This window comes from Rahnella sp. RcJ3 (assembly GCF_009498575.1).
Taxonomy (GTDB): Bacteria; Pseudomonadota; Gammaproteobacteria; order Enterobacterales; family Enterobacteriaceae; genus Rahnella; species Rahnella aceris.
Map to the genome: position 1 here is coordinate 228,599 of NZ_QSNX01000002.1, position 230,686 is coordinate 459,284.

At 53.3% G+C, this 230,686-nt stretch carries 195 protein-coding genes, 7 tRNA genes and 1 pseudogene (1 of these 203 only partly in view); 129 read left to right on the top strand and 74 right to left on the bottom strand.

The features are described from left to right. Positions 1–172, bottom strand: the 5' portion of a protein-coding gene (locus DXU84_RS03670) for a bile acid:sodium symporter family protein (protein WP_013574440.1). Its footprint begins 818 nt before the window's first position; only the first 172 of its 990 coding nucleotides appear in the window; it begins with the start codon at positions 170–172; the stop codon falls past the left edge of the window. Between the two features lie 98 nt (positions 173–270). On the opposite strand from DXU84_RS03670, the gene DXU84_RS03675 reads away from it, so the two are divergent. Then, on the top strand, positions 271–1,197 hold the full coding sequence (locus tag DXU84_RS03675) for a LysR family transcriptional regulator (protein WP_013574441.1): 927 nt from the start codon (positions 271–273) through the stop codon (positions 1,195–1,197). 32 nt (positions 1,198–1,229) lie between these two features. Here the strand turns inward: DXU84_RS03675 and DXU84_RS03680 are convergent, their stop codons facing one another. Further along, on the bottom strand, positions 1,230–1,571 hold the full coding sequence (locus tag DXU84_RS03680; RefSeq protein WP_013574442.1) for a FlxA-like family protein: 342 nt from the start codon (positions 1,569–1,571) through the stop codon (positions 1,230–1,232). A 114-nt stretch (positions 1,572–1,685) separates the two neighbouring features. After that, positions 1,686–2,237, bottom strand: a complete 552-nt coding sequence (locus DXU84_RS03685; protein ID WP_153374979.1) for a nucleotidyltransferase family protein — start codon at positions 2,235–2,237, stop codon at positions 1,686–1,688. 286 nt (positions 2,238–2,523) lie between these two features. On the opposite strand from DXU84_RS03685, the gene eat reads away from it, so the two are divergent. The 3 genes from eat to eutC are packed head-to-tail and all read left to right on the top strand — an operon-like array spanning position 2,524 to position 6,158. Continuing rightward, positions 2,524–3,933 (top strand): ethanolamine permease, encoded by a 1,410-nt coding sequence (eat, locus tag DXU84_RS03690; RefSeq protein WP_015689496.1) that lies wholly within the window; start codon positions 2,524–2,526, stop codon positions 3,931–3,933. Positions 3,934–3,954: 21 nt separating this feature from the next. Continuing rightward, positions 3,955–5,337, top strand: a complete 1,383-nt coding sequence (locus DXU84_RS03695) for an ethanolamine ammonia-lyase subunit EutB (RefSeq protein ID WP_013574445.1) — start codon at positions 3,955–3,957, stop codon at positions 5,335–5,337. A gap of 11 nt (positions 5,338–5,348) precedes the next feature. Beyond that, positions 5,349–6,158: an ethanolamine ammonia-lyase subunit EutC gene (eutC, locus tag DXU84_RS03700; RefSeq protein ID WP_013574446.1), complete on the top strand. Its 810-nt coding sequence runs from the start codon at positions 5,349–5,351 to the stop codon at positions 6,156–6,158. A gap of 100 nt (positions 6,159–6,258) precedes the next feature. On the opposite strand, the gene DXU84_RS03705 is transcribed toward eutC, so the two are convergent. From DXU84_RS03705 to DXU84_RS03720, 4 genes are all read right to left on the bottom strand, one after another. Beyond that, positions 6,259–6,334: transfer RNA gene (locus tag DXU84_RS03705), tRNA-Lys, on the bottom strand. Positions 6,335–6,341: 7 nt separating this feature from the next. Then, positions 6,342–6,417 (bottom strand) — tRNA-Val (locus DXU84_RS03710). 43 nt (positions 6,418–6,460) lie between these two features. After that, positions 6,461–6,536: transfer RNA gene (locus DXU84_RS03715), tRNA-Val, on the bottom strand. A gap of 46 nt (positions 6,537–6,582) precedes the next feature. Beyond that, a tRNA-Val gene (locus DXU84_RS03720) sits at positions 6,583–6,658 on the bottom strand. Between the two features lie 263 nt (positions 6,659–6,921). Between DXU84_RS03720 and gltX the strand changes: the two genes are divergently transcribed. After that, positions 6,922–8,340, top strand: a complete 1,419-nt coding sequence (gene gltX, locus DXU84_RS03725) for a glutamate--tRNA ligase (RefSeq protein ID WP_013574447.1) — start codon at positions 6,922–6,924, stop codon at positions 8,338–8,340. A gap of 87 nt (positions 8,341–8,427) precedes the next feature. On the opposite strand, the gene DXU84_RS03730 is transcribed toward gltX, so the two are convergent. Then, positions 8,428–9,219, bottom strand: a complete 792-nt coding sequence (locus DXU84_RS03730) for a formate/nitrite transporter family protein (protein WP_013574448.1) — start codon at positions 9,217–9,219, stop codon at positions 8,428–8,430. 128 nt (positions 9,220–9,347) lie between these two features. Here DXU84_RS03730 and DXU84_RS03735 point away from each other — a divergent pair, with 128 nt between their 5' ends. The 3 genes from DXU84_RS03735 to DXU84_RS03745 all read left to right on the top strand — a co-directional run bounded on the left by DXU84_RS03735 (position 9,348) and on the right by DXU84_RS03745 (position 9,796). Then, the gene (locus DXU84_RS03735; protein ID WP_153374863.1) at positions 9,348–9,488 is read left to right on the top strand and encodes a hypothetical protein; all 141 of its coding nucleotides are present in this window, start codon (positions 9,348–9,350) and stop codon (positions 9,486–9,488) included. 84 nt (positions 9,489–9,572) lie between these two features. Next, positions 9,573–9,648, top strand: a tRNA-Ala gene (locus tag DXU84_RS03740). A gap of 72 nt (positions 9,649–9,720) precedes the next feature. Next, positions 9,721–9,796 (top strand) — tRNA-Ala (locus DXU84_RS03745). A gap of 136 nt (positions 9,797–9,932) precedes the next feature. Here the strand turns inward: DXU84_RS03745 and DXU84_RS03750 are convergent. Next, positions 9,933–11,120 carry a NupC/NupG family nucleoside CNT transporter gene (locus tag DXU84_RS03750; RefSeq protein WP_013574449.1) on the bottom strand — a complete coding sequence of 396 codons (1,188 nt, stop codon included), beginning with the start codon at positions 11,118–11,120 and terminating at the stop codon, positions 9,933–9,935. Positions 11,121–11,537: 417 nt separating this feature from the next. Between DXU84_RS03750 and DXU84_RS03755 the strand changes: the two genes are divergently transcribed. Beyond that, positions 11,538–12,767, top strand: a complete 1,230-nt coding sequence (locus DXU84_RS03755; RefSeq protein ID WP_013574450.1) for an Nramp family divalent metal transporter — start codon at positions 11,538–11,540, stop codon at positions 12,765–12,767. A gap of 71 nt (positions 12,768–12,838) precedes the next feature. Here DXU84_RS03755 and DXU84_RS03760 read toward each other — a convergent pair whose 3' ends face one another. Continuing rightward, a complete protein-coding gene (locus tag DXU84_RS03760) occupies positions 12,839–13,252 on the bottom strand; it encodes a DUF2502 domain-containing protein (protein WP_037036335.1) in 414 nt (137 codons plus the stop codon). Between the two features lie 159 nt (positions 13,253–13,411). Then, on the bottom strand, positions 13,412–14,401 hold the full coding sequence (gene mgrA / locus DXU84_RS03765; RefSeq protein WP_112151259.1) for an L-glyceraldehyde 3-phosphate reductase: 990 nt from the start codon (positions 14,399–14,401) through the stop codon (positions 13,412–13,414). 328 nt (positions 14,402–14,729) lie between these two features. Between mgrA and DXU84_RS03770 the strand changes: the two genes are divergently transcribed. Then, positions 14,730–16,388 (top strand): alpha-keto acid decarboxylase family protein, encoded by a 1,659-nt coding sequence (locus DXU84_RS03770; RefSeq protein WP_153374865.1) that lies wholly within the window; start codon positions 14,730–14,732, stop codon positions 16,386–16,388. Here the strand turns inward: DXU84_RS03770 and DXU84_RS03775 are convergent. Further along, the gene (locus tag DXU84_RS03775) at positions 16,377–17,264 is read right to left on the bottom strand and encodes a LysR family transcriptional regulator (protein WP_013574454.1); all 888 of its coding nucleotides are present in this window, start codon (positions 17,262–17,264) and stop codon (positions 16,377–16,379) included. The genes DXU84_RS03770 and DXU84_RS03775 overlap by 12 nt on opposite strands. Positions 17,265–17,396: 132 nt before the next feature. Between DXU84_RS03775 and DXU84_RS03780 the strand changes: the two genes are divergently transcribed. Together DXU84_RS03780 and DXU84_RS03785 are read left to right on the top strand one after the other, a co-directional pair. Continuing rightward, the gene (locus DXU84_RS03780; protein ID WP_013574455.1) at positions 17,397–17,870 is read left to right on the top strand and encodes a multidrug/biocide efflux PACE transporter; all 474 of its coding nucleotides are present in this window, start codon (positions 17,397–17,399) and stop codon (positions 17,868–17,870) included. 102 nt (positions 17,871–17,972) lie between these two features. Further along, a complete protein-coding gene (locus tag DXU84_RS03785) occupies positions 17,973–18,671 on the top strand; it encodes an aspartate/glutamate racemase family protein (protein ID WP_131638701.1) in 699 nt (232 codons plus the stop codon). Here the strand turns inward: DXU84_RS03785 and DXU84_RS03790 are convergent. Next, a complete protein-coding gene (locus tag DXU84_RS03790; protein ID WP_013574457.1) occupies positions 18,668–19,930 on the bottom strand; it encodes an ion channel protein in 1,263 nt (420 codons plus the stop codon). The genes DXU84_RS03785 and DXU84_RS03790 overlap by 4 nt on opposite strands. A 218-nt stretch (positions 19,931–20,148) precedes the next feature. On the opposite strand from DXU84_RS03790, the gene glk reads away from it, so the two are divergent. Continuing rightward, positions 20,149–21,120 carry a glucokinase gene (glk, locus tag DXU84_RS03795; RefSeq protein ID WP_013574458.1) on the top strand — a complete coding sequence of 324 codons (972 nt, stop codon included), beginning with the start codon at positions 20,149–20,151 and terminating at the stop codon, positions 21,118–21,120. Between the two features lie 137 nt (positions 21,121–21,257). On the opposite strand, the gene DXU84_RS03800 is transcribed toward glk, so the two are convergent. Together DXU84_RS03800 and DXU84_RS03805 are read right to left on the bottom strand one after the other, a co-directional pair. Beyond that, positions 21,258–22,028 carry a LytTR family DNA-binding domain-containing protein gene (locus tag DXU84_RS03800; RefSeq protein ID WP_013574459.1) on the bottom strand — a complete coding sequence of 257 codons (771 nt, stop codon included), beginning with the start codon at positions 22,026–22,028 and terminating at the stop codon, positions 21,258–21,260. Between the two features lie 64 nt (positions 22,029–22,092). Then, positions 22,093–23,826: a sensor histidine kinase gene (locus tag DXU84_RS03805; protein ID WP_013574460.1), complete on the bottom strand. Its 1,734-nt coding sequence runs from the start codon at positions 23,824–23,826 to the stop codon at positions 22,093–22,095. A 114-nt stretch (positions 23,827–23,940) separates the two neighbouring features. Here DXU84_RS03805 and DXU84_RS03810 point away from each other — a divergent pair, with 114 nt between their 5' ends. Continuing rightward, positions 23,941–24,480 carry a GNAT family N-acetyltransferase gene (locus DXU84_RS03810; RefSeq protein WP_013574461.1) on the top strand — a complete coding sequence of 180 codons (540 nt, stop codon included), beginning with the start codon at positions 23,941–23,943 and terminating at the stop codon, positions 24,478–24,480. 116 nt (positions 24,481–24,596) lie between these two features. Beyond that, positions 24,597–25,856: an alanine transaminase gene (alaC, locus tag DXU84_RS03815; protein WP_112151252.1), complete on the top strand. Its 1,260-nt coding sequence runs from the start codon at positions 24,597–24,599 to the stop codon at positions 25,854–25,856. Positions 25,857–25,936: 80 nt separating this feature from the next. Here the strand turns inward: alaC and DXU84_RS03820 are convergent, their stop codons facing one another. From DXU84_RS03820 to DXU84_RS03835, 3 genes are all read right to left on the bottom strand, one after another. Beyond that, positions 25,937–26,779, bottom strand: coding sequence for an AraC family transcriptional regulator (locus DXU84_RS03820; protein WP_119261362.1), 843 nt, complete (start codon positions 26,777–26,779; stop codon positions 25,937–25,939). 21 nt (positions 26,780–26,800) lie between these two features. Continuing rightward, positions 26,801–27,427, bottom strand: coding sequence for a YbhB/YbcL family Raf kinase inhibitor-like protein (locus DXU84_RS03825; RefSeq protein ID WP_013574464.1), 627 nt, complete (start codon positions 27,425–27,427; stop codon positions 26,801–26,803). 346 nt (positions 27,428–27,773) lie between these two features. Continuing rightward, positions 27,774–29,579, bottom strand: a complete 1,806-nt coding sequence (locus tag DXU84_RS03835) for a DUF4153 domain-containing protein (protein ID WP_112151249.1) — start codon at positions 29,577–29,579, stop codon at positions 27,774–27,776. 188 nt (positions 29,580–29,767) lie between these two features. On the opposite strand from DXU84_RS03835, the gene DXU84_RS03840 reads away from it, so the two are divergent. Next, positions 29,768–30,226, top strand: a complete 459-nt coding sequence (locus tag DXU84_RS03840; protein WP_013574467.1) for a nuclear transport factor 2 family protein — start codon at positions 29,768–29,770, stop codon at positions 30,224–30,226. A gap of 66 nt (positions 30,227–30,292) precedes the next feature. Here DXU84_RS03840 and csgG read toward each other — a convergent pair whose 3' ends face one another. From csgG to csgD, 4 genes are read right to left on the bottom strand one after another with little or no spacing between them, the layout of a single operon-like run. Further along, a complete protein-coding gene (gene csgG, locus DXU84_RS03845; RefSeq protein ID WP_013574468.1) occupies positions 30,293–31,126 on the bottom strand; it encodes a curli production assembly/transport protein CsgG in 834 nt (277 codons plus the stop codon). Between the two features lie 32 nt (positions 31,127–31,158). Continuing rightward, the gene (gene csgF, locus DXU84_RS03850) at positions 31,159–31,551 is read right to left on the bottom strand and encodes a curli production assembly/transport protein CsgF (protein ID WP_369794818.1); all 393 of its coding nucleotides are present in this window, start codon (positions 31,549–31,551) and stop codon (positions 31,159–31,161) included. A 58-nt stretch (positions 31,552–31,609) separates the two neighbouring features. After that, a complete protein-coding gene (gene csgE, locus DXU84_RS03855; RefSeq protein ID WP_013574470.1) occupies positions 31,610–32,029 on the bottom strand; it encodes a curli production assembly/transport protein CsgE in 420 nt (139 codons plus the stop codon). Beyond that, the gene (gene csgD / locus DXU84_RS03860; RefSeq protein ID WP_013574471.1) at positions 32,010–32,660 is read right to left on the bottom strand and encodes a biofilm master transcriptional regulator CsgD; all 651 of its coding nucleotides are present in this window, start codon (positions 32,658–32,660) and stop codon (positions 32,010–32,012) included. The genes csgE and csgD overlap by 20 nt, the downstream gene beginning before the upstream one ends. Before the next feature lie 871 nt (positions 32,661–33,531). On the opposite strand from csgD, the gene DXU84_RS03865 reads away from it, so the two are divergent. From DXU84_RS03865 to csgC, 3 genes are all read left to right on the top strand, one after another. Next, the gene (locus DXU84_RS03865; RefSeq protein ID WP_121019564.1) at positions 33,532–34,020 is read left to right on the top strand and encodes a curlin; all 489 of its coding nucleotides are present in this window, start codon (positions 33,532–33,534) and stop codon (positions 34,018–34,020) included. Positions 34,021–34,059: 39 nt separating this feature from the next. Continuing rightward, positions 34,060–34,536 carry a curli major subunit CsgA gene (csgA, locus tag DXU84_RS03870; RefSeq protein ID WP_013574473.1) on the top strand — a complete coding sequence of 159 codons (477 nt, stop codon included), beginning with the start codon at positions 34,060–34,062 and terminating at the stop codon, positions 34,534–34,536. Positions 34,537–34,626: 90 nt separating this feature from the next. Continuing rightward, on the top strand, positions 34,627–34,956 hold the full coding sequence (gene csgC / locus DXU84_RS03875; RefSeq protein WP_013574474.1) for a curli assembly chaperone CsgC: 330 nt from the start codon (positions 34,627–34,629) through the stop codon (positions 34,954–34,956). An 11-nt stretch (positions 34,957–34,967) separates the two neighbouring features. On the opposite strand, the gene DXU84_RS03880 is transcribed toward csgC, so the two are convergent. The 13 genes from DXU84_RS03880 to hycA all read right to left on the bottom strand — a co-directional run bounded on the left by DXU84_RS03880 (position 34,968) and on the right by hycA (position 49,650). After that, on the bottom strand, positions 34,968–35,993 hold the full coding sequence (locus DXU84_RS03880; RefSeq protein WP_153374870.1) for a HoxN/HupN/NixA family nickel/cobalt transporter: 1,026 nt from the start codon (positions 35,991–35,993) through the stop codon (positions 34,968–34,970). After that, on the bottom strand, positions 35,986–38,313 hold the full coding sequence (gene hypF, locus DXU84_RS03885; RefSeq protein WP_153374872.1) for a carbamoyltransferase HypF: 2,328 nt from the start codon (positions 38,311–38,313) through the stop codon (positions 35,986–35,988). The genes DXU84_RS03880 and hypF overlap by 8 nt, the downstream gene beginning before the upstream one ends. 64 nt (positions 38,314–38,377) lie before the next feature. After that, a complete protein-coding gene (fdhF, locus tag DXU84_RS03890; RefSeq protein WP_015689505.1) occupies positions 38,378–40,549 on the bottom strand; it encodes a formate dehydrogenase subunit alpha in 2,172 nt (723 codons plus the stop codon). 23 nt (positions 40,550–40,572) lie between these two features. Further along, positions 40,573–41,118: an electron transport protein HydN gene (gene hydN, locus DXU84_RS03895; protein ID WP_013574478.1), complete on the bottom strand. Its 546-nt coding sequence runs from the start codon at positions 41,116–41,118 to the stop codon at positions 40,573–40,575. A 329-nt stretch (positions 41,119–41,447) separates the two neighbouring features. Beyond that, on the bottom strand, positions 41,448–41,933 hold the full coding sequence (gene hycI / locus DXU84_RS03900; RefSeq protein WP_153374874.1) for a hydrogenase maturation peptidase HycI: 486 nt from the start codon (positions 41,931–41,933) through the stop codon (positions 41,448–41,450). Beyond that, entirely contained in the window at positions 41,926–42,405 is a 480-nt protein-coding gene (gene hycH / locus DXU84_RS03905; protein WP_013574480.1) for a formate hydrogenlyase maturation protein HycH, read from the bottom strand. Before hycH ends, hycI begins: the two co-directional genes overlap by 8 nt. After that, the gene (locus tag DXU84_RS03910; protein WP_013574481.1) at positions 42,405–43,202 is read right to left on the bottom strand and encodes an NADH-quinone oxidoreductase subunit B family protein; all 798 of its coding nucleotides are present in this window, start codon (positions 43,200–43,202) and stop codon (positions 42,405–42,407) included. Before DXU84_RS03910 ends, hycH begins: the two co-directional genes overlap by 1 nt. Further along, positions 43,199–43,756 carry a formate hydrogenlyase complex iron-sulfur subunit gene (locus DXU84_RS03915; RefSeq protein ID WP_013574482.1) on the bottom strand — a complete coding sequence of 186 codons (558 nt, stop codon included), beginning with the start codon at positions 43,754–43,756 and terminating at the stop codon, positions 43,199–43,201. Before DXU84_RS03915 ends, DXU84_RS03910 begins: the two co-directional genes overlap by 4 nt. A 15-nt stretch (positions 43,757–43,771) precedes the next feature. Next, the gene (locus tag DXU84_RS03920; RefSeq protein WP_013574483.1) at positions 43,772–45,496 is read right to left on the bottom strand and encodes an NADH-quinone oxidoreductase subunit C; all 1,725 of its coding nucleotides are present in this window, start codon (positions 45,494–45,496) and stop codon (positions 43,772–43,774) included. 44 nt (positions 45,497–45,540) lie between these two features. Then, positions 45,541–46,494 carry a respiratory chain complex I subunit 1 family protein gene (locus DXU84_RS03925; RefSeq protein ID WP_153374876.1) on the bottom strand — a complete coding sequence of 318 codons (954 nt, stop codon included), beginning with the start codon at positions 46,492–46,494 and terminating at the stop codon, positions 45,541–45,543. Positions 46,495–46,504: 10 nt separating this feature from the next. Continuing rightward, the gene (locus tag DXU84_RS03930; RefSeq protein ID WP_153374878.1) at positions 46,505–48,409 is read right to left on the bottom strand and encodes a proton-conducting transporter membrane subunit; all 1,905 of its coding nucleotides are present in this window, start codon (positions 48,407–48,409) and stop codon (positions 46,505–46,507) included. Next, the gene (locus DXU84_RS03935; protein ID WP_015689513.1) at positions 48,406–49,035 is read right to left on the bottom strand and encodes a 4Fe-4S dicluster domain-containing protein; all 630 of its coding nucleotides are present in this window, start codon (positions 49,033–49,035) and stop codon (positions 48,406–48,408) included. Before DXU84_RS03935 ends, DXU84_RS03930 begins: the two co-directional genes overlap by 4 nt. Before the next feature lie 147 nt (positions 49,036–49,182). Next, positions 49,183–49,650 carry a formate hydrogenlyase regulator HycA gene (hycA, locus tag DXU84_RS03940; protein WP_013574487.1) on the bottom strand — a complete coding sequence of 156 codons (468 nt, stop codon included), beginning with the start codon at positions 49,648–49,650 and terminating at the stop codon, positions 49,183–49,185. Positions 49,651–50,011: 361 nt separating this feature from the next. Between hycA and hypA the strand changes: the two genes are divergently transcribed. The 6 genes from hypA (at position 50,012) to flhA (ending at position 55,815) form a co-directional block, all read left to right on the top strand. After that, a complete protein-coding gene (gene hypA, locus DXU84_RS03945; RefSeq protein ID WP_013574488.1) occupies positions 50,012–50,356 on the top strand; it encodes a hydrogenase maturation nickel metallochaperone HypA in 345 nt (114 codons plus the stop codon). A gap of 30 nt (positions 50,357–50,386) precedes the next feature. Next, positions 50,387–51,166 carry a hydrogenase nickel incorporation protein HypB gene (gene hypB / locus DXU84_RS03950; RefSeq protein ID WP_153374879.1) on the top strand — a complete coding sequence of 260 codons (780 nt, stop codon included), beginning with the start codon at positions 50,387–50,389 and terminating at the stop codon, positions 51,164–51,166. Further along, positions 51,157–51,435, top strand: coding sequence for a HypC/HybG/HupF family hydrogenase formation chaperone (hypC, locus tag DXU84_RS03955; RefSeq protein WP_153374881.1), 279 nt, complete (start codon positions 51,157–51,159; stop codon positions 51,433–51,435). The genes hypB and hypC overlap by 10 nt, the downstream gene beginning before the upstream one ends. After that, positions 51,435–52,607 (top strand): hydrogenase formation protein HypD, encoded by a 1,173-nt coding sequence (gene hypD / locus DXU84_RS03960; protein ID WP_013574491.1) that lies wholly within the window; start codon positions 51,435–51,437, stop codon positions 52,605–52,607. Before hypC ends, hypD begins: the two co-directional genes overlap by 1 nt. Next, positions 52,600–53,622 (top strand): hydrogenase expression/formation protein HypE, encoded by a 1,023-nt coding sequence (gene hypE / locus DXU84_RS03965; protein ID WP_013574492.1) that lies wholly within the window; start codon positions 52,600–52,602, stop codon positions 53,620–53,622. The genes hypD and hypE overlap by 8 nt, the downstream gene beginning before the upstream one ends. A gap of 105 nt (positions 53,623–53,727) precedes the next feature. Further along, a complete protein-coding gene (flhA, locus tag DXU84_RS03970; RefSeq protein ID WP_015689516.1) occupies positions 53,728–55,815 on the top strand; it encodes a formate hydrogenlyase transcriptional activator FlhA in 2,088 nt (695 codons plus the stop codon). A 5-nt stretch (positions 55,816–55,820) separates the two neighbouring features. Here the strand turns inward: flhA and DXU84_RS03975 are convergent, their stop codons facing one another. The 3 genes from DXU84_RS03975 to DXU84_RS03985 are packed head-to-tail and all read right to left on the bottom strand — an operon-like array spanning position 55,821 to position 57,120. Then, positions 55,821–56,363: a DUF4865 family protein gene (locus DXU84_RS03975; RefSeq protein ID WP_015689517.1), complete on the bottom strand. Its 543-nt coding sequence runs from the start codon at positions 56,361–56,363 to the stop codon at positions 55,821–55,823. After that, the gene (locus tag DXU84_RS03980) at positions 56,360–56,767 is read right to left on the bottom strand and encodes a tautomerase family protein (RefSeq protein ID WP_015689518.1); all 408 of its coding nucleotides are present in this window, start codon (positions 56,765–56,767) and stop codon (positions 56,360–56,362) included. The genes DXU84_RS03975 and DXU84_RS03980 overlap by 4 nt, the downstream gene beginning before the upstream one ends. A 29-nt stretch (positions 56,768–56,796) precedes the next feature. Then, a complete protein-coding gene (locus tag DXU84_RS03985) occupies positions 56,797–57,120 on the bottom strand; it encodes a carboxymuconolactone decarboxylase family protein (RefSeq protein ID WP_013574496.1) in 324 nt (107 codons plus the stop codon). Positions 57,121–57,225: 105 nt separating this feature from the next. Here DXU84_RS03985 and DXU84_RS03990 point away from each other — a divergent pair, with 105 nt between their 5' ends. Continuing rightward, positions 57,226–58,107 carry a LysR substrate-binding domain-containing protein gene (locus tag DXU84_RS03990; RefSeq protein ID WP_153374882.1) on the top strand — a complete coding sequence of 294 codons (882 nt, stop codon included), beginning with the start codon at positions 57,226–57,228 and terminating at the stop codon, positions 58,105–58,107. A 10-nt stretch (positions 58,108–58,117) separates the two neighbouring features. Here DXU84_RS03990 and DXU84_RS03995 read toward each other — a convergent pair whose 3' ends face one another. Both DXU84_RS03995 and DXU84_RS04000 read right to left on the bottom strand, forming a co-directional pair. Beyond that, positions 58,118–58,318: a DNA polymerase III subunit theta gene (locus DXU84_RS03995; RefSeq protein ID WP_013574498.1), complete on the bottom strand. Its 201-nt coding sequence runs from the start codon at positions 58,316–58,318 to the stop codon at positions 58,118–58,120. 44 nt (positions 58,319–58,362) lie between these two features. Then, positions 58,363–59,367 (bottom strand): hypothetical protein, encoded by a 1,005-nt coding sequence (locus DXU84_RS04000; protein WP_153374884.1) that lies wholly within the window; start codon positions 59,365–59,367, stop codon positions 58,363–58,365. A gap of 151 nt (positions 59,368–59,518) precedes the next feature. Here DXU84_RS04000 and yghX point away from each other — a divergent pair, with 151 nt between their 5' ends. After that, entirely contained in the window at positions 59,519–60,424 is a 906-nt protein-coding gene (yghX, locus tag DXU84_RS04005) for a YghX family hydrolase (RefSeq protein WP_037036291.1), read from the top strand. Between the two features lie 54 nt (positions 60,425–60,478). Here the strand turns inward: yghX and yghU are convergent, their stop codons facing one another. Both yghU and DXU84_RS04015 read right to left on the bottom strand, forming a co-directional pair. Beyond that, positions 60,479–61,324, bottom strand: coding sequence for a glutathione-dependent disulfide-bond oxidoreductase (gene yghU / locus DXU84_RS04010; RefSeq protein ID WP_013574501.1), 846 nt, complete (start codon positions 61,322–61,324; stop codon positions 60,479–60,481). Between the two features lie 92 nt (positions 61,325–61,416). Then, positions 61,417–62,478: a LacI family DNA-binding transcriptional regulator gene (locus DXU84_RS04015; protein WP_153374886.1), complete on the bottom strand. Its 1,062-nt coding sequence runs from the start codon at positions 62,476–62,478 to the stop codon at positions 61,417–61,419. Between the two features lie 284 nt (positions 62,479–62,762). Between DXU84_RS04015 and DXU84_RS04020 the strand changes: the two genes are divergently transcribed. From DXU84_RS04020 to DXU84_RS04035, 4 genes are read left to right on the top strand one after another with little or no spacing between them, the layout of a single operon-like run. Beyond that, positions 62,763–63,938, top strand: coding sequence for a Gfo/Idh/MocA family protein (locus DXU84_RS04020; RefSeq protein ID WP_013574503.1), 1,176 nt, complete (start codon positions 62,763–62,765; stop codon positions 63,936–63,938). Positions 63,939–63,940: 2 nt separating this feature from the next. Further along, a complete protein-coding gene (locus DXU84_RS04025) occupies positions 63,941–65,008 on the top strand; it encodes a Gfo/Idh/MocA family protein (protein WP_153374888.1) in 1,068 nt (355 codons plus the stop codon). Between the two features lie 13 nt (positions 65,009–65,021). Continuing rightward, the gene (locus DXU84_RS04030; RefSeq protein ID WP_131638960.1) at positions 65,022–66,044 is read left to right on the top strand and encodes a Gfo/Idh/MocA family protein; all 1,023 of its coding nucleotides are present in this window, start codon (positions 65,022–65,024) and stop codon (positions 66,042–66,044) included. A gap of 41 nt (positions 66,045–66,085) precedes the next feature. Next, on the top strand, positions 66,086–67,624 hold the full coding sequence (locus tag DXU84_RS04035) for an MFS transporter (RefSeq protein WP_013574506.1): 1,539 nt from the start codon (positions 66,086–66,088) through the stop codon (positions 67,622–67,624). Positions 67,625–67,666: 42 nt separating this feature from the next. Here the strand turns inward: DXU84_RS04035 and DXU84_RS04040 are convergent, their stop codons facing one another. Next, positions 67,667–68,194: a GNAT family N-acetyltransferase gene (locus tag DXU84_RS04040; protein WP_153374890.1), complete on the bottom strand. Its 528-nt coding sequence runs from the start codon at positions 68,192–68,194 to the stop codon at positions 67,667–67,669. A gap of 234 nt (positions 68,195–68,428) precedes the next feature. Here DXU84_RS04040 and nlpA point away from each other — a divergent pair, with 234 nt between their 5' ends. From nlpA to kwaB, 12 genes and pseudogenes are all read left to right on the top strand, one after another. Then, positions 68,429–69,247, top strand: a complete 819-nt coding sequence (nlpA, locus tag DXU84_RS04045; protein WP_370461717.1) for a lipoprotein NlpA — start codon at positions 68,429–68,431, stop codon at positions 69,245–69,247. 463 nt (positions 69,248–69,710) lie between these two features. Beyond that, a complete protein-coding gene (locus DXU84_RS04050) occupies positions 69,711–69,929 on the top strand; it encodes an AlpA family transcriptional regulator (protein ID WP_153374892.1) in 219 nt (72 codons plus the stop codon). A gap of 5 nt (positions 69,930–69,934) precedes the next feature. Beyond that, the gene (locus tag DXU84_RS04055; RefSeq protein ID WP_153374894.1) at positions 69,935–70,789 is read left to right on the top strand and encodes a hypothetical protein; all 855 of its coding nucleotides are present in this window, start codon (positions 69,935–69,937) and stop codon (positions 70,787–70,789) included. 18 nt (positions 70,790–70,807) lie between these two features. Beyond that, positions 70,808–71,809: a P2 family phage major capsid protein gene (locus DXU84_RS04060; RefSeq protein ID WP_153374896.1), complete on the top strand. Its 1,002-nt coding sequence runs from the start codon at positions 70,808–70,810 to the stop codon at positions 71,807–71,809. Positions 71,810–71,818: 9 nt separating this feature from the next. Next, on the top strand, positions 71,819–72,340 hold the full coding sequence (locus DXU84_RS04065) for a GPO family capsid scaffolding protein (protein ID WP_153374898.1): 522 nt from the start codon (positions 71,819–71,821) through the stop codon (positions 72,338–72,340). Positions 72,341–72,422: 82 nt separating this feature from the next. After that, positions 72,423–72,743 (top strand): annotated as a pseudogene (locus DXU84_RS25370) (ash family protein); the annotation flags it as partial. A gap of 53 nt (positions 72,744–72,796) precedes the next feature. Continuing rightward, on the top strand, positions 72,797–73,003 hold the full coding sequence (locus DXU84_RS25375; RefSeq protein WP_370461725.1) for a host cell division inhibitor Icd-like protein: 207 nt from the start codon (positions 72,797–72,799) through the stop codon (positions 73,001–73,003). A 317-nt stretch (positions 73,004–73,320) separates the two neighbouring features. Then, positions 73,321–73,647, top strand: coding sequence for a hypothetical protein (locus tag DXU84_RS04075; protein WP_228388938.1), 327 nt, complete (start codon positions 73,321–73,323; stop codon positions 73,645–73,647). Then, on the top strand, positions 73,644–76,328 hold the full coding sequence (locus tag DXU84_RS04080; RefSeq protein ID WP_153374902.1) for a DUF927 domain-containing protein: 2,685 nt from the start codon (positions 73,644–73,646) through the stop codon (positions 76,326–76,328). Before DXU84_RS04075 ends, DXU84_RS04080 begins: the two co-directional genes overlap by 4 nt. Before the next feature lie 298 nt (positions 76,329–76,626). Then, positions 76,627–76,953 (top strand): ogr/Delta-like zinc finger family protein, encoded by a 327-nt coding sequence (locus DXU84_RS04085; RefSeq protein ID WP_153374904.1) that lies wholly within the window; start codon positions 76,627–76,629, stop codon positions 76,951–76,953. 537 nt (positions 76,954–77,490) lie between these two features. Beyond that, a complete protein-coding gene (gene kwaA / locus DXU84_RS04090; RefSeq protein WP_153374906.1) occupies positions 77,491–78,093 on the top strand; it encodes an anti-phage protein KwaA in 603 nt (200 codons plus the stop codon). A gap of 9 nt (positions 78,094–78,102) precedes the next feature. Further along, on the top strand, positions 78,103–79,083 hold the full coding sequence (kwaB, locus tag DXU84_RS04095; protein WP_153374909.1) for an anti-phage protein KwaB: 981 nt from the start codon (positions 78,103–78,105) through the stop codon (positions 79,081–79,083). A 22-nt stretch (positions 79,084–79,105) separates the two neighbouring features. On the opposite strand, the gene DXU84_RS04100 is transcribed toward kwaB, so the two are convergent. The 3 genes from DXU84_RS04100 to DXU84_RS04110 all read right to left on the bottom strand — a co-directional run bounded on the left by DXU84_RS04100 (position 79,106) and on the right by DXU84_RS04110 (position 81,515). Beyond that, on the bottom strand, positions 79,106–80,272 hold the full coding sequence (locus DXU84_RS04100) for a tyrosine-type recombinase/integrase (protein WP_153374911.1): 1,167 nt from the start codon (positions 80,270–80,272) through the stop codon (positions 79,106–79,108). Positions 80,273–80,432: 160 nt separating this feature from the next. Next, positions 80,433–80,507, bottom strand: a tRNA-Arg gene (locus DXU84_RS04105). A 90-nt stretch (positions 80,508–80,597) separates the two neighbouring features. Continuing rightward, complete coding sequence (locus DXU84_RS04110) at positions 80,598–81,515, bottom strand: formate/nitrite transporter family protein (protein WP_013574521.1); 918 nt, start codon at positions 81,513–81,515, stop codon at positions 80,598–80,600. 248 nt (positions 81,516–81,763) lie between these two features. Between DXU84_RS04110 and ccmA the strand changes: the two genes are divergently transcribed. The 10 genes from ccmA to mlaA all read left to right on the top strand — a co-directional run bounded on the left by ccmA (position 81,764) and on the right by mlaA (position 89,802). Beyond that, entirely contained in the window at positions 81,764–82,405 is a 642-nt protein-coding gene (gene ccmA, locus DXU84_RS04115) for a cytochrome c biogenesis heme-transporting ATPase CcmA (RefSeq protein WP_112151228.1), read from the top strand. Between the two features lie 21 nt (positions 82,406–82,426). Then, on the top strand, positions 82,427–83,086 hold the full coding sequence (gene ccmB / locus DXU84_RS04120; RefSeq protein WP_013574523.1) for a heme exporter protein CcmB: 660 nt from the start codon (positions 82,427–82,429) through the stop codon (positions 83,084–83,086). A 217-nt stretch (positions 83,087–83,303) separates the two neighbouring features. Then, positions 83,304–84,041 (top strand): heme ABC transporter permease, encoded by a 738-nt coding sequence (locus tag DXU84_RS04125; protein ID WP_013574524.1) that lies wholly within the window; start codon positions 83,304–83,306, stop codon positions 84,039–84,041. Beyond that, entirely contained in the window at positions 84,038–84,298 is a 261-nt protein-coding gene (gene ccmD / locus DXU84_RS04130) for a heme exporter protein CcmD (protein WP_013574525.1), read from the top strand. Before DXU84_RS04125 ends, ccmD begins: the two co-directional genes overlap by 4 nt. Continuing rightward, positions 84,295–84,789 carry a cytochrome c maturation protein CcmE gene (gene ccmE, locus DXU84_RS04135; RefSeq protein ID WP_121019555.1) on the top strand — a complete coding sequence of 165 codons (495 nt, stop codon included), beginning with the start codon at positions 84,295–84,297 and terminating at the stop codon, positions 84,787–84,789. Before ccmD ends, ccmE begins: the two co-directional genes overlap by 4 nt. Then, a complete protein-coding gene (locus DXU84_RS04140) occupies positions 84,786–86,759 on the top strand; it encodes a heme lyase CcmF/NrfE family subunit (protein WP_153374913.1) in 1,974 nt (657 codons plus the stop codon). Before ccmE ends, DXU84_RS04140 begins: the two co-directional genes overlap by 4 nt. Then, a complete protein-coding gene (locus tag DXU84_RS04145; protein WP_013574528.1) occupies positions 86,756–87,307 on the top strand; it encodes a DsbE family thiol:disulfide interchange protein in 552 nt (183 codons plus the stop codon). Before DXU84_RS04140 ends, DXU84_RS04145 begins: the two co-directional genes overlap by 4 nt. Then, positions 87,304–87,789, top strand: coding sequence for a cytochrome c-type biogenesis protein (locus DXU84_RS04150; protein ID WP_013574529.1), 486 nt, complete (start codon positions 87,304–87,306; stop codon positions 87,787–87,789). Before DXU84_RS04145 ends, DXU84_RS04150 begins: the two co-directional genes overlap by 4 nt. Then, positions 87,786–89,000, top strand: coding sequence for a c-type cytochrome biogenesis protein CcmI (gene ccmI, locus DXU84_RS04155; RefSeq protein WP_131638723.1), 1,215 nt, complete (start codon positions 87,786–87,788; stop codon positions 88,998–89,000). The genes DXU84_RS04150 and ccmI overlap by 4 nt, the downstream gene beginning before the upstream one ends. 34 nt (positions 89,001–89,034) lie before the next feature. Next, positions 89,035–89,802 (top strand): phospholipid-binding lipoprotein MlaA, encoded by a 768-nt coding sequence (mlaA, locus tag DXU84_RS04160; RefSeq protein ID WP_013574531.1) that lies wholly within the window; start codon positions 89,035–89,037, stop codon positions 89,800–89,802. 67 nt (positions 89,803–89,869) lie between these two features. Here mlaA and fadL read toward each other — a convergent pair whose 3' ends face one another. After that, a complete protein-coding gene (gene fadL / locus DXU84_RS04165) occupies positions 89,870–91,147 on the bottom strand; it encodes a long-chain fatty acid transporter FadL (protein WP_013574532.1) in 1,278 nt (425 codons plus the stop codon). A gap of 416 nt (positions 91,148–91,563) precedes the next feature. Here fadL and DXU84_RS04170 point away from each other — a divergent pair, with 416 nt between their 5' ends. The 4 genes from DXU84_RS04170 (at position 91,564) to sixA (ending at position 96,637) form a co-directional block, all read left to right on the top strand. After that, complete coding sequence (locus DXU84_RS04170; protein WP_013574533.1) at positions 91,564–91,896, top strand: YfcZ/YiiS family protein; 333 nt, start codon at positions 91,564–91,566, stop codon at positions 91,894–91,896. 319 nt (positions 91,897–92,215) lie between these two features. Continuing rightward, positions 92,216–93,529 (top strand): acetyl-CoA C-acyltransferase FadI, encoded by a 1,314-nt coding sequence (gene fadI, locus DXU84_RS04175; protein WP_013574534.1) that lies wholly within the window; start codon positions 92,216–92,218, stop codon positions 93,527–93,529. Next, positions 93,526–95,727, top strand: a complete 2,202-nt coding sequence (gene fadJ, locus DXU84_RS04180) for a fatty acid oxidation complex subunit alpha FadJ (protein ID WP_153374915.1) — start codon at positions 93,526–93,528, stop codon at positions 95,725–95,727. Before fadI ends, fadJ begins: the two co-directional genes overlap by 4 nt. A gap of 421 nt (positions 95,728–96,148) precedes the next feature. After that, positions 96,149–96,637: a phosphohistidine phosphatase SixA gene (sixA, locus tag DXU84_RS04185; RefSeq protein ID WP_013574536.1), complete on the top strand. Its 489-nt coding sequence runs from the start codon at positions 96,149–96,151 to the stop codon at positions 96,635–96,637. Between the two features lie 85 nt (positions 96,638–96,722). Here sixA and smrB read toward each other — a convergent pair whose 3' ends face one another. Further along, complete coding sequence (smrB, locus tag DXU84_RS04190; RefSeq protein ID WP_013574537.1) at positions 96,723–97,262, bottom strand: endonuclease SmrB; 540 nt, start codon at positions 97,260–97,262, stop codon at positions 96,723–96,725. Between the two features lie 203 nt (positions 97,263–97,465). Between smrB and prmB the strand changes: the two genes are divergently transcribed. From prmB to DXU84_RS04220, 6 genes are all read left to right on the top strand, one after another. Then, on the top strand, positions 97,466–98,398 hold the full coding sequence (gene prmB / locus DXU84_RS04195; protein WP_013574538.1) for a 50S ribosomal protein L3 N(5)-glutamine methyltransferase: 933 nt from the start codon (positions 97,466–97,468) through the stop codon (positions 98,396–98,398). An 82-nt stretch (positions 98,399–98,480) separates the two neighbouring features. Further along, complete coding sequence (gene aroC, locus DXU84_RS04200; protein WP_013574539.1) at positions 98,481–99,566, top strand: chorismate synthase; 1,086 nt, start codon at positions 98,481–98,483, stop codon at positions 99,564–99,566. Positions 99,567–99,574: 8 nt separating this feature from the next. Next, on the top strand, positions 99,575–100,426 hold the full coding sequence (gene mepA, locus DXU84_RS04205; RefSeq protein WP_013574540.1) for a penicillin-insensitive murein endopeptidase: 852 nt from the start codon (positions 99,575–99,577) through the stop codon (positions 100,424–100,426). A 45-nt stretch (positions 100,427–100,471) separates the two neighbouring features. Continuing rightward, positions 100,472–101,272, top strand: coding sequence for a sulfite exporter TauE/SafE family protein (locus tag DXU84_RS04210; protein ID WP_153374917.1), 801 nt, complete (start codon positions 100,472–100,474; stop codon positions 101,270–101,272). A 102-nt stretch (positions 101,273–101,374) separates the two neighbouring features. After that, positions 101,375–101,932: an elongation factor P hydroxylase gene (locus DXU84_RS04215; protein WP_013574542.1), complete on the top strand. Its 558-nt coding sequence runs from the start codon at positions 101,375–101,377 to the stop codon at positions 101,930–101,932. Between the two features lie 24 nt (positions 101,933–101,956). Beyond that, positions 101,957–102,235 (top strand): YfcL family protein, encoded by a 279-nt coding sequence (locus DXU84_RS04220; protein ID WP_013574543.1) that lies wholly within the window; start codon positions 101,957–101,959, stop codon positions 102,233–102,235. Positions 102,236–102,310: 75 nt separating this feature from the next. Here DXU84_RS04220 and mnmC read toward each other — a convergent pair whose 3' ends face one another. Then, on the bottom strand, positions 102,311–104,341 hold the full coding sequence (mnmC, locus tag DXU84_RS04225) for a bifunctional tRNA (5-methylaminomethyl-2-thiouridine)(34)-methyltransferase MnmD/FAD-dependent 5-carboxymethylaminomethyl-2-thiouridine(34) oxidoreductase MnmC (protein ID WP_370461718.1): 2,031 nt from the start codon (positions 104,339–104,341) through the stop codon (positions 102,311–102,313). A 169-nt stretch (positions 104,342–104,510) separates the two neighbouring features. Here mnmC and fabB point away from each other — a divergent pair, with 169 nt between their 5' ends. From fabB to DXU84_RS04245, 4 genes are all read left to right on the top strand, one after another. Next, positions 104,511–105,731, top strand: a complete 1,221-nt coding sequence (fabB, locus tag DXU84_RS04230) for a beta-ketoacyl-ACP synthase I (protein WP_013574545.1) — start codon at positions 104,511–104,513, stop codon at positions 105,729–105,731. A 230-nt stretch (positions 105,732–105,961) separates the two neighbouring features. Next, a complete protein-coding gene (locus tag DXU84_RS04235) occupies positions 105,962–106,447 on the top strand; it encodes a DUF2946 domain-containing protein (RefSeq protein ID WP_112151220.1) in 486 nt (161 codons plus the stop codon). A gap of 85 nt (positions 106,448–106,532) precedes the next feature. Continuing rightward, positions 106,533–108,005 carry a PepSY domain-containing protein gene (locus DXU84_RS04240; protein WP_153374919.1) on the top strand — a complete coding sequence of 491 codons (1,473 nt, stop codon included), beginning with the start codon at positions 106,533–106,535 and terminating at the stop codon, positions 108,003–108,005. A gap of 17 nt (positions 108,006–108,022) precedes the next feature. After that, positions 108,023–109,150: an SLC13 family permease gene (locus DXU84_RS04245; RefSeq protein WP_153374921.1), complete on the top strand. Its 1,128-nt coding sequence runs from the start codon at positions 108,023–108,025 to the stop codon at positions 109,148–109,150. Here the strand turns inward: DXU84_RS04245 and DXU84_RS04250 are convergent. Next, positions 109,143–110,630, bottom strand: coding sequence for a PLP-dependent aminotransferase family protein (locus tag DXU84_RS04250; protein ID WP_228388939.1), 1,488 nt, complete (start codon positions 110,628–110,630; stop codon positions 109,143–109,145). The genes DXU84_RS04245 and DXU84_RS04250 overlap by 8 nt on opposite strands. 100 nt (positions 110,631–110,730) lie before the next feature. Between DXU84_RS04250 and DXU84_RS04255 the strand changes: the two genes are divergently transcribed. Further along, the gene (locus tag DXU84_RS04255) at positions 110,731–111,183 is read left to right on the top strand and encodes a rhodanese-like domain-containing protein (protein ID WP_153374925.1); all 453 of its coding nucleotides are present in this window, start codon (positions 110,731–110,733) and stop codon (positions 111,181–111,183) included. 18 nt (positions 111,184–111,201) lie between these two features. Here DXU84_RS04255 and flk read toward each other — a convergent pair whose 3' ends face one another. Further along, a complete protein-coding gene (gene flk, locus DXU84_RS04260) occupies positions 111,202–112,251 on the bottom strand; it encodes a flagella biosynthesis regulator Flk (protein WP_013574551.1) in 1,050 nt (349 codons plus the stop codon). A gap of 255 nt (positions 112,252–112,506) precedes the next feature. Next, positions 112,507–113,403 carry a DMT family transporter gene (locus tag DXU84_RS04265; protein WP_153374927.1) on the bottom strand — a complete coding sequence of 299 codons (897 nt, stop codon included), beginning with the start codon at positions 113,401–113,403 and terminating at the stop codon, positions 112,507–112,509. 128 nt (positions 113,404–113,531) lie between these two features. Between DXU84_RS04265 and DXU84_RS04270 the strand changes: the two genes are divergently transcribed. The 15 genes from DXU84_RS04270 (at position 113,532) to hisP (ending at position 128,154) form a co-directional block, all read left to right on the top strand. Then, the gene (locus tag DXU84_RS04270) at positions 113,532–114,323 is read left to right on the top strand and encodes a helix-turn-helix domain-containing protein (protein ID WP_037036224.1); all 792 of its coding nucleotides are present in this window, start codon (positions 113,532–113,534) and stop codon (positions 114,321–114,323) included. A 100-nt stretch (positions 114,324–114,423) separates the two neighbouring features. Further along, positions 114,424–115,557, top strand: a complete 1,134-nt coding sequence (gene pdxB, locus DXU84_RS04275; protein WP_112151215.1) for a 4-phosphoerythronate dehydrogenase PdxB — start codon at positions 114,424–114,426, stop codon at positions 115,555–115,557. 111 nt (positions 115,558–115,668) lie between these two features. Continuing rightward, a complete protein-coding gene (locus DXU84_RS04280) occupies positions 115,669–116,679 on the top strand; it encodes an aspartate-semialdehyde dehydrogenase (protein ID WP_013574555.1) in 1,011 nt (336 codons plus the stop codon). A gap of 2 nt (positions 116,680–116,681) precedes the next feature. Beyond that, on the top strand, positions 116,682–117,512 hold the full coding sequence (gene truA / locus DXU84_RS04285; protein ID WP_013574556.1) for a tRNA pseudouridine(38-40) synthase TruA: 831 nt from the start codon (positions 116,682–116,684) through the stop codon (positions 117,510–117,512). A 59-nt stretch (positions 117,513–117,571) separates the two neighbouring features. Further along, positions 117,572–118,240: a DedA family protein gene (locus DXU84_RS04290; protein WP_013574557.1), complete on the top strand. Its 669-nt coding sequence runs from the start codon at positions 117,572–117,574 to the stop codon at positions 118,238–118,240. A 262-nt stretch (positions 118,241–118,502) separates the two neighbouring features. Continuing rightward, complete coding sequence (gene accD, locus DXU84_RS04295) at positions 118,503–119,417, top strand: acetyl-CoA carboxylase, carboxyltransferase subunit beta (RefSeq protein ID WP_013574558.1); 915 nt, start codon at positions 118,503–118,505, stop codon at positions 119,415–119,417. Between the two features lie 188 nt (positions 119,418–119,605). Then, entirely contained in the window at positions 119,606–120,892 is a 1,287-nt protein-coding gene (folC, locus tag DXU84_RS04300) for a bifunctional tetrahydrofolate synthase/dihydrofolate synthase (protein WP_013574559.1), read from the top strand. Further along, positions 120,882–121,655 carry a cell division protein DedD gene (dedD, locus tag DXU84_RS04305; RefSeq protein WP_370461719.1) on the top strand — a complete coding sequence of 258 codons (774 nt, stop codon included), beginning with the start codon at positions 120,882–120,884 and terminating at the stop codon, positions 121,653–121,655. The genes folC and dedD overlap by 11 nt, the downstream gene beginning before the upstream one ends. A gap of 347 nt (positions 121,656–122,002) precedes the next feature. Further along, positions 122,003–122,494, top strand: coding sequence for a colicin V production protein (gene cvpA / locus DXU84_RS04310; RefSeq protein WP_013574561.1), 492 nt, complete (start codon positions 122,003–122,005; stop codon positions 122,492–122,494). A gap of 30 nt (positions 122,495–122,524) precedes the next feature. Next, positions 122,525–124,042 (top strand): amidophosphoribosyltransferase, encoded by a 1,518-nt coding sequence (purF, locus tag DXU84_RS04315; RefSeq protein WP_013574562.1) that lies wholly within the window; start codon positions 122,525–122,527, stop codon positions 124,040–124,042. Between the two features lie 130 nt (positions 124,043–124,172). Beyond that, positions 124,173–124,745, top strand: a complete 573-nt coding sequence (locus DXU84_RS04320; RefSeq protein WP_013574563.1) for a UbiX family flavin prenyltransferase — start codon at positions 124,173–124,175, stop codon at positions 124,743–124,745. Between the two features lie 322 nt (positions 124,746–125,067). Further along, complete coding sequence (argT, locus tag DXU84_RS04325) at positions 125,068–125,850, top strand: lysine/arginine/ornithine ABC transporter substrate-binding protein ArgT (RefSeq protein ID WP_013574564.1); 783 nt, start codon at positions 125,068–125,070, stop codon at positions 125,848–125,850. Between the two features lie 106 nt (positions 125,851–125,956). Continuing rightward, on the top strand, positions 125,957–126,643 hold the full coding sequence (locus tag DXU84_RS04330) for a histidine ABC transporter permease HisQ (protein ID WP_013574565.1): 687 nt from the start codon (positions 125,957–125,959) through the stop codon (positions 126,641–126,643). Beyond that, positions 126,640–127,353, top strand: a complete 714-nt coding sequence (locus tag DXU84_RS04335; protein WP_013574566.1) for an ABC transporter permease — start codon at positions 126,640–126,642, stop codon at positions 127,351–127,353. The genes DXU84_RS04330 and DXU84_RS04335 overlap by 4 nt, the downstream gene beginning before the upstream one ends. Positions 127,354–127,380: 27 nt before the next feature. Continuing rightward, a complete protein-coding gene (hisP, locus tag DXU84_RS04340; RefSeq protein WP_013574567.1) occupies positions 127,381–128,154 on the top strand; it encodes a histidine ABC transporter ATP-binding protein HisP in 774 nt (257 codons plus the stop codon). Positions 128,155–128,208: 54 nt separating this feature from the next. On the opposite strand, the gene pepT is transcribed toward hisP, so the two are convergent. Beyond that, positions 128,209–129,441, bottom strand: a complete 1,233-nt coding sequence (gene pepT / locus DXU84_RS04345) for a peptidase T (RefSeq protein WP_153374931.1) — start codon at positions 129,439–129,441, stop codon at positions 128,209–128,211. A 159-nt stretch (positions 129,442–129,600) separates the two neighbouring features. Here pepT and DXU84_RS04350 point away from each other — a divergent pair, with 159 nt between their 5' ends. Further along, complete coding sequence (locus DXU84_RS04350; protein WP_153374933.1) at positions 129,601–131,196, top strand: ABC transporter substrate-binding protein; 1,596 nt, start codon at positions 129,601–129,603, stop codon at positions 131,194–131,196. A 654-nt stretch (positions 131,197–131,850) separates the two neighbouring features. On the opposite strand, the gene DXU84_RS04355 is transcribed toward DXU84_RS04350, so the two are convergent. Both DXU84_RS04355 and yfcG read right to left on the bottom strand, forming a co-directional pair. Beyond that, positions 131,851–132,747, bottom strand: a complete 897-nt coding sequence (locus tag DXU84_RS04355) for a TIGR01777 family oxidoreductase (protein WP_013574570.1) — start codon at positions 132,745–132,747, stop codon at positions 131,851–131,853. A 142-nt stretch (positions 132,748–132,889) separates the two neighbouring features. Beyond that, positions 132,890–133,519: a GSH-dependent disulfide bond oxidoreductase gene (yfcG, locus tag DXU84_RS04360; protein WP_153374935.1), complete on the bottom strand. Its 630-nt coding sequence runs from the start codon at positions 133,517–133,519 to the stop codon at positions 132,890–132,892. A 316-nt stretch (positions 133,520–133,835) separates the two neighbouring features. Between yfcG and yfcD the strand changes: the two genes are divergently transcribed. Continuing rightward, positions 133,836–134,468, top strand: a complete 633-nt coding sequence (yfcD, locus tag DXU84_RS04365; protein WP_112151210.1) for an NUDIX hydrolase YfcD — start codon at positions 133,836–133,838, stop codon at positions 134,466–134,468. 38 nt (positions 134,469–134,506) lie between these two features. Here the strand turns inward: yfcD and DXU84_RS04370 are convergent, their stop codons facing one another. Beyond that, positions 134,507–135,523: a LacI family DNA-binding transcriptional regulator gene (locus tag DXU84_RS04370; RefSeq protein WP_013574573.1), complete on the bottom strand. Its 1,017-nt coding sequence runs from the start codon at positions 135,521–135,523 to the stop codon at positions 134,507–134,509. A gap of 354 nt (positions 135,524–135,877) precedes the next feature. Between DXU84_RS04370 and DXU84_RS04375 the strand changes: the two genes are divergently transcribed. From DXU84_RS04375 to DXU84_RS04395, 5 genes are all read left to right on the top strand, one after another. Next, positions 135,878–136,321: a PTS sugar transporter subunit IIA gene (locus DXU84_RS04375; protein ID WP_013574574.1), complete on the top strand. Its 444-nt coding sequence runs from the start codon at positions 135,878–135,880 to the stop codon at positions 136,319–136,321. A 138-nt stretch (positions 136,322–136,459) separates the two neighbouring features. Then, positions 136,460–136,741 (top strand): PTS sugar transporter subunit IIB, encoded by a 282-nt coding sequence (locus DXU84_RS04380; protein WP_013574575.1) that lies wholly within the window; start codon positions 136,460–136,462, stop codon positions 136,739–136,741. A 50-nt stretch (positions 136,742–136,791) separates the two neighbouring features. Then, positions 136,792–138,168, top strand: coding sequence for a PTS ascorbate transporter subunit IIC (locus tag DXU84_RS04385; protein WP_013574576.1), 1,377 nt, complete (start codon positions 136,792–136,794; stop codon positions 138,166–138,168). A 104-nt stretch (positions 138,169–138,272) separates the two neighbouring features. Beyond that, complete coding sequence (locus DXU84_RS04390; protein WP_013574577.1) at positions 138,273–139,106, top strand: transketolase; 834 nt, start codon at positions 138,273–138,275, stop codon at positions 139,104–139,106. Continuing rightward, positions 139,099–140,052, top strand: coding sequence for a transketolase family protein (locus DXU84_RS04395; protein ID WP_153374937.1), 954 nt, complete (start codon positions 139,099–139,101; stop codon positions 140,050–140,052). Before DXU84_RS04390 ends, DXU84_RS04395 begins: the two co-directional genes overlap by 8 nt. Before the next feature lie 94 nt (positions 140,053–140,146). On the opposite strand, the gene pta is transcribed toward DXU84_RS04395, so the two are convergent. Then, positions 140,147–142,291, bottom strand: coding sequence for a phosphate acetyltransferase (gene pta / locus DXU84_RS04400; protein ID WP_153374992.1), 2,145 nt, complete (start codon positions 142,289–142,291; stop codon positions 140,147–140,149). Between the two features lie 181 nt (positions 142,292–142,472). After that, positions 142,473–143,675, bottom strand: a complete 1,203-nt coding sequence (gene ackA / locus DXU84_RS04405) for an acetate kinase (RefSeq protein ID WP_013574580.1) — start codon at positions 143,673–143,675, stop codon at positions 142,473–142,475. 103 nt (positions 143,676–143,778) lie between these two features. Here ackA and DXU84_RS04410 point away from each other — a divergent pair, with 103 nt between their 5' ends. The 5 genes from DXU84_RS04410 (at position 143,779) to DXU84_RS04430 (ending at position 148,170) form a co-directional block, all read left to right on the top strand. Then, complete coding sequence (locus DXU84_RS04410; RefSeq protein ID WP_112151348.1) at positions 143,779–143,967, top strand: hypothetical protein; 189 nt, start codon at positions 143,779–143,781, stop codon at positions 143,965–143,967. 228 nt (positions 143,968–144,195) lie between these two features. Further along, complete coding sequence (gene yfbV / locus DXU84_RS04415) at positions 144,196–144,651, top strand: terminus macrodomain insulation protein YfbV (protein WP_013574582.1); 456 nt, start codon at positions 144,196–144,198, stop codon at positions 144,649–144,651. 195 nt (positions 144,652–144,846) lie between these two features. Beyond that, on the top strand, positions 144,847–145,341 hold the full coding sequence (locus tag DXU84_RS04420; protein WP_013574583.1) for a YfbU family protein: 495 nt from the start codon (positions 144,847–144,849) through the stop codon (positions 145,339–145,341). Between the two features lie 24 nt (positions 145,342–145,365). Further along, positions 145,366–146,019 carry a sugar phosphatase gene (locus DXU84_RS04425; protein WP_013574584.1) on the top strand — a complete coding sequence of 218 codons (654 nt, stop codon included), beginning with the start codon at positions 145,366–145,368 and terminating at the stop codon, positions 146,017–146,019. Positions 146,020–146,337: 318 nt separating this feature from the next. Then, a complete protein-coding gene (locus DXU84_RS04430; RefSeq protein WP_153374939.1) occupies positions 146,338–148,170 on the top strand; it encodes an SLC13 family permease in 1,833 nt (610 codons plus the stop codon). Positions 148,171–148,178: 8 nt separating this feature from the next. On the opposite strand, the gene yfbR is transcribed toward DXU84_RS04430, so the two are convergent. Then, the gene (gene yfbR / locus DXU84_RS04435; protein WP_013574586.1) at positions 148,179–148,778 is read right to left on the bottom strand and encodes a 5'-deoxynucleotidase; all 600 of its coding nucleotides are present in this window, start codon (positions 148,776–148,778) and stop codon (positions 148,179–148,181) included. A gap of 62 nt (positions 148,779–148,840) precedes the next feature. Here yfbR and DXU84_RS25380 point away from each other — a divergent pair, with 62 nt between their 5' ends. Further along, the gene (locus DXU84_RS25380) at positions 148,841–148,936 is read left to right on the top strand and encodes a hypothetical protein (protein WP_353050891.1); all 96 of its coding nucleotides are present in this window, start codon (positions 148,841–148,843) and stop codon (positions 148,934–148,936) included. On the opposite strand, the gene DXU84_RS04445 is transcribed toward DXU84_RS25380, so the two are convergent. Further along, positions 148,896–150,110, bottom strand: a complete 1,215-nt coding sequence (locus DXU84_RS04445; RefSeq protein ID WP_013574587.1) for a pyridoxal phosphate-dependent aminotransferase — start codon at positions 150,108–150,110, stop codon at positions 148,896–148,898. The genes DXU84_RS25380 and DXU84_RS04445 overlap by 41 nt on opposite strands. A gap of 987 nt (positions 150,111–151,097) precedes the next feature. Here DXU84_RS04445 and lrhA point away from each other — a divergent pair. From lrhA to menE, 22 genes are all read left to right on the top strand, one after another. Next, positions 151,098–152,042 (top strand): transcriptional regulator LrhA, encoded by a 945-nt coding sequence (gene lrhA / locus DXU84_RS04450; RefSeq protein WP_013574588.1) that lies wholly within the window; start codon positions 151,098–151,100, stop codon positions 152,040–152,042. A gap of 704 nt (positions 152,043–152,746) precedes the next feature. Further along, complete coding sequence (locus DXU84_RS04455) at positions 152,747–153,190, top strand: NADH-quinone oxidoreductase subunit A (RefSeq protein ID WP_013574589.1); 444 nt, start codon at positions 152,747–152,749, stop codon at positions 153,188–153,190. A gap of 22 nt (positions 153,191–153,212) precedes the next feature. Further along, complete coding sequence (locus DXU84_RS04460) at positions 153,213–153,887, top strand: NADH-quinone oxidoreductase subunit B family protein (protein ID WP_013574590.1); 675 nt, start codon at positions 153,213–153,215, stop codon at positions 153,885–153,887. A gap of 89 nt (positions 153,888–153,976) precedes the next feature. After that, a complete protein-coding gene (gene nuoC, locus DXU84_RS04465) occupies positions 153,977–155,776 on the top strand; it encodes an NADH-quinone oxidoreductase subunit C/D (RefSeq protein WP_013574591.1) in 1,800 nt (599 codons plus the stop codon). 2 nt (positions 155,777–155,778) lie between these two features. Beyond that, the gene (gene nuoE, locus DXU84_RS04470; protein WP_228388940.1) at positions 155,779–156,315 is read left to right on the top strand and encodes an NADH-quinone oxidoreductase subunit NuoE; all 537 of its coding nucleotides are present in this window, start codon (positions 155,779–155,781) and stop codon (positions 156,313–156,315) included. Continuing rightward, positions 156,312–157,673: an NADH-quinone oxidoreductase subunit NuoF gene (gene nuoF, locus DXU84_RS04475; protein WP_013574593.1), complete on the top strand. Its 1,362-nt coding sequence runs from the start codon at positions 156,312–156,314 to the stop codon at positions 157,671–157,673. The genes nuoE and nuoF overlap by 4 nt, the downstream gene beginning before the upstream one ends. Before the next feature lie 143 nt (positions 157,674–157,816). Beyond that, positions 157,817–160,543: an NADH-quinone oxidoreductase subunit NuoG gene (gene nuoG, locus DXU84_RS04480; RefSeq protein WP_121019636.1), complete on the top strand. Its 2,727-nt coding sequence runs from the start codon at positions 157,817–157,819 to the stop codon at positions 160,541–160,543. Continuing rightward, positions 160,540–161,517 carry an NADH-quinone oxidoreductase subunit NuoH gene (gene nuoH, locus DXU84_RS04485; protein WP_013574595.1) on the top strand — a complete coding sequence of 326 codons (978 nt, stop codon included), beginning with the start codon at positions 160,540–160,542 and terminating at the stop codon, positions 161,515–161,517. The genes nuoG and nuoH overlap by 4 nt, the downstream gene beginning before the upstream one ends. A 14-nt stretch (positions 161,518–161,531) precedes the next feature. Further along, a complete protein-coding gene (nuoI, locus tag DXU84_RS04490) occupies positions 161,532–162,074 on the top strand; it encodes an NADH-quinone oxidoreductase subunit NuoI (protein WP_013574596.1) in 543 nt (180 codons plus the stop codon). Between the two features lie 12 nt (positions 162,075–162,086). After that, the gene (nuoJ, locus tag DXU84_RS04495; RefSeq protein ID WP_013574597.1) at positions 162,087–162,647 is read left to right on the top strand and encodes an NADH-quinone oxidoreductase subunit J; all 561 of its coding nucleotides are present in this window, start codon (positions 162,087–162,089) and stop codon (positions 162,645–162,647) included. Then, positions 162,644–162,946: an NADH-quinone oxidoreductase subunit NuoK gene (gene nuoK / locus DXU84_RS04500; RefSeq protein ID WP_004936014.1), complete on the top strand. Its 303-nt coding sequence runs from the start codon at positions 162,644–162,646 to the stop codon at positions 162,944–162,946. Before nuoJ ends, nuoK begins: the two co-directional genes overlap by 4 nt. Continuing rightward, a complete protein-coding gene (nuoL, locus tag DXU84_RS04505; protein ID WP_013574598.1) occupies positions 162,943–164,790 on the top strand; it encodes an NADH-quinone oxidoreductase subunit L in 1,848 nt (615 codons plus the stop codon). Before nuoK ends, nuoL begins: the two co-directional genes overlap by 4 nt. Before the next feature lie 97 nt (positions 164,791–164,887). Next, positions 164,888–166,417, top strand: coding sequence for an NADH-quinone oxidoreductase subunit M (gene nuoM, locus DXU84_RS04510; RefSeq protein WP_013574599.1), 1,530 nt, complete (start codon positions 164,888–164,890; stop codon positions 166,415–166,417). Positions 166,418–166,423: 6 nt separating this feature from the next. Next, a complete protein-coding gene (nuoN, locus tag DXU84_RS04515) occupies positions 166,424–167,884 on the top strand; it encodes an NADH-quinone oxidoreductase subunit NuoN (RefSeq protein WP_013574600.1) in 1,461 nt (486 codons plus the stop codon). Between the two features lie 204 nt (positions 167,885–168,088). Next, the gene (locus tag DXU84_RS04520; RefSeq protein WP_013574601.1) at positions 168,089–168,604 is read left to right on the top strand and encodes a DUF1097 domain-containing protein; all 516 of its coding nucleotides are present in this window, start codon (positions 168,089–168,091) and stop codon (positions 168,602–168,604) included. A 112-nt stretch (positions 168,605–168,716) separates the two neighbouring features. Further along, positions 168,717–169,025 carry a stress response protein ElaB gene (elaB, locus tag DXU84_RS04525; RefSeq protein ID WP_013574602.1) on the top strand — a complete coding sequence of 103 codons (309 nt, stop codon included), beginning with the start codon at positions 168,717–168,719 and terminating at the stop codon, positions 169,023–169,025. A gap of 235 nt (positions 169,026–169,260) precedes the next feature. Then, positions 169,261–170,598 carry an isochorismate synthase MenF gene (menF, locus tag DXU84_RS04530; RefSeq protein ID WP_037036193.1) on the top strand — a complete coding sequence of 446 codons (1,338 nt, stop codon included), beginning with the start codon at positions 169,261–169,263 and terminating at the stop codon, positions 170,596–170,598. A 23-nt stretch (positions 170,599–170,621) separates the two neighbouring features. Beyond that, complete coding sequence (gene menD / locus DXU84_RS04535; RefSeq protein WP_112198242.1) at positions 170,622–172,295, top strand: 2-succinyl-5-enolpyruvyl-6-hydroxy-3-cyclohexene-1-carboxylic-acid synthase; 1,674 nt, start codon at positions 170,622–170,624, stop codon at positions 172,293–172,295. Then, on the top strand, positions 172,292–173,089 hold the full coding sequence (menH, locus tag DXU84_RS04540) for a 2-succinyl-6-hydroxy-2,4-cyclohexadiene-1-carboxylate synthase (protein WP_153374998.1): 798 nt from the start codon (positions 172,292–172,294) through the stop codon (positions 173,087–173,089). The genes menD and menH overlap by 4 nt, the downstream gene beginning before the upstream one ends. Next, positions 173,076–173,933: a 1,4-dihydroxy-2-naphthoyl-CoA synthase gene (gene menB, locus DXU84_RS04545; RefSeq protein ID WP_013574606.1), complete on the top strand. Its 858-nt coding sequence runs from the start codon at positions 173,076–173,078 to the stop codon at positions 173,931–173,933. The genes menH and menB overlap by 14 nt, the downstream gene beginning before the upstream one ends. Then, complete coding sequence (gene menC / locus DXU84_RS04550; protein ID WP_013574607.1) at positions 173,933–174,934, top strand: o-succinylbenzoate synthase; 1,002 nt, start codon at positions 173,933–173,935, stop codon at positions 174,932–174,934. Before menB ends, menC begins: the two co-directional genes overlap by 1 nt. Then, positions 174,919–176,292 (top strand): o-succinylbenzoate--CoA ligase, encoded by a 1,374-nt coding sequence (gene menE, locus DXU84_RS04555; protein ID WP_112151205.1) that lies wholly within the window; start codon positions 174,919–174,921, stop codon positions 176,290–176,292. Before menC ends, menE begins: the two co-directional genes overlap by 16 nt. 67 nt (positions 176,293–176,359) lie before the next feature. On the opposite strand, the gene DXU84_RS04560 is transcribed toward menE, so the two are convergent. Then, entirely contained in the window at positions 176,360–177,793 is a 1,434-nt protein-coding gene (locus tag DXU84_RS04560) for a catalase (protein ID WP_013574609.1), read from the bottom strand. A gap of 303 nt (positions 177,794–178,096) precedes the next feature. On the opposite strand from DXU84_RS04560, the gene DXU84_RS04565 reads away from it, so the two are divergent. Continuing rightward, positions 178,097–178,642, top strand: a complete 546-nt coding sequence (locus DXU84_RS04565) for a YfaZ family outer membrane protein (RefSeq protein ID WP_013574610.1) — start codon at positions 178,097–178,099, stop codon at positions 178,640–178,642. A gap of 127 nt (positions 178,643–178,769) precedes the next feature. Further along, positions 178,770–179,975 carry a nicotinamide mononucleotide deamidase-related protein YfaY gene (locus DXU84_RS04570; RefSeq protein ID WP_153374943.1) on the top strand — a complete coding sequence of 402 codons (1,206 nt, stop codon included), beginning with the start codon at positions 178,770–178,772 and terminating at the stop codon, positions 179,973–179,975. Between the two features lie 139 nt (positions 179,976–180,114). On the opposite strand, the gene yfaE is transcribed toward DXU84_RS04570, so the two are convergent. From yfaE to nrdA, 3 genes are all read right to left on the bottom strand, one after another. Further along, positions 180,115–180,375: a class I ribonucleotide reductase maintenance protein YfaE gene (gene yfaE / locus DXU84_RS04575; protein WP_013574612.1), complete on the bottom strand. Its 261-nt coding sequence runs from the start codon at positions 180,373–180,375 to the stop codon at positions 180,115–180,117. Continuing rightward, positions 180,376–181,506 carry a class Ia ribonucleoside-diphosphate reductase subunit beta gene (gene nrdB / locus DXU84_RS04580; RefSeq protein WP_112198666.1) on the bottom strand — a complete coding sequence of 377 codons (1,131 nt, stop codon included), beginning with the start codon at positions 181,504–181,506 and terminating at the stop codon, positions 180,376–180,378. It abuts the gene before it with no gap. Between the two features lie 72 nt (positions 181,507–181,578). Continuing rightward, positions 181,579–183,861 (bottom strand): class 1a ribonucleoside-diphosphate reductase subunit alpha, encoded by a 2,283-nt coding sequence (nrdA, locus tag DXU84_RS04585; RefSeq protein ID WP_013574614.1) that lies wholly within the window; start codon positions 183,859–183,861, stop codon positions 181,579–181,581. 710 nt (positions 183,862–184,571) lie between these two features. Here nrdA and yfaL point away from each other — a divergent pair. Beyond that, positions 184,572–188,360 carry an AIDA-I family autotransporter adhesin YfaL/EhaC gene (gene yfaL / locus DXU84_RS04590; protein ID WP_153374945.1) on the top strand — a complete coding sequence of 1,263 codons (3,789 nt, stop codon included), beginning with the start codon at positions 184,572–184,574 and terminating at the stop codon, positions 188,358–188,360. A 67-nt stretch (positions 188,361–188,427) separates the two neighbouring features. Here yfaL and ubiG read toward each other — a convergent pair whose 3' ends face one another. Next, positions 188,428–189,150, bottom strand: coding sequence for a bifunctional 2-polyprenyl-6-hydroxyphenol methylase/3-demethylubiquinol 3-O-methyltransferase UbiG (gene ubiG / locus DXU84_RS04595; RefSeq protein ID WP_013574617.1), 723 nt, complete (start codon positions 189,148–189,150; stop codon positions 188,428–188,430). Positions 189,151–189,409: 259 nt separating this feature from the next. Between ubiG and gyrA the strand changes: the two genes are divergently transcribed. Beyond that, positions 189,410–192,061 (top strand): DNA topoisomerase (ATP-hydrolyzing) subunit A, encoded by a 2,652-nt coding sequence (gyrA, locus tag DXU84_RS04600; RefSeq protein WP_013574618.1) that lies wholly within the window; start codon positions 189,410–189,412, stop codon positions 192,059–192,061. A gap of 176 nt (positions 192,062–192,237) precedes the next feature. After that, entirely contained in the window at positions 192,238–195,099 is a 2,862-nt protein-coding gene (gene rcsC, locus DXU84_RS04605; protein WP_013574619.1) for a two-component system sensor histidine kinase RcsC, read from the top strand. 76 nt (positions 195,100–195,175) lie between these two features. On the opposite strand, the gene rcsB is transcribed toward rcsC, so the two are convergent. Beyond that, positions 195,176–195,826 carry a response regulator transcription factor RcsB gene (rcsB, locus tag DXU84_RS04610; RefSeq protein WP_013574620.1) on the bottom strand — a complete coding sequence of 217 codons (651 nt, stop codon included), beginning with the start codon at positions 195,824–195,826 and terminating at the stop codon, positions 195,176–195,178. A 4-nt stretch (positions 195,827–195,830) separates the two neighbouring features. Beyond that, the gene (gene rcsD, locus DXU84_RS04615) at positions 195,831–198,524 is read right to left on the bottom strand and encodes a phosphotransferase RcsD (protein ID WP_013574621.1); all 2,694 of its coding nucleotides are present in this window, start codon (positions 198,522–198,524) and stop codon (positions 195,831–195,833) included. An 870-nt stretch (positions 198,525–199,394) separates the two neighbouring features. Here rcsD and DXU84_RS04620 point away from each other — a divergent pair. From DXU84_RS04620 to DXU84_RS04635, 4 genes are all read left to right on the top strand, one after another. Beyond that, the gene (locus DXU84_RS04620; RefSeq protein ID WP_153374948.1) at positions 199,395–213,173 is read left to right on the top strand and encodes an Ig-like domain-containing protein; all 13,779 of its coding nucleotides are present in this window, start codon (positions 199,395–199,397) and stop codon (positions 213,171–213,173) included. Between the two features lie 135 nt (positions 213,174–213,308). Beyond that, entirely contained in the window at positions 213,309–214,685 is a 1,377-nt protein-coding gene (locus tag DXU84_RS04625; RefSeq protein WP_041673044.1) for a TolC family outer membrane protein, read from the top strand. Positions 214,686–214,735: 50 nt separating this feature from the next. Continuing rightward, entirely contained in the window at positions 214,736–216,913 is a 2,178-nt protein-coding gene (locus DXU84_RS04630) for a type I secretion system permease/ATPase (protein WP_153374949.1), read from the top strand. Between the two features lie 17 nt (positions 216,914–216,930). After that, positions 216,931–218,100: an HlyD family efflux transporter periplasmic adaptor subunit gene (locus DXU84_RS04635; RefSeq protein ID WP_013574625.1), complete on the top strand. Its 1,170-nt coding sequence runs from the start codon at positions 216,931–216,933 to the stop codon at positions 218,098–218,100. Between the two features lie 638 nt (positions 218,101–218,738). Here DXU84_RS04635 and DXU84_RS04640 read toward each other — a convergent pair. Beyond that, positions 218,739–220,727, bottom strand: a complete 1,989-nt coding sequence (locus DXU84_RS04640; protein WP_153374951.1) for a DUF4034 domain-containing protein — start codon at positions 220,725–220,727, stop codon at positions 218,739–218,741. A 774-nt stretch (positions 220,728–221,501) separates the two neighbouring features. On the opposite strand from DXU84_RS04640, the gene ompC reads away from it, so the two are divergent. After that, positions 221,502–222,629, top strand: a complete 1,128-nt coding sequence (gene ompC / locus DXU84_RS04645) for a porin OmpC (RefSeq protein ID WP_013574627.1) — start codon at positions 221,502–221,504, stop codon at positions 222,627–222,629. Between the two features lie 101 nt (positions 222,630–222,730). Here the strand turns inward: ompC and DXU84_RS04650 are convergent, their stop codons facing one another. The 6 genes from DXU84_RS04650 to DXU84_RS04675 all read right to left on the bottom strand — a co-directional run bounded on the left by DXU84_RS04650 (position 222,731) and on the right by DXU84_RS04675 (position 229,147). Continuing rightward, positions 222,731–223,117 carry a helix-turn-helix domain-containing protein gene (locus DXU84_RS04650; RefSeq protein ID WP_013574628.1) on the bottom strand — a complete coding sequence of 129 codons (387 nt, stop codon included), beginning with the start codon at positions 223,115–223,117 and terminating at the stop codon, positions 222,731–222,733. Between the two features lie 527 nt (positions 223,118–223,644). After that, the gene (locus tag DXU84_RS04655; RefSeq protein ID WP_013574629.1) at positions 223,645–225,417 is read right to left on the bottom strand and encodes a penicillin-binding transpeptidase domain-containing protein; all 1,773 of its coding nucleotides are present in this window, start codon (positions 225,415–225,417) and stop codon (positions 223,645–223,647) included. A gap of 219 nt (positions 225,418–225,636) precedes the next feature. Beyond that, a complete protein-coding gene (locus DXU84_RS04660) occupies positions 225,637–225,879 on the bottom strand; it encodes a DinI family protein (RefSeq protein ID WP_013574630.1) in 243 nt (80 codons plus the stop codon). Positions 225,880–225,953: 74 nt separating this feature from the next. Next, entirely contained in the window at positions 225,954–226,919 is a 966-nt protein-coding gene (locus tag DXU84_RS04665; protein ID WP_013574631.1) for a glutathione S-transferase family protein, read from the bottom strand. A 194-nt stretch (positions 226,920–227,113) separates the two neighbouring features. Continuing rightward, positions 227,114–228,895, bottom strand: a complete 1,782-nt coding sequence (gene yejM / locus DXU84_RS04670; RefSeq protein WP_013574632.1) for an LPS biosynthesis-modulating metalloenzyme YejM — start codon at positions 228,893–228,895, stop codon at positions 227,114–227,116. A 24-nt stretch (positions 228,896–228,919) separates the two neighbouring features. Continuing rightward, positions 228,920–229,147 (bottom strand): YejL family protein, encoded by a 228-nt coding sequence (locus DXU84_RS04675; protein ID WP_015696497.1) that lies wholly within the window; start codon positions 229,145–229,147, stop codon positions 228,920–228,922. Between the two features lie 322 nt (positions 229,148–229,469). Between DXU84_RS04675 and yejK the strand changes: the two genes are divergently transcribed. Then, positions 229,470–230,474, top strand: a complete 1,005-nt coding sequence (gene yejK, locus DXU84_RS04680) for a nucleoid-associated protein YejK (protein ID WP_013574634.1) — start codon at positions 229,470–229,472, stop codon at positions 230,472–230,474. Positions 230,475–230,686: the final 212 nt, after the last annotated feature.

The window sequence follows — 230,686 nt, forward strand, 5'->3', positions numbered from 1 at the left end:
GAAAAATAGCTTCGCGCGAGAGTTTTGCGCCATGCATGAAAAACAGCAGGCCGATGGCGAAAATGGTCAGATTATTGAAGAAAGCCACAAATATGCCGCTGGCCGGGAAGAACGTCGCCAGCAAAACCGTAGCGATGAGTGTCAGGGTAAAGCGATCGGGTAAGAAGCGCATAACAAGTCTCGGATTTGTTGTTTCTGAATGCGGCTATTCTGAGTCTTTGCGATACAATTAAAAAATTGATTTATTTAATCCATTAATGCAGAAAATTCATGAATTATTCGCTCAGGCAACTTCGCGTATTTGTGACCGTTTCACGCTACGGCAGCTTCAGCCGGGCTGGTGAGTCCATTGGTTTAAGCCAGTCGGCTGTCAGCCACAGTATGAAAGAACTGGAAGCCGAAATGGGCGTGCGGTTGCTGGACCGCACAACGCGCGAAGTCGTGCTCACTGATGCCGGTCTGCGTCTGGCGAATCGTGTCGAGCCGTTGCTCGACGAACTCCACGCCATGCTGCTCGACACCCGCAGCTTCGGCACGCAGCATAATGGTCGGGTGCGTATTGCCTCTAGCCAGACGATTTCGGCGCAACTGATGCCGCAATGTATCTCCAGCGGCGAGCGGCAGTATCCGGACATTCGTATTTTGTTGCGCGATCAGGCGCAGCAACTGGTGCTTAACAGTGTCAGAAATGCGGAAGTGGATTTCGGCATTGTGATTGATCCGGGTGAAAACACTGATCTGGACTGCGAGCCGATTCTGCATGAGCCGTTTTTGCTGATGTGCCGTGAGGATCATCCGCTGGCGGCGCTGCCGGAGGTTGAATGGCAGGCACTGAACGGCCAAAAACTGGTGCTGCAGGATTACGCATCAGGAAGCCGGATCCTGATCGACGGCGCACTGAAAGCGCAGAAAGTGAAAGCGGAGATTGCTCAGGAAATCGGCCATCCAGCCACGTTATTCCCGATGGTGGAAGCCGGAATTGGTATCAGTGTTATCCCGGCGCTGGCGTTGCCCATGCCGGAAGGGAGCCGTCTGGTGGTCAGAAGCCTGGTGCCGGAAATCAACCGGGTGCTGATGCTGGTCAGACGTAAAAACCGGTCGTTATCACCCGCTGCACAGGCCATCTGGCAGGTGGTGAAAGAGCAGGCGAATTTATTGCGGGAAAAACGCAGCCAGCAGGGAATGTACAACCACTGATACCTTGCCGGCTGTTTCAGGCTTTGACCGGGTTATACGTAGATATCGACTGCGTTGGTTTCTGAAGGCTTATTCACGCCTTCGTCTTTCTTCATTTCAGCGTCAGCTTGTTGTTGCTGCTGTTGCTGAAGTGCTTTCTGAGCCTGCTGCTGTTGAATCTGCGCGATCTGCTGTTGCAGCATTTCGATTTGCTGCTGCAGGAGTTCTTGCTGTTGCTTAACTTCGTCAGTATCGCCGCCTGAATTGCCCACGTTTTTGAGCTGCTCAGTCAGTTTGGTAATCTGCTTAGTCAGCTTTGCAATCTGGCTGGCACTGCCTGAGTCGCTGGTGGACGCAGAGCTTACCGAACTGCTGGTCGCGCTGATAGTCGTCATAAAAAGCCTCATTGAGTAAGAATAAAATTTTGCACGTAAAGGTGCTTAAGCTATATCGGCAAAAATCAGCGAGGCTTTACAGGCTTTGCATATTCCTTACGGTATTTATGGCTTTCATTCGGTTAACGCTTTCACTCTGAGCTTCGGCCACCGGGTCAGCCAGCTTTTGCTGCTGATCCGCTCGGCAAAAACTGCGGGGATCGCATGGCGCGGGTTTGGCGTAATACTGAAAGCAAACAATGCATCCAGTCCCAGCGGCGCATTCAGCTCAATTTGCCCGTCAGCATTCATTCTTGCGCCGATAGCGGTTTCCATTTCCACCCAGTAGCTCATCGCCTCGGCGCTGGAGGAATAGGGCGCATGGCCGTGGCGCTCATGCATGCGGGCCTGATTTTTCACAGACCAGGGAAGGTCGGGCGATTGCGCTTTCAGGCGATGTTCATAGCGCTCGTCAGCTTCCGGCGAGCAATCCAGCGGATTGAAATACACCACGTCGATATCATTGAGTGCTGTGGCCTGCACATATCCGTGTAGCCGGTCCCAGACCAGATTGCGGACAAAGCCCGCCGCCAGCCAGGCATCGTTAAGATTTTGCGTGCGTGCCTGCGTCAGTGCCAGCAAATGAAGCGGTTCCTCTCTGAGCCAGGTGATGATTTGCTGTTCCATTGTTGCCACGTGATGTTCTCCTTTTATCCGACGTCAGCGTTCTGAGAAGCCAAAGTGTAGCGCCCTTTTGTGACGCTTATCCAACGCACCATTTCGGATATGCGGCTTACGGCGGCGCGCTAAAATGTAGCAAGCCTCCCCTGAATACGGCTACAGGCCGCGCCTGCTGAGGGTTTCTTAAGTGGTACAGCCTTTGCAACATCCATCCTTTGCAACACAAATAAGAGCAAGGCTGTCGCAGTTCTTTTCAACAAAAATTGAATTATCACCGGGCAGGGGATCATTTATGCAAACCACGAAAGTCACACCTGTTTTAAAACGTACACTGGGGAGTTTTAAACTTTGGGGCATTGCCGTCGGGCTGGTTATCTCCGGCGAATATTTTGGCTGGAGTTACGGCTGGGCGCAGGCAGGCACACTGGGCTTTCTTATCACTGCTCTGGTGATAGCGGCTATGTATTGCGCCTTTATTTTCAGCTTTACCGAACTCACTACGTCGATTCCGCACGCGGGCGGTCCTTTTGCTTACGCTTACCGTGCGTTCGGGCCAACGGGCGGATTTGTCGCGGGTTTCGCAACGCTGGTGGAATTTGTTTTTGCGCCGCCCGCTATCGCGATGGCGATCGGAGCGTATCTCAATGTGCAGTTCCCGTCGATTGAGCCGAAATGGGTGGCTGTTGGCGCGTATCTGGTATTTATGGCGCTCAATATTCTCGGCGTCAGTATCGCCGCCACCTTTGAACTGCTGGTCACGTTGCTGGCAATTTTTGAATTGCTGGTCTTTATGGGCGTGGTGGCGCCGGGCTTTGAAATGTCGAACTTTGTTCACGGTGGATGGGCGGGCAGCGACACTTTCAGTCCCGCAGCCTTTTCCGGTATTTTTGCAGCCATTCCTTTTGCCATCTGGTTTTTCCTGGCGATAGAAGGTGCCTCAATGGCCGCTGAAGAGGCGAAAGATCCGCAGCGTACCATTCCGAAAGCTTTTATCGGCGGCATTCTGACTCTGACCGTTCTGGCGCTCGGCGTGATGTTGTTTGCCGGTGGTGTGGGCGACTGGACCAAGCTGTCGAATATCAACGACCCGTTACCGCAGGCCATGAAACTGATTGTCGGCAGCAACAGTGGCTGGCTGCACATGCTGGTCTGGCTGGGGCTTTTTGGCCTGATTGCCTCTTTCCACGGCATTATCATGGGGTATTCCCGTCAGATCTTCGCGCTGGCCCGGGCAGGTTATTTGCCTAAACGGCTTGCCAGCGTCAACGCCCGTTTCCAGACACCGCATCTTGGTATTATCGCGGGGGGCGTTGTTGGCATCGCGGCTATTTTCTCGGATTCACTGATCGTGATTGGCGGCCAGCCACTGACGGCCAATATCGTGACAATGTCGGTCTTTGGCGCCATTGTGATGTACATCATTTCGATGGCTGCATTGTTTAAACTCCGCCGCAGCGAACCGAATTTAATCCGTCCGTTCCGTGCGCCGCTCTATCCTTTTGCACCTGCTCTGGCGCTGGTGCTGGCAGTCGTCTGTCTGATCGCAATGATTTACTACAACACCTTACTGTTTTTGATCTTCGCCGCCATGATGTTGCTGGCGTATGCCTGGTTCCGTATCACCCATCAGTCGCGCACTGATGCCGCGGAAGATCCGCAATTACGTGGCCTGCGCCCGGTTCCCGCTAAAAGCAGCAAATAATCCGGCGCGCTAAGGAGTGTTATGTTTCAGACGACATTAAGTCACCGAAGGTATCAGTTTAAGGATTTACGCGAACTGATGGCAAAGGCGTCGCCCGCACGGTCGGGCGACTATCTGGCTGAAGTGGCTGCCGCCAGCGCTGAAGAGCGCATGGCGGCAAAAATGGCACTGGCTGATGTGCCGCTCAAAACCTTCCTGCAACAATTGCTGGTGCCGTATGAGGACGATGAAGTCACGCGGTTGATTGTCGATACTCATGATGTCGCGGCGTTTGCCGCGATTTCGCATCTCACCGTCGGGGATTTCCGCGACTGGTTGTTGAGTGAAAAAACCGACAGCGTTGTGCTGGCAGCCGTCGCCCGCGGGATCACGCCCGAAATGGCGGCTGCCGTCAGCAAACTGATGCGCAATCAGGATCTGATCCTGGTGGCTAAAAAATGCCGGGTGATTACTCAATTCCGCAATACTATCGGGCTGCCGGGGCACATGAGCGTGCGCCTGCAACCGAACCATCCGACCGATAATTTACAGGGCATTGCTGCCAGTATGCTCGACGGTTTGTTATATGGCTCCGGCGACGCGGTGATTGGCATTAATCCTGCCAGCGACAGCTTACCGCTGCTGGAAAACCTCAATTACATGCTTGATGACATCATTACGCGCTTTGAAATTCCCACGCAGTCCTGTGTTCTGACGCATGTCACTAACACCATCAAACTGGTGGAGCGCGGCGCACCGGTTGATCTGGTGTTTCAGTCGATAGCGGGAACTGAAGCGGCGAACAGCGGGTTTGGTATCAATCTGGCGCTGCTGGAGGAAGCGCAACAGGCGGCGCTCAGTCTTAAGCGTGGCACGCTCGGCGACAATGTGATGTATTTCGAAACCGGGCAGGGCAGTTGTTTATCTGCCAATGCGCATTTTGGGGTCGATCAGCAAACCTGTGAGGCGCGTGCGTACGCCATCGCCCGCCATTTTTCACCGCTGCTGATTAACACCGTGGTGGGTTTTATCGGCCCGGAGTATTTGTATGACGGTAAACAAATTATCCGTGCGGGTCTGGAAGACCATTTCTGCGGCAAACTGCTGGGCGTGCCGCTGGGCTGCGATGTCTGTTATACCAATCATGCAGAAGCCGATCAGGATGATATGGATACCTTGCTGACGCTGCTCGGCACTGCCGGGCTGACGTTCCTGATTGGCGTACCGGGCGCGGATGACATCATGCTCAATTATCAGAGCACGTCTTTCCATGACGCGTTATATATCCGCGAATTACTCGGGCTGAAACATGCGCCGGAATTTGCCGTATGGCTGGAGAAAATGAAAATTATCGATCCGCAGGGCGTCTTGCAGGATACCCGGGCGTCCCATCCGTTACTGCGTCAGTTGCCGCAACTGAGCTGAGGTCTGTGCTGATGAATAAAGAAAAAGAGCAGGGATTATCGCCGCTGGTGCATAGCAACCCGTGGGAAACTCTGCGTCAGTTTACGGCCGCACGTATCGCGCTGGGACGTACCGGTTCGAGTCTGCCCACCGATGAGCTGCTGCGATTTGGTTTAGCCCATGCGCAGGCGCGTGATGCCGTGCATCAGCCCTTTGACAGCCAGAAGCTCGAACCCGAACTTTACGCGCTGGGGCTGGAAACGCTGACCGTTGCCAGCGCTGCACCGGACAGGGCGACCTATCTGTGTCGTCCTGATCTTGGCCGCAAGCTGTCAGAAAGCAGTCGTCAGGCCTTGCTGCGTCTGGCGCCGGAGCCTGCCGACGTGGTGCTGGTCATCGCTGACGGTTTGTCATCGAAAGCCGTGCACCGGCAGGCCGTACCGCTGATTGCGGCGTTATTGCCCTATCTGCGCACGCTGGAGCTGAAAATCGGGCCTGTGGTGCTGGCGCATCAGTCGCGGGTGGCACTGGGCGATGATATTGCGCAGGTGATGAAAGCGAAGGCGGTAGCGATTTTGATCGGAGAACGTCCGGGATTGTCATCTCCCGACAGTTTAGGCATTTACATGACCTGGGGGCCCCATACCAAAAGACTGGAATCGGAACGAAATTGTATTTCCAATGTGCGGCCGGAAGGGCTGAATTATCCGCAGGCGGCTTTTAAACTCGCCTGGCTGCTCGAACAATCTTTCCATCGCCAGTTGTCGGGCGTCAATCTGAAAGATGAAAGCGATAATCCGGCGCTACACAATAAGGTCGTGCCGATGTTTAAACTGGAGTAGGGGGAGGAGAAAAATAGAACCAGCTGCTGGTTCGCCTCCATCACGGTTTTTCTTCGGAGTACAGATGCGAAAAAAGCGCCTATAGGCGCTTTTTCTGAATTGGTGGGCCGTGCTGGATTCGAACCAGCGACCAATTGATTAAAAGTCAACTGCTCTACCAACTGAGCTAACGGCCCGCAGAAGTGGTGGGCGATGACGGGTTCGAACCGCCGACCCCCTCCGTGTAAAGGAGATGCTCTACCAACTGAGCTAATCGCCCACTTCTGGGTACTTCCCCATGTAAGAAGAAACGTGCTGAGAAATGGTGGGCGATGACGGGCTCGAACCGCCGACCCCCTCCGTGTAAAGGAGATGCTCTACCAACTGAGCTAATCGCCCATTTCTCAATTCTTCCTACTTATCACAACGCGGCACTCTTAAAGAGTGGTGGGCGATGACGGGCTCGAACCGCCGACCCCCTCCGTGTAAAGGAGATGCTCTACCAACTGAGCTAATCGCCCCCGTCGTGATGGAGTCGCATTATAGGGATACTTGAAATTACGTCAACGCTTTTTAAAAACAAAAATGTTCATTCGGCTTATTTTTAGTCAACCTGACGTGTTTCTCGCCCGCGTAGTCGATTCTTTACGCATTCATGGCCTTAAACCACGTGACTGCCCCTGGTTGTGCGTTGAGGAATCAGGGCAGAGTGGTAGAATGTCAGCCACTTTTTGTTAATTGATAGCGACGTTTTTTGGCGTTGCGTGATTAAGGTTGCACCCAGATGAAAATCAAAACCCGTTTTGCCCCAAGCCCGACCGGCTATCTGCACGTCGGTGGCGCCCGTACCGCGCTCTATTCCTGGCTCTTTGCCCGCAACCTTGGCGGTGAGTTTGTGCTGCGTATCGAAGACACCGATCTCGAACGTTCCACTCAGGCAGCTATCGACGCGATTATGGATGGCATGAACTGGCTGAATCTGGACTGGGATGAAGGCCCGTATTTCCAGACCAAGCGTTTTGACCGTTATAACGCGGTGATTGATGAGATGCTGGAAAACGGCACGGCTTATAAATGCTATTGCTCTAAAGAACGTCTGGAAGCGCTGCGTGAAGAACAAATGGCAAATAACGAGAAGCCTCGTTATGACGGCCGCTGCCGCGACAGCCACGAACATCACGCTGCTGATGAGCCGTGTGTGGTGCGTTTTCGTAACCCGCAGGAAGGTTCTGTCATCTTTGACGATCAGATCCGCGGACCGATCGAATTCAGTAATGACGAGCTGGATGATCTGATCATCCGCCGTACCGACGGTTCGCCGACCTATAATTTCTGTGTCGTTGTCGATGACTGGGATATGGAAATCACCCACGTCATCCGTGGCGAAGACCATATCAACAACACGCCGCGTCAGATAAACATCCTGAAAGCGCTGGGCGCGCCGGTACCGGTTTACGCGCACGTTTCTATGATTCTGGGTGACGACGGTAAAAAACTGTCCAAACGCCACGGTGCGGTCGGCGTGATGCAATACCGTGATGACGGTTATCTGCCGGAAGCGCTGCTGAACTATCTGGTGCGTCTGGGCTGGTCTCATGGCGATCAGGAAATTTTCAGCCGCGACGAAATGAAAGCGCTGTTCTCACTGGAAAACGTCAGCAAATCTGCCAGTGCGTTTAACACTGAAAAACTGCAATGGCTGAACCATCACTACATTAACACGATGGATCCGCATTACGTGGCGACCCATCTGCTGTGGCATGTTGAGCAGGCGGGTATCGAAACCCGTAATGGTCCGCAGCTGTTTGAAATCGTGACCCTGTTGGGCGAACGTTGCAAGACGCTGAAAGAGATGGCGGAGTCCTGCCGTTACTTCTACGAAGATTTTGCAGAGTTTGATGCCGATGCGGCGAAGAAACACTTACGCCCGGTTGCACGTCAGCCGCTGGAAGTGGTTCGCGCCAAACTGGCTGCTATCACTGACTGGACCGCTGAAAACATTCACCATGCGATTCAGGGCACGGCGGATGAGCTGGAAGTAGGGATGGGTAAAGTTGGTATGCCACTGCGCGTTGCGGTAACGGGCGCAGGCCAGTCACCAGGTGTTGATGTCACCGTTCACGCTATCGGCCAGAGCCGTGTGCTGGCGCGTATCGATATGGCGTTAGCCTTTATTGCTGAGCGCGAAACACAAGCACAGTAATGGCGGTTAAATAGCGATAAAAAAGCCAGCGCGGGAAACCGGCTGGCTTTTTCTTTTCGTAAAACCCGGGTGTGAAAAACGTCTTAATTAACGTTGTTCAGTTGCCGGTGTTTCAACGGTCGGGCGGTAGGCCAGGAAATACATCAGGCCAACGAAGCCCGCACCACCTACGGCGTTACCGAGGAACACGGCCACGAAGTTAGGCAGGTATTCTGACCAGCTCAGCGCACCGGCAAAGATTGCCGCAGGCACGATAAACATATTTGCTACCACGTGCTGGAAGCCGATGGCCACGAACGCCATAACCGGGAACCACATGCCGATCACTTTGCCGCCAACTTCTTTGCTGGCGAAGGCCAGCCAGATTGCCAGACACACCAGCCAGTTACAGCCGATACCGGAAATGAACGCATGCATGAAGTCTGCGTTGACCTTCGCGGTGGCGGTTGCCACCGTTTTGCTCAGGAAAGCGCCTTCCGTCAGCCCCAGAACGTGGCCGAAGAAATAGGCCACTGCCAGGCTGCCCAGCAGGTTAGCGACAGTGACCCAGAACCAGTTACGCAGCACCGCGTAAAGGCTGATCTGACGCGCGAACCAGGCGATAGGTAAGGTCATCATATTACCGGTCAGCAGTTCTCCCCCTGCTAACACGGTCAGAATGATGCCTACCGGGAAGACGGCAGCGCCAAGCAAGTTACTGAATGAACCCCAGGATGCAGGTAATGTCCCTATTACATGCAGATCCAGAAGGAAACCGGTGGCGATGAATGCGCCAGCCAGAAAGCCCAAAATTAACAAATTCAACACGGTGGCGCGGCTTTTATTAACGCCCGCTGTGACGGCGATGGATGCGATTTCTTTAGGTGAATACAAGGACATGGGAGTGCTCGAATGGTGTAAGTTATGATTATTGCGCGAGAAGTCTATTCTGAGATTTATCTCAAAACAAGGCGATTATCATAGTCTGCTAACATTTTATTAATCATTCGGACATAGATGTTAAGGAAATGCGTAAGCAGATCAGAAAGCTAGGAAAAATGCGGGCTGGCGGACAAATTGTAAAACAAAGCGTCTGTCTGAAAATTTCCCTGATGGCAGAGGATTTTTCCCTGTGGAATGGGGGATTTGGCGGCTTTTTCAGCGCTTGAATTGAGAAACGGATTTAGCCGTTGACAGGGGTAGCGACGTTTCATATTATGCGCCCCGTTCACCCGTTTTTACGGGCATGAATTGGGGGTATAGCTCAGCTGGGAGAGCGCTTGCATGGCATGCAAGAGGTCAGCGGTTCGATCCCGCTTATCTCCACCAACTTCCTTTCCAGAGCAAGTTGGCTGTTTCCTTCCCAGGGAAACAAAAAAGTAAATGTGTACGACCTCGTGTGGGGGTATAGCTCAGCTGGGAGAGCGCTTGCATGGCATGCAAGAGGTCAGCGGTTCGATCCCGCTTATCTCCACCAAATATTAAAGAAACCCGCTTCGGCGGGTTTTTTGCTTTTGGCGCTTTGTCATTTCTCCTGCCTGTTTTACTGCGCTGAATCGCAGACATAAAAAAAGGCGCCGGAGCGCCTTTCTCGTCGTTCTGTATTTGCTTACTTACGCCAGTACCAGACCCGCGATAGAAGCAGACAACACGCTGACCAGCGTTGAGCCGTACAGCAGTTTCAGGCCGAAGCGTGAAACCACGTTGCCCTGATGTTCGTTCAGGCCTTTGATAGCGCCGGCAACGATACCGATGGAAGAGAAGTTTGCGAAAGACACCAGGAACACGGACAGGATGCCCACGCCGCGTGGTGAAAGTTCGGTTGCTACTTTCTGCAGATCCAACATCGCAACGAATTCATTGGAAACCAGTTTGGTTGCCATGATGCTGCCTACCTGCAAGGCTTCGTGACTTGGTACGCCCATCATCCACGCGAATGGATAGAAGACATAACCCAGCACGCCCTGGAAGGTGATACCGAATACCACGTCGAACAACGCATTCAGGCATGAAATCAGTGCGATGAAACCAATCAACATGGCTGCAACGATGATAGCCACTTTGAAGCCTGCCAGGATGTATTCACCCAGCATTTCAAAGAAGCTCTGACCCTGGTGCGTATTACCGATTTGCAGGTCTTCTTCTGAATCAACCTTATAAGGGTTGATCAACGACAGTACGATGAAGGTACTGAACATGTTGAGCACCAGCGCAGCAACAACAAAGCGCGGTTCCAGCATGGTCATGTACGCACCCACAATCGACATAGAAACCGTCGACATTGCTGTGGCAGCCATGGTGTACATACGTTTTTCAGACATTTTGCTCAGAATATCTTTATACGCGATAAAGTTTTCTGACTGACCCAAAATCAGGGAGCTGATGGCGTTGAAAGATTCCAGTTTTCCCATGCCATTAATTTTCGACAGAACCGTACCGATAATACGGATGACGAAAGGCAGTACACGAATGTGTTGTAAAATACCGATCAACGCAGAAATAAACACGATCGGACACAAGACTTTCAAGAAGAAGAACGCTAATCCTTTATCGCTCATGCCTCCAAATACGAAGCCGGTCCCTTCCGCAGCGAATCCTAATAATTTTTCAAACAAGTCTGAGAAGCCTTTCACAAAACCTAAACCAACAGAAGAATTCAGGAAGAAGTAGGCTAACAAGACTTCGATGACCAACAGCTGAACGATGAAGCGTAAACGGATATTTTTCCGGTCACGGCTCACCAGTAAAGCGAGTGCAGCGACAACGGCCAACGCTAATACAAAGTGCAATATTCGGGACATGGGTGCTCCAAATTAGAGGCAGGCTATATTTCGACGGTCATTTTATGTAACGCGTACATTTAAAACGTGAAGTCGATTGCAAATATAGAAATTACAGACACGAATTGCAACAAATCGCGGCCCATCACACAAAAAATCAAGATGTTAATAAAACTAAGCACAATTAGCATTCCTGTGCTAGTTTTATCATGTGCCGTAATGCGTTCTGAATCTGGCCCGTTAATGTCTGTTTTAGGAAAGTGCGCTGCGTCTGGCTTTCTGAAGCCGGGTGAGCGAATCACCCCCTCAGTTATTACCTTCTCGCTTACTGCTGCTGCCTATCAGAGTAATCACTCAGATCATTCCAAATGCACTTGATAATCATTATCAATTAGATATCATTGATGTAAGCGTAATAATTGTAAGGGTTAACTAACTATGCTGAACAGCCGGGCCGAATCTGCAGGCCGCGCGTCCAGAAAGATGAAGCTTTCACTGATGGGACCGGCCTTTATCGCCGCCATTGGTTATATCGATCCGGGCAACTTTGCGACGAATATTCAGGCCGGTGCTTCTTATGGCTATCAGTTGCTGTGGGTGGTGGTATGGGCCAACGTCATGGCGATGTTGATCCAGTTGTTGTCTGCCAAACTCGGTATCGCGACCGGCAAAAACCTGGCCGAACATATCCGCGATCGTTTCCCGCGTCCGGCCGTCTGGGCTTACTGGGTGCAGGCGGAGATTATCGCAATGGCCACCGATCTGGCCGAATTTATTGGCGCCGCCATAGGCTTCAAATTGCTTCTCGGGGTTTCCCTGTTACAGGGCGCAGTACTTACCGGGATTGCCACCTTTATTATCCTTGGGCTGCAAAAACGCGGGCAAAAGCCGCTGGAACTGGTGATCGCCGGTTTACTGTTGTTTGTTGCTGCGGCTTATATTGTTGAATTGTTCTTCTCGCAGCCAAGCATGCTGGCGCTGGGCAAAGGCATGTTAATCCCCGCACTGCCAACCGCTGATTCGGTGTATCTAGCCGCGGGTGTGCTCGGCGCGACCATTATGCCGCATGTCATTTATCTGCACTCTTCGCTGACTCAGCGGGGCGGCAAGGCGTCCAAAGCGCAGCGTTATTCAGCCACCAAGCTGGATGTCGGTATTGCCATGACCATCGCCGGTTTTGTGAATCTGGCGATGATGGCGACGGCTGCGGCGGCATTCCATTTCAGCGGACACAGCGGGATCAGTGAGCTGGATGAAGCCTATCTGACGCTGCAACCGTTGCTCGGCCACGCTGCCGCGACCACCTTCGGTCTGAGTCTGGTGGCAGCCGGTTTATCTTCTACAGTTGTCGGCACGCTGGCCGGACAGGTAGTGATGCAAGGGTTCGTGAAATTCTACATTCCGCTGTGGGTTCGCCGTACGGTGACCATGATGCCGTCTTTTATTGTGATCCTGATGGGATTAGATGCCACACGTATTTTGGTGATGAGCCAGGTATTGCTGAGCTTCGGGATTGCGCTGGCATTGCTGCCGTTGCTGGCTTTTACCGGTAACCGCAGCCTGATGGGCGAGATGGTGAATACTAAAACCGTGCAGTGGGCGGGGCGGGTCATCGTGCTGATCGTCGTCAGCCTTAACCTTTATCTGCTGACAGGTATGTTGAAATAACGCCTTCGCCAGCGACAGATAATAAAAAACGGGACAGTTTGCGCTGTCCCGTTTTTGTTTTATTCCGTTGATTAATGGCGGTGATCGCCATGCCCGCCCCGGCGATCATCATGGCCGCGACCCCGATCCGGCCCGCGGCCGTGATCATAATGCGGACGTCCGTGGTCGCTGTGATGATAACGCGGTGGCGGCATCGGACGACGTGGCGGATGGCGTTCGTTCCACCAGCCATGATCGCGCCAGCGATAACCATCCCAGTAATAGCCGCGCGGGCTGCGTGCACCATAGTGGTGACCACGGTAACCATTCCACCAGCCTGGGTTACGCCAGTCATAGCCGTCCCAGTAATAACCCCGCCTGTCGCGATCACCGATATTGATAGAAAGGCCCGGCGTATTCAGGCTGAAGCTGCTGGCCTGCACGGTGGGTACCGCCGCAGGGAGCAGGGTAAAGAACAATGTGGCAAAAAGTACCGGCTTTAACATGAGTGGCCCCAGATTCCTTATAATTTATGCTGACAGTTATAAGGGGAAGAGGGCACCGGTACTATTGCTTACAATCCTGTTTTGAATGATTTACGCGCCTTAACGGTTTACTTACGAATCCTCCATAAAGGCGCGTTTTTTATACCGCAGGGTAATCGCTTACACTAAAATCCCTTCGATCGCCGCCAGTTCTTCTGTGCTGAAATGACGGTGAGAGACCATGCCCACGGCATCGTCGATCTGGCTGGTTTTACTGGCACCAATCAGGACGGACGTCACGCGGTCGCCGCGCAGAACCCACGCCAGCGCCATCTGCGACAGCTTCTGACCGCGTGCCTGCGCAATATCATTCAGCTTACGCACTTTTGCCAGCTTCTCTTCCGTCAGCTGATCTGCTGTCAGGAACTTACTGCCGCTGGCTGCGCGGGAATCTTCAGGAATGCCCGCCAGATAACGGTCAGTCAGCACGCCGCCTGCCAGTGGCGAGAAGGCGATAGACCCGACGCCGTTATCCGCCAGCGTATCCAGCAGATCAGCCTCAACCCAGCGCTCGAACATGGAATATTTCGGCTGATGGATCAGACAAGGCGTGCCAAGATCTTTCAGGATTTCAAACGCTTTTTTGGCGCGTTCTGCCGGATAATTCGACAAACCGACGTACAGGGCTTTGCCCTGACGCACGATCAAATCCAGCGCGGCCATGGTTTCTTCCAGCGGTGTATCAGGGTCAGGACGGTGATGATAGAAAATATCCACGTACTCCAGCCCCATGCGTTTCAGACTCTGATTCAGGCTGGCGACCAGATATTTTTTCGAGCCCCAGTCTCCGTACGGGCCGTCCCACATGGTGTAACCGGCTTTGGAGGAAATAATCAGCTCATCGCGATAAGGCAATAAATCTTCCTGCAGGATGCGGCCGAAATGCTGTTCTGCCGAACCCGGAGGCGGGCCGTAGTTATTGGCCAGATCGAAATGGGTGATCCCATGGTCGAAAGCATGGCGGATCAGTTTCCGGCCATTCTCAAAATGGGCGTTATCGCCGAAGTTATGCCACAAACCCAGGGAAACGGCGGGCAGTTTCAGACCGCTCTGGCCACAGCGACGGTATTCCATATTCTCGTAACGGGTTGGACTGGCTTGATACACCATGTGAGTCCTTATAATAAATTCAGAAGTGAACAGAAGGTTATAAATGTCATAAAAAACCAATTTTAGTGTATGCGCTTTCACAAGCATTTCCAGCTAATCAGATCACATCCGGAACAATCCTTGTACGCAGGATCGTTGATTACCGTGACTATTCTTCCTGCCTATTACCTTTACTGCTGAATCCGCTTCCCTGCATTAACACAGTGCAGGGGTGTAACTCTGCGTTGCCATGCCTTATTTCGAATAATAAATGTGCTGTCCCCCGGTTTGGAGTAATACTCATATTAGTGGGATTAACTGGTTACTTTATTTTTCACAGAGGATCGTCATGGTTAATGAATACACAGTAGGTGACTATCTCTTAGATCGTTTATCACTCAGCGGGATCTCCGAGTTGTTTGGCGTGCCGGGCGATTACAATCTGAAATTCCTCGACAGTGTGATTAATCATCAGCAAATCACCTGGGTTGGCTGTACCAATGAATTAAATGCCGCCTATGGCGCAGATGGTTACGCCCGTACCAAAGGTATTGCGGCGTTGCTGACGACGTTTGGTGTCGGCGAACTGAGCGCACTGAATGGCATTGCCGGTAGTTATGCGGAATATGTGCCCGTCGTGCATATCGTGGGTGCGCCAGCACTGACGTCTCAGCGTAAAGGTGAGCTGCTGCATCACACGCTGGGAGATGGCGAATTCTGTCATTTCATGCGGATGTCAGCTCCGGTCAGCGTGGCACAGGCCTCCCTCACACCGGAAAATGCCCTGGCTGAAATCGACCGTGTGATTGAAGAAGTGATGTACAGCTCGCGGCCGGGTTACCTGTTATTGCCCAGCGATGTGGCCGCGTTGCCGGTCAGTACCCGTGCGCATGCGTTACCTGCGCGTCAGCCGCCTTTCTCGGCTTCTTCTCTGGAAGCTTTTACTGCCGCCGCTGAAAAGCAGTTGCGGGGCGCAAGCCGTGTTTCGTTGCTGGCGGATTTTCTGGCAGACCGCTTCAAGGTTAAAAAGGCGCTGGAACAGTGGATGGAAGAAGTGCCGCTGGCGCATTCAACGTTGCTGATGGGTAAAGGTTTATTCAACGAGCAGCAGGCGCATTTTGCTGGCACTTATTCGGGGGCCGCCAGCGCACCGTCAACGAAAGAAGCGATTGAAGGGGCTGATGTGGTGATCACGGTCGGGGTGAAATTTACTGACACCATCACCGCCGGTTTTACCCAGCAGCTTCCGTCCGGAAAATGCATCGACCTTCAGCCCTTTTTTGCCCGCGTGGGCGATAAGATCTTCCATCAGCTGCCGCTCGAAAAAACGGTCAGCGTGATGCACCGCCTGACCGCTGAACTGGCTTCCGGCCGGACGCCTTATCTTGTTAAACACAACGCATTGCCGTTGTCGCACGATAACAGCCTCGGGCAATATGCCTTCTGGCAACAGATTCAGGATTTCCTGCAACCGGGAGATGTGCTGGTCGCTGAGCAGGGCACCGCCTGTTTTGGCGCGGCGGCGCTGAATTTGCCGCAGGATTGCCAGTTCGTCGTCCAGCCGTTATGGGGCTCAATCGGTTTCACGCTGCCCGCCGCGTTTGGTGTACAGATTGCCGTACCGGACCGCCGTGTCGTGCTGCTGATTGGCGATGGCTCCGCACAGCTCACCTTGCAGGGATTAGGTGCCGCCATCCGTTATGGCCTGCCGCCGATTATTTTTGTGATTAACAATGACGGTTATACCGTCGAACGGGCGATACACGGCGAAACCCAGCGCTACAACGACATCGCGCAGTGGAACTGGACACAGTTCCCGGCGGCCTTCGGCGGTAAAGAAGTCTTCAGTGCGCGGGCGGATTCGCCGCAGGCGCTGAAAGAAGCGATAGCAAAGGCCACCGCACGGCGGCAGATGGCCTGGATAGAAGTCATTTTGCCAAAAATGGATATTCCTGAACTGCTCAATTCAGTGACTAAATCGCTGGCGCAGCGTAACTCAGGGCAATAAATCAGTTTCCGGTGATGGCGGGGCAGTCAGCTGGTCGATGAACCACCAACCCGCCGGACCGGGCTGATTGTTTTTACTCCAGACCGCATCCACCGATATCTGCTTCGGCCAGCCGCGCATCGGCAGGCTGACCAGTTTGTCATGTCCGAACTGTTTCACCAGCCAGTGCGGCAGTGTCGCCCAGCCAAATCCCTGTTCCGCCATTTCCAGCAACATCAGATAACTGGGCGCTGACCAGATCTGACCCCGCGCCCGCGGCATTTCACGACGGCTGTAAGGCTGCAGGCAAAGCTGGCGGAAGGTGTGCAACTGCTCCGGTTGCAGATCGGTGATTTTTGCCAGCGGATGTTCACGGCTGCAAAATACCGACATATCCGTTTGTTCCGGTAAACGCGCCACACCAATGTCCGGCGGATAACTCGCCTGTACTTCCACCATGCCGACATGGGCACGGCCAGACTGCAACAGGTCGATCACATCCTGATCTTCGGCGATCTGACATTCAAATTCGATATCCGGATACCGGCGTTCAAACCGGCGCAGCAGCGCCTCGTGGTGAGTCGGCTGGTAAGTGTCAGACAGCACAAACGTCAGGCGAGTTTCCACCTGCGTCGATAAACGCACCGCCAGTTCATCGAGGCGTTCGCTGGCCGCCAGAATCGCCTGAACGTGGCTGAGCACGCGTTGTCCGGCTGGGGTCAGCACCGGCTGGCGACTCTGGCGGTCAAACAGTGTTACGCCTAAATCCACTTCCAGATTGGCGATCGCCGTACTGACACTCGACTGACTCTTGCGCAGTTTACGCGCCGCTGCTGAAAACGATCCGGTATCGGCCGCTTCGACAAAAGCCATCAGGGCTTCCGGTGAATAGCGCATCAGGTACTCCTTCTGATTCTGATCTATCTATTTTATCGATACTTTCTATCTTTTAACTATCTCATTTAGTGATGATAATGACTGCCTGTGACAGCCGTCACGTAACAATGATCAGGAATCAGGCAGGTTTTTATGTCTAAGCAAACACGGAATATCTCTCAGAAAACGTTCGGCGAACGCATTTTCCACGCGGTGGGTTTTGAAACAATCGCGGTACTGATTTCGGCACCGGCAGCAGCCTGGGCGCTGAACAAACCGGTCTGGGAAATGGGCGCGCTGGCGATCATGCTGTCGACGACAGCGATGGTCTGGAACATCGTTTATAACAGCCTGTTCGACAAATTCTGGCCGGTTTCCCGCGTGGTGCGGACATTTAAAATCCGCGTGGCGCACGCGCTGGGGTTCGAAGGTGGATTTATTATGATTGGTCTGCCGGTTGCCGCACTGTGGCTGGGGATCGGGCTGCTGGACGCCTTTATGCTGGAAGTCGGGTTCTTCCTGTTCTTCCTGCCGTATACCGTGGCCTACAACTGGGTTTACGACACGTTGCGCCAGCGCTGGATGGACCGCCGTCTGGCCGCAGAGGATTGCCCGGCCAAACATTAATCCGCATCGCTGAATGCACAAAAAAGCCCGCCGACATTTTCTTTGTCCGCGGGCTTTTTGTCGGTTATGGTTTTGCCATCCGCATAAACACAGGGTGTGCAAATGAAAACGTTAGGGTTGATTGGTGGCATGAGCTGGGAATCTACCGTGCCGTATTACCGCATGATTAACGAGCATGTGAAGCAGCAACTGGGTGGATTGCATTCTGCCAAACTGTTTCTCTACAGCGTCGATTTTTATGAAATCGAAAAGCTGCAAATGGCCGGTGACTGGCAGCAGGCAGGTGAAATTCTTGGTAACGCCGCGAATTCACTGGCGCGTGCAGGGGCGGAGGTCATCGTTGTGTGTACCAACACCATGCATAAAGTGGCAGACAATATCGAGCGGATCGGCGGCCTGCCGCTGCTGCATATCGCCGATGCGACGGCTGACAAAATCACCGGACAGGGGCTGCATAAAATCGGTCTGCTCGGCACGCGTTTCACCATGGAACAGGATTTCTATCGCGGACGTTTGCAGGAAAAACATCAGATTGACGTGGTGACGCCGGATGAAGCTGACCGCGCGATTGTTCATCGCATTATTTATGAAGAGCTGTGCCTGGGCAGGATTAAGGAGGATTCCCGCGCAGAATACCGGCGGATTATTGGCAAATTAGAACAGCAGGGCGTGGAAGGCATTATTCTCGGATGTACCGAAATCACCCTGCTGGTGGGCGCTGAAGACGCGAGCGTGCCGGTTTTTGACACCACCGCCATTCATGCGCTGGCGGCGGCGGAGTTTGCACTAAAGCAGGATTAATCTTCTTCCGGGACCGGCCGGTTGAGCCGCTGTTTTGCCACCTGCATCAGCGGTTTACCTGCCAGCATCAGCCAGGCTGGCAGCATCACGATGCACAGTAGCGGCAATAATTTCAGCCCCGGCACCACCGCTGCGGCCATAAACAAGCTGAGCCAGCCGTCGCGTGTCACCACCAGCACCATGCCCATGACGGCGCATGAAACGGTCACCGCCGCCGGCACATCCGGTGCGTACTGATGCAACATCAGGCCAAGCGATACCCCGACAAACACCGCCGGGAAAATGCGTCCGCCACGAAAACCGCAGGCTGCCGCCACCACTAACGCCGCCAGTTTGGTCAGGGTGATCGCCAGCAACGGCCCCATCTCAAACAACGCATTGGAATGTGCCAGTTCCTTCATTTCATCCAGCCCTTTAAACAGGGTAATTTCCCCGCCTGTCAGCGCCAGTAAACCCAGCACAAACCCGCCAATACCCAGGCGCAATACCGGATTCTGAATATTGTTAAACATCCGGTGAACATGCGGGAACAACCAGACGGCAATCATCCCCAGCGCGATGGCAATCAGCACCACGACTGACCCGCTGAAAATATCCATCAGGCTGGCGGCGTCATACGACGGAATGCTGAGCGAAAAATCGGGCTGAAAAAACTGATCGGTGGTGATGGCGCCAGCGCCCGCGGCGAGCAATGGCGCAAAAAGGCGATCCCATAACTGCACATCTTTGCTGGTGCCGAGGGTTTGCGAAAAAATCAGCGCGGCTGCCACCGGCGTGCCGAACAACGCGCCGATAGTCCCGGCCGCCGCCAGGATCACCCAGTCCGTCGTTGGCACTGCGGGCAATAAACGGGATCCTATTGCCGCCACCAGCGCGATATTAATCACTGTAATCGGATGTTCCGGCCCCAGACTGACACCGCCTGCCAGTCCGACCATCAGCGCCAGCGCCAGCCCAGGTAAAGCGCTGACTGCCACCGGGGCGCCAATCAGAGATTCCGTGGCAGGATCCGGCCCGGCGTGGCCTGGCATATACTTAATGATGGCGCCGACGCCAATGCCGGTCAGTGTCAGCATAAACAGCGTCCAGCTGGCGGATTGTGTATTGATATTCAGCACGGCGGGAATGTTCTCCCACAGCAGATTTTGCAGCGCGCCAGAAATCATCATGACGAATACCAGAACCAGGCTGGACATCACGCCAATAATGATCGCGGGCAGGGCAAAAGCTAACATGACTCTGGTGCGGGGATGGAACATGCACGTATTTCCTTATTTATAATTTTGTTTGCTCTGATAGCTTAGATGAATCCCGGCAAAGTCGGTTTGCGGGCTGTCGACATTATTTTGTGTGGCATGCTGCATAAATGTGGGTTGCTTCAAAACTGCGTTGCAGCGTATAGCAATTACCGCTATTTTGCCCACACGAATTTGGCGCAAATGCGCAGCATAATGAATTTACTTTTGCGGAGAATAACATGACCAAATACTCCCTGGTGGGCGATGTCGGGGGCACCAACTGCCGCCTGGCGCTTTGCGCGTTGGACAGCGGCGATATTTCTCAGTCTAAGACTTTCTCCGGGCTGGATTACGACAGCCTCGAAGCCGTGGTGCGTGAGTACCTCGCGCAGCAGCATCAGGATGTTGAGGATGCATGTATTGCCATCGCCTGCCCGATCACTGGCGACTGGGTGGCCATGACCAACCATACGTGGGCCTTTTCCATTGCCGAAATGAAGAAAAACCTTGGCCTGCAACATCTGGAAGTGATCAATGACTTCACCGCCGTTTCGATGGCGATCCCGATGCTGAAAGAAGATGACCTGTTGCAGTTCGGCGGTAAAAAAGCGCAGGACGGCAAACCGGCAGTGATTTACGGTGCTGGCACGGGGCTGGGCGTCGCACACTTAATTCATGCCAATAACCAATGGTTGAGTCTGCCGGGCGAAGGCGGCCATGTTGATTTCGCGCCAAACAGCGAAGAAGAAGACATCATTCTTGAGCAGTTGCGTACCGAAATGGGGCACGTTTCTGCCGAGCGTATTCTCTCCGGTCCGGGGCTGGTGAATCTCTACCGTGCCATTGTTAAATCAGATAACCGCGTGCCGGAAAACTTCAAACCGAAAGATGTGACAGAACTGGCGCTGGCAGACGAAAATCTGGATTGTCGCCGCGCACTGTCGCTGTTCTGCGTCATCATGGGGCGTTTCGGTGGCAACCTGGCGCTGAACATGGGGACCTTCGGCGGCGTGTACATTGCCGGCGGCATTGTTCCGCGCTTCCTGGACTTCTTCAAAGCTTCCGGTTTTCGTGCCGCGTTTGAAGACAAAGGCCGCTTCAAAGATTACCTGATGGATATTCCGGTGTTCCTGATCACGCACGATCAGCCGGGGCTTGTGGGTGCCGGGGCGTACCTGCGTCAGTCTATCGGCCTTCCTCTTCGTCCTTGAAGTTGCAGCGGTGTTGGCTGCGCTCGAAGACCCGAATCACTGACATCAGTCAGCTCATCGGGATCTTCTCACTTGCCGCCTTGCTGCAACTCCAATGACTTAGCGGAAGAATCGGGCTTTCTATTTCAAAAGCCCGATCAAAACCGCATTAACTGCCTGAATTCTTTCACCTTGCTGCGACTTACCGGCACCTCGAAATCTAAATCACTTAAGCGCAAAATATAGGTGTTATTGAACCACGGCACGATCTCGCGGATTTTCGACAGATTCACGCAGTACGAACGATGACAGCGGAAAAAATGCTCCTCCGGCAGGCGGTTGCATAATTCGGTGATGTTCATCGGCATGGTGAATTCTTCTTTGCGGGTATATACCTGCGTGACCTTTTCCTGTGCGGCGGCGTAATAAATATCGTTGATATCGGTAACGATAATCCGCTCATCTTTGATCAGATTGATGCTGTGACTGACACGCGGGGTGCTGCCCGCGACGGGGGCAACACCTTCCGGTTTATCGCCCGGTTCCTTCACTGTCAGCTCTTTATCCCGGCGAAAATGTGACTCCAGCTTTTGCAGCATGGTGACAATGCGTGACTCGTGATAAGGCTTAAGAATGTAATCAAATGCCTCGATTTCAAAGGCTTCTGCGGCATGCTCCTTATAGGCGGTGATAAACACGATATAAGGTTTATGCGCAAACTTACTGATGTTTTGCGCCAGTAATACGCCGTCAAGGGAAGGGATGCTGATATCGAGAAAAATCGCGTCCACTTCATGTGATTGCAGGTATTTAAGCACGTCCAGCCCGTCATCCAATATTGCTTCAATGCTGATGCTGCTGTGGGTATTAATCAGATAACTCAGCTCTTCCTGAGCCGGTACTTCATCTTCGACGATAATCGCTTTCACTGAATTATCTCCCGGTGCGATGGCCCGAAAGGCGGGCGGGTAAAATGAAAAAGCGTCCCTGTAGTCAGGCTATTTTGCTCTCAAGGGCTTGCGTGACTTTTGCAGGAGCGTGGGTAATAACAAACGAAATATCGGTGCCTGGCTCAAGACGGCGGATGCTCAGGCCCTGACCATACAGCAATGAAACGCGGTGATGCACATTGAGCAGGCCGATTTTGTTGCCGGGCATTTCATTGCGTGCCACACGGTCAATGGTTTCCTGATTAATACCGTGGCCGGTATCTTTTACTGACACCCTGATACCGTCAGCCTGATGCTTCACTGAAATCACCACCACGCCTTTTCCGCTGCATTTCTGGATGCCGTGCACAATGGCGTTTTCGACCAGCGGCTGGATCAGCAGACTAGGGATTTTCACCGAAATGTCGTCATCAATGTCATAAATCACCGTCAGTTTGCTGCCGAACCGCGCCTGCTCAATGGCGATGTAATCCTGTACCTGATGAAGTTCTTTGCGCAGGTCGATCAGTTCATCGTTCAGTTCCAGGTTATAACGCAGATAACGGGAAAGGTTGATGATGAGCTGGCGCGCCACGTCGGGGCGGGCGCGGATAGACGACGAAATCGCATTCAGCGCGTTAAACAGAAAATGGGGATTTATCTTGCTTTGCAACGCCCGCATTTCGGCTTTATTGGCCATCTCGCGCAACTGTTCGGTGCGTGATACTTCCATCTGCGTCGACATAATTTGCGACAGCCCGATCGCCATCACTTTCAGCGAATAAGTGATGCGGTGCGGGTCGCAATAATAGATTTTCAGCGAGCCGGTGACTTCGCCTTTTTCCCACAGCGGAATAATAATCAGCGAGTGAATTTGCGGCGTACGGTGCATTTCATCGTTGTTTCTGACCGTGATTTCACCGCTTTCCAGCGTCGCTTTGGTCATCTCACTCAGCGTTTCATGGCCGATATTATACTCTTCAGCACCCACGCCGACGTACGCCAGAATGTTTTTGGTATCAGTGATCGCCACCGCATCGGCGTCGATATCATCACGAATAATGCTACAGATACTGGCCAGGGATTCGGCGTTGATATTCCTGCCTTCTATGTTACGGCCATCTATATTGCGAAAGTACGGCAGCGTTTTATTGGCAATATCCAGCGCCAGCCGCGCCTGCCGTGCGGCAATCACCTCTTTTTCATCCTCGACACTTTGCACCAGCAACACAATCAGGCCGATGGAACTGGCTCCGAGGATCAGCGGTGCAGCGATGTTCATGACGATATCCAGCCCGAGCGAAAACGGTCGCGCCATCAGTAAAATCAGGATCATGGTCAGCGTTTCGCACAGCATGCCGCCCAGAATGCCGACTTTCCAGTGCAGTGATTTTTTGACTTTCTTATTGATATAACCGGAAAGGAAACCTGCGGTAATACTGGTGATGAGGCACGGAACAGACGTTGGTCCGTGAATGTCGATCAGGAAACGGTGCGTGCCGGAAATCAGGCCGGTAATGATCCCGACCCACGGCCCGAACAGGATCCCGCCCGACATGATCGCGATCGTACGCACGTTGATCAGTGAGCCTTCGACGTTGATCCCTGAGAGCGTACCGAAAATGGCGAACAGCGAGAAAATGGCGGTGACCGCAGTCAGTTCCAGCGGCGTATGGGTTTCATTTTCTTTGTGCAGCAGTTTGCGGAACAGCGGGGTTCGCGTGAGGAAGAACAGACAGATGAGCATCAGCGCCGCACGGTCGAAGACCGCCAGCAGCATATCGAACATGTGAGGCATGGCAGATTAGGCTCTTTGCACGATTGAAAGATAAGCGTGCCAAATGGATTCAGCGGTTATTATATGTAAAAGGTCAGACTTTCACCATCGCCAGACACAGGAGCACATTCCGACATGATTTTGTTATCCACGCCGCGGCTGATCATGCAGCCCATCCAGGCTGACGACTGGGCATTTTTCTTGCGGCTGTATCAGACCCCGGACGTCATGCGTTTTATCGGCGATATCGAAACCCACGCACAGGTTCATAGCCGTTTTGAACAACGTCTTGGTCACTGGGATCGCTACAGTGATTTCTGGCTGTGCCTGCTGATCCGCGAAAAAGACACCGGCGCGGCGGTGGGACTGACCGGATTTTTCCCGGACTGGCGGCCCTATAAACAGGGCGAAGTCGGATTCATTCTGGCGCCTGAACATCAGCGCAAAGGTTATGCAGTGGAATCCCTGCGCGAAGTGCTGAACTTTGCGTTTGACCAGTGTGGTTTTCACCGTCTGCAGGCCAACGTGCTTGAAGGCAACGACGCTTCGCGCCGTGTGCTGGAAAAATGCGGATTCCTCATGGAAGGCCGTTTACGGGACAGCTACCGGATCGGCGACGAGTGGAAAAACGACTGGCTGCTGGGGCTGCTGGCGAGCGATCCGCGTCCGCAGTAAAAAAATAATGCGCAGTATCTCGACAGCCATTTTCCTCTGCGTTATGTTCGTAGAAGGCCGTTACGCGGCCAGCGTCGCTCGGACGGTCCGGGCGCTTACGTATCCCAGAGGAAATTATGGCTGATTCCAGTTCACCCCGTCGTTTTTCACGTATTGATCGTCTTCCCCCTTATGTTTTCAACATTACCGCTGAACTGAAAATGGCCGCACGCCATCGTGGCGAAGACATTATCGATTTTAGTATGGGTAACCCCGACGGCCCGACACCGCCGCACATTGTGGAAAAACTGGTGCAGGTTGCGCAGCGTGAAGACACGCACGGTTACTCGACCTCACGCGGCATTCCGCGTCTGCGTCGTGCGATTTCCCGCTGGTATGCCGATCGTTATCAGGTAGAGATCGACCCTGAAAGTGAAGCTATCGTCACTATCGGTTCGAAAGAAGGGCTGGCACATCTGATGCTGGCGACGCTCGATCACGGCGACACCGTTCTGGTGCCCAACCCAAGTTATCCGATCCACATTTATGGTGCCGTGATTGCCGGTGCGCAGGTGCGTTCTGTGCCGCTGGCTGAAGGTGTAGATTTCTTTGCCGAGCTGGAAAAAGCCATTCGCGAAACCATTCCGCGGCCGAAAATGATGATCCTCGGCTTCCCGTCCAACCCGACGGCGCAGTGCGTGGAGCTGGATTTCTTCGAGCGCGTGGTGGCACTGGCTAAGCAATACAACGTGCTGGTGATCCACGATCTGGCGTATGCCGACATCGTATACGACGGCTGGAAAGCGCCGTCAATCATGCAGGTGCCGGGTGCAAAAGACATTGCGGTGGAATTCTTCACGCTGTCGAAAAGTTACAACATGGCGGGCTGGCGCATCGGTTTTATGGTCGGTAATCCTGAACTGGTCAGCGCGCTGGCGCGTATCAAAAGTTATCACGATTACGGCACCTTCACGCCGTTGCAGGTGGCGGCCATCGCGGCGCTGGAAGGGGATCAGCAATGCGTGAAAGACATTGCCGAGCAATATCGCCAGCGCCGTAACGTGCTGGTACGCGGGCTGCATGAAGCGGGCTGGATGGTGGAAAATCCGAAAGCGTCGATGTATGTCTGGGCAAAAATTCCGCCTGCATATGCGCATTTAGGGTCACTGGAATTCGCCAAACGTCTGCTGGCCGACGCTAAAGTTTGTGTGTCGCCGGGCATTGGTTTTGGTGATTACGGCGATACCCATGTGCGTTTCGCCCTGATCGAGAATCAGGACAGGATCCGCCAGGCGGTGCGCGGCATCAAAGCGATGTTCCGGGCAGACGGTTTGCTGCCACCGAAAAAAACGGCGGGTGAACCGCCTGTGGAGCCGGAACAGGCCGTTAACGAATAATATTCTGATGCGCTGAAAGCGATAAATGAAAGCCAGTCATTCAGATGACTGGCTTTTTTGTTTTTATGCAGCCGGTTTGTTCAGCGAATATCGACTGGCGAACAGCCAAAACGCTCTTTGAAGCGCAGGGAAAAACGCGAGCTGGCCCGATAACCGCAGGCATCCGCGATTTGCGAAAGATTCCAGCGCGTGGTTTGCAGCAGGGTGATCGCATGATGCATGCGGATATCCTGCAACAACGTGCGAAAACTGATTTGCTCTTCCACCAGACGCCTTCTCAGCGTGGCTTCGCTCATCGCCAGTTGCTGGCTGGCGCTGGCGGCCGTCCAGGCAAATTCCGGCGCGGCCGCCAGCAGGGCGGTAAGACGTGTACCGAGCGGTTCTGCGGCGCGCGGCATAAACAATATGCGGCGTTCTGCCAGCGCGATAAGTACGGCGGTCAGACGATTTCGCTGCACTGTATGACTGGCCGGATTGCCGATCCCGCGCAGGCAAAAATCGAGCGTATCGCGTAATTCGTCATCCAGCGGGAGAGTTTCAAACCCGTTCAGCGGCGACAGCGCAGTCAGAAGCCGGGCGTTATCGCGATAAAATTCCGCTACCAGCGCAGGTGAAAACCCCAGATACAGCGACGAGAAAAAACCGTTTGCCGCGTCCGGCGTTTTACTGACGTGCGCCAGCGTATGCTGCGACACCACGATCAGATGTTCCGAATTCCCAAGCTGCACCGACGTGCCGTTTTCATGGCGCAGCACCAGCTGACCAGAATTCACCCGCAGCAGCGAAGGCTCAAAAAAACGAAAATTCGACACCTGATGAGGCTGTTGCAAATAAGGCTCGGCCCGTGAAAAAAGCCGGTCATGACTGACCGGCAATTTATTTGGCAAAAGACTCACGGCGTGACTGTGCTGCTCAGAGGGCATGGTTTCTCCTGCCTGCGGACTTTAATCCAGATTGGGATTTAACGTGTAGGTGCCGGTCAGGCTGGCCTGCGCCAGAACGTGACCTTCGATGGCCTGCAACACATCCGGGCCAAAGAATTTATCCTGCAAATCCAGTTTTTCAATGTCCAGCGCATACAGCGTAAATACGTAGTCATGCACCCGTTCATCGTTCCACGGCGGGCACGCGCCGTCGTAACCGTAATAGTCGCCGCCCATGTTTTCATCATCGCCAAACCATGCGGTATAGCCGTTGATGCCATGACGCATTCCGGCGCTGGCGGGCAGCGCGGGTTTGCCGTGCGGCGTCACGCTGTTGCTGTGACTGCCTGCGGCGATTTCGCGAGCATCTGCCGGAATATCCACCAGCAGCCAGTGGAATAAATCGATGCGCGGCAGCGAAGCTGGCACCACTTTGCCTTCCTGATTCACGTCGTCCGGGCGGCCTGGTACGTGCGGATCCACACACACCAGCACAAACGAACGGGTATTTTCCGGCACATCACTCCACGCCAGGTGCGGGTTCTTATTATCGGAAAGTGCAATGTGGTTTTGGGTATCTTTCACGGCAAATGAAAACTCACCCGGGATAGGTGCACCGTTCTCAAAACTCTGGCTAATCAATTTCATCGTAAACTCCGCATCAGACAATGCTATTTCAGTGTGCGTTGATTATAAAGAGCGGTGCGGACAGACAGGGAACATCACCGGTCAAATTATTCACTTTTCCTGTCATTATGAGCGGAAAGGTGAATGTCTGCCGCGTTTAATCCCTGTTGCGGGTATATCCACAAAGTCTGCGCAATTCCTTTCTATACTCAGGGCAATATTCCTGTTTTCCACACGTTATCCTCCGGCGAGGAAATTACTCATGAAAACCCGTTATTCGCTGTCGCAGATCAGCCTGCACTGCGCATGATGCCGAGAAAATAAAGCGGGATTCACCGGCAGAAATCTGCCGGTGAAGGGGAGGCGGTTATTCTTCGTCGTGTTTGTAATGAATGACCCGGCGTTTACCGTCAATCTGTACGTCAGCCCATTTACGCGTTACCGGTTTGACCTCGCCGTTGCGCAGGGCAGTGATCAGCGCAGGGTTATCCTTTTCTTCATACAGATAAAGTTCTCCCGTTTGCGCCCATTTCCCGGCCTGTCTGGCGTAAATACGGCAGTTGACGGAAGGCGTATCCAGCGTATTACAGAGGAAAACTTCTTTCTGCCGGTCGTTGTTTAAATCCAGCGTATTGACGATACACGCGCCCTGCAGGCTGTGACAGTCGCGCAGTGTGTTGCGGTATTCATCCAGCTGCGGCAGGTTTTTCCACCAGGTGTCGTCGGGGGATACCGCGCCTTTCGCAAGCTGAATCATCTTCTTAGCGTCTTCCACGCGATAATTTTCCGCCAGTGCAGCATGCTCTTTATCATCGTAAGCGCCCCAGCGTGATGTCTGCGCGATCATATTTTTCAGTGTGACCTGCAGGCGCGGATCGGCAGTAAACGCGGGGTGTTGTTGCAGCGCTGTCAGCGCCTCGTTGCCACGGCGACCGGTATCGAAACGCAGCATCTTCAGATCGAAATCCTTCGCCTGCGTTTTGCCGCTGTCGAGTCGCGCAATCTGATTGTTGACGCTGATACGGTAAGGATCGAGCAGCGGGCTGTTGGCCGCCATCAACAGAATGACCACCAGCAGCGACAACGGCTTATTGAATTGGGTAATACGCGGCAGCCAGTCCGGGCGTTTATCGATCACCGAAAAACTGTAGCAAAGGGCGGCGATCAGCGTGACGCTGATCACCAGCACCGCCCACAGACGTTGCGGCGTCCAGCCGTATTGCGAAACGCGCAGGCCGGTGGAATACAGCGCCAGCACGGCATACACCGGCAGCAGTAAAATCGCCGCATTCACCAGCAAACGGATCGCCCGCGGATACGGTTTTTCAGCGTGATCGGTTTCGCGTACCACGTTAACCAGCAGCAGAATGCCGAGCGCCATGGTGGTCAGCAAACTGGCTGCGGACCAGGCTTGCGATAACACCGTCAGGCCGGTGAACGGCAGGGCGAACAGGAAAATCAGCGCAACGAACGCCACCAGCGGCAGCAGGCCTTTGAGAATAAAACGGATGATATTGCGGGTGGTATTCATCAGCGCCGGTTGCGTGCGGCAGGTGACGATACTGATGCCCAGCAGCAGGCCGAACACCAGATGCATAAACAGCGGCGTATCGAAAAACAGCTCATGGAAATATTCAATGCCGATCACCCGGAACAGCCCGGCACATAATGCCATCACGCCAACGGCCAGCAGCATCATCAGCAACGTCAGCATGGCGCACAGCGTATTCTGGCTGTAGCAGGCGGAAAGGTTGGCGTAACGGTAACGGCTTTCTGCCGGGAACGCCTGCACCTGTAGCCACGGCAAAACAAAAAAGACCAGCAGCGTCAGCGACAGGTTAAACGGCACCATCACGCTGTCCCCGGACGTTGCCGCGATATTGCTTTTCGCCCAGGCTGCCATGCCCGCCAGTAACAGGATGAGTAACCCCGTTCCGCCCCAGAACCGGCGATCACCAGGCTGTACTACTGACAGAGAAATCAGCACCGGTAATGTTAATGCCATAGTCTGGCCGTAAATATTATGAGAGAACCCGGCATATCTGATGGCCGCGTGATCTGAAAAGAAGTAATACAGCAGGAACCCCTGCAACAGGCAAATCGCAAGGATTAACCAGCGGGTGGGAACGGGCAGAGGCGGCATCGCGCGACCTGCTCTGTTGAACTGAGACATCCGTGACTCTCCGAAAGTGTAAGAGGACATGTTGTTAAAAACGCATGCCAGTGTAGAGGGTTCCGGCTTCCGGTGCAGAAAACTCTTCACCTGAGCGGCCTCAGCGTTTTGTGAGCGACCCTTCATAACTGGCAAAATCAGCGGCAGTCACTAGGCTTATGGACTGGATGGAGAATTTCGAGGTGAAAATGGCAGAACACGAACTGAAAGAAAAGCGCATTGAAATTGTTAAGAATTTCTACGCCAAACTGGATCAGGCAGATGCCTCTTTACTGGATCTCTTTGCTGAAGATGTGGTGCTGTTTTTTCCAAAATTTGGCACCGCGCAGGGAAAGTCTTCACTGGGGGAACTGGGTAAACGCTTTGCGCTTGAAATCGACAAGATCCAACATATTCAGAACGCTTTCCGCTTTCTGAGTGACGGAGATGCCATTGTGCTGGAAGGGCAGATGCGCGGCGTGATGCAAAACGGTGACCGCTGGCCGACGTCCGAAGTCGGCAGCCATCATTTCTGCACTGTCTTTGTCTTTGAAGATTTGCTGATCAAACGGCTGAGCATTTATCTCGATCCGGACTTTAATCTTGAGGATAAAAAGCGGGTGAATAATTACCGGCAGGTGATGAAAAGCGAGGAAAGCAAAACCTGAGATTGTCGGATAAAAAAGAAGGGAAACCGTTTCAACCCACGGTTCCCCTTCGCCAACTGCCTCTCATCAGGATTCGGCAGGGACAATGTTGTTCTTATAGCGTTGCAGAATGGGTGAGTTGATCTCCGACGGGTTCTGCAACTGCCACAGGTTACGTTCGATACCGTCATTCACCAGATAAATCACGCCGGATTCAATCGCCGACATCAGGCATAACATCACAGGCTCATTGGTGGTGTAGCCCAGTTCGCCTTCCAGCAACCGCTGATAATCGATAAAGCGGAACACCCCGGCCTGCACTTCATACGACAAAATCGTTTTGCTGGTATTTACGGAAGATAAAACCTCGCCGGTATTGACGTCGACAGCGCGCAGGTTCACGGCTATCTGGTCCAGCTGGTATTGCGTACTGGCACCGATACCGAAATACCGCGCCCCCACGCCCCCTGATTTCACATTACTTTCGTAACCGATTATCGAGCCTTCAATCAGAATATTCGCTGCCACCAGCGAGGAAAGTGGCCGCTGATTATTGATCGCGACACTGCCATTTTCCTGCGCGGCACGGATAATTTTGCGTTCGTTCAGCAGGTTTTGCAGCCCCTGACGTTCCAGCGGGATAAACCATTTTGAATCTTTGAGTGCCGATACCAGCATCGCCGTGGCGCTTTGTGGCACTGCGGTCGAGAAGTTACTGGCCGGATACGGTTTGAACTGCCCCGTTTCATCCTGAATGTTATAGACCGACACAAAAATCCGGCCCTGCGGCGAAGGCAAATGCGTCAGATCGGTATAGCTTGGCGCCCGGGGCAATAATGTCGGTCTTGCGGCTTCTTTCGGTGCTGCTGTGAGGCACCCGCTCAACACAAAAACTGCGATGAGTAATAAATAGCTGCGCATGATGTCGTTCCTGTTTTTATTGATCGTCGGAATCAGTTGGTGGTGGCGGACAAACCCTGAACCTGAATAGTGGAAATTTTACCGGTCTTGCGGTCAGTGACATTCATCACCAGCTGTCCGTCGGTATTCTGGATATCCACGATAAAGTCCTGTGTTACCAGCCGCCCCGGTTTTCCCTGATTGACGTTGCCCATCAGGCTGCCCAGCAATTGTGACTGAATCGAGGCGGTGAAATTGTCCAGTGCAGACGTCGAGGTGGACCCGAAGTCATACGCATCGGGGTCTTTATAGGAGTTTTGCGCCTGAGCTTCGTTGAGCAGGAACGCGCCATTATTCGGGTTGCCGCCGAAATTCGGGTTGATGAACTGGAAAACCATATTGCCGCCCCAGGAAACCGGGGACGCCGTCAGCAATGCCAGCAGCATGACTGAACGCGAAGCTGAGACTGGAATATTCACGATGCTCTCCTTAAGAGGCTGTGCATTAAAATTCGTCATGGGCGAGATCCCCGGTGCCCAGTAACGCTTTGTCTAATTGCCGCCGTGATAACGCTTCGGTTACACCGGCAATGGCGGTATCGACGTCCTTATTAAAATTGCGACGGTTGGGAAACAGCAAAGTCTGATACAGGGTGTCCTGACCTATTTTTATGGTGATCCAGCTCCCCCAGCGGGCGCTGGGCCTTTCTGAAATGGTGATGGTTTCCGGGTAGTTCTGTTCCCATTTGCCGGTAAAGCCACGGTAAAAATCGTGGCCGACCGATGTCACGGTTCTGTCGGTGATAAGCCCCGGGTCTTTTATATCCGCAGCCTGAACATGCAGGCAGGTGGCGCATAACAGCGCCAGCCAGAGCCAGAAGCCCTTTATGCAAATAGTCATGATGTCAGCGCTTGAGATTGTCATTCGCCCAGGACGCCGCCTGGGTACGGTTTTTAACCGAGATTTTTCTAAATAAATTATAGAGATGCGTCTTGACGGTGTTCTCGCTGATAAACAGCAAACGCGCGATTTCCGTGTTCGAGGCGCCCACACGTAACTTATTGAGGATCTCTTTTTCACGATGGGTCAGGCCGGTTTCTTCTGAGTGAAGATGACGGAAAGCACCGGACTGATTGATCAGGTAACTGGCGAAGCCCTGAGAGAAGTAACATTCTCCGCGGATCACGCTTCTGATCCCTTCCACCAGATGTTCTTCGTCAGTGGAGAGATAAAAAACGGCGCTGATCCCCGGCCAGGTTTCAATTTCCCGAAAATGATAATTATCAGGTGTGTTTAATAATAATAACTTCACGTTGTCGTGATAGCGGTTAATAGCCGTTTGCCACAGTTCAATTGTCCGGCGATCGGCTTCCATCATATCGAAGAGAATTAATGCCTGTTGAAGCGCCTGATCCTCAAGTGATTTATGGATATTATGCAGCCGGGTATTGACACAAAGTTGCTGTTTTAATTGTTGCAATAAAGCACTGGCTTGTAATGATGGTTTGGTCACTAATAAAAGAATATTATTATTGATTGCTGCTTCATTACTCATAATGAAACCCTGCCCTGATTTTTATAGCCACAGTCTGCCACTGCCTGAATATTGAAAAGGCACGGAATAGACTGAGATTTTATTTTGCTAAATCTATAGCTGTATGTTTGCTGTGCATATCTGAAAGTAGCAAATATTCACAACCTGAGGCACATAATATTTTCAGGTGGTTTATGTGCGGTACTGACTCAATTTAGCTTTTGGTTTACCTTACGCAAGGCTTATTTATGTTTCAAAATGTAACTGAAAATGTATAAAGCTTTCCTTATGTATTCCGGGAAATTAAATTCCGCCCTATTAAAGAGGGCTTAAGTAATAAATTTACACTATCTTAACGTTTGGCCTTGTTAAGACAGCATATTTGTCAGATAGCGCTGCGAATTAAGGGGGCTCAAACACCAGCCGGCTGCGTATTTCGCCTTAAATAACTCAAACTGGTTTATCTTTTCGTATTGATTTTACTTAGGTGAGCACATCTGCAGGCTTCTTTATGCCCTGTTAAACCGCGCCGCAAGGCAGCGGGAAGGCATTTTTAAGCGACTGTTAAGGGGTGGAAATGTGCGGGGGATCTCTTTTAGGGCTGTTTTAGTTTCAGAGAGAATTAAGAATAGTTGCATTTGTGTGATTATTTAAAACGGTTTGCTCTGTAACTTTAGGATTAATGCCATGGGTTGATTAGCCGTGCTGACCTTTTACTGAGACGCGCTGGTCAATCCGTATGATAAATACCGCCTCATGCTTTTTGATGACGTCTGAAATTAAAATACGACGAGCGGGTGAGTTCCTTATTTTGAGCAAACACCATAATCAATTCGTCAGCAGCAATTAGCCGGTAAGCAAAGTGTGGTGCCGGTATATACAGGGTGACGAAATGAAAAAGACTTTATTGACCCTGGCGTTACTTTCAACCTCCTGGGGCATTCATGCACAGCAATTTGATATGGCCTATCCGGAAATGAATTCTGAGGTGCCGGATCAGATTTTTGCTGGCGCAAGGAATTCATCGGGGAATTCGTCAGTGATTTATCAGAACGGTAATAACAATCTGGCCACCACTTATCAGACGGGTTCTGGAAATTCCGGCGTTATCCGTCAGTCCGGGTCAGAGAATACTGCGCTGGTGAATCAGCGAGGTAATGGAAATAACGCGGATATATCCCAAAGCGGCAGTGATAATTTCGCCTACGTATCGCAAACCGGTGGCGGGGATGCATCCATTACGCAACAGAATTTTGGCAATACCGCATACATTCTGCAAAAAGGCCGGAGTGTGACGGAAATTCGCCAGAATGGTACGAACCAGAGCAGCGGCGTCGTGCAAAATTCGTCAGGAATGGCGATTAGAGTGACACAGCATTAACACACCAAACATCCGATATTAAACCAATGGGGTAGCATCATGAAACTTTGGAAAATTGTGGCAGTCTCCGCTTTAGTCGTCAGTGGCAGTGCATTTGCAACCAGTCCTGGTCATGGCGGGGGTGGCTCTGACCACGGTCATAATCCACCTTCATCAACTGTGCCGACATTCACAGCCACTCAGTGGAATTCTGAAATTCAGATTTACCAGCAGGGCACGGCAAACCTGGCGAATGCCACTCAATCTGGCGCACAAAAATCGCTGACCGCAATCAGTCAGGATGGCTACAGAAATAGCGCCGGGACGACTCAGACCGGTGATGGCAGCCTGATCAGTGTGGTACAAAAAGGTGAATACAACGGCGCTAACGTTTCTCAGAGCGCTAACGGCAGCAAAGTGCTCGTGTCCCAGAACGGTTCAGGCAACTATGCCCAGGCTTCACAAGGTGCCAATGGTTCTCTGACCAGCATTACTCAGGTCGGTACCGCGAACCTGGCCTACGCGTCACAAAACTGATTAGTGTTCCCTCCCCTGCGAAGGGGAGGAGTAAAGCAGAACAGGGCACTAGCCCTGTTTTTTTTCGACGGAACCCTGAGGATAAACGCTATGCACTTACTGCTGATCGCCGCCGTGATGTCCAACCAGCTTTGGTTTGATACGCACAACGAGGCGCAGAATTATGTTATTACCCCGATGGTCAGTCTCACCAAAGCCTGTTCCTGTCAGGTGGCGGTTTCTGTGTTGCAGGAAAGCACCGCAGGCACCAGCACCAGCCGCCAGAGCCACAATGTGAATCTTTCCGCCAATCAGCCACAGCCTCTGGGACAGATGCGTTTTGCCGTTCAGCCCGGCGGGAAAACACAAATTATGATAACCATTACGGACGGCGACAAACTGCGTCTGGAAAAGCAGCTTACCTTGCCGAATGACGCCTGATACCGGGCGGATCACACCGCCAGATTGTCATAGCCTTTGCGGCGATAATTAAGGACAGAGATGCCCCAGAACACGACGAAAATCGCCACGGCTGCATAGCCTACGCTGCCCATATTCTCATTCAGGCGTTCGACAACCGCCCATATTCCGCCGTGTAAATCCAGTTTATCGGCCATCAGTCCGAGTGCTTCCAGGCCGCCGATAAACAGAGCGATCATCACGCTGGTGGCTGTAATCGTCATGTTGTAATAGAGTTTTCGCACCGGTTTATCGAACGCCCAGCCGTAAGCGCCGACCATGACAAAGTTATCCAGCGAATCGACCAGTGCCATGCCGCTGGCGAACAACGCCGGAAATACCAGAATGCTCCATACGGACATGCCGGAAGAGGCCCCCGCAGCGGAAATCCCCAACAGGCCAATTTCCGTGGCGGTATCAAAACCCAGCCCGAACAAAAATCCCACCAGATACATCTGCCAGCTTTTATTCACCAGATTAAACGCAAAGCTGAATAACCGGCTCATCACACCCCCCTGCATCGCGTGGGTTTCTCCGGCGTCCGGAAAGCTTTTGCCCTGTTTGATCTTCTGAAAACGGCGGTAAACATCGCGCAGGATCAGCGCATTCAGCAGGGCCATCATCAGTAAAAACAGTGCGGAAACCATCGTGCCGATAGTGCTGCCATAATCGTGCAACCAGCCAATTTTGTTGCCAAACATCAGTGACGTTGCAGCGATCGCCACGCAGGCCAGTACCACAATGCTGGAATGTCCGAGGGAGAAAAATGCCCCGACGGCCACCGGACGCTGACCCTGTTGCATCAGCTTGCGGGTAACGTTATCGATAGCTGCAATATGATCGGCATCGACGGCATGACGCAGCCCGTAACCGTAAGCCAGCAAGGCCGCCGCCACCAGCGCCGCATTGTGGCGAAACACCACCAGTGCCCAGCCCCAGGTCAGTAAATTGATTGCCAGCAGCCCGATCAGCAGCCAGAAAGCACGACGGTGCGTGTGAAAAAAATCACGGTTAATCATGGGAGTCCTTGTTGTTAAAACCAGAAGAAAATTGCAGACGGGCGCAGGCGATAACGGCCTGACCCAAAGCCAGCCCGCCGTCTCCGGCGGGCACGTTTTGCGGCATCAGCACGCGAAGGGGGGCTAAATAATGATGTAAAAGCTGGCGCAGCAGGCGGTTATGCAGCACGCCGCCACCCAGTGCGACAGTGCGGGTGCCGGTTCTCACCGCGTGGTAGCAGGCGAGGGCGGCAAAGCCTTGCGCCAGCGCGTCGTGAAAAGCGAAAGCCCGTGCGGCAGGCGTGGCATTCCAGCCGAGCCATTGCTGCCAGAACGTCGCTAAATCCAGAAAAGTGCCCGACGGCGTATGCCGCAGTGGCATCGTGACCGGATGCGAAATACCCTGTGCACGTTGTGCCAGCGCTTCCAGACGGCATGCCGCTTCGCCTTCCCAGCTCAGTTGCGCAGGCGTACAGCCGAGTGCGGCAGCGACGGCATCAAACAAGCGCCCGCAGGAAGACGCCAGCGGGGCATTAATCCCGGCGGTGATGGCTCTGGAGAGCGGCAACCACGGATATGCCTGCAACACCTTTGCCTCCGGGCGTGTCTGCCAGTCCGGCACAAACGCCTGCCACTGCGCCAGCAAATTCCGCCACGGTTCCCGCGCGGCCCGGTCGCCACCCGGCAGCGCAACGGCAGGCAATCCGCCTAAATGTTCACAGTGCAGATAATCCACCTGTAAACACTCACCGCCCCACAGGGCACCGGTTTTATCGTCAGCAATACCATAACCCAGCCCGTCAAGCGCCAGCCCGATGACCTTGCTGCCATCCAGCGGCCAGTGATGTTCCGCCAGACACGCGGTGATATGGGCGTGATGATGAAGAACATCAATCATGCGTACACCGTGACTTTCCGCCTGCACATGACTGATATACGCCGGATGTGCATCACGGGCCACCGCCAGCGGCATACAGTCATAAAGGTGCTGAAAATGTTCAATCGCCTGCTGCTGCTGTCCGGCAATATCGCTGCGGTTGAGTGACCCGAAATGTGCGCTGAGAATCGCCTGATCACCGCGCACCAGACAGAAGGTATTTTTGAGGTCACCGCCCAGTGCCAGCAGCGACGGCTGGGCATCGAATCCGTCAGGCAACGTAAAAGCATCGGGCACATAGCCGCGTGCGCGGCGCAGCATTTCAGTACCGTGCGGCGTCACACGCAGCAGCGAATCATCGGCGCGCTGGACGATATCGCGGTTATGCAACAGCCACATGTCTGCAATGCCATCGAGTTGCAACAGCGCAGCCGCATTAGTCAGCACGGGGGCACAACCGTTCGCATTTCCGGAGGTCATCACCAGCGGGGTATCCACTGCCTGCATCAGCAAATGATGCAGCGGGGTAAACGGCAGCATCAGTCCGACTTCGTCCAGTTCCGGCGCGATTGCCGCGCACAGCGGCGACATCGCGCTTTTCGTTGCCAGTACGATGGGCGCGGCCGGTGACTCCAGCATTTCGCGCAGCGCAAATGGCGGGCTTTCATCGCTGCATTCTGCCAGCCAGCCGATGTCCGGCAGCATCACCGCCAGTGGTTTTGACGGACGCTGTTTACGTTCGCGCAGCCGCATCACCGCGTTTTGCTGCGTGGCATCGCAGGCCAGATGAAAGCCTCCCAGCCCTTTAATAGCGACGATTTTACCCGCGCGTAATGCCGCAACCGCGTATTCCAGCGCCGCATCTCCTTGCGCCAGCATGTCGCCATTTTGCAACGTCGCGCTGACCTGCGGCCCGCACTGCGGGCAGGCGACCGGCTGTGCGTGAAACCGCCGGTCGGCGGGGTTCTGATATTCCTGCTGACAGTGCGGACACAATGTAAATTCCGCCATGCTGGTGGAAGGGCGGTCATAAGGCATGGCGCGGATCAGTGTAAAACGCGGGCCGCAATGTGTGCAGTTGGTGAAGGCGTAGCCGAAACGACGATCACCCGGGCGGGTGATGTCTTTCAGGCATTCCGGGCAGGTCGCCGCGTCGGGCACCACCTGCGTATCCATCCGGCTGTGACGGCTGTCAGCGATAGTGAAATTTTGCGGAAGCGTCTGCCAGTCGAAAGGATTGAAGCTGATGCTGTCGATGCGCGCCAGCGGCGGGCAGTCGCGCTGTAATTGTTCAATAAAAAGTTCGAGATTGACCGGCTGAAGCAGCCTGATTTCCACACCCGCGCTGTCATTACACACTTCCCCCCGGAGCTGCAGACGGTCGGCCAGTTGCCAGATAAAAGGTCGGAAACCGACGCCCTGGACTTTGCCGCAGACGCGAATGAGCAGACCGGAATCAGACATAAATACCTCTTAAATCTCAGGGGGGTTTTGCTCCTCCCCCTGCGAAGGGGGAGGAGCTTAAAAACTAAACCTCAACCACCGGGATCACATCTTCCACGGCGCTGCGCAGGCGCGCTTTCATGTCGCTGTAAGTCTGATGAGCGTAGTTCTCTGCCCAGCGCTGATCGGCGATCTGCTCGACTTTCACCGCGCAGTATTTGGTTTCCGGCGTTTTGGAAATCGGGTCGAGATTGTCCTGGGTCAGTTCATTACAGGCACCGATCCACCACTGATACGTCATGTACACCGCACCCGGGTTGATACGTTCGTTGTAGTTGGCGCGGGAAATGACTTTGCCACGGCGTGATGCCACCCAGACCAGTTGCTGATCACGGATACCCAGCGCCTGGGCGTCCACCGGGTGCATCTGCACGAAGCCCGGTTCATCAGCCAGCGTTTGCAATGCCGCACAGTTACCGGTCATTGAACGGCAGGAGTAGTGACCGACTTCACGCACGGTACACAACACCAGCGGATAATCGCCGTCCGGCACTTCAGCCGGTGCGCGCCACGGTGCGGCAAACAACTGGCCTTTACCGGTCGGGGTATCGAAGTGATTGTCGGCATACAGATATGGCGTCCCCGGGCTTTCAAGCGTGGTACAAGGCCACTGCACGTGTCCCAGTTCGCCCATTTTTTCGTAGGTGGCGCCGTAAAACAACGGACACAGGCTGCGCATTTCGTCCCAGATTTCCTGGTTATCGTTGTAATGCATCGGATAACCCATTTCGGTCGCCAGCAGGCTGATAATGTCCCAGTCGCGCTTGACGTTATATTTTGGTTCGATGGCTTTCTCGAAGCGCTGGAAGCCACGGTCTGCGCAGGAGAAGACACCGCCGTGTTCGCCCCAGGAAGTGGCCGGTAAAATCACGTCGGCCTGCTCGGCGGTTTTGGTCATGAAGATGTCCTGAACCACCACGAATTCCAGTGCTTCAAAGCCTTTGCGCACCAGACCTAAATCGGCTTCGGTCTGCAACGGATCTTCACCCATGATGTAATAGGCTTTAACTTTGCCCTCAAGGGCCAGATGCGGGATTTCCGTGATACGGTGACCGACTTCGGTGTCCATCTGATTCACGTCAATGCCCCAGGCATCGGCGAATTTCGCGCGAACTTTCGGATCAGTGACGGACTGATAGCCCGGGAATTCATTCGGCAGCACGCCCATATCACAGGCACCCTGCACATTATTCTGACCGCGTACCGGTCCGACGCCGACGTTGGCGCGGCCAAGATTACCGGTCAGCAAAGCCAGCCCTGCCAGACCTTTTACCACGTCAACCGCCTGACCAAACTGGGTGACGCCCATGCCCCACATGATGGTGGCTGAAGGTGCAGCGGCGTAAGTGCGCATCGCCTGACGGATTTGCTGCGCAGAAACACCGGTCTGTTCTGCCACGGCTTCCGGTGAGTAATCCGCCACATTTTTGCGGTATTCCTCAAAGCCTTCGGTGTATTTCGCGACATAGTCATGGTCATACAGATCTTCTTCGATCAACACGTGGGCAAAGGCATTTACCAGCGCCATGTTGCAGCCGTTTTTGATTTGCAGATGCTGATCGGCAATACGTGCGGTTTCGATGCGGCGGGGGTCGCAGACGATGATCTGCGCGCCTTTTTCTTTCGCTTTGATCACACGGCGCGCGACGATGGGATGGGAATCCGCGCAGTTATAGCCGAACACCAGCAGACATTTTGAGTTTTCGATATCGCCGATGGAATTACTCATCGCGCCGTTACCGAGCGTGGCCTGCAAACCGGCCACCGACGGGCCGTGACACACGCGGGCGCAGCAGTCGACGTTATTGGTGCCGATCACTGCACGGGCAAATTTCTGCATCACATAGTTGGTTTCATTGCCGGTCCCGCGGGAAGAACCGGTGGTCATAATGGAACGCGGGCCGTGTTTTTGTTTAATGTCTTTCAGGCGCTGTGCGGTGTAACGGATGGCTTCATCCCAGCTGACGGCTTCGAATTTTCCGCCTTTCTGGCGGCGGATGAGCGGCTGGGTCAGGCGCGGGGTCAGCAGTTTGGTGTCATTGAGAAAATCCCAGCCGTAATAGCCTTTCAGGCACAGTTCGCCCTGATTGGTGACGCCGTTCGCGGCTTCCGCACGGATGATTTTTCCGTTATCTACAACCAGATTCAATTTACATCCGGCGCCGCAATACGGGCAGACAGTGGTGACTTTTTTCATGGTCTTGCTTCCTTAATCCGGGGTTAAAACAGCAACGGGGAGGTGCTGTCGAGCGCAGCGCGGCGGCGTTTTTCTGCGTTCATTTCCTGTAAGTGGTTACGGTCGATAGCGAAAAGTGCCTTGGTCGGGCAGATTTCCATACAGGCCGGGCCTTCAGCGCGGGTGTGGCACAGGTCGCATTTGTGCGCCTCGGCTTTATCCGAGGTGGTGACCATCGCCGCGCCGTTCTGGCGGAAAACGGGTTTGGTGACGACTTCCATGGCGCCGTACGGGCAGGCGACAACGCAGGTCTTACAGCCGATGCAGCGTTCCTGCATCACCTGTACATGATCTCCGGTGCGAAGAATGGCGCCGTTCGGACAGACGTTGGCACAGGGCGCATCTTCACACTGGCGACACATCACCGGTGTACTGAGATTGACACCTTTAATAACGTGCAGACGCGGTGCGAATGTCGCGGCGTTGAGCAGCGAGATATCCTGCGATTCACTGTGAGCCATCACGCAGGCAATTTCACAGGTACGACAGCCGATGCATTTTTTAGGGTCGGCGATGATAAACCGGTTCATTTTTCTCTCCAAATCCCCGTCGTCCTTGACATCGCAGGTGCGTTGGCTGCGTTCACTCGCCCGAATCACTGACTCATGTCAGCTCATCGGGACTCCTTCGCTTGCCGCCTTCCTGCCATGCCAATGCCTTAGGGGATTTCAGTGTGCTTTTAATTCAGGGGGTTAAAAGTTTTCATCTACTTCTATACATAAAACGTGCCAGTTTCGGATGCTTGTTTTTATCTATGTATTTCAGTTGGTTATATAAAAATGACGTAACGATGACGAAATGTCGGGCTGATGTCATGTCTGTTTCGTCACCGCATCGACAGTTATGTCGACAGCCGCTGTCAGAGGCTTTCGGGCTGGAAAGGGGCGATTCCCAGCCCCTGCTCCAGCGCAGGCAATAGCTGATACAGGCGGTTCACGGCCTGTTCAACGGCGGCACTCATCGGGAAGTAAAAAGCCACCACGTCCGGCTGAATGCCGACAAAGGTGATCTGCGGGATGTCTTCACGCAATTGCTGAATAAGGAACGTCAGCGGCAGATTGTGGGTGGTCATCATGAACATCTCAGCGATGTCATCTTCATCGATAATGCGCATTTCACCGGGCGCCAGCCCCATGTCGGTGGCATCGACAATCACCAGATGCGCAGGCCGCAGTTCGCGTAAATAACCGATGTCGTTTTCTGGTGCCGCACCGCCGTCAACCACAGTCCAGCCGGACAGCGGTTTTTCAGCGCACAGTTCGGCCAGCCGCGGGCCGGCACCGTCGTCGCCCATCATGCTGTTGCCCACGCACAGCAATGCGTAGCGGGAGGATAAATCAGGCATCGTATCTCCTGACCATCAGGTACATGGCGGGGTCGTTTTCAATCTGGGCAAGCAGGGTGATCAGCGCATCGCTCCAGCCCTGTTGCGTATCACTCATGTACGGGCGGGCAGCGCTCAGCGCCAGCGCCAGCAGGTGGGTGTGGCTGCTGTCGATAATGATCTCTCCGAAACGCTGCACACCGGCCAGTTTTCGATATGCTTCGCTGTTTTCGGGCAGGCAGTCAATCCAGTGCATATACCCGTCGAGAGGGCATTCGAGACGGGATTTCAGGCAGTCGATCACCCCGAGGTGATGGCCGATCGCCAGGCTGTAATACACCACTTCCTGCACTTTTTGCGAACTGCGTTTCAGGGCGCTTTTCTCATCGACAAACTTGCTGCTCAGCGAATAGAAAATCACTTTGTTCTTGTCCGGCTGATGACCGGCGTAGGGTTGATGTCGCGCGTAGCGCTGGTCGTTGACGGAGGTCATCACAGGTGTACCTCGCCACGCAGAACCTGCTGATAAATGTGCTGCAGGTTGCCGACAATTTCGTTGAGACGCAGATCGCCTTGTTCTTCAAGATATGCAGAAACGCGCTGTTCCACGGGTTGTAAGCCGGGCGCGGCCACGATATCCATAAAGGTGTCGGCAATCTGACGGCCATAACGGTAACCGGCCATCCGGCGCGCTTCGCGGTCCAGCAACACGCGCAGCGGCTGCGGTAAATCCGGGTGCAGCAGCAGAGCCGGTTCGGTGGCCGCCTCATCGTGTTGCTGGCCTTTGATCTTCTGATCCAGCAAACCCAGCGCCATCGCAAAACCATAAATGGTGGCGGCCGGTGTCGGCGGGCAACCCGGAATATACACATCCACCGGCACGATTTTGTCAGTGCCGCCCCACACGCAATACAGATCGTGGAAGATGCCGCCGCTGTTGCCGCAGGCGCCGTAGGAAATGCAGATTTTCGGATCCGGCGCAGAATCCCAGGCGCGCAGCGCCGGAATACGCATGGCGCGGGTCACGGCACCGGTGAACAGCAAAATGTCTGCGTGACGCGGCGACGGGACCACTTTAATCCCAAAGCGTTCGGCGTCGAACAGCGGGGAAATGGCCGCGAAAATCTCAATTTCACAGCCGTTACAGCCGCCGCAGTCCACGCGGTAAACGTAAGCTGAGCGGCGGATGCTGTGAAGCAGTGTGGATTTCAGTTTGGCAATGCTTTCATCCAGCGTGACGGGTACCGGCAGGCCATTTTCGTCACGCGGAGCAATCAGGTTATGACTCATGAATGAGCCTCCGTGGTCATGTGCCGGCCAATATCAATACGGTCGGAGGAAGAAAGGCTGTGCAGTTTTTTGCATTCGGGGCAGGTTTCATACTGCTCCCGGCGGTCAGCAACTTGCCTGTCACTCAGGGCGGCGCTTTCCTGCAACAGGCTGAGTGCGAAGTCGATTTCCTTTTGTACCGCGTAAGGTTTGCCGCAGGCACGGCAGTGACAGATGGGGAAATCCGCGGTCTCAAACAGGTCTTCTTTACGCCAGACTGCCAGTTCAAATTCCTGCGACAGTCTGATGGCCGCCGTCGGGCAGACTTCCTCGCAGCGGGCGCAGAAAATGCAGCGGCCTAAGAACAGTTGCCAGCGGAGGGTTTCGCCGTCTTCTGCCGTGGTCATGGTCAGCGCGTTAGACGGGCAGGCGTTGGCACACGCGCCGCAGGCAATACACTGCTGTGCGGTGTATTGCGGTTTGCCGCGAAAATTCGCTGCCAGATCCAGCGGCTTAAACGGATAAGCCACGGTTGCGGTGCCGGTTTTAAGCACTTTTTTAATCAGTTTCAGCATGATGGGAGCAGCTCCTCAAAGCGGCGAATTTTTGCGTTCGATGCCGTAGCGTTCGATCTCTTTGTAAGGCACGACGATGGACGTTTTCTTACGCACATCGACAACCGTCATGCGGTCGGTGCAGGAATAACAAGGATCGAGGCTGCCGATAATCAGCGGCGCATCGGAGACCGTATTGCCGCGCAACATGTAACGCAGCGTCGGCCAGTTGGCGTAAGTCGCCGCACGGCAACGCCAGCGGAACAGCTTTTGGTTGTCGCCGGTCATGCTCCAGTGAATGTCGTCACCGCGTGGCGCTTCAGCAAAACCGAGGGCAAAACGGTGCGGGATATAATTGAAACCTTCTACCGCCAGCGGGCCACCCGGCAGGCTTTGCAGACCGAACTCGATCATATTCAGGGCGTTAAACACTTCGTGGATGCGCACTTTCAGGCGTGAATAAACGTCGTTACCGGTTTCGCTGCACAGTTCAAATGGCAGTTTGGCGTAACCGGCATACGGGTGATCCTGTCGCATATCGCGGCGGTGACCGCTGCCGCGCACCATCGGACCGACGTTACTGAAATCGCGCGCCACCTGCGGATCCAGAATACCGACGCCGACGCTGCGCTGCCGGGTATTCGGCGTACTGAGCAGGATATCCACCAGCTCGTTAAGATCCCGGCGCATGCTGCCCGCCAGCGCAATGGTGGCGATCATGTCGTCTTTGAGGATGTCACGGCGGATGCCGCCGATCAGGTTCATGCCGTAGGTTTTACGCGCGCCGGTCAGGATTTCTGCCATCTTCATCGACTGTTCACGGACGCGGAAAAACTGCATGAAACCGGAATCAAAACCGACAAAATGACAGGCAAGCCCGAGGTTCAGCAGATGGCTGTGCAGACGTTCGACTTCCAGCAGAATAGAACGGATCATCTGGGCGCGTTCCGGCACCACAATACCCATCGCGTTTTCGACCGAAGAGGTGTACGCCACGCTGTGCGTGAACCCGCAGATGCCGCAAACGCGGTCTGAGAGGAAGGTGACTTCGTTGTAGCCCATGCGGGTTTCGGCCAGTTTCTCCATGCCACGGTGCACGTAAAACAGCCGGTAATCTGCATCGATAATGTCTTCACCGTCAACGAACAGACGAAAGTGTCCCGGTTCGTCAGAAGTGACGTGCAGCGGACCAATCGGCACAATTTTGCTGCCTTCTTTGGCTTCGGAAATAAACGGATAGGTTTCTTCGTCCGTGGTGGGGGCCGGGCGCTGGCGGTAATCCATCGCGTCTTTGCGCAGCGGGTATAAATCGTCCGGCCAGTCATCCGGCAGCACCAGACGGCGTTCGTCCGGCAACCCGACCGGGCGCAACCCGTACATATCACGCACTTCACGTTCGCCCCAGACCGCTGCCGGTACGCGCGGTGTCACGGAAGGGAATTCCAGCGACACAGGATCCACTTCGGCGCGCACGGTGATCCAGCACTTCACGCCTTTTTCCATCGACAGCACGTAATACAGCGCGTAGTTGCCGCACAACGTACGTTCGTCATTGCCGAATAACACGGAAAGCCAGCCACCCTGCTGGTAATACAGCCATTCGACCACTTCCGGCAGCCAGTTCAGCCTGATGGTGACGGTCGCCTGCGTGTCGGTCTGCCATTCACTGCCTAAGATCGCCGACGGAAACTGCTTCGCCAGCGCGGCCAGATACTCTTTACCGACCGGGTTTTGATTTAATGCGGTATTGAACTCACTCATTACAAAGCCTCTTCCCGCCGTAGCGGGACAAGAAAAATGTCAGGTCAGCCTGCGACCAGCCAGGAAACCAGCGCCAGAAACGCCAGCCCGAAACCCGCCCAGGTGGTGCGGGAAGTTTTAAGAAAGCGCAGACGGGCGACGCTGTTCTCGATGAGCGCCACCACAAATACCGCGATCAGCAGTTTCACCAGACACAGCACCACGGCGGTCAGCAACGTCAGCGGCGTGAGTTGCTCCGCCAGTCCGAACGGGAAAAACAGACCAAGGAATAGCTGCAACACCACCAGTTGTTTCAGGCTGATGCCGATTTTCAGCACGCCCAGCGCCGCGCCGGAGTATTCGGTCAGCGGGCCTTCCTGTAATTCCTGCTCGGCTTCCGCCATGTCGAACGGCAGCTTGCCCATTTCGATATAGGTCGCGAATGCACAGGCCAGACCGGCCAGAACGAGTGTTAAGGAAGACGACAGCGGCCAGTGCAGAACACGGGCGGCAATGGCGCCAAGCGAGGTGGAACCGGCGACCAGCGCCGCAATCCACAGCCCGAGCAGCAGAATGGGCTCGACCAGCACACCAAGCACCGCTTCACGGCTGGCGCCGATGCCGGTGAAGGTGCTGCCGGTATCCAGCCCGGCGATGGCAAACACAAAACGCACTATGGCAAACAGATAGATGACCGTGATCAGATCGCCTGCCGCGCCCAGTGGCGACGCCAGCGTCACCACCGGCAGGGCGGTGGCGATCACCAGTAAGCCGCCGGTCAGCAGGTACGGCATGCTGCGAAACGCCGCACCGGCCGCGGCGGGTGCGACACTCTGGCGGGTCAGCAGTTTGGTGATATCACGGTATTCCTGTAAGACGCCCGGTCCCTGACGGTTGTGCATCCGTGCGCGCATTACACGGCTGAATCCGGCAAACAGCGGCGCGAGCGCCAGCAACGCAATCGCCTGAATCAGCGCCAGCGGCCACAACGAACCCGCGAGTAAGAATGAAGTGTTCATAGTCAGTTCCTCAGGCAAAAGCCACGACCAGCAACACGGCCAGTTCGATGAAAGCCAGACGACGGCAGAAGGCACCCAGCCAGCCACGGTGCAGCGCGGCCACCAGCGGAGCCGGTGTCATGTGCTGACGCAGGCGATAAAGCGGGGCAAACATCACGCGCAGCGGTTGGGCAAAACCCGTCGCTGTCACCACCATGTCAGCGGAATGGCCGTAGCCACAGGCCCAGGCATCGCCGCGTGAACGGTTTGGCAGACGGGAACCGCGCAATACCGTGGCGGCAATCCACGGCAGCAGCGGCATGCCCAGCAGCAGAATGGCGACCATCGGCGCGGATACCGCAGACGTGGCGGAAAACGCCGCGCCATGTCCGGCGGCCTGTAAAACAGGCACCTTCAGCACTGAGGCGGCAACGGCGGAGAAGTGCGGAATCAACCACGGCGAGGCGACACCGAAAACCACGCACAACAGCGCCAGCAATACGCTGCTGAGTGTCATCAGTCGCGGGGCAGGCGTGGCGTCTGCCGCCGCCGGACTGCGTGGTGTGCCTAAGAAAGTGACGCCGAAAACTTTGGCAATACACATCAGCGCCAGCGCACCGGTCAGGGCCAGACCGACCGCCAGCAGCGGCCCGAGCAGACGTGCGATAAACACGTGACCCGCACTCAGCTGGAACAGCGACTGATACAGCAGCCATTCGCTGGCAAAGCCGTTCAGCGGCGGCAGGGCAGCCATCGACATCAGGGCAATCAGCATCGACACGGCGGTCCACGGCATCAGACGGGCGATCCCGCCGAGTTTTTCCATGTCCTTAATGCCGGTCTGCATTTCGATTTCACCGGCACCGAGGAACAGCGCGGTTTTAAACAACCCGTGATTGAACAGGTGAAACAATCCGGCCAGCAGGGCGAGCGAAGCCAGCAGCGGCAGATTCAGCGCCACGCCCACCATGGCGCCGCCGATGCCGAGCAAAATAATCCCGACGTTTTCCAGCGTGTGATAGGCCAGCAGACGGCGGATATCGTGCTCCATCAGCGCGTACAGGCCGCCGATAAATGCGGTCAGGATTGCCAGAAGCAATACCATCAGGCCCCACCAGAGTGGCGGTGCGCCGAGCAAGTCCAGACCGACTTTTACGATGCCAATAATGCCGATTTTCATCAGTGCCGAAGAGAACAGGGCAGCAGCGTGGGCGGGGGCGCTGGAATGCGACTGCGGCACCCAGGCGTGCAGCGGGATAATCCCGGCGTAGAGTCCGAAACCGGCCAGTGCCAGCAGGAAAGCCAGCGATCTAATGCCTGGCGTAAACGTGGTGTGGCGAAGAACCTCAAAATCCAGACTGCCGCTGGCGTGATGCAGCAGCGCAAACGCCAGGATCAGACACAGCGTGCCGAGGCGGCCGGATAAAAACTGATTCAGACCGGCACGGCGGCTTTTCACATCGTCGGCTTGTACGATCATGAAATACGCACACAGCGCGGCCATTTCCATCATCAGGATCAGTTCAGCCGCATTGGCGGAAATCGCCGCGGCAGTCAGCGCCGCCAGCAGCAGATTGCATAACAACCCGGTACGGGCGCGCTGGCGCGGACGGGCATTCGCCAGCCATGCGCAGGCATACAGGCTGCTGAACAAGGCCGTTACCGACATCGCCAGTAACAACAATGCATTCAGCGGGCTGAAGCTGGCGCGGTAAGGCAGAACCGGCAGTGTAAGGGTCACCGGTGCGCCACTGTTAACCATCTGAATCGCAGCGATAATAACCGCCGCGGATGCCACCATGCTGCCAGCGCCTGAAATCAGGCTGCTTAATTTCGCGGCTCCTGCCAGTAACCCGCAGATAATGCCGCTGAAAACCCAGACCAGCAGCGCCAGCGTCAACAGTGACGCCGGATCCAACGCTAATAGTGCCGTCATTGTTTGGCCTCCGTGTCAGGCGCACTAAAGGATGTCAGCCCGGCCGGGAATACATTCATCGCATTCAGGCGTTTTTGCTGGCTGGCATTTTCAGACAGACTGGCCGTGATAAGCCGGATGGCCTGTGTGGGACAGGTCTTGATGCATGCCGGACCCTCAGGGCTGAAGCTGCATAAATCGCATTTCACTGCCACCGCGCGAACCCCCGGCACACAATCCAGGAAAGGGCTGATCGCACGTGGCGGGCGCGGCGCGGGCAGCGCTTTTGAGGTGTTACAGTCGACGGGCATGTCCAGCGGCGTGCTGCCGGAAAAGGTGATAGCACCGAACGGGCAGGCAAGCCCGCACAGTTTGCAACTGACGCAGAGGCTTTCATTGAGATGAATCGCGTCGTTTTCACGGGTGATAGCATTAACCGGACACACCTGCGCGCAGGGGGCATCTTCACACTGGTGACACATCACCGGCGCGGAATCCAGACGGTTTCGCATCACCTGCAAACGGGGGGCAGATTGTAAACCGTGACGCTGGTGTTCCTGCGAACAACTGGCCATACAGGTATTGCAGCCAATACAAAGTTTCGGATCAGCTATCACATATTGATTCATGGCATTTTTAAAGCTCATGAAGTCTCCTTGGTATTTCGTCAAAGGTGACGAAATCGGCACTTAAATTGACATTTCGACATTTATGTCGGAATAGATCCCAGTAAAAAAACGGCAATGAAAAACATTCCTGTTATGCCGGTGTGATAATGTATTTCTGAATGTAACTCAGGCGTGGTCGAGTAATTTATCGAGTTGCGAATGAATGGGCTGATTAGTTTTCAGTGAGTCGAAAATACACTGATAAATAGCCGATATTTTATTGAGATAATGTTCCAGCACGGCGTTCTTATCTTTAATATCCACGGTGCCATCCACCCGGCCTTCTTCACTCAGCGTGGCGTGTGCAAACGCTCTGAAGTCGGGTTCTTCACCGCTGTGCGCCATGTTCAGACTGTAAACGATATCCTGACTGTAGAAGTCGTCGCTGAGATGAATACTGACGGAAAAATGGTTAAACAGGGTGAAGCGGATATCCTGATCTTCGCCGCAACTGAATTCATGGTTTATCTTTTTATTTGAATGGGTTATGGCCTGTGTCAGGCTGTTCTGATACAGGCGCCATTGTGATTTCAGATGGCTGTTTTTGCTGGCTATATAATCCGCTTTACTGGTCAGTTCGCTGAGAGTGCTCATTGTCATTACCCGTTATTGAGGTGTGCGTAGGTGCCTTTCCGGTCCGTCTTTATGCAGAAAGTGACGACGAAAATACGGCGCATACATCCCTGCTGGCATAAAACGTGCCAGTTTCCGGTTTTGTTTAAGAACTGCTTTATTATTAAAAGGTTAAGATATTTAAAACCTGTGTGCCCGGTCGCATGAAAAACATAATGACATGTCGATGACACGGTATTTCGACATATATGACGGACTGCGCCGGGATTATTCCGCTATCCGGTTTTCTTCTCCGTGTCTCCGTGTCGAAAAATTGTGGCATCAATATTGCTAATTACCTTCCCATGCGCTGTTTATTAATCTCCTGACGGAGAGGGAAATAATGCACGAGATTACGTTGTGCCAGAACGCCGTGGAAATAATGCAACAGTTTGGACGGCAAAATAATGCCCGGAGAATTACGGCGGTATGGATGGAAATTGGCGCGTTTTCCTGCGTCGAACCTGAAGCGGTGCAATTTTGCTTCGAACTGGCGTGCCGCGAAACGCTCGCTGAAGGTTGTGAATTGCATCTCCACACACCGGCGGCAGAAAGCTGGTGCTACACGTGCCAGCAGGACATCACTTTACTCAGCCCCGGCGTGCTGCTGTGTCCGCACTGTGGCGGACGTGATGTGCGGGTGGTGGCCGATGACGGCATGAAAATTAAACGAATCGAAATCGAATAACGGGCACCCGATGTGCCCGGGGAGAAAGCTATGTGCAGTACCTGCGGTTGTGCCAGCGGCGAACTTCGTATCGAAGGCGTCAGCCCTGAACACACTCATCACCATTCCCATGATCACGATGATTCACATGATCATCGCCACGGTCTGCCGTTTGCATCGCGACGCCTGGTGGACATCGAAATGGACGTGCTGGCGAAGAATAACCATATCGCTGCCCATAACCGCGAGCATTTTGCGGCGGCGGGCATTCTGGCACTGAATCTGGTGTCCAGCCCCGGCTCCGGTAAAACGACCCTGCTGACCAGTACCCTGACCCGGCTGGCACCGTATTTCGACTGCGCGGTGATAGAAGGCGATCAGCAAACCACTCACGATGCCGATCGTATCCGTGCCACCGGCGTCCCGGCGATCCAGGTGAATACCGGTAAAGGCTGCCATCTGGACGCGCAAATGGTTCATGATGCGCTGCATCAGCTGTCGCCAAACAATAACAGCCTGTTGTTTATCGAAAATGTCGGCAATCTGGTGTGTCCGGCCAGTTTTGATCTCGGTGAATTGCACAAAGTGGCGGTGCTGTCCGTCACGGAAGGCGAGGACAAGCCGCTGAAATATCAGCATATGTTTGCCGCATCGCGCCTTATGGTCCTCAATAAAATCGACCTGTTGCCGTATGTCAGTTTTGACGTCGAAGCCTGTATTGCCAATGCGCGCCAGGTCAATCCGCAGATTGAAGTGATCCGGCTTTCTGCCACTACCGGCGAAGGTATGGAGCAGTGGCTGGTCTGGCTGGAGCAGCAACGATGTGCATAGGCATTCCGGGACAAATCGTCGCGCTGCATGACCAGCAGCCTGATCACGCCTGGGCAGAAGTCTGCGGTCTGCGCCGCGAAGTGAATATTGCGCTGGTGTGCGACGGCCAGCCACAAACGCTGATCGGCGGCTGGGTGTTAATCCACGTCGGTTTTGCATTGAGCAAACTTGATGAACAGGAAGCACAAGAAACGCTGGTTGCGCTGCACGCGATGGAAGAAGTAGAAGCCGATGTCGCCCTGTTTCTCGGTGCGGGAGAGGCCCGATAATGCGTTTTGTTGATGAATTCCGTGATCCGAAACTGGCGAAAACGCTGATTGAACGGCTGCATCAGCGGGCGGCATTACTGCCTTACACCGCTGAAAAACCCATGCAGATTATGGAAGTGTGCGGCGGCCATACCCATGCCATTTTCAAATTCGGGCTGGATAAACTGCTGCCCCCGCAACTGGAATTTATCCACGGGCCGGGGTGTCCGGTGTGCGTGTTACCGATGGGGCGTATCGATGCCTGCTGTGAAATTGCCGCACATCCCGACGTGATTTTCTGCACCTTTGGCGACGCGCTGCGCGTGCCCGGCAAGCAAGGCTCGCTGTTGCAGGCGCGCGAACGGGGTGCCGATGTGCGTGTGGTTTATTCCCCGCTGGATACGCTGAAACTGGCCCGTGCAAATCCGGCACGTCAGGTGGTGTTTTTCGCCCTCGGTTTTGAAACCACGCTGCCGGTTACCGCTGTCACGCTGCAACAGGCACGGCGCGAACGTCTGCCCAATTTCAGCGTGTTCTGTCAGCACATCAGCCTGATGCCGACCTTACGCAGCCTGCTCTCGCAGGATGATGTGCGGATTGATGCTTTTCTGGCTCCCGGTCACGTCAGCATGGTGACGGGCACCGCACCTTATCATTTCATCAATGAAGAATTCGGCAAGCCACTGGTGATCAGCGGCTTTGAGCCACTCGATATGCTGCAAAGCGTGCTGATGCTGGTGGAACAAGTTTGCGAGGCATCGTGTAAAACGGAAAACCAGTATCGCCGCGTGGTGCCGGAAGAGGGTAACCTGCTGGCACAGGAAGCGATGCGCGAAGTGTTTACGCTTGCCGGTAGCAGCGAGTGGCGCGGTCTGGGCGTGATTGAAGCCTCAGGGATTTCCCTGGCCCCCGCCTATGCCTCATTTGATGCAGAGCGGCGCTTTAACCCGCAGGCACAACCGGTAGCGGACGATCCCCGCTCCCGTTGCGGTGAAGTGCTGACCGGGCGCTGCAAGCCGCATGAGTGCCCGCTGTTTGGCACCGCTTGTACGCCACATAATGCATTTGGTGCGCTGATGGTGTCTTCTGAAGGTGCGTGCGCGGCGTGGTATCAGTACCGGCATCAGGAAACGGCAATGGCGGATAAACCGCAGCAAAAGCATCAACAGCAGAAGGTAAGTCAGGATGAGTGATCGCAAAGAAGTCGTCACAATGGCGCATGGCAGCGGCGGCCGCGCCATGCAACAGATGATCGAACAGATGTTCATCAGCGCATTTGATAATCCCTGGCTTAACGAACGGGAAGATGGCGCACGATTGTCACTTGCCAGCCTGAGTGCACAGGGCGACCGGCTGGCGTTTACCACGGACAGTTACGTGATTGATCCCATCTTTTTCCCCGGCGGCAATATCGGCAAGCTGGCGGTGTGCGGCACGGCAAACGATCTGGCGGTCTGCGGGGCGACACCCGCCTATCTTTCCTGCGGTTTTATTCTGGAAGAAGGATTAGCGCTGGATGACTTACAAAAAATAGTCAGCGCGATGGCGCAGACCGCACATGCTGCGGGCATTGCCATTGTGACCGGCGACACCAAGGTTGTGCAGCGAGGTGCCGCCGACAAAATCTTTATTAATACCGCCGGGATCGGCGTGATCCCAACGGCCGTTAACTGGGCCGCCGGTACGATAAAAGCAGGCGATAAAGTGATCGTCAGCGGGACGCTCGGCGATCATGGTGCGGCGATCCTCAATCTGCGTGAAAAGCTGGGGATGGATCTGGGCGTGGAAAGTGACTGCGCGGTGCTTGCGCCGATGATTGCACCACTGCGACCGCTGGCTGGCGTGCATGCCTTACGTGATGCCACGCGCGGCGGGGTGAATGCGATTTTGCATGAATTCAGCGCCGCCAGTGGTTTTGGGATATGTATCGACGAAACCGCGTTGCCGGTGAAACCGGCTGTGCGTGGCATCTGTGAATTACTGGGGCTGGAACCGCTGAATTTTGCCAATGAAGGCAAACTGGTGATCGTCGTGTCGGACCGGGCTGAAGAGCAGGTGCTGAACCTGTTACGCAGCCATCCGCTGGGCGCTGATGCGGCGACTATCGGCGAGGTGACGATAAGTCCGCAGGTGTGTCTGCGCGGCGCGCTGGGTGTTTCCCGCCAGTTAATGTTGCCCCATGCGGAGCCATTACCCCGCATTTGTTGATCTCGTCAGGGGAGCGCGCCGCCGCGAAGGCGTAAACTTTCTTAATCGTTTCTTCAAAAACGCTTTACATCAAAAGCCAGAGCCCACGGTATGCAGAGTGCAACAATGAGCACCACAAAACACAAAGGATTACTGGAACTGACGCGCACATTGCTGCTGCAACAGAACATGACATCGCTGCTGGAAACCCTGACGCAAGTGGTGCAGAGCGCCGGTATTGCGGAGGCTGTGACGCTGGTGTTGTTCGACAATAACAGCGAACGCGTCAGTTTTTATGGCATCGATCCGCATCATCAGCCGGTCAGTTATGAAGATGAAACGCTGCTGGCGACCGGGCCGGTACATGCCTTGCTGAGCAATCCTAAAACGCAGGTCTGGCGCAGTGAAGCGTTGCATCTGCGCTATCCGCAACTGGCGGCGCTGAACCTGTATCCGGCGTTTACCGATTATTGTCTGGTGCCTCTGCTGGCCTCTTCCGGCTTGCTGGGGGGCTGTGAGTTTACCCGTCAGCACGCGACCCCGTTCAGTGAGGAAGACAAGAACGGTCTTTATGAGCTTTGTACGCTGGCGGCCATTGCGGTCGAACAAATCCAGTTGCGCGAAAACGCCTCGCTCCAGCAATCCCTGCTGCGCCATGAACGTGACGATTTCCGCATTCTGGTGGATATCACCAACGCCGTCCTGTCCAAGCTGGATCTCGACGAACTGACCGGCGAAATCGCCAAGACTATTCACCATTTCTTTCACATTAATGCCATCAGCATTGTGTTGTGTGATGCCGATAAAGACAGCGAACAGGCCAGTGTTTACGCGACACATTATGTGCAAACGCACGTCGCGGAGCGTGAACAGTCGCGCATGACGCTGGAGGGTTCCCTGGAACAGCAGGTGATGAAAAATGGCGAAATGTTGCTGACTAACGTGCGGTCCGCCGAAGAACCGGATAACGATGAAAGCACGTTGTTCCAGCTGTTATGGCGGGATCAGACCAAAACCCTGTGCATTCTGCCGCTACGTTTTGGTCATAAAACGCTGGGGGTGTTGAAACTGGCACAGTGCCAGCCGGATAACTTTAATTCCGCTAATCTGCGCGTGTTGCAGCAGATCGCCGAACGCATTGCAATTGCCGTGGATAACGCACTGGCCTATCAGGAAATTAAAAGCCTGAAGGAAAAACTGCAACACGAAAACCTGTATCTCACCGAGCAGATAAACAGCAATAACCCGGATTTCAGCGACATTGTCGGCCGCAGTTCCAGCATGTCGGCGGTGCTGAAACAGGTTGAGATCGTGGCGAAAAGCGACTGTTCTGTGCTGATCCTCGGCGAAACCGGCACCGGTAAAGAGCTGATCGCCCGTGCGATCCATAATCTCGGCGATCGTCGTGATCAGCGCATGGTGAAAATGAACTGCGCGGCCATGCCTGCCGGATTAATGGAAAGCGATTTATTCGGACATGAAAAAGGCTCGTTTACCGGGGCTACCGCTCAGCGGATGGGGCGTTTTGAACTGGCTGATAAAGGCACCTTATTTCTCGATGAAGTGGGTGAAATTCCGATTGAACTGCAACCCAAGTTGCTGCGCATTTTGCAGGAGCAGGAGTTCGAGCGTGTCGGCGGCAATAAACTGATTTCGGTGGATGTGCGGATGATCGCTGCGACCAACCGCGACCTGTGCCAGATGGTTGCCGATAAAGAATTCCGCAGTGATTTGTATTACCGGCTGAATGTGTTCCCGATTGTCATCCCGCCGTTGCGTGAGCGACCTGAAGACATTCCGCAACTGGTGAAATTCCTGACCTATAAAATCGCCAAGCGCATGAAACGCACCATCGACAGTATTCCCGCCGAGACCTTGCGTTTATTAAGCCGGATGCCCTGGCCGGGCAATGTGCGTGAACTGGAAAATGTTATTGAACGCGCTGTGCTGCTGACCCGCGGAACGGTGCTGGATTTACAACTTCCTGAGCTGAATTATCCGTTGCCGGTGTCTCAGCCGGAGAGGGTGATGCCCGCGCCTGATACTGCGCCCGCCCCGCATTTGAATGAGGAAGACGAGCGCGAACGTATTCTTCAGGTACTTAAGGAGACCAACGGCGTGGTCGCCGGTCCGCGTGGTGCGGCACAACGTCTGGGATTAAAACGTACGACGTTGTTGTCGAGAATGAAAAAATTGGGGATTGCCGCGCATTAACCGGTTCAGACTGCTTTTACCGCACCGGACAATGAAATATGGCCGATGCGGTAATGCTGCCCGTCGCCTGCCAGCGGATTTCTCCCCGCCGTAAAATGGATTTTCTTCCAGTTTGTCGTATCCCAGGCGGTGACGTCGATAAGTCTGTCGCTCACCGTTTGCTCACTGAATGGCGCAAGGTCACTGAACGGTGCGATATCCGTTATCTCTCTTTTCGCATATACCGCCTCCGCAACGTTTCCGCTGACATGTGCCGTCAGCACCGGATAAACCCGGATCTGCGGCCAGCCGAAGGCGCCGGCGACGCCCTGAAAACCTGCACCTGAAATAAAACGGTTCATATCTGATGCGTCCTGCCACAGGTAAAATGGTGCGTAGATATTTTCTGCGCTGCCGGTTTGCAGACCGTTGCGGCGGGCATAGAGATAGGTTTTGAAAATAAGCCCTGCAAAACCGTCCGTCCGATATCCGTTATCCGCAATGCGCTTTTCAATAATGCCCATGTCGTAGTCCGCAGGCAGGGTAAAACTGTATTGCATGGCAATCATGACCGGGCTCCTTGCGCAATTCTGAACATTTCACCGTGACTGAATGACCAGTCTTCCGGCTGCGTAAAACTCACCACCACCATCACATCAGCCTGAGAAATTCCCAGTGTGAGGTGTAATTTTTCGGCCAGATGGTGGAACAGTTGCTGTTTCTGATAACCGTTACGCGGTTTGCCTGCGGTGATGTGAAACAGCAGAAAATCGTCTGAACGCCGGTCATTTTCACCGGCTAAATAGGTCGGGTTGATCACCCGCTGGTGGCGGCTGACCGGTTCGAATAACTGAAAACAATCATCTTTGGGCACGGAAAAGTGATCAACCAGCGCTTCCTGTAATATGGCTGAAATGGCATCCTGCCAGGCATCCGTGCGGTGGGCTGGTAAAGAAATTCGGCTAAAAGGCATCGGTTGTTCCTCCGGTTACGGGGCGCGGGTTACTGGTCATTGAGAGCGGCGAAGCGGCTCAGGGCGGATGCCGCTGCGGGCCAGCCGGCATAAAATGCCAGATGGGTGATCACTTCTGAAAGTTCGGCCTGTGAGACCCCGTTTTTTACCGCCAGGCTCAGATGAAAAGGCAGTTGTTCAACGCGATTGAGGGCAATCAGTGCGGCAACGGTGATCAGGCTGCGATCACGCGCAGACAATTCATTTCTTTTCCACAGATCGCCGAACAGCACCTGTTCCGTCAGTTCCGCAAATTTGGGCGTCAGACGCGCCATGGTATCCAGCGTCTGTGTTTGGGACGAGGTCGTGCTCATATCAGGCTCCTTTTTGTCGGTGTGAAAAGGAGCATAAGGCGTTATGATTATCCTGAATATCGAAAATAACAGCAGCATTAGTCCATAAAAACGGGATGATTAAGCATGGCGAAAAGACCGGTCACTTTTGATTCAGAAGCCTTGCGCAGTTTTGTTACCGGCATTGAGCTGGGGAGTTTTGTGCTGGCCGCCGACCGGCTGGGACGCTCCACATCTGCCGTCAGCGCGCAGCTGAAAAAGCTGGAGCAACAGGCGGGCACGGAGCTGGTACAGAAATCCGGACGACACCTGATCCTGACCGGACGCGGCGAAGTGATGCTGAGTTATGCGCGGCGGATCCTCAGCCTGAATGATGAGGCCAGCGCTGTGCTGCTCGCCAGTGCGCTGAGTGGCAGCCTGAATCTGGGCATGCAGGAGGATTTCGGCGAAACCCTGTTACCGGCCATTCTCGGCACATTCACCCGCGCACATCCGCAGGTGCAGGTTTCCGCCAGTATTACCCGTAATCAGCAATTGCTGGACGGGATCCGGCATAACGAGTTTGATCTGGCGGTGTGCTGGCAGGCTGATGAAACGCCACTTTTCCCGTCAAGCCGCTCGCTCGGACGGATTCCGCTGCGCTGGATTGGCCCTGAAAGTTTCGACCTGAAGCACTATCAGGAAACCGGCGAACCGGTGCCCCTGCTGGTGTTCGAAGCGCCGTGCCTGATGCGGAATGCCGCAACGACGGCGCTGGATAACGCCGGTATTGCGTGGCGGATAGCCTTCACCAGCCGCAGCCTGAGCGGGATTTGGGCGGCGATGTCGGCGGGACTGGGGGTGACTGTTCGTACGGATTTCGGTATGCCATCAACCGTACGGATTTTGCAGGAATTGCCCGCGCCGGGTGAGGTGGGGATCAGCCTTCATCAGAGCCTGACGCCACCGGGCGAGGCGGCCGTCAGCCTGAGAGAGTCGATTGTCGGCTTCTTTACGCAGCAGCACTGAGCCGCTGTGACTATTTTTTAGCCGGTTGCTGACGATAATGTTCCAGACGTTCGCGAAAATAAGCGCGCAGATGTTCCGGCTGCTCCATCTCCACTTCTTCTGCGTTGACCGGCAGATGGTTGCGCTCACGCACCACGACAGTCCCGGCTGCCAGCCCGGCGCTCACTTTATCCATTTCCTCTTTACTCAGTCCTGCGAGTGCTTTGTTCATGGTTTCTCCTTTTGATTGTTCTGTTACGTTGTCGGGCAAAGCCTCTATTCTACTGCGGTTCCGGCCAGTGTCTTTAACATGCCGTCAGCGAAATATGTCTCCAGCAATGCCGGGTCGGTTTTCTGATGTTCCGATGAAAGAAATTTGGCAATAGCATTGCGATCATCTTCTCCCCAAATAAAGATTTTATCGGGATGATAAAAAGCATGTTTTTTTATTGAGGCATTATTGGTGATCAGTTTCTTATTAAAAGCCATGGCTTCGAGAGCACGCAGCGTTAATCCGCATTGATCCGGCTTGTTGATCTCAAGAACGACAGAAGCTCGCTTCAGCTTTTCAATATTTTGCTGATAACTGATTTTCTGATTGATACAACAGTCCGGGTAATCCGGGGTTCCGTTGCAATCGCCCACCAGATAAAAGTCGGTCTGGCAGTGATTCTGGCGCAATACCGGTGTCAGGTCGTTAATGAGTTTTGCCCGATAATCATCAAACCCGCCGACATAAAAGCATGAGCAGGATGACGGCGTATTTGCCGGTTCCGATTGCCACGCAGCCATGTTATGGCGGGTGAACGGCAAAAACTGGTCAACATAAGAAAGTCCGTATTTCCGGCAATCTTCGGGATCAAAACTGTAAATAACATCAAAAACAGCGGTGACCCGGTCGAGATAATTTTCGTCATGGGAAAGTAATTTCAGCCGACGTCTTTTAGACGTAAGCGCGGCCACTGAGTCGCGCAATACCAATATTTTTTTGCATTTGGGCAGGGAAAGTAAATCCAGCATCAGAAATGCGCTGTAGCCGTTACAAATGATGATGTCGGTTTCACGCACGCGGCGGAACTTGATAGCAATCTGAAATTTCCGGTGCCAGTGTTTGAGCCGCTTTCCCGGCAGCAAAGAGTGGACAGATTTAAAGTGTTTTTTGACGTGATAAATCGTATGCACATTAAATTCTTTTTTCAGTGCAGAGGTCATCATCCGTTCGTACTCTGAGTTCCATTCGATGAAATGTATTTTCGGTGGTTGCGAAAGATAGTTTTTCATTGTTTCTCCCTTTATGACCAAAGTTTAGCATTTTCAGTGCATAAAAGTGTTGATGCGGCCTGGAAAGCCATCCCATCTCACAACGGGTTTACAAAATCGCCAAAAACAGGCCATTATTTATCCTTCCCCTGACCGGAACGGAGCCTGAAAAATGACCCGAATGACAGCGAAAGATTTCCCGCCTGAACTCCTCGAATATTTTGATTTTTACGTGCACGGCAAAATGACCAAACGTGAGTTTCTTGATCTCTCGGCGAAGTTTGTGGCAGGCGGATTGTCGCTGGCTGCACTGACAACGCTGATGACGCCGAACTATGCCTACGCCGAACAGGTGCAATTCACTGATCCGGATATTGTGGCGGAATACATTCAGTATCCGTCGCCGCAGGGACACGGCAGCGTGAAAGGCTATCTGGTGCGTCCGGCCAAAGTGACCGGTAAAGTGCCTGGTGTGGTGGTGGTGCATGAAAATCGCGGGCTGAATCCGTATATCGAAGATGTCGCGCGGCGGGTGGCGAAAGCCGGATTTGTCGCGCTGGCGCCGGACGGGCTGAGTTCGGTCGGCGGTTATCCGGGCAATGATGAGAAAGGGCGCGAACTGCAAAAACACGTTGATCCGGCCAAACTGATGAACGACTTTTTTGCGGCGGTAGAATTTCTGATGCACCACGAGACTGGCACCGGCAAAGTCGGCATCACCGGTTTCTGTTACGGCGGTGGCGTGGCGAATGCGGCGGCGGTGGCTTACCCTGAACTGGCGGCCGCCGTGCCGTTCTACGGGCGTCAGCCGAAAGCGGAAGATGTGCCGCGTATCAAAGCGCCGTTATTGCTGCATTATGCTGAACTGGATAAACCCATTACCGAAGGCTGGCCGGCGTATGAAGCGGCGCTGAAGGCCAATAACAAAGTTTATGAAGCGCATATTTATCCCGGCGTGAACCACGGTTTCCACAATGATTCGACGCCGCGTTATGACAAAGCGGCGGCGGATTTAGCGTGGGAAAGAACCATTGCCTGGTTTAAAAAGTACCTCGAACCGCAGACAGAAAGCGCATAAAAGAAAAGGGCGGGATCGCAAAATCCCGCCCTTTTTTTACGTTTCAGGCGCCCGTTATGATTTCAGGATGCCATCGAAATCCGAGGCATCATGGCGCTCTTCCAGTTGTTCATCACCCCAGGTGCGGTTCACAATGCGTCCGCGTTTCACCGCCGGACGGCCCGCCACTTCAGCCGCCCAGCGCTGGAAGTGCTTATAAGATTCGATGTCGAGGAATTTAGCCGATTCATACAGACCGCCCTGCGCCAGGCTGCCATACCAGGTGAAAATGGCGATATCAGCAATCGTGTATTCTTCCCCGGCAATAAAACGGTGTTCAGCAAGCTGACGGTCTAATACGTCGAGCTGGCGTTTGGCTTCCATCGTAAAGCGGTTAATGGCGTATTCGATTTTGACCGGCGCGTAATGGTAGAAGTGACCGAAACCGCCGCCAAGATACGGCGCGGAACCTTGCAGCCAGAACAACCAGTTCAGGGTTTCAGTGCGACCGGCGAGATCTTTTGGCAGGAATTGGCCAAATTTTTCCGCCAGATACAGCAGGATGTTGCCGGATTCAAACACGCGGATTGGCGGTGTGGTTGAGTTATCCAGCAGCGCCGGAATTTTTGAGTTCGGGTTAACGTCAACAAAGCCGCTGGAGAACTGATCGCCTTCATTGATGCGGATAATAAACGCATCGTATTCCGCACCGCTGATGCCCAGCGCCAGTAACTCTTCCAGCAGGATCGTCACTTTCTGGCCGTTCGGCGTGCCAAGGGAATAGAGCTGAAGCGGGTGCTTACCGACCGGCAGCGTTTTTTCGTGCGTCGGACCGGCTATCGGGCGGTTGATGTTCGAGAACTTGCTGACTTCATCTTTATTCCAGGTCCAGACTTCAGGGGGCTGATACTGTTCTGACATTGCATTCTCCGCATCTTTTTTTGAGGTTAAGACTCAAAAGTCTAGCAGGAGATAATCAATGGCGACGCTGAGAATGTGCCTTCGGGGCGCGGCTAACTGGCGGCAGGATACAACCCTTTGCGCTTCCATTTCACATCGGCCACTGACTGGCCGTTGTGAATTCTCCCCTGTAACAGCAAATTGAATTTCGCGCCGGTAGCGCGCATCAGGCGGCTTTGCAGAATATACACTGCCTCGGTGCCCAGCTCGCGGCACGGCAAATGCACGGCAGTGAAACTTTGTGCCGCTGATGTTTTCATGTCGTGCGCAAAATCGATACTCATCACCGAAATATCTTCCGGGACTTTAAAACCGTATTCGTTCAGGGCATCAATGGTGGCCTGTGCAATCTGATCGCCTCCGCATAAGATGGCTGATGGCATGGTTTCCCGTTTATGCCCCCGGAGATACTTCTCAATATTTTCTCTCGCCTGTTCCCCTCCGCTGCCATGATTGACCAGCAAATGCAGGGCTTCGTCGAATACCACATGGTGTTCAAGGCAGGCGCGTTTAAAGCCATCGAGGCGCTGCATCATGGTTTCACGACGCAGGTCGGTGAACAATAAAACGGGGCGGTGACCTCTGGTAAACAGATAGTTGGCAGCACTGTAACCGATGGAATAATGATCGGCAGAAACACAGTCCAGACGCATCTCGCTGTCCTTGGCGTTGATCATTACCACCGGTTTGTTAGATTCTGCTGCCAGCCGATACAGCATCACGTCATCAATACCGATAATGACAATGCCGTCGACATCCGGCTGATGAAGTGCATGCATAAAAACAGCGATATCCGGTTCATTGACCGCCAGCGCGCATTTACGTATGTGAATATCAAAACGCGCAACTTCCACCGTTATTTCCTGAATCACTTCATAATAATAACGATCTTCATGGGGAGAGAAGGCGGCGGGTGGCGCACAGAGCAACAGGCAATTCATTAACAAACGGCTGGCCGGAATGTCACGCAAAATACCCATTGTTCTGGCATGGGCAAATACTTTCTCTTTTGCCTGGAGACTGACATTGGCTTTCCCTGCCAGCACACGGGAAACGGTACTCGGAGAAAGCCCGGTTAACTCCGCTATTTGCCTGATTTTTAATTTTCCCGTCATTTTGTGATCAATGCCTCAAATGGAGATGGACTTATTGCCATGGTTAACTGGTTGTAATTCATGGGCTATTCAGCATGATAGCAAATTCCGCAAACGGCACTGCAATTCCTGTCACAAATAACAGTTGTTGGAAAAAAAAACCATTATTACTCTCCAGAATATAAACCTCAGAAACAAAAAATAAGGTATTTATCTGTGCTGAATCTATAAAGAATTCAACACGGTGACGCCCTTTATGCGGCTTAAATCCGCCAGCTGTTCGGTTAAATATAAGGAGTAAGAGAATGCTGAAAATAGCCATTATTGGTACGGGTAATATTTCACATAACCATATTCAGGGATATTTAGAGTTTGCTGATCGTTGCCAGATTGTTGCGCTGGTAGATATTTATCCTGAAAAAGCGGAAGAGAAAAAACGGCATTATGGCCTGACGAACGCCAGGGTCTATGCCAGCCATGAGGAAATCCTTAATGATGCAGATATCGACATTTTTGACGTCTGCACGCCGCCGTATGTCCACGCCGAAATCTCGATTAATGCGCTGAACGCAGGCAAACACGTGTTGTGTGAAAAGCCGATGGCGGCGTCGTTACAGGAATGCGACGCGATGATCAGCGCGGCGCAGGCGAGCGGGAAAACGCTGTCAATCATCGCGCAAAACCGTTTTACCGACGCGTTCTGGCGGCTGAAAAAAGTGCTCGATTCCGGTGAGACCGGCAAAGTGTGTCATGCACAGGTGGATTCTTTCTGGTGGCGCGGTCATTCCTATTACGATTTGTGGTGGCGCGGCACCTGGGAAAAAGAAGCGGGCGGTTGCACGCTCAATCACGCCGTTCACCATATTGACGCGATTCAGTGGATGCTCGGTTTTCCTTCTGAAGTGGTCTCGATGATTACCAACGCTGCGCATGATAATGCCGAAGTGGAAGATCTCTCGGCGGCCATTTTCAAATATGACTCCGGCGCACTGACCCAACTGACGGCTTCCGTGGTGCATCACGGCGAAGATCAGAAGATTGTTATTCAGGGCGAGAAAGCGCGAATTTCAGCCCCGTGGGACAAATACGCCAGCATTTCTGCGCCGAACGGTTTCCCGATTGATGCGCGTGACACGGATCGTGAAAACCAGCTTGAAGACATTTACCAGTCGATTCCCAAACTCACTTATACCCTGCACACCGGCCAGATCGACAATTTCCTGACCGCACTGGAAACCGGTACCGCGCCGCTGATTGACGGCATTCAGGGCAAGCGTTCACTGGAACTGATTGCCGCGATTTATAAATCCGCCATTACCCGCAGCATTGTGTCACTGCCGTTGTCGCCGGAAGATCCGTTTTATCAGACCGGCGGGCTGGTTTCGCTGGCACCGCACTTTTACGAAAAATCAGCATCGGTGGAAAACTTCGCCAATGAAGATGCGATCCCTCTCGGCAAAAATATGGATAAAGGAGCCTGAACATGAGCAATAAAGACGGTATGAATTATGCGCCGGTAGGGAAACCGCAACCTGTGGTAAAGCCCGGTGAATTCGTGTTTGCTGCTGCGGCCCTGGATCACGGGCATATCTACGGTATGTGTAACGGGTTGATCGAGGCGGGCGCCAGCCTGAAATGGGTTTACGATCCGGATCCGGTAAAAGTGGAGAAGTTTGTCGCCCAGTATCCGCAGGTTAAGGTCGCGGAGTCATTGCAGATACTCCTTGATGACCGTGAAGTGCAGATGATCGCGGGGGCGGGCATTCCGTCCGAACGCTGCGCGCTGGGGCTGAAAGTCATGGCAGCCGGGAAAGACTATTTCAGCGACAAAGCGCCGCTGACCACGCTGGAACAACTGGCGCAAGCGAAGGCCAAAGTGGCCGAGACCGGGCGCAAATATGCCGTGTATTACAGCGAACGCCTGCACGTAGAAAGTGCAGTCTTCGCGGGCCAGCTGGTGCATGAAGGGGCGATCGGACGCGTGATCCAGACGCTGGGTACCGGCCCGCATCGCGAGGGCGAAGGGCGTCCCGACTGGTTCTACGAGAGAGAGCGTTTTGGCGGCATCCTGTGTGATATCGGCAGCCATCAGATTGAACAATTTCTGTTTTATACCGGCAACAGTGACGCGCAGGTTGTGGCGGCTCAGGCTCTTAATTTCAATCACCCGCAGTATCCGCGTTTCGAAGACTTTGGCGACACGATGCTGAAAGGCAATAACGGCGCACGGGGTTATTTCCGCTGCGACTGGTTCACACCAGAAGGGCTGAGCACCTGGGGCGACGGCCGTCTGACGCTGCTCGGCACCGAAGGTTATATCGAGATCCGCAAATATGTTGATCTCACGCTCGGCGAGCAGGACGTGGTGTATCTGGTGAATCAACAAGGCGAGTTCCGTTACCCGGTTTCCGGCAACGTCGGCTTCCCGTTCTTTGGTCAGTTGATCCTCGATTGCCTGAACCGCACCGAGCACGCCATGACCCAGGAGCATGCGTTTAAAGCTGCCGAGCTGTGCATCCGGGCACAGATGCTGGCAAACGGAACCCACTAAACGGGAGCAGATGATGAAAACTCTCCAGGCTGCGGTGATCGGTTGCGGGTCTATCCATACCTGCCATGTGGCAGCGATCCGGCACGAACCGGATTGCCAGTTAAGGGCGATTGCGGAGTGCGATATTGGCAAAGGCCGGGCGCTGGCGCAGGAATATGGTTGTGATTTTTACACGGATTATCACGAAATGTTGTGCGATCCGCAGATTGACGTGGTGCATATCTGCCTGCCGCATCATCTGCACAAGGAGGCTATTCTCGCCGCGCTGGCGGCGGGAAAGCATGTTTTTACCGAGAAACCGGTGGCGCTGAATATCGGAGAAGTCAGCGCCATTAAACTCGCGGCGTCACAGGCTGCGGGGCTGACAGGCGTGTGTTACCAGAACCGTCTGAATCCTTCCAGTCAGAAAATTAAAACGCTGCTGGAAAGCGGGCAACTGGGCAACATGCTGAGCATCAAAGCTATTCTGACCTGGTCGCGCAGTGGTGCTTATTACAGCGAAAGCCTGTGGCGCGGGCGTTTTGCCACTGAAGGCGGCAGCCTGCTGATCAATCAGGCGATACATACGCTGGATTTAATGCAGTGGTTTGGCGGCGGTGTTCTCGCGCTGAAAGGCGTGGTGGAAAGAACCTTTCTCAGTGAACTGACTGAAAATGAAGACACAGCGATGGTCAGCCTGAAAATGGGCAACGGTGCGCATGGATTGTTTTACGCAACGAACTGCCACAGCACCGATTCACCGTTGCTGCTGGAAATTCATTGTGAAAAAGGACTGTTGCAGTTGTATCACAACGTGTTGTGGCTGATTGAAGGAGAAAATAAAACGCTGCTGATAAGTGATGACAGCCCGTCAGGAACAGCCAAAAGCTACTGGGGCGACAGTCATCGTCAGGCAGTCTCGAATTTCTATCATTCTGTACGTCATCCTGAAGAACAAAATTATATCTCTGTTTCACAAGCCGCAGTTTCCCTGAATATTGTCGGTGCGATTTACCGCTCCTCACAATCAGGGAAATGGATCACGCTGGCTGATTAAATCTCTATTAATAATAACCCTACATTCACAGGATAATAATAATGAAACCTACTGAACGCAGAGTAGGTTACGGCACGGCTATAGGCTATGGCGTAACTGATTTATTTGGCGGTGGTGCATTCGCCGTTATCGGTACCTGGCTTTTATTCTTCTATACCATGTATTGCGGATTAACCGTTTTAGAAGCGGGATCTATTTTTGCTATTGCCCGTGTCATTGATGCCGTATTAAGTCCGATCATGGGTTATATCACCGATCACTTCGGAAATACCTGGCTCGGAAAACGGTTTGGTCGCCGCCGGTTTTTCCTGCTGATCAGTTCGCCACTGATGTTCCTGTATGCGCTGGTCTGGGTAAAGGACATGGGCTACTGGTATTATCTTGGCACATATCTGTCGATTGAATTGCTTTCAGCGATGGTGCTGGTGCCGTGGGAAACGCTGGCCGCCGAGATGACCAACCGTTTCGGCGAACGTACCCGTCTCGCCGGTGTACGTATGATTTGCTCGCAGCTCGGCGGTTTCCTGGCCGTGTCTGTGCCGGGCGTCATCATGATGTTTACCGGTAAAGATAATCCGATGACGTATACCTATACCGGCATATTCTTCGCCACGGTATTTTGTATCGCGGTATTCACCACATGGCTGTGTACCTGGGAAGCCAAAGACGTGCGGGATCCGAATGAGCCGGAACCGGAAATGGAAACCGGCGGCAGTCTCTGGCATCATCTGAAGAGTCTGGTTTTAGATTTTATCTCATCCTTTAATATCCGCATGTTCCGCCAGCATATTATTATTTATATTGCTTCCTTCACCGCCATGGACGTATTCGGTGCCGTCTTTACCTACTATGTGGTTTATGGTCTGAATCAGGATGTGGGATCGGTTTCCGGATATTTAAGTGTGGCGGCCTTTGTTTCTGTGCCATCGACGATTGTTTATATGATGGTGATGGAACGAATGAATCTTTCGCCTTCTGCCGCGCTGCGAATCGCCTATGGTTGTATATTCTTCGTGCTGGCTGCTCTGTTTTATATTTATATCACCAACGCAACGGTGCCGTTAATTCTCTTTACTTCCATCTTCGTTATTTTAGGCTTTGGACGTTCAGGGCTTTATTATATTCCGTGGAATATTTACAGCTTTATCCCTGACGTCGATGAAATAGTCACCAAAAAACGTCGTGAAGGAATTTTTGCCGGTGTGATGGTGTTTACCCGTAAAAGTACCGTTGCGATTGCCATCATGGTGATTGGCCTGGTGCTGGAAGAAAGTGGATTTGTGAAAGGGCAGGGTGCTCAGCCGCTCAGCGCGTTACACGCGATCATCGGCCTGATGATCTTCGCCACAGGTGCGTTGCTGGCGATCAGCTTCTACATGACCTTCAAATTCAAGCTGACGCGGGACACACATAAAATCCTGATCAAGGAAACCGCCCGTCTGAAACTGGGTGGAGCGCAGGAAGACTGCGATGAGGTGTCACGTAAGGTGATTAAAGATCTGACCGGTTACGAATACAACGAAGTCTGGGGCGGCAGCGCGACACGTAAAACCGCGAGGGAAAAGTTAGCGATTGAGTAACCCGTAACCTGCGGGCCGCAACCGGCCCGCAGGTATTTTCTGTCAGTGATCCTGCGCGGGCAGGGTCTGGTTTCCGTCACCCAGCGCGAGCTGCATAAACACGGTGTCCAGCCAGCGGCCATGCTTAAATCCAACGCTATGCAGGGTGCCTTTCATCTGAAAACCGGCGGCGAGATGTAAGCCAATTGAGGCTTTATTTTCGCTGTCACCGACGTTACCGATCAACTGACGATAGCCGTGAGTTTCCGCCCAGTCTATCGCCCGTCGCAGCAACGCTTTACCCGCACCGCGTTTCTGAAAAGCAGGATCAATATAGATAGAATCCTCCAGCGTGTGGCGATACGCATAACGTTCGCGATAATGACCCAGATAGCAATATCCCTTCACTTCATCCTTATGCAAAACCACCAGCCAGAGCAAACCTGCCTCTTTAATCTTCTTCAGCCGGCCCGCCATCTCGCGTTCATCCGGGGGCTGTGTCTCGAACGAGGCGGTTCCATGGAGAACGTGCCAGGCATAAATTTTCTGTATCGCGGGAATATGCTGCTCTCCGGCTTCAATAATTTCCATTCTTGCAGGTTCTCATTGGTTATTTCTGATAAGCCTACTCTTTCCGAAAAGGGGCGGGGAGGGCAAACTTTTTATGACTGATATAAGGAAAAGATCTGGATGTCCGGACTTAAGTGGGGTCATCTATATGCTTTTTTCTTCTTAGCGATGCTTTATTGGTTTTTTAAACAGCGACCATCCTCCTGTTATAGTCATTTTCATTACGCATTAGCGGTTATTTTTTAAGGAAAAAAAGTGAAACTGACGTTATCTCATTTACGCACGGGTGTTGTGTTTTTGCTGGCAGGATTACTGCTGGCGGGTTGTGATCAAAAAAGTGGTGATGCAAAACATATCAAAGTCGGCGTGATTAATGGCGCAGAGCAGGATGTGGCGGAAGTGGCGAAAAAGGTCGCGAAGGATAAATACGGTCTGGACGTCGAACTGGTCGGTTTCAGCGGCTCATTATTACCGAATGACGCGACCGAACATGGCGATCTGGATGCGAATGTTTTCCAGCACCGTCCGTTCCTCGATCAGGATAACAAAGCCCACGGCTACCATCTGGTGGCGGTCGGCAACACCTTTGTGTTCCCGATGGCGGGCTACTCGAAAAAAATCAAAACCGTGGATCAACTGAAAGACGGCGCAACCGTGGCGATCCCTAACGATCCGACCAACTTAGGCCGCGCACTTTTGCTGCTGCAAAAAGAGAAACTGATCACTCTGAAAGAAGGCAAAGGCCTGCTGCCAACGGCGCTGGATATCACTGCAAACCCCCATCATCTGAATATTATGCAACTGGAAGGCGCGCAGTTACCGCGTGTGCTGGATGACCCGAAAGTCGATGTGGCGATCATCAGCACGACCTATATCCAGCAAACCGGATTATCACCGGTGCATGACAGCGTGTTTATCGAAGATAAAAATTCGCCGTACGTGAATATTCTGGTTTCGCGCCCGGACAATAAAGATGCGGAAAATGTGCAAGAGTTTCTGAAATCCTATCAGTCGCCAGAAGTGGCGAAAGCGGCAGAAAAAATCTTTAACGGCGGGGCAGTGCCGGGCTGGTGAGGGTGTTTGTGGGGAATATTATGAGCACTAAAAATGGTGTCCCCTACAGGAATGAGTTTAAGTAACCAAGGCTATGAATTTTAAGTAATTATATTTATAGCCATGAACTTATTATACATATTTTTATACACAAAATTCAGAGTGAATTTTTAACAGTAGCTGTTTTCCCTAAGAAAATTTATTTACATTTATTTACATTGGTTTTTTACCCACTAATCCCTACTCCTCCATTGTCATCGGCTATTAGTCAATATTGTTGAATATTGGCTAATATTACTGAATATTGCTGAGCACCACTTATTCCCCTTCTTCACCAATTATTACGGCTACCTAAAAATCACTTAAATTCAATCGCTAGTAAAAACCAACGTATTTACATTATAAATTTCTAATGGCAGTCTTAGCGCATCCGACAACATCTGAGAATGTCCAATATTAATTTATCTTCTAACTAGGGAGAGTCATGTCTATAAATACTGTAAACGAAATTCAATCTAACTCATTAAGATTAATAAGGCTCGCTTCTGTAATTAGCGCTACAGGCTTGCCAAGATCAACACTCTACAAAATGATGAAGTGTGAAAAATTCCCCAAGAACGTAATGATTGGAGAACGCTCTGTTGCGTGGGTTGAAAGTGAAATCGAAGATTGGATTAAAGAAAATATTAAAAGAAGGAGTTAGTTATAATGGGTAGTGAAGATTTAAATTTTTGTAAAGATAGCAATATTGATCAAGTGCTTAACTATAAATCTGTCACTTTCAGTGAAGGGCACTCTGATGGTGGTTATGCTATTCGAGCTATAGAGATTAAGCGCTTTAATGAAATAAAATCACTGCGTGAGGAATTTAAAAAATTGACAGGGTATGAGGTTCCTTATACTGAGTGTAATGCTTCAGAAATGAATCTATTAGTAGAGCGCGGGTTAAGTGTCATTAATGCAGCTAATAAAGCTTATAAAAATGCTTTGGCTGATGCAAAAAGTGTCGATGACGATATTGCCCAAGCCCATAAAGGTAAACGCAGCGGATTGGGTGGCTATGAAAGCTTACGAGCTTATTTGCAGGATCTCGAATACAGAAAAGACCGTATCGATGGGTACATTGCATCTGCCGACAAGCTATTAAATGAGCGTCGAGAGCTTTTAGGCATGTTACGCAAGCAGGCTGAGATACTATCTGCGAACAATGCGCCTGGTTTGATGCCGGTAATTCTTACGCGAATACCTATGGAATATCTTAAAGGATGTCCGATCAAAGAATCTTACTTTAATAAGTCAGATAGTCCAATTTTATATGCTTGGAAAGAGCTGGATATGCTGGAAACAGCATTGCGAAAAATTATTTCATTATGCACTGTATCTACAGACAAATATGAAATAGCTAATGGTGGAGAAAGTAAGGCTCGATATTATCGTGAATACTTCAGCAATCTAAATGCCGAGCTACGTCAAAGAATGACGGCCATTGATTATGTAAATAGTAAATGTCTGCATGATCAGCGCATGCATAGAAAAACACACATGATGAATTCATCAATTTGAAATAAGAAGGTATAAGACATGGCAGTACATTTAATTCCTGATATGGCGAAGAAGTTTCATCAAATTTTCACTCGAGGTGCAGAATATTTCAGTAATAATAAAGAAGGGGAATTTACCATATCGACTCCTTCCGAAAATTCTTTGCATATAGCGATGTTAGAATCAGGTTGGATGATGGGAAGTATTACTCTGCGTGATATTGATAGTTCTACCGGGCAAGCTATTGAGATTGGTGATAACTCGTTGCATTCAGGGCGTGCGTTATCAGGGCGTTTTAAAAAGAAACTAACTGTTAATGGCACGCCTTTTGAATTAGTTGAAACAGATTCCTGTGTTTCATTATCTTACGAACAATTGGGGCAGCTCGCTAACATCAATAGCTTTGATAAATTTGTAAGCCTTCTCTCTGATTTTTTTGGTCGTGCTGTTTCTTTAGATATGCTGCGGATTGGGTTTAACGGTGAATATGCCGGGCTGCCTACGAATCCCATTGAGAACCCTAAAGGGGAGGATATTAACATCGGCTGGCATGCTATCGCACGAGAGTTTAATAACGGTTCCCAGGTCATCACTGAAAAATTTAGCCTGGGCGAAGGGGGGGATTATCCGCATCTGGATGCTCTGGCTAATCAGCTTATCAAAGATAAAATCCCTGAAGCCTTCCGGGAAGATCCGCGCCTGGTTGTTTTGGTCGGTGCCGAACTGGCAGCTAAAGAACGTCTGCGCTTATTCAACGCCGCAGATCGCTCACTTTCCGATACTGCTGCGGCGCAGCTGCTGACCAGCTCTATTGCGGGGCGCTTTGCTTTTGTTCCACCATTCATGCCGGGTAAACGTCTAGCTATTACAACGCTTGAAAATTTTCATATCTACACGCAGAAAGGATCACGCCGTTTCCGCGCTGAGTTTGTGGACGATTCAACTGAGTATCAGCACGCCTATCTGCGCAATGAAGGCTATGCGCTGGGTAATGGATTTTTGTATGCGGCGGCGGATGAAAACGCCATCACGCTTCTGTAGGAGCCAAGCATGGAATATTCGCCAATCGCGACGGGCTGGGTATGTGTAGCAACAGAGGGAACTACCATTGATGGGCGTCAAATTGAGCGCTGTTGGATCGTCGATTTAGCCGAAACCTATAATCCTAAATTGTATACCGCGCTTATTTGGGAAGAGCACAATCGTGATTTAGATAACCTGGGCGAAGTTCTTGAAGCGCGTTGTGAAAACTCCGAGGGGTTGATGAAGCTTTATGTTCGCCTTCGTCCTACGTCTAAGCTTATGAGCTACAACGAGCGCGGGCAAAAGCTATTTTGCTCTATCGAAGTGGAAGATGATTTTCGAGACAGCGGGCGCTTTTATCTTGGTGGGCTTGCCGTCACTGACAGCCCTGCAAGTATTGGGACAGACCGCCTTAAGTTTAGCGTGAACAAACGTTATTTCGCCCGAAAAGGTTCAAAGACGCGCATTAGTAACCCTATCGCTTTTTCTTTGGCAGATAGCCTTTCTATGGCCGGTAAAGGCTGGGTTTCCGCCATCTCAGGCAATTAATTCATTTTTAAATATCCTGTCACCCGGTTGAATAAAACCGGGTTGGATAACTATTTCCCGGAGGTGGCAAATGGATATATTTATGCGTAATAATTTGTTTATTAATAATACCTACTGTATTTGCGATAGGCCTATTTTCAAAAAAAATAGATTGCCCACAGATAACATCTCAAGTTATAGTTTTCCTGCTGTCGCAAAATCGACAGCCGGGCGTAGGAACCCGAATAAGTTACAGGCGACATACGACGCGCCAAGCGTCTTTTTTTGTGTCGTAGCCTCAGTGCACCTGTTTTTTGCGGGCTTGATCCGCGTAGAATCTATGGTGGGCTGGGCGGGGCTGACTTCGGTCAGGCCGGTATCCTGTAACGCCGGTATTCCTACCCCCGTCCAGCTCACCACCAAAGAGTGTAGGAACTCCCGTGGTGAGATTTCATCTCAGTTACAGGAGGTTGCCGTATGGCTTATGCCCCTCAGTTTGTTTGCCCGCAATTCACTTACCTATTCCTGGCCGTTCGCCGCGCAGATCTTTGCGCCGTACCTTGCCGCCTCAAAATCACAGCATCTTCTGAACGGTATGCCCGGCGTGTTCTGGCCAAAGACTTTGTGCTGGCCTTTGCTGGCCGCCTGCCTTACACAACACAGGAGGCGCGTCATGACCAATAAAGCCCAAAACGTTTTTCCCTATGCCTTCTCAAATGAAGGTCATGACAAAATTCTTAGAGCACATCAGGCATCCGCCTGTCTGGCCGAGCTGTTGGCACTTGCCGCCAGTAACACGCAGTCGAGCATTTCTTTGCAAGGCATGGCCGCCCTTTTTGAGAGCCTGGCGGATCAGTTGGACGGGGCGATCGGATGCAGTGAAATGTTTCAGGGTGAAGACAACGTGGGGAAAAATGATGCTGAATAAAACGCGGTTAACCTCGGCTGAATTTCGTGCGGCCTTATTACGCCATTATATTTCTCAGGCGTTTATTTCCCTGATGGTCTCGAAACATGGCAACCCGGTATTTATTGCTGATGGTGAAAGCATCCCTCTCAGCCTGGATAAGGTCGCGGCCAATATTATTTATCACATTGAGCATCCCTTTATTCAAAAGCTGGGCGCAACTGAGGGCGGACGTTTAGCCGCGCAGGAATTGAATAAGATGCTCAAGCCGGGATTTATGAGCGAAGCCATGCAGCTTTCTTATTACGGCACGATGCGCCTAAGCCGGGTTTATCAGGACATTATTTACGGTGCGCCTGATGGTGAATTTCCCGCAGGCAGTTGCATCAAGGATGAACAGGACGGGGAGGCAACGCTATGAGTCACAAGCCGGTATCAGAGGCGATCAGCGCCGCGAAAGGCCGCTGGTCACATATACTTCCCGCGCTGGGTATCACCGTTCCGGCCAACGGCCAGCACGGAGCCTGTCCAAAATGCGGCGGGAAGGATCGCTTTCGCTTTGATGATAAGGGCGGGCGCGGCACCTGGATTTGTTCGCAGTGTGAACACGGCGACGGGCTGGACTTAGTGCGCCTGGTCAGCGGGACGACTGCGGCGGAAGCCGCCAAAGAAGTGGCGGCGGCGTTGGCGATGGCCTCAGCGTCATTATCGACAAACACGCCCGCCAGGAAAGAAGCCTCCCCGGAGCAAAAGCGGGCGACGTGCCTGAAAGCGTATCGTGCGCTGCTGGGTCAGTGTATTCAGGGCGAAAGTGAATACCTGAAAGAGAAGGGGTTAGACAATAGCGAGGGAATGCTTACGCAGGTCATGAAGCCGTTCGGGGGCGTGGAGTTTATTCCCGGCTCTCTTTTGCTGCCCTTAACTGATGCGCAGGGTCAGCAAACCGGTGCGCAGCTTATTCACCCCAACGGGGATAAACGTCTCTTACCCCATTCCGTACTGGCAGGCTCATTCATTAGCGTGGTTGAACCGGGCGATATCGCTCCGGAGCAGGTGACGATCACCGAAGGGTTTGCGACGGCGCTCACCGTGTCCAGGCTGACGGACGGAGTTTGCGTGGCGGCCGTCTCCGCAAACAACCTGCTTAACGTGGCGCAGGCAGTGCGTGAAAAGTGGCCGGAGGCGCGGATCATCATTGCCGGGGATAACGACTTTGACGACGGCAAGGAAAACACCGGCAAGCTATACGCGCAGAAGGCGGCTAAGGCGGTAAACGGGTGGGTGACGGTGCCACCTACCCGGCATAAGGCCGACTGGGACGATTTCCGCCAGGAGCACGGCATGGATCGCGCTAAAGAGGCGTTCAAAGAAGAACTCGTGTTGTTTGGCAAAGGGAAAACCAAACTCCCCCAGGGGTTCCGCCTGACGCAGGAATACCTGTGGTACGACAAACAGGTGCAGAAGTCAGACGGTGACACGGAGATACGCAACATCAAGCTGTGCAGCCCGGTGCGCGTCACGGCCATTACCTGCGACGAAGACGGCAGCAACTATGGCCGCCTGCTGGAGTGGGAGGATACCAACGGGATCAGCCGAAAATGGGCAATGCCGATGGAAATGCTGGCCAGCGCCGGGGAAGAGCTGCGTCGCACGCTGCTGGTTAACGGGCTGTCGTACATCAATATTAATGGCCAGGCGCGTGCGCACCTGATGGAATACATCTCTCTGTGCAAGCCAGAGCGAAAAGTCACCTGCGTGACCAAAACCGGGTGGCACGGTTCGGTGTACGTTCTCCAGGATGAAGTGATCGGCGTCGGTTCGGAGTCCGTTATTTTGCAGACCTCAAGCGTTCAGGGGCGGGATTTCAGAACGGCGGGCACGCTGGAAGACTGGCGGGAGCAGGTTTCACGCTACTGCGTCGGCAACGGGCGGGTGGCTTTTGCCGTGAGCCTGGCGTTTGCCGCGCCACTGCTGAAACTGGTAGGCGTTGGCGGGGGCGGATATCACCTCAAGGGTGAATCTACCGACGGCAAAACCACCACCATGAAGGTGGCCGCGTCGGTGTGCGGCGGGGCTGACTTCTGGCATACCTGGCGTGCCACCGGCAATGCGCTGGAAGGCACCGCCAGCCGCCGTAATGACGCCACGCTGATGCTCGATGAAATTCGCGAAGTAGACGGCAGAGAGGCGGGGAACATTGCCTACATGCTGGCGAACGGCCAGGGGAAAGCGCGGGCGAGAACGGACGGCAGCGTGCGGGAAACTAACCGCTGGTGCCTGCTGTTCCTGTCCACCGGCGAGCTTTCCCTGGTGGAACACGCCGCCAACGTGGGGGAAAAGACCTACGCCGGGGTTGAGGTGCGGATGATCCAAATCCCCAGCGACACCGGCAAGCACGGCGTGTTTGAAGAGTTGCACGGTTTTGCAGGCGGTAAAGCGTTGGCTGAACACCTTGAGCAGTCCGTGATGCTGAGTCACGGTGCGCCGTTCAGGGAGTGGCTGCGCTGCTTAACGGCCGATCTTCCGGGTATGACCAGCAAGGCCAAGGCCATGCTGAAAGAGTTTACCCGCAGGCTGACGCCGGACAACGCCGGGAACCAGGTCGGACGCGCGGTGACGCGCTTTGCGCTGGTGGCGATGGCGGGCGAGTTGGCCACCGAGGCGGGGATCACCGGCTGGCAACCCGGAGAGGCCTACAACGCGGCCAAAAGCTGTCTGGATGCGTGGATGTATGACCGTGGCCACACGGCGAACCAGGAGGACGCCGCCGCGCTGGAGCAGGTCAGGGACTTCATGACGCGCAACCAGTACAGCCGCTTTGCCGACTGGCACGACTCACACAGCCGCCCGGCCAACATGGTGGGCTTTCGCCGCGTAGAGAAGGGCAGCGGTCAGGATGAAACGGTAACCACCTTCTACGTGCTGCCTACTGGCTGGAAGGAGGTCACCAAAGGCTTTGACGCCAAAAAGGTGGCCAGGCTGTGCGCGACGGCGGGCTATCTCGACGTGCCGGAAGAGGAAGCCAGAACCCAGAAAAGCCTCCGCCTGCCAGAGATGGGGGTTAAACGGGTCTATCAGCTAAACAGCACCGTCTTAGGGTAATACTCTCGTACGAGTCTTATTTATAACTGGTAACAGAGGTAACACTGGTTACAACCCCTAATAGCAAGGCCTCGGCCTGTTACCAGTAAAAAAGGGTCACTGGTAACACTGGTAACAAAGTGCAGAGCGTTACCAGTGGTTACCAGTCATAAACAGGACGAGGTAACAGAATATTTTCAAACAAAACAAGGGAGTAACCAGTGTTACCTCTGTTACCAGTCAAAAACGATAAAGCAAACATGAAACCCTGGCTTGAGGCTTCTTTCTGGCGGGCTGGGTTTAAGAAGGATAAAACAGGATGCGAGTATTCAAAGTGATATGCCCGGAGTGTGATGCTGCGGCCGTAATCAAAAAGACGCACCGCAAACATAAGCATTTTGCAGACCTCTACTGTTCCTGTTCGGATCCGGAATGTGGTCACACCTTTGTGATGAATATGACCTTCTCGCATACCCTAAGCCCAAGCGGCAGGACGTACAGCCGCATAGTAAAGGATATTGCGGACAACATTGCGCCCGCGCAGCGCGAAGAAATAGCGGCTTTTCTGACGAACTCGGCAAAAGAAGCGTGGGAAGACGAACGACGAAACAGTGAGACAAAAAGTACGGTAGTTCGCCGAAGTTAATCCGGTGAGCGAAATACTGAAACGCGGACTCACAGGTTTTTAGCCTTACATTTTTTTCAGTTTTGATTTTCATCCCTTGTGCTGCCAAGGCGCGTGGCGCAAGGGTTCTCACGACTTACCCCACCTAAAACTCCTTGTCTTTTTCTCTCCTCATTTTCGCGTAAAATAGAAAAATTCTTTGCAAACATAAGGTTAACCAGCATTCAACAAGATAGCCAAAACACTAAAACTGAAAAATACTGAAATTCATTTCAATCTTTTCAGTTTGAGATTTGCTAGAGAACCCCAGACGCGGCGCGGTCTGGCGTATCGGTTTGTAGAAAATGAAAACTGAAAAAATTATGCATTGCAAAAACCGCAGGCGGGTGCGGTGTAGTGCAATTTTTGTTATTTGAACCTTTATTTTTATGAACAAAATGATGTGTAAAGTGATCGTGCTCATACACTTAGATTGTTTCTAGAAAACTTGTATTTTACTATGCTGGATGTATTGTAAGAAAAGGGATTGTGATATCGAATCTAGTAAAGGAGGCTTAATTGGACGCTGATAATAAAAAACAGAGAGAGCAAACAAGAAGAAAAATAGATTTATATATATTATCTCTTGCTATTCTATTTGGTTTTTTTATATTTATTACATGTAAAGTCCCGATGTGTTTTTCATCAACTTGTGAATATATTGGCTCGTGGGAGCTATTAAAAACAAATATCGTTCCTGCTGTATGCATATTATTATTGTTGTATTGCCGCTTCGCTTATTCAAGATTCAAAAAAGACACAAGGAGGTCAGTTGAATTACCTTTTGAAATCATTAAGATAGAAAAAATAAATTACGAGCATTTAACATTTTTGGCAACCTACATAATACCTTTAATTACATTTGACTTTGAAAAGGAAAGGTATGTTTTTGTGTTGGGAGCATTATTGATTATCATGGGTATAATATATATAAAAACTGATCTTTTCTATGCTAATCCTTCACTGGCATTATTAGGCTTCAATATTTATAAGGTTGACGTTAAATTATCCGAAGATAAAGTAAAAGAGGGGGTGGTAATTATAACAAGGCGGAAATTACAGGAAAAACAGATGGTGAGTTATATCAAGCTTGATGATAGGGTTTATTATTCTGGTAATTAAGGGATTTTTATGACTGCACAGGTTTTAACTAAAGAACAGCTGGATGTGGATCTCCGGTATTACGTAGAAAATAAGGATTTAATTGCTGTAATTGTTTATGCAATAACTAAAGGAGATCCTACTCCCCTAAGGATGGACATCGAGGCTCCAGCTCAATCTGGACTTAAATCTCTTTTTTTAGATGTAATACAGAAAGATGTTATCGATAACGAAGAATTAACACTGTTGCCTCTTTCATCCGCTGATGAAAGAGGTAAAGTGCTTTATCACTATGATATCGAAATACCTGAAGAATTAAACTGTTTGAATCGAAGTTTAGGCCAACCAGATGAACAGGAATTTGATTTCAATGTTCATAAATTAGAAGATATAAGAGTTTTACTTATATGCATAGGTAATGTTGGGAGGCAGATAATTTTATATAAAACAATGGCTCCTGTAAATATTTTCTCACAGGATAGCTTCTTTCTTGTGAAGTCAGATACAAGGCTTAAGGAAATAAAAGAGGATTTCTTCAGAGTTAGTGGTAATTTTCAAATAATAAAAGTCAATGAAAACCTCTTTGTCGTTGATCTGAGATTAGTTGAGAAGATGTTCGGTTTTCATGAAGTAATAAAAAAGGAAGCGACTCAGGGGATGCAGGCTATCAGTGATATGAATATTGTAGCTAATATGAATGTTATAGAGGAGTTAATTGCTGATGTTAAATATGCTAGGAAGCTGACAAGAGTAGCCAAGGCTTCACCTGTAATTAAAGCCGGAATTGATAATTTGAGTATCATTCAGTTCTGTAAAACCTATCCAACTCTCAAAGATCGCATCCGTTTTAATGAAGATGAAACAATGATTTCTTTAGATACAAAGGTGTCTAAAGATTTATTCATAAAAGTTTTAATGGACGACTTTTTAACATCTCAGTTAACTAAGTTTTATTATGATAGTATTGCTAAAGACACTTTAGCCGCCGAAGAAGATGCTGTGGTTAACTAATTATATATTGTGGTGATACCATTCACCACAATATTTTATTTGAGTACCATTCAAGCATTTCTCTACGACCATCCAAGTACTGCGCATGATTATAAGTCCCTCGAATTGAGTTCTTATCAACATGCGCAAGCTGCATCTCAATCCAGGCACTATCAAAACCTTCCTCATGCAAGACAGTGCTCATGGTGTGCCTGAATCCATGCCCTGTGGCTTTGCCATGATATCCGATCAGTTTGAGCACCTTATTAATGCTTCCTTCACTCATCGGCTTGCTGGCATCATTGCGCCCAGGGAACACGAGCTGATAACGCCCTGTAAGCGTCTCTAATTGCCGTAGGATATCCACTGCGTGAGTGGATAATGGTACCAGGTGAGGGCGTTTCATTTTCATACGTTCCGCAGGGATCTCCCACATAGCATTTTCTAAATCAAATTCCTCCCATCTTGCTGCCCTTAACTCGATTGTTCGGGTGCCGGTTAGCATCAGCAGCTGCGTGGCCAATTTAGTGATGATGCTGCCTGAGTAGGAATCCAGAGCTTTTATAAAACCAGGGAGTTCATCCGCCATCAGGAAGGGGTAGTGGTTTCTTTTTGGTGTCTGTAAGGCGCTGGCCAGATCTGGAGCTGGGTTATATGCGGCGCGGCCAGTAATAACCGCGTAGCGGAATACCTCTCCACAGCGCTGGCGTACTTTACTGGCTAATTCGACCGCTCCCCGGCCTTCAATTTTCTGAAGTACAAGCAGTAACTCTAAAGGCTGGATCCCACCAATAGCCCTTTCACCCAGGAAAGGAAACACATTCAACTCAAGAAGGCGAATCACTGACTGAGCGTAATTCTCTGTCCAAGATGCTTTCTTAGCGGCATGCCATTCCAGAGCAATAGCTTTGAAGGTATTGCCAGCAGCGGACATCTGAGCAAGTTTACCGGTTTTGCGGGCTTCACTAGGATTAATACCTTTGGCCAGTTGGGATTTGGCTTCTTCACGTTTGGTACGCGCATCTGCTAAAGAAACTGCGGGATACACACCAAAAGAAATCATTTTTGGCTTACCTGCAAAGCGATATCTGAACCGCCAACCCTTCGCGCCTGAGGTTTCGACGAGCAAAGAAAGCCCATTCCCATCATTGAGGGTGAAGGGTTTTTCGGCTGGTTTGGCGCGTTTTATTTGGATATCACTGAGTGGCATGTGTATAGCTCTCTACATCGAACCTGAGTTATACGCAATTATATACACAATTGTGCGAGCTTTTACTGCATTTTATTAGATGTGCTGAGACGTGGTTTAAGATTATTTGTTTGAAATATATGTGTTTTTAGGCTTTAAGAGATGTAGTGAGAAGTGAAAATGGTGTCCCCTACAGGAATCGAACCTGTAACTAGCCCTTAGGAGGGGCTTGTTATATCCGTTTAACTAAGGAGACACGGGCGCCTGTGGAAAGCGCCCGCGTAGTATACCCATTTTTCTCGTAATAATAAGGCATCAGGCTGCCGTTTGGTCGTTTCCTCGCCACTCAGGGCTTCGCGGCCTCTTTTTTCGCTGCTTCCTGCTCCTCTTTTTTCGCCTTCGCTTTCTTCTGATTACTCATATCGTTGCGGATCTGCGCGTGGCTTATCAGCGCGAAGATAAAGGTGCCGCCGAAGATGTTGCCGGCCAGTGTCGGCAGGGCGAACGGCCAGATAAATTCGTACCAGGGAATGGCGCCCGAGAACACCAGATACAGCACTTCTACCGATCCGACCACGATGTGCGTCAGGTCGCCAATCGCCACCATATACGTCATCAGCATGATCACCCACAGTTTGGCGGTCCCGGCAGAAGGGATCATCCAGACCATGGTGGCAATCAGCCAGCCGGAAACCATACCGCCGACAAACATACCTTCGGGGTCTTTTTTCATGATATCCATGCTGATGGTGCGAAACGCCTCGTCGGTTGCGGTATCGAAAAAGGGCACCAGATGAAACACCAGCGCCGCCAGGCCGCCGCCGATGACGTTACCCGCCAGCACGATGCCCCATAAACGCAGCAACAACAGAATGTTTCTGCCGGTCGGTTTTTGCATGATGGGTAACACGGCAGTAACGGTGTTTTCGGTAAATAACTGCTGGCGCGCCATGATCACAATAATGAACCCGACGGTATAACCGATATTTTCAATGAAGAAACGTTCCGGTGTATCGGGCAGGCGGGCGTGAAGAATGCCTTTCGCCATCAGCGAGGCGCTGATCGACAATCCGGCGGCAATTGCCGACCACAGCAACGCCTGTCCGTCGCGCTCAAGCTCTTTTTCACCTTCCATGCGGATAACTTCGTGAACGGCGGCCGCTTTCGACGGCAAGTTCTCTTCACCGGTCTCGATTTCCTTTCCCTGTGTATGTTCGTCACTGTCAACATCCTTGTCATTGTGATGCTGTTTTTCTCCGGCCATCGTTGTTCCCCAAAAGTAAAGCAAAGTGATTGCAGATATGTTCATGAGTAAGCATAGGCGAGGCAGGTGAATTATGAGCAGGTATACAAAAAAGTTACAAACCGTTAACCCATGAACCTGATGGAACATTTCAGAAGATGTTTGCCGGATTTCAGGCTTTTCAGCCGGGTAAACTGTGCCTCCCTGAGCTGCGTCGCGCCTGACGCCTGTGATATGATGCACACTTGTGAAAAATAAGAGACATCACCATGTTTGAAGCCCTTGATCTGAGCTGTGTTCGTGATGAACGAACCCTGTTTAGCGGCTTAAGTTTCACTATCGAACCGGGCGAAATGGTGCAGATCGAAGGCCGTAACGGTGCCGGTAAAACCAGTTTACTGCGTATTCTTGCCGGGCTGTCCTCTCCGGACGCCGGTGAAGTCCGCTGGCAGGGTGTGAGTACCCGCCGTCAGCGCGATATTTTCCATCAGCAGCTTCTGTACCTCGGCCATCAGCCCGGCGTAAAGTCAGTGCTTACTGCGTTTGAAAACCTTGCCTTTTATCTGTCTGTGAATGGCCCGATGGTCAGAGGTAATGCCAGCGCGGAAGCGATTTATCAGGCGCTGGAAAACGTCGGATTGCTGGGTTATGAAGATGTGACGGTGGGGCAGATGTCCGCCGGGCAGCAACGCCGCGTCGCACTGGCGCGTCTGTGGCTGAGCGATGCGCCGCTATGGATCCTCGATGAACCGCTGACCGCCATTGATAAACAAGGCGTTGCCACACTGATTGCGCTGTTCGAACAGCATGCGCAGCGGGGTGGAATGGTGTTGCTGACAACGCATCAGGATTTGCAGGGTGTTAACCGCGACGTGCGAAAACTTCGTCTGACCAGCGCAGAGCCGGTGTGACGCGAAGGGGATATAAAAGGAATGTTTACGAAAGTCCTGCGCCGCGAACTGAAAATTGCCTTTCGCAAAAGCGCTGAAATTATCAATCCGCTGTGGTTTTTCCTGATTGTGATTACGCTGTTCCCGTTAGGGATCGGCCCTGAGCCTGAACTGCTGGCGCGCATTGCGCCCGGCATTGTCTGGGTCGCCGCGCTGTTATCTTCCCTGCTGGCGCTGGAAAGATTGTTCCGTGATGACTATCTCGATGGCACGCTCGAGCAGCTTCTGTTATTGCCTTCGCCGCTGGCACTCACGGTTCTGGGGAAAGTATGTGCTCACTGGGTGGTGACGGGGTTGCCGTTACTGATCCTTTCACCGCTGATTGCGCTGCTGCTTTCGCTGGATTTTGAGACCTGGAAAGCCGTCGCACTGACGATTTTACTGGGCACGCCGACGCTGAGTTTTATCGGTGCGATTGGTGTGGCGCTGACCGTCGGGCTGCGCAAAGGTGGCGTTCTGCTCAGTCTGCTGGTATTGCCGCTGTATATTCCGGTGCTGATTTTTGCCACCGGCGCGATTGATGCCGCCTCGATGTCGATGCCGATCGGCGGTTATCTCGCCATTCTTGGCGCGATGCTGGCAGGCAGTGCAACGTTAGCGCCTTTTGCCACCGCCGCCGCTTTGAGAGTGAGTATCCACTGACACTTTTTGCCGGTAAAAGGCGATAGCACAGAATTATTTTACGTGTCGTTACAATAGAGAAGAAAAAACGCAACCTTTGACTAACATCACACTTCTCTATAGTGAACAATAGAGCTGCCAATAATAAGTGCGGGTGATTTAACACTGACCGCGCAAGAACCCACCGAGGTTTCACGGCATATCACACAGTGACATTTTAGAGTGAGCAACGATAACAATGTGGAAATGGTTACATCAACTCGCCAGGCCTGAACGGCTTTACCACGTCTGTGGCCGGTTCATTCCCTGGCTCGGGATTGTGGGGCTTGCCTGCCTGCTGATTGGCTGGGTATGGGGTTTTGGCTATGCGCCGCCGGATTACCAGCAAGGTAACAGTTACCGGATTATGTATATTCATGTCCCGGCGGCTATCTGGTCGATGGGGATTTACAGCGGGATGGCGATTGCGGCATTTATCGGCCTGGTGTGGCAGATGAAAATGTCCGATCTGGCGGTAGCGGCAATGGCACCGGTTGGCGCTGTTTTCACCTTTATCGCGCTGGTCACCGGCTCGGCATGGGGCAAACCGATGTGGGGCACCTGGTGGGTGTGGGATGCGCGTCTGACCTCCGAACTGGTGTTACTGTTTCTGTATCTCGGTGTGATAGCGCTGTATAACGCCTTTGATGACCGGCGTCTGGCCGGGCGTGCCGCCGGTATTCTGGTGCTGGTCGGCGTGGTGAATATTCCTATCATCCATTACTCCGTGCAGTGGTGGAATACGCTGCATCAGGGTTCCACCAATATGCAGCAGACCATCGACCCGAGCATGCGTTATCCGCTGCGCTGGGCGATTTTCGGTTACCTGTTCTTCTTTATTACCCTGACGCTGATGCGGTTACGAAACCTGATTTTGGTGCAGGAACGTCTGCGTCCGTGGGTGGCCGGTCTTGTGAATAAGGAGCGTCGCGGATGAGTCCTGCATTCTCAAGCTGGCATGATTTCTTTGCGATGGGCGGCTACGCCTTTTATGTCTGGCTGTCGGTCGCTGCCACGCTGCTCTCGCTGGTTGTGCTGGTGGCGCATACCCTGATTCAGCACCGGCAAATCCTCGGCGACGTCCGTCGTCGTCAGGCACGCGAAAAACGCATCAGTCAGTCTCAGTCTAAAAAACAGCCAGGCGCACAGACGTCACCGCTGGAACCGGACACTTCCCCGGAGAAGTTATTGTGAATCCACGTCGTAAAAAGCGGCTGTCGCTGGCGCTGGTGGTGCTGATCGGTCTTGGTCTGAGCATTTCACTGGTGATGTACGCGCTGCGCTCCAACATTGATTTGTTTTATACACCCGGTGAAATCCTGCAAGGTAAAGGCGAAAACCACGAAATGCCGACGGTGGGCCAGCGCCTGCGTATCGGCGGCATGGTGATGCCCGGCTCCGTGAAACGTGACCCGAAAAGTTTGCAGGTGAGCTTTAAAATTTATGATGCGCGTGGCGCGATTGCCGTGACCTACAACGGCATCCTTCCCGACCTGTTCCGTGAAGGGCAGGGCGTGGTGGCGCAGGGTGTGATGGAACCGGGGAATGTGGTGAATGCCATTCAGGTTCTGGCAAAACACGACGAAAAATATGTGCCGCCGGAAGTTGCCGACGCCATGAAAGAAAACCACAAAGGACCGGCTTCGGCCTACGTGGGTAACGATAAAGGAAACGACCGCTCATGATGCCGGAACTGGGAACATTTGCACTCTGTCTGGCATTAGGGCTGGCGGTATTGCTGAGTATTTATCCGCAGTGGGGCGCCGCACGTCAGGATGGCCGGATGATGGCGATGGCGCGCCCGTTGTCTTACGGCATGTTTGCCTGCATCGCGCTGGCGTTCATTATTCTGGTGCATGCGTTTGTGGTGAATGATTTCACCGTCGCCTATGTTGCTAATAATTCCAACACCCACCTGCCGGTGTATTACCGCGTGGCGGCGACGTGGGGAGCGCACGAAGGTTCGCTGCTGCTGTGGGTGTTATTACTCAGTTGCTGGACGCTTGCCGTGGCGCTGTTTAGCCGCCGTATGCCGCAGGATGCGGTGTCGCGCGTGCTGGCGGTGATGGGCATGATCACCGGCGGTTTCCTGCTGTTTATTCTGCTGACATCCAACCCGTTCATCCGCTCGTTGCCGAATTTCCCGGTGGACGGCAGCGACCTGAATCCGGTGTTACAGGACATCGGCCTGATATTCCATCCGCCATTGCTGTACATGGGGTATGTCGGTTTCTCTGTGGCCTTTGCTTTCGCGATTGCTTCGCTGATGGCAGGGCGTCTGGATACCGCGTGGGCGCGCTGGTCGCGTCCGTGGACACAAGCCGCCTGGGTGTTCCTGACCATCGGTATCGTGCTTGGATCGGCGTGGGCGTATTACGAATTAGGCTGGGGCGGCTGGTGGTTCTGGGATCCGGTTGAAAATGCTTCCTTTATGCCGTGGCTGGCGGGTACGGCGCTGATCCACTCGCTCGCCGTCACCGAAAAACGCGGGACGTTCAAAGCCTGGACGGTGCTGCTGGCCATCACTGCGTTCTCGCTGTGTCTGCTCGGGACTTTCCTGGTGCGCTCCGGCGTGCTGGTCTCGGTTCACTCGTTTGCCTCTGATCCGGCACGCGGCATGTTTATTCTCGCGTATCTGGTCATTGTGATCGGCGGTTCGCTGCTGCTGTACGCCTTTAAAGGTAACTCGGTGCGTGCTCCGAGCCGTCACGAACTGCATTCCCGCGAAAGTTATTTGCTGGGCAATAACGTATTGCTGGTAGCGGCGATGCTGGTGGTGCTGCTTGGTACGCTGCTGCCGCTTATCCACAAACAGCTCGGGCTGGGCAGTATTTCTATCGGTGAACCTTTCTTTAATACGATGTTTACCTGGCTGATGGCGCCGCTGGCGCTGTTGTTAGGCATCGGACCACTGGTGCGCTGGCGTCGTGATGAGCCCAGCAAACTGTGGCGTCGTCTGGGCGTGGCGCTGGTCGTCACGCTGGTACTGTCGATTCTTCTGCCGTGGTGGTTGCAGGATAAAATCGTCGGTATGACCGTGGTGGGAATGCTGATGTCGGTGTGGGTGATTGTGCTGACGCTGATGGAACTGCACGAACGCGCCACGCACCGTCACTCATTCTGGCGCGGTCTGACCAAACTTTCCCGCAGTCACTGGGGCATGGTGCTCGGCCATCTGGGTGTTGCGGTGACGGTGATCGGCATCGCGTTTAGCCAGAATTATAGCGTTGAACGTGATGTGCGCATGAAGTCCGGCGATACCGTGGATATTCATGATTATCACTTTATCTTCCGCGACGTTCGCGACATCACCGGCCCGAACTATACCGGCGGTGAGGCGAATATTGATGTGACGCAGAACGGCAAGCAAGTCACCACGCTGCACGCCGAAAAACGCTTCTACAGCGTGGCGCGCAGCATGATGACCGAAGCGGCTATCGACGGCAATCTGGCGCGTGACCTGTATGCGGCGCTCGGCGAAGAGATGGACGATGGCTCGTGGGCGGTGCGTTTTTACTACAAACCTTTTGTCCGCTGGATCTGGCTCGGTGGCCTGTTTATGGCGGCCGGTGGCGTGCTGTGTATTCTCGACCCGCGTTATCGCATGAGTAAAAAGCTTAAGAAGCAAGGTCTGACGGAGGCTGAAGAAGCATGAACCGTAAACTTCTCTTTATTCCGCTGATTTTGTTCCTGGCGCTGGCCGCGGCTTTTCTGGTGCAACTGACCCGCAATGCCAACGGCGATGATCCGACGCTGCTGGAATCAGCCCTGATTGGCAAACCGGTGCCGGTGTTCAAACTGGAATCGCTGGCGCAGGCGGGCAAAACCTACGATCAGTCGGTGCTGCGCGATGGCAAACCGATGCTGCTCAACGTCTGGGCGACGTGGTGTCCGACCTGCCGCGCCGAACATGATTATCTCAATACGCTGGCGGCAAAAGGTGTCCGTGTGGTCGGCCTGAACTACAAAGACGACCGGCAGAAAGCGGTCAACTGGCTGAACACACTGGGCAATCCTTACATGCTGAGTCTTTACGACGGCGACGGCATGCTGGGGTTAGATCTGGGTGTTTATGGCGCGCCGGAAACCTTCCTGATCGACGGGCAGGGCATTATCCGCTATCGCCATGCCGGTGACTTAAATGAAAAAGTCTGGCAGACCGAAGTTCTGCCGCTGTACAAAAAATACGGAGGCAATGTATGAGACTGATTTCATCGCTGCCTGCGTTGTTGCTGGGCATGTTGCTGAGTGTCAGCGCGTTCGCCTCCATCGACACGTATCAGTTCAAATCGCCGGAACAGGAACAGGCTTACCGGGACATCACGGCGCAGTTGCGTTGCCCGAAATGTCAGAACACCAATATTGCCGCGTCGGATTCGATCATCGCCGCCGATATGCGTACCAAGGTGTTTCAGTTGCTTAATGAAGGGCAGGACAGACAGCAAATCGTCGCGTATATGGTGGCGCGTTATGGCAATTTCGTGACTTACGAACCGCCGGTCACGCCCTCTACCTTTATTTTGTGGCTCGGGCCGGTGCTGGTCATTGTTATCGGCGCAGGCATGATTTTTATGCGTTCCCGCCGGGGTGCTGCGCGCACTGAAAACACGGCCACATCAATGTCAGAACAAGAGAGACAGCGCCTGGCGCAGTTACTTAAAGACAGCGACAGGAAAGGATCATGAGCATTTTTTGGCTGTGCATTGTAGTGATGCTGGTTATTGCACTGGCGCTGTTTATCGTGCCGGTTATCCGTGGCGACCGCGCGGAACACACTTCCCGCGATGCGCTGAATAAAGCGTTTTATCATCACCGTTTGACTGAGCTGGAAGAAGACGAAGCGCAGGGCGTGGTGGACGAACGTCCGGCGCATATTCAGGAATTGCAGGAAAACTTACTGACTGATATTCCGGCGGGTCAGGTGTCCGCCGCCATTCAGCCGATTGGTCGCTGGACGCTGGTGCCCGGTGCTATTTTGCTGGTGATGATCACGCTCGGTTTGTATCTCTACGCCGGTGGTCTGGGGCAGGTGAGTGCGTGGAATCAGGTCATGCAGCGTATGCCCGATTTACGCCATCGCATTGCCGATGACCACGGCGCGCCGCTGACCGCCACCGACGTGCAGGATTTAGGGCTCGGATTGCGTACCGATTTGCAGGCAAATCCGCATAATATCCAGGACTGGGTGATGCTTGGCCGTGTAGGGATGGCGCTCAATAATGCCGCCACCGCCACGCAGGCTTATGCCCACGCTTATCAGCTCGCGCCGGATGATATGTCAGTCAAACTCGGTTATGCCGAAGTGTTAACCCGTTCGTCCGATCCGCAGGATAACCTTACCGGCGGCAACCTTTTGCGCAGTATGCTGGAAAAATCTCAGGGTGATCTGCGTGTATTAAGTCTGCTGGCCTATAATGAATATGAACAGGGACACTACCCGCAAGCCATTGGCGCGTGGGAAGTTATGCAGAAAATCCTGCCAGCCGGTGACAAACGCCTGGAAATGGTCAACGCCAGCATTGCGCAGGCAAAACAAAAAGCGGGGCTGGATCAGGTTAAACTGTCGGTCAATGTCACGCTTTCTGCTGAGGCTCAGGTGAAACTTCCGCAGAATGGCACGGTCTTTATTTCGGTGACTGATGGCAGCAGTCCGGTGCCGGTTGCGGTGAAAAAGCTGCCGCTGAGCCGCTTCCCGCTGGCGATCACCGTCGATGACAGCAACGCAATGATGCCGGAACGCTTGCTTTCTTCGCTGCATCAATTAAAAGTACGCGTTCGTATTTCACAAAATGGTCTGGCAACGCCAGCCTCAGGTGACTGGTACGGCGACAGTCCGCTGACTGATTTTTCCGGCAACGGTCAGGTCAGCATTGAGATTAATCAGCAGGTTCCTTAATCAGGAACCGACGATCAAAAACAGGGAGATATCCATGAACTTACGCCTGACTGGGCTGGCGTTTGCGACAGTTTTACTGGTCGGTTGTGCCGGCACATCCGGATCATCGGACAGCGAACAGCAGGGACGTTCTGATCCGCTCGAAGGTTTCAACCGGGTGATGTTCGACTTCAACTATAACTATATGGATCCGTATCTTGTGCGCCCTGTCGCGGTGGCGTGGCGTGATTACGTGCCGCAACCGGCGCGTAACGGTACCAGCAACTTCCTGAGCAACCTGGATGAACCGGCCAGCATGGTTAACTCCTTGCTGAAAGGCGATCCGTACCGTGCAGCGATCCACTTTAACCGCTTCTTCCTGAACACCATTTTAGGGATGGGGGGACTGATCGACGTCGCCGGGATGGCGAACCCGAAACTGGCGCGTGAAGAGGCGCAGGGCTTTGGCAGCACGCTTGGCCATTACGGCGTGGGTTACGGCCCGTATGTGGTTCTGCCAGGTTACGGCAGCGCGACAATTCGTGATGAAGGCGGTGATCTGGTTGATGATTTGTATCCGATGCTCAGCTATCTGACATTCTGGATGTCAGCCGGTAAATGGGTACTGGAAGGGGTGGAAACCCGTGCAGAACTGCTCGATTCTGATGGCCTGATCCGTAACTCTTCTGATCCGTATCTGTTTATACGTGAGGCTTACTTCCAGCGTCATGATTTCCTGGCAAGAGGCGGTCAGCTGATGCCGCAGGAAAACCCGAACGCCGCACTGATTCAGGGCGACCTGAAAGATATCGACTCGGAATAACCGTTCCGGACACACAAAAAAAGCGCCTTCTGGCGCTTTTTTTATATCAGGCGTATCACTCAGTTCATCAGAAGCTGTAGTTAAAGTTCGCGCCGTACAGCATGGCGGTCCCTTTGGCCTGGTATTCGTAATTCGGTACACCATCAGCGACTTTCTCACTGATGTTCACCGTCTGGCCATGCATATAGGAGACACCGACGTCCACAGATGCGTCTTTATTGAAGGCGTAAGTGGTACCGGCTGAAATCCAGAAGCGATCCTGATCCGGGATAGAAATGGTGCGGTTATCTGCCGGAACCGGGCTGTCATCAAAGGCGATACCGGTACGGAACGTCCAGTTATCGTCATAGTAGTAGGTGGTACCCAACGCGATGCGGTAAGCATCATGAAAGCCTTCATCTTTCTGGAACAGCGTCTGGCCGTTAGAACCGGTGGCTTTCAGCTCCTGGAACTGGCTCCAGCTGGTGTAAGCCAGGCTGTAGTGAATCGCCCATTTTGGTGCCACACGGTTATAACCGGACACTTCCCACATTTCTGGCAGGTTCAGGGTCAGGGAACCCGGAACAGTTTGACCGCCAGTCCCGCCTAAGGCTTTTGGAATGCCGTTGCGGTATTCGCCATCGAAGTCAATTTTGACTTCAGAACGGTAGGTGAAGCCGTAGCGGTTATTATCATCCACTTCATACAGGATACCGGCGTTCCAGCCGTAGCCCCACTCATTGCCTTTCAGCTTGGCGGCTTCCGTATCCGCAGGCAGCCGGCCACCGGTTTGAATTGGCACCAGTTCACCGGCGGTACGACGGAATTTAGCTTTCGCGTAAACGGCATCAAAGCCCAGGCCGAAGCTGAAATGCTGGTTCAAACGGTAAGCAACGCTTAAGTTAGTGTTGACGGTAGTGAGGTCAGTTTCGCCGCCGATCGGGCCTGCCGGATAATTATCGCTGAATTCTGTCGCCAGACCATAGTTTGACGTAGCTGATGCACCGACGGCCCATTGATCATTGAGCGGCATAATAAAGTGCAGGTTCGGTACCCACTGATTCGGTGCAATGTTATCCGCATCAGTGCTCTGACCTGTAACCGGCGAGTTGCCCGTCACTTTGACATCCGGGTCGATATAAATCGCGCCCGCGGAGAAGGAAGGACGATCAAACATGGTCATGGTTGCCGGGTTACGGCTCCCGGATGCCGCGGTGTCAGCGATGGCACCTTCACCCGAGAAAGAGCGACCTAAACCCGCAGCGGTATATTCATTTAACTGAAAACCTGCTGCATATACGTTGGAGGAAACAATTGCCACTGCAGCTGCCAGAGCTGATCTTTTAAACAGGTTTTTCTGGTTCATGACCAAAACCTCAATTTTATGTTTTTTATCAAACAATGTTACATGGAGTAACAATGAGCGCGGGATTGTAGGGTCCGTTATCAGTCTGACAAATCAGACCAGTGAGCGAAGTATAGGTCTGACCTGTGGTGAAGTTGCAATAATGTTTCGTTGATATTTCTTATTTGATGCAAGAAATTGGATCTGCTTAACAAAAAACAAACAATAAAAGTTCAATTAAGAAACGTTAAAGTGAGAACAATAACGCTGTAATCATCGATTACTTACATATACGTGATCTGGATCACCTGAAAGGCACATAATAAGTAAGTGCTAGTGTGTTGTCAGAGAGGTGGCGTAAAATACAGGCTGGAAATAAAACTTTATTCGCAAACAGGCCAGACGGTGGATGTTGCCGTTGGTGCCGGGGAGAAATTATGTCTGACGTAACCATGTCCTCTAAATCCACTCAACCTCTGCATTCCATCAACAAATGTGGTGCGGAAGAAACCGCAGCCTGCTGTTGTGTAGATGTGGGTACCATCATGGACAACACTGATTGCACTGCTTCTTACAGCCGCGTTTTCGAAACCGAAGCCCAGGCGAAAGAAACCCTGCAAGCCCTGACCGAACGTGCTCGCGGCGTAGAATCTGAGCCGTGCGAAATCACCAGCCGTATCGAAAAAGTGGCAGGCGGTGTTGAACTGAATATCGATTTTACTTTCAGCTGTCAGGCTGAAACGATGATCTTCCAGCTCGGGCTGCGTTAATCCCCGTCATACTTTGAGCCGCAGATGCGTTGGCTGCACTCAGTAACCCGAATCACTGACTTATGTCAGCTCATCGGGATTACTTCGATTGCCGCCTTCCTGCGACTCAAATTATTTAGGGGAAGTTGTAATACCGCTTAAATAAGCGGTATTTTTTTGTCTGCTATTTCTGCCTGCCGCCTTTCTTCTCATTCTTATTTCAGAAAAATTTGCTGTTGCTCGCACTTCATTGCCTTTCACTTTGCCAAATGTAAATACATAGTTAAAACTGAGTTATCAGGTCTGACCTCTTAGGACCCTATTTTTCTCAGGAGCTCGTATGAATAACGTTATTCCACTGGTGACGCGTGAGGGCGATCGCATTGCGATTGTCGACGGCTTGCGCACGCCGTTTGCCAAACAGGCCACCGCTTATCACGGCATTCCTGCTGTCGATCTCGGCAAAATTGTGGTCAGTGAGCTGCTGGCAAAAAGTGGGATAGACCCGAAGCACATCGACCAGCTGGTTTTCGGCCAGGTAGTCCAGATGCCGGAAGCGCCGAATATCGCCCGCGAAATTGTGCTCGGCACCGGCATGAATGTGTCGACCGATGCGTACAGCGTTTCACGTGCCTGCGCCACCAGTTTTCAGGCGGTCGCCAACGTGGCCGAAAGCATTATGAGCGGCATGGTGCAGGTCGGGATCGCAGGCGGAGCGGATTCTTCTTCAGTACTGCCGATTGGCGTCAGCAAACGTCTCGCCCGCGCCCTGGTGGATGTTAATAAAGCGCGCACTCTGTCGCAGCGCCTTTCCATTTTCAGCAAACTGAAACTGCGTGATTTATTGCCGGTGCCGCCGGCAGTAGCCGAATATTCTACCGGTCTGCGCATGGGGGATACCGCTGAGCAGATGGCGAAAAGCCACAATATCAGCCGTGCGCAGCAGGATGAGCTGGCGCACCGTTCTCATACGCTGGCTGCACAGGCGTGGGAGCAGGGTTATTTAAGCTCGCAGGTGATGGCAGCGCAGATTCCGCCTTACCGCGAAGTGCTGCAAAAAGACAACAACATCCGCCTGAATTCTGAAATCAGCCAGTACGCCAAATTACGTCCGGCGTTTGACCGCAAACACGGCACTGTTACCGCTGCCACCAGCACGCCGCTGACTGACGGTGCGGCGGCGGTATTAATGATGAGTGAATCCCGTGCGCGTGAACTGGGCCTTGAACCTCTCGGCTACCTGAAAAGTTTCGCATTTGCTGCCATCGACGTCTGGGAAGATATGCTTCTCGGGCCTGCTTATGCCACGCCGCTGGCGCTGGACCGCGCAGGGCTGACGCTGGGTGATTTGGATCTTATCGATATGCACGAAGCGTTTGCCGCGCAGACGCTGGCGAATATCAAAATGTTAGCCAGTGATGAATTCGCCCGCGAAAAACTCGGGCGCAGTCAGGCAGTTGGCGAAATAGACTGGGATAAATTCAATGTTCTGGGCGGTTCACTGGCCTACGGACATCCTTTTGCGGCCACCGGCGCACGCATGATTACGCAAACGCTGCACGAATTACGCCGTCGGGGAGGCCGTTACGGGCTGACGACGGCTTGCGCAGCGGGCGGCCTGGGTGCGGCAATGATTCTGGAGGCCGCGCAATGAGAGATAATATGGAAAATCTGAATCCGGCAGATACGGAAGCTGCCGAACCGGCTTCTGCTTTTTCGCTGATGTTTACTGCTGAACACGTGGGGATTATCACCATCGATGTTCCCGGTGAAAAAGTGAATACCTTAAGGGCTGAATTTGCTCAGCAAATCTGTGCCATTTTGCAAAAAGCGCAGCAGTATCCCAATCTGAAAGGTCTGGTGCTGATTTCCGGCAAACCGGACTCGTTCATTGCCGGTGCGGATATCACGATGATTTCCGGTTGCCGGACCGCTGCCGAAGCCAGTGAACTGGCGCAAAAGGGCCAGACGGTGATGTCGCAGATTGCGTCCTTTTCCGTGCCGGTGGTGGCGGCCATTCATGGTAGCTGTCTCGGCGGTGGTCTGGAACTGGCGCTGGCGTGCCATGCCCGCGTGTGTTCGCTGGATGAAAAAACGCAACTCGGCCTGCCGGAAGTACAACTGGGTTTACTGCCGGGTTCCGGGGGTACGCAGCGGCTTCCGCGGCTTATCGGCGCGCCTAAAGCGCTGGAGTTGATGTTAACCGGTCGCAGTGTTCGCGCGAAGCAGGCGCTGAGAATGGGGCTGGTGGATGACGCAGTACCGTATTCTATTTTGCTGCAAACGGCGCTGGAACGTGTGGCAAAAGGACGTAAATCACGTCCGCCATTGCCGTGGCAGGCGCGTCTGGCCGGTGGTCCGTTGGGCAAAAGTTTGCTGTTCCATTTTGTACGCAAACAGACGCAGGCAAAAACGCACGGCAATTATCCTGCCACCGAAAAAATCATAGATGTGGTGAAAACCGGGCTGGATCAGGGCAGTGGTAGCGGCTATCAGGCGGAAGCTAAAGCTTTTGGCGAGCTGGTGATGACCCCGGAATCTGCGGCATTGCGCGGCCTGTTTTTCGCCTCCACCGCGCTGAAAAAAGAAAAGGGCGGCGATGCCGAACCCTTGCCGGTTCGCCGTGCAGGTATTCTCGGTGGTGGCCTGATGGGCGGCGGTATCGCGAATGTGACTGCCACCAAAGCCGGTCTGCCGGTGCGTATTAAAGACATTAATCACGAAGGCATCCGTCATGCCCTGAAATACAGCTGGGATTTGCTGGAGAAAAAGGTGCGAGGCCGCAGGTTGACCCGCAACGAACAGCAACGGCAGATGATGCTGATTTCCGGCACCACGGATTACAGCGGTTTTGCGCAGATTGATATCGTGGTGGAAGCGGTGTTTGAGGATTTATTGCTCAAGCAAGCCATGGTGGCAGAAATCGAGCAAAATGCTGCCCCCCATACGATTTTTGCCTCAAACACCTCTTCTCTGCCCATTCATAAGATTGCAGAGCAGGCTGACAGGCCGGAACAGGTGATCGGACTGCACTATTTCAGCCCGGTGGATAAAATGCCGCTGGTGGAAGTGATCCCGCATGCGGGCACCAGTGCGCAGACGATTTCGACAACGGTCTCGCTGGCCAGGAAACAGGGGAAAACGGCGATTGTGGTGGGCGACAGTGCCGGATTCTACGTAAACCGCATTCTTGCGCCTTACATCAATGAAGCGGCGCGTTGCTTACTGGCTGGTGAACCGGTCGATCACATCGACAAAGCGCTGGTGAATTTTGGTTTCCCGGTCGGGCCCATCCAGTTGCTGGATGAAGTGGGCATTGATGTCGGCACAAAAATTGGTCCGATTCTGGTGGATGCTTTTGGTGAGCGTTTTGCCGCACCCTCCGGTTTTGATGCAGTGCTGAAAGACGACCGAAAAGGGCGTAAGAACGGTAAAGGTTTCTACCTTTACGGGCAGAAAGGGCGGGCGGCGAAGAAGAAACAGGTCGATCCGGCGATTTACCGTCTGCTGAATGTTACGCCAAAAGTGCAGCAATCAGAAGATGAGATCGCCCACCGTTGTGTGATGCTGATGCTCAACGAAGCCGTACGTTGTCTGGATGAAAACGTGATCCGCAGTGCGCGGGATGGCGATCTTGGTGCCGTGTTCGGAATTGGCTTCCCGCCATTCCTTGGGGGACCGTTCCGTTACATGGACCAGTTGGGCATCGCCAGTGTGGTGAAGACACTGGAGCGACTGGCGCATCAGTATGGTGAGCGCTTCACCCCATGCGAAGGGCTATTACGTCGGGCGCATCAGGGAGAACGGTTCTGTTCAGATAGCGGGACAGGCGATAAGGTCAGTAAAGTGTGATTGTGGTCACTGCTTATTGCTGAGTTTCGCGAGAATCTGGAACGGATCATGCTTCATGCTTGCAGTCAGACAAATGCCCGCGGGATCTTTTTTATGGTGGGAATGACTTTGTACAGAAACAATCCCAAGCGATTGATCTACAACCTGAGTGGTTAAAAAATCGCCTGAATAGTTTACAAGCGGTAAGGGTTGGTGTAAAAAACAGCGTTTTCTTTACGTGAAGTTTCAGGCAAAATGCCCGACCGCTGATGCTTACCATGCAAAGCATGTGGGCACAGCGCGTTAAGTGGATGTACTGCCTGACAGCTATCTTGTAATGAGAGACATCAATCAGACAGTGATTGAAATGCTGGGCAATGGGTAATACAGCACGCAAGGCGTTTCTGTATGGCGCTATTTTTGTTAACAAAAGCGGTGCAATATGCAAGTTGTAATCATGCGTCACGGTGATGCAGTTCTCGAAGCTGCAAGCGATTCAGTTCGCCCCTTAAGCGAATGCGGATGTGACGAATCAGTACATATGGCTGCCTGGCTGAATGGCCGTGGCGTCAAAATTGACCGCGTTCTGGTCAGTCCGTACCTGCGTGCGCAGCAGACGCTTGAAAAAGTGCGCCAGTGTCTGGCGCTGCCTGAAAACGTTGAGATTGATATTCTGAAAGAACTGACACCGGGCGGAGATCCTGCTGTGGTCGCCAGTGAACTGCAGCATCTGGCGCTGACCGGCGTCAGCGCGGTACTGGTGGTATCTCACCTGCCGCTGGTCGGTTATCTGGTGGCAGAGCTGTGTCCGGGTGTTTGCCCCCCGATGTTCGCCACTTCCGCGATGGCAAGTGTTGAACTGAACGGTGAAACCGGGCAGGGGACTTTCGACTGGCAGTTCAGCCCATGCCAGGTGATGGCTAAGGTTTAGTTTTCCGGGACGGAAAACTAAACAAAGAAAGGCACAGCTTCTGCTGTGCCTTTCTCGTTTCTGGATATCGGTGTTGAGTTTGCGGTCAGCTGATTTTGTCGTCCAGCTCCACCAGCACCAGCAAAGCGGCGTTGCCGCCGAACTCTTTTGGGGCCTGATGGAAGGCTTCGACATCAGGATGCTGTGCCAGCCACAGCGGAGTTTGCTGCTTGAGAATATGTTTGCCGTGACCGTGCATTACGCAGGCGCAATGCACATGCTCGCGGCGGCAGGCGGCGATCAGCGCGCCCAGTTCCTGCTTAGCTTCTTTCTGTGTTAAACCATGTAAATCCAGAAACAGTTCGGGTGAATAATCCCCGCGGCGCAATTTTTTCAATTCGAAATGACTGACGTCAGGCCGGATATGGCGAACCGGGCCTTCTTCCTGCAACATCGGCTGGAATTCATCGGAAAAATAATAACTCGCGTCCACCTGTTCCTGAATCAGCTTTTTAGGCGACAGTTCTGATACCTTTTTCCGTAGCGGGCGGTGAGTAATCGTATCGTTTTTCAGGCGCTTGATGCCCGGAACAGCCTCGCGGAATAACGCCGCTTCCTCGGGGCTGAGCAGGTGTTTTTTCTTCATTTTTTTATCGTCATTTTCGTTCAATACAGACAGTGTACCTTCCGTCCCCCTGCGGTTTAAAGAAAACTCAGGGTTAAATTCTTCGAGACATCGCGCAAGTGCGTTGACTAGCTGCTGATTTGTGGCAGGCTTCGTGGCAAACTATGCGGCAAATAATGGGTTAAACGTCTGTTAAAAACCCGTGCACTGCCTGGAGAATAAAATTGGACAAAATTTTCGTCGACGAAGCTGTCAGTGAACTGCATACCATTCAGGATATGCTGCGCTGGACCGTCAGCCGCCTGAACGCGGCCAATGTCTATTACGGTCACGGCACCGATAATCCGTGGGACGAAGCAGTGCAACTGGTCTTGCCAAGCGTGTTTTTGCCGCTGGACATTCCTGAAGATATGCACACCGCGCGCCTGACATCCAGTGAGCGCCACCGCATTGTTGAACGAGTCATCCGCCGCGTTAATGAGCGTGTTCCGGTTGCCTATCTGACTAACAAAGCCTGGTTCTGTGACATGGAATTCTATGTCGATGAACGCGTACTGGTGCCCCGTTCGCCAATTGGTGAGCTGATCAGCAACCGTTTTTCCGGCATTCTGAGCGAACAGCCCCAACACATTCTGGATATGTGTACCGGCAGCGGCTGCATTGCCATTGCCTGCGCTTACGCGTTCCCTGAAACCGAAGTCGATGCCGTCGACATTTCTGCCGACGCGCTGGCCGTGGCGGAGCGCAATATCGACACGCACGGTATCGAGAACTGGGTCACGCCAATCCGCTCTGACCTGTTCCGCGAATTGCCGCCGCTGCAATACGACCTGATTGTCACCAATCCGCCGTATGTGGACGAAGAAGACATGTCAGATTTGCCGCAGGAATACCGCCACGAGCCGGTTCTGGGTCTGGCTTCCGGCAGCGACGGTCTGAAACTGACCCGCCGCATTCTGGCCTGCGCGCCGGATTACCTGACCGATAACGGCGTACTGATTTGCGAAGTGGGCAACAGCATGGTGCATCTGATGGAACAGTATCCTCAGATCCCGTTCACCTGGCTGGAATTTGAAAACGGCGGCGACGGTGTCTTTATGCTGACTAAACAGCAGCTCGTCGATTGTGCCGAAGAGTTCCGCGCATACCGCGACTGATATACCCGTCATCGCTGACAATCATGACCGGTGTTGTGCCGGTCATTCAGAAAACAATCAACATAATGGTTAAGGAGCCGTGATGGCAGGGAACAGTATTGGGCAGTTTTTCCGCGTCACTACTTTTGGCGAATCCCACGGTGTGGCACTGGGCTGTATTATTGACGGCGTGCCGCCGGGTATTTCGCTGACCGAAGCAGACCTGCAACACGATCTCGACCGTCGTCGTCCGGGCACCTCGCGTTACACCACGCAGCGCCGCGAAGCCGACGAAGTGAAAATTCTTTCGGGCGTGTTTGAAGGCGTGACCACCGGCACCAGCATCGGTCTGATTATCCAGAATACCGATCAGCGTTCGCAGGATTACAGCGCGATCAAAGACGTGTTCCGTCCGGGACATGCCGATTACACCTACGAGCAAAAATACGGCGTGCGCGATTACCGTGGCGGCGGTCGTTCGTCTGCCCGTGAAACCGCGATGCGCGTGGCCGCAGGTGCGGTTGCCAAGAAATATCTGCTGGAAAAATTCGGCGTTAAAGTGCGCGGATATATGTCGCAAATGGGCGATATCACCTGCGAACTGAAAGACTGGGATCTGGTGGAAACCAACCCGTTCTTCTGCCCGGATGAAAGCAAGCTGGAAGCGCTGGATGAACTGATGCGCGCGCTGAAAAAAGAAGGCGATTCGATTGGTGCCAAAATCACCGTCGTGGCGGATCACGTGCCGGTCGGTCTTGGTGAACCGGTGTTTGACCGTCTGGATGCCGATCTGGCGCACGCGCTGATGAGCATTAATGCGGTGAAAGGCGTTGAAATTGGTGACGGTTTTGCGGTTGTCGCAAAACGCGGCAGCGAAAATCGTGACGAAATCACACCGAAGGGTTTCGAAAGCAACCACGCTGGCGGCATTCTTGGCGGGATCAGCAGCGGCCAGCCGGTCGTAGCGCATCTGGCGCTGAAACCGACTTCCAGCATTACCGTTCCCGGCCGTACGATTAACCGCGAAGGCGAGCAGGTTGAGATGATTACCAAAGGTCGCCATGACCCGTGTGTCGGTATCCGCGCGGTGCCGATTGCCGAAGCAATGATGGCGATTGTACTGATGGATCATTTACTGCGTCAGCGTGCTCAGAACGGCGACGTCCACTCCACAGTGCCACGCTGGTAATTTATCTGATGAATCCTTTACGCACGCTACCTGCGTTTCGTGCTGTTTGCGTCAGTTTTCTGGCGCTTGCACTTTGCGCACCTGCCATAGCCGTAACGCCGTGGCAGAAAATCACCCAGCCCATTTCCGGCACGCCGCAAGCGATTGGCAGTTATGCCAATGGTTGTCAGGTTGGCGCACAGCCGCTGCCGCTGAACTCTCCGGCCTATCAGGTAATGCGTACCGATCAGCGTCGCTATTTCGGCCAGCCGGATTTACTGGCGTTCATCACCCGTCTGGGCACACAGGCTCAGCAAAAAGGGCTGGGCACCATGCTGGTCGGGGATATGGCGATGCCGGCTGGCGGGCGCTTTAGCAGTGGTCACGCCAGTCATCAGTCCGGGCTGGATGTGGACATCTGGCTGCAACTGCCGCGTCAGCGCTGGAGCGAACAGATGTTGCTCAAGCCGCAGCCTATCGATCTGGTCAGCGCCAACGGTAAATCCATTGTGCCAGCTCAGTGGCAGCCACGGATCGAAACGCTGATAAAAATGGCAGCGCAAGATAAAGACGTGGTACGGATCTTCGTCAATCCGGCCATCAAACAACAGCTTTGTCTGGATGCCGGAACGGATCGTGAATGGCTGCATAAGGTGCGTCCGTGGTTTGGTCATCGCGCGCACATGCACGTTCGTCTGCGTTGTCCGGTCGGTAACCTCGAATGTGAAAATCAGGCACCGCCGCCTCCGGGTGATGGCTGTGGCGCTGAGCTGCAAAGCTGGTTCCTGCCACCCAAGCCGGGCAGCGGAATCCCTGTGAAAAAAGAGCCGCCTCCGTTGCCGCCTTCGTGTCAGGCGCTGCTGGATAAACACGTTCTTTAATACGTTTTACTCACCCTTCGCCACGCATAGCGAGCTGACAGAAAAATGGACTGGTTGATTGTTGCCCCGTGGGTTTTGGTTGTTTTATTTTTCGTTGCACTGTTTGCCGGTTTCATTGATTCCATTGCAGGTGGCGGCGGGCTGATCAGCCTGCCAGCGCTGCTGGCGGCAGGTGTGTCACCGGCGCAGGCCATTGCCACCAATAAGCTGTCATCGATCGGCGGATCTTTCTCTGCCAGTCTTTACTTTGTGCGGCGTGGCGTGGTGGATCTCAACGATCAGAAGCTGAACATTGCCTGTACCTTTACCGGTTCGGTGATCGGCGCGATCCTTATCCAGCATCTGCGCGCCGACATATTGCGTCAGGTTTTACCGCTGCTGATCATCTGCATCGGTTTGTATTTTTTACTGACGCCGCGTCTGGGCGAAAGTGACCGGGCAAGGCGCTTAAATGCTCTGCCGTATGCGCTGGTAGGCGGCGGTTGCGTGGGTTTCTACGACGGCTTTTTCGGCCCCGGCGCAGGGTCTTTCAACGCACTGGCTTTTGTGACGTTATGCGGGTTTAATCTGGCAAAAGCCACGGCACATGCGAAAGTCCTGAATTTCACCTCAAACCTGGGCGGGCTGATCTTCTTTATACTGGGCGGCAAAGTGATCTGGGTGCTGGGATTTGTCATGGCCGCCGGACAGTTTATCGGCGCACGACTGGGCGCACGTATGGTGCTCAGTAAGGGGCAGAAGATGATCCGCCCGATGGTGGTTATCGTTTCCGTGGTGATGAGCTGCAAGCTGATTTACGACAATCATGGTGCCGAAATTCATCAGTGGTTAAGCCTGCATTTATAATGTCCGGAGCAGCAGAATGCTTGCCCGAAGTCATGAAAACACGGGTTTAAACAGGGGTATATTGTCGCCCCTGATCTTACTTTAACGAGTTTCACTGCAATTATGTCTGATTCGACTGCAACACATAACTATCATCAACTGATCGACATTTTTGATTCCTGCTTTTTTGAGGAATTCAACGTTCGCTTAGTGAAAGGCGACGACGAACCGATCTATCTGCCTGCTGATGAACAAGAACCGTTTAACCGTATTGTGTTCGCACACGGTTATTACGCCAGCGGCATGCATGAAATTTCCCACTGGTGCGTGGCCGGGGCCGAACGCCGTAAACGGGTTGATTTCGGCTACTGGTATTGCCCGGATGGCCGCGATGCGCAAACACAAAGTGAATTCGAGAAAGTGGAAGTCAAACCACAATCTTACGAATGGTTGTTCTGTGCGGCGGCAGGTTTTCGTTTCAACGTTAGCTGTGACAATCTCAGCGGCGATTGCGAGCCGGACCGCGTGGGTTTCCAGAACAAAGTACGCGAAGAAGTGCTGCGTATGCTGGAGCAGGGTATCCCTGAAAGACCGGCGCGCTTTATTAAAGCGTTACAATCGTTTTACAATACGGCCCCGTTGACGCCTGCAGATTTCCCTGCATTGCAGCCGATCGAATAAGAACTGAACACGAGAGGAAGAGTAATGATCGCAGAATTTGAAACGCGAATTTTAACGCTAATCGACGATATGGTCGAAAGCGCCAGCGACGATGAGTTATTTGCCAGTGGCTATCTGCGAGGCCACCTGACCGTCGCGGTGGCGGAAGCGGAAGAGAACGGTGAACACACCGCCGAAGCGTTGAAACTCCGTGTTCAGGACGGTCTGGACAAGGCCATCAAAGCCGGTGAACTTTCGCCGCGCGATCAGCTTCTGGTGCAGGGGATGTGGGAAAATCTGTATCAGGCATCTCTCCCTCAGTAATCTCTTTTCAGGCAATAAAAAAGCGCAGCGACGGATTAACCGGCTGCGCTTTTTTATTGCCTGAAAAGTGGCGGGTTAATGCGATTCGACCGGGCGGCCTTTCAGCAGTTTTCTGACCCACATCCGGTTCGGGTTCAGTGCTGCCAGCGTGTCACTGTCGAGCGGCAGCGGTTCACCGGCAATCTGCGCCGCCAGAATTTCCGCACCCAGCGGCGCTGAACTCAGACCGCGTGAGCCGAGCGCGCCAAACAGAAACAGATTTTCATACACCGGCGCTTCTGCAACCGGGCGATGACGCTGAATATCCAGATCCAGTTTTTTATAGCTTTCCAGCAATGCGTCGTAATCTGACACCGAGCCGATCATCGGCAGATGATCCCGTGTCGCGCAACGTACGCCGTTTCGCGCTTCGCCTTCACTCACATCCACGTCATGCGGCCATTGCTGATCCGGCAAACAGTTGAGTAAACGCTGGCGGTTTTCCTGCTGATCCTCCTCAAGGTAATCCGTGCATTTGTCGGCGCGGTGATAGCTTGCGCCAATACAATGATGCTGATTCTGCGGGCTGACCGGCGTCATATAGCCGTCGTAACACAGCACCTGTTTAAGTTTGCTCAGCGCCGGTGTGGTCGGAATATGCGAAACCTGACCGCTGACCGCGTAAACCGGCAGTTTTGCGGTCTGGCTGAAATCTGTAATGTCCGCGCCGTTCGCCAGGACTACCGCCTGATGACGGGCAACATGGCCATCGGCAAAGGTCAGCGCCCACTGCGAATCTGTGTCAAAATTTAATGCGGTCGCGCGCTGGTGATAATGCACCGTCAAGCCCTGCGTTTCGGCCAGCGCAATCAGCGAAGCCGTCAGTTCTGCCGGACACAGCCACGCGCCGAGCGGATACGTCACGCCGCCGCTGCCGCATGGCAATCCGCACAACGCTTCCACATCTTCTTCACTCAGCCCTTTCGCCAGTGCTTCCGGCCAGCCGCCTTTGAGAATGCCGTCAATTTTGCCCTGACTTTTTTCGTCATAACCCAGTTGCGTGACGCCACTCCAGCCGTGATCGAAAGGCACATCCCGCTTTTCAAGCTGCGCATACTGGCGGCGGGCGAAGGTGAAGGCATGCGCAAAGAAGTTTTCCAGTGTGTCGCCGCGGCCATTGAGCAACGGATAAACCGCGCCCTGGCGGTTACCTGAAGCGCCGAGCGCCGGTTTTTCATCGGCGCAATACAGCGTGACCGCAAAGCCACGGCGAAGTAACGCCAGCGACAATACGGCGCTGGCGACGCCGCCGCCGAGAAGGGCGAATTCAGTGGCATTTTTCGCCGCCGGGCGCACATACCACGGTGCGGGATGAGGTACATCAATTTTTGCCGGCAGCACACCGGCTAACATATGCCGCTTTTCGCCGAATCCCGGCACCTTGCTGATGTCAAAACCTGCGTCCTGCAATCCGCGGCGGACAAAACCGGCCACGGTGAAAGTGGCGAATGTACCCTGCGGGCGGGTCATTTTCGCCATAGAACGGAATAACGCCTCCGTCCACATGTCCGGGTTTTTGGAAGGTGCAAATCCGTCGAGAAACCAGGCGTCGACCTGCTGATTCATACTGGTGTCACATGCCGGAAGCAGGGTAGTCACATCGCCGAACCACAGATCAAGCGTGATGCGCCCGTCCGCCAGCAGCAGCCGGTGACAGCCGGAAAAGGGCATCGGCCATTGTTCGCAAAGCTGCGCGGAATACGCGGCGAGTTCGGGCCATTGTGTGTGCGCTGTCGCCAGATCATGGGCAGACAGCGGGAATTTCTCGTAGCTGATGAAATGCAGGCGTTGCAGCACAGCGTCGGCGTGCGCCTCGCGGAACGCATCGAAGGCTTGCCACAGCGACAGAAAGTTCAGTCCGGTGCCAAAACCGGTCTCGGCGATGATGCACAACTGGCGGGGGTGAGCGGCAAAACGCGCCGGAAAATGATTGCCATTGAGAAAAACATGACGCGTTTCCAGCAGGCCGTTCTGATTGGAAAAATAGACGTCATCAAAATGTCGGGAAACAGGTGTACCCTGTTCGTTCCAGCTTAATTCAGCGGGCGTGATCGGGTTATGGCTCACGTGAAACTCTCTCAGTTCAAGGCGATGCCGGAGTTTAACGCTGCGTTTGCACCCGCGCAAATTTACCACGATTTACACAAGGAATTGCTGATCGGACTTGTTCGGCGTACAACTGTACGCTAGAGTGCGTGACGAAATCCCAAATGGTGAATAGTACAAGAGGTATTAAATGAAACGTGCAGTGATTACTGGCCTGGGTATCATCTCGAGCATCGGTAACAACAAGCAGGAAGTTCTTGCATCTCTGCAGGAAGGTCGCTCTGGGATCACCTTCTCGCAAGAGCTGAAAGATGCCGGGATGCGTAGTCACGTCTGGGGTGATGTCAAATTAGACACCGCAGGCCTCATCGATCGTAAGATTGTGCGTTTCATGAGTGATGCCTCGATCTACGCTTACCTTTCCATGCAACAGGCGATTGAAGACTCCGGTCTGACCCCTGAAATGGTTTCCAACGAACGTACCGGCCTGATTGCAGGTTCCGGCGGCGGTTCTCCGCGCAATCAGGTTGCGGGCTCCGACGGTATGCGTGCCAAAGGCCTGCGCGGCGTTGGCCCTTACATGGTGACCAAAGCGATGGCTTCCGGCGTGTCAGCCTGCCTTGCGACCCCATTCAAAATTCGTGGTGTTAACTATTCCATCAGTTCTGCCTGTGCCACCTCTGCACACTGCATCGGTAACGCGGTAGAAATGATTCAGCTGGGCAAACAGGACGTGGTGTTTGCCGGTGGCGGTGAAGAGCTGTGCTGGGAAATGGCGTGCGAATTCGACGCGATGGGCGCACTGTCCACCAGCTACAACGAAACACCAGACAAAGCTTCCCGTACCTACGACAAAGCGCGTGACGGTTTCGTTATCGCAGGCGGCGGCGGTATGGTTGTTGTCGAAGAGCTGGAACACGCTCTGGCACGTGGCGCGCACATCTACGCAGAAATCGTTGGCTACGGCGCAACGTCTGACGGCGCAGACATGGTGGCTCCATCTGGTGAAGGCGCAGTGCGTTGCATGAAAATGGCAATGAACGGCGTGGATACCCCAATCGACTACGTGAACGTGCACGGGACTTCTACCCCGGTCGGCGACGTGAAAGAACTGGGCGCTATCCGTGAAGTGTTCGGCGATAAAACCCCGGCACTGTCTTCTACCAAAGCCATGACCGGTCACTCGCTGGGTGCCGCAGGCGTTCAGGAAGCGATCTATACCTTGCTGATGGCTGAATACGGCTTCATCGCGCCAAGCATCAACATCGAGAACCTCGATGAGCAGGCAGAAGGCATGGACATCATCACTAAACCCACTCAGCGCGAGCTGACGACTGTGATGTCCAACAGCTTCGGCTTCGGTGGCACCAATGCCACGCTGGTCATGCGTAAGCTGAAAAACGACAAATAACTGTCGCTAAGCCAGTCAATAAAAGCCTGCTTCCGAGCGGGCTTTTTTACATCCATCATCCTTCTGGCCGCCTCTGCGTTGGCTTCGTTCATTCACCTCAGTCACTTACTTTTGTAAGCTCCTGAGGATTCATTCTCTCGCCGCCTTGATGCAACTCGAATGATTTTGGATATGTTTCTCAACAATTCAGGTACAATTTCGCCGCTTCTTATTTTCACCTTGTTGACATAATGCTCTCACTCAGACACATCCATCATCGACATCTGCATGTTCCGGCCTGGCTCGGGATAGTGGCGATCCTGATGTTGTTTATTGCGCCGGTGATTTCTAAATCGCTGGTGGCTGAGGGTGCGCAGCATATGATGATGTCCGGCATGGTGATGTCCGATATGGACATGGATATGCCGGATGCAGATATGGCTGACATGAATATGTCAGGCCATCACGCATCATCGATGGAACATTGTCAGAAGCAAGCCTGTAAATCAGCGCCGCAGGATGCGGTGAAAGCGATGCTTTCCGGTGAAATGAGCGATGCTGCCTGCGGTTATTGCGTGCTGCTGGTGCATTTACCGATGCTCGATTTACAGGCCATGCCGATGCTGTGGTCGCTGGATTTTTCCAGCCGTGCCCCTCCGCGCGCTGTTATACAACGTCTTATCCCTTCGCTGTTTTTCACGGATTCCCAACCCCGCGCACCACCTGTTTTTCTGTAACAGCCTCTGAATAATTTCTTTCAAGTTAACCGCGATTTTTATCGCTGTTGACGGTGTGCTATTTGAAATTCAGGAAATCAGATTTATGAATCAACCTGCAAACCTGCCTGCCAGCGCGGGTAAAAAAATGCCTGCACAAGCGGCCTTTCTGGCGTTGCTGCGCCGCGTGCATTTTTACATTGGCCTGTTCGTCGGACCGTTTATTTTTGTCGCGGCACTCACCGGTACGTTGTATGTGCTGACCCCTCAGTTCGAAAATTATCTCTATTCTGATGCGCTCTTCACCTCCTCACACGGTGAACCGCAGCCGCTTTCCCGACAGATTGATGCGGCGCTAAACGTAACCGGCCAGGATAGACAGATTTATGCGGTCAGACCGGCTCCGTCTGCCGGTGAGACCACCCGGGTCATGTTTTCTGATCCGCAACTGGGCGCCTCCAAAAGCCGGGCGATTTTCATCGATCCGGTGACGCTGGCGGTGAAAGGGGACATGACGGTGTACGGCACCAGCGGCATTTTGCCGTTCCGCACCTGGCTGGATGATTTACATCGCGGCTTACTACTCGGTGATGCGGGGCGTATTTACAGCGAACTCGCCGCCTCCTGGTTGTGGGTAGCGGCATTGGGCGGCGTCGTGCTCTGGTTCACTGGCCGCCGTCAACCCCGCCAGTTGCGTAAGGTCAGCGGGAAAGCGGAAAAACAGCAGCACAGCCGCCGCTGGCACAGCACGCTCGGCCTGTGTTTACTGGCTGGCTTACTGTTCTTCTCCGCTACCGGCCTGACGTGGTCGCAATGGGCGGGTGACAATATCGGTGTGCTGCGCGCGTATATGGGCTGGATGACGCCTGCCGTGAAAACCAGTCTGGATCCGCAGGCGGCCGCCGCACCTGCGGATGAACATGCGGAACATCATGCGCAGATGGCAGACATGCCTGATATGCCGGGAATGGACATGTCTGCGCATAAAATGCCTGCTGTGCCGCAAGCCGTCGCTGTTTCTGCACAGACTTTTGATGCAGTGGTACAGGCGGCGCGTGAGTCTGGCATTGCGGCGAACAAGATTGAAATCCGTCCAACGTATAGTGCGGAGAAAGCCTGGACGGTGACGGAAGTTGATCGCCGCTGGCCGACGCAGGTGGATGCGGTGTCCGTCGATCCCCGCTCCATGCAGATTATCGATCACGTGCGGTTTGCTGATTTCCCGTTGCTCGCCAAACTCACCCGCTGGGGCGTGGATGCACATATGGGGATTCTGTTCGGCGTCTGGAATCAGGCCATCCTGGTGATTTTTGGTGTCGGACTTTGCGTGATGATTACCTGGGGATATCGCCTGTGGTGGCTGCGCAGAACTGTCAGCAATGACGGTAGTCATCCGGTTGTTACTCTGCTACAAACCTGGACGTCGGTGCCGTTCAGCCTGCAATGCCCGATTTTGGTGATCACGCTCGGTCTGGCAATTTCATTGCCAGTAATGGGCGCGAGTTTACTTATTTTTATGCTGATCGATGTTATCCGCTGGCAGCGGCGAAATTCTTCGGGTAACGTCAGCGCATTCTGATCAGAGAAGAAAAAAACATGTTGATGGCGGCATCTGGCTCTGTATTGAAGCCTTTTTTACGTGACAGATTTTTGCATCTGTTAATCCTGCTTGGCGTCATTCTGACCCTGTTCCAGCCGGAGAAAATCAGCCGGTTCCCGCAGTTTGTGGACTGGGACACGATCGTCACTTTGCTGGGTTTGCTGATGCTGACCAAGGGCGTTGAGGTCAGCGGTTATTTTGATTTTGTTGGCCGTAAGATGATTAACGCCATCGACAATGAGCGGCGGCTGGCGCTGTTTCTGGTCACTGCGGCGGCGCTGCTGTCCACGTTTATGACCAATGACGTCGCACTGTTCATCGTGATTCCGCTGACGATCACGCTGAAGAAACTGACGTCGTTGCCGGTGACGCGGCTGATTATATTTGAAGCGCTGGCGGTGAATGCCGGTTCGCTGCTTACGCCGATCGGTAATCCGCAAAATATCCTGCTATGGAATAAATCCGGTCAGTCGTTCCTGCATTTTATCGGGCAGATGGCACCGCTGGCGCTGATAACCCTGGCTGCATTATTGCTGGTGACCTGGTTTTGTTTTCCGTCGCATAGTCTGAAAAAGATTGAAAACAATCAGGGATACCCTTTCCGCAAGCGTCTGCTGGTTAGCTGCGTCATCCTTTACGTGGTGTTTATTGCCTGTGTCGATCTGGGGCTGGCGTTGTATGGGTTGCTGGCGGTGATCCTGTGCTTTTTATTGCTGGCGCGGAATGTTCTGCTGCGTATCGACTGGCCGCTGATCCTGGTGTTTATCGTGATGTTTATCGATGTGCGTTTACTGGTCGGGTTGAATGCCCTGCAGCCTGCGTTTACCCACATTCATAGCTTGCCAGATTACGGACATTATCTGCTGAGCATCGGGCTTTCTCAGGTGATCAGCAATGTGCCTGCGACGATCCTGATGATCAACTATTTACCTTCCGGGCCGCTGCTGGCTTATGCCGTCAATGCCGGCGGTTTCGGGCTGGCGATAGGCTCACTGGCCAATCTCATCGCGTTACGCATGGCGAATGATAAAAAGATCTGGCTGCGGTTTCACTATTACTCTTTCCCGTTCCTGCTGTTCAGCGTCATCACGGGCTGGCTATTGCTGACGCTGTTTATTAAATGACAGGCACCTGCAGCGAAGCCAGACGGTTCACGGCGGCGGTGATTTCAGCGGGGGTTAATGCTGAAAACCCCAGCAGCCAGCCGTCCTGATGTTGTGTCATTACACCGGCGCTGGCGGTAAACAAAGGTGAAAGCCGTGGCGTCTCAACGCCAGCCAGTGCGGCAAGGGCGCTGAAATGCGATTCCTGCCCGGCAGGCAGACGGGCAGCGAGTTGTAGCCCTCCGGCTGCCACCTGAGGTGTCAGCCATTCAATCTTTTGCTTAATTTGCGCCAGCAGATGATCACGGCGGCTATGGTAAAGCTGACGTGACAAGCGCAGATGTGAAGCGAAATGCCCGGCCTGCATAAATTCCGCCGTGACGGCCTGCATCAGTTGCGAAGAATGGCCGTCATTCACGGTGCGCATCATCACCATTGGCGCCACCAGCGCAGGCGGTAATACGGCATAGGCCAGCCGCAAAGACGGAAATAAAACTTTCGAGAACGTCCCCACATAAATAACCCGCTGATGTTTATCCAGCCCCTGCATGGCCGGAAGCGGTCGCCCGTCGTAATGCAGTTCGCTGTCATAATCATCTTCGATGATCCAGCTGTTGTGACGTTTCGCGTATTCGAGCAGGTGTAAACGGCGTGACAAACTCAGGCTGACACCGGTCGGGTAATGGTGTGATGGTGTCAGGTACATAAGGCGTGGCACGGGTGAATCAGCTTCCGGCGCCATTCCCTGCTCATCCACCGCAATGGCGCAAATGTCGGCTCCGGCACTGGCAAACGCGTTGCGGGCGCCCGGATATCCCGGCTGCTCAACCCAAACCCTATCCGCCGGATCAATCAGCAGCATCGCCAGCAGTTGTAATGCCTGCTGAGAACTGGTGGTGATCAGGATGTGTTCAGCGCTGCAAATGACCCCGCGTGACTGCTGAAGATAGCTGGCCAGCACCTCGCGCAACGGCAAATACCCTTGCGGGTCGCCATATCCCAGCAGACGTTCGCCCTGAGTCCGCAGTTGTCTGGCGGTAATTTGCTTCCAGATTTTCAGCGGGAAGGCGCGCAGATCAGGCGAACCGGCTGCAAAGGCGACGGGCGATTGCGGATCACGACAACCGCCGGTCGCGACAATTTTCTCTCCGCGCGCTGACAATCCCGCCAATCCCGGTGGGATGACTTTACTGTTTCGGGAGGACGGGGCGCGGGGCAGTGACTGGCTGACAAAGGTGCCTTTGCCGGTATGGCGCTGAAGATAACCCTCCGCTTCTGCCTGCGCGTAGGCGGCTTCCACGGTCACCCGTGAGAGTTTCAGATCACAGGCCAGAATGCGGGAAGAGGGCAAGCGTTCTCCGCCAGCCAGCGCGCCGGAATTGATGGCCTGCCGCAACGCAGCACACAGCCGGTCACGCAAACCTGCCGCAGCGCCTGAACCGTTGGTCGCTGTGTTTTCGAAAAGCGTAATCAGTGCAGAGGGCTGAGACAGTGCTGGCATAATGGGTCTTATCATCGGCTTGAAATTGGCATTAATCATAAGACCAAAAACAGCGATGATGGAACTGTTTTCAGCCATATCACTTAATGAGGAAGCGTTTATGCAACAAGAGTCTTATGTTTTGGGATTCGCACCACCGTCACCTGAAATCAGTGCTGCGTATTTGTTGTCGAAACTGAGTTTTTATACTGATGCCGCCGATGTCGCGGCGGATTTACAAAACGGTGTGAGCGCAATTGTGGTTATTGATACCCGTTCTGCTGAACATTATGCACGCGGCCATGTGCCGGGCGCGGTCAGTTTTCCGCATAAACTGATGACAGCAGAAAGCACCCGCGAACTTAGCAAAGACTTGGTGTACGTGACGTATTGCGACGGAATCGGCTGCAACGGTTCAACGCAGGGCGCGTATAAACTGGCGAAACTTGGATTCAGGGTAAAGGAAATGATTGGCGGGCTGGATTTCTGGATCCGCGATCAGCACCCGGTTACGCCAGGTGAAGAACGCGGACAGTATTCACGGGAACAAATGCCGCCAGATTGCGGTTGTTGATAGGGCGTTATTGCAGGATTAAAACAGCAACCACAACAGCAGTACGACCACCACGAACGCGATAAACAACAGCGGCTTGCCGCCCATCGCCTGCATGGACGGCGGCAACATCGCGATAAACGGATTCATGATCGGTTGAGGATCGGTCCGTGTCACGGTGGTGAATGTATCGTCTGTATCATCGGCGCGTGGAGAACGGTCAACCCGCTGGCTGAACAGCACACCAATCAGATCACTGACCTGAACCTGCGTCAGCGGCGTGGAAAGCGTCGCACTGAAACGGTTTTCGGCGTATTCCGTTAGCTGATGAATTTCATGGGTGCTGGCCGGTTGCTTGAGCACGCTCAGCAATGTGGTCAGCGTCGGTGCGGTGGTCTGCTGGCTCAGTGACGCTTTCACCTGCATAAACTGGCTGAGCACCTGAAAATGCTTCGCCGGTATAGGTTCGCCCACTTTCACGCCAACCAGGGTAAACAGTTCCTGCCAGACTTTCACCGGGGCTTCGCCAGTGGCTGCACTGAGGCGGGTGACAAGCTGTTGCAGGCTGTTGTGTTCGGCAGGCAGCAACGGACGATCGGTGACCGGCGTCTGCTGGGGCTGCGGGATATTCATCTGACGGGTCTGGATCAGATCCAGCACCTGTTGCAACTGCGGATGCGTCAGTTGACTCAGTACGGTATGACCGAAATTCTGGCGGATAAAATCGCTCACCGCCTGCCGGTTATTACCCTGCGGCAGCAGCTCAGTTAGTTGCAGCATCAGCTGGCGCGAGGCATGGCTGTCCTGCGCCTGCGAGAGTTTTCCCTGCAACAGCGCTTCGGCCTGCGGGAATTGCTGCGAGGTGATTTCTGCACCGTGAGGCAACGCAAGATCGTGGCGCAAATTGGCCCAGATCTCAGCAGATTTGATTGGCGTCAGTGCCATCAGTTTGACGATCAGTTTTTCCAGCGTGGTGCGCTGTACCGGCGTTAATGGCAGCTCAGTACCTGCTTTAGCCGGAACGGTCTGACCCTGGGGTTGTGTTCTGTTGTCGCCAACCGGCATGCCCGGGCCGCTCAAAGGTTGCATATCACCGTCCTTCGCTGGAAATTTAAAACGTCGCTTAAACTCAATGATAAGTAAAAAGCACGGCGCAGAGCGCGGAAGCGCCTCATCATACCTGCAAAGTGTTTTAATCGACACAGTGAATAGCAAGGCTGAGAAAGATTCTTCAGGATATTGTTTCCTAAAACAGCCGCTAAAAACGTCTGGCGGGGCGCGAAAGCAGAAAGTGGAGGGAAGACGCCACCCTCTTCAGTGAGGATGGCATACGATTGAGAGAATTTATTTTTGTTCCGTGGACGCGCTACGGGTGAACAGCGGCTTGCGCAAACGCTGTGCCAGAATGACCCCGGCAAGCGTGATACCTCCGCCAATCAGATGATAGCTGTGCAACTGTTCGTGCAGAAACAGTACGGCGATGACCGCAGTGAAAATCGGCGACAGATTCATGAAAATCGACGCTTTATTGGCACCCAAACGGATCACACCCTGGATCCACAAAAATGGCGCAATAATTGACGCCGGGATCCCCGCGAAAAGCACCAGCGGAATATTATGTGCCGTCAGGCTGACATCCTTCGCGAGCAGGAAGTTGGGCAGCAGCAATAAAACGCCGAAAATGATCTGCACATACAACGACTGCCAGTTCGGCAGCGGGATCGCCCAGCGTTTGGTGAGCACGCCATACAGCGCGTAGGAGGCCGAAGCCGCAAACATCATCAGTTCGCCCGTGCCGATGCCGTGTTGCAGCAACTGCGCCGGATCCCCGGCACTGACCAGCCAGACTAAACCGCCGAGGGAAATAATACTGCCCAGCGCCACACCCACTGTCGGGACCACACTGAGCACAAACAGGCCAATCAGCACGGTCAGCAGCGGGATGAGTGAATTCAGGATACCCATAAACAGTGCGCTGACGCTGTGTGCGGCGTAGTAAGCCAGACTCTGATACAGCACCATGCCCAACAGGCCGAGGATCAGCAGTTTCCACCCGTATTGTTTCACCACCTGAAGGTTGCGCAGCATGCCGGGCAGAACGAAAGGCGTTAGCGTCAGCAATGCCAGAAGCCAGCGGTAGAACGAAATGGCGGCAGGATCAATCGCGCTGGCCGAGGCTTTGCTGACAACAGCATTCAGCGACCAGATCAGGACGGCGAGCAGGGGAAAGAGCACATTCATTGAATATTATTCCTGAGTAAATCGTCACGTCAGTGTACGGTTGTCTTATTTGTTATATATAACGATAATCAGACAACTGATCGCGTAATTCAGACAATCCTCGTGTTGCTCACAGACAAAAGGTATTTATGCCCGCGCCCCGTAGTTCTTTGCCCCGATATTACCCGCCGTTACCGGAAAAGATGCCGGTGACCCTGCTTTTTCGCGGGGAAATTGTGGAGGGGAATTCTGAGTATGTTGAGCATTCACATCCGTGGAGCCAGATTATCTGCGTGAAATCCGGCGTTCTTGCCATGCGCGTGGCGGGACAGCGTTATCTGGCCCCGCGTGAATTCGCTATCTGGGTGCCCGCAGGGGTTGAGCATTCAAGCTATAACCGTAAAACCACGCGTTTTTGCGTCATTGATATCGCGCCTGAGCTGGATACCCATCTGCCCGCCGGGCCTTGCCTGCTGACGCCGACGGCCATTTTTAACGCCATTGCTGATGACTGTTTCTCACGGAATATGACCGAGCCGCAGAGTGAAACGGATCTGCGTATGTGCCGCGTTTTACTGGATCAAATCAGTCTGGCACCCCGTCAGAACACTTATTTACCCACATCGGAAAATAAATTACTGGCCCCCGTTCTGAGCGCACTGGAGAAAAACCCGGCGGATAATACGTCGCTGGCGCAATGGGCGAAGCAGGTGTATACCACCGAACGAACATTGTCGCGGCGTTGCCAGCAGGAACTGGGGATGAGTTTTGCCCAATGGCGTCAGCGGTTGCGTTTCCTGCATTCGGTCTCATTGCTGGAGCAGGGGAAAACGGTGCAGGAAGTCGCGCTTGATCTGGGCTACAGCTCGTCTTCGGCATTTATCGCCATGTTCCAGCAGGTTTCCGGCACCACGCCGCAGCGTTTTCGTAACGACAGGTAAACCTGTGCCCTGAAAGTTGGGATCTGGCCCGGTATCGTGGCAAAATCAATGCCCTCTTTATTTTCTATTCTTTCTTTAGGCCATGCTGCCGGAGACAAACGTGAAAATCCTGGTTGATGAAAATATGCCGTATGCCGTCGAGCTTTTTAGCCGGTTGGGGAACGTGCAGGCCGTACCTGGCCGTCCTATCCCGCAAGATGCCCTGAATGATGCCGATGCGTTGATGGTGCGGTCTGTGACCAAAGTGAACGAAAGTTTGCTGGCGGGAAAACCGGTGAAATTTGTGGGTACCGCCACGGCGGGCACCGATCACGTTGATGATGCATGGCTTGCCAGCGCAGGGATTGGTTTCTCGGCCGCGCCCGGCTGTAATGCCATTGCCGTGGTGGAATATGTTTTCTCATCCTTGCTGATCCTTGCTCAGCGCGACGGTTTCCATCTGCGCGATAAAACGGTCGGGATCATTGGTGTCGGTAACGTCGGTTCACGTCTGAATACCCGCCTTGAAGCGCTGGGTGTACGCACGTTATTGTGCGATCCGCCGCGAGCCGATCGGGGTGATGCCGGTGAATTCTGGCCGCTTGAGAAGCTGGTCGCTGAAGCCGATATCCTGACGTTCCATACGCCGCTGAATATGTCCGGCCCTTATGCCACACATCATCTGGTGGATGCGGATTTACTGGCGCGTCTGCCCGCTGACCGGATCCTCATTAACGCCTGTCGTGGTGAGGTGGTGGATAACGCCGCGCTGCTCGACGCACTGAATGGCAGCAAAAAACTGACGGCTGTGTTGGATGTCTGGGAACCGGAACCTGATTTGTCGTTAGCGTTGCTGGATAAAGTTGCTATCGGCACGGCACATATCGCCGGTTACAGCCTGGAAGGGAAAGCACGCGGCACCACACAGGTGTTCGAAGCATTCAGTCAGTTTATCGGTCAGCCACAAACGGTGCCGCCGGAATCATTACTCCCTGCGCCTGAATTTGCCGAAGTGACGCTGAGTGGCGCGCTGAGCGAAGCCAAACTGCTGCGTCTTATTCACTTAGTGTATGATGTGCGCCGCGATGACCGGCCTTTGCGCCGTGTCGCCGGAAAACCGGGCGAATTCGACAAGCTGCGTAAGTTCTATGAAGAACGTCGTGAGTGGTCATCTTTACGGGTGATTTGCGACGATGCGGCGACCGCCGGTGTGTTGAAAAAACTGGGCTTTAACAGCCAGTTAGCCACTGCTTAAAACGGCCTTAAGTTTTTTCGCCGCGAGTGGTGCGATAACACGTTTGCAAACAGGGCGGTGATCATCATCGCCCCTTGTATTTTGTACTTTTATTTTCTGGAGAATACCAACATGTCTGATGGCTGGAATATTGCGCTGCTTGGCGCAACGGGCGCAGTCGGTGATGCGTTACTGGAATTATTGGCTGATCGTCAGTTCCCGGTTGGTGAGCTCTTCCCGCTGGCAAGTGAACGCAGCGCCGGTAAGACCGTGCGTTTTAACGGCAAAAGTCTGCGCGTACAACAGGCATCTGAGTTCGACTGGTCGCAGGTCCAACTGGCGTTCTTTGTTGCGGGTTCTGAGGCTTCTGCCTTGTATGCCGAAGAAGCGGCAAATCAGGGCTGTCTGGTCATCGACAGCAGCGGCCTGTTCTCTCTTGAACATGATATTCCTCTGGTGGTGCCGGGCGTGAACCCTGACGCACTGTCTCATTACCGCAACCGCAATATCGTGGCCGTGGCCGACAGCCTGACCAGCCAACTGCTGACCGCCATCAAACCACTGACCGAACAGGCCGGTTTGTCGCGTCTGCATGTCACTTCTTTGCTTTCCGTTTCTGCGCTGGGCAAAGCCGCGGTTGACGATCTGGCCGGGCAAAGCGCCCGTCTGCTGAACGGCATTCCGGCAGAAGAAGGCATTTTCAGCAAACAACTGGCGTTTAACCTGTTACCGCTGGTCAGTGATGAAGAGGGCAGTGTGCGTCAGGAACGCCGTCTGGTGGATCAGGTTCGCAAAGTGTTGCAGGACGATGGGCTGCCGATTTCTGTCAGTTGCGTGCAGTCGCCGGTGTTTTACGGTCACGCGCAGGTGGTTCATATGGAAGGTTTGCGTCCGCTGTCAGCGGAAGAAGCGCGCGCTGAACTCGAACGCATTGATGATATTAATCTGAGCGATGAAGATGATTTCCCGACGCAGGTCAGTGATGCGTCCGGTAATGCCAATCTGAGCATCGGTTGTATCCGTAATGACTACGGCATTCCTGAGTTACTGCAATTCTGGTCAGTGGCTGACAACGTCCGTTTTGGCGGCGCACTGATGGCGGTGGAAACCGCAGAGAAGCTGATTAACGAGTACTGGTACTGATTATGTCCGATGAAGTGATCGCTGACGTCAGCACCGCACCGGTTGCCGGACGTGTGGCGTTAGGCATTGAATATGACGGCAGTGCCTATTTTGGCTGGCAGCGTCAGCAGGGCGTCGCCAGCGTGCAGGAGTGTCTGGAAAAAGCACTGAGCCGTGTGGCCAATGCACCGATCGTCGTGTTTTGCGCCGGGCGTACAGACGCAGGCGTCAGCGCAACGGGGCAGGTGGTGCATTTCGACACGCCGGTGCTGCGCAAAGACGCGGCGTGGACGATGGGGGTGAATACCCATTTGCCCAAAGATATCGCTGTGCGCTGGTGTGCGAATGTGGGCGAGGATTTTCATGCCCGTTTCAGCGCCACCGCCCGCCGGTATCGATACGTTATTTATAACAACCGTTACCGTTCAGCGATTTTGCATGCCGGCGTGACCCATGTTCACATGCCGCTCGACGTCGAAAAAATGCAGCTTGCCGGTCAGGCGCTGCTGGGTGAGAACGATTTCACGTCTTTTCGTGCATCACAGTGCCAGTCGCGTACGCCGTGGCGTTATGTGATGCATGTGAATGTGAGCCGTCACGGCAGCTATGTGGTGGTCGATATCAAGGCTAATGCGTTTGTTCATCACATGGTGCGCAATATCGTGGGGAGCCTGGTGGAAATCGGTGCCGGTAATCAGCCTGTTGGCTGGATGGGAGAGCTACTGGCAGCGAAAGATCGCAATCTTGCGGCAGCTACGGGCAAGCCTGAAGGGTTATATCTGGTCTGCGTGGATTACCCTGAGAAATTTGCGCTGCCTCAGGTGAATATGGGACCCCTGTTCCTCGAAGATTAAGGAACGGATCAAGCGATTGTTTAAATGGGCTGTTAAACCGGAAAGAGGTGGAAAATCAAATGGGTTTTATTCACTTTGTCATTGATTTTATTTTGCATATTGATGTGCATTTAGCGGAGCTGGTTGCGCAGTATGGCATCTGGGTTTACGGCATTTTATTCCTGATTTTGTTCTGCGAAACCGGTCTGGTGGTGACACCTTTCCTGCCGGGTGACTCATTATTGTTCGTAGCAGGTGCGCTGGCGGCGTTGCCGGGCAACGACATGAACGTTCATCTGATGGCGTTCCTGATGGCGATTGCGGCGATACTCGGCGATGCGGTGAACTACACTATCGGACGGGTATTTGGTGAACGTCTGTTCAGTAATCCTGATTCAAAGATTTTCCGTCGCAGTTATTTGGACAAGACGCATAAGTTTTACGAGAAACATGGCGGCAAAACGATTATTCTTGCGCGCTTCGTGCCGATCGTCCGCACGTTTGCACCGTTTGTGGCCGGTATGGGGCATATGTCTTACCGCCATTTCGCTGCGTATAACGTGATTGGTGCACTGGTTTGGGTGCTGTTATTTACCTATGCTGGCTACCTTTTCGGCGATCTGCCGATTGTTCAGGAAAATCTGAAATTACTGATCGTGGCAATCATTGTGGTTTCCATCCTGCCGGGTGTGATTGAAATCTGGCGGCACAAACGCGCAGCGGCCAAAGAAAAGCGTCAACAGGATTAATTCCGTACGTTTTTTACGCAAGCGCTTTAAAATTTAAGGCATTAAACCTGAGGGTAGGACCAGTTTTTTATCCACAGTGTCTGGCCGTTATGGTTTAATGAGCGACAATTTATGGTCTGTTCCTGCGAACAACCCTTCTGTGGCGCGGTGTGTGAGGTTTTTTATCACCCCGTACACAGGCGATTTTGGGTAGGTTTCAGGGGACTTGTTACAGCATGAACAGCGGACTGGCTTCGGCCGGGTTCAAACAGAAAGGTTATCGATGAGCTGGATTGAACGAATTCTTAGTAAGAGCACTGACTCGCAAACCCGTAAGGCAAGTATTCCTGAGGGCGTCTGGACTAAATGTGACAGCTGCGGGCAGGTCCTTTACCGCGCCGAGCTTGAGCGCAATCTCATGGTGTGCCCTAAGTGCGACCACCATATGCGCCTTACCGCGCGTATGCGTCTGTCCACTTTCATGGACGAGGGCAGTGAGATTGAGTTAGGCAGTGAGCTTGAGCCTAAAGATGTTCTGAAGTTTAAAGATTCCAAGAAATACAAAGATCGTCTGGTTGCAGCACAAAAAGAAACCAACGAAAAAGACGCCATGGTCGTCATGAAAGGTACGCTGTTTGGCATGCCAATCGTGGTCGCATCGTTTGAATTTGCTTTCATGGGCGGTTCAATGGCGTCCGTCGTGGGTGCACGTTTTGTGCGTGCCGTTGAGCAGGCACTGGAAGATAACTGCCCGCTGGTCTGTTTCTCTGCCAGTGGCGGCGCCCGTATGCAGGAAGCGCTGATGTCGCTGATGCAGATGGCGAAAACCAGTGCAGCACTGGCGAAGTTACAGGAACGTGGCCTGCCATACATTTCTGTACTGACTGACCCTACGATGGGCGGTGTTTCTGCCAGTCTGGCAATGCTGGGTGACATTAACGTCGCGGAGCCGAAGGCGCTGATCGGTTTTGCCGGTCCACGTGTTATCGAGCAAACCGTTCGTGAAAAACTGCCGCCGGGCTTCCAGCGCAGTGAATTCCTGATCGAAAAAGGTGCGATTGATATGATCGTACGTCGTCCGGAAATGCGCGCCAAACTGGGCAGCGTTCTGGCGAAACTGACCGGGCAACCGGAGCCGAAAGTGGCTGACGTCCATGTTGCTGTCAACGGTTCTGCCGCTGACAACCAGGATGCCTGATCGAACAGGGTAAACGCCGGTCAGTTATTCGGGCGGCCACCGCGTGTTGTGCCGCCCACACTGTTTTTCTGCAAAACAGACAGCCGTGCTTTTACTCTGTTGGTGTGATCTGACAAAGAGGGCATTGCCTGCTGTCACAGTCTGGTGATGTAGTGTCGAAGTGAACCTGACAAGGTTGAACGGGACTCATGCAAAATCAACTTATTCCCCAAGCCACGTCGCCTTTGGCCACGTGGCTTTATTATCTTGAACATCTCCACTCTCAGGCTATTGAGCTTGGCCTTGACCGGGTCAAAGCGGTTGCCGCCAAACTCGACTTACTGACGCCTGCGCCGCTGGTTTTCACCGTGGCCGGAACCAATGGTAAAGGCACCACCTGCGCGACGCTGGAATCCATCCTGATGGCGGCGGGTTACCGTGTGGGCGTTTACAGCTCCCCGCATCTGGTGCGCTACACTGAACGGGTCCGTATTCAGGGGGAAGAATTAGCGGAATCTGCGCATTGCGAATCTTTTGCGGGGCTGGAGGCTGGCCGTGGCGATATCTCGCTGACCTACTTTGAATACGGCACATTGTCGGCGTTGCAGCTGTTTAAACAGGCTAAGCTGGATGTGGTGATACTTGAAGTCGGGCTGGGCGGTCGTCTGGATGCGACTAATATTGTCGATGCCAGCGTGGCTGTCGTCACCAGTATTGCGCTGGATCATACCGACTGGCTGGGATCTGACCGCGAAAGTATTGGCCGCGAAAAAGCCGGTATTTTCCGCGCCGGTAAACCGGCCGTGGTTGGTGAGCCGGATATGCCACAATCCATTGCTGCGGTTGCGCAGGAAAAACATGCGGATTTACACCGCCGCGATGTGAACTGGCATTTTTCTGCGGATGCCGGACAGTGGCGCTGGGCAGCGCGGGAAGAAGGTAATGAGGTTAACGTGCTGGAAGGTTTACCGTTGCCGAATGTACCGCTGGCTAACGCCGCGACCGCGCTGGCTGCACTGCATTATTCAACACTGGATATCCCTGAAGCCGCGTTGCGCAGCGGTTTACAGCGCGCTGCTTTGCCGGGACGTTTCCAGACGGTGAGTGAATCGCCAAGGCTGATCCTGGATGTCGCGCACAATCCGCATGCGGCAGCGTATCTGGCCGGACGTCTGGCGGAACAGCCGCGAAAGGGTGGCAAAGTGCGTGCCGTCGTCGGAATGTTGAAAGACAAAGATATTGCCGGTACGCTGGCTTGCCTGTCGCCGCAGGTGGATGAATGGTATTGCGCGCCGCTGGAAGGCCCGCGCGGGGCCAGTGTCGAAGAACTGACCGTCCATCTGCCGCAGGCGCGCCAGTTTGATGATGTGGAGTCTGCCTGGAAACAGGCTATGCAGGAGGCGGCTCCTCAGGATATTGTGATTGTCTGCGGCTCGTTCCATACCGTAGCTCACGTAATGGATGCTATAGACACGGGGAAAACCAGTGGCAAGTAAGTTTCAAAATCGTCTGGTCGGGACGGTCATTCTGGTGGCACTGGGTGTCATCATTTTGCCTGGTTTACTCGACGGCAAGAAAAAGCATTACGAAGACGAATTTGCGTCTATTCCATTGGTGCCAAAACCGGGTGATGTTGAGGAACAGGACTTGGTGCCACCGGTCACGCAATCTTTGCCTGCTCAGCCGCCGGAAGGTGCCGATCAGATGATGAATGGTGAACAGGACGATACAAGTCCTGCCAATAACACCAACGCCGCCAATCATGGCAATGTGGCGCCGGGTAATACCACGATAGAAGCGCCGCCGGTCACCACACTGCCTGAGCAGAAAAAACCGGTGCAGCCTGCTCCTCAAAAACCCAAAGTGATCGAACCGAAACCGATGGTGGAAGCGAAGCCAACGGTGAAACCGAAGCCGGTCGAACAGCCAAAACCGGTTGAGCAACCGAAGGCCGTTGCTGAACAGCCAAAACCGGTTGAACAGCCGAAGGCTGCGCCGGCAGAAAAAGCGCCGACAGGGCAGTCTTATGTGGTGCAGCTTGGCGCATTGAAAAATGCCGCCAAAGCCAATGAGATTGTGGCGAATTTGCGGTTGTCTGGTTTCCGTGCTTACACAGTGCCTGCAACACCGGTACAGGGGCAGATCACGCGCCTGTACGTCGGCCCGGATGCCTCGAAGCAAAAACTCGAAGCGTCACTTCCGCAACTGCAACAGCTGAGCGGATTGGGTGGGCAGGTTCGCGCTTACTCCGCACACTGACTTTGCGCCTCCCCCTGCGAAGGGGGAGGCGGGGAGGGGGTTTAGCGGGCAACGCCAGATTCAACGTTGCCATTAATACCCCACCCCAACCCTCCCCTTCGCAGGGGAGGGAGTCGTTAAAACATAAAAAATACCACGGAGGGCACAAGCGATTTGTGCCCTTTTTCTATAAGATCCTCTGGTTGGATTTTTATAGGTTTATGCTGCGATTGAGGTTTTTTTAATCGCTATTATTAATTTGTCTGACCGGCTGATTTCCCCTACGCAAACGTTTTCTTTTTCTGTTAGAATTCGCCGCGAACTGGATGCCGGGGCAGATGTGACTGGATTAGACACTGGAATAGTTAATGGTCTGGATTGATTACGTCATTATTGCGGTTATCGGATTTTCTGCTTTAGTCAGTTTGATCCGTGGCTTTGTTCGTGAGGCTTTATCGCTGGTAACCTGGGCTTGCGCCTTTTTTGTTGCCAGCCATTATTACCCTTACCTCGCCATCTACTTCACACGTTTCGAAGATGAGTTAGTTCGAAACGGGATCGCAATTGCCATCTTGTTCATCGCGACGTTGATCGTAGGTGCAATTGTCAACTATGTGATTGGTTCACTGGTTGAAAGAACCGGGTTGTCCGGCACTGACAGGGTGTTAGGTGTGTGCTTCGGCGCACTGCGCGGGGTGTTAATTGTCTCCGCGATGCTGTTCTTCCTCGATACTTTTACCGGTTTTTCGCAAAGTGAAGACTGGAAACAATCCCAGTTGATCCCACAGTTCAGTTATATCATCAGGTGGTTCTTTGACTACCTGCAGAGCACGTCGAGTTTCTTGCCAAAACATATTTAGTTTTGGCAGCGCTGAAGAGGAAAAGACAACATGTGCGGTATTGTCGGTATCGCCGGTTTCATGCCGGTAAACCAGTCGATTTATGACGCGTTAACGGTGTTACAACACCGTGGTCAGGATGCCGCAGGCATCACCACCATCGACGCGAATAATAACTTCCGTTTACGTAAAGCGAATGGCCTGGTGAAGGATGTTTTCGAAGCCCGCCATATGCAACGCTTACAGGGCAACATGGGTATCGGCCATGTGCGCTACCCGACGGCTGGCAGTTCCAGCGCTTCAGAAGCTCAACCCTTTTACGTCAACTCTCCGTTCGGCATTACCCTTGCCCATAACGGCAACCTGACCAATGCTCACGAATTGCGCAGCAACCTGTTCGAAGGCCAGCGCCGTCATGTGAACACCACGTCCGATTCTGAGATCCTGCTCAATATCCTGGCGAGTGAACTGGATCGTTTCCAGCATTACCCGCTGGAAGCTGACAACATTTTTGCTGCGGTTGCCGCAGTGAATCTGAAAATCCGTGGTGCCTACGCGTGTGTGGCGATGATTATCGGTCATGGCATGCTGGCGTTCCGTGACCCGCACGGTATCCGTCCGCTGGTTATTGGTAAACGTACGCTGGAAGATGGCCGTAATGAGTACATGGTGGCTTCTGAGAGTGTGGCACTCGATACGCTGGGCTTTGAGTTCCTGCGCGACGTTGCGCCGGGTGAAGCGGTGTATATCACCGAAAAAGGTCAGTTGTTCACCCGTATGTGTGCCGAGAACCCGCAGTACAATCCGTGCCTGTTCGAATACGTGTATTTCGCGCGTCCGGATTCCTTCATCGATAAAATTTCCGTCTACAGCGCCCGTGTTCGTATGGGTGAAAAGCTGGGCGCGAAAATTGCCCGTGAATGGGAAGACCTGGATATTGACGTGGTGATCCCGATCCCGGAAACCTCCTGTGATATCGCGCTGGAAATCGCTCGCATCCTGGATAAACCGTACCGTCAGGGATTTGTGAAAAACCGCTATGTCGGCCGTACCTTTATCATGCCGGGCCAGCAGGAACGCCGTAAATCTGTACGCCGTAAACTGAATGCTAACCGCGCTGAATTCCGTGATAAAAACGTGTTGCTGGTGGATGACTCCATCGTGCGTGGCACCACCTCTCAACAGATTGTTGAGATGGCGCGTGAAGCCGGAGCGCGACGTGTTTATCTGGCGTCTGCGGCACCGGAAATCCGTTTCCCGAACGTGTACGGTATCGATATGCCAAGCGCGAACGAGCTGATTGCCCATGGCCGTGAAGTCAGTGAAATCAACCAGATAATTGGTGCTGATGCCTTGATCTTCCAGGATCTGAGCGACCTGATCGCCGCAGTGAAAGAAGACAATATGGATATCGAGAAATTCGAATGTTCAGTTTTCGACGGTGTTTACGTCACCAAAGACGTTGACCAGAACTATCTGGAATACCTCGAAGCCCTGCGCAATGACGACGCTCAGGCGTTGCGTGGCCAGCAGGAAGCTGAAAACCTTGAGATGCACAACGAAGGCTGATTAGCCGGTTGCTGACATCCGCATAAACGCGCCCCTCCGGTGAACACCGGGCGGGCGCGTTTTTTTATGCCTGAATTTATGTCAGTATTGGCACCACCGGGTCCGGGTTCATTTTTCTAAGGCAGTGTTCATGAAACGACTTATCGTCGGTATTTCCGGCGCCAGCGGCGCAATCTATGGTGTCAGGCTCTTGCAGGTATTGCAGAGCGTACCTGATATCGAAACACATCTGGTGATGAGCAATGCGGCCCGCCAGACGATGACACTGGAAACCGATCTCACACTACGCGACGTTCAGGCGCTGGCCGATGTGGTGCATGATTCCCGCGATATCGCGGCCAGCATTTCTTCCGGTTCTTTTAAAACTGCCGGAATGGTGATTTTGCCCTGCTCGATCAAAACGCTTTCCGGCATCGTAAACAGTTACACCGACGGTTTGCTGACCCGTGCAGCCGACGTGGTGTTGAAAGAGCGCCGCCGTCTGGTGTTGTGTGTGCGTGAAACGCCGCTGCATCTCGGCCATTTACGGCTGATGACCCAGGCCGCTGAACTGGGTGCTGTCATTATGCCGCCGGTTCCGGCGTTTTATCATCGCCCGGCCTCGGTGGAAGATATCATCGATCAGACGGTAAACCGGGTGATTGATCAGTTTGATATCGAACTGCCGGAAGACTTATTTGTTCGATGGCAGGGCAGTCGTTAAACTTTCACGTCCCAATACGCACTCATTTCGCGCACTTCAGTTACATTGCACCAACAATGATCACAATTTGATTCATTGGGGTGCAGTGTTAAACCTCCCTTCAGCTATCCTTCCCTCAGACCTTTGAAAACTTTCATTATCCCGATGCTTTTTTGACCGGTTTTCACTCTCTCGCTGCGGAAAGTCGCGATGCGGAGAAACGGCACGAAAAGTGCATGAGAAAATCTGGCAAAAAGCCATTTGCATCGTTCAGCAAACTATAAAAAGACGTTCATTCACGCACACACAACCACAACAGATGAATAATCACTGAGGCTAATGTATGAAAAAGTTGTTCAAGGTTCTCCCGCTGGTTCTGGTCTTAGCCAGTGCAGGTAGTGCATTTGCTGCCGTGCCTAAAGCAATTAATATCGGTACTGATCCGACTTACGCCCCATTTGAATCAAAAGACTCCAGCGGCAAGCTGGTTGGTTTTGATATCGACCTGGCCAACGAGATGTGCAAACGTGCAGCCATTAAATGCACTTACGTTGAAAGTGATTTTGATGCGCTGATCCCGTCCCTGAAAGCGAAAAAGATTGATGCGATTATTTCCTCATTATCCATCACTGAAAAACGCCAGCAGGAAATTGATTTCACAGAGAAACTTTACGCCGCTAACGCCCGTCTGATCGCGCCTAAAGGTTCTAAAGTTCTGCCTACTCTGGATGCGCTGAAAGGTAAAAATGTCGGTGTTCTGCAGGGTTCCACTCAGGAAGCTTATGCCAACGCGATGTGGCAGCCAAAAGGCATCAACGTAGTCGCTTACCAGAACCAGGATCTGATTTATGCGGATCTGGCTTCCGGTCGTCTTGACGCGGCATTCCAGGATGAAGTGGCAGGCAGCGAAGGCTTCCTGAAACAGGCTGCAGGTAAAGATTACGCGTTTGCTGGCCCGTCAGTTAAAGACGATAAATTCTTCGGCGTGGGCACCGGCATGGGTCTGCGTAAGACGGATACTGACCTGAAAGACGCACTGAATAAGGCATTTGACAGCATGCGTAAAGACGGGACTTACGACAAACTGGCGAAAAAATACTTCGACTTTGATGTTTACGGCGGCTGATACGCGTCGTGAGATGTGCCAAAGGGGGCGGTGTGCCGCTCCCTGCGGTTCTGACGCTGGCCGTCTTTTTGTCTGCGCAGGGATCCACTAAAGACAGGAAAAAACCATGCTGTATGGGTATTCCCAGGTAATTATCCAGGGCACGTTAGTGACACTGGAGCTGGCGATTTCGTCAGTCATTCTGGCGCTGGTGATAGGGTTAATCGGCGCGGGCGGGAAACTGTCAAAGAACCGGATCGTGTCTGGTTTTTTTGGTTGCTACACCACGCTTATTCGCGGCGTACCTGATCTGGTATTAATGTTATTGATTTTCTACGGGTTGCAGATTGCGCTTAACAGCGTCACCGAATCACTGGGATTGACGCAAATTGATATCGATCCGATGAGCGCCGGTATTATCACGCTGGGCTTTATCTACGGGGCTTATTTCACTGAGACGTTCCGTGGTGCGTTTATGGCGGTCCCGCGTGGACAAATCGAAGCTGCGACGGCTTTCGGGTTCAGCGGTTCACAGATTTTCCGACGAATTTTATTTCCGGCCATGATGCGCTTTGCACTGCCGGGTATTGCCAACAACTGGCAGGTTATTCTCAAAGCCACCGCGCTGGTGTCCTTGCTGGGTCTGAATGATGTGGTCAAAGCCACGCAACTGGCCGGGAAAGGCACGTATCAGCCGTTCTATTTTGCGATTGTGGCGGGAGTGGTTTATCTGATTTTCACCACGCTGTCGAACGGCGTGCTGGTATGGCTTGATCGCCGTTATTCGCTGGGTGTGAAGAGGGCTGATCTATGATCGAGATTTTACAACAGTACGGTATGTCTTTGCTCTACAGCGATGGCTACCGTTTTACCGGTCTGGCGATCACCCTGTGGTTACTGATCAGCTCCGTGGTGATAGGCGGATTACTGGCGGTACCGATGGCGGTGGGGCGCGTGTCTTCTAACAAATTCCTGCGTTATCCGATCTGGCTGTACACCTATATTTTCCGCGGAACGCCGCTGTATGTTCAGTTGCTGGTGTTTTATTCGGGGATGTACAGCCTGGAAATCGTGCGTGGTACCGACTTCCTCAATGCCTTCTTCCGCAGCGGGCTTAACTGTACGATTCTGGCGCTGACGCTCAACACCTGTGCCTACACCACCGAGATTTTTGCCGGTGCTATCCGCGCAGTACCGCACGGCGAAATCGAAGCGGCCAATGCCTACGGTTTCTCACGCTTTAAACTGTACACCTGCATTATTTTGCCGTCGGCATTACGTACGGCGCTGCCTGCTTACAGTAATGAAGTCATTCTGATGTTGCACTCCACCGCGCTGGCATTTACCGCCACGGTACCGGACGTGCTGAAAATAGCCCGCGACATCAACTCGGCGACGTATCAGCCGTTTTATGCTTTCGGGATTGCAGCAGTGATTTATCTTTGTGTTTCTTTTGTCCTGATCGGGCTGTTCCGCAAGGCGGAAAAACGCTGGCTGGCTCACGTAAAGCCCCAAGCTCATTAATAAGAATTATTTTTGCGGAATAACTTTATGCCAGAAAACAAATTAGCGGTTCTCGATCTCCACAAGCGCTATGGCGACCACGAAGTGCTGAAAGGTGTTTCGTTGTCGGCCAATGCGGGTGATGTGATCAGTATTATCGGTTCATCAGGTTCCGGAAAAAGTACCTTCCTGCGCTGCATTAACTTCCTCGAGAAACCAAGCGAAGGCTCGATCAGCGTTAATAATCAGGATATCCGCATGGTGCGCGACACCGACGGTCAGCTGAAAGTGTTTGATAAGAAGCAACTGCAGCTGCTGCGTACCAAACTGACGATGGTGTTCCAGCATTTCAACCTGTGGAGCCACATGACGGTGCTGGAAAACGTCATGGAAGCGCCGGTGCAGGTGCTGGGGCTGAGCAAAGCCGAAGCGCGTGAACGTGCGGTGAAATACCTCGATAAAGTGGGTATTGATGCCCGCGCACAAGGTAAATATCCGGTGAACTTGTCAGGCGGTCAGCAACAGCGTGTGTCTATTGCCCGCGCGCTGGCGATGGAACCGGAAGTGCTGCTGTTTGATGAGCCGACTTCCGCGCTGGATCCTGAACTGGTCGGCGAGGTGCTGCGTATCATGCAAAAGCTGGCGGAAGAGGGAAAAACCATGGTGGTGGTAACGCATGAGATGGAGTTTGCCCGTCATGTCTCCAGCCATGTCATCTTCCTGCATCAGGGTGTGATTGAAGAGCAGGGCGATCCTGCTGAAGTCTTTGGCAATCCGAAAAGCGCCCGTCTGCAACAGTTCCTGTCAGGTGCATTGAAGTAACAAAAACTCCCTCCCCCTTCGCAGGGGGAGGAGCAAGATAAAAAGCGAGTCGAATTAATCTTTCGCAGCCAGCAGGCACAGCTGAACGGTCAGTTCATAGGACTTCACAAACGAATTCACCGGCAGGAACTCAAACTTCGAGTGGAAATTGTGCGCGCCGGTAAAGTAGTTCGGCGTCAGTAATCCTTTGGCCGATAATGCTGCGCCGTCGGTGCCGCCACGCATCGGGATCACTTTCGGCTCCACGCCAATTTCTTTCAGGCCGGCAAAGATCAGGTCGATCGCCCGGCGATCTTCGCCGATGGCGCTGCTGATATTGCTGTAGGTATCGCTGATCTCAACTGAGACTTTTGCGGTCGGATACTGCGCGGCTATCTCTTTCGCCACATCCTGAATTTTCTGCTTACGGGCGGCAAAACTGGCGCTGTCGAAATCGCGAATAGAAGCTTTCAGTTCCGCGCCTTGCTGCGAAGCGCTCATGCCGTTGAACCAGATATAACCTTCCCGGCCTTCAGTGTTTTCAGGGGTTTCAGCGCGGTCAAAATGACTGATGAAATCCTGCGCCATCAGCAGCGGATTCACCAGCACGCCTTTGGCCGACATCGGATGCGCTGTCACGCCGGTGAAGGTAATTTCTGCCGCTGCCGCATTGAAGTTTTCATACACCACTTCGCCGAGTTCGCAGCAGTCGATGGTGTAAGCAAAATCGACATCAAAGCGGGCGAGATCCAACGCCTTGGCACCGCGCAGACCAATTTCTTCGTCAGGCACAAACGCCACCACGATATCGCCGTATTCCTGCTCAGCCGTCAGGTTTTCCAGCAATGTCATCACGACAGTGACCGCCGCTTTATTATCCGCGCCCAGCACGCTGGTACCGTCGCTGAAAATAATATCCTCACCTTTGTAAGGTAAGATTTCCGGGCGTTCCGCAGGGCGCAGCCAGATATCCAGCGCCTTGTTCAGACACACATCCTCACCGGTAAAACGCAATGTCTGCGGATGAATATCCGGGCGCAGGCCGACATCCACGGTATCGATATGCGTGATAAAACCGATACGCGGCCCCCCTTTTTTGGTGCCGGATTTGACTGCCGTCACGGTGGCATATTCATCGATCTGAATATTTTCCAGACCCAGCTGATGCAGTTCTTCAGCCAGCAACCGCGCCATGTCGTGCTGGCCCGGCGTGCTCGGTAAGGTCGTCGCGCTGGCATCACTTTGTGATGTCACGGAGAGATAGCGGTAGAAGCGTTCGGTAAGCTGTGTTGCGATTGTTGTCGACATCTTAACCTCTGAATGTGCGCAAATATTGTTCCCTGTTATAAGATTTTCATATATAACAAAGTATTACTACGTGTTATTCAGATGTTAATCTGTTTTTGCTTTAGGTTCCACGATGAAGAAGATCTAAACACTCTCCGGACAGGGAAAATAGGGAAAAGAATGAAACACAACATCTTAAAAATAAGCACAGGTTTACTGGCGTTAACCATCACCAGCGGCGTTTGTGCTAAAACGCTGGTTTACTGCTCCGAAGGCTCGCCTGAGCAATTCAACCCGCAACTTTATACATCGGGCACTTCCGTGGATGCCAGCGCTGCGCCAATTTATAACCGTCTGGTGGATTTCAAAATCGGTACTACAGAACTGGTGCCGAGTCTGGCGGAAAGCTGGGAGGTCAGCGCAGACGGTAAAACCTATACCTTCCACCTGCGTAAAGGCGTGAAATTCCAGAGCAGCAAGTTGTTCAAACCCACCCGCGACTTCAACGCTGACGACGTGATCTTCTCGTTCATGCGCCAGAAAGACGAGAATAACCCTTATCATAAAATTTCCGGCGGCACTTACCTTAACTTCGACAGCCTGAAAATGGGCGATCTTATCGGCAGCATTGATAAGGTGGATGATTACACGGTGCGCTTTAACCTGACACGTCCCGAAGCGCCGTTCGTGGCCGATCTGGCGTGGTATTTTGCTTCCATCCTCTCGGCGGAATATGCCGATCAGATGCTTAAAGCCGGTACACCGGAAAAATTGGATCAGGATCCGATTGGGACCGGGCCGTTTGAGCTGGTGCAGTACCAGAAAGATACGCGCCTGCTGTACAAAGCGTTCCCGGACTACTGGCAGGGCAAATCCAAAATTGACCGTCTGGTGTATACCATTACGCCTGACGCCTCAATGCGGCTCGCCAAACTCGAGAAAAACGAATGCCAGGTGATGCCGTTCCCGAATCCGGCTGATCTGGATCGTATGCGCGCCAATAAAGACATCAACCTGATGAGCAAGGCTGGCCTGAACACGGGTTTCCTGTCGTTCAATACGCAGAAAGCGCCGCTGGATAATGTGAAAGTGCGTCAGGCGCTGACCATGGCTATTAACAAACCACAGATCATTGAAGCGGTGTTCCACGGTACGGGAACCGTCGCGAAAACGCTGCTGCCGACGGGGGTCTGGAGTTACAACGACAAACTGGTGGATTACGATTACTCACCGGAGAAAGCCAAAGCTCTTCTGACCGAAGCCGGGATGCCGAACGGTTTTGATATCGATTTATGGGCGATGCCGGTACAGCGTCCGTATAACCCGAACGCCCGGCGTATGGCGGAAATGATCCAGGCGGACTGGGCAAAAATTGGCGTGAAAGCGCATATCGTCAGTTACGAATGGGGTGAATACCAGACCCGTATCCGTAACGGCGAACATATGGCAGCGCTGATGGGCTGGACAACGGCGAACGGTGACCCGGATAACTTCTTTGGTCCGCTGTTTACCTGTAATGCCGCGAAGGGCGGTTCGAACTCAGCGAAATGGTGTTACGCGCCGTTTGACCAGTTGATCACCGAAGCGAAAGAAACCACCGATCATGCGAAACGCGTGGCGCTTTACGAGCAGGCCCAGCAGATGATGCACGATCAGGCACCGGCGGTGATGATCGCCCACTCGACCATTTTCGAACCGGTACGCAAAGAAGTGAGCGGTTATGAAGTGGACCCGTTTGGGAAACATGTGTTTTATCAGGTGGATGTGAAGGAGTAGAACCTGAGGGGGGGAAATTGAATTGTGAAAGTTTCGGTTTCTCAATAACAGTTCTCACACGAGATATTTCGCCGAAACCGAGCAGAGGGGAAAGGCTTTTCCCCTCTGCACTCCCCTCGCTTTTTCACTGCGCGCTGTCGCTGGAACGAAGGACATGTTCTGATCGTTCTGAGTGTGGCGCAAAATGTCATCGCTCCGCGATTCCCTCATTTCAGGCTTCGAGCCATAGGTCTCGAACCGTTCATTCGGTGCCATTTTTGAGCACGCCAATCAACATTTCTAAAAGATAAAACCTCTCTGTTTTTGAATTTAAGAACGTGCGGGCGATTCAGAAATCTTGCTGAACGGAGCGGCCTGAAGACCAAGGCTTCAGGACCGAGAGAAGGCACCGCGCAGCGGCAAGATTTCCAGCCTGTCGCAGTGATAGCTGAAACATAGCCAGCGAGCGAAGCGCTTGTTGAAAAAGCGAGGAGGAATCCAAAGGAGGAAAAGCACTTTCCTCCTTTGGGCGGTTTCGGTGCAGAAAGTTAAGTAATCTCAGTTATTGAGAAACCGAAACATCCCCCCGATCAGTTTTTAAAAAGCGCCAGTACCGCGCCATTGTACCTATGAGACCCCAATCTGGTTGAGCAGGGTGAAGGGCTGCAAGACCCTTCATCCCAGCAAATCCTCCAGCGTTTCCTTTAACTCCTGATGCTTAAAAATAAACCCTGCTGCTTCCAGCCGGCGCGGCACTGCCCGCTGACCACCCAGCACTAATACAGCTGATTCGCCCATCAGCAAGCGCACCACAGGCGCGGGTGCCCGCATAAACGCCGGGCGGTGCAATACTTCGCCGAGCAGGGCACTGAATTGCTCGTTGCGCGCCGGATACGGCGACACCATATTGAACGGGCCGGAAAGTGTTTCGTGTTCCAGCAAGAACAGAATCCCGTCAATCATGTCGTTGATGTGGATCCATGGCATGTATTGCTGACCATCACCGAGCGGGCCACCGAGACCGGCGCGGTAGGGCAGAACTATTTTGGCCAGCGCACCGCCTTTTTCAGCCAGTACGATGCCGGTGCGCAGCAAACAAACACGCGTCGCCGCGCTTTGTGCTGACATCGCCAGTGCTTCCCAGCGGGCACACAATTGCCAGGTAAACTGCTTGTTAGGCGGCTCATCTTCAGGCACCAGAGCCTGGCCCTGATCGCCGTAATAGCCGACCGCCGAACCGGAGATAAACACGGCAGGGGGCTTTTCACTGGCGTTAATCAGCGTTGCCAGCTTTTCTGTCAGCTTCCAGCGGCTCTCGCATAACAACGCTTTGTGTTCTTTGGTCCAGCGTTTGTCGGCAATGGGTTCACCGGCAAGGTTAATTACGGCATCGAAACCGTCGAGCGAGGTTTTTCCTTCCAGCGTTTCCCAGACGGAAACCTGCGACCCGAGTATTTTCGCCGCGCGTTCAGGGGCACGGCTCAGGGCGGTGATCTGATGAGATTGCTCAAGAAGCCGTTCGGTCAATTTTCTTCCGATGAGGCCGGTGGCGCCGGTAATCAAGATCTTCATATCGGGATCCTTAACTGTCTGAATACGCGGATGAACTGTCTTTAATCATAGATGAGTCATCGCAATTAACTCGCGATATGGAGCACAGTTAAGGGTTTTTTATTCTGAGATATTCAGAACGCCTCCGGCAGGCTGAAGGGGCTTACTGAACCTGCGCCAGCGCGTAGGCTTTTTGTGTCGCCGGGCGGCTTTTAACCCGTTCGAACCAGTTGCGTACGGCAGGGTATCCAGCCAGATCAATACGCTGGCGTTCATGAGCCGCGACCCACGGATAAGTGGCCATGTCGGCGATACTGTAATTCTCCCCGGCGATATAGACATTTTTCTCTAACTGGCGGTTCAGCACGCCATACAGACGCTGAGTTTCCTGTAAATAACGCTCAATGGCGTAAGGCACCGGCTGCGGCGCATAATGCGTAAAGTGGTGGTTCTGACCCAGCATCGGGCCAAATCCGGCAACCTGCCAGGTCAGCCATTCCAGTGTCACTGTGCGCTCACGCAACTCTTTGCTGAGAAATTTTCCGGTTTTTTCTGCCAGATATTGCAAAATTGCGCCAGACTCAAAAATACTGACCGGTGTGCCGCCGTCAACGGGCTGACTGTCGACAATGGCCGGGATTTTGTTGTTGGGTGAAATGGCGAGGAATTCAGGTTTGAATTGCTCCCCTGCGCTGATATCAATACGGTGGAGCCGGTATTGCAGGCCACTCTCTTCAAGAAAAAGAGAAACTTTATGGCCATTCGGTGTTGGTGCGTAATAAAGATCGATCATATTGCCTCCTGCGTTGTTTTAATCACTCTCCGCGAATGGCGGGGCGGGATGCGCTAATGTGGAACGGGTAATCACAAGCTTCTTATCCGATTGAGTAGGGTATCATAATGCAGATGTTTAGAAGTCTATGTCGGACTTGTCTGATGGCGAACTTTGCGGGGTAACATAGCTTTTAGGTTGCATCAACGCATCCATAGCTATTGAAGCCACCCAGCAGACCCAGATAGAATCTCCGGACATTATCGACGTGTTGCAAAATCACAGCGCACAGACTTATTGCGCACAGACCAGCGCTTAAAAGAGAAGGTTCCAGCGGATGTCAGAACAAGAGCAAAACATCAGTACGGATGAGTGGGTTGATATCGTCAACGAAGACAACGAGGTCATTGCCCAGGCCAGCCGACAACAAATGCGTGCTCAGGTCCTGCGTCATCGTGCCAGCTATATTGTGGTTCATGATGGAATGGGGAATATTTTGGTTCAGCGTCGGACTGAAACCAAAGATTTCTATCCGGGCTGGCTCGATGCAACGGCCGGTGGTGTGGTGCAAAGCGGTGAAAATATACTTGATTCAGCTCGCCGTGAAGCCGAGGAAGAGCTGGGTATTGCCGGTGTGCCGTTTGCAGAGCACGGTCAGTTCTACTTTGAAGAAGAGAACAAATGTCGCGTATGGGGAGCATTGTTTAGCTGTGTATCCCATGGCCCGTTTGCCCTGCAGGAAGAAGAAATTGATGCCGTCCGCTGGATGACACCGGAAGAAATCACTGCGCGTTGTGATGAATTTACGCCGGACTCCCTGAAAGCACTTTCTCTGTGGATGACGCGAAACAATGAGAAAGAACACGGTAAGCCGCTGACCCGTGAAGCCGTAGCCCCTGTGGCGGATGCGTCTGTCCCGGGTAATAAAGAAAACGATGAAGAAGAATCGTCAGCGAAAGATGATATCTGAATCACATCACGGGCGAACGCATATCGCCCGTTCTCTTTTTAGCAACTCTCCCGCTTGCACAACGACGAAGCGATCGTCACTTCTTCCCATTCCTCGTCATTAATCCTCGCCAGCAATGCCTGGGCGGCGCGCACCCCGATTTCTTTATGCGGAATAGCAATAGTGGTCAGCGGCGGCTGGCATACTTTACTGACATCGGCATTGCCGAAGCCGACCACGGCAAGTTCATCTGGCACTTTGATGCGTCTGCGCTGGCATTCATACAGTGCGCCACAGGCGAGATCGTCGGAAACACACACCAGCGCGTCAATTTCCGGCCAGGCAAGCAGGAACTCCGGCAGTTGCTGAGCGCCGGTGGAAAAGCTGGCAGGCTCGGCGGCGTTTATCACCCGGTGCGGGGACATGTGCGCTTTCAACATGGCCTTACGCCAACCCTGAAGGTGCTGCTGGAAAATCCACTGTTCCTGATTGGCACACAGCATGCCAATATTCTGATATCCCTTCGCCACCACCGTCTGGGTCAACTGAAACATCGCCTCGACATAATCAATGCCGATATTCATGTCGATTGGCGAATTGGTCAGCGCACCGATTTCCAGCACCGGGATGGTCAGGTTATCCAGCCATTGACGTACATTGGCGGAGTGTTCAACGGACAGTAAAATCGCCGCCGCCAGATTGTAGGAAAGCAGCGTTTCCAGCAGTTTTTCTTCCCGCTCAATACGATGTTGAGATTCCGCCAGCATGATCTGATAACCGGCCGGTTGCAGCACTTTCTGTAGCCCGGCAAACATCTCGGCGCAGCCCGCTTCGGAAAGGCTCGGTACAATCATCGCAATGGTATTTGAGGAGGCGGAAGCCAGGGAACTGGCGGCCTGGTTGGGCAGATATCCCAGCTGACTGACCGCTTCTTCGATCTTCTCCCGTAGCTTATCGGAGACCTGTTCGGGTGTGCGCAGCGCACGGGAAACAGTCATGCTGCCCACGCCCGCCAGTTGCGCGACATCAGCCAGCGTCACTCTTCCGGTACTGCGTCTTTTCTTGTTAATGGACATTCACGATCCTGACCTTAACTGCGCATCTTGCGCAAAATGTATACCCACAGGTATAGCGAAAAAAGCGGGCCGCAGCAGGACCGGTAAATCGGGAACCACGGCAGAATTCGGTAAATTATCGGCAATTTCCCGACAAAGTATACCGTTATTTATGCGATCCACGGGACGGCGATACCGCTGTGTGATTATTTTTGATAGCGCTATCACAGATCTCAATGATAGAAGTTTGGTAGCGCTATCTTTGAGATCTGTATCACAGATGTTAACGCTACCGCTGAAGTAGAGTCTGGATCGTTGGTGCGGTCTGGGGGAAATTTGACCGGCCATCTTTAAAAATAAAAACGGAGCATCACTATGCTGAATGATTGGCTGACATCTGAACGAATTCAGATCAGAACGGATATCACGGACTGGCGGCAGGCAGTGGAAGTGAGCGCTGAGCCACTGCTGAAAGAAGGGACAATTACCCCGGATTACCTGACGGCTATTTTTGCTCAACGGGAAAAACTGGGGCCGTATTTTGTTCTGGCGCCGGGCATTGCGATGCCACACGCCAGACCAGAAGAAGGGGCGAACGGGTTGGGACTCTCGTTGCTGACGCTGCCGCACGGCGTGGCGTTTAATTCAGAGGATAACGATCCGGTGTATACCGTGGTGATGTTATCGGCAGCAGATAAGCACAGCCATATTGAACTGATTTCTGAACTGGCAGAATTATTTTCCAGTGAAGAAGATATGCAGAAAATACATCAGGCAAAAACCATCAGAGAAATTCAGGACGTTATATCCCGCTATTAATTTGACTTAATATTGTAAAGGGAGTGCGACTTAAATCTAAGGGTATTCTGACCATTCATATGCATTAACATGTGCAGATGGAGTACGGTTCTACATATTTTAATCGTTTAAAAAACAGATAAAGGACAAGTGAATAATATGAAAATCATGGCGATTTGTGGTTCCGGTTTAGGCAGCAGCTTTATGGTTGAAATGAACATCAAGAAAGTCCTGAAGAAACTCAATATTCAGGCAGATGTTCAGCACTCCGATTTGTCCTCAGCCATTCCGGGTGAAGCCGACCTGTTCGTGATGGCAAAGGACATCGCTGCCAGTGCCAGCATTCCTGAAAACCAGTTAGTGGTGATTACCAACATCATTGATATTAATGAACTTGAAACAAAACTGATTGCTCACTTTGAAAAACATCCAGTGTCCTGACCGGCACTGAATAACCCTACAAATAAAACAAATAGACAAACGAGGTGGATATGTTTATCCAGGAAACGCTCAAGTTTGTGGTCGATATATTAAAAGTGCCTTCCATACTGGTGGGGCTCATCGCATTAATCGGTCTGGTGGCACAAAAGAAAAACTTTTCTGATGTGGTGAAAGGCACGGTTAAAACAATACTTGGCTTTTTAGTATTGGGCGGTGGTGCAACAGTATTAGTTGGCTCATTAAATCCTTTAGGCGGTATGTTTGAACACGCCTTTAATATCCAGGGTATTATTCCTAATAACGAAGCGATTGTTTCCATCGCGCTGGAGAAATTCGGTGCACCGACAGCGTTAATTATGGCGTTTGGTATGGTGGCAAACCTGATCGTGGCCCGTTTCACCCGTCTTAAATATGTGTTTCTGACCGGTCATCACACGTTTTATATGGCCTGTATGATCAGCGTTATTCTGACGGTGGCCGGTTTTGAAGGTGTTTCACTGGTGTTCACCGGTTCCCTGACGCTGGGCCTTATCATGGCGTTCTTCCCGGCGCTGGCGCAACGTTACATGCGTAAAATTACCGGCAGCGACGACGTGGCATTTGGTCATTTCGGCACCATTGGTTACGTCTTATCGGGCTGGATCGGCAGTAAAGTTGGCAAAGGTTCACGTTCTACGGAAGAAATGAATCTGCCGAAAAACCTCAGTTTCCTGCGCGACAGTTCCATCTCAATCTCACTCACCATGATTATTATTTATCTGATTATGGCGGTGTTCGCGGGTCAGGTCTTTGTTGAGGCGACCTACAGTGCAGGCCAGAACTACCTGGTGTACGCCATCATCATGGCAATTACCTTTGCGGCGGGTGTGTTCATCATTTTGCAGGGTGTGCGTCTGATCCTGGCGGAAATCGTTCCGGCATTCGTCGGCTTCTCCGAGAAACTGGTGCCTAATGCCCGTCCGGCGCTGGATTGTCCGGTGGTGTATCCGTACGCGCCGAATGCGGTGCTGATCGGTTTCCTGTTCAGCTTCCTTGGCGGTCTGGTGGGACTGTTCCTGTTAGGGCAAATGCATCTGGTGCTGATCCTGCCGGGCGTGGTGCCACACTTCTTCACTGGTGCGACGGCAGGTGTGTTCGGTAATGCGACCGGCGGGCGTCGCGGGGCAATGATCGGTGCGTTTGCCAACGGCGTGCTGATTACCTTCCTGCCGGTTCTGCTGTTGCCAGTACTGGGCGCGCTGGGCTTTGCGAATGCCACCTTCTCTGATGCGGACTTCGGCGTTATCGGCATTCTGCTGGGTAATCTGGCTCGCTTTATGTCGAAGGAAGGCATCATGGCGCTGATTGTCGGTATCTTCGCGGTACTGGTTGCCTGGAACTATCTCGGCAAAAAACCGGCGGCTGAGAAAGAAATCACTGAAAAGTAATTCCCTGCACCACTACGTTTTTTAACTCCATCCGGGAAACACTGTCCTGCCTGTTAGAAATAACAGGCCAGGATAAGTGCTCATTAAAATAAGGACCAATGAAGATGAAAGATGTCCAGGAGGTTCGTGATCTGGCCCGCCATATCCGTATCGAGACGCTAAAAATGCTGACCGGTTTAGGATTCGGGCACTATGGCGGCAGCATGTCCGTGGTGGAAACGCTGGCCGTGTTGTATGGCGATGTGATGCGCATCGACCCGAAAAAACCAGACTGGCAGGAGCGGGATTATTTCGTGCTGTCCAAAGGCCATGCTGGTCCGGCGTTGTATGCCACGCTGGCACTGAAAGGTTATTTCCCGGTCAGCGAATTACACACACTCAACCAGAATGGCACAAAGCTGCCGAGCCATCCGGACCGGCTGCGGACCACCGGCGTGGATGCCACCACCGGCTCGCTGGGACAAGGCGTTTCCATTGCGGCGGGCATGGCACTTTCGCATAAGCTGGCTGGTCGCAGCAACCGCGTCTTCTGCATTCTTGGCGACGGTGAGTTGAACGAGGGCCAGTGCTGGGAAGCCTTCCAGTTTATTGCGCACCACAATCTGCATAACCTGACACTGTTCATCGATTACAACAAACAGCAACTCGATGGCACGCTGGATGAAGTGATTAAGCCATTCGATCTGGCCGGAAAATTCAGTGCGTTCGGGTTTGATGTAGAGACCATTAAAGGCGATGACATTGTGGCTATCAGCGAGGCGGTCACGCCGGTTCGTCACGCCGAGCAGCGTCCTCTGGTGGTGATCCTCGACAGCATCAAAGGGCAGGGCGTGAAGTATCTCGAGCAACTGGCGAACTCACATCACCTGCGTTTAACGCCGGATGTGAAACTGGAAATCGAAAACGCTATCGCTGAGCTGGAGGCCACTCATGTTTGAAGTTTCTCTTGAATTGCAAAAAGACGCAGTAGAAATGCGTAAAGTTTACGCCAGCACTGTGCGCGAAAAAATTGTAGAGAATACGCCGATTATCGCGCTGGAAGCCGATCTGATGAGCTCGATGGCGATGGACGGCGTACACAAAAATCATCCTGATCACGTGATTAACTGCGGCATCATGGAAGCGAATGTCATCGGTGTTGCCGCCGGGCTTTCGCTGACCGGTCGCGTGCCGTTTGTGCATACTTTTACCGCCTTTGCCAGCCGCCGCTGTTTCGATCAGCTGTTTATGTCGCTGGATTACCAGAAGAATAACGTCAAGATCATTGCGTCAGATGCGGGCGTCAGCGCCTGTCATAACGGCGGCACGCATATGTCGTTCGAAGATATGGGTATTGTGCGCGGGCTGGCGAGTTCGGTGGTGATGGAAGTCACCGACGCCGTGATGTTCCGCAATATTTTGCTGCAACTGATGGATTTAAAAGGTTTCTACTGGGTGCGTACCATTCGCAAACAGGCTACGCAGGTTTACAAGGAAGGTTCGACGTTTACCATCGGCAAGGCCAATGTGCTGCGTGATGGCACAGACGTGACGCTGATTGCTAACGGGATTATGGTGGCGGAAGCGCTGAGAGCGGCGCAAATGCTGGAACGCGAAGGGGTCAGTGCGGCAGTCATCGACATGTTTACCCTCAAGCCGATTGATAAAGATGTCATCATCAAATACGCCACGAAAACCGGCAAAATTGTGACCTGTGAAAACCACAGTATTCATAACGGACTGGGATCGGCGGTGGCGGAAGTGCTGGTGGAAAACCAGCCGGTGCCGATGCGCCGGGTTGGTGTCAAAGAGCGTTACGGACAGGTGGGCACCCAGGAGTTTTTACAGCAGGAATATGGCCTGACGGCTGAACATATTCTGGAAGCAGCAAAAACACTGCTCTGAATCTTTATCGATCAGCCATGAAGCGATCCGCAAAAAAGACCAAAAAAAACGCCGGACTCAAAAAGCCCGGCGTCTTGCGTTCAGAGGGTTTGGCTTATTTGGCCGCAACCGCTGCTTCTGCCTGAGCAGACTGAATCGCAGTCAGTGCAACGGTGTAGACGATATCGTCAACCAGTGCGCCACGCGACAGGTCATTAACCGGTTTACGCATACCCTGCAGCATCGGCCCGATAGAGACCAGATCCGCAGAACGTTGTACCGCTTTGTACGTGGTGTTACCGGTATTCAGGTCAGGGAAGATGAACACGGTCGCTTTACCCGCAACCGGCGAGTTTGGCGCTTTAGATTGTGCAACATCAGCCATGATCGCAGCATCATATTGCAGCGGGCCATCGATGATGAGATCCGGACGTTTTTCCTGGGCCAGACGGGTCGCTTCACGCACTTTCTCAACGTCGCTACCTGCGCCGGAGTTACCGGTTGAGTAGGAGATCATGGCAACGCGGGGTTCGATACCGAAGGCTGCAGCGGAGTCCGCAGACTGGATCGCGATTTCAGACAGCTGTTCAGCAGTAGGATCCGGGTTGATCGCACAGTCGCCATACACCAGAACCTGATCAGGCAGCAGCATGAAGAACACAGAGGAAACCAGTGAGCTGCCCGGCGCAGTTTTGATCAACTGTAACGGCGGGCGGATGGTGTTTGCGGTGGTGTGAACAGCACCGGAAACCAGACCGTCAACGTTACCTTGTTCCAGCATCAGGGTGCCGAGAACCACGTTGTCTTCCAGTTGTTCGCGCGCAACCACTTCGGTCATACCCTTGCTTTTACGCAGTTCAACCAGACGCGCCACGTATTCTTCACGGACAGCCACCGGATCAACGATTTCGATGCCTTTACCCAGCGTCACGCCCTGAGCTGCTGCAACGCGTTTGATCTCGTCAGGGTTACCCAACAGAACACATTCCGCGATACCACGTTCAGCACAAAGCGCTGCCGCTTTCACAGTGCGTGGCTCGTCGCCTTCCGGCAGAACGATACGTTTACCGGCTTTACGGGCCAGTTCGGTCAGCTGATAGCGGAATGCCGGAGGTGACAGACGGCGTGAACGTTCAGAGTGTGCGCTCAGGGAGTTGATCCAGTCAGCATTGATGTGAGAAGCCACGTACTGTTGCAGTTTCTCTACGCGCTGATGGTCATCTGCAGGCACTTCCAGATTGAAGCTTTGCAGGCTCAGGGAAGTCTGCCAGGTATTGGTTTCTACCATGAAGACTGGCAGGCCTGTCTGGAATGCACGTTCGCACAGGCTGTTGATGCGGGCGTCGATTTCGTAGCCACCGGTCAGCAGGATAGCGCCGATTTCCACGCCATTCATGGCTGCCAGACAGGCTGAAACCAGCACGTCAGGACGGTCAGCGGAGGTCACCAGCAGGGAGCCGGGACGGAAATGCTCCAGCATATGCGGAATGCTGCGTGCGCAGAAAGTGACGGATTTCACGCGGCGGGTTTTGACGTCGCCTTCGTTGATGATACGTGCGTTCAGGTGCTTAGCCATGTCGATTGCGCGGGTGGCAATCAGCTCGAAGCTCCACGGAATGCAGCCCAGAACCGGCAGCGGGCTGTTAGCGAACAGCTGAGTCGGGTCGATATTTGCCACGCTGGCTTTGGTGGAATCATCAAAGATTTCAGACAGGTCAGGACGTGTACGCCCCTGCTCGTCAACCGGTGCATTCAGTTTGTTAATGATTACGCCGGTGATATTTTTGTTTTTGCTGCCACCGAAGCTGGAACGGGCCAGTTCGATACGTTCTTTGAGCTGCGCAGGAGAATCATTACCCAGCGCCAGAACGAAGACGATTTCTGCGTTCAGGGTTTTGGCAATTTCGTAGTTCAGCGCATTGGCGAACTGGTGTTTGCGGGTAGGCACTAAACCTTCAACCAGCACCACTTCGGCATCTTTGGTGTTTTCGTGATAACGCGCGATGATTTCTTCCATCAGCACGTCTTGCTGGTTTGAGCTCAGCAAGGTTTCAACGTGGCTCATTTTCAGCGGTTCGGCTGCAGTCACGGTGGAGTTAGCGCGAATAATGGTCGTGGTTTGGTCAGGAGCATCTCCGCCAGTACGCGGCTGGGCGATAGGTTTGAAGATACTCAGGCTGACGCCTTTTTGTTCCATGGCACGGATCACACCCAGGCTGACACTGGTCAGACCGACACTGGTGCCTGTAGGGATCAACATAATTGTACGGGACACGGCTAAACCTCTTTAACGGTTGCCAGGCAGGGACATTCGCAGGTTTGTGCAGAGGGGATAATGATCAGCATAAGCGCGATGATTATCCTGCGCGGTGCGTCCAAACGGGCGGCGTTTGCCTATAAGTGAAAAATTGCCCGCATTACGCGGGCAGTCTTGAATCGAATTATGCAGTCAGACGCGCGGCGTCTTGTGCAATCACCAGCTCTTCGTTGGTTGGGATAACCAGAGCGGCGCGAGTGCCTTCTTTGTTGATCGCCCCGGATTTACCGAAACGGGCAGCCAGGTTACGTTCGTGATCCACTTCAAAGCCCAGCAGGCCTAATTTAGCCAGAGACAATTCGCGAACCATTGCGGCGTTTTCGCCGATACCGCCTGTGAATACGACGGCGTCCAGGCGGCCTTCCATCAGTGAAGTGTACGCACCGATGTATTTCGCCAGGCGGTGGCAGAAGACGTCCATGGCACGTCTGGCATCAGCTTTAGTGGTGTAGTTGTCTTCAACATAACGGCAGTCGCTGGTGACTTCAGTCAGGCCCAGCAGACCCGATTCTTTAGTCAGCATTTTGTTGATTTGATCAACGCTCATGCCCAGAGAATCGTGCAGGTGGAAGATAATTGCCGGGTCGATGTCACCGCTGCGGGTACCCATCACCAGACCTTCCAGCGGGGTCAGCCCCATGGAAGTATCCACACATTTACCGTTACGGATGGCACTGACAGAACCGCCGTTACCCAGGTGGCAAGTGATCAGATTCACTTCTTCCACGGGTTTGTTCAGCATTTTTGCGGCTTCCTGAGTCACGTAGAAGTGACTGGTGCCGTGTGCGCCATAACGACGGACATGGTGATCTTTATACAGGCTGTACGGCAGGGCGTAGAGGTATGATTCTTCTGGCATTGTCTGATGGAAAGCGGTGTCGAAAACGGCAACGTTTTTATCAGCCAGTTTAGGGAAAGATTTCAGTGCTTCATCAATACCGATCAGGTGAGCCGGGTTATGCAGCGGCGCAAACGGGATAGACTCTTTGATACCCTCGATGACAGCGTCGTTGATCAGCATTGATTTGGTCAGCTTCTCGCCGCCATGAACGATGCGGTGGCCGATTGCAACCAGTTCTGCGGACAGCTCAGGTTTTTTGCTCAGAATGTTATTAACGATGAATTTCAACGCTTCACTGTGTGCGGCGCCCGCACCTAAAGCGGCTTCTTCTTTGCCACCGTCCATTTTCCATTTAATGCGCGCTTCTGGCAGATGGAAACATTCGGCTAAACCTGAAATGTGTTCTTCGCCATTTGCAGCATCAATGATGGCAAACTTTAGGGAAGAACTACCACAGTTAAGAACCAGTACAAGCTTACTCGACATGGAAGTACCTATTTATTGTTGGTGCTGTTTAAAAAAAACAATACACGTGGTTAATAAATCGTCAGTCTGACATCAAGCGTAGCGCATAATGGCGGCGACAATTATGATTAACATCATGCCAGAGAGCCAAAACAGGCATGACGATGAAAAAGCTGAAGAATTGCCGGGCTTTGGTTTTTTTAAGCGTCCGGATGACAGAAATAAAGCGGTTTACTGCACCGCATATTTCGGTTTACGTATCTTCAGGGTGTTACTAATCAGCAAAAACACTAACAAAAAATACAATAATTAATTACAAATCCTCTCAGACCGAGGCACTATGGTTATTATGGGGGCGAAAGATTGCAATTCACCGCGTTTGCCCCAAGTTTATATTGATCTCGTTGCCTGAGAGGGTTGCGAGGCTGCGATAGAATACCGACAGGTGCCAGCAAAAACAAAATATATTTTATCGTGATAAACTCCAGTTTGTGTTTTACAACTATTTTTTAAATTTTACACGTGAAGTTGAGGTGCAAAGATGACGAGTAAGCCAACAGGCTCGGTAGGCTGGTTCCAGGTATTCCAGCGCGGGCAGCACTATATGAAGACATGGCCGTCAGATAAGCGCCTGGCTCCGATGTTTCCGGAGAACCGGATTTCTACTGCTACACGCTTCGCGGTACGCATCATGCCACCGGTTGCGGTCTTTACCCTGACGTGGCAAATCGCGCTCGGCGGACAACTCGGGCTGGCCGTCGCCACGGCAATTTTTGCCTGTAGCTTGCCGATGCAGGGACTGTGGTGGCTGGGTCGCCGTTCTCTGACGCCACTGCCGCCGGGATTACTCGGCTGGTTCCACGATGTACGCAATAAACTCACTGAATCCGGACTGGCGCTGGCGCCAGTTGAAGGCACGCCGACGTATCAGTCACTGGCTGACGTCCTTAAGCGCGCGTTCAAACAGCTGGACAAAACCTTTTTAGACGATCTGTAAGCCTGATTTCCCCGCTTACTGCGTCTGTCATCATCTATAGTCTTTCATAAGTCGCATTTCACCGGGGGAAAGTCTCCCCTGGTGATTATTTCAGATGAGATCCCGACCCAAATCAAAGAATGGTGTGCTTGCGATTTCGCAGAACTTTGCGCTATGCCATGCTTTGCTCATTATGCAGACATGAGGATTTTCACGATGGAAATGACGAACGCTCAACGCCTGATTTTGTCCAATCAATACAAGATGATGACCATGCTGGATCCCGATAACGCAGAACGCTATCGCCGGTTACAAACAGTGATCGAACGGGGTTTTGGTTTGCAAATGCGCGAGCTGGACAGAGATTTCGGCGAATTGCCGGAAGAAACCTGTCGCACAGTCATTAACATTATGGAAATGCATCATGCGATGCAGGTGTCGTGGACCAATTTGAAAGACACGCAAGACTTGGATCGCCGCCGAATTGATTTCCTGGGTTTTGATGCCGCAACGGAATCCCGTTATTTAAGCTATGTCCGCTTTATGGTGAACACCGAAGGACGTTACACTGATTTTGATGCAGGCACTCATGGGTTTAACTCGCAGACCAAAATGTGGGATAAATACCAGCGTATGTTGGCGGTCTGGCAGTCGTGCCCGCGTCAGTATCACCTGAGCGCGGTAGAGATCGCGCAAATTATCAATGCCTGATGTAAACACTTAAAGGAGTCGCCTGTGCTTTGTAAGGGTTTTTTGTTCGACCTTGATGGAACGTTAGTTGATTCATTACCTGCCGTTGAGCGTGCCTGGGTGAGCTGGGCGCTTAGCTGGGGTGTCAGCCCGCAGGATGTACTGGCGTTTATTCACGGTAAGCAGGCGATCACTTCTTTGCGTCATTTTATGGCGGGTGAAAGCGAAGAAACGATTCAAAAAGAGTTTCTCAAGCTGGAACAAATTGAAGCCACGGACACCGAGGGTGTCGCCGCTCTCCCGGGCGCACATTTGTTGTTAAGCGAACTCAATCGCCAGAATATTCCCTGGGCGATTGTGACTTCCGGATCAATGCCTGTTGCCAGTGCGCGCCATAAAGCGGCGCATTTGCCTGAACCCGAAGTGTTTATCACCGCTGAACAGGTCAAACACGGCAAGCCACAACCCGATGCCTACTTGCTGGGGGCAGAACGTTTAGGTCTGGCACCGGAAGATTGTGTGGTGGTTGAAGATGCTGCCGCCGGCGTGATGGCCGGGCTGGCTGCGGGCTGCAAAGTCATTGCCGTCAATGCGCCAGACGATACACCCGGGATTGAAAATGTCGATTTCGATCTGACTACGCTCGAAATTCTGCTGGTCAGCAGTTCCGACGAAGGTGTGAAAGTCAGCCTGCGTTAAGGACAGAAAAAATACAATTTCCCAGTATTAATTGATATAAACCTCGCCTGTGCGGGGTTTTTTTATGCCATTCTCATACCCAGTCATACATCAAACTGTCTCAGCGTTGGCTGCGTTACCCGGCCCATCCATGGGCCTCGCCCCTGAACGAGTCGCTGCAAGCAGCATACCAGTCTGCTCCCGGCAGATTGGTCCCGAACCCCGGTCACTTACTCATGTAAGCCCCGGAGATTTACGCAGTTGCCGCCTTGATACAATTTGAATTATTTAGGGTATATAGCTATTTATCCTCCTCTCTCAACGCAAATGGAGTGTGTTTTGACCGGTGAATTGCTTTGGGTAGTCACGTTACTGGTTATTGCTATGGTGCTGTTCGCGCGCAATACGCTGCGAATGGATATTGTGGCATTGCTGGTGATTATTTCTTTCGTCCTGAGCGGCACGCTGACCATCAATGAAGCGCTGGCCGGATTCAGTGACCCGAACGTCATTTTGATCGCGGCGCTATTTGTCGTCGGGCACGGGCTGGTCAGAACCGGTGTGGCGTATCAGGTCGGCGACTGGCTGATGAAGGTGGCGGGCAACAGTGAAACGCGGATGCTGGTTTTGCTGATGCTCACGGTTGCCGGTCTCGGTGCTTTTATGAGTTCCACCGGCGTAGTCGCGATCTTCATTCCTGTCGTGATCAGCGTTTCGGCGCGAATGAAAACCTCTCCCGCACGACTGATGATGCCACTAAGTTTCGCCGGGCTTATTAGTGGCATGATGACGCTGGTCGCCACACCGCCGAACATGGTGGTCAACAGCGAACTGTTGCGTGAAGGATTCGACGGTTTTGGTTTCTTCGGCGTCACCCCTGTCGGGCTCGTGGTGCTGATAATGGGTATCGGATACATGTTGATCGCCCGTCGCTGGCTGTCATCAGAAGATGCGTCACGAGGCCAGCAGCGCTGGAAGCGGCGAACGTTCCGGGATTTGATCCGCGATTATCACCTGACCGGCCGGGCGCGTCGCGTCACTATCCGTCCGGGTTCGCCTCTGGTCGGGCGTACACTTGATGATGTGCATCTGCGTTCCCGCTACGGCGCGAACGTGGTGGGCATTGAACGCTGGCGTAAATTTCGCCGCGTGATGGTCAGCGCAACGGGGAATACCGAACTGTTTGCGCGCGATGTGTTACTGCTTGATATGTCAGATCCTGACATTTCCATCAGGCAATTTTGCATTGACGAAATGCTTGAGCCTATGGTGCTACGCGGCGAGTATTTCTCTGAGCAATCGCGGGATGTCGGGATGGCCGAAGTCTCGCTGATCCCGGATTCGGAGCTCCTGGGTAAAACGTTGCGTGCCGTCGCCTTCCGTTCGACCTATGGGCTGAATGTCGTCGGGATCCGCCGTCAGGGTGAAGCGCTGGACGGAAAACTGGTGGATGAAGAATTACAGCTCGGCGATATGCTACTGGTCATTGGCGACTGGAAGCTGATCCGCCAGCTTCAGCAACAAATGCATGATTTCATTGTGCTTAACCTTCCTGCCGAAGTGGACGAGGTCGCGCCAGCCCTGAGTCAGGCACCGCATGCATTGTTTTGTCTGGCGCTGATGGTTGCGCTGATGCTGACCGATGATGTGCCTAATGCTATCGCCGCCATTATCGCCTGCATGCTGATGGGTAAATTCCGCTGTATCACGATGGAAGGGGCCTACAAAGCCATTCACTGGCCCAGTTTGCTGCTGATAGTCGGGATGATGCCTTTTGCGCTGGCGCTGCAAAAAACCGGCGGTGTGGCGCTGATTGTGAAGGGGTTAATGGAGGTAAGCGGCGGCTATGGGCCATATATGATGCTGCTGAGTTTATTCATTCTCTGTGCAGGTATCGGGCTGTTTATTTCCAATACGGCGACTGCGGTTTTGATGGCACCGATTGCTATCGCAGCAGCACACCAGATGGGGGTATCGCCATACCCGTTCACCATGATTATCGCTATTGCGGCTTCTGCCGCCTTTATGACACCGGTGTCTTCACCGGTAAACACGCTGGTTATGGTGCCGGGTAACTATAAATTTGGCGATTTCCTGCGCATCGGTGTGCCGTTCACTCTGCTGGTGATGCTGGTCAGCGTTTTTCTGGTGCCGGTGCTGTTCCCGTTTTGACCTTAATATCAGAGCGGGGAATCCAGGCTGATTTCATCCAATGACAGACTGAAGCTCGGAATGAACACTTCCATAAAGTAGTCCATTTCCGGGCTTTTTCTGTCTGCCAGCGTTTTCTCCAGACGGGCTTTCGCCAGTGTGAATTCGTTATTGCCTGCCGACAATTCCTCCAGACATTTCAGGTAAGCACATAACGCATCAGCCTGTTTGACGGTCAGTTTTTCTTCTTCAGTGTAATAATGCTCGTCAATCAGCGGTCGGAAATCTTCCTGTAATTCCTTTGGCAGCATTTCAATCAGTTTCTGCTGAGCAATTTTCTCAATCTTTTTGTACTCATGCGCGATTTGCGGATTGTAATACTTGATTGGCGTTGGCATATCACCGGTAATCACTTCGCTGGCATCGTGATACATGGCGAGCAGGGCAACGCGTTCTGCGCTCAGATTGCCGTTAAATTTACGGTTCTTGATCACGGCTAAAGCATGGGCGACAAAAGCGACTTGCAGACTGTGTTCCGACACGTTTTCGGTGCGGACATTGCGCATCAGCGGCCAGCGGCTGATCAGTTTGAGGCGGGAAAGATGGGCGAAAAAATGGCTCTGGTTCATAGCACTCTCAATAACTACGGTGAATGAGTGACTATTGTGAGCAGTGCGAAACAGTTATGCAAATGCGGAAACTGGCGGGAGAAAGAAAAGGGCGCCATTATCAGCGCCCTTACTGCATTACTGGCGATAGGTTTCGAGGAAACGTCCCAGTTTGTTAACGGCCATTTCCAACTCATCAACGCGTGGCAGCGTCACGATACGCACATGGTCCGGATACGGCCAGTTGAATGCAGAACCCTGAACCAGCAAGACTTTTTGCTGTAACAGCAAATCGAGCACCATTTTCTGATCGTCATGGATGTTGAAACGTTTGGCGTCAATGCGCGGGAACATATACAGCGCCCCTTTAGGTTTCACGCAGGAAACACCCGGGATTTCATTGATCAGTTCCCATGCACGATCACGCTGTTCGACCAGACGTCCGCCCGGCTGAATAAACTCGCTGATACTTTGATAGCCGCCCAGCGCGGTCTGAATGGCATGTTGCATCGGCACGTTGGCACAAAGGCGCATCGAGGCCAGCATTTCCAGACCTTCGATATAACCTTTCGCATGTTTCTTCGGTCCGTTCAGAACCATCCAGCCTTGACGGAAACCGGCCACGCGGTAGGTTTTTGACAGACCGTTAAAAGTGACGGTCAGTAAATCCGGCGCCAGTGAAGCGATGGAAATGTGCTGGGCTTCGTCATACAGGATTTTGTCGTAAATTTCGTCGGCAAAAATAATCAGATTATGTTCCCGGGCGATGTCCACAATCTGCATCAGCAATTCTTTGCTGTATACCGCACCGGTCGGGTTGTTCGGGTTGATGATCACAATGCCGCGGGTGCGTGGTGTGATTTTGTCACGAATATCGGCAATGTCCGGGAACCAGTCAGCCCCTTCATCACACAGGTAATGCACCGCATTACCGCCTGATAACGAAACCGCCGCTGTCCACAAGGGGTAATCAGGTGCCGGGACTAACATTTCATCGCCGGTGTTAAGTAATGCCTGCATTGACTGAACAATCAGTTCGGAAACACCGTTGCCGATATAGATATCTTCGACCGTGATGTCGCGCATGTCGCGTGCCTGATAGTGCTGCATGATCGCTTTACGTGCAGAAAACAGACCTTTCGAATCACAATAACCCTGTGCGGTAGGAAGGTTGCGGATAACGTCGACCAGGATTTCATCAGGTGCATCAAAACCGAATGGCGCAGGGTTGCCGATGTTCAGCTTGAGGACTTTATTACCTTCTTCTTCAAGACGTTTTGCTTCTTTGAGCACCGGGCCGCGAATGTCATAACAGACGTTGTCCAGTTTGCGGGATTTTTCAATCGGGGACATGTAAATGAGAGCCTTTTGCAATAAAGCCTGTTCTTCCCTGGTGCGGAGCGACCGTAGAACAGTGCGAAGGGCTCAATTTACTCTCCCGCAGAGGGCATGAGAAGGGCTGCGCACCGTTTTGGTGAAAAACAGCAGTAAAGCGGGTTATGGTGGGTTATTACCTCAAAGGATGAGAAGCTTAATGGTTTTTTATGCTGCGTTATTGTTATTTTGTGATTTTATATTTTGCAAATGAGTGCTTTGTGAACAATAAATTCACTGTTTTTGCTGCGTCACATCTATTCCCGGCGATGCCAGTTTGTTGTCTTTAATGGGGTGAACATCATGAAATCTTACCAAAGCTCGACAAATTCTGAAAAAAGTTCAGGAGGCTTTGTTTTACCGCTGAAAAATTTTAACAGGAATTAGTTTTATTTATCTAATGATTAATAGCGAATGCTGGATGAATGATCATGTTCTAAGTAAAGTCTTAAACGTATTTTCCAGGATTAGATAAATGCTTTCAAAGGATATATTGCAACAGGCGGGCGTAAACAAAATTTTATGAAACAAGAAAAATCTTAATGTTACTTAAACAAAACACCTTGGGCATAAAATGGTTATTAGGGTGACTCAATGAATTTATTGAATTATATTTTTAATAATCACCTTTATTAGTTAATTTAGCTTATGTTTTTCTGACGATGATATTGCCGAAACTTAGCTTTATGGTTGCGGCAAGCGGTACTGTAAGGGATATGGAATGGTTTGCGGGGAAAGGCTATATTAAATAAGAGGTTCTAATCATTCAGCCTTTGTGAGGAATTATTGTGCACAGGTTTAATGACTGAACGCTCACAATGATGAAAACTTTCATGCACAAATATTTCTCAATTTAGGTTATCAAATGAGTGAGTATCCGACATATCTGGTATTCTGCTTTTTGCGGGTACTTTGACGCACCATCAGGGTAGCTTGTTATTAGATTCTATAAAGTGAAGAAAAACTATGACAATTGCAAATCGTCCAATCCTCAATCTCGATCTTGATCTGTTGAGGACATTTGTAGCTGTTGCTGATCTTAATACGTTCGCTGCGGCTGCTGCTGCGGTGTGTCGTACTCAGTCGGCGGTAAGCCAACAAATGCAACGTCTAGAACAACTCGTTGGAAAAGAACTGTTTGCCAGACATGGACGCAATAAATTATTAACTGAACACGGTATTCAGTTATTGGGATACGCACGCAAAATCCTTCGTTTTAATGATGAAGCCTGTACCTCTTTGATGTACAGCAATGTTCAAGGTGGGATAACAATTGGTGCATCAGATGATACTGCTGACACCATTTTACCTTTCCTGCTCAGCCGCGTGACATCCGTATATCCAAAGTTGTCTATTGATGTCCGCGTCAAGCGCAGTCCTTTCATGTTGTCGATGCTCGAAAGTGAAGAAGTGGATTTGGCCATCACTACGATGACAAACACTGATCACCCGCACATCGTATTGCGCACGTCGCCAACACTCTGGTATTGCTCGGCTGATTTTGCATATCCCTCCGGCGACAGTGTTCCGCTGGTGGTGCTCGATGAGCCAAGCCCTTACCGGATGATGGCGATAGAGCACCTCAGTCAGGCAGGTATTCCGTGGCGTATTGCTTATGTCGCGTCGACATTATCGGCAATTCGTGCGGCAGTGCGTGCGGGGCTGGGTGTGACGGCACGTCCCATCGAAATGATGAGTCCGGAGCTGCGTGTTCTGGGTGAACAGGACGGTTTACCACGTTTGCCGGATACGCAGTATGTGTTGTACAAAAATGCCCGTTGTGAAAATGAACTTGCAATGGCGATCTTCAATGCAGTTGAGCAAGGGAATGATCCCTATTCTCTCAGTGCCTATGGTCCTCGTCCGGTAGTGGATGACGATCATGAGTTACTGGCAGACTCTGAAAGTTAAGGTAATCCCCCGGCTTTACCTTCCGCCTCTGTCTAACGAGGCGGGGGTAAAGGCTTCTACCTATTAAGGGGCGGGAAAGTCATTCTTTTAGTGATTTTGTTTAATATCCTTCCTAAAGCCTCTGTTTTTGTTCGTTAGCCTTTCTTCTTCCCAGTAATGACTGCCATCCTTATCACCAATGACTACAGTAAATGGCGTAAAATGCTGACTTTTTTCAGGTTAAAAAAAAGCATCAAATTTTTCCGCAAATCGCTTGTCGTTTTTTGAAAATCAATAAAACTTGTTAAATGTGTGCCTTTTTTTCTATCAAAATTGACAGAACTCTGACATAGATCAAAAAAATAACCCCATTAAGAGAGTGGAAGCGCTGTCTATTCCTGCGACAATAGTAAAGTTTGAAAGATGTCATAACTCCCGTCACAGGCCCATGCTTTATCACAGTATTTAACTGACACGATTTAGCTTAAGTCCCGGCGCATGATATGTTAATTAAATGCTAAGCATGTAAACTAATGTGGAGATACTTTTGTCAAAGTTGACAAAAGGTTATAGAAAAGGGTAAAAAGCCCACAACAAATCACTGGCTTAATCCCTTGTTGAGCCGTGAACTGTGTGGTTTTTAATCCTTCCCTTGAATCGATGTGGTGCGCAAACTGCCGACCTTACAGAGCAGATGCCAAAGTACCACTTTTGATGAGTAAGCAATGAGTATGTCAACAGCCACTGAAGTCATCGCTCAACACTGGGCGTTCGCCGTTTTTCTTGTCGTTGCAGTAGGCCTCTGCTGCCTGATGTTACTGGGCGCCGCGTTCCTTGGCGGGAGAGCCAGAGCACGCTACAAAAACACGCCTTTTGAGTCAGGTATCGCCTCTGTCGGCACTGCCCGGCTACGTCTTTCCGCCAAGTTCTATCTGGTCGCCATGTTCTTCGTCATCTTCGACGTTGAAGCCCTGTATCTCTATGCATGGTCAACGTCTATTCGCGAAAGCGGCTGGACCGGATTCGTGGAAGCTACCATTTTCATTTTGGTACTGCTGGCAGGTTTGTTCTATCTGGTGCGAATTGGCGCACTCGACTGGACACCAACACGTTCGAAAGGACCTGTTAAACCAAGCCCGGCGATTAATACCAACAGTCACCCTCAGTAAGCAGTCAAAGCGAGGCATTAAGATGGACTATACGCTCACCCGCATAGACCCGGACGGTGAGAACGACCGTTACCCCCTGCAGTCTCAGGAGGTCGTCGGCGATCCTCTTCAGGAACAGGTTAAACGCAGCGTCTTCATGGGAAATCTCCAGGAGTCGCTTCACGGAATGGTGAACTGGGGTCGTAAAAACTCCCTTTGGCCCTACAACTTCGGCCTTTCCTGCTGTTATGTCGAAATGGTGACGTCATTCACTGCGGTGCATGACGTTGCGCGTTTTGGTGCAGAAGTTCTGCGTGCTTCACCACGCCAGGCTGACTTTATGGTGGTGGCGGGAACCTGCTTCACCAAAATGGCTCCGGTTATCCAGCGTTTATACGATCAGATGCTGGAACCGAAATGGGTGATTTCGATGGGCGCCTGTGCGAACTCCGGCGGCATGTACGATATTTATTCTGTGGTGCAGGGCGTGGATAAATTCCTGCCTGTCGACGTGTACATCCCGGGATGTCCGCCGCGTCCGGAAGCCTATATGCAGGCTCTGCTGCTGTTGCAGGAGTCCATTGGCAAAGAACGTCGCCCATTGTCATGGGTTGTTGGCGACCAGGGTGTTTACCGCGCGAATATGCAGTCTGAAAAAGAGCGTAAACGTGCTGAGCGTATTGCCGTGACAAATCTGCGTTCGCCGGACGAGATTTAACACTGCGGTCTGAGAGTCAACCCTGAGGGGCGGTGTGTATGAATATCCCCCTTACGGCATAAATGACCATTTAGTGTGGTGAAAAAAATATGACAGATTTGACGACGCAAGATTCCGCCCTGCCAGCATGGCATACCCGTGATCATCTCGATGATCCGGTTATTGGCGAATTGCGTAACCGTTTTGGGCCAGAGGCCTTTACTGTTCAGGCAACCCGCACCGGAATTCCCGTGGTGTGGTTCAAGCGTGAACAGTTACTGGAAGCGATTACCTTTTTACGAAAACAGCCAAAACCTTATGTCATGCTTTTCGATTTGCATGGCTTTGATGAGCGTTTACGTACACACCGCGACGGTTTACCGGCCGCGGATTTTTCCGTTTTCTACCACCTGATCTCCGTCGAGCGTAACCGCGACATCATGATCAAAGTGGCATTGGCAGAAAACGATCTCCATGTTCCGACGATCACCAAAGTGTTCCCGAATGCTAACTGGTACGAGCGCGAAACATGGGAAATGTTCGGTATTACCTTCGACGGCCACCCGCACCTGACGCGCATTATGATGCCGCAGACCTGGGAAGGGCATCCGCTGCGTAAAGACTATCCGGCGCGCGCCACCGAGTTCGATCCTTACGAGCTGACTAAGCAGAAAGAAGAACTCGAGATGGAATCGCTGACCTTCAAGCCTGAAGACTGGGGCATGAAGCGTGGCACCGAAAATGAGGACTTTATGTTCCTCAACCTCGGTCCTAACCATCCGTCTGCGCACGGTGCATTCCGTATCATTTTGCAGCTTGATGGCGAAGAGATTGTCGACTGCGTGCCTGACGTCGGTTACCACCACCGTGGTGCTGAGAAAATGGGCGAGCGCCAGTCCTGGCACAGCTACATTCCTTACACCGACCGTATCGAATACCTCGGCGGTTGTGTAAACGAAATGCCGTACGTGCTGGCTGTTGAAAAACTCGCCGGTATCGTAACGCCGGATCGCGTTAACACCATTCGCGTCATGCTGTCCGAATTGTTCCGTATCAACAGCCATCTGCTGTACATCTCTACGTTTATTCAGGACGTGGGCGCGATGACTCCGGTGTTCTTCGCCTTTACCGATCGTCAGAAAATCTACGATCTGGTGGAAGCGATTACCGGTTTCCGTATGCACCCGGCCTGGTTCCGTATTGGTGGCGTAGCGCATGATCTGCCGAAAGGCTGGGATCGTCTCCTGCGTGAGTTCCTTGACTGGATGCCAGCCCGTCTGGACTCCTATGTCAAAGCGGCGCTGAAAAACACCATTCTGATTGGCCGTTCCAAAGGCGTGGCTGCTTACAACGCAGACGACGCTCTGGCCTGGGGTACCACCGGTGCTGGCCTGCGTGCCACGGGGATCCCGTTCGATGTGCGTAAATGGCGTCCATACTCTGGCTACGAAAACTTTGACTTTGAAGTGCCGACCGGTGATGGCGTCAGTGACTGTTATTCCCGCGTCATGCTCAAAGTAGAAGAACTGCGTCAGAGCCTGCGTATTCTGGAACAGTGTTACAAAAATATGCCGGAAGGCCCGTTCAAGGCGGATCACCCACTGACCACGCCGCCACCGAAAGAGCGCACACTGCAACACATCGAGACCCTGATCACGCACTTCCTGCAAGTGTCGTGGGGGCCGGTCATGCCTGCGCAAGAATCTTTCCAGATGGTTGAAGCAACGAAAGGGATCAACAGCTACTACCTGACCAGTGACGGCAGCACCATGAGCTACCGTACCCGTGTCCGTACACCAAGCTTCCCGCATTTGCAGCAGATCCCGTCCGTAATCCGTGGCAGCCTGGTATCCGACCTGATCGTGTATCTGGGCAGTATCGACTTTGTAATGTCAGATGTGGACCGCTAACGATGACAGATATCAATAAAGACTCTGAAGTTCAGCACATCAATATCAGCGAGCCTGTTGTACCGCCGGTGTTTGTGCTGAGTGACGCTGAACGTGAAGCGATTGAGCACGAAAAACATCACTATGAAGATGCCCGTGCGGCCTCTATCGAAGCGTTGAAAATCGTGCAGAAAGCGCGTGGTTGGGTGCCGGACGGTGCTATCTACGCGATCTCCGATGTTCTGGGCATTCCTGCCAGCGACGTCGAAGGTGTGGCGACATTCTACAGCCAGATCTTCCGTCAGCCGGTCGGCCGCCATGTGATCCGTTACTGTGACAGCGTGGTGTGCCACATCACCGGTTATCAGGGGATCCAGGCCGCGCTGGAACAACAGTTGCACATCAAGCCGGGTGAGACGACCGAAGACGGGCGCTTCACCCTGCTGCCGACCTGCTGCCTCGGTAACTGTGACAAAGGCCCGTCAATGATGATTGATGAGGACACGCACAGCCATCTGACGCCGGAAGCGATCGGCTCGCTACTGGAGCGCTACGCATGACATATACCCCAAGACACATTGAACGCACACCGGAGATGCATCCGCTGACCTGGCGTATGCGTGACGACAAACAACCTGTCTGGATCGATGAATACCGTAGCAAAAACGGTTACGTCGGTGCGGAAAAAGCCCTTAAAGGCATGGCCCAGGAAGAAATCGTCAATCTGGTAAAAGACGCTGGCCTGAAAGGGCGCGGTGGCGCAGGTTTCTCCACGGGTCTGAAGTGGAGCCTGATGCCGAAAGACGAAAGCATGAATATCCGCTATCTGCTGTGTAACGCCGATGAGATGGAACCAGGTACGTATAAAGACCGATTGCTGATGGAACAAATGCCGCACCTGCTGGTGGAAGGCATGCTGATCTCCGCATTCGCGCTGAAATCTTACCGTGGTTACATTTTCCTGCGTGGCGAATATATCGAGGCTGCGGTGAACCTGCGCCGTGCGATTGCTGAAGCGACTGAAGCAGGTCTGTTGGGTAAAAATATTCTCGGCACCGGGTTTGATTTCGAACTGATTGTTCACACCGGGGCAGGGCGTTACATCTGTGGTGAAGAAACCGCGCTGATCAACTCCCTTGAAGGCCGCCGTGCTAACCCGCGTTCCAAGCCACCGTTCCCGGCATCTGCCGGCGCATGGGGTAAACCGACGTGTGTCAACAACGTCGAAACTCTGTGCAACGTGCCAGCGATTCTTGAGCACGGTGTGGACTGGTACAAAGGTATTTCTGCGGGCAAAAGTGAAGATGCCGGCACCAAACTGATGGGTTTCTCCGGCCGGGTAAAAAATCCGGGCGTCTGGGAACTGCCGTTTGGGACTACCGCACGTGAAATTCTTGAAGAGTATGCCGGTGGCATGCGCGATGGCCTGAAATTCAAAGCCTGGCAGCCGGGCGGGGCGGGGACAGACTTCCTGACCGCCGATCATCTGGATTTGCCGATGGACTTTGCCAGTATTGGTAAAGCCGGCAGCCGTCTGGGGACTGCACTGGCGATGGCCGTTGACAATGAAATTGGCATGGTTCCGCTGGTGCGTAACCTGGAAGAATTCTTCGCCCGTGAGTCTTGTGGCTGGTGTACACCGTGCCGCGATGGTTTGCCGTGGAGTGTGAAGATCCTGCGTGCGCTGGAACGTGGTGAAGGCCAGCCAGGGGATATCGAAACTCTCGAACAGCTTTGCCGCCAGCTTGGCCCGGGCAAAACCTTCTGCGCACATGCGCCGGGTGCTGTGGAGCCATTGCAGAGTGCGATTAAATATTTCCGGGAAGAGTTTGAGGCGGGTATCGCCAAACAGCATTACAACAACGCGCGTGCGATTGCGGGCATTCAGCCAAACAATCTGCTGAAAGAGCGTTGGTAGTGAGGGCAACAGGCAGCGGACGTGAGCCCGCTGTGCGCGAATTCCCGGAACAAGGGACGCGCTGTCGAGTGATATACGCCAACCCGGCAAGAATTTTTGATTAACGCCCGCCGTCAGGCGGGCCACGTGGAAGCATGCTGACTATGGCTACGATTCATGTAGACGGCAAAGAATACGATGTAGACGGAGCGGACAACCTGTTACAGGCTTGCCTCTCTCTCGGCCTCGATATTCCTTATTTTTGCTGGCATCCGGCGCTGGGAAGCGTCGGCGCTTGCCGCCAATGTGCGGTTAAGCAATACCAAAATGCGGAAGACACGCGCGGTCGTCTGGTGATGTCATGTATGACACCAGCGTCTGATGGCACCTTCATTTCCATCGACGACGGAGAAGCGAAAGAATTCCGTGAAAGCGTCGTGGAATGGCTGATGACCAACCACCCGCACGATTGTCCGGTATGTGAGGAAGGCGGTAACTGTCACCTGCAGGATATGACAGTCATGACCGGCCACAGTATGCGCCGTTACCGCTTCACCAAACGTACCCACAACAACCAGGATCTCGGCCCGTTCATTTCACACGAAATGAACCGCTGTATCGCCTGTTATCGCTGTGTCCGTTACTACAAGGATTACGCGGACGGCACCGATCTGGGTGTTTATGGCGCACACGACAACGTCTATTTCGGCCGTCCGGAAGATGGTCCGCTGGAAAGTGAGTTCTCCGGTAACCTGGTCGAAGTGTGTCCGACCGGCGTATTCACCGATAAAACGCACTCTGAACGTTATAACCGTAAATGGGACATGCAGTTTGCGCCAAGCATCTGTCAGCAATGTTCTGTTGGTTGTAACACCAGCCCGGGTGAGCGTTACGGCGAATTGCGTCGTATCGAAAACCGTTATAACGGTACCGTAAACCATTACTTCCTGTGCGACCGCGGTCGTTTCGGTTATGGCTACGTGAACCTGAAAGATCGTCCGAAGAAACCATTGCAGCTGCGTGGTAACGACTGGATCGAACTTAACGCTGAACAGGCGATGCAGGGCGCGGCAGATATTATTCGTCAGGCGAAGAAAACTATCGGTATCGGTTCTCCGCGCGCCAGCCTTGAAAGCAACTTTGCTTTGCGTGAACTGGTCGGCGCCGAAAACTTCTACACCGGTATCAACGCGGCAGAGCAGGGCCGTCTGCAACTGATGCTGAACATTCTGCGCAACAGCGGTGTTCACACACCGGCGCTGCGTGAAATCGAAGAGTACGATGCGGTTCTGGTGCTGGGTGAAGACTTAACCCAGACCGGCGCGCGTATCGCACTGTCTGTGCGTCAGGCCGTTAAAGGCAAAGCCCGCGCGATGGCGGCGGCACAGCGTGTTGCCGACTGGCAGATCGCGGCAGTCCAGAATATCGGTCAGCATGCCAAACATCCGTTGTTTATCACCAACGTGGATAACACCAAACTCGACGACATCGCGGCTTACAATTACCGTGCACCGGTCGATGAGCAGGCTCGTTTCGGCTTTGCTATCGCCCATGCGCTGGATAATTCTGCGCCCGCGGTCAGCGATCTGGCTGATGGCCTGAACAAGAAAATCGACGTGATCGTGCAGGCACTGACCGGTGCGCGCAAGCCGCTGATCATTACCGGCACCAGCGCCGGTTCTGATGCCATTATCGAAGCGGCCGCCAATATCGCCAAAGCGCTGAAAGTAGCAGGCAGCGATGTCGGCATTACGTTCGTGGCCTCTGCGGCCAACAGCATCGGTCTTTCGATGATTGGCGGCGGTTCGCTGGATGAAGCGCTTGAGTTGCTAACCCGTGGTGATGCTGACAGCGCCATCGTGATGGAAAATGACCTTTACCGTCAGGCGCCGGAAGCCAAAGTGGATGCGGCATTAGCCAAGGTGCAGAATCTGCTGGTTGTTGACCATCAGCGTACGCGCATTATGGATAGAGCCAGCCTGATCCTGCCTGCAGCAAGTTTTGCTGAAAGTGACGGTACGCTGGTGAATCAGGAAGGTCGCGCACAGCGCTTCTTCCAGGTTTACGACCCGGCTTACTACGACACAACGGTTGCCATGCTGGAAAGCTGGCGCTGGATGCACTCGCTGCATTCCACCATCAACAGCCGTCATGTTGACTGGACTCAGTTGGATCACGTGATCGAAGCCTGTGTTGAAGCACTGCCACAGCTGAAAGGCATGGTAGAAGCTGCGCCAAACGCCAGCTTCCGTATTCGTGGTCAGAAACTGGCCCGTTCTCCGGCACGTTCAAGTGGTCGTACTGCCATGCGCGCGAACATCAGCGTGCATGAACCGCGTCAGCCACAAGATAAAGACACCATGTTTGCCTTCTCGATGGAAGGGAACAACAGCCCGACAGCTAACCGCAATCAGGTGCCATTCGCCTGGGCGCCGGGCTGGAACTCACCGCAAGCCTGGAACAAATTCCAGAGCGAAGTTGGCGGCAGTTTGCGCCACGGTGATCCGGGTGTGCGTCTGATTGAAGCCGGTGAGGGGACACTCGATTACTTCACCACTATTCCGGCTGCCTTTACTGCACAGCGCGATAACTGGCGTGTCGCGCCTTACTATCACCTGTTCGGCAGCGAAGAAATGACACAGCGCTCGAAGGTTATCCAGCAACGTATGCCGCAGGCATATGTGATGGTTAACCCGGCAGATGCCGCGCAGTTAGGGGTGAACGCAGGTTCTCAGGTGGAATTCACCTGTGCCGGTCAGACACTGAAACTGCCGGTTCGTCTGAGCGAAACATTGAGTCAGGGCCAGGTTGGCCTGCCGCTGGGCTTACCGGGTATTCCTCCGGTGCTGGTTGGCGCAACGGTTGAAAATCTGCGGGAGGCAGCACAATGAGCTGGTTTACACCTGTAGTCATCGATTCGTTGATCGCCATTCTGAAAGCGGTGGTGATCCTGCTGGTTGTGGTGACCTGTGGGGCCTTCATGAGCTTCGGCGAGCGCCGTTTGCTGGGCCTGTTCCAGAACCGTTACGGGCCAAACCGTGTCGGCTGGGGCGGTTCCCTGCAACTGGTCGCTGACATGATCAAGATGTTCTTCAAGGAAGACTGGGTACCTAAATTCACCGACAAAGCCATCTTTACGCTGGCACCGATGATTGCGTTTACGTCCCTGCTGATTTCCTTTGCGATTGTTCCGGTCAGCCCGACCTGGTTCGCCGCCGATCTGAACATCGGTATTTTGTTCTTCCTGATGATGGCCGGTCTGACCGTCTATGCGGTGTTGTTCGCTGGCTGGTCCAGTAACAACAAATACTCGCTGTTGGGGGCGATGCGTGCATCCGCTCAGACGCTGAGCTACGAAGTATTCCTCGGTTTATCGCTGATGGGGGTCGTGGCGCAGGCGGGTTCTTTCAATCTGCAAGACATCGTCAATTCTCAGGCGCATGTGTGGAACATCATTCCGCAGTTCTTTGGCTTCGTGACCTTTGCGATTGCCGGCGTTGCTGTTTGCCACCGTCACCCGTTTGACCAGCCGGAAGCCGAGCAGGAACTGGCCGATGGTTACCACATTGAATATTCCGGTATGAAATTCGGTCTGTTCTTCGTGGGGGAATACATCGGTATCGTGACGGTCTCTGCGCTGATCGTCACCTTGTTCTTCGGTGGCTGGCAGGGGCCGTTCCTGCCGCCGTTTATCTGGTTTGCGTTGAAAACTGCTTTCTTCATGGTGATGTTCATTTTGATCCGTGCTGCTTTGCCGCGTCCCCGCTACGACCAGGTGATGTCATTTGGCTGGAAAGTTTGCCTGCCACTGACATTACTTAATCTGCTGGCGACCGCTGCGGTCATTTTGTACAACGCGCAATAAGGGGTGATGTAACCATGACATTGAAAGACATAGTGGTCGGGTTCGGTACCCAGGTTCGCAGCTTGTGGATGATAGGCATGCACGCCTTCGCCAAGCGCGAAACCCAGATGTACCCTGAAGTTCCGGTCAATCCACCTCCGCGTTACCGTGGCCGTATCGTGCTGACGCGCGATCCGGATGGTGAAGAGCGCTGCGTTGCTTGTAACCTATGTGCAGTAGCTTGTCCGGTAGGCTGTATTTCTCTGCAAAAAGCAGAAATGAAAGATGGCCGCTGGTATCCGGAATTCTTCCGCATCAACTTCTCACGCTGCATTTTCTGCGGTCTGTGTGAAGAAGCTTGCCCGACAACAGCCATTCAGCTGACGCCGGACTTTGAGCTGGGCGAATTTAAACGCCAGGATCTGGTGTATGAAAAAGAAGATCTGTTGATTTCGGGGCCGGGTAAATATCCGGAATACAATTTCTACCGGATGGCCGGTATGGCGATTGACGGCAAGTCGAAAGGCGAAGCTGAAAACGAAGCCAAACCGATCAACGTCAAAGGTCTGATGCCTTAAGGAGCCGCAAGCATGGAATTTGCATTTTATATTGCAGCCCTGGTGGCCGTGTTGGCGACATTGCGTGTGATCACGCATACCAACCCGGTACACGCACTGCTGTATTTGATCGTCTCTTTACTGGCGATCGCTGCGGTCTTCTTCTCGCTCGGTGCGTATTTCGCCGGTGCCCTGGAGATCATCGTATACGCCGGTGCCATTATGGTGCTGTTCGTGTTCGTGGTGATGATGCTCAACCTTGGCAACGTCCAGGAGCAGGAACGCGCATGGCTCAAACCTGCCACCTGGATCGGGCCTTCGGTTCTGTCTGTCATCCTGCTGGTGGTGATGATCATGTCAATCCTCGGGTTACATGATCACGGCATCAAAGGTGACATGGTTGATGCGAAAGCCGTCGGTATCGCACTGTTCGGACCTTACGTTCTGGCGGTTGAACTGGCATCAATGTTGCTGCTGGCCGGTCTGGTCGTGGCATTCCATATTGGTCGTGAGCACAAACCCGGTGAAGTCTTTGGTGACGCACCGGTGACGACCGAAATGGCAACAAAAAGAAAAACGGAGGAGAGAGCATGATCCCTCTACAACATGGTCTTATTCTGGCCGCGATCCTCTTTGTGTTGGGGCTTACCGGGCTGCTGGTTCGTCGTAACCTGTTGTTTATGCTGATCAGCCTCGAAGTGATGATCAACGCGGCAGCGCTGGCGTTCATCGTGGCGGGAAGCTACTGGGGTCAGGCGGACGGTCAGGTGATGTATATTCTGGCTATCAGCCTGGCTGCGGCGGAGGCCAGTATTGGTCTGGCGTTGTTGCTGCAACTGTATCGCCGTCGCCACACTCTCAATATTGATACTGTCAGTGAGATGCGCGGATGAACTTACTCTATTTAACAATTCTGTTCCCACTGATTGGCTTCCTGTTACTGGCCTTTTCACGCGGTCGCTGGTCTGAAAATACCTCCGCTACCATTGGTGTCGGGTCGATTGGTCTGGCAGCGCTGACCACTATTTATGTGGGTATCAATTTCCTCAGCCAGAAAGCGGCGGGTGTTGAAGTCTTTAACCAGCATTTGTGGAACTGGATGCAGGTCGGGGATTTCAATATTCCCGTCACACTCACGCTCGACGGTTTGTCGATGACCATGTTGTCTGTGGTCACCGGTGTCGGTTTCTTCATCCACATGTTCGCTTCCTGGTACATGCGCGGTGAAGAAGGCTATTCACGCTTCTTCGCGTACACCAACCTGTTTATCGCCAGCATGGTGATTCTGGTACTGGCAGACAACCTGTTGCTGATGTACCTCGGTTGGGAAGGTGTGGGCCTGTGCAGTTACCTGTTGATCGGTTTCTACTACACCCATCCGGCGAACGGTGCGGCTGCGATGAAAGCGTTCATCGTGACCCGTGTTGGTGATGTGTTCCTGGCTTTCGCGCTGTTCATCTTGTACCGCGAGCTGGGTACGCTGAACTTCCGTGAACTGATGATCCTGGCACCGCAGAAACTGGCAGTAGGCGATACGGCGATCACCTGGGCGACCCTGATGTTACTGGGTGGCGCAGTGGGTAAATCCGCACAGCTTCCGCTTCAGACCTGGCTGGCAGACGCCATGGCCGGTCCGACGCCGGTTTCTGCGCTAATCCACGCCGCGACCATGGTTACCGCCGGTGTTTATCTGATTGCCCGCACGCACGGCCTGTTCCTGATGGCGCCGGAAATTCTGCATCTGGTGGGTATTATTGGTGCGGTCACGCTGGTGCTGGCGGGCTTTGCCGCGCTGGTGCAAACTGATATCAAACGTGTTCTCGCGTACTCGACCATGAGCCAGATTGGTTACATGTTCCTGGCGCTGGGTGTTCAGGCGTGGGATGCCGCTATCTTCCACCTGATGACGCATGCGTTCTTCAAAGCACTGTTGTTCCTTTCTTCCGGTTCGGTCATTTTGGCCTGCCACCACGAGCAGAACATCTTCAAAATGGGTGGATTACGTAAATCCATTCCTCTTGTCTATCTCTGCTTCCTGGTCGGTGGCGCGGCGCTGTCCGCCTTGCCAATCATCACTGCGGGCTTCTTCAGTAAAGACGAAATCCTCGCGGGTGCGCTGGCTAACGGCCACCTGAATCTGATGGTTGCCGGTCTGGTCGGTGCGTTTATGACCTCGCTGTACACCTTCCGCATGATCTTCATCGTCTTCCACGGCGAAGAAAAAATTAAAGCCCATGCGGGTAAAGGCATCACTCACCACCTGCCGCTGCTGGTGTTACTGGTTCTGTCCACCTTCATTGGCGCAATGATTGTTCCGCCACTGAAAGGCGTACTGCCGGATACCACTGAGCTGGCGCACGGCAGCGTGCTGACGCTGGAAATCACTTCAGGCGTGATTGCAATTGCTGGCATTCTGCTGGCGGCAGCCCTGTATCTGGGTAAACGCTCGCTGGTCAACAGCATTGCGAAAAGCGCACCGGGACGTTTCTTCACGACCTGGTGGTTCCATGCCTGGGGCTTCGACTGGCTGTACGACATGATTTTCGTCAAACCTTATCTGCTGGTTGCGAAACTCCTGCAACGTGATCCGCTGAACTCAATGATGAATCTGCCTGCGCTGTTTGCCCGTCTGGGTAACCGTGGTCTGACTCTCAGCGAAAACGGTCAGGTACGTTGGTACGTCGCGTCAATGGGGCTCGGTGCAGTCGTTGTTCTGACGCTGCTGCTGGTGATTTAAGCCTGCATTACAGGTGTAGTTATCAATGCTGGCCTGTTCCCGTAACGGGCCGGCAAGTGAAATAGCCTTCGGGCATAAAAGAAGGGAACGACACGCCATGCTATTACCTTGGCTAATATTTATCCCCTTTATCGGCGGGCTGCTGTGCTGGCAGACTGAGCGCTTTGGGAGCAAAGTACCGCGCTGGATCGCGTTGATTGCGATGGGGCTGACGCTGGCTCTTTCCGTGCAATTGTGGTTGCAGGGAGGATATTCATTAACGACGCCTGCGGGTATTCCACAGTGGCAATCCGAGTTTTCATTGCCATGGATCCCACGTTTTGGCATCAGCTTCCATCTGGCACTGGACGGTTTGTCCCTGCTGATGGTGGTGCTGACCGGTCTGCTGGGTGTTCTGGCGATCCTCTGTTCCTGGCGTGAAATCCAGAAGTATCAGGGATTCTTCCATCTGAACTTGCTGTGGATCCTCGGCGGTGTCATCGGTGTGTTCCTTGCCATCGACATGTTCCTGTTCTTCTTCTTCTGGGAAATGATGCTGGTGCCGATGTACTTCCTGATTGCCTTGTGGGGTCACAAAGCGTCAGACGGTAAAACGCGTATCAGCGCAGCAACCAAATTCTTCATCTATACACAGTCCAGCGGACTGGTGATGTTGATTGCTATCCTCGGCCTGGTGTTTGTGCACTACAATGCCACCGGCGTATGGACATTCAACTATGCCGACCTGCTGAAAACGCCAATGTCGCACGGTGTTGAATATCTGCTGATGCTTGGCTTCTTCATCGCCTTTGCGGTGAAAATGCCGGTTGTGCCATTGCATGGCTGGTTGCCGGATGCACACAGTCAGGCACCGACCGCAGGTTCCGTTGACTTAGCCGGTATCTTGCTGAAAACCGCGGCCTACGGGATGTTGCGTTTCTGTCTGCCTCTGTTCCCGGAAGCGTCTCACCAGTTCGCACCGATTGCCATGTGGCTGGGTGTCATTGGTATCTTCTACGGTGCGTGGATGGCGTTCTGCCAGACCGATATTAAACGTCTGATTGCGTACACCTCCGTTTCGCACATGGGCTTCGTACTGATTGCCATCTACACCGGCAGCCAGCTGGCGTACCAGGGCGCGGTTATCCAGATGATTGCACACGGTCTTTCCGCAGCCGGTATGTTCATCATCTGTGGTCAGCTATACGAACGTCTGCATACCCGTGATATGCGCCAGATGGGCGGATTGTGGGGCCGGATTAAATACCTGCCAGCGTTGTCGCTGTTCTTCGCCGTCGCTACTTTGGGGATGCCGGGTACAGGTAATTTCGTCGGTGAATTCCAGATCCTGTTCGGCAGCTACCCGGTTGTGCCGGTGATCACTGTCATCTCAACCTTTGGTCTGGTGTTCGCTTCGGTTTACTCACTGGTGATGATGCAGCGCGCTTACTATGGCAAAGCAAAATCTGACGAACCGCTGCCGGGCATGACCTCACGCGAACTGTCGATCATCTTGTTACTTGTTGTATTGCTGGTGGCGCTGGGCTTCTACCCGCAGCCAATTCTGGATACTTCAAGTGCTGCGATGAGCAACATTCAGCACTGGTTCGGGTCTTCAGTTTCCACTATTTCAACGACAAGGCCGTAACTCGCCATGACATTTACACTTCAAAATCTGATCGCACTATTACCGCTGATGATCGTCGGATTGACGGTGGTGGTGGTGATGCTGTCCATTGCGTGGCGACGCGACCATTTTCTTAATGCCACACTGACAGTCATCGGGCTGAACGTTGCCTTACTTTCCCTTTACTACGTCGGGCAGGTCGGCCCGCAGGACGTCACACCGCTGCTGCGCGTTGACGGCTACTCGATGTTCTACATCGGGCTGGTGCTGCTGGCGAGCCTGGCTACCAGCACGTTTGCTTACCCTTGGCTGGCCGGTTATCCGGACAACCGCGAAGAGTTCTACCTGTTAGTTCTCATTGCGGCGATGGGCGGTATTCTGCTGGCATGCTCTAACCATCTGGCGTCAATGTTCCTCGGAATCGAACTGATTTCCCTGCCATTGTTCGGCCTGATTGGTTACGCCTACCGCCAGAAACGCTCGCTGGAAGCTGCCATCAAATACATGCTGCTGTCGGCTGCCGCATCATCCTTCCTGCTGTTTGGTATGGCGCTGCTGTACGCACAGTCCGGTGATTTGTCCTTTGCGTCACTGGGCAAAAACCTGGGCGACGGCGTGATGCTGCACCAGCCGCTGCTGATGGCCGGTCTGGGCATGATGATTGTGGGGCTGGGCTTCAAGCTGTCGCTGGTTCCGTTCCACCTGTGGACGCCAGATGTGTATCAGGGCGCACCTGCACCGGTCTCGACTTTCCTGGCAACCGCCAGCAAGATCGCGATCTTTGCTGTGGTCATGCGTTTGTTCCTGTATGCGCCGGTAGCTGACAGCGAATCCATCCGCATCGTGCTGGGCATTATTGCCTTCTGCTCGATTCTGGTGGGTAACCTGATGGCCATCAGTCAGAGCAACATCAAACGTCTGCTCGGTTATTCCTCCATCGCGCACCTGGGGTATCTGCTGGTGGCACTGATTGCGGTACAAACGCACCAGTTGTCGATGGAAACTGTGGGCGTATATCTGGCGGGTTATCTGTTCAGTAGCCTCGGCGCTTTCGGTGTGGTCAGTCTGATGTCCAGCCCGTACAAAGGGCCGGATGCTGAATCACTGTTCTCTTATCGTGGTCTGTTCTGGCATAAGCCAATTCTGTCTGCGGTGATGACCGTGATGATGCTGTCACTGGCCGGTATTCCGATGACGCTCGGCTTTATCGGTAAGTTCTACGTGATTGCGACCGGTGTGACCGCGCATCTGTGGTGGCTGACCGGTGCTGTGGTTGTCGGTTCTGCGATTGGTCTTTACTACTACCTGCGCGTAACGGTGAGCTTGTATCTGAGCGCGCCTGAAACGCTGGTTCGTGATACGCCAAACAACTGGGCGCTCACGGCGGGTGGGGTAGTCGTACTGATTTCCGCGATTCTGGTGCTGCTGCTGGGTATCTTCCCGCAACCGTTGATTTCGCTGGTACAGATGGCGCAACCGCTGCTCTGATAAAGTCTGCAAACGCAGTCTGAAAGCTGACGAAGCCGCTCGCATGAGCGGCTTTTTTAATCGTATTGGTTAGATATTGTGATGCAAATCACATTTATATGTACGTTCAATAAATTATTACATTGGTTTTGTGATCTCTCCCATTTCATTATTCCTGCCAATGCGTACACTGCGCGCTTGTTCAGATTCGTACAGGTTCACACCATGAATGTTTTAGTGATGATCGCCATTACCACCGGTATCCTCTCCGGTATCTGGGGCTGGGTTGCGATTAGCTTTGGCCTGATAAGCTGGGCGGGTTTTCTTGGATGCACGGCATATTTTGCGTGTCCGCAGGGCGGATTACGCGGATTGCTGATCAGCACGCTGACCTGTCTCAGCGGTGTATTCTGGGCTGTCGTGATCATCGCGGGAAGCGCAATGCGTCCGGAATGGAGCATTCTTGGTTATCTGCTGACTGGCGTAGTGGCGTTTCTGATGTGTATTCAGGCACGGCAGCAGTGGCTGGCCTTTGTACCGGGTACCTTTATTGGTGCCTGCGCGACCTTCGCCGCACAAGGTGACTGGCGTCAGGTGGTGGTATCTTTGCTGGTCGGGCTGGTATTCGGTTATGCAATGAAAAACAGCGGATTATGGCTGGCAAAACAGCGTGAAAAGCAGCAAAGCGACGCCAGGAAAGGGGCGGTTTTCACTGAAACGAAAGGGTCAGAAGGTTCTTAATTCCTCGGTTTTTCTGCAGTTTAGGGCGGATCCTTCAGGCAATTACTCCTGATATACGCTAGGGTTAAAAGCAGTCTATGCTTTTACACGAACACATCATAAGGAGATAACCATGGCTGACCAATTTGAGACACAGCAAAATTCGCTGGACGACGATTTACGCATGCTGACTGAAACGCTGGAAGAAGTACTGAAGTCCTCTGGTGACAAAGCGGATGAGAAGTACATTCAGGTCAAAGCACGCGCAGAAAATGCGCTGAAAGACATCAAATCACGTATTGACCCGGCTGCACGCTCTTACTGCAAGAAAGCCCGTCTGGTAGCGGAAAGAACTGACGACTATGTGCATGAAAACCCATGGCATGGTGTGGGTGTCGGTGCTGCCGTAGGTCTGGTTGTCGGCCTGCTGCTGCGTCGTTAATCTGACTGAACAGGGGCAGCGCGTGCTGCTCCTGTTTTGTTTCTCCCGGTTTGCTTACTCCTTTCTCCCTGCCTATACTCCTTCTTAGCTAATGGCACTCACTTCAGCTTGATCTGTCGCATATTTTCATTTTTCGTATCGCCGCATAATTCATCCGTAATTGATCCAACCCGTTTTTTGATCCAGAAGGGTATTTCTGCCCGTCACTAAACATCCGGTATGGCCTGAGGTAGCGGTGAAACAAATATCAGCAATCATTGAGCAGCTTGATACGACGCTGGCAGGCGAATGGCCTGATGCAGCGGGGATCCGGCAGTTCAGTTATTCCCTGCAAAAACAGCCTGACACCGGCCTGCTGGAATGGTTGTCTGCGCAACCCTGCTACCCGAAATTCTACTGGCAACATCGTGATGGCAATGAAGAAGCCGCTGTTTGTGGTGATGCCTACTCATTTTGCGATACCGCCCGGGCACAGGCGTTCATCCGCGAGCACCAGGATGAACCCGATTTGCATATCTGGGGGTTGAATGCGTTTAACGGGGCTGACGGGGCTGCAATAGCTGCCAACGCACTGTTTCTTCCGCGCATCGAACTTTGCCGTCAGGGAAACAGTTACTGGCTGCGGTGTACCGTTTTCAGCCCACATTCTTTACGCGATGAGGCACGTCGCACCCGCTTATTTTTACGTTCACTGGTCGTCAGCCGCGCCTTACCGTCGATCGCTTCCCGTGTATTGCAACATCATCATTTACCGGACGAGCCTCAGTGGAAACAGTTGATAGACCGCGCGCTGTCGGGTATTGAGCAGCATCAGTTCGACAAAGTGGTGCTGGCGCGAAAAACCACCTTAACGCTCAGCCAGCCGCTGAATGCCTGCGCATTTCTTGCCGCCAGCCGCGACGTTAATCATCACTGTTACCATTTCATGCTGGCTTTTACCCCGCAACAGGCGTTTCTGGGCTCCAGCCCGGAACGTTTATTCTTGCGTGATCACACCGAACTCTATACCGAAGCGCTGGCGGGAACCGTGGCCAATCATCCCGATGACCGGGAAGCGCGGGCGCTGGGGGACTGGCTGCTCAGCGATGGCAAAAACCAACGCGAAAATTTACTGGTCGTCGACGATATCTGCCAGCGCTTACAGGGCGGGGCGCATTCGCTGGATGTGACGCCAGCGGAGATTTTACGTCTGCGCAAGGTGCAGCATTTACGCCGCAATATTCACGGTGAGCTGACCGACCCCGATGACGCTGCTTGCCTGCAACGTCTGCAACCGACCGCAGCAGTGGCCGGATTACCCCGTCAGGCCGCGCGTGAATTTATCGCCGAATTTGAGCCTTTTGACCGCGAGTGGTATGCCGGTTCCGCCGGGTATCTCAGTGCTGAACAAAGTGAATTTACCGTCGCGTTACGTTCGGCGACGGTGAAAGGACATCATCTTGAACTCTACGCAGGCGCGGGGATTGTCGCCGGTTCTGACGCTGCACAGGAATGGCAGGAAATCGAAAACAAAGCCGCTGGTTTACGCACTTTGTTGGAAGAGCATTATACGCCTGCCGTTCAGGCCGGATAACCCCTTGCCGGAGTGAATTGAACATGTCTGTTGCCGTCTTTAACCGCCGCTGGGCGACGCTTATCCTCGAAGCGTTAACCCGACATCAGGTGCAGCATGTGTGCATCGCGCCCGGTTCCCGCTCTACACCGCTAACCCTTGCCGCCGCCGCGCATCCGCACCTTATCTGCCACACCCATTTTGATGAACGCGGCCTTGGCCATCTGGCTCTCGGGCTGGCAAAAGCCAGCGGGCAGCGGGTGGCGATCATCGTCACCTCCGGCACGGCGGTGGCAAATTTATATCCGGCGCTGATCGAAGCCGGGCTGACCGGCGAAAAGCTGGTGTTGCTCACGGCTGATCGTCCGCCGGAACTCATCGATTGCGGTGCGAATCAGGCTATCCGCCAGACCGGCATGTTTGCCAGTCACCCCGTCGGGACGCTGGATTTACCGCGTCCGACGCCCGAAATCAGTGCGCGCTGGCTGGTTTCTGCGCTGGATAATACGCTGGCGCAGCAGACGCACGGCGCCGTGCACATTAACTGTCCGTTCGCCGAACCGTTGTATGGCGAGGACAACGGCGAGCATCAGGACTGGTTGCTGGCGCTGGGCGACTGGTGGCAGGGCCATGAACCGTGGCTGAATTATTCTCAGGTTTTGCCTGCAATCGCGCAGCCGGACTGGTTTTCCTGGCGGCAAAAGCGCGGCGTCATTATCGCTGGCCGTCTTTCTGCCTGCGAAAGTGAACAGGTGGCGCAGTGGGCGGCGCAACTGGGCTGGCCGTTGATCAGTGATGTGCAGGCATCAACCGGCAATCCGCTTCCCTGCGCAGATTTGTGGCTGGCATCGCCGCAGGCGCAGGCGATACTGGCGCACGTCCAGTTGGTTATCCAGTTCGGTGGCGGTCTGACCGGTAAGCGCCTGCTGCAATGGCAGGCGACCTGTCAACCCGATGAATACTGGCTGGTTGACCCGCTGTCAGGCCGTCAGGATCCGGCGCAGCATCGCGGTCGTCGTCTACAGGCCCGCGTCAGTGAATGGTTACAGTCTCACCCGGCACAGCCTCAGCCTGACTGGGCAGAAGCCCTTGAGCATTGCTCGCAGCGGGCGTTACATGCGGTTGAAACCCGTCTCGACGGTGTATTTGGCGAGGCCGCCGCAGCGTGGCAGCTTCCGGCTTTATTACCTGAGCACGGCCAGTTATTTCTTGGCAACAGTCTGATTGTTCGTCTGGTGGATGCCTTTGCCCAACTCCCCGCCGGTTATCCTGTTTTCGCCAATCGCGGGGCAAGCGGTATTGACGGGCTGCTGTCCACCGCCGCAGGTGTGCAGCGCGCGACCTGCAAACCGACGCTGGTGCTGCTGGGTGATATCTCTGCACTTTATGATTTAAACGCGCTGGCGCTGATGCGTCAGTGTTCCGCGCCGACGGTGATTATTGTGGTGAATAACAATGGTGGACAAATTTTCTCGTTGTTGCCAACGCCCGAAGCCGAGCGGCAGCGTTTTTACTGCATGCCGCAGAACGTCAGCTTCAGCCATGCGGCAGCGATGTTTGGTCTGGATTATGCCTGTCCGGCATCGATGTCTGAGCTTCATCATGCCGTCAGACAATGCTGGCAGCATGGTGGCGTGAAACTGATCGAGTTGAAAGTCAGTGAGACAGAAGGGGCAGAATGCCTGCGTTCGCTGGTGAAGGAGATGAGCGCATCATGACGCTGGCCTGTCACACACTCAACCCAGAGGTTAAAGATCGTCCGTGGCTGGTGTTTCTCCACGGCCTGCTGGGCAGTGCAGATGACTGGCAACCCTTACTTCCTGCGCTTGAAGGCTGGCCTTGTCTGTTTGTGGATTTACCGGGACATGGTCGTTCCGCGTCGCTGACCGCTGCCGGATTTGCGGATGTCAGCCAGCTGTTAACCGATACCCTGCACGAAAATAACGTCACTGCGTACTGGCTGATCGGCTACTCGCTGGGGGGGCGCATCAGTCTGTATCACGCCTGTCAGGGTGATCGCAGCGGATTGCAGGGGCTGCTGGTGGAAGGCGCACATCCGGGGCTGACCTGTCAGGCTGAACGCGCACAACGCCGCCATCATGATCAGCAATGGGCGGCTCGCTTTTTGCAAGTACCGTGGAAACAGGCGCTGGAAAGCTGGTATCGCCAGCCGGTGTTTTCCAGCCTGACCGATGCGCAACGCCAGCAAATGATCGTGCTGCGTGAGAACAACAACCCGCACTCTGTCTCTGCCATGCTGGCGGCCACGTCGCTTTCGGTACAGCCTGATTTACGTGCACAATTGCTGCGGCTTTCCCTGCCGGTTGTGTGGTTGTGTGGCAGTCAGGACGCCAAGTTTATTCATCTTGCGCAGCAATCCGGTTTCGGGCTACGCACTGTCGCTAATGCCGGGCATAACGCCCACCGTGATAACCCGGCGGAATTTGCCCGTCAGGCGCTGGCATTTATTACTTCACCTGTCTTAAAGGAAGTTGAACATGATTTATCCTGATGAAAAAGAACTGTACGCGCCGGTCGAATGGCGTGATTGTACCGGCGAGTTTGAAGATATTCGTTACCACAAATCTACCGACGGCATCGCTAAAATCACCATCAACCGTCCGCAGGTTCGCAATGCATTTCGTCCGCTGACCGTCAAAGAAATGATCCGCGCACTCGACGATGCCCGTAACGACGAAGGCATCGGCGTGATCGTGCTGACCGGTGAAGGCGAAAAAGCCTTCTGTGCGGGCGGCGATCAGAAAGTGCGTGGCGATTACGGTGGTTATCAGGATGCCAGCGGTGTGCATCATCTCAACGTGCTGGATTTCCAGCGCCAGATCCGCACCTGTCCGAAACCAGTCGTGGCGATGGTTGCTGGTTATTCCATTGGCGGCGGCCATGTTCTGCATATGATGTGTGACCTGACCATTGCGGCAGATAACGCCATCTTCGGGCAGACCGGCCCGAAAGTTGGTTCTTTCGACGGCGGCTGGGGCGCATCCTATATGGCGCGTATCGTCGGTCAGAAAAAGGCCCGTGAAATCTGGTTCCTGTGCCGTCAGTACGATGCCAAAGCGGCGCTGGATATGGGGCTGGTCAACACCGTAGTTCCTCTGGCTGATCTGGAAAAAGAAACGGTGCGCTGGTGTCGTGAAATGCTGGAAAACAGTCCGATGGCACTGCGTTGCCTGAAAGCCGCACTGAACGCCGATTGCGACGGTCAGGCAGGGCTTCAGGAACTGGCAGGGAACGCCACAATGTTGTTCTACATGACCGATGAAGGTCAGGAAGGTCGCAACGCGTTTAATGAAAAACGCCAGCCGGACTTCAGCAAATTTAAGCGTAATCCATAATGCGTCGCGCCACGGTGTACCGGTACAGCGTGCCGATGGAGGCTGGGGTGGTGCTGCGCAATCAGCGCCTGAAAACCCGCGACGGTTTTTTGGTGTCACTGTGGCAGGACGAAGCAACGGGTTGGGGCGAAGTTGCGCCGCTGCCCGGTTTTAGTGTGGAAGATGTGTCTCAGGCGCAGGATGCCGTTCAGCATGGCCTGAGCCAGTGGGTGCAGGGGGCCTCGCTGGCTGCCGTTGCCTCTGCGTTCAGTGCTTTACCTTCGGTGGCTTTCGGGCTGAGTTGTGCGGACGCCGAATTACGCGGCGAATTGCCCGAAGTGCTGAGCACGCGCTGTGCACCGTTGTGTCATGGCGATCCGAATGAGCTTTATGCGCGTCTGGGGGCGCTGCCGGGCGATTTTCGCGGCAGGAAAGTGGCTAAGGTGAAAGTGGGATTGTACGAATCCGTCGGCGATGGTCTGAATGTCAGTATGTTGCTGGAAGCCTTGCCGGAACTGCATTTGCGCCTTGATGCCAACCGCAGCTGGACGCCGGTCAAAGCCGAAGGGTTTGCCCGTCATGTGGCGCCCGAACTGCGTTCACGCATCGCGTTTATCGAAGAACCGTGCCTGACCCGCGAGCAGTCCCGCGATTTCGCCCGTCTGACCGGTATTGCGATCGCCTGGGATGAAAGCGTGCGCGAAACCGGTTTTACCGTGAAGGCCGAACCCGGGCTGGCGGCGATCATCATCAAACCCACGCTGACCGGCAGTCTGATGCGTTGCCGTCAGCTGATCGCGCAGGCGCATGCCGCAGGGCTGGAAGCTGTGATCAGTTCCTCCATCGAGTCGAGTCTCGGGCTGACACAACTGGCGCGCATTGCCCAATGGCTGACGCCGGACGCCATTCCGGGGCTGGATACGCTGGATCTCATGCGGACGCAGTTGATCCGTCGCTGGCCGGGCTCTGAATTACCGCTAACGGATGTGTCTGATCTGGAGATTGTGTGGCAGAGCAAATGATCAACGACTGGCCATGGCGTGAAAGGGCAAACCTTTCACCTTTTGCCGTAGCGCTGAAAGCGGGAGATATCACCTGGTGCTGGCGTGATTTACAGCACCGCATCGACACGCTGGCAGCCGGTTTTATTGCGCAGGGTGTGGGCGAAGGCGCGGGTGTGGTTTTGCGCAGTAAAAACACCCTTGATGCCGTACTCAGCTATCTGGCGTTATTACAAACCGGCGCGCGCCTGTTACCGCTTAATCCGCAACTGCCTTGGGCATTATGTGATGAACTGCTTTCGCAACTCGATATCGCTTTTGTACTGGATCTGGCGGAGCCGGAACTGCCGCTGAATATTCCCGCGCTGACCATGCAGAATGCCTGTTGGCTCAGTTCTGCCGGATGGCAACCGCAGCGTATTGCCACACTGACGCTGACATCGGGTTCCAGCGGTTTACCGAAAGCCGCAGCACATACGGTTGCCGCCCATCTCGCCAGTGCGGCGGGTGTGCTGAACCTGATCCCTTTCACCCGTAACGATAGCTGGTTACTTTCTCTGCCACTGTTTCATGTTTCCGGGCAAGGCATCGTCTGGCGCTGGCTGCTGGCCGGCGCTACGCTGATGCTGTCCGAAGACCAACCGCTCGATGCAGCGCTGGCAGAATGCAGCCACGCTTCGCTGGTACCGACGCAACTCTGGCGTCTGCTGCAAGGCACGCCGGTGCCTGAAAAGCTGACAGACGTTTTGCTTGGTGGGGCGCAAATTCCTCTGGCGCTGACTGAACAGGCAGAAAAAGCAGGAATACGCTGCTGGTGCGGATATGGGCTGACGGAAACTGCGTCCACAGTGACGGCGAAACGAGCCGATGGCAGCGCCGGTATCGGTCAGGTATTGGCGGGGAAGGAAGTCAAAATCGTTGATCAGGAGATCCTGATCCGTACCGCCAGTATGGCTAGTGGTTACTGGAAAAACGGTCAGCTATCACCGGTGACTGATGCGCAAGGGTGGTTGCATACCCGCGACCGTGGCACGTGGATTGACGATGAACTGCAGGTGGCCGGGCGGATGGATAATTTGTTTTTCAGCGGCGGAGAAGGGATCCAACCTGAAGATATCGAGAAAGTGCTGGTCAGCCACCCGCAGGTTTCGCAGGCATTTGTGGTTCCGGTGGAAGATGAGCAATTTGGTCAGCGACCGGTCGCCGTGCTCGAAGCACAAGCCGGGCTGGTGTATGAGGAACTCAATCGCTGGCTGAGCGATAAGATCCCGCGTTTCCAGTTGCCGGTGGCCTATCATCCGCTGCCCGGGGCTTTGTCGCAGGGGGGGATTAAAATCTCGCGGGCGAGCGTCCGGCAATGGGTAGAAATGCTTTCGTAAAACAATAGCCCGGAATAAACAATAAAGGCCGCATAATGCGGCCTTTATGATTTCTGATGGTAAAAAGTCAGTCTTTCAGTGCTTTCTCAACCCCTGCGCCATAAGCCGGATCGACTTTATAGAACAGTGCCAGTTGGCGTGCCTGCGTTTCCGGCGAAGCATGTTTCAGCTCACCGGCAATGCGTGCAAACATACGCTGATGTTCAGCCTCAGACAGCAGGTTGAATAGCAAACGTGGCTGAGTGAAGTAATCATCATCTTCCCGGTGATTCCAGTGGTCTGCCGCGCCTTCAATGCTCAGTGGCGGTTCGCTGAAATCGGGCTGTTGCTGGAACAAGCCCGCGCTGTTGGGTTCGTAAGTCACGCCGTTGCCGCTGTTACCGTCCACACGCATTGCGCCGTCACGGTGATAATTATGGAACGGGCATTTTGGCGCGTTGACCGGGATCTGATGATGATTTACGCCCAGACGGTAACGGTGCGCATCGCCGTAAGAGAACAGACGCCCCTGCAGCATACGGTCAGGTGAGAAACCGATGCCAGGTACTACATTGGCCGGGCTCATGGCGACTTGTTCTACTTCGGCAAAGTAGTTTTCCGGATTGCGGTTCAGTTCGAATTCACCCACTTCAATCAGCGGATAATCGCTGTGCAGCCAGACTTTGGTCAGGTCAAACGGGTTGTACGGCAGTTTTGCAGCGTCCGCTTCCGGCATGATTTGCACAAACAGTTTCCAGCGCGGGAAATCGCCGCGTTCAATCGCTTCATACAAATCACGCTGCGAACTCTCGCGGTCGGTGCCCACCAGTTTTTCGGCTTCATCGTCCATCAGGTTTTCAATACCCTGCTGGCAGCGGAAGTGGAATTTCACCCAGAAGCGTTCATTTTCAGTATTGATAAAGCTGAAGGTATGGCTGCCGAAACCGTGGATATGACGGTAAGACGTTGGCAGGCCACGGTCGCTGACATCAATGGTCAGCTGATGCAGGGCTTCCGGAAGATGAGAGAAGAAGTCCCATTTGTATGCCGGATTACGCAGGTTAGTGCGCGGGTCACGTTTGACGACGTGGTTCAGATCCGGGAATTTCAGCGGGTCACGCAGATAAAACACCGGCGTATTATTGCCGACTAAATCCCAGTTTCCTTCTTCGGTGTAGAACTTCATCGAGAAACCGCGAATATCACGTTCGGCATCCGCTGCACCGCGTTCACCGGCAACCGTCGAGAAACGGATAAACATGTCAGTTTGTTTGCCGATTGCGGAGAAGATCTTCGCGCGGGTGAAAGCGGTAATATCGTGCGTCACGGTGAAAGTACCATAAGCGCCGGAGCCTTTAGCGTGCATACGACGCTCCGGGATCACTTCGCGGTCGAAATGCGCTAATTTCTCAAGAAACCAGACATCCTGCAAAAGCAACGGGCCACGGCGGCCAGCGGTAATCACGTTGTTATTATCGACGACTGGCGCGCCAGCGGCGGTGGTTAAACCTTTCTTGGTCATAAAAATTCCTTCCGGTAATTGCGTGTGTATGTAAGTAAAAACGTTGGGGGGGTTCCTTTAACCTCACTTAAGTCAAATTAACTCTACCGATTAGAAATAAACCCTATATTGATCAGAGGCAAATAGGTGGGAGTTATCATTTCGATGGGAAACGTTCATTTCATCAATGAAAACGATGTTTCTTACAATTTTCACAACCCCGGTGAATGCATTCACGTTCCAAAAAGTTGTTACGACTGAGTGAATTGCTTTAGACTTCCCGTGGAAGATTTATTGTCGTTTGACTGTTATTTAGGATAAATAATGAAAAAGTTACTTGTCGCTGGTGCCGCTGCCAGTCTGATGTTTGTCGCGGCATCTGCCAGCGCAATCAGTGTCAATGGTGAAGTCGGTGAGCATTACACGCATCTGGGTGTGGGCTTTGGCACCACATCTCCGGGTCTGGCATTGAGCGGTGATTACACCCATAACGATGACGACGGTGATGTGGCAGGCTTGGGTTTGGGATACAACATTCCTTTGGGTCCGTTCATCGCGACCGTCGGCGGTAAGGGCCTGTACACCAATCCTAAAGACGGTGACGAAGGGTACGCTGCGGCTGTCGGCGGTGGTCTGCAACTGCCAATCGCGAAAATGTTCACCCTGTACGGCGACTATTATTATTCCCCGGATTCCCTGTCCAGCGGCATTGCTAACTATGAAGAAGCGAACGCAGGTATTCGTCTGACGGCCATCCCGCTGGTTACCGTGAGCGTGGGTTACCGTTACATGGCGATGGATGGCAAAGATGGCAACCGCGATAACGTGGTGGCAGACGGTGCGTATTTAGGTGGCGCTGTTAATTTCTGATTTTGTCTGAAGCAAAATCTGAAGGCTCGCATTCGTGCGGGCCTTTTTGTTTTCTGCCGAACGGAGATTGTTTTTCTGTCCCAGCCTTTCTACAGTGGAGTAACAAAAAAGACAGAAGGAGAACGGGATGCTTAGGGTTGAGATGCTGAGTACGGGTGATGAAGTGCTGCACGGCCAGATTGTGGATACCAATTCGGCATGGCTGGCGAATTATCTGTTTGAGCAAGGTTTACCGATGACCAGTCGTGAAACCGTGGGCGACAGTCTGGACGCGCTGGTGGCTGTTCTCAAAGAACGCAGCCATATCGCTGATGTGCTTATCGTGAACGGCGGCCTGGGGCCAACGACCGATGATTTAAGTGCGCTGGCGGCGGCTAAAGCCTGTGATGTGGAACTGGTGGAAGATGCTGGCTGGATTGAAACCATGCAGGCGTTCTTCAATGAACGTGGCCGTCCGATGGCCGAATCCAACCGCAAACAAGCGCAAATCCCGGCCAATGCCGAGCTGCTGGATAATCCGGTGGGCACCGCCTGCGGCTTCAGCGTGAAGCTCAACCGCTGTCAGATTTTCTTCACGCCCGGTGTACCGTCCGAATTTAAAGTGATGGTGGAACAACAAATCGTTCCACGTCTGCACAAACAATTTCCGGCGCTGGAAGCCCCGTTATGTTTACGTCTGACCACGTTCGGACGTGGTGAAAGTGACCTTGCCACCGAGTTGGATCAACTTGAGCTGCCGGAAGGCGTGGTGATGGGTTACCGTTCGTCATCGCCGATTATCGAGCTGAAAGTCACCGGCCCGCGCTCTCAGGAAGCTGCAATGCACAAAGCGTTTGAACGCGTGCGTGAAGTCGCAGGGGAGAGCACGATTTTTGAAGGGCTGGGTAGCCTGCCGGATCGTCTGGCAGAACGCCTGCTGGCGCAGGATTTACGTCTGGCGGTCAGTGAAAGTTTCACCGGCGGCCTGCTGAACTGGCGTCTGCAAAGCGCCGGCGTTCCGCTGGTCAACGGCGAGTTATTGCCGCAAGGCGACGAACCCTCACCTGAAAAATCCCTCGAAGGCTTACTGGCGCGTGCGCAGACGTTGGCCGAAACCACCGGCGCACAACTGGCGCTGGCTGTGGGCGCGCTGTCAGGTGCAGAATTAAGTCTGGCACTGCATACCCCAACCGGCACCAGCGGCCTGACAATCCGCTATACCGCCACGCGTCACGGACTGGCATTACGTCAGGAGACCATGGCGATGGTGGCGATGGATATGCTGCGGCGTTACCTGAACGGGTGGGCGCCGGTGGCGGATTATCCGTGGTTGGATCGGGTTGAGAAGGTTTAGCTTTAGCTCCCTCCCCTGCGAAGGGGAGGGCTGGGGTGGGGTATTAAAGCGAAATCAAAGAGTTGAGGTTGGCTTTGATGAGATGTTAGCCCTTAAAACCCCCTCCCGTCCTCCCCCTTCGCAGGGGGAGGAGTAAAGTCTAAAACGCGATCTCAATATCCCCAACCGGCATGCAACAACACGGCAAAATCTCGCCGTCTGAGATAAAGGCCAGGGGTTTCTCGCTGTAGGCGACCTCACCGTTAATCAACCGCATCCGGCACGATCCGCAATAACCTTCGCGACACTGGTATTCCACTTCAACCTGATGATGTTCAAACACCTCCAGCAAATTCCGGTGCTCTGACTTACACGCCAGTTGCTGTCCGTTTGCTGAAAGTGTGATGGTTCTGTCGGCCATTTAAAGCTCGAAATCACTCAGGTCATCGGCGTGAACTTCAGAATCAATCTGACCTACCAGATAGGAGCTGACTTCCACTTCCTGTGGCGCAACCTGCACGTTATCAGACACCAGCCAGGCGTTGATCCACGGGATCGGGTTCGAGCGGGTTTTGAACGGAGCATCCAGCCCGACAGCCTGCATACGGATATTGGTGATGTATTCGACGTACTGACACAGAATGTCTTTGTTCAGGCCGATCATCGAACCGTCTTTGAACAGGTATTCTGCCCAGTCCTTTTCCTGCTGTGCCGCCAGCACGAACAGGTCATGGCACTCCTGCTGACATTCCAGCGCGATTTCTGCCATTTCAGGGTCGTCCTGACCTGAACGCAGCAGGTTCAGCGCGTGCTGAGTGCCGGTCAGATGCAGCGCTTCATCACGGGCGATCATCTTGATGATTTTCGCGTTGCCTTCCATCAGTTCACGTTCGGCGAACGCAAATGAACAGGCAAAGCTGACGTAGAAACGTACGGCTTCCAGCGCGTTGACGCTCATCAGACAGATGTAGAGTTTCTTCTTAAGTTCATGCAGGTTAACTACAACGGTTTTGCCGTTGACCTGATGCGTGCCTTCGCCCAGCAGATGGTAGTAGCTGGTCATCTCGATCAGCGTGTCGTAGTAACCGGAGATGTCTTTCGCGCGCTTGAGGATTTCTTCATTGGTCACGATATCGTCAAACACAATCGCCGGATCATTCACGATGTTACGGATAATATGCGTGTAAGAGCGCGAGTGAATAGTTTCCGAAAACGCCCAGGTTTCGACCCAGGTTTCCAGCTCAGGAATAGAAATCAGCGGTAACAGCGCGACGTTCGGGCTGCGGCCCTGAATGGAATCCAGCAGCGTCTGGTATTTCAGGTTGCTCAGGAAAATGTGTTTCTCGTGATCCGGCAACGCCTGAAAATCGATACGGTCGCGGGAAACATCAATCTCTTCCGGACGCCAGAAGAAGGACAGTTGCTTTTCGATCAGTTTTTCAAAGATTTCATGCTTCTGCTGGTCGAAACGGGCAACGTTAACCGACTGACCAAAGAACATTGGCTCAAGAAGCTGATCGTTTTTATTCTGGGAAAAAGTACTGTAGGCCATAACTTCCTCGAAATTCTCGGCAAAAACCCCCTGACGGGGGTTTTGAATAATATTCTTAGTTAAAACAAAAGATTAGATTTTGCAGGCGCCGCTTTCACAGTCATCAGCCACATCGGCTTTCATGTCTTCCTGTACATCATCAGCACCGTCACGGGTGTTCTGATAGTACAGCGTTTTCACGCCAAATTTGTAGGCGGTCAGCAAGTCTTTCAACAACTGTTTCATTGGCACTTTGCTGTTCGGGAAGCGCGACGGGTCGTAGTTGGTGTTTGACGAAATCGCCTGGTCGATGAATTTCTGCATTACGCCAACCAGTTGCAGGTAGCCGTCGTTGTTCGGCATATCCCACAGCAGTTCGTACTGATCTTTCAGACGCTCGTACTCCGGCACAACCTGACGCAGAATCCCGTCTTTCGACGCTTTGATACTGATGTGGCCGCGAGGTGGCTCGATACCGTTGGTGGCGTTGGAGATCTGCGAAGAGGTCTCGGACGGCATCAGCGCGGACAGCGTGGAGTTACGCAGGCCGTATGTTTTGATGTTTTCACGCAGCGTATCCCAGTCCAGATGCAGCGGTTCATCGCAGATGGCATCCAGATCTTTCTTGTAGGTATCCACCGGCATGATGCCTTGTGAATAGGTGGTTTCGTTGAACCACTGGCACGCGCCTTGTTCTTTCGCCAGTTCGTTGGAGGCTTTCAGCAGGTAATACTGAATGGCTTCGAACGTTTTGTGGGTCAGGTTGTTAGCGCTGCCATCGGAATAACGCACACCGTTTTTCGCCAGATAATACGCGTAGTTAATCACGCCGATACCCAGCGTACGTCGGCCCATCGCACCGCGTTTTGCGGCTTTGATCGGGTAATCCTGATAATCGAGCAGGGCGTCCAGAGCGCGAACTGCCAGAACAGCCAGTTCTTCCAGATCGTCGAGGCTTTCGATCGCACCGAGGTTGAAAGCAGACAGCGTACACAGCGCGATTTCGCCGTTTTCGTCATTAACGTCATCCAGCGGTTTGGTTGGCAGCGCAATTTCCAGACACAGGTTGGACTGGCGAACAGGCGCGATAGCCGGATCAAACGGGCTGTGGGTGTTGCAGTGGTCAACATGCTGAATGTAGATACGGCCTGTAGAGGCGCGTTCCTGCATCATCAGGGAGAACAGTTCAACCGCTTTCACTTTCTGCTTACGGATGCTGGCATCCTGCTCGTACTTCTCGTACAGACGCTCGAACTCGTCCTGATCGGCAAAGAATGCATCGTACAGGCCAGGTACGTCAGACGGGCTGAACAAGGTAATGTCGCCGCCTTTCACCAGACGCTGATACATCAGTTTGTTGATCTGCACGCCGTAGTCCATATGACGGACGCGGTTGCCTTCAACACCACGGTTGTTTTTCAGTACCAGCAGGCTTTCGACTTCCAGATGCCACATCGGGTAGAAGAGTGTCGCTGCGCCGCCACGAACACCGCCCTGAGAACAGGATTTCACCGCAGTCTGGAAATGTTTGTAGAACGGGATACAACCGGTGTGGAATGCTTCACCGCCACGGATCGGGCTACCCAGCGCACGGATGCGACCGGCGTTGATGCCGATACCGGCGCGTTGTGAAACGTATTTCACGATGGCGCTGGAGGTCGCGTTAATGGAATCCAGACTGTCGCCACATTCGATCAGCACGCATGAGCTGAACTGACGGGTCGGAGTGCGCACGCCGGACATAATTGGCGTAGGCAGGGAAATTTTGAAGGTTGAAATCGCGTCGTAGAAACGTTTGATGTAATCCAGACGCGTTTCGCGCGGGTAGCCGGAGAACAGGCAGGCCGCGACCAGAATGTAGAGGAACTGAGCACTTTCGTAGATATCGCCGGTCACACGGTTCTGTGCCAGATATTTCCCTTCCAGTTGCTTAACCGCAGCGTAAGAGAAATTCATGTCGCGCCAGTGGTCAATAAAACTGTCCATCTGCTCGAACTCTTCAGCCGTGTAGTCTTCCAGCAGATGTTTGTCGTATTTACCCATTTCAACCATGCGGGTCACCTGGTCGATCAGTTTTGGTGGTTCAAACTGGCCGTAGGCTTTTTTACGCAGGTGGAAGATCGCCAGACGCGCGGCCAGATATTGGTAATCCGGTGCATCTTTAGAGATCAGATCAGCCGCCGCTTTGATGATGGTTTCGTGAATATCAGCGGTTTTGATGCCGTCATAGAACTGGATGTGTGAACGGAGTTCTACTTGAGAAACTGATACGTTTTGAAGACCTTCCGCTGCCCAGTCAATGACACGGTGGATTTTATCAAGGTTGATGCGTTCTGTGCGGCCATCACGTTTAGTAACAAGCAGACTTTGGTTCATTGGGTGCGATACCTTAAAGGTTTATAAAGGGTCTGACCTGACCGCGTAAAACATGCGCGGCAGCACAAGAGGTTCCTAGTGTGCTGGTCAGGATATAAACACAATATATTGTGGGTTTGTTATTTTCTGATGACAAGATAGTGATTGAATGTCCCTTTTGCAAGTGAACAAAACGGGCAGATTTGTGGATAAGTTGGGGAGAAATTTTGACGTCAAGCCTGAGAAGTCCGTCATTGCTGGCGCGACAAACCTGTCAATATCTCAGATACGATTTTCTTATATTTTTATGAAAGGTGATCAACTGCCGGTTTATTAAACGTTAGAAAAAAACGCTATATTGATCTGGATAACTATTCTAAAAAATCATGTTGCGGTGTTCACGCCAACCAACGTCCTAAAAACTAAGGTTTTAACCCCGGCATACCCCGTCTCTTAACGTAAATTCTACTGGATTAGCGGAAAAAATGACTTGCAACCGATGACGATTTGGCGTCGCAGTACAGCCGTTAAGCCGCTTCGGAGCAACCTTGCTAGCAGGTTTTTGTTCACTTTCTGAAAAGTGCGTTTTTGAGAAAAATGAGCCTTATTATAAATACATATGATGAATGAATGATGTTGTTTATATATTCTAAATTTATCATTAAGTGGTCTCCCGGCACTGTGCATATTACTTTCGCTCCTCTTTCATCAGGTGCGGGATTAGAACTTCAATGGTCTTCAATAAAATCACGGCGTGTTTATTTTTAGTCTTTAATTTATTGCCTTTTTCAGAGGCGGCTTTTGCAGGAACTCTCCCGACCTGTTCAGGGTTGCAAATTACTGAAAGTTGCAACGCCACGGCCACCACGCTTGAAAATAAAACCCTCAATACCTATACCGTGGCTGATGGCGCTGAGATGCAGTTCTCCGGCCTGAACGGTTCAGGTTCCTCGGGCGGTGCCTTCCACCTGGGAAACAGCACCACACTGGAGATTATTCCTGAGAGCACCACCGGTTACAGCGTATTTACCGGAAACAGCAGTTCGGGAAACGGTGGCGCGATCTTTGCGAAAGAAAACTCGACGGTATATTTAGAAAATACCCTGTTCATTGATAACGTCGCCCATGATTACGGTGGCGCAATATATATGAATGGCACCAATGATGAAGGTGATACTGATCTTGCCATTACTAATGCCGTGTTTTCAGGGAATATTTCCAGTGAGGGGAAAGGCGGCGCTATTTATTCTCTTAATAATAAAGTCCAGCTGACAAATGTTTTATTTGAGGATAATCAGGCAAAAACCAACAAAAGTGCCAGTTCAGGTAATGGTAGCGGTGGTGCGATTGATGCCACGGACAATACGTCTGACTCCCACGGCAGCATGTTTATCACTAACAGCGAATTCACCGGCAATCAGGCCGAAGGACAGGGAGGCGCAATCTACACCAGCAGCGCGTCTACGCCATTCCTGATCAACATCAACATTGATGAAAACTATCAAGAAAATGATGGTGTTGCCTATTACCACGATAACGTCGCTGGCAATTATGGCGATGCTCCCGATGCCGCTGGCGGCGGGTTCATGTATCTCGGCCACAGCGAAGCCGATTTTGATATTGCTGCAGATAAAACGCTGATCATCGGTAATACCGCCAACGACGGCGCTTATGACTCGATCGCCGGTTATGGCGCGATTTTCAAACGCGGTGCTGGTGAACTGGTACTTAATGCTGATAACAGCGGTTTTACCGGCGTATTCGACATTTTAGAGGGCACGGTCACGCTGGGACGTGATGACACGCTGATCAATGTCGGCGACACCAACTGTCAGGCTGCGGCAGATACCTGTCACGGTATTGTGTTAGGTAACGATAATTATGTGAATGACACGGCAATACTGAATGTTGGCAGCACGCAGCAAACCTTTAAAAATGCCTTTATGGGGCATGAGAACAGCACATTGAATATTGATGCTGGCGGTAATGTCATTGTTAACAGCGGCTACATGGCGGGGACAACCACCGGAGCAGGCGACCTGACCGTGGCAGAAAACGGCAGTTTCACCCTGACCGGCGCGCAGTCTATGGGGCTGGATGGCGACATTGTGGTGGAACAAAACGCTGTACTCAGCGTTCAGGGCGATGCTGAAGATTTAGCGATATTGCAGGCCGATCCGCAGTCTGTTGTGCTCGACGGCGGTGTGCTGGATTTGTCGGACATGACCACCTTCAACGGTGAAGCGAATCAGACTAACGACGGCCTGACGATTACAGGGTCCGGCGGTACGGTAATCGGTAATGCTGATCTGGTGACGCTGGGGACGGGCAGCGACTATCACGTTGATGGCGGCGTGTATGCGGTGATTGATGCCGGTGCCGGACGCGTCACGCTGGCGGATAACAATACTTATCTGGGCACGACGCAGATCGCTTCCGGGACATTGCAGGTCACCGGTAACTCTCAGTTGGGCGATGAAGCCTATAATCGTCAGGTCATTTTTACTGATCCGGCACAGGCCAGTACGCTGGAGATTTCTGCGCCGGGCGATACCAGCGGGCAGGTCGATACCACATCAGCACAAACCGGTAAGGCACGAGATATTGAAATGCGGGCCTCAGGGACGATGCAGGTGGACGACGGCGTGACCACGCAATGGGGCGGCTTAACCGCTGACAGTACCGGCGGGCAGGCAGACGTTGACAGCACGTTCACCAAAACCGGTAACGGTACGTTGATTCTGAAAGATTCGGGCAACAGCCATTCCGCTGTCCGGGTCGAACAGGGTACTTTGCAGGGAGGCGCGGAAAACATCATCGCAGACGCCTCTTCATTGTACGTCGGCGAAAATGCCACGTTTGCCACCGGCATGGATCAGCAGGTGCGCAGCATCGATGCGGATTCCACCGGTACACTGTTGATTTCCGACAACACTCAGCTGGTCCTGACAAATCAGGACACTTCCTCGGCGCTGGATGCCAGCCTGTTTACCGGCACGGGGGGCACGCTGGTGAATGCTACGTCCGGTATGGCGCTTAAAGGCACGCTGAACACGAATCTTTCCCTGGATGCATTGACCTATTTAGCCGGTGTGACGGTCAACGGCAGCCTTGATAACAGCGCAGGAACCGCCAGTCTGGAGAATGGCAAGGCCGGGGATACGCTGACGGTCAACGGTGATTACACCGGCGGCGGCACGCTGGTGCTGGAAACTGAAATGAATGGTGATACCTCGGCGACCGACCAGTTGATTCTTAACGGCAATACTTCCGGTGATACCGCGCTGGCGGTTGTGCCGGTCAGCGGCATCGGGCAGGCGACGCAAACCGGCATCAAAGTTGTCGATTTTGTTGCCGACCCGCAAAGCTTCCAGAACGCGGCGGATTTCCATCTGGCCGGTGGTCAGCAATATATCAATATGGGCGCCTACGACTATTCTCTGGTGCAGGATAATCAGGACTGGTATCTGCGCTCGCAGGTGGTGACGCCGGAGCCTCAACCGGAACCTCAGCCCGATCCTGACGTCCAGCCGCAACCTGATCCCGATGTTCAACCGCAGCCGCAACCTGTGCCAGCCTCTGGCGGGGAAGATTTTACACCGGTGCTGAACCCTAAAATGGGCGGCTATATGAGCAACCTGCGCATCGCCAATAATGCTTTCAGTATGACGGCGCAGGATCATGCCGGTGCCGGTCATGACAATATTAAGCTGCGGGTGGATTCATCGCGCGACAGCTCAACCTTTGCCAGCCAGATTGACAGTCACAATGACACGTCAGTGGTTCAGATCAGCGGCAATTTCCTGCGCAATAATGCAGGTGACGGGGAAATCCTGGCGGGTGTGGTGGGCGGTTACAGTAACAGCCACGGCGATAGCACCAGTGTACTGACCGGGCGCAAATCAGATAATGACAGCCAGGGATACGCCGTCGGACTGACCGCTTCCTGGTATCAGAACGCACAGGATCATCAGGGCGCGTATCTCGACAGCTGGATGCAATATGCCTGGTTTGATAACAGCGTCAGCGAAGACGGTACAGGTGATGATAATTATCACTCTTCCGGCCTTTCCGCCTCACTGGAAGGTGGTTACCGTTTTACCCTGATGCAGGGAAACCAGTGGAACTGGACCGTGCAACCCCAGGCGCAGGTGATTTATCAGGGCGTGAAGCAGAAAGATTTTACCGCGTCGAATCAGTCGAAAGTGGCACAACAGGGGGATAATAACGTTCAGACGCGCTTAGGCTTGCGCAGTGAATGGGATATTCATCCGTCGCCGACGCTGCATCTCAGACCTTTTGTAGAGGCGAATTACCGCCATAACAGTGCGGAAACTTCCCTGAATGTGGATGGCGTGAATTTCACCGATAACACCGCCAAAGACAGTGCGGAACTGAGTACCGGGATCAGTGGCAATTTGGGCGAAAATACCACGCTCTGGGGCAAGGTTGGACAGCAAGAAGGGTCAGATGATTTTTCGCAAACCGAAGCGTCAGTTGGGGTGAGTATTCGCTGGTAAGTCAGTCAGTTAGCCGTGAAATTAAAAGGGTGCAGCGCAGGCTGTACCCTTTTTTGCAGTCAGAATATTACAGCGCCTGGGTGTGGATCATGTAGTTCACATCAACATTTGGCCCGAGTTTGAAATGGTCGGTCAGCGGGTTGTAGTGCAGTCCCATAATGTGACGCTCAAACAGCGATGTGCGGTCAATCATGCCCAGCAATTCAGACGGCTTGATGAATTTTTTGATGTCGTGCGTGCCTTTCGGCACCATTTTCAGCACATATTCAGCGCCGAAAATGGCCATCAGCCAGGCTTTATTGTTGCGGTTGATGGTGGAAAAGAACACATGGCCGCCAGGTTTCACCAGACGTGCGCAGGCAGCAACGACAGAAGCCGGATCCGGTACGTGTTCCAGCATTTCCATGCAAGTCACCACGTCATATTGCTGCGGATGCGCGTCGGCGTGCGCTTCCACTGTTTCCTGCACGTACTCCACCTTCACGCCGCTTTCCAGCGCATGCAAACGTGCTACCTGCAAGGGTTCGCCGCCCATGTCCAGTCCGGTGACTGTCGCCCCCGCCACTGCCATGCTTTCACTCAAAATGCCGCCACCGCAGCCGACATCGAGAACATTTTTTCCAAACAGGCCATCAGCGCGTTCGAGAATGTAGTTCAGACGCAGCGGATTGATGCGATGCAGCGGTTTGAATTCGCCTTCCAGATCCCACCAGCGCGAGGCGACGGCTTCAAATTTGGCGATTTCTTCATGGTCGATGTTTTGCGGTGTTGCGGAGGGTGTGGTTGTCATGAGCGTGATGAACTCCTTATAACTTGATTAGCGGATTATACATATTCCATCTGCTTTGGCTCAGTTTTGTGGTTTTGGTTAATGTTTATACGAAATGAAGCCCTGCGTGCAAAGGTTTGAAACGCGTTGGATAATAGTCGGCAAAAGGGGGCGGTTGTTTTCCACGTTTGGCTGGTTTGTGGTATAGTTTTACACCTTTGCGCTATATATGCCTACGTGGGCAGCGGCCATGAATAATCAGTAGAGGGATAGCAGCTCCATGAGCGACCTTGCCAGAGAAATCACACCGATTAACATCGAAGAAGAGCTTAAAAACTCTTATTTGGATTATGCGATGTCCGTTATTGTCGGACGTGCGTTACCAGATGTGCGCGATGGTTTGAAACCGGTGCACCGCCGCGTACTTTTCGCAATGAATGTCCTCGGTAACGACTGGAATAAAGCCTATAAAAAATCGGCCCGTGTGGTCGGTGACGTTATCGGTAAATATCACCCACACGGTGATACCGCGGTTTATGACACCATCGTTCGTATGGCTCAGCCTTTCTCACTTCGCTATATGCTGGTGGACGGGCAGGGTAACTTCGGGTCAGTGGATGGCGACTCCGCAGCAGCCATGCGTTATACCGAAATCCGCATGTCAAAAATTGCACACGAATTGCTGGCAGATTTAGAAAAAGAAACTGTCGATTTCGTGCCAAACTATGACGGCACAGAACAAATTCCTTCTGTTATGCCAACGCGCATTCCCAACCTGCTGGTTAACGGCTCCTCGGGTATCGCTGTCGGTATGGCAACCAACATTCCGCCGCATAACCTCACCGAGGTGATCAACGGCTGTCTGGCGTATATTGAAGATGAAAACATCAGCATTGAAGGGCTGATGGAACACATCCCGGGGCCAGACTTCCCGACGGCTGCGATCATCAACGGTCGCCGTGGTATCGAAGAAGCTTACCGTACCGGCCGTGGCAAAATTTATATCCGTGCCCGAGCTGAAGTAGAAGCCGATGCGAAAACTGGTCGCGAAACCATCATTGTTCACGAGATCCCGTATCAGGTGAACAAAGCCCGTCTGATCGAAAAGATCGCCGAGCTGGTGAAAGAAAAACGCGTCGAAGGTATCAGTGCGCTGCGCGATGAGTCTGATAAAGACGGCATGCGTATCGTGATTGAAATTAAACGCGATGCTGTCGGTGAAGTGGTTCTGAACAACCTGTATTCCCTGACGCAACTGCAGACGTCTTTCGGCATCAACATGGTGGCACTGCACCAGGGTCAGCCGAAGATTCTCGGTCTGAAAGAAATTTTGTCAGCGTTCGTCCGCCACCGCCGTGAAGTGGTGACGCGTCGTACCATTTTCGAACTGCGTAAAGCCCGCGACCGTGCTCATATCCTCGAAGCACTGGCTATCGCGCTGGCGAACATCGACCCGATCATTGAACTGATCCGTGCGGCACCGACGCCGGCTGAAGCGAAAGCTGGCCTGGTCGCGCGTTCATGGGATCTGGGCAACGTGTCAGCAATGCTGGCAAGTGCGGGTGACGATGCAGCCCGTCCTGAATGGCTGGAGCCGCAGTTTGGTATTCATGATGGAAAATACTTCCTGACTGAGCAACAGGCACAGGCCATTCTGGATCTGCGTCTGCAGAAACTGACCGGTCTTGAGCACGAAAAACTGCTGGATGAATACAAAGAGCTGCTGGTGCAAATCGCTGAGCTGCTGTTCATCCTGTCCAACCCTGACCGTCTGATGGAAGTCATTCGTGAAGAACTGGAAGCGATCCGTGATCAATACAACGATCCGCGTCGTACCGAAATTACGGCAAATACCTCTGACATCAACATCGAAGACCTGATCAATCAGGAAGACGTTGTGGTGACCTTGTCGCATCAGGGCTACGTGAAATATCAGCCTCTGACTGATTACGAAGCGCAGCGTCGCGGCGGTAAAGGGAAGTCAGCAGCACGCATTAAAGAAGAAGACTTTATCGATCGTCTGCTGGTGGCCAACACCCACGACACTATTCTGATGTTCTCAAGTCGCGGGCGTCTGTACTGGATGAAAGTCTATCAGTTGCCGGAAGCCAGCCGCGGTGCCCGTGGCCGTCCTATCGTCAACCTGTTGCCTCTTGAGCCGAACGAACGTATTACCGCCATTCTGCCAGTACGCGAGTACGAAGAAGGTCGTCATGTGTTCATGGCAACCGCCAGCGGTACCGTGAAGAAAACCGCGCTGACCGATTTCAGCCGTCCACGCAGCGCCGGCATTATCGCCATCAACCTCAACGAGGGTGATGAGCTGATTGGTGTTGACCTCACTGACGGTAAAGACGAAGTCATGCTGTTCTCTGCAGCCGGTAAAGTCGTGCGCTTCTCTGAAGAAGCCGTCCGCTCAATGGGCCGTACGGCGACCGGTGTACGCGGTATCCGTCTGGGCGAAGGCGACAGCGTTGTATCGCTTATCATCCCACGCGGTGACGGTTGTATCCTGACTGTGACGCAGAACGGTTTCGGTAAACGTACTGAATCGACCGAGTATCCAACTAAATCTCGCGCAACGCAGGGCGTTATCTCAATCAAAGTGAGTGAGCGTAACGGACCGGTTATTGGTGCGATTCAGGTTGATGAAGCGGATCAAATCATGATGATCACCGATGCCGGTACGCTGGTGCGTACCCGTGTTTCCGAAGTGAGTACTGTTGGTCGTAACACTCAGGGTGTGACGCTTATCCGTACCGCAGACGATGAGAATGTGGTTGGCTTGCAACGTGTTGCAGAACCGGTTGAAGACGAAGAACTGGATGGCGTAGCCACCGAAGCGGGCGAACTGGAAGCGGCACAAGCAGCCGATCTGCCAGACGACGCGGAAAGTGAAGACGATCAGCCAGCTGATGACGAAGAAGAATAAGTTTTCTTAGTCAGCAGACAAAAGGGCATAACAATAGTTATGCCCTTTTTTATTGGATTCGTCTTAAAACAAATCTTTCACCTACACTGCATTATGCGGCGCTTTTTAGAAAGTCTGGCAATAGTGTATCCTGATCCCCATTCCGCTCGCTGAGCCGTTTTGCTAATGGTTAATCCTTGAAATATCTTGCTTCGTTTCGCACAACGCTAAAAATCTCCCGTTATCTTTTCCGGGTGCTGGCGCTTATGTTGTGGACACTGGGTGTGCTGCTGACCACCTTTTATGTGCTGAATATTTTCCATAACAAAGAATCCGAGATCCGCGATGAGGACAATCTCAATTACGATCTGGCGCAGAGTTACATCAAAAATTCCAATGATGTGATGCACAGCATTAAGTTTATGGCTGAGAATCGCCTGAGCGCTTCAGTGAACGGGCTGGATATCATCAACGGCATAATCAGCACTAAAAACACGGCGCCGTCTTATCTCTCATTGTTCCCTGAGTCCGACTGCTCGCAGATTAATGATAGCTACCGTAATTCGCTGGCTTCGCTGGGTAACATGATCCATTACTGGAAAGACAACTTTTCCGATGCCTACGATCTCAATCGCGTGTTCCTCATCAGTGGCGAGAGTTTGTGTCTGGTTGATTTTGGTATCAGCAGCGAACCGTTCGAGCGCGAAAGCCAGGAACAGTTGAAATCATTGCATGAAAAAATTATGCAATATCGCAACAGTAAGAGCACAGATAAAGAAAACAGCCTGTACTGGGTGTCGCAGTCCGGCAGTAAAGACTCCGGAAATTTGTATGTGCTGACCCCGATTTATGTCGGCAATAAACTCGAAGCGCTGATGGGTATTCAGCAAAATCTGCGCGCCGAAGATTTGTTGAATCCGAATTCACAGCACACCGCCGTGACGTTGCTGGATGAAGACGATCAGCCGCTGCTGGGGATTTCCGAGGACGGGCACTACAGCGCCGCGCCGGGCGATTATCCGCAGGCCAGTTCATTCTTCGGGTATGTAAATGGTTATAAAGATTTGGTCTACAAAAAGCCGCTGACACCGTCCTCGCTGAGTGTGGTGTATTCCATGCCGTTTAATACGGTGATCGAGCGATTTAAGATCCTGATTTTTAATGCGGTTTTACTGAATATATTCTCCGGCCTGTTATTGTTTATTCTGGCCTGGGTTTTTGAGCGCAAAATGTTTTTACCGGCCGAGGAAAACGCATTCCGGCTTGAAGAACATGAACAGTTCAACCATAAAATCGTGGCCTCAGCGCCGGTCGGCATTTCCATTTTGCGTATCAGCGATGGCGTTAACATCCTGAGTAATGAACTGGCGCATAATTATATCAGCATGCTGACGCAGGAAGACCGGCAGCGTATTACGCGGATCATCTGCGATCAGCAGACCAATTTCGTCGATGTCATCACCAAGAACAATAACAACATCCAGCTAAGTTTCGTGCATTCACGCTACCGTAATGAAGACGTGGCGATTTGTGTGCTGATCGACGTCAGTGCGCGCGTGAAAATGGAAGAGTCTTTGCAGGAAATGGCTAATGCGGCCGAGCAGGCCAGCCAGTCGAAATCAATGTTCCTGGCAACCGTCAGCCATGAATTGCGCACGCCGCTTTACGGTATCATCGGCAACCTGGATTTACTGCAAACGCAAGGGTTGCCTCAGGGCGTTGACCGTCTGGTGACGGCAATGAATAACTCGTCGGCACTGCTGTTGAAAATCATCAGCGACATTCTCGACTTCTCCAAAATTGAATCCGAGCAGCTGAAAATCGAGCCGCAGGAATTCTCCTGTCGCGAAGTGATCACTCACATTGCCGGTAACTATTTGCCGCTGGTGGTGAAAAAGCGTCTGGGACTTTACTGCTTTATCGAACACAACGTGCCGTTGTCATTCAATGGCGATCCGGTGCGTCTGCAACAGGTCATCTCCAACATCCTGAACAATGCGATTAAATTTACCGACACCGGCTGCATTGTTCTGAATGTCAGAACCTGCGGAAACTATCTTGAGTTTCAGGTGCGCGATACCGGCGTCGGGATCCCTGAGCGCGAAATCACCCGCCTGTTTGATCCGTTCTTCCAGGTCGGAACCGGCGTGCAGCGCCATTTCCAGGGCACCGGTCTGGGGCTGGCTATCTGTGAAAAGCTGATTAACCTGATGGATGGCGATATTGAGGTGGAATCCGAACCGGGGTTGGGCAGTTCGTTTACGGTGCGTATTCCGCTCTACAACGCCACTTTCCCGTCGGGTGAGCCGCTGGACAACTGGCAGGACAAAACGGTCTGGCTGGATGTGCGCAATGCTTATCTGGAAAGTTACCTGATGCAACTGATGCGTTATCACGGCGCGAATGTTCAGCGCTGCGAGCCGGAACTGCAAAGCCAGCGGGAAGATGTGCTGATTACTGACACGCCGCTGATCCATAAGGGCGAACTGGCCGCACAGATTGAATTCTCAATCGGCCATATCGGGCCGCCAGTCGAAACGCGTCCGGGTTACTGGATTCATAGTACGTCCACACCACTGGAAATCACTGCGCTGCTCAACCGGATTTACCGTCTCGAGACGACAGCGGAAGAGGGCGGCTCAGCGACGCCGGAATCCGCTGTGGCGCAGGATTACAGCGATATTACCTTGCTGGTGGTGGATGATCATCCGATTAACCGCCGTCTCCTGGCGGATCAACTGGGCACGATGGGCTATATCGTGGTGACGGCGAACGACGGGATTGATGCACTGGATGCCATGCGCGCGCATGAAATTGATATTGTGCTCAGCGACGTCAACATGCCGCGCCTCGACGGTTACGGGCTGACGGCAAAACTGCGCGAACTCGGTCATACCTTACCGGTGATCGGCGTCACCGCTAACGCGCTGGCGGAACAACGGCAGCGTTGTCTCGAAGCGGGAATGGATAACTGTTTATCCAAGCCAGTCACATTGGAAACCCTGCGCGATACGCTGCGTTATTACAGTGCGCTGGTTCGCAGAAAGCGACAATCCTGACGGACGACGTCGGAAAATACAAAAGGCACCGTTAGGTGCCTTTTTCACGTCTGAACCTACATAACGCCCTGAAGCGTTAGTCTTTATCTACCGGCTGGGAGCTGACGGAAGACAGATAGTTCAGCAGGGCGATATCGTTTTCCACGCCCAGTTTCAGCATCGCAGATTTCTTCTGGCTGCTGATGGTTTTAATGCTGCGGTTCAGCTTTTTGGCAATCTCAGTCACCAGGAAACCTTCTGCGAACAGACGCAGCACTTCGCTTTCTTTCGGAGACAGGCGTTTGTCGCCGTAACCGTTGGCGCTGATTTTTTCCAGCAGTTTTGCCACGCTGTCCGGCGTGAACTTTTTGCCTTTCTGCAATGCGGCCAGCGCTTTTGGCAGGTCAGTTGGCGCGCCTTGCTTGAGCACAATCCCCTCGATATCCAGATCCAGTACAGAACTCAGGATCGCCGGATTATTGTTCATGGTCAGAACAATGATGGATAACTGCGGGTAGTGGCGCTTGATGTATTTGATCAGGGTGATGCCATCGCCGAATTTATCGCCCGGCATGGACAGGTCAGTGATCAGCACATGAGCATCAAGTTTGCTTAAGCTGTTAACCAGTGCAGTTGAGTCTTCGAACTCGCCTACAACATTCACCCATTCAATTTGTTCAAGGGACTTACGAATACCAAACAGGACGATAGGATGGTCATCAGCAATAATTACGTTCATATTATTCATGTGATTAGCTACCTTGCTGGAGCAGTCTGGAGACAAAAGAATCAATGTGGTTGATGGTTTCAGTAATCTGTAACGCATCGCCATCTGCGATGTATTGTTCTAACGATTCACACATTTGCTTGCCTGGGGTCAGGTTCAGCATAGCGAACACTCCCTTGAGACGATGTGCTGTTTGGGAAAGTGATGTGAAATCACGACGTTGGTTTTCATTATACAGTTTCTCAAGATCTTCCGGTACTGTCTCGACGAAAAGCTGATAGTAATCGCTTGATTTTAGCTGCTTTTCATAAAGGTCGAGAGAGTCTTCGCCGGGCTCTTCGGGTGAAACACTGTCATCGGATACAGAAAATTGCTGTTCGATTAACAGTAAGGTTGCGTCTATCAGCGCATTGCTGATGTTGTAATTGACGCGAATATAATGCTTTTCAAGCTGCTGGAATCCCGACTCATCGTCAGTCAGCAGCAGGGTAAATTTGTCACTGTTTTGCGGGTTATCTGTCAGTAAAACATCATATTCCCGCGCGACCTGACGATCGTCAGCCACGATGCACACCGCGCCGTAAGCGTTCATGGTCCGGGTCACAATACCGCGAACTTCCTCTGATGTGATATCGAGTAATACCGTCACATCATTGAGTAATTTCTCGTCTTCCGCTTCGATTTCCTGCGCTTCCTGACGTTGTTTAACACGTACAGTATAGCGTGTGCCGATGTTGAGCTTGCTGCGGATTTCCAGCTGACCGCCCAGTTTTTTGCACAGCTGATTACACAGGAAGAATGTCAGCCCGGAACCGTGGTTAAAGCGATCGACTAACGTCTGGCTAAGGAAAGGATAATTCAGATTACTCAATTCTTCTTTGGAAATTCCGCTACCCGTATCGTTTATGTGGAAAATCAGCTGATCCGGGCGATCTTCGTCCTGTTCGCTGGTCAGGGTCACCTTGCCCAGCGATGTGGTAACAATGGCATAATCGAGCAGCAGGGACAGAATTTTCTTCACTGCCTGCATATCGCCGACAAAGGCCGCTTCAGGGGCAATCTGGAAATGATTCAGCAACCCGAGGCCTTTCTGATTCAGGCGGGGCAGGGCCTCAAGCAACAGCTCATCTACCAGGGTTGAAAGCACGTACTTATCGTTCGCCGGTTGCCAGTCCTGAGTTTCCAGACGGGTCAGCAGCGTAATGTTATCAACCAGCGTCAGCGCGTTACGCGACTCACTCAGGAGTTTGCTTTCCAGCGCCTGACGTTCTTCCGGTTTCTGTTCTTCCACTAACGCCACGGCCAGCCCGTTCAGTTCCTGCAATGGCTGATTCAGCTCAATGCCCAGATTATGCAGCATCAGTTTGCGTGCCTGCAGGTTCTTCTCAAACTCACGTTTGGCCTGTTGCAGCGTGCGGTTCACCATCACTTCTTTATCCTGATCGTGGAGCATAAACAGGTAAGTTTCCGGCGAAATCTGGCTGCGGATCATGCGGATTTCATAAACTTCGTTATTGACGGTCGCCTGTATCGTGCCGTGATGCTGCTCGGCCATATTGGCAATTTTGTTCAGACTCAGATGCGGTAATAACTGGTCAGCAATTTTATTACTGAGGATCACGCTGTGGTTGCTGAAGTTATACACCAGTAAACCGAGCGGCAGACCCGAAATGATTTCCTGATTCAGCGCCTGCTGCATCTGTAATTGTGCCGCCATATTCTCGCTCGGGCGGATGTACTGATGGCGAATGAAATAGATACTGGTCATCGCCAGCCCGATCAGGAACAGGTTAATCAGGATCAGCCAGAAGTTATTACGTGAAAGATCAACCACAAGGCTGAACAGCGGAACGTGGTAGGTGAGTGACAGCGGTGAATTTCTCAGCGGCACATCAAACACCAGCGACCATCCCTGCATCACGATGCTGCTGGCCGCCGGATTATCATCGGCCGGATCACCTTCATTGACCGCCGTGGTGTTGCCATTAAGCTGGAAATTATCTCTCGACATACTGTAAGGGATGAGATCACTCATCGGTAAATCGAAGGCAATCACGGTCGCCAGATGTCCCGGATTATTAAAGGTGGTGCGCAGGGAGAAGGAATAGTCGTTACTCTGGCGCGATTTGCGCAGAGGAGAATAACTTTCGCGTTCGTCCAGTGTGTTCGCCTGCTGCAACATTTCGGCACGGCGCGATTGCAGCGTGCTGGTGAAATAGTTTTCCTTCAGGCGGGAGTCTTGCAACTGCAGCGGCACCGTGGTGATCAACAACATGCTGTTATCCTGACCGTTCAGGTAATACAGCGAATAAGGGTGAGTTGTTGAGCCCCACTGGTCATCCAGGAAGGATGAAATTTTCAGGGTTAAATCCAGCGTGGAACTGTCGTGTGCACCGAAAATCAGCGCATCAGTTTTCTTGTGAGGTTTGGAGACAAAATACATATCCTGACGCAGGCGGATTTCCTGCGCACTGACGGCATCCGCCGCCATCGGCTGGCCGGTGAAATTGTCGTAAATCTGGTAGGTCATGTAGCGATACTTATCGATGCGCTTTTGCAGCAAGTCAGCGGTATTTTGCACCGTGCGCAGTTTGTCGTTCAGATAAGCATTGGTGTAGTTATACCCGTAAAGGCCGAGCCCCATAGCCAGCAACAAAATGAACAACCAAAAGAATCGCGTGATATTGGTTGATGTCAGCGATAAATATTTACCAGCCATGATGATGAGTTTTTTCCTTCATTCTTGTAATGACGCTTTTAGCGGACGACGGTTTTTGCACAAACAGTGGCACACAACATCGTTGCCGCAACGCAACCTGATGCAACAGATAAACTGCTGACCTGCGCGATAAACCGGTCAGCGCAGAACCCGCTAAAGCCAGGTTGCGAAATGTGTTCAGCGAACATTTCCTGCGAGGGCGGTGCAGTTATCGGGCCGTGAGGCATGTTGTGAAAATCCCTTTGCGTTTAAAAAATTAAGCCTTTATCCGCCCACAGACGCACTGGGCGGACACTTTATCAGAAAGCATAAGTGCTGTGATTGCGCATAGTCCTAATTATGTGTTTGCCAAATACCCTTTTGCCATAAAATCTACAAGGCGATCACACAATTGATAAGTTAATTTGATCGATTATCTGACTGTCTGTTGCTTAATTTTGTTAACAATAACACCATGTATATTATGTGGATAATTTATTAATTTGTTGTTTTTTATAATAATAAAATTATCCGCATAGCGTTAAACCAAAATTTAACATCTGTCAAACTGATGGTTTGACTTTTTTTAATGAATTATTTCAATCTTAATGATTATGTCTTTTTATGGCGATTAACTCAAATCATGCATATAACTTATGGAGTTTCGGGAAAAAATACCGAAATGATGGTTAACCAAAGCCCCTAAAAAATATATAAATTTAATAACAGCCGTTTTTGTTTGTTTTGTAGCCTGTGGCAATACCTCACACCAGTTGGAAGTTTATCCATTTTTCTTAATGGTCTTCATTACCCGCTGAACCGCTTTTTACCTGAAAAGGAAGAGCGGTGTTTAGCGTGTATGGACAACAACTGGCGTAACAGGGGTACAACATGGCTCAGAACGGTAGCGTTGTTATTGATATTCTTTCTCGTACTAATGGTGCAGTAATCTCCCAGGTTTCAAACGCCAGTCAGGACGTAACTCTTAATCAAATCAGCATAGTACGCGTACACGCGACCCGTGACGTGGTCACCCGCTATGAGCGTGTGGGGAATGATCTTGTTATTCACATGAAAGACGGACGCACCGTCCGCTATCACAGTTTCTTTGATACAGATGGCAAGGGGAATCACAGCGAACTGATTTTTGATGATGGCACCCACCCGATCGAACATGCCGCGTTTGTCGATACCGGCGCAACAGCGGGGGCAACCCCGATCGTTCCCGCTTATGAAACCATTCCTGATGCCGGGGCGCTGGTACTCGACTCCTCTAATTTTGATCCCGCTGTTTTAGGTGCCGTGCTGGGCGTTGTCGCACTGGGTGCCGGGATCGCAATTGCCGCAGGTGGCGGCGGTGATGGTGGCGGTGGCAGCAGCAGTAATAACGGTGGCAGCGACGGCGGCGGAAACACAGACGGTGGGAATACCGGTGGCGGAAACACCGGTGGCGGAAACACCGGCCAGACCGCAACGTTATCGCTGGGCGCATTTGCCGGTGACAACACCCTTAACGCCACGGAATCGCGTTTAGCACAAATCTTTTCAGGCACCGCAAGTAACGTGGCCGCAGGCGAGACCATTACCCTGACCATCAACGGTAAAACCTACACCAGTACCGTAGGCGCTGACGGCAAATGGAACATCAATCTGCCGACGGTAGATTTACAAAATCTGGCAGATGGTACTTACGTGGTGTCCGTCACTGTCACCGGCACTGATGGCAAATCGGTTACTCAGGGGATCACCGTTGTCGTGGATAAAACCCCGCCGGTGGTCTCGCTCGATCCTGTCGCCAGTGACAACATTCTTGACGCCGTTGAGCATCAGCAACCGCTGACAGTGACCGGCACAGCTTCTGTCTCTGAAGCCGGGCGCACACTGGTCGTTACCCTCAATGGCACGCAATACAACACGACGGTAGGTGCTGATGGCACCTGGTCGGTGACAATACCCGCCAGCACGGTTTCCGCGCTGGCTGAAGGCAATTATACGCTGACCGCGTCACTGACCGATGCCGCAGGAAACTCGACCACTACACCGGAAAGTTTCGTTATCAGCGACAGCGCCGGTATTTTGATGGTCAACCCGATCTCAGGTGATGGTCAGCTCAATGCCAGTGAAGCGCAAAGCGCGCTGGTGATCACCGGTACCACATCCAATGTCCCTGCGGGCACGCAGATCACGGTGACAATCGGCGGCGTGGCATATCAGACCACAACAACAGCGGAGGGGGGCTGGAACCTGAGTCTTTCTCCTGCCCGGTTGCAGGCGCTGACTGATGGCCCGACGACCGTAACCGTCAGCCTGGTCGATAGTCAGGGCAATACCATCAGTCAGACGACAGATCTGAATGTTGCTATCCATGGCGTTCCGCCGACGCTTGATCCGGCTTTCGGCGGTGACAATACGCTCAATGGCAGTGAATCCATCACCAGCCAGACATTGACGGGGAACACGGGTCTCACCGGCGATGGTCAGACCGTGACTGTCACCCTTGGTGGCCAGCAAATTACCGGCACGGTTACGCCAGACGGTATCTTCACCGTGACGGTTCCGCCTTCAGTACTCGGTAACCTGCCGCAGGGCAGCAATAATATCGTGGTCACCGTGACGGACCCGGCGGGCAACCACAGCACCATTACCACGCCAGTCAGCATCGATACTGTCGCCCCAACCCTTGCTATCAATTCGCTGGCGGGCGACGGCCAAATCAGTCTGGCCGAAGCTGCAGGTGCACTGACCTTGTCAGGTACCGCCCCGGCAGCAGATGCAGGCAGAACGGTTACCATCACCATTGACGGCCAGACATTTACCGCCGTTGTCGGTGATGACGGCGCATGGAGCACACAAATCCCGGCTGGCACGCTGACTGGTCTGAACGGTGATTTCCCGATCAGCGCCACCCTGACCGACGCTGCGGGCAACACCACCACCAGCACCAGCCCGCTGCATGTTGCTGCCGATTCCACTCTTCAGCCGGGCATTTCAGTGAATGCATTTGGCGGCGATGACGCCGTTGACGGCGCGGAAGTCCAGACGGCACAGGTGCTGAGCGGTTCCACAACCCGCGTCGAAGCCGGGCAGATTGTCACCATTACGTTCAACGGCAATACCTATGAAGCCACGGTGCAGGCCAGCGGCAACTGGAGTGTGATCATTCCGGCAGCCGATATGGTCACGCTGACCGACGGTACCCAAACCCTCAATGTCAGCGTGTCTGATAAAGCCGGTAACCCGGCGACCGGCACTGATACTTTCGAGGTTGATACCTCTCAGAACGGTATTGCGATTGACCCGGTAACGGGTGATAACGTCATCAACGCAGTGGAAACTGCAAACGGCATTGAAATCAGTGGTACCACTCTGGGGGTAGCGGAAAACGCCATAGTCACCGTGCAATTCGGCTCGCTGTTTAAAACAGCCACGGTAGGGGCGAATGGCAGATGGTTCATGCTGTTAAGCACGGGCGAGATCGAGGACATTCAAGGAAGCAATCCAGATCTCAACAGCATTTCTGCCACTGTCGAAGGGCCTGGTGGAATAATTTTATCGAACAGTATTAATATCGGTATCGATAACACCAATCCTCTTCCCACTCTCAATACCCCGTTTGGCGATAGTCTGCTCAATGCGACTGAAGCCGCCGCCGGGCAGACTCTCAGCGGTACCACTGGAAAATCGGGTGATGGTCAAACCGTCACCGTCACATTAGGCGGGAAAACCTATAACGCGACTGTGGCCGCAGACGGCAACTGGTCAGTTCAGGTTCCGGCAGCAGATTTGCAGGCGTTGCCACAGGGCAATGTGGCGATTGCCGTCACTGCCACTGACGGCGCGGGCAATACCGCCACGTTAAGCAGTAACGCTACGGCTGATTTCACCGCGCCGCTTCTGACTGTTAACCCGGTTTCCGGCGACGGATACATCAACGCCTCTGAAGCGGCTGAGGGGGTGACGATCACCGGAACTGCCTCGATTTCGGAAGCCGGACGCACCGTCACCCTCAACGGTGAAACCTATACCGGCATTGTGCAGCCAAACGGCCAGTGGAATGTTGCCGTGCCAGCCACCGCATTCAATGGTGTGGCAGACGGCAGCTATCCGGTGAGCGTCCAGTTGTCCGATGCGGCGGGCAACAGCACAACGGTTAACTCCGGCGTGCAGCTTGCAGCCGATGCGGCGAACGGCCCGACCATCACCGTTAATACCTTTGCGGGTAATAATGTGCTGGATGGAGCAGAACAACAAACCGCGCAGCAGCTCAGCGGTTCAACCTCCCGTGTTGAAGCGGGTCAGACAGTCCTGATCCTGCTGAATGGCCATTCGTATACGGCAGTGGTGCAGCCAAGCGGAAGCTGGAGCGTCAGCGTTCCGGCGGCGGATCTGGCGACCATCGCCAACGGCACCACACAAATTAGCGTGTCAGTGGCGGATAAAGCGGGAAATGTGGCGACAGGCAGCGAAACCCTGATCGTCAACAACCTGCTCAGCGGGCTGGCGGTGAATCCGGTGGCGGGCGATAACCAGCTCAATGCCGGTGAAGCCGCCGCAGGAATTACCCTCAGCGGCACCTCCAGCAACGTGCCGGTAAATGGCGTGGTGACCATCACGCTGAACGGTAAAATTTATACGGCAACCGTCGGCACGGGCGGTGCCTGGAGTGCGCAGATCCCGGCAGCCGATCTGGCGCTGCTCAGTGACGGCACTAACACCGTGAAAGTCAGCGCGACTGATGCGGCAGGCAATCCGGTGTCCGGCAGCAGTGACTTCGGTGTGATCATCCATTCCCTCCCTGACGCGACACTCAACACGCCGTTTGGCGATACGCAGCTCAATGCCAGTGAAGCGGCAGCAGGCCAGACACTGACCGGCAGCACCGGGGTCAGCGGCGACGGACAGACTGTCATCGTCACCGTCGGCGGGACAGATTACACCGCCACGGTGGATGCCAGCGGGAACTGGAGCGCCACCGTCCCTGCCGGAGATTTGCAAACCCTTCCTCAGGGACCTGGGGCGGTGCTGGTGGCCGTCACGGATGCGGCAGGCAATACCAGCAATCTCAGTACGCCGGTAACTATTGATACCGTCGCGCCAGTAGTCACCATCACCACACCGGTCGCGGGCGACGGCACCATCAATGCCGCAGAAGCCGGGGCGATTATTCCGGTCAGCGGCACGGCAGGAGCGGGTGAGGCGGGCGATACCGTCACCATCAGCATTGGCGGACACACTTATACCGGCACTGTGGCAGCAGGCGGCGGCTGGACAGTCAACATTCCGGCCGATGCGCTGGCAAACGTGGCGAACGGCACCTATACCCTGACCGCCACGGTGACCGATGCCGCCGGTAACGCAGGCACCGCAACCGCACCGGTCACTGTGACAGCGGATCCGGCATTGCTGCCGACAATCGACATTGACCTCTTTGCCGGAGACGGCACCCTCGACGGCGCGGAACGTATGAACCCGCAAACCGTCAGCGGAACGACCACCCATGTGGAAGCCGGACAAATCGTCACCGTGACCATCGGCGGCATTGATTATCAGGCTACAGTCCTGGCCAGCGGTGCATGGAGCGTCAGCGTACCGGCTGCCACCTTGCAGACCCTGCAAAATGGCGCGGCAACCATTGAGGTTTCTGTCGCCGATAAAGCCGGTAATCCGGCGAACAACAGCGAAGACTTCACCGTTAACAGCGCGCTGGGCGGTGTGACCATCAATCCGATCACCGGCGATAACAAAATCGACGCTACGGAAGCGGCTGCGGGTTTTGATATCAGCGGTAAAACCGCCAACGTGCCGGAAGGAACGCCGGTAACCGTTAAACTGGGTACGGTGACCTACACCACGCAGACCGATGCTGACGGTAACTGGACAGTCAACGTTCCGGCGTCTGACGTTGCCAGTCTGGCGGATGGCACCAGTCATGTGATTGCCTCGACTGTCACCACGGATCAGGGGCCGGTGACCACCACCCAGGATTTGGGCATCTACGCCACATTGCCGGAGCCAACGCTCAACACCCCGTTTGGCGATGGTTTGCTGAGCAGCGCGGAAGCCGCCACCGATCAGACACTGACCGGTAAAACCGGACTGACCGGCGACGGTCAGACGGTGACGGTTACCCTTGACGGCGTCCCTTATACCGGCACGGTTGCCACTGACGGTAGCTGGACCGTGACCATTCCTGCCGCGGATTTGCAGGGCCTCGGTGAAGGCACGAAGACCATCACTGTTGATGTGACAGACGCGGCGGGTAACACCGCAACCTTACCGGGTTCCGTGAATGTGGACTTCACACCGCCTCCGCTGACGCTGGATAACGTGGCGACGGACAATGTGATTAACGCTGCCGAAGCTGGCGCACCGATCACCCTCAGCGGGACCAGTGATCCGGCCGATGCAGGACAGTCAGTGACACTGACCTTTAACGGACAAACCTATACCGCAGAGGTGCAACCAGACGGTAGCTGGAGCACCACCATTCCGGCGAATACCCTCAACGGTCTGGCGGATGGCAGCTATCCGCTGACCACCACACTGACGGATGCAGCGGGTAATACCACCACGCTGCCACCGGTCAATATCGGGATCGCGACCAATAACGTCCCTGTGCCGGACATTGATACACCGTTTGGCGATACCTATCTCAACCTGACCGAGTCCGGCCAGTCGCAAACCATCACCGGCAGCATTGGTGCGACGGCTGACGGCCAGACGGTCGTGGTTTCCTTAGGCGGTGAAGACTATCCGGCGACGCTGAACCCGAACGGCACCTGGAGTGTCACGATTCCGGCGGCTGATTTAGGGGCGCTGGACAATGGCAGTCTGCCGCTGAGCGTGACGGTCACAGACGCCGCCGGTAACACTGGCACCACCAGCTCGCAAATCACGGTTGACCGCACGGCGCCGGTTCTCAGTGTTAATGACGTGGCGACCGACAACATCATCAACGCGGCTGAGTCCCTGCAACCGGTGGTGATCAGCGGTACTGCCGGTCTGGACGATACCGGACGTACGGTGTCTGTAGTGCTGAGTTTCAACAACGTCAGCTACACGGCAACCGTGCAGCCCGATGGCACCTGGAGCTTCACGCTGCCAAGTACCGTCGTGCAGTCGCTGACGGATACCACTTATACGCTGACCGCCACGATCACCGATGCGGCAGGCAACAGCACGACAGCCACGCAGACCTTCAGTGTGGATGCGAATGTCGCTAATTTGCCGACGCTGACGATTACAGCCGTGTCCGGCGATGATTACATTAATGCGGCGGAGAAAGGCGCGGATATTCCGATCACCGGGACATCCACCAATCTTGAAGTCGGGCAGACGGTGGTGGTGAGCTTTAACGGCAAAAACTACAACGCCGTCGTCGGTGCGAATGGCAACTGGACGGCAACCGTGCCGCTGGCTGATCTGGGCACCTTGTCTGACGGACCGGTTACCGTTACAGCGACCGCCAGCGATGTGGCGGGTAACCCGGCATCCGCATCGCACAACGCCACTGTTATCACCCAGCCGGGCGACCTGCCAACCCTGACCATCAACGCCATTTCCGGCGATGATTACATCAATAGCACTGAACACAATCAGGGCATGATCGTGAGCGGAACCTCCACGCATGTGCCCGTGGGCGGTACGGTGATCGTGGTCATTACCGGCGAAAACTACACGGCGACCTATACCGCTACCGTGCAGGCTGACGGGAGCTGGAGCTTCCCGATGACGGCGGCGCAGGTTCAGGCGATGCCCGCCGGGAACAATACCTTCACAGCAACAGCGGATGATGTGGCGCAAAACGTAGCAACCAGCACGCATGATGTCACGGTTGATACAACTCCTCCGCTGCTGACTGTCGTGGTGGATACCGGCGGTGACGGCATCATCAATCTGGCAGAAGCCGCGCTGGGTGTGCCGGTGAGCGGGACGACGGATCCTAATCTGACGGTCAAAGTGACCTTCAATGGTAAGGATTACCTGACCACGGCCAACGATCAGGGAGTCTGGTCGCTGACCCTGCCGGGCGTTGATGTGCAGGCACTCGCCACCGATGGCAGCAAAACCCTCGGCGTGAGCGTCAGTGATGCGGCCGGTAACATTGTGACTGCTTCAGGCAGTTTCACGCTGGCAACCCATTCGCTGCCAACCCTGACCGTCGGTGCTATTGCAGGCGACGGCGTGCTGAATATTGCTGAAGCCGCCGCAGGGTTTACCCTGAGCGGTACCAGTACCGGGCTGGTTGCGGGCACCACGGTGCTGGTCACTATTCCGGGGCTGGCGGATCCGATCACCGGTACCGTGAACGGCCTCGGAACAGGCTGGACAGCCGTCGTGGCACCGGGTCTGCTTAGCGGGCTGGACAACGGGCCGGTTCAGGTCAGCGTCTCCGCGACGGATACCGCGCTTAACCCGGCGTCTTCCAGTGCCAGTCTGAATGTGGTGCTGACCCAACCGGGTGTGCCAACCATTAATACGCCGTTTACCGATGGCGTGCTGAATGCCGCTGAAGCGGGCGCAACGCAGCTGATTACCGGCACCACCGGCATTACCGGCGCAGGTCAGACCGTGACGGTGACGATAGATGGCACGACGGTCACCGCGACCGTCGGCGCGGATGGCAACTGGACCGCCACCGTCCCTGCTTCTGTCTTGCAGGGGCTGACGGATGACACACACACTATTTCGGTGACGGCAACCGACAGTGCAGGAAACCCGAGCAGCGCAGCCGGTACCCTTGATTTCACGTCGGTAACGCAAATCCTGCCGCAGGCCGGAATCAATACACCGTTCGGTGATGGTGTGCTGAATCTGGATGAAGCGACGGCGGGTGGCACCATTACCGGGACGACCGGTATCACCTCGCCGGGTCAGACGGTTACCGTCGTGATTAACGGTAATGCGGTGCCGGTGGTGGTGGATTCTGCTGCCGGAACCTGGAGTGTCACTCTGACACCCGCGCAGTTGCTGGGTTTACAGGATGGCACCTGGCCTGTTGTGGTGACGGTCACGGACAGTGCGGGTAACATCTCGCCGCTGACGACGTCGGTTGACGTACAAATCAACAACGTCCCGGCACCGGCAATCAATCTGCCGTTTGGTGACGGTACGCTAAATATTGCCGAATCCATTGATGTTAACGGGCAAACCCTTACCGGTACCACCGGCGTAACCGGAGCCGGGCAAACCGTCAGCGTGGCGATCGCGGGCATGACCGGCAGCCCGTTTACGGCAACGGTCGACCCGGACACCGGCAACTGGAGCCTTAACCTGACATCAGCGCAGCTCACTTCCCTTGGCACCGCGACGGCGTCACATCTGATTACCGTCACGGCCACCGACAGCGCGGGTAACCATACTGATGCGACACTGGCCTTCACCTCCTATCTGTCTGCCCCTGTGCCGGTTATCGACCCGCCATTTGGCGACGGCAATCTGAATATCACGGAAGCGGCTGATGTGAACGTGATTACCGGTAATACCGGCATCACCGGCAACAACCAGAACGTTAAACTGACCATTGATGTGAATGGCATTACCTATAACGCGACCGTCGATCCGCTGACCGGCGACTGGTCGGTAAGTCTGCCTGCAGGCGTGCTGAACTCTCTGGGCAGTGGTTCGCATGACATTAACGTCACCGTGACCGATGCCGCAGGCAACAGCACGCCTGCGACGTTGCCATTCACCAGCTATCTCACCGCGCCGGATGTCACCATCAACACGCCGTTTGGCGATGGTTATCTGAGCGCTGCGGAAGCCGCCACACCGCTAACCCTGACCGGGACGACGGGGATTACAGGGGCGGGGCAAACCGTGGTGGTCACTATTGCCGGAATACCTCTTCCGGGTGTCACGGTGGATGCGGACGGTAACTGGACGGTGCCTGTGACGGCGGGCGAAATCGCCGATCTGCCGCAGGGCGCACAGCAAATCTCCGTGACGGTCACGGACGGCGGCGGCAACACCGGTTCGGCCTCGGCTGACGTTGGCATTGCCGTGACCCAACTGCCAGCCGTAGCAGTAACGTCCTTTGCCGGTGCCGGTTTTGATCTGACCTACGCCGAGAGCCAGAGCACGCAAACCATCACCGGTACAACGGTGAATGTACAGGCGGGACAGCAGGTGACGGTCACTGTCGGCAGCATCAGCCATCAGGCAACGGTGCTGGGCGATGGCTCATGGAGTGTGACGCTGACACCGGCTGAGCTGGCTACGCTGAACAGCGCGGACACCATCACCGCTTCTGTTAATGATCTGGCGGGTAACACGGCAAACCTGCTGGCGCCACAGGCCATCACGGTCAACCTGACGCCGCCAACATTCGCCATCACCATTGATCCGGTCACCGGTGACAACATCATTAACGTGGCGGATGGCAATCCGGCGAACATTACCCTTTCCGGTAAAACAGTGAATGTGCCGGATGGCACATTGGTCAACATCACCGTGGGAGGTGTTCCGCATCTGGCGACTGTCACTGCGGGAACCTGGTCTGTGGCTGTCTCTGCCACTGAATTTGTGAATGGCACCACCACCACGGTGACCGCATCAACGCTTATTCCGTTGACCAATGCCACACAAAGCGTGCTGGTGGATACCACCGCACCGACCCTGACTATCAGCGCCTTTACCGGCGACGATATTCTGAATAATACCGAGTCGAAATCCGCGCAACTGATTTCAGGGACGGCGGATACCAGCGAGGTGGGCCGGGTGGTTACGGTCACGCTGAATGGCAAAACTTACAGCGGCACCGTGCAGGCAGGCGGTACCTGGTCTGTCAGCGTGCCAGCGGCCGATTTGCAGGCATTGCCACAAGGGAATGGTGCGACCAACGTGATCTCCGCGACCCTGACGGACGCGGCAGGCAACGTGGGGACGGCGGTTCCGCATACGGTGAACGTCGATACGTCTGCGCCGTTGCTGGCGCTGGATGCGGTGGCCGGTAACAACGTCATCAATCTGGCGGAATCACTGCTCAACGTACTGGTGGGCGGGACCTCCAGCGGCGCGGACGGTCAGACCGTCAACGTCACACTGGGCGGTGCATCAATCGGTACGGCGGTTATCCAGCCGGGCGGGGCATGGTCGCTCAACCTGACACCTGAACAACTGATTTTACTCAACGATGGCACCCTGACACTGGCGGCCACCGTGACCGATGCGGCGGGTAACACCACCAGCGTCAGTACCGGTCTGGATATCTTCTTCAACAAATTGCTGGACCTGAACGTGGCCAGCGGACTGGGGCTGACCGACGGTTTCCTCAATCTGGCGGAATCTCAGGTAGCACAAACCCTCAGCGGCACGGCGATTGGTGCGGGCGTGGGTTCAGTGGTGTCGACGGTTATCAACGGCACGCCGCTCTCGGCGATTGTCGGGGCTAACGGTGCGTGGTCACTGAACATTCCGGCGGCCTTGCTCGGTGCGCTGGGTGAAGGTCAGCAGGTGCTCAACCTGAACCTCACCGATGCGGCAGGTAACGTGAAAGCATCTGTGCTCAATCTGGACGTCATTAAAACGCTTCCGGTTCTGGGCGATCTGGATCCTCTGTTTGGTGGCAACGGTCTGCTGAATGCGGCGGAATCTCTGCTGGCGCAAACTATCGGCGGCGTCGCGACAGCGGTTGACGGCACTCAGGTCACCGTGACGCTTGGCGGTAAAACCTACAACACTACCGTGACGGCGGGTACCTGGGATCTGCAGATCCAGCCGGGTGATCTGGGCGCGTTGCTGGATGGCAACCTGAATCTGGGCATCACCCTGACTGACCCGGCAGGCAACTCGTCTGCAACGAATATTCCGGTGGGGATTGCGATCCACAATCTGCCGCAGGTGGTGCTCGACACCGTGTTTGGCGACGGCGTGCTGAATATCGCCGATCTGCTGGTGAATCAGACCATCAGCGGCACGGTCTCTAACGTGGCTGCGGGGACAGCAATCGCAGTGCAGGTCGGAACGCAAACCATTGATGGCGTGGTCGATGCGACCGGGCATTTCCTGGTCACCGTCCCGCCGTCTGTTCTTGGTTTGCTGAGCGGCACGACCGCTGCGGTCAGCGTGACGATAGCAGATGCTGCCGGTAACGTTGGCAGCGCGGCCGTGAACGCGGTGCTGGATCTGGTCAGGCCGGTCATTAACCTGACCTCAGTTCTGGGCGACGGCTTGCTGAACGCGGCTGACGCGCTGACGACCCAGGTGATTGGCGGTACGGTCACCGGTGTGGCGACGGGTACGCAGGTACAGGTCACGCTGGGCGGGAAAACCTTCCTCGGGGCGACCGATGCCAGCGGTGCGTTCAGCATCACCCTGCAACCGGGTGACCTGAACGCGCTGGGGGATGGCACCTTCACGGTCGGGGTTTCTGTGACCGACAGTGTAGGCAATACCGCCACTACCAGCGGAACGCTGAACGCTATTATCAATGCGGTACCGAAAATTGTGCTGGATCCGGTCTTTGGTGCTGACGGTATTCTTAACGCCGCTGAAGCGTTGCTGACTCAAACCATCAGCGGTACGGTCACCAACGGCCAGGTCGGGGAAATCGTCAATATCAATGTCGGCGGCGGTCTGATTAACCTGACCGCTACCGTAGACAGCGACGGCAAATTCTCAGCGTCGCTGACGCCGCTGCAATTATCCGGCCTGCTTGACGGTAACCTCACCCTCGTCGCCTCAGTCACCGATGCGGTGGGTAACACGACCTCAAGTACCGTGGGCCTGAATGTCGGTATTAACAATCTGCCGTCGATTGTGCTTAACCCGCTGTTTGGCGATGGCGTGCTGAATGTGGTTGACCTGCTGACCGGACAAACCATCAGCGGTGTCGCGACCAACGTGGCGCAGGGCACGCAGGTGCAGGTTTCCCTGAATGGCAAAAATTATCTGGCGACGGTCGGTGCGGGCGGTGTCTTCAGTGTCATCGTGCCGGTGACCGATCTGACCGCCATCCTCAACGGCACGCAGTCGGTGGTCGCCAGCCTGACGGACGGATCCGGTAACGCGGCGTCGGTCACCGGCCTGCTGAGTGTGGTATCGCAGTCACTGCCAACCATCACGCTGAATCCGCTGTTTGGCGATGGTCTGCTGAACGCGGCAGATGCGCTGCTGACCCAAACCATCAGCGGTACCACGACTAACGCGCAGGGCTCAACGGTGACCCTGAACGTGGGCGGAAATACCCTGACGGCGCTGGTGAAAGCCGACGGCACCTTCAGTGTGGCGATTCCGCAGCTCACTCTGGCGGGCTTGCTCGACGGTACGCTGAACGTCGGTGCCTCGGTGACCAACGCCGCCGGTAACGCCGTCAGCGGCAGTGCTACAGCAACGGTGGGGATCCATACCTTGCCGACGCTGCTGGTCAATACCTTGTTTGGCGGAGACCAGTATCTCAATGCCGCAGAAGCCGGTGCGAATACTAATATTACCGGTACATCTAATCTGCTCAACGGCACGGTATCTGTCACGGTGGGCACCGTTACACACACCGGTACTGTCACTAACGGCGTCTGGAGCGTGCCGTTCACCTCTGCTGAATTGCAAGGACTGGCGGACGGTTCCACACAGGTTTCCGTGGTGGTGAGAGACAGTGTGGGTAACACCGCGACGTCTTCCAACCTGCTGAACGTCCTGACGCATGATCTGCCGCTGGTGGCGCTGAATCCGGTTCTCGGGCTGACGCTCGGTCTGGTGAGCAATATCCTCGGGGGTCAGGGGCTGACGCTGAGCGGCACCAGCCGCAATATCGCGCAGGGCGGTCTGGTCAGCGTAACCCTGCTGGGGAATACGCTGGCGGGTACCGTGCAGGCAGACGGTTCGTGGACGGTGAAGTTCAGCAGTGCGCTGCTGAGCAGCTACGGACTGGTGGGCCTGCTGTCGGCATTACTGGGATCGATTGTTGAACTGAAAGCCGTTGATGCCGCCGGTAACGGATTTGATGCCCATGTCGGGCTGACTGTCGGTTCATCATTACCGCCAGAAACCGCCACGCTGATGGCGACCTCTCTGTCTGCCGAGGATACCGACACGCATACACTGGCCGCCAGTGTGGTAGCCGATTCTACGACCACTTCTACATCGGAACCCACAGACACCACGCACGCCACCAGCACACTGGTCTCGTCGCTGGCGACTACGGAGTCTACTGCCACCACGACATCAGAAACCACCGCGCATGCTGATACTGCCTTCTCGATTGGCGGAGTCACTATCGATCTGACGGCAACGGACGGTGTCGCACTGGGCGGTACCGGCGATGACGTGATTGCAGTTCACACGCTGGACTTCGGTCTGATCGACGGAGGAACCGGTGTCGATACCTTGCTGCTGGCGGGCACCAATCAGCATCTGGATCTGACCCTGCTCGGGCTGAAAGTTGAGCATATCGACATCTTCGATTTGGGCAATTCCGGCACCAACAGTATCTCGCTGAACCTGCATGAGGCGCTGAGCGTGAAGGATAACCCGACCGATGAAGTGATCATCAAAGGCGGCGAGGGCAGTCTGGTGAATCTGCACATCGGCACTGACGGTGCGTGGAACGAAACCGGGCAACGCACGGTGGATGGCCTGACGTTCGACGTTTACCACAATACCTCAATAGAAGCCTCGAATACGCTGGGAGACGTTCTGGTGCAGCACGGTCTGCACGTTCAGCAAAGTTGATGCAGGGATCCTCCCCCTGCGAAGGGGGAGGCGGGGAGGGGGGGGTGCAAACGACTGCGCCCACCCAACCCTCCCCTTTGCAGGGGAGGGAGCAGTACCAAAAATATAAATCGGCGTAATTAAGTGGTGTCGGTAATGAAAAATAAGAGAGTGATGCGGTCACTGACCGTGATGTTGGGCACCTTGTGCCTGACCGGTTTAACAGGGAATACGGGGGTGACGGCGGCGGTTAAACAGCCGGAATTTAACTGGCAGGCTGCGCCGACCGAGGAGATGCGTGCCAGCCTGACGTTGCAGGATGCCATCCTGCGGGCATTTGCGCGTAATCCGCAAATTTCAGAAGCAGCGGCGCAAATTCGCGTCGGCAAAGGCAACCTTGATGAGGCAAAAAGCGCCTGGTATCCGCAGATTTCCTTACAGGGAACTGCCGGAAAATCACATCAGACTGACTCGGCAGGTAGCCTGAGTAATAACGCATCGGCGGGCGTCCAGCTCAGCCAGCTGCTGTATGACTTTGGTCGTACCGGCGGCAGCATCAGTCAGCAGGAATACCTGTCTGATGCCTATCGTTATTCGCTTTACAGCACAATGACTGATGTGGCGCTCAGTACCCTGCAGGCCTATCTCTCGGTCAAACGCTATCAGGCGCTGAGCCTGGCGGCGCGCGACAATATCGCTTCTCTCGAACGTGTGCGGGACACCGCCAGACTGCGGGCAGACGCCGGACTGAGTTCACAGTCTGACGTGTTGCAGGCAGAAACGCGTATCGCCGGAATGAGAGCCACCGTTGAGCAATACCGCGCGCAGCAACGTTCTGCGCAGGCACAACTGACGGTGCTGACCGGCGTGGTGTCCGATAATTTGCCGGATCTGCCGCAAAGCCTGCTGGACCAGAAAGTGACCCTCGACAAAATCCCTTACGAAAACAGCACGCTGGTGCGTGCCGCGCAGGCTAAACAGCAGGCGGCGATTGAAGAAGTCAATCAGACCGAAGCTCAGCACTGGCCGACCCTGAAAGTGCAGGCAGGACGTACGCGCTATGAAAACAGCGGCGGTGGCGGTTCTTACTGGGACGATCAGGTACAGCTGGCGGTGGATGCGCCGGTGTATCAGGGCGGGGCGGTGAGCGCCAAAGTCCGCGCGGCAGAAGGCCAGCGGCAGGCGGCACAGGCCGAAGTCGAAAAAGCCAAGCTGGACATCAACCAGAAAGCGTCGGCAGCTTATGCCGATATGATCGGCGGTCAGCAGCGGCAACTGGCGGGTGAGGAACAGTTCGGCAGCGCGACGCATACCCGCAGCGTTTATCAGGATGAATACAAACTCAGCAAGCGCAGCCTGAACGATTTGCTCAGCGTTGAGCAGGACGTTTTTCAGGCCGATACGTCGCGCATTGGCGCGCTGTATGACGGCTGGGATGCGACGGTGCGCTATGCCGCCGCCGTGGACAATCTGGTCGATATGTTAGGCATCGACAGACACAAACAAACAGGTGACACCATCCCGATGCTGTAAGGCGCGGACAGGACGGGAATAAACCAGAAGCATTCGATATCGAGGTTGAAATGAGTAATGAAGCAACAACACCTTTGTCGATCGACGTCTGGATAAGCGCCATGGGGCGCGTGGCCGAAACATTCGGTAAACCAGCAGATCCGCTTTATCTTCGCCAGCAAATGCGCTGGTTCGAACATCAGCCGTTGCGGCGTCAGCTCGACCGGCTCAGCGGTCTGATGGGGCTTCAGGTGGGTATGGTCAGCTGGAATCAGGTGCGCTGGCGTCAGGAAGTGTTACCTGCCGTCATTACGCTGCAACAGGGTGGCATTGCGGTACTGGAAAATCTGCACGACGACGGCATGGTGGACTACTGGCTGAGCGACGGCGGCAACTTAGTGCGTTCGGCTGAACTGGTGGTGTTGCTTGAGCAAAGCACCGGCCCGGTCTTTCTGGTTGGCGTGGCACCGCGCGGGCGCGATCAGCGTATCGACCCGTTCGTTCAGCCGCATAAAAAACACTGGTTCTGGGATAACTTCCGGGGTTCCGGGCGCAAAATCGCGGAAATCTCGCTGGCCTCTATTCTCGGTAACGTGCTGGCGCTGGCGGGAATTTTGTTCTCAATGCAGGTGTATGACCGCGTTATTCCGGCGCAATCTTACCCGACCTTGTGGGTGCTGTTTTTCGGCGTGGTGCTGGCGGCGGGGATGGAATATGTCATCCGCCTGATGCGTACGCTGGTGTCGGATCTGATGGGCAAGAAAGTCGATCTGAAAGTCTCCTCGCTGTTTTTCGTGCGGGCGATGAATATCAAAAACGACGACCGGCCGAAATCCACCGGTTCCTTTATCTCTCAGTTGCGTGAAATCGATCAGGTGCGCGAACTGCTGACCTCGACCACCATCAGCGCGGCGGCGGATATGCCTTTCGTGTTGCTGTTCCTTGGCATCATGTTTTTCATCGGCGGCCCGCTGGTGATTATCCCGCTGCTGGCGATCCCGCTGATTGTCATTCCCGGCATTCTGATCCAGTGGCCGATGGCCAAACTGGCGAAAGAAGGTATGCGCGAAAGCGCACTGCGCAACGCCGTGCTGGTGGAAACCATCGAAGGCATCGAAGACATCAAAGCCTTGCAGGCGGAAGCCTATTTCCAGCGTCAGTGGGAACAGACGCACGAAGTGAGCGCGGCGGTCGGCATGAAGCAACGCGTGTGGGGCGCGCGCCTGACAGGCTGGGCCTCCACCGTGCAGCAACTGACTTACGGCGGCATGCTGGTTTTCGGCGTGTATCTGGTGCTCAGCGGCGACATCACCACCGGTACGCTGGTCGCCAGCAGCATGTTGTCATCGCGTACCATCGCACCGCTGATGCAACTGACGATGGTGTTTTCCCGCTGGCAGCATGCGAAAAGCGCCATGCGCGGGCTGGATGAACTGCTGAAAAAACCTGTTGACCGGCCAGCGGATGCACAGTTGTCACATTGCCCGACGCTCAGCGGCCATTTCAATGTGCGTAATCTGCAATACACCTACGACAAAGAAAATGCGCCGAATGTGCTCGGTATCGGGCAACTGGAGATCAAGCCGGGCGAACGCGTGGCAATCCTCGGGAAAGTCGGTGCGGGTAAATCCACATTGCTCAAACTGCTGGCGGGGCAGGCCAGTCCGTCGCAGGGGAAAATTCTCATCGACGGCGTCGACATGACTAAAGTTGAACCGGCGGATATCCGCCGCCAGCTCGGTTATCTGTCGCAGGATTCGCGGCTGTTTTTCGGCACCTTGCGTCAGAACCTGATGCTGGGTTATCCGCACGCGACTGACCAGGAAATGCTGCAGGCGTTACGTATCAGTGGCGCGTTGTCGATGGTGCAGGCCGACGCGTCGAGCCTGGATAAAATCATTAACGAAGGCGGGCGCGGGTTGTCCGGCGGTCAGCGGCAGATGGTGATGCTGAGCCGCATGATCCTGCGTAGCCCGCAGGTGGTGCTGATGGACGAACCGACCGCGTCGATGGATGAACAACTGGAAGAATACGTCATCCGTCAGTTACATGGCTGGCTGGTGGGGCGGACGCTGATTGTGGTGACGCACCGTCCGGCGTTGCTCAGGCTGGTGGACAGGATCGTCGTGATGGATAACGGGCGCGTGGTGGCTGACGGACCGCGGGATCAGATCCTCGCCAAAGTAGCCAGCACCACGCCCGCTCCGGCAGCGGCGGTCATGGACGATAAAAAACAAGGCGCAGCCTGAGCTGCTAAGGACACCGCATGGCACATCTGACATTGCATGATGAACTGGAAGCCGAAAGCCGCAAAGTCTCGTGGATTATCTGGGGCACGCTGGCCAGTTTGCTGGTGTTTTTTGTCTGGGCACGTTTTGCTGTGCTGGACGAGGTAACGGTCGGTACCGGCAAAGTGACGCCATCGAGCAAAGCACAGCAAATTGACTCGCTCGATGGTGGCGTAATTTTAAAACTGATGGTGCAGGAAGGATCAGTGGTGAATCGCGGCCAGCTTCTGGCGCAGCTTGACCCGACACGTTCTCAGTCAAACTATGGCGAGGCCGCCTCCCGTGTGCGGACATTACGTGCTTCTTCTGAACGTCTGAGCGCCGAACTGACCGGCGCACCGCTGAAATTCAGCCCCGAAACCATGAAATCGCCGGAACTGGTGGCGCGTGAACGCCAGTTATATTTATCACGTAAGCAGAACCGTGATGAAACGGTGACTAACCTGCAACAGTCGCTCAGACTGGTGAACGATGAAATCAACATGACGCAACCCCTGGTGGCCAAAGGCGCGGCGGGGCAGGTTGAAGTCATTCGCCTCAAACGTCAGGCCAGCGAACTGCGCGGAAAAATCGACGATGCCACTAACCAGTACGCGGTACGTGCGCGTGAGGAGCAGGTGAAAAATAACGCCGATCTGGACGCTGAATTGCAGGTGTTGGCCGGTAAAGAAGATCAGGTGACGCGCTCTGAGCTGTATTCGCCGGTTCACGGCATTGTTAAAGACATTCAGGTTTCCACTGTCGGCGGTGTTCTGCAACCGGGTGGCAAGCTGATGGAAATCGTGCCGATTGAAGATCAGCTGCTGATCGAAACCCGCATTAACCCGCGCGACATCGCCTATATCCGCCCCGGACTGCCTGCCACGGTAAAAATCTCTGCATATGATTCATCAATCTATGGCGATCTGGACGGTAAAGTTGAAGGTGTCTCACCGGATACGTTGCAGGATGAAGTGAAGCGCGACCAGTATTATTACCGTGTGTATGTCCGCACCGATAAAGCTTTCCTGACCAACAAAGCCGGGCGCCAGTTCCCGATCGTGCCGGGGATGGTGGCGAATGTGGATATCAAAACCGGTCAGAAAAGCGTGCTGGATTATCTGATTAAACCGTTGAATAAGGTGAAAGAATCCCTGAGGGAGAGGTAAGCAGGAGGGCGCTGCTGATGCGGCTTTAAAGTCAACAACTTGGGCTCGCCGCCCAAACTGGCCCAGAGGACGCGTAAGCGCGCGCCCTCTGGACTCCGGCGGTATTTTAACTGCGCGCTCTGCTCGCTGACTATGTTTCAGCTGCCGCAGTGATAGCCATAAAGCTCCCTCCCCTGCGAAGGGGAGGGTTGGGGTGGGGTATTAAAGAAAAATCAGAGAGTTAAAGTAAGCTTTGACTAAGTGTTAGCCCGTAAAACCCCCTCCCAACCTCCCCCTTCGCAGGGGGAGGAGGAAAGATAAAACATTCTGTCGTTGAATTTAAGATCGTGCGGGCGATTCAGAAATCTTGCTGAACGGAGCGGCTTCGAGACCTGTGGCTCGAAGACCGAGTGAAGGCACCGCGCAGCGGCAAGATTTCCAGCCTGTCTCTGCGGCAACTGAAACATAGCCAGCACGCGATAGCGCTTGTTGAAAAGCGAAGGGAGATCCAAGAGGGAAAAAGCACTTTTCCCTCTTGGTCGGTTTCGGCGCGAAAGGCTCTGCGATAACAGTTATTGAGAAACCGAAATATTCCCGATTAAGCCTTCACGGCCAGTGAAAATCCAAAATTTGCACCTTTATAAAAGGGGGGCAAGCCGCTATTGCAGCGGCTCCTGCAATCTAAACCCGGCGATAGGATCTTCAATCTCAGTCTTGCGCTTGTCCTGCCACAAATTCATCCTCGCCCGCAGCGAGCCGCTGAGTTCATCGTGAACCTGCTTCGCCGCCTCGGATTCCGGGTTCAGCTCGAGCACGAATTCCATAAATTTATCCGCGATATAACGGTTTTTCTTCACACCGGTACCGGTCAGCCAGGCCATGCCAAGGGTATAAGCGGCTTCGGCGCGATCCGGGTGTGCGGCGTTATGCAGAATTTCCGGCAGCCAGACTTCTGCTGCCTGACGTTTCTCGGCATCTGAGCCATTATCCAGTGCGCAACTGGCGCGATAGTAGGCGGCGGACAGGTGCCCGGCGTCTATCGCACGCTGATACCACTGCATCGCCTGTTCATAATCCGGTTCGCCGCTCAGCCCGTCGCGCAGCGCGTTAGCGCAGGTAAACATAGCCGGAACCATGCCAGAGCGGGCGGCGCTGAGCACACAATCCATCGCATTACTGTCATTGTGATAATGCTCAGGCAAATCATGATGCCAGCCGTTGCGGTAGAAGAAATACAGCTCATAGCAGTGAATGGCACTGCCGTGTCGCGCCATGCCGGTCATCAGAAAATGAGCGGCATCGATGTCGTCATTGATTGCCATATCATGCGCCAGCGTGACCAGATCGCTGACCGGTTGTTCATCCCCCGATTGCTGGATAAGCGACCACGCGTGTTCCATCAGCCCTTCACTTAACTCTGGCCGGGCTGGCAGTCCGTACAATCCGAATTGCAGCGCCGTCGCGGCAAACGCGACCAGCACCGGATCATTGGCCTGGCTCAGGCCGCGGGTCAGTAACTGAGTGAGTACCGGCAAACCTTCTTCATGACCGTTTGCCAGCACGGCGCGGGAAATAAACATGCGGGCAGAATGGCCCGGCATCGCCTGCGGTGAAACGGCGAACAATGCGTCATAAACGGTCAGGCCGGCCTGATCATCATCCTGCCAGTACGCAGTACAAATCCCGGCGAGATCCAGCAGGCGGATGCGGGTTTCAGGCGTGAGGAGCTGAGCCAGTAAAGTCGCCAAACGCTGCTGGAGTTCCTGCGCCCGCGGTGATTCCCGTTCTGCAATATCGCCGGATAGCGCATCGCACAGCGCGTTCGCACGAAACTGGTTACGTTCTTCATCGCTGAATTCCGCACACAGCGGGCTGTCGATAATCAGCATCTGTTGCTCGTCGCTGCCGCCCCAGAACGCGGAATGGAATAACAGGTAGGATTCCATCGTGCCGACGTCGGCGTGACGCACGGACATCGCCATGCGCAGCCAGTAATCCAGCGCTTCTTCACCGGTTTTTCGGGTTTGCTGTAACGCGGCAGGTAACATTTGCGGCCAGTGTGTGGCAGGTTCGAACCCGAGGGCGTGGATATGCGCCACCCCGGCTTGCCAGATTTCACTGTCCTGAATCGAAAACTTCTCATGCAGGGGCTTGGGGATTTCGCCAGCGAAAAGAGATTTCAGCCAGTAAGGCTCACCGAAACCCCCGCTGAGATTCATCAGGTGGCGGAACGCATGAGTCGGGCGCGGGTGTAATTCGATGGCGCGTAAAAACGCCAGCACGGCGTAATCGCAACACAACTGGGCACCGAGCCACTGGTGATCTTCAATTTCATTTTCGCCCTGAGACTGGCGGATCAACCAGGCATTTTCATGCCAGACCATGCCCAGCAATACGTGAGCGTGGTAGCTCTGCGGGCATTGCTGCGCCCAGTCACTGAGAACTTCCAGCGGATTAAGTGCAGGCGATTCCGTACCGGTAAACAGAGTGGCCGGATGCATCAGCAGGCCGTAATCGCTTTGGCCTTCGCCCTGATTCTGCCAGCCACGCATCAGTGACAACAGCCACTCGTCGAGTTTTAGAAAACGGCGGGTTGCCAGAAGCATTCTGGCTTTGGATATGTTGTCGAGCTGATCCTGTTGTGGCATGAGGTTCCCTGAACGGTTGAATAAAGAAGCTGTTGCGTGGCACCGCAGTTTATCGGTCTTCCCGGCGGTGATCAGCGGGATTGGTCTGACTTTGGCTATAGTAACGGATCTGAAGTGTCGCTTACCAACAAAGCCTCTCCACAATATCGATTAATAATTTTCCGAAAATACCTTATTAATTTAATGGATTAGATATCGAATATTAAGAAAATCGAAATTCAAAAGATGGAGATAATGTGAAGTAATTATGGAGAAATACAGTCAACGGGCGCGATATAATCAATGATGAATATCACAGAGTGATATTATATCTTTGTAAATCAAAAAAAACCGGCCACAAAGGGCCGGCTGTTGTTTCCACAAAACGGGGAATGAGGGTAATTGAATAACAAATAATGATGATAGCGAGAGAGAGTATATATTATTGCTGAATGTATGATTTATCACTTAGTGCGGTAACGTGTTTGATTAATTGATTGATATATATCATTTTTTTATTAAATTAGCTTTGCGTGCTTTATTTTAACAAAAATAAACAGACGTAAATTTACGCAAAATTAATATATTGTTACATATTCTAATATATACGTAATGTCTTCACTAATTTCGTATCATTTTCTTTCTGGATTAAAAGAATCTATATCATGAGAATGGAACTGCCATGTCGGGCCAACATTTATACAGATACAAAAAACGTTATGCAGATTTAAAGCGGTAAAAAAAACTGTACTTTACATTTAGTGGCACGGTCCGACACCTATCGAGGACAAAAAAATGAAAATCCGTGTTCTTTCACTCATGATCCCTGCTTTAGTGGTGGCGGGATCAGCAAGTGCGGCAGAAGTTTATAATAAAGATGGTAATAAACTGGACCTGTACGGTTTAGTGGATGGCTTGCACTACTTCTCTAACGACAAAGGTTCTGATGGCGATCAGAGCTACATCCGCCTTGGTTTCAAAGGCGAAACCCAGATTACTGATCAACTGACGGGTTACGGCCAATGGGAATATCAGGTTCAGGCTAATCAGGCTGAAAGCTCTGATGACGGTGACCGCGCATTTACCCGTTATGGTTTTGCAGGTCTGAAATTTGGCGACATGGGTTCATTCGACTACGGTCGTAACAACGGCGTGATGTATGACGTTGCCGCCTGGACCGACATGCAGCCTGAGTTCGATGGTTCCACCTATGGTGCTGACCAGTTCCTTTATCAGCGTACCAACGGCGTGGCAACTTACCGCAACGACAACTTCTTTGGTCTGGTCGATGGCCTGCACTTTGCCCTGCAATATCAGGGTAAAAACGACAGCGGCGGCGGCGAACCAGGTACCCGTGATGTGCTGACACAGAACGGCGACGGTTACGGTATGTCGCTGAGCTACGATATTGGCGCGGGCGTCAGCGTAGCGGGTGCATTCTTCAACTCTGACCGTACTGACGAGCAGAACTCTGCACCGGGTATCATGGGCGACGGTAAAAAAGCCGAAGGCTACACCGGGGGTCTGAAATATGACGCGAATAACGTCTATCTGGCTGCGATGTTTACCCAGGCTTACAACGCTTCCCGCTTCGGTTCCACCGATTCAGAAGCTTACGGTTATGCTAACGAATCCCAGGCATTTGAAGCCTATGCAAGTTATCAGTTCGATTTCGGTCTGCGTCCGTTCGTAGCTTATAACCAAACCCGCGGTAAAGATTTAGGTTCAGACCGTCTGGGTAATAACTACCAGGATCAGGATCTGGTTAAATTTGTTGACCTCGGTGCGACTTACTACTTCAACAAAAACATGTCAGCCTACGTTGACTATAAAATTAACCTGATCGACAGCAGCACCTTCACCGACAACGCTGGCATCAATACCGATGACGTGACGGCGGTAGGTCTGGTGTATCAGTTCTAAGCGTGCCTTTCTCAGACACAGAATAGCGCTTAGCAGTAAAGAATAAGCAGTAAAAGAACGCGGCCTCTGATGGCCGCGTTTTTTGTGGATTTCTGACAGCTTCAGGCAGATTTCTGATGGATGAGATGCAGCGGGGGAGAGACATCAAGTTTGATGTCAGGGTTCTGGCGGAATTCATGTGGCGTTATGTTGAAACGCTTGCGGAACATGTAGGTGAAATGCGATTGCGAACCAAAACCGAAATCCATAGCAATGTCAAAAATCGGGGTTTCACTGCTGCTCAGCTGATAAACAGCACTCGCCAGACGGCGTTCCCTGATGTACTTCCCCAGAGAAATGCCTGTCGATTCTTTGAACAGTTTTTGCATGTGCCAGAGCGAATAGCCTGAATACTCAGCCAGTTCTTCAAGATGGATCACACGACCAAGATGGCCTTCAATCCATTTGCTGAGTGCGCAGACGATAGCGATATGAATGTCTTGAGCCATAACCAGTCTGTATTAAGGTTGAATACCGCTATTATACACGAGTTCGCCAGGTTGGCGTGGCAGCTGTTGCTCAGAGATGTTCAGGGTGGGCAGACAATAATGGCCCGGTGGGCAGGACTGTAATGACAGCCGCGCGGGCCATGTTTTAACGCAACAGGATCCAGTGGATCAAACGGGCGATGCCATCGTCCACCACGACTATCCCGACGAGAATAAGAACAATCAAAACCACAAAGTTCTTACCGGTTGGCAAAATGATGTCTCCCTTTATCCCTTTTCAGGGAACGGAACTCAGTTACCAGGGGCTGCTGCCCTGCATATTCAGTGCAATCACACCCAGACAAACCGCAACAAAGATCAAAAATACGATAAGAAGCCGTTTCATTCTTTTTTTTACAGAGCTTGCGCTCTTCCTCCACAGTGAGTCAGCCAGCAATTTCTTTAGCCACAAACACTGCGAACGTTAACCGCTTATTTCTGCGAGATCCAGTCTGTCAGAAATTTTTAATCTTTTTGCTCGCGTTTGATTAACCGTCTGTGGCCGGGCGACGTACCAGATCGGTTTTCTGCCCGCCATTAATCACCGTCGTTGGTGGCGTTTCCGGCACCAGCGCATCCGGCGCAATGTTCATGTGGTTAAGGATTTCGCCCATAATCTGCCCGAAAATCGGGCCTGCAACCGAACCACCGAAGTGCTTGCCCGCTTGCGGATTATTGACCATCACCACCAGTGCAACACGCGGATTACTGGCAGGCGCAACACCGGCGGTGTAGTTGATGTAACCGCCGTCGTATTTGCCACTGGCTCCCATTTTTTCCGCCGTACCGGTTTTAATCGCCAGACGGTATCCCGGCACCGCAGCGCTGAGGCCGGAGCCGCCGGGCAGGGCGTCACTTTCCATCATATGAATCACGGTTCTGACCACATCAGCCGACATCACACGGGTGCCAAGCACCGGCGGCGTGACTTTGGTTATCGACAGCGGTCGGTAAATACCTTCGGCACCAATCGTGGCGTATTCACGGGCGATTTGCAGTGGCGTGACGCGCAGGCCGTAGCCAAAGGAGAAGGTAGCGCGCTCGATATCAGCCCAGCGGTCACGGTGGAGCGGGAAATAACCACTGCTTTCGCCACCGATACCCAGATCTGTCGGTTTGCCCAAACCAAAGGACTGATAAAGCTGAACCAGTACACTGGCAGGCATCGCCAGCGCAATGTGCGACACCGCAATGTCACTGGATTTTTGCAAGATACCGGTGATGGTCAGCGCTGGCCAATGACCAACGTCGCGGATCAGGTGGCCGTTAACGGTATACGGATGGGTATCGAGAACGGAATCCGGACGGATCATATGGCGGTTCAGACCCGCCATCACCACCAGCGGTTTGACCGTCGAACCCGGTTCGAAACTGTCGCTGATCGCCACATTTCGCATGTCTTTTGCCTGAACACCGGCATAGTTATTGGGATTATAGGACGGATAGGACGCCATCCCTAAAATCTCACCGGTATTCACATCCACCAGAACAGCAGCACCGGATTCAGCCTGGTTAAGCGTAACGCCATCGCGCAGCCGCGAGTACAAAACGTACTGCATAAAACTGTCGATACTCAGGTTGATGGTGGGCGGCTGTTGTGGCGCGACTTCTTTCAGGATGCCGATCACATTGCCATGGCGATCCTGACGGTATTCGCGCATGCCCGGTTTGCCCTGCAGCAGAGCATTAAAGCCTTTTTCAACGCCTGTCAGACCTTCATTATCTGTCCCGACGACGCCGACCAGATTTGCTGCGGCTTCACTCATCGGGTAATAACGGCTGTCATCGAGCTGACTGCTGATGCCGCCGAGGTGCAGCTGGCTGATATCTGCGGCGATGCCTTCTTCTATTTTGCGGCCGAGATAGACGAAGCGGCGTTGAGGATCACTGGTGATGGTTTGCTGGAGCTGCGAAAGTGGCATATTCAGCGCGGAAGCCAGATATTGCCACTTCGGACTGTTCAGGTCGCTGTGCAATTCCAGCACACGGAACGGATCGGCGATAATGTCTTTTGAGGCGACGCTCAGCGCCAGCGGATGGCCGTTACGATCAACAATAGTGCCGCGCCCGGCAGGGATGACAGTGGAACGCAACGAGCGGGAGTCGGCTTCTTTTTCCAGCATTGGCTGGTTGAGCAATTGCAGGTAGCCCACCCGGCCGAGCAGAAGCGCCAGACAACAGACAATACCGAGACAAATCAGCGCAAAGCGCTTGGTGTAGAAATTAGGTTGGGCGCTGGATTTTTTTAGGCTCGGTGGCATGGCGGTTTCGCAAAGTCATTGGCGCGTGTGAAGCGAAAAGCGAAGGTGCGGGAACAATGTACCGGATGAAATCACCCAGGTCTGTACCTCATTCTGTGCAACTCATCGCTCTGATTGATAATGAATTTCGTATAACCCGCACATCTTATATTAAGCCATAGCGATGGATTGTTTATTTCAATTGCTCTTTGTAAGTAAGTGCAACGGCAAGGTGGATTTTTACTCCACAGCGAGCCACTCATCGGCTTCTTCGAACATTTCCTCTAACATTTGGTTTAACTGCGAACGTTCCTGCTTGCTGGCACCGTGGGTATTCAGCCCGTTAGCCTGCATCGGTTTTACTTTTACTTCCGCGTCAGGAAACAGACGGTGTACCCGTTTAACCAGTTCCGCTTCAATCTTTTCACTGGCATTGGGGATGCCGGAGACATTCCGTTTGTCAAAAATCAGTTCGACCCGCATAACTTTCCTCATAAAAGACAGGGAGAAATAACTGTTGAAATATACAGTCTTATTTGTGCGGGTCCAAGTGATTTTTAGTCTGTTCTCTGCATAACGCCGCGCCCGATGAGACGCTGACGATCGTGAGGGCGGCGCAGATCAAGCTGCGGACCTGCCGGAACGATACCTGTCGGATTCAGCCATAAAATACCGTAGTAACCTTGTTTGATATGCGCCAGGTTTACCGTGTCGCTGACCCCCGGCCACTGATAGAGTTCACGCAAATAATTTGAAAGATTTCGATAGTCTTCAATACGGCGAATATTACATTTGAAGGCACCGTGATACGCGCTGTCGAAACGCACCAGAGTGACGAATAGACGCCAGTCGGCTTCGGTAATATATTCACCGGCCATGTACCGGTGGGTGTTTAAATGCGCCTCAAGGGTATCGAGCGTGCCGAACAGTTGGGTCACGGCGGCGTTATAGCTTGCCTGAGTCTTCGCAAAGCCTGTCTTGTACACACCGTTGTTGACGTCGTGATAAATCACTTCATTCCAGCGGTCGATGTCTTCGCGCAGGGCAGCAGGATAAAAGTTATCCCGATTTCCGGTCAGTGCATCAAACGTATGGTTAAGAATGCGGATAATGTCAGCCGATTCATTATTGATGATACGTCCTTCGCGACGGTCCCACAGTACGGGCACGGATACTTTGCCGGTATAGTGTGCATCGCTGGCGGTATAGAGCTGATGGATGTAACGCACCTGCTCAATCTTTTCGCCTGCATCCTGCGGCGTGTCGAACGTCCAGCCATTTTCACCAATCACCGGCTGAGCAACGGATACCTGAATGAATTTTTCCAGCCCTTTCAGATGGCGGAAAATTAATGTACGCGAGGCCCACGGACACAAATAAGAGACGAAAAGCTGATACCGTCCGGCTTCCGGCTCAAGATGTGTCTGGCGAAAGGCAGTTTCCTCACGATGAAATGCCCCGTTTTTTATTTCTTCTTTCGCGACGTCGCCGCTTACCCATTTTCCGTTGACCAGTCCCGCCACGATGGTTGCACTCCGCTCATTTTTTTAGAAAGTTATCAGAATATAGGGTCCACCGTAACGGTTTCAGGCTGCGCTATAAACGACATTATTTTCAAGAAGAAGGTCAAATAATTTGATAGGGAAAAATAGGCGTGGCCCCAATAAAAAAGCCAACCGGTCAGGGTTGGCTTTCATCTTTGCGCTAACGGCGAATGTCAGTTTGCCAGGAAGCGTTTTTCATCTGTCAGCACCTGAAGCAGCAAGCCAAGCTCGGGTTTCTGATCTTTAATCCGCTTGCCGTTAATGTCAAAAGCGCGGTAATCCCCGTTATTTTCCAGTTCCAGCGTCTGGTCCGGGGTGGTGATCACCAGCGTACCGTCGTCGCTGGTCGTGACCCAGTTATGACGACGCTTCGCAGCGAACAAATCTTCGCCCTGCGAGTAATCCGCCGGGGCCGTAGTGACGTGCAACAGGCGCTGCATCAGCGTGGTCATCACATCGGCATGATCCGTCAGCTTATCGATATTCTGCGCCGGTGTGCCCGGCCAGTGAATGATCAGCGGAACCTGCAACTGGCGGCGGTTCATCGAGTTACCTGACCCCCAGGTGCCATTCTCGTTGAATTCAATACCGTGTGAGGCGGTAATGACCACCACAGTTTTCTCCAGCTCTCCGCGGTCTTTTAACGATTGCAGGATGGCCTTGATTTGATCATCCACGCCCAGTGCACCGTTCTGATAGCGACGAATAAAGGTGTTACCGGTTGGCACACTGGCCCCGTCCTGACGCAATGCACTGCTGATGCCGTTCAGGTTCACGTAGGAGAACCACGGTCCGTTGCCAAGGCCATTCAGCCATTGTTGCCATTGATAAACGGTTTGCTGGTCAGTCTGTTTGACTGGCGGCGGCAAGGTGAAATCGGTCAGTAATGCCTGGCGATACAGCGGGCTGTTAAAACCGTCTGAGGCAAATAAACCAAATTCGTAACCTTGTTGCTCCAGCGATGTCACCAGCGCAGAAGGTTTACGCGCCGCCAGAATCCCCTGCATATAGCTTGGCGAAATCCCGTAGAACAGGCCGAACTGCCCGGTGTCATTACGGTTTCCGGAACTGAAATGCTGATCAAAACGAATGTTATGTTTGGCAAAATCACTCAGTGCTGGCATGTCTTTATCCAGCGTGGCGGTATGGACACCGTCGAGTACCACCATCAGCAAATTATACTTCGACCCGGTTTTCGCGAAGCTGAGGGTATTCAGCGGATATTCCACTGCCAGCGCTTCAGGGTTGCCTTGTTCGATCAGCCGTTTCTGGTATTCACCGGCATTCAGCAAGCCGTGTTTTTCAAGGAATTTGCGCGCCGTCATCGGATACGACAGCGGAAGATTCGCGCGCTGCATGGTGATCGGGCGATAGAAGTTGGCATCCGCCCAGATGTACATCAGATGCGAAGCAAAGAAACTGGCAATGAACAGCACGACAATCGGCTTAGCAAAATTACGGCGGTTCAGGCTGCGCAGCTTTTGCCACGCCCAGGTACCGAACAGCATTTCGAGCAGGAATATCACCGGCACAGCAATAAACATCAGCTGCCAGTCGCGGGCCATCTCGCCCTGAACGGGATTGACCACCAGTTCCCACACAACCGGATTAATATGCAGGTGGAAACGGGTAAAGACTTCGGTATCGACCAGGAGCAGGGTCAGCCCGGCAGTAGCCAGAATAGCGGATAAGAACCGCAGCAGGCGTTGTGACATCACCACGAAGGTGAGCGGGAAGATGATCAGTAAATATGCCGAGAAACCGATAAAACTGAAATGCCCAAGCCAGCTGACCAGCGCGTAAATACGCCCCTGCAATGAAGAAGGCCAGTCAGAAACAAACAGGTAGCGGCTGCCGATCCCAAGAATGAGCAGGATATTAAACAGGGCGAACCAGTGGCCCCAGCTGATCATCTGGGATACTTTTTCGCGATAGCGCTGACGATTTGTCACCATGAGAGGGTTTGGGCAAGTTGTGAATTAATGGGCTTTATCTTCTCTTATCGACGCTTGCAACGCTTTCGCAAAGGACTGCGACAAGGCTTTGCGCTGTGCAGGAGCGACGCTGGTATTAATAAGGTTTGTCACCATATTGCCCAGAACCATCAGAGACAGGTCTGTCGGGGCGCGGTGTTTTTCCAGAACTGTCGCCAGCTCGGAAAGGAGCTGTTCAACGTGTTCGTCACTGTAACGGGATGATTGTGCCATAGAGTATTGTGCTTCTTGATCCGACAAAGTCCAATATCTTAGCGTATCACGCCTCTGTTTTCCGCATTTTTATAACCCCTTCACACTTCGGGTTGCAGATGCGTTGACTGCACTCAGTCACCCGAATCACTTACCGGCGTAAGCTCATCGGGATTTCTTCGTTTGCCGCCTTCCTGCAACACGAATTATTTTGGGTTTTTTCTCGCATCAAACTCTTATTTCTAAGGCATGAGCGGTTGCGGCTTTGACGCTTCGGTGTTTGAATACGCCCCGCAGACAAACCCTTCTTACACGGCTGCAATTCTTACAGGAGAAAATCCCCATGAGTCTGGATCTCGAGCAGATCGCTCTGCACCAGTTGAACAAACGTGATGAGCAAACGCTGGATGTTGTGCTGCGTGATACGCTTCTGACGCCCAATGCTGCCGTTGATGAAATGATGGCAGAACTGCACCGCGTCTACAGTGCAAAAAGCAAAGCGTACGGTCTGTTCAATGAAGACAGCGAGCTGGCAGTCGCATTACGCAGTTGCCGCAAAGGGGACGACGATTTCCTGTCATTCAGCCGCGCTGCCACTGGCCGTCTGCGTGACGAACTGGCGAAATACCCGTTTGCCGAAGGCGGCGTGGTGCTTTTCTGTCATTACCGCTTCCTGGCAGTCGAATATTTACTGGTTGCCGTGCTGAACAGCCGCAGCAGTATGCGCGTCAATGAACAGCTGGATGTCAGCAGCATTCATTATCTCGACATCAATCATGCGGATATTGTGGCGCGTATTGATCTGACGGAATGGGAAACCAATCCGGAATCGACCCGTTACCTCACCTTCCTGAAAGGCCGGGTAGGGCGCAAAGTCTCTGACTTCTTTATGGATTTCCTCGGCGCATCCGAAGGTCTGGATACCAAGGCGCAGAACCGTGGCCTGCTGCAGGCGGTTGATGATTTCTGTACCGAAGCGCAGCTCGATAAAAACGAGCGTCAGAATTACCGTCAGCAGGTTTATACCTACTGCAACGAGCAACTGCAGGCGGGCGAGGAGATCGCGCTGGATGATCTGTCCGAAGAACTGCCGCCGTGGAATGACAAGAAATTTAAAGAATTTACCCAGGAGCAGGGCTATCAGCTGGAAGAAACCTTCCCGGCCGACCGCAGCACCTTGCGTCAGCTGACCAAATTCGCCGGCAGCGGCGGCGGTCTGAGCATCAACTTCGATGCCATGCTGATGGGCGAACGCATTTTCTGGGATCCGGCGACCGATACGCTGACCATTAAAGGCACACCGCCGAATCTGCGGGATCAATTGCAGCGCAAAGCGGGCAATAAATAATACCCGTCATACTTCAGGCTGCAGATGCGTTGGCTGCGTTCGCTCACCCCGGTCACTTAGCTATCTAAGCTCCCGGGGATTCACGAACTTGCCGTCTTCCTGCAACCTGAATTATTTAGGGTATGAGCGGATTTTAGGCAATAAAAAACGCCGCATAAGCGGCGTTTTTTATTTGTTCTCGCACGGCGTCCCGATGCGCAACAACTCAGTCA

Coding starts and splice junctions, on each gene's coding strand:
- nuoH (WP_013574595.1), top strand. CDS start 160,540: ATGAGCTGGTTTACACCTGTAGTCATCGATTCGTTGATCGCCATTCTG.
- DXU84_RS04570 (WP_153374943.1), top strand. CDS start 178,770: ATGCTTAGGGTTGAGATGCTGAGTACGGGTGATGAAGTGCTGCACGGC.
- eutC (WP_013574446.1), top strand. CDS start 5,349: ATGAATAAAGAAAAAGAGCAGGGATTATCGCCGCTGGTGCATAGCAAC.
- DXU84_RS04655 (WP_013574629.1), bottom strand. CDS start 225,417: ATGCCACCGAGCCTAAAAAAATCCAGCGCCCAACCTAATTTCTACACC.
- kwaB (WP_153374909.1), top strand. CDS start 78,103: ATGACTGCACAGGTTTTAACTAAAGAACAGCTGGATGTGGATCTCCGG.
- DXU84_RS03990 (WP_153374882.1), top strand. CDS start 57,226: ATGGCGAAAAGACCGGTCACTTTTGATTCAGAAGCCTTGCGCAGTTTT.
- DXU84_RS04220 (WP_013574543.1), top strand. CDS start 101,957: ATGATCGCAGAATTTGAAACGCGAATTTTAACGCTAATCGACGATATG.
- DXU84_RS04030 (WP_131638960.1), top strand. CDS start 65,022: ATGAAAACTCTCCAGGCTGCGGTGATCGGTTGCGGGTCTATCCATACC.
- DXU84_RS04255 (WP_153374925.1), top strand. CDS start 110,731: ATGCAACAAGAGTCTTATGTTTTGGGATTCGCACCACCGTCACCTGAA.
- DXU84_RS04025 (WP_153374888.1), top strand. CDS start 63,941: ATGAGCAATAAAGACGGTATGAATTATGCGCCGGTAGGGAAACCGCAA.
- DXU84_RS04460 (WP_013574590.1), top strand. CDS start 153,213: ATGGACTATACGCTCACCCGCATAGACCCGGACGGTGAGAACGACCGT.
- DXU84_RS03805 (WP_013574460.1), bottom strand. CDS start 23,826: ATGCCTCACATGTTCGATATGCTGCTGGCGGTCTTCGACCGTGCGGCG.
- DXU84_RS04125 (WP_013574524.1), top strand. CDS start 83,304: ATGTGGAAATGGTTACATCAACTCGCCAGGCCTGAACGGCTTTACCAC.
- DXU84_RS03910 (WP_013574481.1), bottom strand. CDS start 43,202: ATGAGTCATAACCTGATTGCTCCGCGTGACGAAAATGGCCTGCCGGTA.
- DXU84_RS04390 (WP_013574577.1), top strand. CDS start 138,273: ATGAAAGATGTCCAGGAGGTTCGTGATCTGGCCCGCCATATCCGTATC.
- DXU84_RS04215 (WP_013574542.1), top strand. CDS start 101,375: ATGTCTGATTCGACTGCAACACATAACTATCATCAACTGATCGACATT.
- DXU84_RS04140 (WP_153374913.1), top strand. CDS start 84,786: ATGATGCCGGAACTGGGAACATTTGCACTCTGTCTGGCATTAGGGCTG.
- ccmB (WP_013574523.1), top strand. CDS start 82,427: ATGTTTACGAAAGTCCTGCGCCGCGAACTGAAAATTGCCTTTCGCAAA.
- DXU84_RS04210 (WP_153374917.1), top strand. CDS start 100,472: ATGGACTGGTTGATTGTTGCCCCGTGGGTTTTGGTTGTTTTATTTTTC.
- DXU84_RS04150 (WP_013574529.1), top strand. CDS start 87,304: ATGAGACTGATTTCATCGCTGCCTGCGTTGTTGCTGGGCATGTTGCTG.
- DXU84_RS04040 (WP_153374890.1), bottom strand. CDS start 68,194: ATGGAAATTATTGAAGCCGGAGAGCAGCATATTCCCGCGATACAGAAA.
- DXU84_RS04065 (WP_153374898.1), top strand. CDS start 71,819: ATGGAATATTCGCCAATCGCGACGGGCTGGGTATGTGTAGCAACAGAG.
- nuoF (WP_013574593.1), top strand. CDS start 156,312: ATGACATATACCCCAAGACACATTGAACGCACACCGGAGATGCATCCG.
- DXU84_RS03985 (WP_013574496.1), bottom strand. CDS start 57,120: ATGAGCACGACCTCGTCCCAAACACAGACGCTGGATACCATGGCGCGT.
- DXU84_RS04380 (WP_013574575.1), top strand. CDS start 136,460: ATGAAAATCATGGCGATTTGTGGTTCCGGTTTAGGCAGCAGCTTTATG.
- DXU84_RS03935 (WP_015689513.1), bottom strand. CDS start 49,035: ATGAGCTTTAAAAATGCCATGAATCAATATGTGATAGCTGATCCGAAA.
- DXU84_RS04330 (WP_013574565.1), top strand. CDS start 125,957: ATGCTGTATGGGTATTCCCAGGTAATTATCCAGGGCACGTTAGTGACA.
- ccmI (WP_131638723.1), top strand. CDS start 87,786: ATGAGCATTTTTTGGCTGTGCATTGTAGTGATGCTGGTTATTGCACTG.
- pta (WP_153374992.1), bottom strand. CDS start 142,291: ATGTTGATCCCTACAGGCACCAGTGTCGGTCTGACCAGTGTCAGCCTG.
- rcsD (WP_013574621.1), bottom strand. CDS start 198,524: ATGGCTGGTAAATATTTATCGCTGACATCAACCAATATCACGCGATTC.
- eat (WP_015689496.1), top strand. CDS start 2,524: ATGCAAACCACGAAAGTCACACCTGTTTTAAAACGTACACTGGGGAGT.
- DXU84_RS04650 (WP_013574628.1), bottom strand. CDS start 223,117: ATGGCTCAAGACATTCATATCGCTATCGTCTGCGCACTCAGCAAATGG.
- DXU84_RS03775 (WP_013574454.1), bottom strand. CDS start 17,264: ATGCGCTATTCACCGGAAGCCCTGATGGCTTTTGTCGAAGCGGCCGAT.
- DXU84_RS25380 (WP_353050891.1), top strand. CDS start 148,841: ATGCGGAAACTGGCGGGAGAAAGAAAAGGGCGCCATTATCAGCGCCCT.
- nuoC (WP_013574591.1), top strand. CDS start 153,977: ATGACAGATTTGACGACGCAAGATTCCGCCCTGCCAGCATGGCATACC.
- nuoJ (WP_013574597.1), top strand. CDS start 162,087: ATGGAATTTGCATTTTATATTGCAGCCCTGGTGGCCGTGTTGGCGACA.
- hypD (WP_013574491.1), top strand. CDS start 51,435: ATGCGTTTTGTTGATGAATTCCGTGATCCGAAACTGGCGAAAACGCTG.
- csgG (WP_013574468.1), bottom strand. CDS start 31,126: ATGCGCAGCTATTTATTACTCATCGCAGTTTTTGTGTTGAGCGGGTGC.
- DXU84_RS03755 (WP_013574450.1), top strand. CDS start 11,538: ATGCTGAACAGCCGGGCCGAATCTGCAGGCCGCGCGTCCAGAAAGATG.
- DXU84_RS04085 (WP_153374904.1), top strand. CDS start 76,627: ATGCGAGTATTCAAAGTGATATGCCCGGAGTGTGATGCTGCGGCCGTA.
- accD (WP_013574558.1), top strand. CDS start 118,503: ATGAGCTGGATTGAACGAATTCTTAGTAAGAGCACTGACTCGCAAACC.
- DXU84_RS04020 (WP_013574503.1), top strand. CDS start 62,763: ATGCTGAAAATAGCCATTATTGGTACGGGTAATATTTCACATAACCAT.
- DXU84_RS04240 (WP_153374919.1), top strand. CDS start 106,533: ATGAATCAACCTGCAAACCTGCCTGCCAGCGCGGGTAAAAAAATGCCT.
- DXU84_RS03880 (WP_153374870.1), bottom strand. CDS start 35,993: ATGATTAACCGTGATTTTTTTCACACGCACCGTCGTGCTTTCTGGCTG.
- DXU84_RS04445 (WP_013574587.1), bottom strand. CDS start 150,110: ATGTCCCCGATTGAAAAATCCCGCAAACTGGACAACGTCTGTTATGAC.
- DXU84_RS04250 (WP_228388939.1), bottom strand. CDS start 110,630: ATGCCAGCACTGTCTCAGCCCTCTGCACTGATTACGCTTTTCGAAAAC.
- DXU84_RS03735 (WP_153374863.1), top strand. CDS start 9,348: ATGCGTAAGCAGATCAGAAAGCTAGGAAAAATGCGGGCTGGCGGACAA.
- gltX (WP_013574447.1), top strand. CDS start 6,922: ATGAAAATCAAAACCCGTTTTGCCCCAAGCCCGACCGGCTATCTGCAC.
- yghU (WP_013574501.1), bottom strand. CDS start 61,324: ATGTCAGAACAGTATCAGCCCCCTGAAGTCTGGACCTGGAATAAAGAT.
- menB (WP_013574606.1), top strand. CDS start 173,076: ATGATTTATCCTGATGAAAAAGAACTGTACGCGCCGGTCGAATGGCGT.
- alaC (WP_112151252.1), top strand. CDS start 24,597: ATGGCTGATTCCAGTTCACCCCGTCGTTTTTCACGTATTGATCGTCTT.
- hypB (WP_153374879.1), top strand. CDS start 50,387: ATGTGCAGTACCTGCGGTTGTGCCAGCGGCGAACTTCGTATCGAAGGC.
- DXU84_RS04675 (WP_015696497.1), bottom strand. CDS start 229,147: ATGGCACAATCATCCCGTTACAGTGACGAACACGTTGAACAGCTCCTT.
- DXU84_RS03730 (WP_013574448.1), bottom strand. CDS start 9,219: ATGTCCTTGTATTCACCTAAAGAAATCGCATCCATCGCCGTCACAGCG.
- DXU84_RS03820 (WP_119261362.1), bottom strand. CDS start 26,779: ATGCCCTCTGAGCAGCACAGTCACGCCGTGAGTCTTTTGCCAAATAAA.
- DXU84_RS04565 (WP_013574610.1), top strand. CDS start 178,097: ATGAAAAAGTTACTTGTCGCTGGTGCCGCTGCCAGTCTGATGTTTGTC.
- DXU84_RS04620 (WP_153374948.1), top strand. CDS start 199,395: ATGGCTCAGAACGGTAGCGTTGTTATTGATATTCTTTCTCGTACTAAT.
- pepT (WP_153374931.1), bottom strand. CDS start 129,441: ATGTCGACAACAATCGCAACACAGCTTACCGAACGCTTCTACCGCTAT.
- hycI (WP_153374874.1), bottom strand. CDS start 41,933: ATGCCTGATTTATCCTCCCGCTACGCATTGCTGTGCGTGGGCAACAGC.
- csgF (WP_369794818.1), bottom strand. CDS start 31,551: ATGCTGCTGGCATTGCTGACGGCGTCCCCGGTTTCCTGGGGCGGCAAT.
- nuoL (WP_013574598.1), top strand. CDS start 162,943: ATGAACTTACTCTATTTAACAATTCTGTTCCCACTGATTGGCTTCCTG.
- DXU84_RS04410 (WP_112151348.1), top strand. CDS start 143,779: ATGATTAACATCATGCCAGAGAGCCAAAACAGGCATGACGATGAAAAA.
- ackA (WP_013574580.1), bottom strand. CDS start 143,675: ATGTCGAGTAAGCTTGTACTGGTTCTTAACTGTGGTAGTTCTTCCCTA.
- DXU84_RS03750 (WP_013574449.1), bottom strand. CDS start 11,120: ATGTCCCGAATATTGCACTTTGTATTAGCGTTGGCCGTTGTCGCTGCA.
- DXU84_RS04630 (WP_153374949.1), top strand. CDS start 214,736: ATGAGTAATGAAGCAACAACACCTTTGTCGATCGACGTCTGGATAAGC.
- DXU84_RS04320 (WP_013574563.1), top strand. CDS start 124,173: ATGAAACGACTTATCGTCGGTATTTCCGGCGCCAGCGGCGCAATCTAT.
- ccmA (WP_112151228.1), top strand. CDS start 81,764: ATGTTTGAAGCCCTTGATCTGAGCTGTGTTCGTGATGAACGAACCCTG.
- nuoK (WP_004936014.1), top strand. CDS start 162,644: ATGATCCCTCTACAACATGGTCTTATTCTGGCCGCGATCCTCTTTGTG.
- mlaA (WP_013574531.1), top strand. CDS start 89,035: ATGAACTTACGCCTGACTGGGCTGGCGTTTGCGACAGTTTTACTGGTC.
- yfcG (WP_153374935.1), bottom strand. CDS start 133,519: ATGATCGATCTTTATTACGCACCAACACCGAATGGCCATAAAGTTTCT.
- fabB (WP_013574545.1), top strand. CDS start 104,511: ATGAAACGTGCAGTGATTACTGGCCTGGGTATCATCTCGAGCATCGGT.
- DXU84_RS04035 (WP_013574506.1), top strand. CDS start 66,086: ATGAAACCTACTGAACGCAGAGTAGGTTACGGCACGGCTATAGGCTAT.
- DXU84_RS04280 (WP_013574555.1), top strand. CDS start 115,669: ATGTCTGATGGCTGGAATATTGCGCTGCTTGGCGCAACGGGCGCAGTC.
- aroC (WP_013574539.1), top strand. CDS start 98,481: ATGGCAGGGAACAGTATTGGGCAGTTTTTCCGCGTCACTACTTTTGGC.
- hypC (WP_153374881.1), top strand. CDS start 51,157: ATGTGCATAGGCATTCCGGGACAAATCGTCGCGCTGCATGACCAGCAG.
- DXU84_RS04245 (WP_153374921.1), top strand. CDS start 108,023: ATGTTGATGGCGGCATCTGGCTCTGTATTGAAGCCTTTTTTACGTGAC.
- lrhA (WP_013574588.1), top strand. CDS start 151,098: ATGACAATTGCAAATCGTCCAATCCTCAATCTCGATCTTGATCTGTTG.
- mepA (WP_013574540.1), top strand. CDS start 99,575: ATGAATCCTTTACGCACGCTACCTGCGTTTCGTGCTGTTTGCGTCAGT.
- yfbV (WP_013574582.1), top strand. CDS start 144,196: ATGACGAGTAAGCCAACAGGCTCGGTAGGCTGGTTCCAGGTATTCCAG.
- DXU84_RS03780 (WP_013574455.1), top strand. CDS start 17,397: ATGTCTAAGCAAACACGGAATATCTCTCAGAAAACGTTCGGCGAACGC.
- yfbR (WP_013574586.1), bottom strand. CDS start 148,778: ATGAACCAGAGCCATTTTTTCGCCCATCTTTCCCGCCTCAAACTGATC.
- elaB (WP_013574602.1), top strand. CDS start 168,717: ATGGCTGACCAATTTGAGACACAGCAAAATTCGCTGGACGACGATTTA.
- DXU84_RS03865 (WP_121019564.1), top strand. CDS start 33,532: ATGAAAAAGACTTTATTGACCCTGGCGTTACTTTCAACCTCCTGGGGC.
- DXU84_RS03785 (WP_131638701.1), top strand. CDS start 17,973: ATGAAAACGTTAGGGTTGATTGGTGGCATGAGCTGGGAATCTACCGTG.
- DXU84_RS04395 (WP_153374937.1), top strand. CDS start 139,099: ATGTTTGAAGTTTCTCTTGAATTGCAAAAAGACGCAGTAGAAATGCGT.
- purF (WP_013574562.1), top strand. CDS start 122,525: ATGTGCGGTATTGTCGGTATCGCCGGTTTCATGCCGGTAAACCAGTCG.
- DXU84_RS04660 (WP_013574630.1), bottom strand. CDS start 225,879: ATGCGGGTCGAACTGATTTTTGACAAACGGAATGTCTCCGGCATCCCC.
- DXU84_RS03685 (WP_153374979.1), bottom strand. CDS start 2,237: ATGGAACAGCAAATCATCACCTGGCTCAGAGAGGAACCGCTTCATTTG.
- DXU84_RS03835 (WP_112151249.1), bottom strand. CDS start 29,579: ATGTCTCAGTTCAACAGAGCAGGTCGCGCGATGCCGCCTCTGCCCGTT.
- DXU84_RS04520 (WP_013574601.1), top strand. CDS start 168,089: ATGAATGTTTTAGTGATGATCGCCATTACCACCGGTATCCTCTCCGGT.
- smrB (WP_013574537.1), bottom strand. CDS start 97,262: ATGAAGAAAAAACACCTGCTCAGCCCCGAGGAAGCGGCGTTATTCCGC.
- hypA (WP_013574488.1), top strand. CDS start 50,012: ATGCACGAGATTACGTTGTGCCAGAACGCCGTGGAAATAATGCAACAG.
- menH (WP_153374998.1), top strand. CDS start 172,292: ATGACGCTGGCCTGTCACACACTCAACCCAGAGGTTAAAGATCGTCCG.
- csgE (WP_013574470.1), bottom strand. CDS start 32,029: ATGACAATCTCAAGCGCTGACATCATGACTATTTGCATAAAGGGCTTC.
- DXU84_RS04370 (WP_013574573.1), bottom strand. CDS start 135,523: ATGTCCATTAACAAGAAAAGACGCAGTACCGGAAGAGTGACGCTGGCT.
- yghX (WP_037036291.1), top strand. CDS start 59,519: ATGACCCGAATGACAGCGAAAGATTTCCCGCCTGAACTCCTCGAATAT.
- nuoE (WP_228388940.1), top strand. CDS start 155,779: ATGACAGATATCAATAAAGACTCTGAAGTTCAGCACATCAATATCAGC.
- DXU84_RS03915 (WP_013574482.1), bottom strand. CDS start 43,756: ATGCTGAAACTGATTAAAAAAGTGCTTAAAACCGGCACCGCAACCGTG.
- fadJ (WP_153374915.1), top strand. CDS start 93,526: ATGAGAGATAATATGGAAAATCTGAATCCGGCAGATACGGAAGCTGCC.
- DXU84_RS04050 (WP_153374892.1), top strand. CDS start 69,711: ATGTCTATAAATACTGTAAACGAAATTCAATCTAACTCATTAAGATTA.
- DXU84_RS03975 (WP_015689517.1), bottom strand. CDS start 56,363: ATGATTGCCATGCAATACAGTTTTACCCTGCCTGCGGACTACGACATG.
- argT (WP_013574564.1), top strand. CDS start 125,068: ATGAAAAAGTTGTTCAAGGTTCTCCCGCTGGTTCTGGTCTTAGCCAGT.
- DXU84_RS03790 (WP_013574457.1), bottom strand. CDS start 19,930: ATGTTCCATCCCCGCACCAGAGTCATGTTAGCTTTTGCCCTGCCCGCG.
- glk (WP_013574458.1), top strand. CDS start 20,149: ATGACCAAATACTCCCTGGTGGGCGATGTCGGGGGCACCAACTGCCGC.
- DXU84_RS03760 (WP_037036335.1), bottom strand. CDS start 13,252: ATGTTAAAGCCGGTACTTTTTGCCACATTGTTCTTTACCCTGCTCCCT.
- flk (WP_013574551.1), bottom strand. CDS start 112,251: ATGCAACCTTTGAGCGGCCCGGGCATGCCGGTTGGCGACAACAGAACA.
- flhA (WP_015689516.1), top strand. CDS start 53,728: ATGAGCACCACAAAACACAAAGGATTACTGGAACTGACGCGCACATTG.
- yfcD (WP_112151210.1), top strand. CDS start 133,836: ATGTCAGAACAAGAGCAAAACATCAGTACGGATGAGTGGGTTGATATC.
- DXU84_RS04015 (WP_153374886.1), bottom strand. CDS start 62,478: ATGACGGGAAAATTAAAAATCAGGCAAATAGCGGAGTTAACCGGGCTT.
- yejM (WP_013574632.1), bottom strand. CDS start 228,895: ATGGTGACAAATCGTCAGCGCTATCGCGAAAAAGTATCCCAGATGATC.
- ccmD (WP_013574525.1), top strand. CDS start 84,038: ATGAGTCCTGCATTCTCAAGCTGGCATGATTTCTTTGCGATGGGCGGC.
- nuoN (WP_013574600.1), top strand. CDS start 166,424: ATGACATTTACACTTCAAAATCTGATCGCACTATTACCGCTGATGATC.
- nuoI (WP_013574596.1), top strand. CDS start 161,532: ATGACATTGAAAGACATAGTGGTCGGGTTCGGTACCCAGGTTCGCAGC.
- DXU84_RS04145 (WP_013574528.1), top strand. CDS start 86,756: ATGAACCGTAAACTTCTCTTTATTCCGCTGATTTTGTTCCTGGCGCTG.
- sixA (WP_013574536.1), top strand. CDS start 96,149: ATGCAAGTTGTAATCATGCGTCACGGTGATGCAGTTCTCGAAGCTGCA.
- DXU84_RS04420 (WP_013574583.1), top strand. CDS start 144,847: ATGGAAATGACGAACGCTCAACGCCTGATTTTGTCCAATCAATACAAG.
- hycA (WP_013574487.1), bottom strand. CDS start 49,650: ATGAGCACTCTCAGCGAACTGACCAGTAAAGCGGATTATATAGCCAGC.
- DXU84_RS04110 (WP_013574521.1), bottom strand. CDS start 81,515: ATGGCCGGAGAAAAACAGCATCACAATGACAAGGATGTTGACAGTGAC.
- truA (WP_013574556.1), top strand. CDS start 116,682: ATGTCCGATGAAGTGATCGCTGACGTCAGCACCGCACCGGTTGCCGGA.
- DXU84_RS03840 (WP_013574467.1), top strand. CDS start 29,768: ATGGCAGAACACGAACTGAAAGAAAAGCGCATTGAAATTGTTAAGAAT.
- csgD (WP_013574471.1), bottom strand. CDS start 32,660: ATGAGTAATGAAGCAGCAATCAATAATAATATTCTTTTATTAGTGACC.
- DXU84_RS03810 (WP_013574461.1), top strand. CDS start 23,941: ATGATTTTGTTATCCACGCCGCGGCTGATCATGCAGCCCATCCAGGCT.
- DXU84_RS04355 (WP_013574570.1), bottom strand. CDS start 132,747: ATGAAGATCTTGATTACCGGCGCCACCGGCCTCATCGGAAGAAAATTG.
- DXU84_RS04290 (WP_013574557.1), top strand. CDS start 117,572: ATGGGTTTTATTCACTTTGTCATTGATTTTATTTTGCATATTGATGTG.
- DXU84_RS04635 (WP_013574625.1), top strand. CDS start 216,931: ATGGCACATCTGACATTGCATGATGAACTGGAAGCCGAAAGCCGCAAA.
- DXU84_RS03675 (WP_013574441.1), top strand. CDS start 271: ATGAATTATTCGCTCAGGCAACTTCGCGTATTTGTGACCGTTTCACGC.
- DXU84_RS04335 (WP_013574566.1), top strand. CDS start 126,640: ATGATCGAGATTTTACAACAGTACGGTATGTCTTTGCTCTACAGCGAT.
- DXU84_RS03920 (WP_013574483.1), bottom strand. CDS start 45,496: ATGAGTGAGTTCAATACCGCATTAAATCAAAACCCGGTCGGTAAAGAG.
- ubiG (WP_013574617.1), bottom strand. CDS start 189,150: ATGACAACCACACCCTCCGCAACACCGCAAAACATCGACCATGAAGAA.
- folC (WP_013574559.1), top strand. CDS start 119,606: ATGCAAAATCAACTTATTCCCCAAGCCACGTCGCCTTTGGCCACGTGG.
- DXU84_RS03995 (WP_013574498.1), bottom strand. CDS start 58,318: ATGAACAAAGCACTCGCAGGACTGAGTAAAGAGGAAATGGATAAAGTG.
- ompC (WP_013574627.1), top strand. CDS start 221,502: ATGAAAATCCGTGTTCTTTCACTCATGATCCCTGCTTTAGTGGTGGCG.
- DXU84_RS04640 (WP_153374951.1), bottom strand. CDS start 220,727: ATGCCACAACAGGATCAGCTCGACAACATATCCAAAGCCAGAATGCTT.
- nrdA (WP_013574614.1), bottom strand. CDS start 183,861: ATGAACCAAAGTCTGCTTGTTACTAAACGTGATGGCCGCACAGAACGC.
- DXU84_RS03680 (WP_013574442.1), bottom strand. CDS start 1,571: ATGACGACTATCAGCGCGACCAGCAGTTCGGTAAGCTCTGCGTCCACC.
- DXU84_RS03980 (WP_015689518.1), bottom strand. CDS start 56,767: ATGCCTTTTAGCCGAATTTCTTTACCAGCCCACCGCACGGATGCCTGG.
- menD (WP_112198242.1), top strand. CDS start 170,622: ATGTCTGTTGCCGTCTTTAACCGCCGCTGGGCGACGCTTATCCTCGAA.
- DXU84_RS04350 (WP_153374933.1), top strand. CDS start 129,601: ATGAAACACAACATCTTAAAAATAAGCACAGGTTTACTGGCGTTAACC.
- DXU84_RS04265 (WP_153374927.1), bottom strand. CDS start 113,403: ATGAATGTGCTCTTTCCCCTGCTCGCCGTCCTGATCTGGTCGCTGAAT.
- DXU84_RS04100 (WP_153374911.1), bottom strand. CDS start 80,272: ATGCCACTCAGTGATATCCAAATAAAACGCGCCAAACCAGCCGAAAAA.
- DXU84_RS04075 (WP_228388938.1), top strand. CDS start 73,321: ATGGTCTCGAAACATGGCAACCCGGTATTTATTGCTGATGGTGAAAGC.
- DXU84_RS03695 (WP_013574445.1), top strand. CDS start 3,955: ATGTTTCAGACGACATTAAGTCACCGAAGGTATCAGTTTAAGGATTTA.
- DXU84_RS04560 (WP_013574609.1), bottom strand. CDS start 177,793: ATGACCAAGAAAGGTTTAACCACCGCCGCTGGCGCGCCAGTCGTCGAT.
- DXU84_RS04055 (WP_153374894.1), top strand. CDS start 69,935: ATGGGTAGTGAAGATTTAAATTTTTGTAAAGATAGCAATATTGATCAA.
- DXU84_RS04080 (WP_153374902.1), top strand. CDS start 73,644: ATGAGTCACAAGCCGGTATCAGAGGCGATCAGCGCCGCGAAAGGCCGC.
- nuoM (WP_013574599.1), top strand. CDS start 164,888: ATGCTATTACCTTGGCTAATATTTATCCCCTTTATCGGCGGGCTGCTG.
- hycH (WP_013574480.1), bottom strand. CDS start 42,405: ATGACCTCCGTCAACGACCAGCGCTACGCGCGACATCAACCCTACGCC.
- hydN (WP_013574478.1), bottom strand. CDS start 41,118: ATGAACCGGTTTATCATCGCCGACCCTAAAAAATGCATCGGCTGTCGT.
- hypF (WP_153374872.1), bottom strand. CDS start 38,313: ATGTCTGATTCCGGTCTGCTCATTCGCGTCTGCGGCAAAGTCCAGGGC.
- DXU84_RS04455 (WP_013574589.1), top strand. CDS start 152,747: ATGAGTATGTCAACAGCCACTGAAGTCATCGCTCAACACTGGGCGTTC.
- DXU84_RS25375 (WP_370461725.1), top strand. CDS start 72,797: ATGGCTTATGCCCCTCAGTTTGTTTGCCCGCAATTCACTTACCTATTC.
- DXU84_RS04375 (WP_013574574.1), top strand. CDS start 135,878: ATGCTGAATGATTGGCTGACATCTGAACGAATTCAGATCAGAACGGAT.
- DXU84_RS04270 (WP_037036224.1), top strand. CDS start 113,532: ATGCCCGCGCCCCGTAGTTCTTTGCCCCGATATTACCCGCCGTTACCG.
- csgA (WP_013574473.1), top strand. CDS start 34,060: ATGAAACTTTGGAAAATTGTGGCAGTCTCCGCTTTAGTCGTCAGTGGC.
- fadI (WP_013574534.1), top strand. CDS start 92,216: ATGAATAACGTTATTCCACTGGTGACGCGTGAGGGCGATCGCATTGCG.
- DXU84_RS04000 (WP_153374884.1), bottom strand. CDS start 59,367: ATGAAAAACTATCTTTCGCAACCACCGAAAATACATTTCATCGAATGG.
- DXU84_RS04385 (WP_013574576.1), top strand. CDS start 136,792: ATGTTTATCCAGGAAACGCTCAAGTTTGTGGTCGATATATTAAAAGTG.
- DXU84_RS03770 (WP_153374865.1), top strand. CDS start 14,730: ATGGTTAATGAATACACAGTAGGTGACTATCTCTTAGATCGTTTATCA.
- fdhF (WP_015689505.1), bottom strand. CDS start 40,549: ATGAAAAAAGTCACCACTGTCTGCCCGTATTGCGGCGCCGGATGTAAA.
- DXU84_RS04625 (WP_041673044.1), top strand. CDS start 213,309: ATGAAAAATAAGAGAGTGATGCGGTCACTGACCGTGATGTTGGGCACC.
- nrdB (WP_112198666.1), bottom strand. CDS start 181,506: ATGGCCTACAGTACTTTTTCCCAGAATAAAAACGATCAGCTTCTTGAG.
- menC (WP_013574607.1), top strand. CDS start 173,933: ATGCGTCGCGCCACGGTGTACCGGTACAGCGTGCCGATGGAGGCTGGG.
- rcsB (WP_013574620.1), bottom strand. CDS start 195,826: ATGAATAATATGAACGTAATTATTGCTGATGACCATCCTATCGTCCTG.
- nuoG (WP_121019636.1), top strand. CDS start 157,817: ATGGCTACGATTCATGTAGACGGCAAAGAATACGATGTAGACGGAGCG.
- mgrA (WP_112151259.1), bottom strand. CDS start 14,401: ATGGTGTATCAAGCCAGTCCAACCCGTTACGAGAATATGGAATACCGT.
- DXU84_RS04235 (WP_112151220.1), top strand. CDS start 105,962: ATGCTCTCACTCAGACACATCCATCATCGACATCTGCATGTTCCGGCC.
- DXU84_RS04170 (WP_013574533.1), top strand. CDS start 91,564: ATGTCTGACGTAACCATGTCCTCTAAATCCACTCAACCTCTGCATTCC.
- cvpA (WP_013574561.1), top strand. CDS start 122,003: ATGGTCTGGATTGATTACGTCATTATTGCGGTTATCGGATTTTCTGCT.
- fadL (WP_013574532.1), bottom strand. CDS start 91,147: ATGAACCAGAAAAACCTGTTTAAAAGATCAGCTCTGGCAGCTGCAGTG.
- hisP (WP_013574567.1), top strand. CDS start 127,381: ATGCCAGAAAACAAATTAGCGGTTCTCGATCTCCACAAGCGCTATGGC.
- yejK (WP_013574634.1), top strand. CDS start 229,470: ATGAGTCTGGATCTCGAGCAGATCGCTCTGCACCAGTTGAACAAACGT.
- yfaE (WP_013574612.1), bottom strand. CDS start 180,375: ATGGCCGACAGAACCATCACACTTTCAGCAAACGGACAGCAACTGGCG.
- hypE (WP_013574492.1), top strand. CDS start 52,600: ATGAGTGATCGCAAAGAAGTCGTCACAATGGCGCATGGCAGCGGCGGC.
- DXU84_RS03925 (WP_153374876.1), bottom strand. CDS start 46,494: ATGAACACTTCATTCTTACTCGCGGGTTCGTTGTGGCCGCTGGCGCTG.
- gyrA (WP_013574618.1), top strand. CDS start 189,410: ATGAGCGACCTTGCCAGAGAAATCACACCGATTAACATCGAAGAAGAG.
- yfaL (WP_153374945.1), top strand. CDS start 184,572: ATGGTCTTCAATAAAATCACGGCGTGTTTATTTTTAGTCTTTAATTTA.
- DXU84_RS03930 (WP_153374878.1), bottom strand. CDS start 48,409: ATGACGGCACTATTAGCGTTGGATCCGGCGTCACTGTTGACGCTGGCG.
- csgC (WP_013574474.1), top strand. CDS start 34,627: ATGCACTTACTGCTGATCGCCGCCGTGATGTCCAACCAGCTTTGGTTT.
- DXU84_RS03825 (WP_013574464.1), bottom strand. CDS start 27,427: ATGAAATTGATTAGCCAGAGTTTTGAGAACGGTGCACCTATCCCGGGT.
- DXU84_RS04060 (WP_153374896.1), top strand. CDS start 70,808: ATGGCAGTACATTTAATTCCTGATATGGCGAAGAAGTTTCATCAAATT.